This is a genomic window from Rickettsia endosymbiont of Thecocarcelia acutangulata, assembly GCF_964263195.1.
GTDB lineage: Bacteria > Pseudomonadota > Alphaproteobacteria > Rickettsiales > Rickettsiaceae > Rickettsia > Rickettsia felis.
Genome location: NZ_OZ181652.1, coordinates 690,580 through 921,265, shown reverse-complemented (window position 1 = coordinate 921,265; position 230,686 = coordinate 690,580). Strand labels below are relative to the sequence as shown.

Genomic DNA, 230,686 nt, shown 5'->3' with positions numbered 1-230,686 from the left:
GCAGTATGACGGGCTAACTGATGTATTTTCAGGAGTATTTATGGGAATTACTGCCGAAAATATCTCGAAACAGTTTAATATTAGCAGACAAGAGCAGGACGAATTTGCCTTAAGCTCTCATAAAAAAGCAGCTAAAGCACAACTATTTTTAAAGATGAAATCTTACCTATTGAAGTAACGATTAAAAAAACTACTAGTTTGTTTGAACATGATGAAACGGTAAGACCTGATACCAGCCTTGAAATCTTAAGTAAATTACGTCCTGCTTTTGATAAAAACGGTGTAGTTACTGCCGGTAATGCTTCCTAAATTAATGACGGTGCGGCATGTCTTATGGTAGTTTCCGAAGAAGCTTTGAAAAAGCATAATTTAACGCCGCTCGCACGTATCGTTTCTTATGCTTCAGCCGGTGTTGATCCAAGCATTATGGGTACTGCCCCCGTTCCTGCCTCCCAAAAGGCTTTAAGTAAAGCAGGTTGGAGCGTTAATGATTTGGAAGTTATTGAGGTTAATGAGGCGTTTGCTGCTCAAAGTATTTATGTAAACCGTGAAATGAAATGGGATATGGATAAGGTTAACATAAACGGCGGTGCAATAGCAATCAGGCATCCGATCGGGGCAAAAGCGGCGGACGTGTTCTTATTACTTTAATACACTCTTTACTAAGAGCTAAAGCTAAAAAAGGCTTGGTCACTTTATGTATCGGCGGCGGTATGGGTATGGCTATGTGTGTTGAATCGGTTTAAATGTGCATTTGATTATGAGACTGTTAACAGTCTCATACCTATTTTCGTAATTTGCTATTGAAAGTAACTACAGTTTATTATAATATATATCTGATTTAATATCACTACAACCTAATAATGCATCATTACAGTGCGTTATTGTACTTATAAACTCATGGAATGCAGAAGAGTTAGAGAATGTTTCCGGTTCGTAACTCTCCCAATAATTTTCTGCTTCTTCTATATTATTACAAACACGCTTTAGCTTTTGACCAAAATATTTAGGAATATTCCCTAAATTTTTTGCCCAACTCCTATACCATAAAATAGTTAGGATTAAAATCAGTAGGATCTATAAGAGGAGTTAGTTTAAAATGCTTCAATAAATTAGAAAAGTTATTTATGAGTTTATGAGAGGCTAACGCTTCATTGGGTACGTAATTCTCATCATCAAATTTATGAAATATTTTTAATCTTTTTAGGCATATAGGTATCTCTTTTGCAAGTTCCACATAACGAGAAGATGGAAATTGCGTATTATAAAAGGTATAAGTTTGATTGATTTTAAGCCATTCCTGATCATTATTTATTATTTGTGCATCTTCAATTGGATATGCGTCATTCCCATCAATTAAACAAGACAATATATAACTTAAGGTAGCTAATTGCATGCTTGGTGACCAGTTTATAGGATTCCAAGAAGACCAAATGCTAGACACTATATATTTAATAATTTCCTTATTATTTTGCATTTATTATATCCTGTTTGGGTTAAGGAAATATATTAAATGAATTTGTAAAAGATAATAAAGTTTTATTAAAAATCATTAATAATTTGGCGATAATTGTGTTAATTATACACATCTTTATATGCTGTAAATAGTAACATTAAAAAGTTGTTTACTTCTTCTAGTTTCATACTTAGGATATTTCTATTTTAAGTGTAAACTTCTTTTTATGTACAATCAATCCGATGAACAAATCAAATCTATTCTAGATGTATGGAAGATTATTGAACTTTCTACTCCTCCTAAAAATGAAACTTTAAATAGTTACTTTGCTTATGCACAAAAACATGCTACTCAGCAAAAAGAGTTTTATAAAGAAATTAATAAAAAAGACTCTCTTTTTCTGTTACAAGATGCACCTTTTGAAAAATTTAATAAGGAAAAATTAAAAGCAGAATTACCGGATTATGACATATGTGTTCATTGGCATCTATATCTTAGTTATTTAAATTGGACTGAAGCTGAAATTGCTATTGAAGAAAAAATCAATGAATTATTTAATGTAAAACCTAAAATTTTGTATGGCTCTAAGAACCGCAAAAAACCTGTATTAACTCTGGTCGTTGCACTAACGCTTGATGAAGATATGAATCTTATAGATAACTCAATGGTTATATCTACCGGTGCTTATGTTCTAGGTAAAGTTGTACGAGTAGGGTTTTCAGAAAATGATTTTGAAGATTTGATTGAGTTTGAAGATAATAGTGCTGCATAATAGTAAATGCATTAAAAGATTCTTTCGATAAAACCGGTCAACAAAAGAAATTTAATTTAGAAAGAGTTAATTATATTGCTAATTTTATAATTAGTGAATTAAAGATCGATGGGAAATTTTTACTCAGTAATCCTGAAATATGCGTTAGAAAAATAACTTATAGAAAACTTAGGAAAAATGAAAAAACTAAAAATGCTTATACTAATCAAACAGTAACAGATAATAATTTAAAAGAAGATACTAAAAAGGAATTAGATTGGGCTCCTGCCCCGGCTTTAGAAATGTTTAATAGTTTTTTTCTAAAACCTCTTGATTTAGTACGCAATAATATTGATAAATTTACTGCAGATTCTCCAATTACTAAATATCTTGGAGCTAATGATAAACCTCATATAAAAGATGTTTTGAGTGATTCGTTATTATTAAAAGAGTTACTTGAACCTTCTAAAATGCAGTTTGCTAGGTGGCCTTCATCACCAAAAAATTGCCTAGCTGCTTTACAAACCTCTGCTATTAATACGATACTACAAAAAATAGAAAATACAGAGCATATTTTTGCAGTTAACGGTCCACCCGGAACCGGTAAAACTACTTTACTATTCGACATAATAGCAAATATTTACGTCAAAAGAGCATTAAACCTTGCTACATTAAAAACTCCCGATGAAGGATTTAGTGACGATCAACATTGCTTTAAAGTTTCAGGATTTGAATATAAAATAAAAACTCTTGTCCCTTCTCTTCAAAATCATGAGATTGTTATAGCTTCTTCTAACAATAATGCAGTTGAAAACATTTCTAAAGAGTTACCTCTTTATGCAAAGATAGATAAAATTTATCATGAAGAGTTAAAATTTTTTGATTGGTTAGTAAACGATACGGATAGAAATACAAACTGGGGAATATTTACGGTAGTACTGGGAAGAAGTGCTAATCGTCAAAGTTTTATGGAAAAATTTTGGAAACCTGAATTTCCTAAAGAACAGGAAGGTTACAAATGTAAAACAATGTTTCAATATTTAAATTTACTAAAAGGTAAGTCTGAAGCTCATAGCTTAAAGTATTTAATGCCTAAATATTGTAACTCATATATAGATACTAAGGAAGAATGGCAAAAAGAATGTTTATATTTTAATGAATTATATCAAGACGTATTAAAAATTAACGATACAATAGAAAAAGTTATTACTCTTAATAAACAAAAAAGTGATTTATTAAAAGATTATCCAAATAAAGATTTGTTAGTTATTTTAGATGAATATGTAGAAGAAATAAAAAATTTTGAATCAACCTTAAAATATATTGATTCTAAAATTCAAGAATTTGATTATGAAATTGGTTCACTATCATTAGGATTTTTAAAACCCATACATACTTTTTTTAAAACAAAGAGATATAATAGTTTTATTCAAGATAACTTATGTTTAATTCGGTTAAAAAATGAACAGTTAGAGTTAAAAGAAAAAAACAAAAGCGATATCAAAAAGCTTCAAGATAAATCCAAGCAATTAAAGCTCGATATAGAAAAGCTTACAAAAATAGAAAAATCCTTATTTGTTAGTATGGATTTTTTAATCTCTAAAAATTTTGCCGTTACAATCTTTAATGATAATGATTTTGAACAAAATTATTCTACTGATTATGACACATTTCATAAAATCACACCTTATTTTAATCAAGAAGTAGAAAAATTACGATCAAAATTATTTATTCAAGCAACTAAACTACATGAAATATTTATAAATGCTAATGCTCGTAATTTTGGGGATAGTTTAAGTTTATTTTCTGAAATAATGAATGATTCCTTAATTTCTGCTATTTTATATCTCGATTATATACCAGCTACCGGCTTTTAAATCAAATATGCTTTTTCCTTTATTGAGCATAGGGCTTGCTCTATGGGTATAAACTCTATTTCTTTGGTTCTAAAACCCTCCTGAAGTCCAAGAACTGTATTGATAAATTTCTTTAATCTCTCTAAATCTCGAAAGATTTTTTTAAACAAACTATCATTCGTTTTTTGGTGTATAATTGTTACTCATTTATGAATCATATTAAACTTTAGGCTACAGGAGATAAATCTTGTATCTATATAGTTTTTTCTACTTTTTACTACAAACAATATGTTTATTAAGTTTTTACAAATTTTATATTGTAATCAAAAGCTGAAATAGCTAGGCTATTTTAATAAATAAAATTTAAGTATTGTAAGAGGTACAAAATGAAAGAACAAAAATTATTTATAAATGATATGAATTATATAAATCAACACTATACAATAAAAATTTTTGGTTTTGTTCCTAACAGTAGTTTTCAAAAGAAAATAGAGCCATTCTGTATATTTAATAATGAATCTTTTGGATTATCATACGTACCTATAACCGAAACTCTACAATTCAGATTAACAAGAAATTTCTTCGTAAAACTAGATCTAGAACCCATAAATGCTAGAGAAAATATTAATATATTAAATGCCCTTTCATACGATGCTCAAAATCAATGGTATGCAGCAAAAGATGGCGAGGAGGTTAGTGTTCATTATGCTAACTTACAAGAAATAAAAGGATTAAGAGAGTTAGTAGAAAGCGATAAAGTTAAATTATCATCTCATGATAAAACAGGAACACTTGAGCTTATAGCTCAATATGAGCAAACCTATCCAGATTTAATTAAATTAATGGGTGCAGAAGATGATATTATATAATCTTAAATAGTTAAAGTTTTTAATAAAATTTAAAAAGGTAAGGTATGAAAAGACATTTTACATGTAAATCTAATTTCCTTGTTAAATAAAGGAAATAAGGCAATAATTTGTATTTGCGAACCTTTAATGAGTTTAGATTATAGCTTATTAAGCCTACGCTTAAGTTTTGTTATGTTTACTTTGAAAACTATTAATTTTAAAATATGGTTTACTACCCATATAAATATATGGACATTTATTATAGAACTAAGTATTATTAAATTAATCGATTAAAGGCTAAAGATGCATTCTTCTTTTGAATGGGATGAAGAAAAAAATAACATTAATATTGAGAAGCATAACGTAAGCTTTTATGAAGCTCAAAAAGCTTTTCTAGATATAAAAAGGATAATTCTTGAGGATATAGACCATATATTACAGAAAAAAGATATTTTTGTTTAGGTCAAGTTGATGGTAATATTTTAACAGTCCGTTTTATGTTTCGAGGTAATCATATAAGAATTTTTGGAGCAGGATACTAGCGTAAAGGTAAGAGAATTTATGAGCAAGAGAATAAAATACACTGATGGGGAAATAGGGGAAGTAAAAATAGTAAAAGATTTCTTACCAGATCCTAGAGAACTGTTGTTAAAAGATGATTCTGTAAAAGTAACCATTTCTTTAAGTAAAGAGAGCGTAGAATTCTTTAAATCAGAAGCAGCAACTGCACATGTTCCTTATCAAAAAATGATTAGGATGTTACTAGATAAATATACTAAGCATTATAAAGAAAATAAAAGAGCATAGAGTTGGCGGAGAGAGAGGGATTCGAACCCTCGATACGGTATGACCCATATAACGGTTTAGCAAACCGCCGCCTTCGGCCACTCGGCCATCTCTCCGGTTATGGCTTAACTTTATATCATCTAAATTATAAAATTTCTAGAATTATTTTAGAATTTTTATTATTGATTTAAATATTATTCATAATCATTTTCTGATAATGCAGAATTGCCAATAATCAAAGATTTCGTATCAAAGCCTGGTAGCCCTTTAAAGTCCATATGCCAATAACTAGGTAAGCCATCCCAGCTTCGGTAATATTCAGCATATTTGTAAAAACGTTCAGTCTCTGTTTCTATAGTTTTAATATTTGTATTATCGTTACAAATATTAAAAAGTTGTTCGGTTATGTAATAAATAGATTTAATATCATTTTTATATTTACATATCAGGTATTCTATAATTTTGGTTCGCTTGTTTAAGTTCAGATTATAAGAGTCTGAAATTAACAATTTTACAAAACCATCTTTATTGTTGCAAATATTAAAAAGCTAAAGGGTTATGGGATAAACGGATTCAACATCATTTTTATATTCGTCTATTAAGTATTTTATAATTTCAACTTGTTTGTTTAAGCTAAGGTTCATAGAGTCAGAAATTAATAATTCTACAAAATCCTCATTATCGCTACAAATGCTACATAGTATTTCTGAATGTTCTTCGCTAAGGTTATTAAATAATTTCTGATATTTAACTAAAAATCTATTCCAAGTTATTGCTTCGATATTTATAAAGTTCTTATAGTTTTTTGGTTGGCATTCAGGATTATATTTTTGTAGCGGTACTATAAAGTTGAGGTTATCTAAATTTTGATGAAAATTTTGTAGTTCTTCAAAATGTGCAGCCATAAAAATGATCGTATACTGAGTAATAGCAGAATCTACAAAATAAAATTGATAAATAAATTTGATGATATTTGATATATCTGCTACTAACTCGCTGTCTAGTTTTCTAATATCATTTACTATATCATCTATATATTTTAACTCTTCATTTGTGTGTTCTTCATAATTAATATTAAAATCTTCAAAGGTAATAACTTTCCCTTTGGCTATTTTATCTATTATTGTATAGTTTTTAATTATAGGTTCTTCATAATTAGCGATAGTATAAATTTCCGGATTATATATATCTTTGAAATTATTTCGCAGCATATTTTTTACTGCTTTTACCGTATTTTAATTTAGATAATCAAGCTCTAGCATATGAATATTGGTAAGTAGTAAACTTGCATTATCTTTTTTATCAAAAGGAACAACATACCATGGATACTCACCTTCTTTAATGTATCCTTTAATAAGAGCAATTTTTCTATAACATTCTTCTTTTAAAAATGTATCATTAGTATCTGTTAAAGCTAACTTTTCAAGTTCTGTTATTACCCTATTTAAATAGCTTCGCCAATCACTAGTTAATAATTCTAGCAATTGCTTAAAAAAACTAAAACTAATTTTCATATAATAATAATATTAAGTTAATTTAAAAACTTTATATACTCTGCTGCTTTCAAGAATTGCTTTTTTCTTTTATCAAAGATTCGCTCCTCACCTATTTAAGTATAGGCTGCGGGTGCTCACCTCTCAAAATAAAATGAGGGTTCTTGAAATCATTTGAGTATAAATCAGAAGTTATGAGAGAGTGTCTAAAAAATTCTGTAGTTCTTCTAAATTACTTATATTACTTAACTTATATGGATAATTAATTTTTCGGAGCATATTTGTTAATACGCTTCCGGCACCTATTTCTACTATATGAGTTATATCTAAATTATTAAATAGTTCTAAAGTTTCACGCCATCTAACTCGTCCGCATATCTGAAGAATTAAATTTTGTTTGATTTCTGTAGGATCTAGAGTAGGTTTTGCGGTATAATTTTGAATTACCGGTATCAAAGGCTTATTAATTACAGCTTTATCAAGAGCTACTCGCATTTTTTCTTCTGCCGGCTTCATTAAGCTACAATGAAATGGAGCACTGACTTTCAGTTTTATCGCTTTATAGCCCAAATCTTTAATTATGCTAATAGTATGATCTATAGCTGTGGTCTTGCCGCTAATAACTATTTGTCCTTCGATGTTATCATTGGCAATTTGGCATAAATTTATTTTGTTGATATCTTCTAATATTTTTTCAAGTTTTTGAAGTGGAATATTGATACAAGCTGCCATGCTTCCCTCACCTTCAGGACATGCTCCTTGCATAGATGTACTACGTATATGCAGTAGTTTTGCTGCTGTCTCAAGACTAATACTTTCAGTGCTACATAAAGCACTATATTCACCTAGCGAATGACCGGCAGCATAATCGTAAAGACTGTCCAAACTTTTACCGGTTTCAGCTTTGATAATATTTATTATTGCCATAGATACTGCCATTAATGCCGGCTGTGCGTTGGTAGTTAGGGTTAGTTCCTCGGAAGTGCCGTTAAAAATTATGTCGGTAAGTTTTCGATTTAGTGCTTCATCAACGATTTGAAAAGTTTCTTTAGCTGGTTTAAAATTATTATAAAAGTCTTTTCCCATGCTGATCAATTGCGACCCTTGACCGGGGAAGATAAAAGCTGTTTTCATATTTGGTATTATCGGTTGAGTTTATTAATAGATTTTATTAAAATTTTCTAAAATAGTCAAATTATTTTAAGCATTTTAAAACTGTTTTTCAATTGCTACGCTACATATAATTTTTACAAAAGTATTAATTTTTCTTAGCTCTATAACTTGATTACTTCCAACTAGTACTATAAATTAAACTAAGAAAATATAAACAAGGAAATTAATTATGAAGTTAAAAGAATATTTTAAAAAGTTAGAAAGTACAGCTTTTGGTCCATGGCTTGCTGCATTTAAAAGATTATTTACAGAAAAGGAATTAGAAGAGGAAATAGCGAATATAAAACTAAACGAATCTGAAAAACAAGAGGTTAATAAAAAAGATTTAGTTATTTTATCTAATAATGTTATTGAAATTGAACAAAAAGATACAATAGAGCATGAAATTTCAAGAGTTAACCAATATAAAGAGAATATACGTTTGGTATTTACCCTAATTACCAATATTCAATTAGAAAAATTTGCAGAATTTATCTCTAATTTACCGAAAAAACGTAGTGAATTTAAGGATTACTTTCATAGTGAAGAACAAAAAGATGGGTTTTTTAAAGAAGATGCTTATAAAAAAGTTGTTAATAAAGGTAAATTAGTTGAAAAATTTCAAAACTCACATAAATATAATTATGAAGAAATAGAACAAAATGTTCATGAATTACAAGCTTATTTAGGTTCATATGAATATAAGTGCGATATTCCTAAATCTGATTTATTAGGGCATGATTATTACTATAATGCATAAATTATTATGCTATCTGAAGTAGCGGTTTCAATAAAGATCTTATTAATTTTCTTATGACAATATTTAAATATAAATGATTTAAATTTAAGATATAGGAGTTAAATTGAAATAAAAAATATTTAAGTTGAAATTTAAATAAATGTTACTACTATTATGTAGTGTAAACTAAATTCTATGAAATTTATAATGTTTGATCAGTTAAATATCTTATATCCTCTGTTAATAAGTATTTTTATTTTTCTTGTTGTAGTCGTTATTTCTAAAATAACAAGGTATAAAAAAACCTTAAAAGAAAAAAATTTAAGTATTATTCAATTTTATCTAGATAAAAAATTTCTTCATAATCATTTAAATAAAAATCTTAAAAGCCCTAGAACTGAGAATTATGCTAATTCTTTTTTAGAAAATATAAAATCTTATTTTAAATTAGATGATATAAGAGTAATTTCGCAGAAAGAGCTAGAAAGTGATCAGGAACTCAGTAGTTTATTTAAAGAAAAGTTAGAAGAAGTTGCTGCATCTTTTTTAGATGAAACAAAAAAAGATATAACAACTTTGTATGAGGTGCTACATGCTAATAAAGAGTCACAGGATCAAGAAGAACATAGATTATATATATATTTACCGCCTGATCAAATAAAGAAGCAAGACGCAAAAAAACTTATTTATGTAAAATCTCCTTATAAATTTACTAAGGAAGAAATTGAAACACTGGATATTTATATACATTTAGTGCAGTTATTTAATACTAGTTCGGAGTAAGCTAGGAAGTAATTGCTAAAAGCGGGAATAATATTAAGGGCATTTTCCGATCCATGCAGCCGTTCTTTGACAATAGCTAATTGACTTTTTTAAAAAATTAATTAAAATCTTCCGCAAGAATAGCAGTAACGTTATTCCGGGGTGTAGAAGTCCTTTATAACAGATGGTTAGCATTATCCATTTAAAAATGCTCCTCAACTTTGTCATGGTTGGGGTGATTTTAGCTATGTTCAGGGTTTAAAGTTTGCACTTTAAACCTAAAAGCTATTATAACTGTTCTGTGACAGTTCTTCTAACGCCCCAACCACCCAAGGTTAAAATCTTCGGTGGTTGAAACTTGAGCAATTTAAGTTTGGGAGCATTAAAGTGTCAAATCAAGGCAAAAAAAGCATTTACGATATAGTATTAGATTCTACTGAAAAAGAGATAAACATGCTAAAAGATGAAATTGCATTTTTATTAAAAAATCCTGTCACAAAAGAAGATATAGAGAGAATCGAGCAACGTTTAGGAGAGTTGGAAAGCCGAATAATGACTTAATAAAGCATTGCTAACTAAAGAGAGATGATAATAAAAAAACTCGATGTCATCCCGTGATTTATTCACGGGATCCAAAAAAATACCTAAACATCTAGTATTTGTAGTTGTTTTCCTGGATACCGTGGTTAAGCCACGGTATGACATCTCTCTTTAGTTAGCAATGCCCTTAATAAAGCAGCTGTTAATTAAAAGTTTGCTTGACTATTTCATACCAACAATTTTCAGGAGCGGCTGCTTTATTACTAAAACCGCATATAATTAGCCGGTCTTTAGCTCTTGTCATTGCAACATAGAGTAGTCTTATATATTCCTGTAAGTCTTTTAATTTTTCAGCTTCTTTCAGATCTTGTAAAAATGCGGGTGTGTCCGCAGCATTAGCAGAAAAAAACATTTCCCCTTTATCGTCCCAAATAAATTTATTGCTACTTACCGGCAAAGTAGTAGAATCACATAATATAACGATAGGAGCTTCAAGCCCTTTAGAGCCGTGGACGGTCATTACTCTTATTTTGTCTGAATGCTCCATATCACGTTTGATGTAGATATCGTTATTCTCAAACCAAGCAATGAATCCTTGCAGTGAATTATCTATATCATTTGTATAGTTTTTGCTTAATGTTAATAGTTCATTTATCATATCATCATCGTAAATCTCTCGTAAATTTAGATTATTCACCACTAAATCATTGAAATTTATAAAATATCTAAAGAAATTCTCAACAGTAGATATTTTATAAATTTCAATTAGGGAATTTAATTTATTATAGATCTCTTCATGTGAAGAGAGTTTATCCCACAAACTCTCTTCATTTTTATTTATAAGAAATTCGTATAATTGCTGCTCGCTTATTCCGATAATCGGTGATTTTAGTAAACAGGCAAGGTTTAAATCATCATCAGGCAACAATACAAATTTAGCTACCGAGATTAAATCCATTATCGTTAGATTTTCCTTAAGGTTAATTCTATCGCTTATCTCAACTTTAAGCTTAGCTTTGCTAAGTTCTTTTATCAGATTTTTACTAAACTCGTCTCTCTTTCTTACTAATATCATGAAATCTTTTTCAGATATTCTGCTTGCGGTAGAAGGCAAAATTTCTTTGCTTTCTATTTGTTCTTGTATAAAATTTACGATTTTTTCTATCAATAAATCAGCGGCGGATTTAGAATTTTCATAATCTTCAGGCAATGCCCAAAAAAGCTCTTCTTGTTTTTCACTCGTTACTAAAGGCCAAATTGTCACTAGACCTTGATGTGTACGAAATGAGGATATTAAAGGATTATCCGAAAGGAATAAACCAGGGTAATTAGATTTTATATTTTTCAAAACATTATGAGTAAATTGTAAAATCTCTGCACATGATCTATATGAACATTCAAGCGTGATATTTTTGAACTTCTTATTAGCATTTGTAAGATTTGTTTTTAGTTGCTCATTCACTAAGCGGAAATTATGAAGATCAGCTCCTTGAAAGCTAAAGATCGATTGTTTATCGTCACCTACTATGAAAATTGTCATCCCGCGACTTGAACGCGGGATCCAGTCTTTTTTTATTTTTTCCTGGATACCGTGGAGGGGCCTCGGTATGACATTTTGTGACTTATCTACAGCATTAAACTCTGTTATTAAAGTAGTAATAATATTCCACTGCTGGGGGCTTGTATCTTGTGCTTCATCGACAAGAATATGATTTATTTCACTCTCCAGCTTATGCAGCAACCATTCATGCGTAGTTTTATTATTCAGTAATTTCTCGGTGTAGTAAATTAAATCGTCGTAATCGAGTAAATTATTTTCTTCCTTATATGAATCGTATTTTTCTAAAATAATATAAGCAAGTTTAGTAAGTAAATTCGTATGATATTCTAGCTCCTCTATGCGACGCAGCTCATCTAATCGGTAAATTTCAGAAGTGATTTTTTCTAGCTCTAACAATAATTTAGGATATTTTCTTATTAATTCTTTCGATAAAAGACTTTTACGTTTTTTTCCGTCTTTGGTAAAAAAAATTTCTTTCGGTTCTATTTCCAAATCATATTCTGCAAATAAGTTTTTCACCTTATCATAAATATTATTTAATTCCCCTAACGCTAATCTTTTATTAGATATTTCTTTCGGAATAGTTTTATGAGTAAATAACTTCTTGAATTTAATTTTCTGCTCGATTATTTCAGTAAAAATATCTTGCAATGTTATTTCATGAAAGCGGTTAAGCAAAATTTTAATTAAGTCATTATGCTCATCACTTAAGTAGATTTCATTTCTGATATTTAGGAAGATATCCTGTAATTTAGTTTCTTCAAGAATCTTAAATTCCGGTGTTATGCCTGCTTCTAAAGGAAAAGTGTTAAGGATTTTTTGACAAAACGCATGAATTGTATAGATATTTAAAGGCTCGTTGCTATTTAGTATTTTATCGTATAAAGTTTTTGCGTTTTCTATTTCTTGCGGTAGCGGCTTATTGCCGCTCATTAAGAAAAGTTCTTCTTCTAGTTTCTTGGTATCGCAAGGAGAAAGATGTTTAAGTCTGCTATTAATCCTTGTTTGCATCTCTATAGAAGCAGCATTAGTAAAAGTAAGGCATAAAATATTTGCAGGTTCTACGCCTGTTATTAACAAACGTAAAAACCGATCGGTTAGGATTTTGGTTTTACCGGTACCGGCAGAAGCCGATACCCAAACGGAATAATTAGGATCGGATGCTTGTTGTTGTAGATTGCTCATTTTTTCTTTTTTCTATATTGTATGTATCAATTTTTCGTCATTGCGAGCAGCCGTAGGCTGCGTGGCAATCTCGTCAAATATCCTGAGATTGCTTCGTTAATTACTTACGTAATTTCCTCGCAATGACGGAAAACTGATCCCTACACAGAAATAACATTACGCTTATAAACAATATAAATCACTATTAAAGAAATAGCGAGACCAAACCAAGTTAGGGCATATTCTAAATGGTCATTTCTGATTGTTGCTAAATGATTTATTGAAAGAGGTAATAAAATATCTAGATTGCTAATATCTTTTCCTTCCGCAATAATATAAAAATCCTCTAGATTTAATTCTAAGGTTTGAGAGGCTTCTTTTAAATCTAAAGTTAGCCACACATTATTTTTTATATCGTTAGCAGGTAAGTAGCTACGAGTTTTTTCAGACGGCATAGTAACACCGATAATCTCATGCTGCCGGTCGTTTGTAGCTTGAGCGATAATATTTTTATTGCGATTACTAAACCAACCTCGTGCTACTAAAATAACTTTATTTTCTATAGTTTTAAAAGGAGTAACTAAATAATATCCGTCTTTTTCACTCGACATTGACCTTCTACCATATAAATATATATCTTTATTAGGCAAAAATTGACCGGTAATTTTTACTTTATGATAAGGTAAATTGTCTTGAATTTCTGCTAAATTAATTGCAGGTGAAGTGAGGTTAGCTTGCATTGAGGCTAAGAATAATTTCTTTTCCTTTAAACGACTAAGCTGCCAAAAGCCTAAGGAAATAAGTATTGTAAACGTGATAAGTACAACAAGGTTTGTTTTCATAGGTAAGTTTTAGGAATGTTGATAATCGTCATGAGCTAAGCGACTACAAAGAGCGTGGCAATCTCATGAAACAATATAAAATTCCTGAGATTGCCACGTCGAGGCTTTGCCTCTCCTCGCAATGACGTTTTACTAAGCAGTTTTTAAAATACTACTAAGAAATTCTTTATGTTTTTGCAGCTCTTCTTTTGTAGGTTTAATAACAAGAGTAGCTTGCTCTGTTTTGTTATTTACTTGAGTAGTTGCTAAATTATTTATTCCGGCAGATTTATCAACCATTTTAAAAGCGGATTGTCTACCACCCGTTAGTTCCACATATACTTCTGCAAGTAATGCCGCATCTTTCAAAGCCCCGTGAAGCTGCCTACCTGAATTATCAACTTTAAATCTTTTACATAAAGCGTCAAGATTATATTTTGAGCCTGGAAACATACTTCTAGCCATAACTAGAGTGTCTATAGCATTGGACAGTTCTAAAAGTTTGATTTCCGCTCTTTTTAATAATGATAGTTCATGGTTTAGAAATTTAATATCGAACGGAGCATTATGAATAATAAGTTTGCTATCTGAGATAAACTCTAAAAAATCATCGGCTATTGTATGAAATAGAGGCTTGTCTTTTAAAAATTCGCCGGATATGCCATGAATTCTATAAGCCTCAAACGGCATATCTCGCTCAGGATTAATATAAAAATGAAAATTCCTACCTGTTAATATCTTATTTACCATCTCAATTGCACCGATTTCGACGATTCGGTGACCTTGTCGTGGGTCAAGTCCCGTAGTTTCGGTATCTAAAATTATTTCTCTTAAACTCGACATTCCCAATCCTTTATTATTCTTTTAAAATTGTCATTGCGAGCGGGTATTGTTGCGTAGCTCGAGCAAAACGTTCAATGTCATTCCTGCAAAAGCAGGAATCCAGGGTAAAGCACGTTAGGTGTCACCCCGTGGCTTGACCACGGGGTCCAGAAAAAAACTAACAAAGACTGGATACCGCGACTTGATCGCGGTATGACAAAGAACTAGATTCCCGCCTACGCGGGAATGACATAATGACATAAGTACCATACAACAAGCTTACAATTTCCTCGCAATGACGAGAATTAGCTTCTCTATTTGTTTTTCCAAGTCTAACATATCAACGCCGCTATTTATAGCAAAATCTGCTTTTGCTATTTTGCTCTCTTGTGATAGCTGAATTTCTTTGATTTTATTATAAATCTCTATATCAAATGAAGTTCTCGTTATTGCTCTTTGCATTCTTATTTCTTCAGAGCAGTATATTGTTACGACAAAATCAAAATATTTATCAAATTTAGCTTCATAAAGCAACGGTATTTCGGCAAAGCCAAATTTGAAATTAGCATTTTCTTTTTTAAATAAAATGAGTTTATCTATCAGTAATGGGTAAATAAAATTTTGTAGTTTTTCTCTAGCTAGGTCGTTATTGTAGATTAAATTGCTGATTTTTCCGATATTGAAAGATTCAAGTTCAGGGAGTAATTTTAAGATTTGAGTTTGTACGTTCAAATCTTGATATAATTCTTTTATACATCTATCGGCACAAAAAGTTTTATATCCTTTTTCTGCTAAATAATCCAAAATAAAAGTTTTCCCCGATGCGTAGCTACCGGTAATACCTATTGCTAACATTTTGTTATAAAAATTTTATGTTCATTAGCGAGTTTTATAGTTAATTCTTCTTCGACTATAATTATGTTATTTTTCTGAATCGCTACTCCTTTGTAATCATATTTAGCAAGATTCTTTATAGTATCAGGACCGATTGTTGGCATATCTAGTCTATTATCTTGACCTAATTTCGGTATTTTTACTAGCACTCCTCCATAAGGATTTTTACGTAAATCTGCACATCTCGCTATTAAATTATCTGTCCCTTCGGCAGCCTCTATACCAAGTATGTAACCATTTTCAACTATAACCGATTGTGCAATATCGAATGAACTTAAATGATTCAACAATTTTACTCCAAGCTCAATATCATTTTTATCTGAATTCGTAAGGGTGGTATCAGTTATAATATTGGAGTTACCTTGTTGATTTTTATATATTTCGTTACTTGAAATTACTTTAAAACCATAGCTTTCAAAAAAATCCGCTACTATTTTTAGCAAATTATCATCTCCTCGAATTTTTTGCCCAACTATTTTGAAAAGCAATAAACCGCCTATTTTATCTACGGATAAATTTTTAAAATTCGGTCTATTAACTCCGCCTATAAAAATAATATTTTGTACCTCATTATCCTTAAAATATTTTATAGCTTCACCAATCATACCGATTTTTAAAATCTTATATTCAAAATCTTTAATTTGTTCTATATCAGCTTCGTCTTTAATCGCCGCTATATAACACTTGCCGCCTTGCTTTGTATAGTTACTTGCTATTAAGTAAGGTAATGAACCTCTGCCTGCAATAATTCCAAGATTTGATAGCATGATTAAGTTTTTAATTTAGAATTCTAAAAATTTATTATAAGTCCATTTTTAATATAAATCTAGAATTCTTATTTGACCTTTACATTTTAATCAAATTAAGGCATAATATTTGGTGCTAATATAGCTATAGTAATAAACGTAATTTAGAATAGAGGTTGCGGACTCGGGGGCAGTACCCGACGCCTCCACCAAAACTTTCTAAATAACTTGCTTCTAAAGTTAATTTGTACGTCGATCCGGTACTCGAATCCTCACGTACCAAGTGTACGCTGCGGTTCTGCGTTCCGTGTCTCCTTCAAATTCCTCTTTATTAGTGGCGTCATTTAGAAAAGTTTAAATATATAATATAATAAAGAGTAGACAATACGAAGATCAACTTCAAAAAGAGCAAGGAGTTCACAAGGCGAGGAGCGAAGCGTATACTTAATACGTGAGCACCGCAGCTCTTGTAGAACAACGTAGCCAATTTTTGAAGTTCATCGAGTATTTTATGGGGGCGAAATAGGATCGACGTACCTAATAAAAAGATTGCTTTTACTCGGGATGATTCCGCCGATGGCTTTGCCATATGGGTCAAAACAAAGAAACGCAAACGATAATAATCGTTATGTAGGTGCTCCAGCTTTAGCTGCAGCTTAAGCCTACGCGGCTGGGGGTTTGCCGGGCAACAGAAAAACCCCACATAACTCATATACCTATTTTTATTTTTAGAGTGTATATTTTATTTTTTTCGTATGAATATTGAATATAAAAAATTTGTGAATGAATATATGCTAGAATTTGTGAAAAAAATTCTAACTAAGATTCAGCATGAAAATTTATATTGGGATCAGTTAATATACATATCGTACAGAACCGATAACCCTGCGGTAATTTTACCTTCAAAAGTTAAACAGGCATATCCAAAACAGATAACAATAGTACTTCAATATCAGTTTGAAAATTTAATAGTAAATGATACCGGTTTTTCCTTAACGGTAAGTTTTGACGGTGTTAAAGAAATAATTTACGTACCTTTTGATGCACTTATTAGCTTTGTTGATTCCAATAATAATTACAGCCTAACTTTTAATCAGTCGTTAAATGTACAAGAAAATCACCAACATGAAGAGGAAATAAGTAGTAATAAAAGTTATAAAACTTCATTATCTCCAAATCCAAATGTTATAATGTTAGATAAGTTTCGTAACTCTTCTAAACCTAAACCTAGTTAATGCCCATATATGGATTCAAAAGTAGTTATATATACTGATGGTGCATGTGCAGGTAATCCTGGTCCTGGAGGATGGGGAGCTTTGCTTCAATTTAATGATACTAGCAAAGAAATATTTGGGTATGAGTTGGATACGACTAATAATCGTATGGAAATTACGGCAGCACTTGAAGCATTAAGGATTTTAAAAAAATCTTGTAATATTGAGATTTATACCGATAGTAAATATTTGCAACAGGGAATTACCGCTTGGATTCATAATTGGATAAAAAATAATTGGTGTAAAAGCAACAATGAACCCGTTAAAAATGCCGATTTATGGCAAAAATTATACGCAGAATTGAGTAAACATACTATTATTTGGAAATGGGTAAAAGGTCATGCAAATAATAGCGGTAATATTGCTGCCGATAAACTTGCAGTGCAAGGAAGAGAAACTGCTATAGAAATTTTAAAATGTCGTGGATAGATAAGTTTTTTATTACTTTTTTTCACAAAAAAGTAGGAGAAGATGAATTTTTGAATCAATATTATGAAAGCCGTAATATTGATTATTTAGGGCGTCCAAGGAGGTTTGTTATTTATAAGAATGTAAATGAACCTACAAAAATTCCGCCGAGTTGGCACGCTTGGTTACATCATTTAGTAAATGAGATACCGAAAAATATTCAGCTTTTCCCGTGGCAAAAGAATAATAAAATAGTTAAAAAGCCGCCTAAAACATCAAATCTTAAATATAGTAGATGGCAACCGTAATTAATTAATAAGATATAAAAAAACAATGAAACAAAATATTATTGAAACAATTATCGGCTTTGTAGTATTAATTATTGCTTTGCTATTTTTGATTTTTGCCTACAAGACAGGTAGTTCTATAGCTAGCTCAAAAGGTTATCAGGTAACTGCTAATTTTCAGAGTGCAGAGGGTATAGCAGTCGGAAGCGACGTAATGATCTCAGGTATAAAAATAGGTAGTGTAAAGAAAATTACTTTAGATCCGAATAGCTTTTATGCAAGTGTATATCTAAATATTAATGATGATGTTAAAATACCTAAAGATTCTAAAGCCCAAGTAGTCACCAGCGGGTTACTTGGAGGTAAATATATTTCAATTGTACCTGGTAATGATGATGAAAATTTAGCGGCTAATGAAGAGATAAGATATACTCAATCAGCAATTAATATTGAATCATTAATTAATAAAATTGTTTCTTCATTCGGTAGTAAGTAGAAGTAATACGAAATAAAAAATCATTAAATTTAGCCGAATCTAAACTAGATTCGGTTTTTTTATTGTTTAAGCTATTGTAAAGTGTTTACAAGAGGAGTATCTTATAATTGTAAGCAAAGTAATTTGCTTAACAAAATGTAAACTAATAAAGGAGTAAATTATGAAAGAATCAAATTCAAACTCTGCTAAAGAAGATGTCGAAGGTATCAAAAAAGATATTGAAAGCTTAGTTTCAAGATTACGTAATTTAAAAGGTAAATCCGGAAATATTCTAGATGAGCAGTTAGGTAATTTATCATCCGTTATGGAACATTATAAAGATAAAGGTAAAGCTAATGTAGCGGATTTATGTGAGTCGACACGTGACCACCCTTTGCGGAATCTCGCCTACGCTTTTGGTGCAGGCGTCTTGCTAGCTATTCTTATGAAATAGGTAATTCAATGTTAAAATCTCTAATATATGAATTATTAAAAAGTAGCATTAAGCAAGAAGAGAAATCTTATGGCAAACCATTTGTCTATTTTTTTAATATTCTAGGTTTAGTTTTAATAATTATTGCTAATTATTGTTATTGTTCGGATAGTATGGAATTTTATTTTCTTATGCAAAGCGGAATAATTTCTATTATATCTTCTATAGTTATTGAAGCTGTTAGATGTTATTTAAAATACAAAAATAGATATCGTACTCTAGATTCTTTAAGGTCCAAAAGTAGAGAGTTAGTAGAGAGCATAAGTACGCCATTTACTGACTTAGTCTCAACTAAGACCTTAATAAGATATTTACCTACGATAATTCGCTATGTTCCAAGTACCGTACTGACATTTTTAGTATGTACTTATATTAAAAGAAAATTCTTAAAAAATGTTACATATCCACTTTTAGGTAAGTAGTAATTTATTTCTCGGTTTAGGTATTCTAAACCGAGCTTTAAATAACTCTGTCTTATTCGCTTCGTTAAGCTCGCTTTTAAACTTGTTATTTGAGTTTCTGATTTTAATTTTGGAAAATCTACATTATCTTAGCTAAGTGTATGAAAGTGTTTAAGCTTTCTTCGTCGTCTTTGGTCATTATATAAGGTACTTTAACATATATAAGCATTTGATGTGTTTTGTCCGATATTTTATTTTTCTCTAAAAACACATATAATTTATGAGTATTGTTATATTCATCTTGTATACTAAACGCTTTATTTGCTACAACTGATTTATCAGATTTTGATATAAAATCATCAATAAAATAGTTTAAAGAATCTCCAAATAATTTGCTTAATTGCTGATCATTTTGAAGTTCTTCATATGATAATGATCTTGCAGTTTTCAGCTTAAAATATGATTTAATCATTTCAAGAGCAGAATATCTATCGCAGTTATTATTAAGAATTTTATATAACATTTTTTTATCAAAATATGCAGGTATCATTTTTATAAATCCTTATTAATAATTTGCTGTTTGTAATAAGATAACTGACGCATAAAAACGATAATTGTAGCTGTAAGACCTGCAACTAAGATAGAGTATAAATTTAGTGATTGAAAAAGCATATTTTTAATATATTTAATTATAACTACCAACGACAGTATAGTATTTTTTGCTTTTCAATCTAAAAATGAACCATTACTATATATCACTTATTTTTTCTTTCAATTAGTTTATTTATCACATATTTATTGTGCTAATAAATAATTAAATGTTTTTTTGCTACAAATTATAAGATTTTTTTGAAATAGGATTAGTTTTTCTTAAAAAAATCTTATTCAATCCACGAAGTAATGGTATGGACCTCCCTATATACGGAATCAATAATAATGTATTATTGTTCTAGAATAGGAAATTAATCCTAGGCAACAACAAGGAGGTCCAAATGGAAGTTACCACAGTTGGCATAGATATTGCAAAAAGAATTTTTCAAATTCATGGATTAGATAAAAATGGCAAAGCAATATTAAAGAAAAAATTGATGAGAGATCAGGTGTTGAGTTATATAGCTAACTTACCAAAATGTTTAGTAGGTATGGAGGCTTGCGGCGGAGCTAACTATTGGGCAAGAGAAATAACAAAATTAGGTCATGAGGTTAAACTAATAGCACCACAATTTGTAAAACCATATGTTAAAACTAATAAAAACGATCAGGCAGATAGCGAAGCGATTTGTGAAGCAGTAACAAGACCGAATATGAGATATGTACAGATAAAAAGTGTAGGACAACGAGATATTTTGTCGATTCACAGGATAAGAGCAAGGTTGGTAAAAAATCGTACTGCACTTGCCAATGAGATAAGAGGATTACTAAATGAATTTGGTTTTACTATTCCTCAGGGTATAAATAAAGTTACTGCTAAATTAACAGAAGTTTTAGATAATGGCGGTTTAAGCCCAATAAGCTTATACAACATTCATCGAGTTAAAAGAAGAATTTATAGATAATGATAAAAAAATAATAGAGCTAGAAAAGCGATTAAAAATATTAGCAACAGAGTTAGAACAATATAAACGTTTAACATCTATACCTGGTATAGGTTTAATTACTGCTACAGCATTGATAGCTTCAATAGGTAATGCAAAATATTTTAATAATGGTAGACAATTATCAGCATGGCTTGGTTTAGTGCCAAAACAACATTCGAGTGGAGGTAAAGAGAGGTTACTTAGTATAAGCAAGAGAGGCGATACTTATTTACGTACTTTATTGATTCAAGGAGCAAGAGTGGTATTAAATGCTAAGCTAAGGTTTACAACTGAAGCACAAAAAAACAAAAAGGATTTTACTAGATTTACCCAGTGGATGTATAATTTATCGGAGCGATGCGGGCATAATAAAACTACCGTTGCTGTAGCAAATAAATTGGCACGAATAGTATTCGCAGTATTACGTACCGGCAATGATTACAACGAAACTAAAGTTTGTAGTTAATTAAGGTAATAATATATTGTTGAATTGCCAATATTAACTGAATAAATTAGATAATAATATATGTAAAAATTCCAATCCGAAATATGCGTGAGAGATAATATTGATGGTGAATAAGACAAACCTTAACCTACGAAAAAACTGATTAACGCACAGGCTCTATAGAAGCCGTCGAAGTGATAAGTAAAAGTTTGTAGGCAAACGAATTCCATCAGGGCTATACGGTAAATATACAAGTAAGGTAATTTATCAATTATAAGTTGGATACATGACTGCATTTGCTTTTTAGCTATTAAATGTTATTTTTTTTTTTGCATTATTAGGGAGGTCCATACATGCTTTAAGCCGCACTTCATTTTCTTATTTATCGTGTAAAGCAAAATTTCCTATTGACTTTTATATAAAACAGTATAAGTTTCTTTACAATTTAATTTTTTGTAAAGAATTTATGCTAGGCTACAAGAAGGCACAAACAAGTTTAAATAGAATGCAAAAAGAAGCAATAGGATTACTTTCCATAGGTACATTTCTTGAATACTTTGACCTTATGCTTTATGTACATATGGCAGTGCTTTTAAATGAACTATTTTATCCAAAAGCTGATGCACATGTTGCAGCACTTTATACGGCTGCTGCTTTTTGTTCAACATATCTATTAAGACCTGTAGGAGCTATAATATTTGGTTGGATAGGAGATAATATCGGACGTAAAACTACTGTAGTTATGACTACAGCCATGATGTCTTTATCTTGTGTAGTAATGGCTACTTTTCCTACATATGCTCAAATAGGAGCAGCTGCTGCTTGGGTAATTACCATTTGTCGAATCGTACAAGGTATGTCCTGTATGGGAGAAATAATAGGTGCTGAACTTTATATAACTGAAATAACTACACCTCCTATACAATACCCAGCAGTCGCTATAATTTCAATTTTTACAGCTTTTGGAAGTTTTGCAGCTTTGGCTATTGCTTATTTTGCTACAAAATATGGTCTTAATTGGCGTATAGCTTTTTGGATAGGAGCAGTTATTGCTATTGTGGGAGCAGTTGCTAGAACACATTTAAGAGAAACTCCAGAATTCATTGACGCAAAACGTCAATTGAAAAAAAAAATTAGAGCAAGCTTTAGAAAAAGTTGAAGTTAATAAAAAGCAATTAGAAAATAGTGCAGTATGGAAAGAAAAAGTTAGTAATAGCACTTCATTAGCTGTATTTTTATTGCAGTGTGCATGGCCAATATGCTTTTATATTATCTTTTATTGTTTCAATATTTCAAATATTTAGTTTCATAATATGGACTTATTTAAGCTATTATATCTATCCCTTAACTCTTTTAAGAGTTAATATAGTAATATTTGGCATTCTTATTTTTCCTTATTTATTAAATATAATAACTACTCCTTTGAGTTTATTGATATTGCAAGTTATACTAATTTCATTTTCTCTTAATTATTCACCTGCTATACCTATACTTTTTAAGCATATTCCAGTTTTTAAATGTTTTACGTATGCGAGTCTTTTATATGCTTTATCTAGAACTTTTATGAGTATTCTTACTTCATTTGGTTTAGTATATTTTACTAAATATTTGGGTAATTGGGGAATATCAGTTATAACTGTTCCTATAATATTAAGTTCAATGTGGGGGGCTCACATTTTTACAAGCTAGAGAAAAAGGCTAAAAATTATCCTTAAAAGGAAAATATGTTTTCTAAAAATATATTTTGTTGTATTGGTTTAAAGCTAGATATCCCTAAATTTTCGTTACATAATTCAATTAAGCGATGAGTTAAAACAGGAATTTCTAAATATGTAGCAAAGCTAATAAAATGTATTAGAGTTTCCTTTATTACTTTTCTAGCTTTCTCAGGTGATTTAGCACCTAAAGTCTGTATATTATGGACTTTATCAAAAAGTTTTATGAGGGCTGTATTATATCTTTTTTGTTTGATTAACAGGTTTAAGCTTTCCTCGGCACTGATTTTTCCATAAGGTTTGATTCTAGTTAAACCCTCTACATGTCTAGCTACTTCTATTTCAAAAATTTCGGTAATCATCTCTTCAGTAAGTTCTGTATCCTCAATAGTATCGTGAAGTAGAGCAGCATTTATCATATTAGAAGTAAAAAGCTTAGGGGCTTCGTCTGCTACAAACTCCGCAAGCATAATCGCTACCTCAATTGGGTGAGAGTAGTAAGGATCGCCTGATTGACGCATTTGCAAGCCGTGATATTTACGGGTGTAGTAGATACCTTTTTTGATTTCCTCTATATCAACAGGATTTTTTACTTTATCGTTTAAATATTCGAGTTTATCAATCAGCTTTTTAGCGTAAATGCAAATTTCAAACTTTTCTTTCCAAGAGCTTATATCTTTCATAAAAGTTATTTTATTTATATTAATAATAGTTGATTACAATTAAAGCAAAAGTTAAAAAATTGCAATAATAAATAATTTTTTAACTCTAAATAGATTAATAACTTTTGATTACATTATATTTAAATAACTTCATTCTATTTTATTATTTACTTTTGCTTCTTGTTCTTGCTGTAATTTATACTCTGCTGCTTTTTCTTCTATATAGTTAAAAAAGAAATAACAAAAAGTTAAAAAACTAGTGAGAATAATAGCAAATGTTATTAATATTAACTTAAGCTCTTTCCTTGCATTTTGAGCTTTTAAACGCTTTTCCTCCTCTTCATCTATTATTAACTCAGAGGTTAAAGTTTCTTCTTCTTTATTTTCCATATTTTAACTCTTAAAAATTAGATTATATTATGAATGACAGAGTTTAATTATCATTAAGAGAAGTAATCTATAGAAGTAATTAAAATAAGTCAATAACTATAATTATTGATTGTAATAATTATAGTTTTATAAATTTAATTCACCTATAAATATAATTATTTAGAGTTGAAAAAATTATCATTAACAGAAAGGGAATAACATTATGAATAAAGAAACAATAGACTTCTTGCATAACTTGCTTCTAAGGGTAATTTGTACGTCGAACCGGTACTCGAATCCTCACGTACTTAAGTGTACGCTGCGGTTCGCAGTGAAGTGTCTCTTTCAAATTCCTCCTTATTAGCTACGTTATGCAAGAAGTCTAATAAAAGAAAAATTTAATAATGTAGTTAAAGCTATTTACAATGCTTATAACGGTGAAATCACAGAAGAACAAGCACGACAAGCAGCGAGGAATTTTATCGCGTTTTGCCAAAAGCTTATAGAGGTACAAACTAGATTAGAAAAGGAAAAAAACAATAAAACGTAAAGTTTAATTGACTTTTTTGGGAAGTTGTATATAGAACTCATAACCGGAATGGCAAAATGCTATTTCGGGGCTTAGAAACCTCTTGCAATATGTTATATGTATCAGCCACTATATGATGCAATCTTCAGCACTTATGGTTGGGGATGACGATAGACATGTCCAGAGCTTAGAGGTTACTTTGAGCTTAAAATCTATTGTGAACTGTTATTGCGGTTTTTCTAACTCCCCAACCACCATAAAATATTTTGTGGTGGTTAGAACTTAAAAATCTAAGTTTAACTAAACGGGGTAAATCAAAATGACTTCCACTAAAAAAATAATAATCTTTCTAACACCACTTTCAAATTCTAAAGATCGTAAGCGTCGTAAAGAACTCCTTAATTCATATTGTCGGCAAAATAATTTCACTATATTAAAAATCTTAGAGCAAAGCTCATTTGATCATGCTATTTTAAGAGAGCTAGTTGCTCAAATCGTACACGAGCCTAAAGGAACCATTACTGCTTTTATTGAAGATAAATTATTAAACACTCCAAACAGTATAGTTCTCTTTTCAGTAATTGGGACTTTATATTTACTTGGACTGATTAAAACGGAAATATATAATAAATCTTATACTGAGTTAAAACTTTGTGGTTCAATACTTGATGATTTTTTAAGTATTGCGACCTTTAATCTTAATTTTTATATTCCAGGATAAATTATAGTATGCTAAGATATTGCTTTTAAAAATAAGTGATTATACTCGTTGAACTTGAAAAATTGGTTGCGTCATCCTACAAGAGCTGTGGTGCTGAACGTTTAAGTATACGCTCCGCTCCTCGCCTGGCATTGCCCGCGTGGATCAATTTCACCTATGTCATCTCGTGGCTTGACCATGGGGTGACACAGTAGCGTTTTACCGATTCACGCAACAAGGCCTCCTCGCTTTGTGGATTCCTTGCTCTTTTTCAAGTTGAACCTCGTATACCAACTCTTCATTTTACTTCGGAGTATATCAGTGTCAAAATTTTCTTTTAATATTCATCATCAGCATAAAAAAGCTAGAAGCGGTGTTATCACAACCGCACACGGTGAGATTCGTACCCCTGCTTTCATGCCGGTCGGTACTAGAGGAACCGTTAAGGCAATGCTGCCTGAATCAGTAGCTGAAACCGGAGCGGATATATTACTCGGAAATACTTACCATTTAATGCTGCAGCCGACTGCCGAGCGTATAGCACGTCTTGGTGGTTTGCATAAATTCATGAATTGGGATAAGCCTATATTAACTGATTCCGGCGGTTTTCAGGTAATGTCGTTATCGAAATTACGCAAGATAACCGACGAGGGAGTAAGTTTCAGCTCTCATATTAATGGCGATAAATATATGTTAACGCCTGAGCGTTCTACCGAAATACAACATTTACTCGGTAGTACTATCACTATGGCTTTTGATGAATGTACGCCTTACCCTGCAACCTTTGAAGAAGCTAAAACTTCTATGCAGCTTACGACTAGATGGGCAAATAGATCACGTAATGCCTTTGTTAAAAGAGATGGCTATGCACAATTCGGTATTATTCAAGGTAGTGTTTACGAAGAATTACGTGAGGAGTCAGCTAAAGATTTAGTAGAACTCGATTTTGAGGGTTATGCTATAGGCGGGCTTGCGGTAGGTGAGGGGCAGGAGCTTATGTTTAAAGTACTTGATTATGCTCCCGATTTTCTGCCGCAAAATAAGCCGTGCTATTTAATGGGAGTCGGTAAGCCTGCTGATATTATCGGTGCTGTACGCCGAGGTATAGATATGTTTGACTGCGTAATCCCGACACGTTCAGGACGCAACGGTCAGGCTTTTACTAAATACGGCACGGTAAATATCCGCAATAGTAAATACGCCGATGATAAAGAGCCGCTTGAGCATGATTGTTTATGTCCTGCTTGTAAAAACTATAGTAAAGCTTATCTGCATCATTTAGTTAGAATCGGTGAAATACTTGGCTCTATGATAATGACGTGGCATAATTTAACATATTTTCAAAACCTCATGAGCCGTATTAGGGAATATATTAAGCTAGGTAAAGATTTTGATTTTAATTCTTAATATACTCGATGAACTTCAAAAATTGGCTACGTCGTTCTATAAGAGCTGCGGTTCTCACGTATTAAGTATACGCTGCGATCCTCGCTTATGAACTCCTTACTCTTTTTGAGGTTGATCTTCGTATACCAATTCTTCATTTACTAAAGGTATACGCTCTTAGTTGACTAATTATAAAACGTACTTAAATAGGCTATGTTATGGAAAAAGTTTGTGCAGATCACACTTCAGTGGTTGTAACTAGACAAAAACAAAAATCAGTGGTTATTATGTCTCTTGAAGATTATAATGCTATGGAGGAAACTTTATACTTATTAAAAAGCCCTAAAAATGCCGAAAGACTAAAACGAGCAATTAATGATTTTGAAGCAAATAAAAACTTTAAAATAGTGTCTTTATAATGGAAATATTATTTCACATTGATGTATGAGCAGATTCCTTGTATTTTCAAAAAAATGATATAAAAATTCTAGAAAAAATAAATGAGCTAATTAAGGATATTACATGTTCTCCCTTTACGGGAATCGGTAAACCTGAAGGCTTAAAGTACGATTTATCAGGCTATTGGTCTCGCCGAATTAATCATGAACATAGGCTAATATATACTGTTAAAGGTAAAACCGTTTACATATTACAATGTAGATATCATTATTAAATCCGAATTTTAAATAAAAGTATGATTTCCTAATGCAAAATATTGATTTAATATCTGAAGAAGAAGCAAAAAAATTACTAGAAGAACTCAGCTGTAAAATAGCAGCGTATAATCATGCTTATTATATAGAAGATAATCCTTTAGTTTCAGATGCCGAATATGATCAGCTATTTAATATCAACCTCAAGCTTGAACAAAAATTTCCTCATTTAGTTTTAGAAAATAGTCCTAGCAAAAAAATAGGAGCAAAAATAGCAAATAAATTTGCTAAAGTTACGCATCAAGTACCGATGTTGTCTCTTAGTAATGCTTTTGACGAGCAAGATTTAAGAGATTTTGTAGACCGCATTAAAAATTTCTTACGCCTTGATGAATTTACTCCTATCTTTTGTGAGCCTAAAATAGACGGTTTGTCTTTTTCTGCTATTTATAAAAACGGGTTGCTTACAACGGGAGCTACAAGAGGTGATGGATATGTTGGTGAAGACATAACGGCAAATATCAAAACAATCAAAAATTTTCCTCATAAAATATATAATGCTCCGGAGTTTTTAGAAGTACGCGGGGAAATTTATATTGAAAAACAAGATTTCCTAAATCTAAATGAAGAACAAGAAGAGCAGGGCAGAGATAAATTTGCTAACCCCCGTAATGCTGCTGCCGGTTCGCTTCGTCAGCTTGATGCTTCTATTACGGCTAAACGACCGCTCAAATATTTTGTCTATTCAGGTGGAGTAACTGAGCAGAATCTTGCTTCTTCTCAAGATCAATTACTTACAAAATTAAAAGAATTTGGTTTTAGCGTTAATGAAATATCTAAGCTTACAAATTCCGAAGAAGAAATTTTCACCTTTTATGAATATCTCAAAACAAATAGAGAAAAATTACCTTATGAAATTGACGGGGTAGTATATAAGCTAAATGATTTTGTACTGCAAAATAGAATGGGGTTTATTGCTCGATCTCCAAGATTTGCTACCGCTCATAAATTTCCTGCTATAATAGGACGAACAAAACTGCTTTCTATTATGGTGCAAGTCGGTAGAACCGGTACGTTAACGCCGGTAGCCGAGCTTGAACCTATAGAAATAGGCGGGGTAACCGTTAGCAGAGCAACGCTGCATAATTTTCAAGAAATCATGCGAAAAGACGTACGTATCGGCGATTATGTGTTCTTGCAGCGTGCCGGTGACGTCATCCCTAAAATCACGGGAGTTGATATAGGGAAACGTCCTAATGATACAATAGCATTTGATACTCCTTTATTTTGCCCTTCATGTAATTCTAAGTTGCATTATGTACCTGAAGATATTATTATACGCTGTGATAACGGTCTTAATTGTCCTGCTCAGAATTATGAGCGTATTCGTCATTTTGTATCGAAAAACGCTATGGATATTGAAGGACTGGGACGTAAGCAAGTTGAGTTTTTAATAGATAAGGGGTTAATTAGCAATCCACTCGATATATTCTTTTTAAAAGAAAAAAATGATTCTAGTTTAGCCAAATTGGAGAACATGGATGGGTGGGGCAAAAAATCAGTAGAGAATCTTTTCAAAAATATCGAGAAATCAAAAAATGTTAGTTTGTCAAGATTCATATACGCTCTAGGTATTAGGCATATCGGTGAACAAAATGCTAAATTACTTGCTAGAGAATTTGGTAGCTATGCTAATTTTATAGCTCAAATGGAACTGCTTAGTAAAAATGATTCGGATATCTATCAGAAACTAAATGATTTAGAGGGTATCGGTGATAAGATTCTAGTAGATATTATTGATTTTTTTGATATTAAAGAAAATACCACGCTTATCAAAAAACTTGGTGAAGTATTAAATATTGAAGATTATAAAGAGACTAGAGAACAAAGCAGTTTAACAGGTAAGATAGTAGTATTTACCGGTAGCTTACCGACGATATCTAGAGCGGAAGCTAAAGCAACGGCTGAAAAACTTGGAGCTAAAGTTGCAGCTAGCGTATCATCGAACACGGATTTAGTCGTAGCAGGCGTTGATGCAGGCAGCAAGCTTAAAAAAGCTAAAGAGCTTAATATTAAAATTATTGATGAAGAAGAATGGCTGACAATAGTAAAAAAGGCTTAGAAAAAGCAGCTGTTGCGTTTTTTGCAACAGTTCAAATAGAAAGAGAACGGAGTGTCAAAAGACAAGTGGAATATTATAATTTAGATGCAATAATATTAGTCGGGTATAGTGTAAATTCTAGGAGAGGGATTGCTTTTAGAAAGTGGGCTACTAAACTTACTTAAAGAATATCTCATTAAAGGTTATAGTAACACTGTTTTTACGAAAGATTGCACAGTAAATTATACTATGATATAATATATAATTAAACATATAGGAGATATTTATGGGACATAGTATTGTTATTCCTGATGATCTAAACAATGAATTAACAACTGTAGCTAAATTAGAAGAGATACCTAAATCTAAGCTAATACGAGAAGCAATTAAAAATTATTTACGTGAATTAAAAGAAGATAGAGAAGATGCAGAAATTGCTTTAGCAAGAAGCAATAATAAAAACGATAAATTACTTACTTCAGAAGAGGCAGAAGAGTTCTTAAGAAAAAGATATGGTTTATAAACTAAATTGGAAAACATCAGCTTTAATAGATTTAAGTAAATTATGTTCTTCTGTTTCTGTTCCCTTAAAAGAAAAAATAGAATCATATCTTATTAAGTCACCGCAGGATCTCGGAAAGCCTTTAAAAGGTAAATATAGAAAATTATATAGATATGGTGATTATCGAATAATTTATGAACTAGATAAAGAAAATAAGCTTGTTAGTGTGTTACGAGTTGGTCATAGAAGTGAAATTTATGATTAATTTAAAATGAACTATCGTCATATTTATCATGCAGGCAATTTTGCTGATATAGTCAAACATTTAGTGCTAATTAGCATTTTAGAACAGCTTAAGAAAAAAGAAAAACCTTTTGCGGTTTTAGATGCTTTTGCAGGTCTTGGTCTTTACGATTTAAACTCGGAGGCGGCTTCTAAAACTCTAGAAAGCGATAAGGGTATTAATAAATTACTGCAAGCTACCAATCCTATCCCTCTACTCTTACAAACTTTCTTAAATATAATAAATATAGCGGGAGAAAATCACTACCCAGGCTCACCTTTTATAATTAAGCAATTATTAAGACCAAATGATCGTTTAATTGCCTGTGAGCTTCATCCAAGCGATTACTTGAGTTTAAAAAAACTACTACTGAATAATACGCATAATATAGATGCTTATAATGCGATTAAAGCTTTTCTACCGTTTAAAGAGAATAGAGGATTAATTTTTCTTGATCCGCCTTTTGAGGTCAAAAATGAGTTTCAAAAACTACTCGAAGCACTTAAAAAAATTAAGCTACGAGTTCTTAATAATACAGTCTTAATTTGGTATCCTATCAAAGATTTACCTTTAGTCCGTGATTTTTACCACAACTACAAGAATATCGGATTTAAAGAAACTATAATTATTGAATATGAGCTTTTAAATAGTGATAAAAATATGGTAAAGTGTGGGTTAATGTTAATTAATCCTCCAAATATAAAAGAGAAATTAGAAAAATTAACGGAATATTTAAGTGCATCTCTTAATTTAAAATTTACGTATTATACTCGTTGAACTTGAAAAATTGGCTTCGTTATTTTTTGCTTTTAATCCTCACGTACTAGTATGTATGCTGCGGTTAAAAGCTTCAAAATGCCTTGCTCTTTTCCAAGTTGAACTTCGTATACCAACTCTTCATTTCACAGGAGTATATTGATCTTTAATGTCTTTCCAAAAATATATCTTTTTACTGTTTATAGTTTTTCTTGTTCAAGGTTGCAGCAGTATTAAAGAATCTAGTGATACTACATTACTTTCTACTACTTCATCTCAATTAAAGCAAAAATATAAAATCAGTTATGCGGATTTAGTAGTGCAGTATGATTTAACAAATAAAAATAGCAAATGTATATATGCAAAAAACTTAGGTCTAATAATTAATAACCCTAAACAAAATAAGATTTTTCTACAAAAATTCCATAATAAAAATCCGGCAGAATTTAATAAAGCCGCCGAAATAAAAATATCTGATATAAAGGCAGTTGTAACAAAGCTAAATTCAAAATATAAGTTTCTCTCTAAACCGGAAGCTAGCTATTTTGCAAAAAAACAAACTCATAGGAATAACATCTCGGAATTAACCAAGCTTGATAAAATAATTAGTACAATACCGCTTATGATGCCGGAATATGAGCCGAAAATTACTAGCCATTACGGAACTAGGAAAAGTCCTCATAAAAAGAAAAGAAAAAAGAAATGTTTCCATAGCGGTATTGATTTACAAGCTAAAAAAGCAGCACCGATATATGCAGCAGCAAGCGGAATTGTTATAAAAGCCGCTAGAGCACCTGATTACGGGAATTTTGTTGAGATTAAACATGGACGCAAATTTGTTACGAAATATGCTCATTTAAAGGAAATGTCAGTTAAGGAAGGAAATAAAATTAAGCGGGGTCAATTTATCGGTATACAAGGAAAAACCGGTAATGCTACGGGTGAGCATTTGCATTTTGAAATTCTACTAGACAACAAAGCAATCAATCCGTTTGACTTTATTTTTAACTGCCGTAAATGTTGATAAATAGGTTTTATTGTATAGTTTTATGTCATTCCCTAGTTAAAAGGGGTGTTGTTGCATGGCTTAATTCCACCACAGTCACCCCGTGGCTTGTCCACGGGGTCTAGTTAAAAATACTAATATTATTAGTATTTTTAGTTATTTTTTGCTGGATACCGTGGACAAGCCACGGTATGACACCGAGGCGTTTTTCGATCCATGCAACAACACGAATATTAACCTAATTTATATTAATATGATCAAACTTTTATATCCTGAATTTTGGCAGAAGCGAAATATTATAGCTTATTTGCTTTTACCTATAAGCTTGATATATCAATTTTTAGGCTATTTACGAGCTAGTTTAGCACGTCCTATTATGTTGCCTGTTAAAGTTATTTGTGTCGGTAATTGTAGCGTAGGAGGTACGGGTAAGACGCAGATAGTAATGTATCTAGCCAAATTACTGAGAGCTAAAAATGTAAGTTTTGTAATAGTAACTAAGGCTTATGGTAGTAACCTTAAAAGTGCAACTACCATACATCAAGGACATACAGCATTAGAGGTAGGAGATGAAGGAGTAATACTTGCAAAGTATGGAACAGTTATTGCTACTAAAAATATTAAAGAGATTTTACCATTAATTAATGAGCTTAAACCTGATATAATAATAATTGATGATTTCCTACAAAATCCTTATTTTCATAAAGATTTTACTATAGTTTCAGTAGATAGCCAAAGGCTTTTCGGCAATGGCTTTCTAATTCCTGCCGGTCCTTTAAGACAATATCCAAATAAAGCCCTTGATGTAGCTGATTTAATCTTTTTAGTCAGTAGCAATCACGATAAAATACAAAATGAACTAGTGCCTTATACAGGTAAACTAATAAATGCTCAAATCATACCCTCAAGTAATATAGACAAAACTAAAAATTATTTTGCTTTTAGCGGTATCGGTAATCCTGAGCGTTTCTTTTCGACTTTAAAAAATTATGGACTGAATATAACCGGTTACAAAATTTTTCCTGATCATTATAATTATTTACAAGCAGATTTAGAAAATTTATATTCATTAGCTAAAGAGCATAATGCTACCTTAATTACTACAAGAAAAGATCATATTAAGTTCAATGATTTAAATAATAATATTGTCTGTTTAGATGTAGAATTATCTATCAATAATCCTGATTTATTAAATGAAAAAATTTTTAAAAAAGCTCAGATATTTAATTGAGTATTTTATCGTCGTTATATTCCTTAAAGTAATAGGAATATTCGGTATAGATAAAGCAGCAGATATTTGTAGTTTCATAGCAAGAAAAGTCGGTATATTATTTGCCTTTAATAAAATTGCTAGACGAAATATTAAAGTAGTATTCGGCGATATGTGTGATGTTGAAAGAATCATAGATCAAACTTGGGATAATTTCGGTAGATTCATCGGTGAAAGTGCTTATGTTAATAAAATGAGCGAAGCTGAGCTAGAAAATAGAGCCGAGATAATAGGTATTGAGAATATTAAAAAGCTGGGAGAGCAACCCTTTTTATTATTTAGTGGTCACTTTGCCAATTGGGATATCGGTCTTAATCTTCTGCATAAATCTTATCCGAAATTTGCCGTAATTTATCGTAAGGCAAATAACCCGTATGTTAATAAGCTAATTAATGAAAGTCGGGCTAGTGATAAATTGAGGCTTATACCGAAAGGTCCTGACGGTAGCAGAGCTTTAGTTAGGGCTATCAAGGAGAGTGAATCTATTGTTATGCTTGTTGATCAAAAAATGAACGATGGAATTGAAGTGCCTTTTTTAGGACATCCTGCTATGACTGCAAACGCCATAGCTAAAATTGCTTTGCAGTATAAATATCCAATTATACCTTGCCAAATCATTAGAACTAAAGGCAGTTATTTTAAAGTAATAGTTCACCCGCCATTAAAGTTTGAGCAAACCGGCGATAATAAAGCCGATTGCTATAATATTATGCTTAATATTAATCAAATGCTAGGAGAATGGGTTAAGCAAAATCCAGCTCAATGGTTCTGGTTTCACAACAGATGGAAAAAATAATGTATACTCGTTTAATTTGAAAAATTGGCGTCGTTGTTTTATATTTTTTGATCCTCACGTACTAATATGTACGCTGCGGTCAAAAAATATAAAACGCCTTGCTCTTTTCCAAATTAAACTTCGTCTACTATTTTTCATTTATTCAGAGTAGAATCTTTAATTTTTCAAGTACTTCTTGGGCGTGATTTTTAGCATTTACCGAACGCCAAATATGTTTAACTATTCCTTCCTTATCAAGTAAAAACGTAGCTCTATCAATGCCCATATATTTTTTACCGAACATTGATTTTTCTATCCATACCCCTAATTGTTCACATAAATTTGAATTTGCATCAGAGGCTAAATCAAATCCTAAACTATATTTTTCTTTAAATTTATCGTGAGAGTCAAGCTTATCTTTAGATACTCCAATAATCACCGTATTAAGTTTATCGAATTCCGGTTTTAGCCTATTAAAATCTTGTGCTTCAATAGTACATCCAGGCGTATCGTCTTTCGGATAAAAATATAATACTATGAATTTTCCTTTTAAATCCGATAGTTTAATTACTTTATCGTTACCTATGTGCAGCGAAAAATCAGGAGCTTTTTTTCCTAGTTCTAATGTCATAACATCCTCAAATTTATTTTGTACAATAACTATATATTAAATAGGTATTTTTTAAAATTGCTTTTTAAGGTTATATTATTTATAATTCTGAATATATAATATTTAAGTTTAATTTTTATTAACTATTAGACCTCTTCGGAAACTCGCTTATAGAGAGGAATTTGAAGAAGACACGGAACGCAGAACCGCAGCGTACACACTAGTACGTGAGGATTCGAGTACCGGATCGACGTACAAATTACCCCTAGAAGTAGAGTTTCCGAAGAGGTCTATTTCAAAAAGAGGGGTTATGAGAACTATAGGTGAAGCACTTGAAGAATTACATAAAAACCTTAAGAATTCTGCTGAAATTATTACTGCCGACTTTAATAAAAAATGTCATAAAGTAGCGGATAAATTATCTGTCAAAATTAATGATTTAGAGAAATATGCTAAGGATAGTAAAGACCACTCGTTAGAAACTATAAAAGAGCAATATAAAAGTTTAACAAAAGAGTTGCAGGATTATCAGAAAATTAAAGATGATAAAGTAGAAGAATATAGACAAACTCTTGTAAAAAAACTTGATGATTTAAGTAAGAAAATTGAACAATATAACAATAAATATAAATAATCGGAGAATATAATGAAAAGAATATTAATAACACTAGGGGCTACCGCTACATTATTATTAACACCTAGCATTTTTGCAGATTCGCCTACCAAAGATGAAACAAAAGCAAATGAAGTGCAAACTGAAGAAGTAGCTACAAGCAGTACAAAAACAATTACCGAAAATTTACAGGAATTAAAAGACAATTTAACAAACTTAGCCCAAACGGGAGCCGATAAATTTAATCAGACCTTAAGCAATACTTATGATCAGATAGCACAAAGCGTTGCAGAGATAAAAAAGAATGTGAAAGATCAGAAAGATAAAAAAGGTGAAGAACTGCAAAAATCTATAGATGATGTAAAAGCAAAAATGGAAGATTATAAAAAAGCAAGAAGCAAGAAGAAATACGTCAGCACCTAGTGGATAAATTAGAAGAGCTAAATAAAAATATTAACGAATATAATAAAGAAAAAGCAAATTCGTAATTTTTTAACGTCATTGCGAGGAGAAACTATAAGTTTCGACGAAGCAATCTCAGGAGTTTATCCTACTTCATGAGATTGCCGCATCGAGGCTTCACCTCTCCTTGCAATGACGTTGTACCCTTAAAAATCGGTATTATTTATGACTATTACCAAAGAAAAAATTTCAGCTATGTTAAGCTCCAAATTGGGTTTTTCAAATAATTTATGTGAGGAAATAGTTAATACGGTTTTTTCTAATATTTTAGAAATAGTAAAAGAGCAAAAATTAACTTTAAAGAATTTCGGCAGTTTTGAGGTTAAACAAAAAAATCCACGTCCCGGAATAAATTTTCATACTAAATCACCAATAATTATAGAATCAAAAAAGAATTTACGTTTTTTCCCGTCTTCCAAATTAAAAGCTTTAATTAACGAACATGACAAATAATAGATTAATAGATTCTTTGCAGAACGAAGCTAATAAAGAGGAATTTGAAGGAAATACGGAAGCACTTGCCACCGCATCGTACACGCAAGTAACGGAGGATGCGAGTACCGGATTGACGTACAAATTACCTTTAGAAGCGAGTTACGTAAGGAGTCTAACAAAAAAATATTATTCTGCTAGTGAAGTAACTAAGCATTTAAATATTGCTTTACATCAATTAAGATATCTAGAGACAAAAATCCCTGATTTATCTAATTATAAAATAAATAATAGAAAATATTATACTGTTAATGATATTGATCTACTTCAAAAATCTTTAAAGAAAGATATTACATCTCCGTCTACCGATAAAGTTCATATATTACTTACCAACTTCCATAATTTATCTCTTCAAATAAAAAAAATTCTTGCCGATTCCTCTATGACTTGCGTATAGTATTTGTCATATTACGTTTTAAAGGAAAGAAAGGAGCATATTATGACAATAAGACAAATGGTAAAGCCGGTAATTATAGGCATATCCGGTCCTGAATTAACCGATGCCGAAAGAGAATTATTTGAAGAGCATAATCCTTTAGGTGTAATTTTATTCCGTCGTAATATTAGAAAGAATGATAACGGTGAGCAGGATAAAGAAACTCTTATTAAGCTTATTGCAGATATAAAAGAAGTATTAGGAGAAAATACTATCATCTCTATAGATCAAGAGGGCGGTAGGGTAAAAAGGCTCATAGCACCGACTTTTTATGACGCTCCGGCTGCGAAGGACTTTACTAATCTCCAAACATGTAAACACAATTATAGCAATATAGGCAAAGAGCTAAGAGAAGTAGGTATTAATCTAGATTTTGCTCCGGTTGCGGATTTGATTCACGAAGGAGCAGACAAGATAGTCGGAGATAGAAGTTTTGGTTCAGAGCCGGAAGTAGTCGTACCTTTATGTTTAGCTGCTATAGACGGATTACAAGAAGAGAAGGTCGGGGCTTGCATCAAGCACATTCCAGGGCATGGTAGAGCTAAAGTAGATAGCCATATAGGGTTACCTATTGTTGATACTAGCTTAAAAGAACTAGAGGATACAGATTTTAAAGTATTTAAGGAGCTAGCGAAGCACAATAATATTAAGCTTGCTATGACGGCACATATAATTTACAAAGCTCTTGATTCTGAGAATCCTGCCACCCTATCAAAAAAAGTTATAGACTATATTAAAAATAATATCGGCTTTAAAGGGCTTATTATTTCCGATGCAATAGATATGAAAGCTTTAAGCGGTAGTATGGCAGATATTACCAAAGGAGTTTTAGATGCAGGCGTAGATATAGTACTTGAATGTACCGGAGAATTTAACAAAATGTCTGAAGTTCTACGTAGTGTTTCGGAAAGTTCTATAGATAAATTTTCTGATCTGTTAATTGCTTGATGCTATTCGTCATTGCGAGGAAATTACGTAAGTAATTGACGAAGCAATCTCAGGAATTTGTTATTATTTCATGAGATTGCCACGCGGTCTTCGACCGCTCGCAATGACGATGAAACAGATCTATCCAATTAATCTAAGTTAAAATTAATTAAACAATTTTATTGAAAAAAATTTATTTTTACTATTAATCTGTTTTTTAATTTTTAGTTAAAGAATTAATTTTATCAATTACTTGAATAGTATTATGAACAATCTTGTGGATTTAAGTTCTAAAAGCTATAGGTAATATTTACTAAGAATAGAGATATATAGAATTTTAGGTAGTAGGAGGGGATTTGATTTGTGATATTATTAATCTGCTTAAAGAAGATTTAAATAAAGCAGATATAGAAAATGAGATATATATGCGTCTTAAAGAACCTTATTCTGTTTTAAAAAAGATGAAAAGGAAAGAAGTGCCGATTTATGCGTTGAAAGACTTAATTGCATGTAGGATTATAGTTAAATCTAAAGCTCTATGCTATAATGCTTTGGACGTAGTTAAGAGTTCTCCGCATTTAGATTGGTTATACACCAAAGATTATATAAATAGACCAAAAAGCAACGGCTATCAGTCTCTTCATAATATAATGCAGCTTTTACATTCTAAACGTAATTTTGAAATACAGATAAGAAGTGAAGATATGCATAAAGATGCTGAGTTTGGTAGAGCGGCTCATTTAAATTACAAAGAAGAACAAGACCGTCATTTGAAAAAAGTTTTTGACGTTAGTAATGACACGATACTTTCTAAAGCACGTCAAATGGTGAAACAATTTGAAGGATTAGAAGAACAAATTGTAGAATATGAAAAAGAAATTATGCGTATTTGGGATACTAAATACGACGAAATGCTAAAATGGGAAAATACTGCTGAAGTGCTAATATTTAATGAAGAGTAGTTTTTTCGTCATTGCGAGGAAATTGCATAGCAATTGACGAAGCAATCTCAGGAGTTTTATACTACTTTATGAGATTGCCACGCAAGTACTACGACTGCTCGCAATGACGACCCATGTGTCATAACACCAATGTGATAAAAATATAACATTTATTAAAACTTTATAAAAAAACTATAGCGATGCTTGTAATTATATACAATATATAGTATGCTCAGCCTGTAGTTTAGAAACTATTGAAACAAAATATTAGGTTATTTCCTTATCAAAAGCAGGATATATTGACTTGCGTTTGATAAGTTTGTTTTAATACTAGGTACTAAATTTTAACTTAAATATAGGAAAAAAAATTATGGCTCAAAAACCAAATTTTCTAAAAAAATTAATTTCCGCAGGATTGGTAACTGCTTCTACAGCTACCATAGTAGCCGGCTTCGGAGGCTCAGCTATGGGTGCTGCCGTGCAGCAGAATAGAACGACGGCTGGAGCTGCTACAACTGTTGACGGTGCGGGATTTGACCAAACTGCCGCTCCTGCAAATCTTGTAGTTGCTCCAAATGCAGTTATTACGGCTAATGCTAATAATGGTATTAATTTTAATACTCCAGCAGGTAGTTTTAACGGTTTGTTTTTAGATACTGCAAACAATTTAGCAGCGACAGTTAGTGAAGATACTACTTTAGGATTTATCACTAATGCTGCTAATAATGCTAACTTCTTTAATTTTACTCTTGGTGCCGGTAAAACTCTTACCATAACAGGACAAGGTATTACTGCTGCACAAGCTGGTGCTACAAAAAATGCTCAAAATGTTGTTGCACAATTTAATGGTGATGCTGCTATTGCCAATAATGATCTTAGTGGTGTAGGAACAATAGATTTTGGTGCTGCGGCTTCTACATTAGTATTTAATTTAACAAACCCTACAACTCAAAAAGCTCCTCTTATACTTGGAGATAATGCTGTAATAGCTAATGGTGCTAACAGTACATTAAATGTTACTAATGGATTTATTCAAGTTTCAGATAAAACTTTTGCTACTATTAAGACAATTAATATCGGTGACGGTCAAGGTTTCATTTTCAATACTGATGCTACTAACGGTAATGCTTTAAATTTACAACAAGTAGCCGGTTCTACTATTAATTTTAACGGAACGGACGGTACAGGTAGATTAGTATTATTAAGTAAGAATGGTGCTGCTACCGACTTTAATGTTATGACAGGAAGTCTAGGCGGTAATCTAAAAGGTATTATCGAATTTAACACTGTTGCAGTAGCCGGTCAACTTGCAGCTAATGCAGGTCCTGCTAATGCAGTAATAGGTACTAATAATGGAGCAGGTAGAGCTGCAGGATTTGTTGTTAGCGTAGATAATGGCAATGCAGCAACAATCGCTGGACAAGTTTATGCTAAAGACATGGTTATACAAAGTGCTAATGCAGGTGGACAAGTAAATTTTGGATACATAGTTGATGTTGGTACAGATGGTACTACTGCATTTAAAACAGCAGCTACTACAGTTGCAATAACCCAGAACTCAAACTTTGGTGCTGTTGATTTCGGTAATACTGCATCACAAATTACAGTTCCTGATACTAAGGTTCTTACAGGTAACTTCACAGGTGATGCTAGCAATAACGGTAATACTGCGGGTGTGATAACTTTTGCTGCTAACGGTACTTTAGCAAGTGGTAATGCTGATGCAAATGTTGCGGTAACAAATAAAATTACGGCAATCGAAGCAGCAGGTGTCGGAGTTGTCCAATTATCAGGAACACATACTGCTGAATTACGTTTAGGAAACGCTGGTTCTCAGTTTAAGCTTGCTGATGGTACAATTATCAATGGTAAAGTTAACCAAACTGTTCTTGTCGGTAATGCTGTTCTTGCAAATGGTGCTATTCAGTTAGATGGAAGTGCTACAATTACCGGTGATATAGGTAACGGTGTTGGTAATGCTGCTCCGATACAAGGGATTACTTTAGCTAACGATGCTTCAAAAACATTAACACTTGGCGGAGCAAATATTATCGGTGCTGTTGCCGGTGGAACAATTGATTTCCAAGCTAACGGAGGTACTGTTAAGTTAACAAGTACTCAAAATAATATTTTAGTTGATTTTGATTTAGCTATCACTACTGATAAAACAGGTGTTGTTGATGCAAGTAGCATAACAAATGCTCAAACTTTAACTATTTCAGGTAGTATTGGTACTATTGCAGCTAATAATAAAACTCTTGGACAATTAAATGTCGGCTCAAGTAAAACAATTTTAAATAGCGGTGATGTTGCTATTAATGAGTTGGTTATTGGAAATAACGGTTCAGTACAACTTGCTCACAATACTTATTTAATAACCAGAACTACAAATGCTGCTGGCCAAGGTAAAATAATATTTGACCCTACTGTAGGTCCTGCTACAACTCTCGCAGATGGTACAAATTTAGGTAGTGCAGTAAATCCACTTGCAGAAATTAATTTTGCCGGTAATGCAACTGTGGCATTTGGTAAAGATGATAATTTATATGCCAATAACATTACTACTGCTGTTGCTAATACAGGTACTTTCATCTTCAATAGTGGTGGGAAAAACTTAGTAAGCGGTACAGTCGGTGGACAGCAAGGTAATAAGTTTAACGGAGTAGAAGTAACTAACGGTACTACGGCTCAGTTCTCAGGTAATGCCATTTTTAACGCCGGTACTACGATTACTGCTGATTCTACTTTACAAATCGGTGGTAATTATACTACAGATTTTTTCACATCTGCTGATAACACCGGTACGGTAGAATTCGTTAACGCTGATCCTATTACTGTGACGGTAAACAAACAAGCTGTACCTGTTGCTGATTTAAAACAAATAACAGTCTCCGGTCCTGGTAACGTAGTGATTAATCAAATTGGTAATGCAGCTAATCCTGGTACAATTTCTTTTGAAAATGCAAGTTTAGGAACAAGTTTATTCTTAGCTAGCGGTGTTCCATTAGATCCTTTAACAATTACCAGTACTGTTGGTAATAAGGTAGCAGACGGTGGATTTAATGCTCCTAGAGTGATTGTTACAGATGCTGATAGCACAATCGGTGTAGGTCAAGCAATCGGTGATCAGGATAATATCGTAGGTCTTGGACTTGCAAGTGATAATACGATTACTGTTGATGATGCTACAGTATACGCAACTTTATTTGCTGTAAATAACGATGAAGGTACTATAGAGCTTAATGGCGGCGTTCCTAATACTCCAGGTACGATTTACGGTTTAGGTTTCAAGAACGGTGATCCAAAGTTAGAGGAAGTAACGTTTACTACAAACTATAACAACTTAGGTAGTATTATTGCAACTAATGCAATAATTGAGGACGGTTTAACAGTTACTACAGGCGGTGTAGCCGGAAAAGATTTCGACGGTAAAATTACTCTTGGAAGTGTTAACGGTAACTCTAACGTAATTTTTGTTGACGGTACAAACTCTACTGCTGCAAGTACAATTGTTACTACCAAAACTAATAATGGTACCGTAACTTACTTAGGTAGTGCGTCTGTCGGTAATATAGGTAACTCTAATGCTCTTGTAGCTTCTGTGAAATTTACGGGTCCTGCCGGTTCATTAGAAAAATTACTAGGAAATATATATTCTACGGCAACCAATTTTGGTAATGTTAACTTAAATGTTGCAGGATCTAATGTAATTTTAGGCGGCGGTACTACTGCTATTAACGGTAATATCAACCTTGTAACAAATACCTTAACATTTGAAAGCGGTACTTCAACATGGGGAAGTAATACTTCTATTGAAACTACTTTAACAGTAGCAAACGGTAATATAGGTCACATTGTTATTGCAGAAAATGCCGGGGTTAATGCAACAACTACGGGAACAACAACTATTAACGTACAAGATAATGCCAATGCAAATTTCAGCGGTACACAAACTTATACTTTAATCCAAGGTGGTGCTAGATTTAACGGTACTTTAGGAGGTCCTAACTTTGCTGTAACCGGAAGTAATCGTTTCGTAAATTACGGTTTAATACGTATTGCTAACCAAGATTATGTAATAACACGTACTAACAATGCAGCAAACGTAGTTACTAATGATATCGCAAATAGCCCATTTGCAGGTGCACCTGGTGTAGGTCAGAACGTTACAACATTTGTAAATTCAACTAATACTGCGGCGTATAATAATCTTCTTTTAGCTAAAAATGGTGCTGATTCTGCTAACTTTGTCGGAGCTATTACTACCGATACAAGTGCAGCCGTAACTAATGCACAATTAGATGTAGCAAAAGACATCCAAGCTCAACTTGGGAACAGATTAGGGGCCCTTAGATATTTAGGTACTCCTGAAACTGCTGAAATGGCTGGACCTGAAGCTGGAGCAATACCGGCTGCGGTTGCTGCAGTTGACGAAGCTGTCGACAATGTAGCTTACGGTATATGGGCAAAGCCTTTCTATACTGATGCACATCAAAGTAAGAAAGGCGGTTTAGCTGGTTATAAAGCTAAAACCACCGGTGTCGTAATCGGTTTAGATACGCTAGCTAACGATAACTTAATGATCGGTGCTGCTATCGGTATTACTAAAACCGATATAAAACACCAAGATTATAAAGGTGATAAAACCGACGTTAACGGTTTCTCATTCTCTCTATATGGTGCCCAGCAGCTTGTTGAGAACTTCTTTGCACAAGGTAGTGCAATATTTAGCTTAAACCAAGTGAAGAACAAAAGTCAGCGTTACTTCTTCGATGCTAACGGTAAGATGAATAAGCAAATTGCTGCCGGTAATTACGATAACATGACATTCGGTGGTAACTTAATGGTCGGTTATGATTACAATGCAATGCAAGGTGTGTTAGTAACTCCAATGGCAGGACTTAGCTACTTAAAGTCTTCTGACGAAAACTACAAAGAAACCGGTACAACAGTTGCAAACAAGCAAGTTAACAGCAAGTTTAGCGATAGAACCGATTTAATAGTAGGTGCTAAAGTAGCCGGTGGTACTATGAACATAACTGATCTTGCGGTATATCCGGAAGCTCACGCTTTTGTAGTTCACAAAGTAAATGGTAGATTATCTAAAACTCAGTCTCAGTTAGATGGACAAGTTACTCCGTTCATCAGCCAGCCTGACAGAACTGCTAAAACCTCTTACAATGTAGGTTTAAGTGCAAGTATAAGACCTGATGCTAAGATGGAATACGGAATCGGTTATGATTTCAATGCTGCAAGTAAGTATACTGCACATCAAGGTACTTTAAAAGTACGTGTAAACTTCTAATCGCTCCCGATTAGCAAGTTTATAACTTTCTAAAGAAAAAAGCTCTCTTTGAAAAAGGGGGCTTTTTTTTATTCTTTCTTCGTGCCTACAGGTCTTGTTGCGTGGCTCGGTAAACCCCACTATGTCACCTAGTTCGCTTGATCACGGGGTCCATAAAAACAATAAAAAATATTAATAAGTTAGTATTTTTAGCTGGATACCGTGGTCAAGCCCATAGTACCGGACATTTTTTTAAAAATCTCGATGTCATCCCTGCGAAAGCGGGGATCCATATTAAAAAATCTTTAAAATTAAAGATTTTTTATTACATAGTTTTTTTAAAGTAAAGCTTTTTTTAAAAGCTTTACTTTACTGGATTCCCGCCTACGCGGGAATGACATAAAACGAAAAATGTCCGGTACTATAGGTCAAGCCACGGGATGACAGTGGTGAAATTGAGCCATGCAACAACACTTAGGTCGTTCGCAATGACGACTTTCAGTATCCACGTGAGAATGCTATGCGAGAATGACATCACCTAATTTTCCACCCAGTGCAATATCTTCATTAACCTCAAATTTTTATTGACTTTTAGTCGAAAAGATATCTAGCTTTACAGCTAGAAATTTAAAATTAATAAATATTATGAAAAAATATATTAGGGATTATTATGCTTCTAATAAGCGGAAGTATATTTGCTCAAAGTCAAATATCTAATTTAGTTGTACCGGTTAGCTATTTTATAAATCATGTATCGCAATTGGAAAAGCTAAAAGAAAATCTTAATAAATACAAGCAATCTAGTGTAGTAGGGGGAAGCGGTATTGGTAAAACCCAGCTTGCTAGGATGTACGCTTATGAAAATAAAGATAACTATAACATAATTTGGTTTATTGATTGTAATCTAAATATAGAGCAGCAGTTACTCAAATTATCTAAAGTTATTAATACCGAGGTAAAATCACCGGTGATTTCAGAAGATATGGCAGTGATGAGGAAAGATTTAATAGCTTATCTAGCAAGTAAATATAAATGGTTGTTGGTGTTTGATAATTTAAAAATAGGCGAGAATAAGAAAATAGAAGATTTTATTAATTGGGAATATAACGGTAATATTATAGTTTGTTCTCAAGATGATGAATGATTATCTAATATAATCAAAGCAAATGCTTTCACTAAGCCGGAAACTGCATTACTTGCAAAAAATATATTGGAAAATAAAAATCCGGAATTAATAAATTTTTTGACTCAAGAATTTGGAGGATATCCGATTCTCGTAGTTCAAGGAGCACAAATATTAAATCAAATAAAAGGTTTGAACTTAGAGGAATATAAGAAAAAGATAAAAGCCTCTAAGGATAAAATTGAGCTAAATATAAAACTTGTTAGCAATGAATTAAAGCCTAGTGCTAAAAGATTACTAGATGGGATAGCACTGCTTAATAACCAAAGTTTTTCAAAAGAATTATTAAATTCTATTACTGAAGATAAGAATAGTCTAGATGATGATATTTATCAGTTTTCTAAATTTGCTTTGATCTCTAATATTGAGCCTAATGAAGTTAATCCGATATTTGAGATGCATGATGTTATAGCTGAAAAAATATTACAAATAAATGGAGATAAAGGAAATAAAGAATATCTTGAACTTAGTGTTACTAATCTTTTAAATTCTATACCTAAAAGTTTAGTAAAGGGGCGTATTTTTAGAAATGCTAAAACTATATCGGATAATATTGAGATAATTACAAAAAATGCAGAAAAATACGATATATCAATATATAAAATCTTAGAGCTAAAATTAAATTTATTAATACAATATGCTAATTTTTCTGATTTATATAACTCAAAAAAACTAGTAAATTGGTTTGATAAAAACGATCAAAAAGGTAAATTTAAATTATGGACAATGAATAATGAAGAAAAATTTGCTTATGCTGCGTATTTAGGACGCATAGGGTGGTATTATAGAACTTGGTCGAATCCTAAAAAAGCAATTGAATATGATACGAAAGCTAAGCAGGTATTTGAGGAAGTAAAAGGATATGATTCCATAAAATGTAATGTAGTTTTCGGTTCGGCTATATCCAATATTCAGCTAGGAAATCTAGAGGAGGCAGAAAAAAATATCCAAATTATGGAAGCTATGTTCAATCAAAATCTAGTAGATATAACTGATACGGCAACTATATATTATGCAAAATCTAAATTGTTTAATATTCAAGGTAAAAATTATGAAGCATTAAGAAGAATTGACGATACTATAAATGCTTGTATTGAAAACGGCATGAAACCTCAAGATTTATTTCTTACCGGTTCATATCTCATTAAAGTAGATGTATTAAATAATCTTAAGAAACATCAGGAAGCTTTTTCTTTATTAGAACAAGTATATGATATGAATAAATCGAGTAAAAAAGAGGAAAATCAAGTATTTGGACGAATTTTTACCCAAAAATCAAGAGCAAAGCTAGGACTTGGTGATGTTACCGAAGCTCTAGAATATGCCAAAAAAGCTAAAGCAATTTTCTTTAATGATACAACTAGACCTAATAAAGAGATTATTATATCACCGGATATAGATTTGGCAAAAACGTTCGTTGCTGAAGGGGATGCACTAGTGTTACTTAATCAAAATGAGGAGGCGGTAGATGCTTATGCTACTGCTGAAAATATATATTGGAATAACTATAAAGAAAATATGAAAAATGTGTATGAAATAAGTAATATGTATCTTGCAGCTGCTAAAGCTAGTTGTGCTTTACCTAAGAAATTTTGGTATGAAAAATTCCGTAATAATCAGATAGAAAAATTCGGAGCTGATCACCCGAATAGTATTAAAATTTTAAACCTTAAATGTGAGGGTTCAAATTAGCTAGAATTTTTTCTGATTAGTGCAATAAAAAAGCCGAAAGCGGTAAGAATAATTCCAAGCCAAATAAAGTTCATCATTGGCTTGTAATATATTTTAGCATGAATTATATCGCCATCTATATTACTTAAAACTGCGTAAAGATCATATGATAAGTAAGAATATATATCACTTTCTTGTGACAAGCTCTTCTCAACTATATAAAGCCTATTTTCCGGCTTTAATATAGTTATATTACGGCTATTATCCTCAAGCCAAAATTCAGCGATTTGTCTATAATAATTTTTACCTTGAGCAAACTTAATATTTTGCAATGTTACTTTAAATTCGTTAAATGTTTTACTTGTTCCTACTTTGCCGGTAAAATCCATTTCGCTTTGTAATAATGCATTCATAGTAATACTAAAAGCAATTAGTGCAAAACCAAAATGCCCTAAGGTCATACTAGCAGCACTTGCTTTAAGCCTATTTCTAAAATAATTAGTTTTAATCAAAAGATAATGAACATTATGAAGCATCAAAAATATAGATGCAATTATAGTTAAAATCGATATAACACTAAATGTTACTTTTAACGAGATAAAATAAGTAATTATTAGAGATAATATTAGAATTATAATATGTTTTTTAATAGAGCTTTTAGTAGTAAATAATCCTATAGTACAAAGAATAGGGATAACGAATATAATAAAATTATTAACAAAAAATGTTTCACTAATAATAATTGGTTTGTCGTCAAATAAAGAGTAAATCGGCGGGTAAAGTGTGGCAGCTATTAGCACAATAAGGCTAAGTAGGAAGAATATATTGCCGAGGGTTATACCAGTCATTGCGAAGCCACGAAAGTGGCTGCGGCAATCTCGGATAGTTTCCTGAGATTGCTTCGTTAATGCTAATGTATTTCCTCGCAATGACGTTGTAGTATACAACCCAATACTACCAATCCCCATAATCAAAAATATACCAAGTAAGTATATCCCTCTCTCAGGAGAGAAGGCAAAAGAGTGAATTGAGGTAATAAAACCAGAACGTACTAAAAAAGTACTAAATATTACTAATAAAAAAGTAACAATTGATAAGATTATCGTCCAGTTATGCAAGGGGGCTATACGGTTTGTTTTGGTAGTAACTATTATAGAATGATGTAACATAATTCCGGATAACCAAGGAAATAGCGAAATATTTTCTACCGGGTCGAAAAACCAAAATCCACCCCAGCCGAGTTCTCTATAGGCCCACCAAGAACCTAGGCTAATGCCGATAGTAGTAAATAAGATACCGATATTGGAAAATGTTTTGAGAAAGCGTATGTCATTAATGGATTCCTGCTTTCGCAGGAATGACATAGAAGAGGAATGGAATAACATAGAGGCAGTAGCAATAGTAAAAGGTACGGCGTAGCTGACATAGCCTAAATAAAGCAGAGGAGGATGGATGCTCAAAGCAATATCTTGTAGCATCGGGTTTAGTCCAAGCCCCTCTTTAGGAGCGAAAGAAAACACGTTAAAAGGATTGGAGGTAAAGTAAATAAAGCTACTAAAAAATAATTGTATGGCTGATAGAATAATAATAGATAAAAATTTAAGCCGGTTATCTTTAAGTAAAAATATATAACAGCAACTAACGATTTGTAATAAACAAAACCATAATAACATTGAGCTTTCGTGGCTCGACCAACTACCGGCTATTTTATATATTAACGGCTTTAAGGTGCTAGAATTTAAGAAAACATTTTGTAGTGAAAAGTCAGAAATAATAAAAGCATAGACTAGGGTAAAGAAAGCGAGTACGGGGCATAAGGCACTTGCGTAGAAAGAAAAATTGATAATATTGTCATTGCGAGGAGGCACGAAGTGTCGACGTGGCAATCTCAGGAATTTTTGTATTACCTCATGAGATTGCCACGCTCCTTTTAATCGCTTGCAATGACGCTTTAATAAGCCAAAAACAATCGACATCCCGCTTAAGCACATCGTTGTTAGCAGTAAAAAATTACCGATTTCACTCACTGCTTATTGTTTCCTCGGTAGTAGGTAATACGGTAATTTTTACACTGTCAATCTTATTGGCAATTTTCTTTAAAATTATTATTTTAAAGTTAAATATTTCAATTATTTCTCCTTGATTTGGAATTCTAGCAATTTTGTGGATTATTAACCCCGCTATAGTATTTGCATCCTCATCCGATAAATTCCAATCAAGTTCTCGGTTAATATCTCTAATAGTTGTAGTTCCTTTTATAATGAACTCGGTATTAGACTTCTTGATAATTTCATTATTAAGTCTATCATGTTCATCGGTAATAGGTCCTACGATTTCTTCTATAACATCTTCAAGAGTAATAATTCCCTGTAAATCACCATATTCATCTACAACACAAGCAAAATGATTATTACGTTCTCTAAAGGCATGTAGCTGGTCTACTACAAGTGCGTTCTCAGGGATAAACCAAGGTGGAGTTAGAAGTTTATTAATATCAACTTTTTTTGCATCATTATTATTTTCGTATAATACTTTAAGCAAATCTTTTAGATTGAGAATACCTATTATATTATCTCTATTATCTTGCCATAAAGGTATACGTGTATGAGCACCCGATAATAAAGTTTTAATTATCACTTCATGAGGTAGGTCGATATTAAGGGCTATAATACTACTTCTGTGAGTCATAATTTCCGATACCGTCATATTACGTATATCTAATATTCCGCCGAGCATATTACGATCGGATTTATAAACTCCGCCTTCTTGGTGGTAATGCTCAATCACACCTCTTACTTCTTCCGTTCCTGATATTTGAGGATTTAAATTAATACGAAATATGAAGCAAAATATTTTTGTAATGTAATCAAGAGCAATATTAATAGGTTTGAAAAGCTTTAAAAATATTACGATAGTTGAAGCCATTTTTAATGCTAATTGTTCAGGTTTAGCAACGGCTATTGCTTTCGGTACTACTTCGGCAAAAACAATAATTATAAAAGCCATAACGCCGGAAGCAACAATAGGTCCATTATCTCCAAGAAAGCTAATAAAGAGAGTAGTAGCAATTGTAGTGCAAACCGTATTGATTAAACTATTGCCTATTAGTAAAGTTCCTATGACTTTTTCTTTTTTCTTAAGAACCCCTAAAACCATTTTAGCACGTTTATTACCGGCGATTTTAAGCTTATGAATCTTCCCTGGGGAAGAAGCGGTAATAGCGGTTTCGGTAGCGGCAAATAAAGCAGATAAGGCGATCATTATTATAATAACAATCACAAGTATGGTAGTCATTCTTTGTTAAAATATAAATTAACTATAAATAATTATATTAGGAATTAGAAATTTTGCCTAATGTTTTTTTAATATCAACGGCTTCTTTCAGTATCTTTTGTTTTTTGGCTGTTAATAAGATTTTGAAATTTGTTACTTGATTGTTGTAAAGGATTTGCCTTTACTTGGTGCATCATTTCTTGTGTTTGTTGTTTCTCTATAACGAGCCGTGCATGCTTTGCGTGGTTGGTTTTCTTGTAGAGGTTCATATGGTGTTGTTTGTTCTTTTTGTATATCCTCAGCTCTATCTTTCATAACTTTCTTTGTATTAAAATTAAAGTCAATAGGGTTTACCTCAGCTTTACCTAAATCTTTTTGAAATTGCCTAGATATTTGTGATACATATTTTTTAAAGTTTTCAGCAGCATTATTTGGATCTTTTAAGATTTCATTAATTTCAAGTTTCAATCTGTAAATTTGATCTTCAGAGCTAATACCGAATTTAGCAGTGATAAGATTTGTTGCTTCGTCTGCAGAAAGAGGCCAAGTTTCTATAATTACTCTACCACCTTGATTTTTAGCTGTTTTTATTAGTTTGTCTAATTTTGCTTTGTCAGGTATCGTACCGGAGAGCAACTGGTCAATTTCACGATCATATACAAGATTGTTAAAAACAGATGTTACTAAACTTATATCCGTAATTGTAGTGGTTTTATCTTTTGGTACTATACCATCGGCTATAGCTAAATTTTGATCTACTTCATTTGTGAAAAAAACATGATCAGTTTTTTCCATAATTTGCTTCCAATAAGCTTCTAGCTCAGGATTTTGGTTTAATGAATTATATTGATCAAAAGTAATAGTAGTTTTTATATTTAAATTTTGCAAATTGATTAAATCTTGTACCCGAAAAATTGGTTTTACATTATTATTGTTAAGTTGAATGTTAAAAATCGGTGTTTTGCCCTCTTTGCGGGATTTTTCTAAGATTTCCGAAAAAATACGTTCTTTATCGGATATATGTGATTCTTTATTAACTTGAAGCGGGATAATAGGTAGTTTATTTTGAGCTTCCTGATTGTTTATTCTTTCTAATATCTGATCTTTATTGCCAAGTAAAAGAGTAAATATAATAGGCTCAGCCATTACTAACCTTTATTAAATAAATAGCATTAATATAATTTAATTATCAGAATTTTTGGGCTTCAAATCAAGCTATATTTAATAATCCGTGCTTTAGCTTATATAATTTATCCATTTTATGTGCTAACTCATGGTTATGTGTTACCATAATAATTGCGGTGTTTTGTTCTCTTGCTACTTTTAAAAATAAATTAAATACTTCATTTGTAGTTTTGGGATCTAAATTACCTGTCGGTTCATCTGCTAAAATAATTTTTGGCTTATTAATTAAGCTCCGAGCTATAGCGACCCGTTGTTGTTCTCCACCCGATAATTCTCCGGGCATATTATAGAGTTTTTTTCCAAGTCCTAAATCATCTAATATCTTTGTTGCATCTTCTATTGCTTCTTTTTGATCAAGACCGCTAATAAGTCTTGGCATGATAACATTTTCAAGAGCGGTAAAATCTTTAAGTAAGTGATGTTGTTGATAGATAAAACCTAAATAATGAAGACGAATGAGATGATATTTTTGATACTTGCTATTTGGTATGATGACTTGACCGTTTGTAGGTTTATCAAGCAAGCCGGCAATATGTAGTAAAGTCGATTTGCCGCTACCTGAAGAACCTATTATAGCGATTAATTCACCCTCATTAACCGTTAAATTAAGATCATCAAGTACCCTAACAATAGTTTTGCCTTGGCTGTAATGTTTTGAGATATTTTTTAGAATGAGGACTGTATTATTCATATCTTAGGGCATCCACGGGATTTAATTTTGAGGCTCTATAAGAAGGATAAATTGTCGCAAGAAAACACAATATTATAGATAAAGAGGTAATTAAAATAATATCCTCAGCTCTTACTTTTGAAGGTAAACTATAAAGAAAATAAATAGCTGCCTCGAAAATTTTAGTACCGGTTATACGCTCCAAATAATTTTTGATAGTTTGAATATTATAAGAGAAAGTAACACCAAGGATTACACCTAGTGTTGTGCCAAGTAATCCTATAAACATTCCGTTATAGATAAAAATAAGCATTATTTGCTTAGTGCTTGCTCCCATAGTTCTAAGAATTGCAATATCTGAAGTTTTATCTTTAACAAGCATAAATAAGCTTGAAATAATATTAAAGGCGGCAACCATAATAATTAAAGATAGAATAGTAAACATAGCCGTACGCTCGACAGCAAGGGCACTTAAAAACTGTGAATTTAAGGTTTGCCAATTAAATACGTATAGGTTTGGACCTAATAATGATTGTATTTTATATGAATATGCAAGAGCTTTATCGGGGTCTAGACTATTAATTTCGATTAAATTAATATCGTCGCCGAGAGATAAGAAATTTTGTGCTGCGGTAAGCGGCATTAATATCGTTGTCAAATCATAATCATACATACCGCTATTGAAAATTGCGATAATTTTAAATTCTTTTGATCTTGGCATACTGCCAAAGGCGGTAGAAACTGAATTTGGTGAAATTAATCTAATCTTATCCCCAATTGTTACGCCTAAATTACTTGCTAATTGTTCTCCGAGTGCTATTACGTTTTTGCCGTGAAAATCATCAAAACTACCGAAATTTACATTTTTAAAAATTTCATTTCTTAAACTTAGATCCTTTAATTTCATACCTTTAACAAGCACACCGCTATTATTACTTTTACCAAGAGCCAAAGCTTGACCGTGAGCGATGAATGTTACATGCTTTACATAATCTTGTTTTAGGAGTTTAGCTTTAATTTCTTCATAGTTATCAATACTACCGCCTTGCCGATTTATTACTATATCCCCATTTAAGCCGATAATATTTTTAGTAAGCTCTATATGAAAACCGTTCATAACGGACATGACTACTATCAATGCTGCAACGCCGATCATTACGCCTACTAAAGAAAAGGCAGAAATAATAGAAACAAATTTTTCGTTTTTCTTAGCTCTAAAATATCTGAAAGCTATCTTGAAAATAAAATTGTTATTGATCATTTTTTTTATTTGTTCTTATATCTATATCGTCATTGCGAGGAGCGAAGCGACGTGGCAATCTAGTTTTTATTTCCTGAGATTGCCAAGCTCCTTGCAGTCGCTTAGCTCATGACGAAACAAAGACCTCTACACTCTATCAGAAATCTCAAAGACTTTATCGTACTTAAATAATTTAGGTAATGTTATTAACCCAAATAGCGTAACAATGGATATAGTAATGCCAAGAGGGGTAAAAGTACCGTTATATAAAAATCCTACTAATTGCAGCCCAAATGCCGTTAAAATCAATCTAGCCGCAGTAAACATAGCCGTCATACGAGCTTTACCGTCCGGAATAGCTTCTAAAAGCAATGGCCATAATATGTTAATCGGATATATCACGCCAAGAGATAATAATAAAGTAACTATTGTTATAGTTAAAGGATTATTAATATTATATATAACTAATATACTATTTCCTAGTAGGAATAGTATTATAAATATAACTCCAAAATAGAAGCAATTTCTAATACCGAATTTTTTAAAGCAATAACCGCTTGAAAAGCTCATAATTGAGAATAGAGCCGCCATTGCTCCTTGATAAAGTCCGAAATATTCTAAAGTTACACCTAAATCTTGCATATATAAAATAGGAGCAATCCCAATAAATATCCAATATCCTTGTGCAAGAAATATCATTGTAAGTATATAATATATAGCTTTTGGCGATTTGAAGATAGGTATATATTCTTTTAAGGAAATACGTATTTTTTTATTAACTTTTCTTTTCGGAATAAATAATATACCAAGAATTAGACTAATCAAACCTACTATAAGCAATAAAACAAAATTACCACGCCAGCCCCAAAATAAATTGACGTAGCTACCTATAACCGGTGCTATTGCCATAGAAAGGGCAATAGTGCCGTTTAAAATACCCATTAATCTTTGCTGCTCTTGTACCGAATAAATATCGGCAAGAACAACATATACTAGCACTGCAACCGATGATATCCCGCATCCTTGCAAAAATCTTCCAAATAATATGGCTTCATAATTATTTGCAAATACACAAAATAAACTACCAAGATTAAAAATCAGTAAACCGAGTATAATAATCGGTCTGCGTCCATACCTATCTCCTAAATTACCGACTATAAGCGAAGTAATACAATAAGCGGTTAGATTTACACCGAGTAGTAGTTCCGTCATAAAAGTTGAAAGGTTGAATGTATCTTGTATTTTAGGGAAGCTTGGAACGAATAAATCTATTTCCGCTCCAGCGAGTATTTCCATGATGATTACGGTAATAAGTAATTTCATAAGTAATTGTTAGTTTTAGGTTGTTTTAGCAAAGTATTGTTGAATCTAAAAGTCTGCTCGATGTCACCCCAGTGATAGGCTTGTGTTATTGTGTGGCTTATTTTATGTCATTCCCGAGTAGCATTGTTGCGTGGATATTGCTGTCATTCCTGCGAAAGCAGGAATCCAAAAAAATAGTCTTATTATTGACAAAATAAACCTAAAAAAACAAGTTTTTTGTCAGTTTTACTGGATTCCCGCTTTTAGCTAGGAATGACATAAAGAGTATTTACCGAACCACGCAACAATATTTTTGCAGGCATGACATAAATAAGGATACAGGAATTACAGCAAAGCCACCCAACAAACTAGCTTTCTATAATTCTTATAGCTTACAATAATTAGTGTATTATTTTACTAAAGAAAGAATAAATGAATATTTATACTCGTCTAGCAATTTTTATTTATCAATGAGTATATACATGACACGATAACAGGAAGACTGAAAGGAAGTGAAAGCAGAAACTTTTAGTGATATATGTTAAGAATAATTATTCCTAACATATGGGACTATTAACAAAATAAATTTTAAAGCTAATTAAGTTTACTTTTGCTGTAAATTATAAAACTTTTTTGAAATAGTATTAACTATTCTTTCAAAAATCTTATTAATTTTCGCTAAAAATTCTTTTTAATTATCAATTAGAATTATTTTGTTAACAGTTCCCTATCAATTTTAAAAATCAATTAAAATATTACTGATTAATTCCTAAAGCTTGTTTTTGAGCATCGGTAGTATTTTCCATTACCCACTTTTGGACACCAGGACTTAGCATATTATACTGATCTGCTGTTAAACTAGCAACCCAAGCTTGTTGATCGTCAGTACTCATAGCTTGTATTTGGGTTGTTGTAACTGAAGCTGGGTCAGGCATTTGCATTGATGAAGCAAATACTGGGCTTGCGAAAGCTAGAATTAATAAAATCTTTAATAAATTTTTCATTTTGTAAACCTTTTTTGTTTTGTAATTAACGATTATAACAAAGCCACGGCAGCTTTCAAGCTAAATTATATTTAATATTTAAATTTTTTTATACTACGGAGCTTTTATTGTAACAAATATATCAATTATCTACTTTATTGTCATTCCTAGCTCAGCATTATTGCGTGGATACCAAATCGTCATTGCGAGCGACCGTAGGGAGTGCGGCAATCTCATGAAGTAATAACAAACTCCTGAGATTGCTTCGTCGAATTACCTTGTAATTCTTCTCACAATGACGGAAAACCGAGCCACGCAGGCAATACTTTCGTAGGAATGACATACCCTTTTATACTGTTAACTGCTCTCTGCAAATATTACGATAGATTTCTGAGTTTTTAGATAAATCATTATGTGATCCTTCAGCGACTACTCCTCCTTTATCTATCACTAAAATATAATCAGCTGATTCTATACTACTAATCCGATGGGCAATTGATATAATAATTTTCCCTTTCATTATTTCTTTTATAGATTCTAGTAATTTCTGCTCGCTCATCGTATCTAAAGCACTCATTGCTTCGTCAAGAAGTAAGATTTGTGGTTTATGTAGTAATGCTCTAGCAATAGCTATCCTTTGTTTTTGTCCTCCTGATAATCTAACTCCTCTCTCACCGATTTTAGCATTGATACCGTCATGAAGTTTAGCAGCAAATTCTTCTATTTCCGTAATTTTTATTATCTCATTTATTTCGTCGTCGCTTGCTTGCGTATTACCGAATATAATATTTGATTTTATAGTGCCGGAAAAAATGTTAGCTTCTTGGGGAACATAGGCAATTAATTTACGAATTTCAGCAGGATTTGAAAGAGTTATATCTTGATTGTTAATAAGGATAGTGCCGTTTTCTTGCCGGTAAAAACGCAGCAGTAACTGTATCAAGGTACTTTTGCCTCCGCCTGATCTGCCTACAATACCGATAAATTTATCGGCATTTATCTTCAAAGACATATTATTAATAATCCTTAAATTAGGTCTTGAATGATAGGTAAAATCGACATTTTTAAATTCTATCGAAATTGGATCGGAATTATTTAATTCTAAATAACTATTATGTGCTATAGGAGTCTTATCTATAATTGTAATTATTCGCTCTAGTGCGGCGAGTGGTAGATGTATTTCACTTAATAGTTCAAAAATACCGCCGCTACTAAAGCCGGCAATGATAGCATAATAAATAAACGAGATAATTTGACCGGCAGATAAATTCCCTTTAACTATATCCGAAGCTCCAATCCAAACAACTAAAGTAATTGCAAGAAATATAATTGCTATTGAAATCGCAAAGAATAAAGCACGAATTTTTAAACGGGTTTTGCAGTATGTTAAATAGTTTTGTAGTTTAATATCAAAATCGGTAATTTTATTTGTTTGATTGTTAAAAGCATAGATAGCTCTAATATTATTAAAAGTTTCATCAATATCCGACGCTAAAAGTGATTTAGATTCTAGAGCTTTTTTAGATAAAGTCTTAACATGTTTGCCAAATTTAATTAAAGGAATTAATAAGATAGGAATCGTAATAATTACTATAGAAGCGAGTTTAAAGCTTTCAAAAAACATTAAAGTAACGCCGCCAATTAGCATCACCGAATTGCGAATAAAAAAAGATAAGAAATTAACTATGAGAGTAGATATTTGATCTATATCATTTGTTAGGCGTGAAATTATATCGCCGATTTTTAGTTCTTCAAACTCTTCAATTTCATAATTAATTAAATTACTATAAGCTTCTTTTCTTATTTGATTAACTGCCTTTTCAGCAACATTATTGATAAAATATGAACGGAAAAAACTAGCAATACTTAAGATGATAATTAATAAACAAATATATAATATAGATTTATCAACCGATAAAATATGGTCTTGGCTTAAGCCGTTATCAACTAAATTTCTAAAAACACTACCGATTAGTAATAATGAAGCTGATACGCTAAGTAAAGAAATCATAACGATGATCAAGTCTTTTTTATAGAACTTTAGATACTTAATTAGTCTATATAAAAGTTTGATATCCATAAGAAAAAATGTCATTGCGAGTGACTTTAGGCGTTGTTGGATATCAAATCGTCATTACGAGGAGCGAAGCGACGTGGCAATCTAGAAAAATAATAAAAAAGTACTAACTTTAGTATTTTTTTACTGGATTGCTTCGTCAAATTACTATGTAATTTTCCTCGCAATGACGATTTGGTAACCACATAACAATCCCAAAATATGGGGCGAGTGACGGGTTTCGAACCCGCGACCCTCAGAACCACAACCTGATGCTCTAACCAACTGAGCTACACCCGCCATAAATTAACAACGTAAATTTAGATTATCAGAAGGATTTAGTCAAGAATATTTATTGTATTAACATATATTATTTGACTTATATATTATAACTATATATAGTTACAGTATGAATCAGTATATAAAACTTATAAATAAAGCTAAACAAAATCCTAAAGGACTAAGTTTCTCTGAATTTCATACTTTAATGACTAAGTGCGGTTGGGTTAAAGATAGGCAAAAAGGTAGCCATCAGATTTGGTACTCGCCTAAAGGAGATAGGTTGTCTATTCAGACTTTTGGAAATATGGCAAAAGAATATCAAGTTCAACAATTTTTAAACTTTGAAAAAGGAAATGAAGATGAAAACAAATGACGCATTTGACGGGTTTACTATAGAGCTTTTTAAAGATACGGATGGAGATTGGCTAGCAAGATTTGAAGAGCTACCGAACGTATCGGCTTTTGGCAATTCGCCTGAAAAAGCACTGCAAGAATTACAACAAGCTTGGACTTTAATGAAAGAAAGTTATATAAGTCATAATCAATCTATTCCTTTAGCACCGTCTAGGAAAGAATATAGCGGACAGTTTAATGTTAGAGTAGATAAACGTGTGCATCGAGCTTTAGTACTTGAAGCACTTAGAGCAAAAATTAGTTTAAATGCTCTAGTATCTCAAAAATTAACTTTATCGGTAAACAATGAAAAAAGCAGTTATTCTAGTTAGCGGCGGGGCAGACTCTGCTACGGTTCTTGCAATAGCAAGAGAAATGGGTTATGAAATCCATGCTATGAGTTTTAATTACGGACAACGTAATAATGCAGAGCTTCGGAAAGTTAAGGAGCTTATAAAAGAATATAACGTCAAGCAGCATAAGATTGTTGATATAGATTTGCGGGCTTTCGGTGGTTCTGCTTTAACCGATAATAATATAGATGTTCCGCATTATCACGATGTAAACGAACTACCTGAAGATGTGCCGGTTACTTACGTGCCTGCTCGTAATACGATATTTTTAAGTTATGCACTAGGGTATGCAGAAGTAATAGGAGCAAAAGACATTTTTATAGGCGTGCATACAAGCGATTCGGCAAATTACCCTGATTGTCGTCCTGAATATATTAAATCTTTTGAAGAAATGGCGAATTTGGCAACCAATATAGGAAACAGAATTACCATTCATACTCCTTTAATTGATATGACAAAAGAGCAAATAATTAAAACAGGGCTGGAGCTTGGAGTAGATTATAAAAATACAATCTCATGTTACGACCCTACGGAGGATGATTTATCTTGTGGTAATTGCCTTGCTTGCATGATAAGACTCGATGCTTTTAAAAAGAATAATGTACAAGACCCGATTAATTATGTATGATAAATAGAGAATATTTATATGCTCCTTTTCCTGTACTTGATTTAAACGATATAGTTTTACGTGCGTTAGTCGAAGATGATGCACAAGATTATTTTAATTATATGAGTAAGTCGGAAATGGCTATTTATATAACTGATAGTAATAGACCTAAAGACTTAGAAGAAGCTAGAGAAGAAATACATTATTGGTCTAGTTTATATAAAAATCATAGAAGCTTTTATTGGGGAATTGCCCTTAAAGACGATAATAAATTGATAGGTACAGCAGGGTTTAATATAATAAATCTAGAGTATCATAGAGCAGAAATAAGCTATGATTTAGATCCTAGTTTTTGGGGTCAAGGTATGATGTTAAAATCTATAAAAAATATATTAAAATTTGCTGATTATATTGGTATTATAAGAGTACAGGCAACAGTAATTACTGATAATTTTCGTTCAATTAATCTTCTTGAGAGATGTGGTTTTGCTAGGGAGGGAATCCTTAAAAAATACGAAATAGTTGCAAATGAGCATAAAGATTATTATATGTATGGTAGGGTTGTATAGGGTGTTGTTGACCGTCATTGCGAGCGACTGCAAGGAGCATGGCAATCTCATAAAATAATACTCCTAAGATTGCTTCGTCAAAACTTATAGTTTTTCCTCGCAATGACGATAATAAGAACTATTAAAATAAACATAAAAAAGAAAGTTAATGGTAGTAGAAGCTGATAAAAAAGAATTGATTTGTTCGTTTTGTAGTAAAAAACAACATGAAGTAAAAAAACTAATAGCAGGTCCTGCGGTATTTATTTGTGATGAATGTATAGATTTATGTACGGATATTATGAAAGAAGAAAGTAAAGTTGCGTTAAAGCAAATTACTTCTTCAATTCCAACGCCGCAAAAAATATCTGCAATTCTAAACGATTATGTAGTTGGGCAAGACCAAGCTAAAAAGATTTTAGCAGTAGCGGTTTATAACCATTATAAGAGACTTGAATATGTACAATCCGGCAATAATGACGTTGAGCTTAATAAGTCGAATATTTTATTGATCGGTCCTACCGGTTCAGGAAAAACTTTACTTGCTCAAACGCTTGCTAAAATTCTAGACGTACCTTTTACTATGGCGGATGCTACTTCTTTAACGGAAGCCGGTTATGTCGGTGAAGATGTTGAGAATATATTACTACGTTTATTGATAGCAGCTGAGTTTAATATAGCGAAAGCACAAAAAGGCATAATTTATATTGATGAAGTTGATAAAATTGCTCGCAAATCGGAAAATCCTTCTATTACTAGAGACGTGTCAGGAGAAGGCGTACAACAGGCACTACTTAAAATTATGGAAGGAACAGTTGCTTCCGTGCCTCCTCAAGGCGGTAGGAAACACCCGCAACAAGATTTCGTACAGTTAGATACTTCAAATATCTTATTTATTTGCGGTGGTGCTTTTATGGGGATTGATAGCATTATAACCGCAAGAACTAATCATAGTTCTATAGGTTTTGCGGCTAACGTAAATATTGATAAAGAGAAAAATAATAGTGAAATTCTTAAATCTCTAGAAATCGAAGATTTAACTAAATTCGGCTTAATTCCGGAGTTTATCGGTAGGTTACCTATCGTTACGACTTTAGACGAGTTAGATAAAGAAGCTTTAATTACAATTCTAACTAAGCCTAAAAACGCCATAGTAAAGCAATATCAGAAACAATTCGAGCTTGATGATACTGAGCTTGTAATTGAGGCTATCGCCTTAGAAGCTATTGCCGAAAAAGCTCTAGCTAAAAAGACGGGAGCAAGGGGACTTCGTTCAATACTTGAACATCTTTTGCTTGATAGTATGTATAAAGTTGCTGAGCTAAAAAAACAGCGTGTTACTATTACAAAAGAGGTAGTTAACGGCTTAGTAGAACCGATAATGACATCTCTTATTTCTACAAAATCAAACAAAAAACAACCGATTATTGAAGATATACCGGCGTAGATATTGTTTTCTCTCTATATAATTCTTACGGGCTTGCCTGCGTGTATCGAAAAACGCATTCGGTGTCATCCCGTGGCTTGACCGGCGTTGTTGCATGGCTCGGTTTTTCCGTCATTGCGAGAAGAATTACATAGTAATTCGACGAAGCAATCCAGTAAAAAATTGCGTAAATCAGAATTTTTTTATTATTTTTCTGGATTGCCACGTCGCTTCGCTCCTCGCAATGACGGTTTTGATATCTACGCAACAATGCCACGCGGGAATGACATAAACGAGCCATGCAACAACACCGGCTTGACCATAGGACAACACTAATTTAGGATAAAATTTATCCTAAACTAATGTTATAACGGTTTAAATACCATTAAGAAAAAAATAATAATCAAGCTGATAAATGCTGGCCAGCCTAGGTAGAACCATAATTTAAATAATTTATAATATTTTTCCGGTAGGGAAGTTCGTTGTTTTAATGCTTCAAATGCCATATTTCGTAGTTGAATTTGAATCCATACCACCGGAAGCCAACAACTACCGGCGATTATATATCCGATATAAGTTAAGATAAGCCATAAATCAGAATAATTATAGCCAAGCATATTTACTAATATTATGCCGCTAACTGGTTGAATTATCACAGTTGGAGTAGTAAAAAGAAGATCAGCTATAACTGTAGTGCGAGCTGTGTATGCCTTTGCATTCAAGTCACCGGTTTTATTTGTCCACTACATAAAAAAAGCAGTACCGATTTCAGTACCAAATAAAATGGTAGAGCTAATAATATGAATAGTTTTTATAAAAAGATAATCCATTATTTATCTCGTTCTATAGCCATTAATACTAAAGTAAGTAATATTATTGGAATATTTTTAAATATCGGACCAAGCGGATCTAGCCATAATATTGGCTTAAGATATGTTAATAGTAGAGTATAAGCTAGTATTAATAAAATTTGTAAACTACATATCTTACTTATTTTATTTTTGATAATTAATAGAATTCCAAGAATAATATCTGTAAAGCAGCTTCCGTATAATATATAAGGTGCTATTTGTTTATCAAATCCTAGTGATATTATAATTTGCATACTAGCATCATAAGCAAAAATGCTTGAAATAATTCCTGTCATTATCCAAAATAGCCCTAAGACAATTTTTATCACAGGTTTTAGAAAATAAAGCCTAGCGTGCCATATGGATTGTACGGTTAAAGGTTCGGTTGCAAAATCTTGTTGCAAGTTTCTAGGGATTATAGAAGTAAAATTGATAAAATCTTTTTTATCAGCAATATTAGGTTGAAGTAACATATTATACGCAGTAGAATTAATGGGTCCTATTTTTAGAAAATTCCCTAATTTAGCTACTATTTTAATGAATATTAGAGGAATTTTTATTAGTCTTCCAGGATTAACTCCAAGCCATCTTCTAAATCCAAGTAAGATATCCTTCATGGTAACTATGTCTGGTCCAACTATTTTTAATAATTTGTGGATTTTTCCTTCCCTTTCTATACAGTGAATAATTACTTTCGTTAAATCATCAATATGAATAGGTTGAAATTGTTGTAAACCATCGCCTATTAAAGGAATAAAATACGGTAATGTTGCAAGAGCCCTAAATAGTGAGGTACCACCGTAACAACCGCTTGCGTAAACAAGAGATGGCTGTAAAATCACCCAATCTATATTTCTAATTTTTGTAAATATGCTTCAGCTGCTTTTTTAGTTAAAGCATAAGCAGTGTTTTTTTCATCCTCTATTCCAAGAGCTGAAATATGAATAATTCTTTTTACGTTAGTAAGGGTGCAAGCCTTAAATAGAGCATTTGGACTATTGACATGAACATTTTCAATATTATTAGCATGACTAGACGTTAATACGCCTGATACATTAATAACTATATCTATGTTATTTAATCTATTTATCCAGCTTTGTGGTGTTAGGTCTATATTAAAATCACAATATATAACTTCTGCAGTAGGGAATTTTTTCTTTGTAGATTCAACATCTCTAACACAGCATATTACTTCATAATTATTCTTTAATAATTCAGCTGTAATATATGATCCAATAAAGCCGTTAGCTCCTGTTACTAGTATTCTCATTATAATATAAACGATTTAGATATTAGACTTCTTGCATAACCTCCTTCTAAAGGTAATTTGTACGTCAATCCGGTACTCGCATCCTCACGTACTAGTATGTACGCTGCGGTTCTGTGTTCCGTGTTTCCTTCAAATTCCTCTTTATAAGATAGGTTATGCAAGAAGTCTATTGATATTTTTTATATCATTAATCAGATTCTGTTGCAAATAGAAGATAAAAAAGGATATGTTATGTCCACAACTATTGTTTTTTTGGTTAAAAACTTTTGTACCTCCAATACTCTTCTCTCTTATCATAAACCGGCGTTGCCCGTGTGTGATTTTAATGTTATCTCATAATAAAATAATTAAAGATTATAAATAATTACATATAAAAGATTTGAATAAATATTAAGAGGTTTTTATATTTTTTATTTTAACTTTAATATTTATTTAATTGAAATTATGAGTAATAAACTAGAAGTAATAATAAAATATTATAATGATATATCAAATTTAGGCTTAAGATTATGGAAAACTACTACAGCACTTGCTAGTTTTAATTTAGGTGAGGTATTGAAAATATGGTTCTGTAATAAAAATTTTAAAGATTTAACGATACTAGATCAAAGTTTTATTTATACTCAATATTTAGAAACAATGTTAAGTAAAGTAGCTGCTACCGGAAAGTATCAAGATGAGAATATAGGTCATTCTCACTGGAGCAATTGTTTTGAAGAGATAAATAATCAAGATCATTTTTTAGATACAAAGCTACAGAAGTTAATAGGAGTAGAAAACAAGAATATCATTGATTCTATGCTAGATAATATAGGGGATATAAATTCACTAGAGTTTAGTACCATTGTTACTAAAGCCCAAGTATTTTTAAAAAATAATTTAGATCAATCTGAAAGCTTGATTAAAGCAGCCAAAGAAATCGATGCTATGGCATATCCTCTGACGAGAGAGTATTTTTTATATCGCTATATAGCTAAAGCAATATTACTTACAAATACTTTAAATGTATCTTCCTCTTATGAAGCCGAGTTTAATATAGTAAAAAAAGCTCATTTAAATTTTGCAAATTATCTTAATTCATTAGAGCAAAGTCTTACTAGAATAGAAAAAGCTACGGATAAATATAATAAAGATCATAAAATTGCTTCTTGGTTAACTGAAAAATCAGATTTAGTTAGCAACCATTCAGGTAAAATAGCAGCTACTTATGCTGCTCTTATAGCCGGTGTAATTGCTTTACGTTCGTATGTAATTGATGAAGAGGATCCTTGGTATGAATTATGTGCTTTACCGACCACTAGCCTTGCGATGCTACAAATTTTATTATCTTTTCCAGGTACGGTCTTATCAAATAGACAAACTAAAGAGATTAATAATAATATGTTTCAAGCATTAGAAAATAACAATGACAATGAAAATGCTGAAGATATTAAATTTTTATTTGATTGCACTCCAAGTTTTGCTAATGATGCCGTAAATACAACTGCGATTTGTTTTAGATATGCTGCTAATTTAGGGTTGCAGCCTATCGATTTATTAAATAATGATATTATTAATCGTATAATTGTATATACGGCTTTGCGATGGTCTGCAGCTGCAGGAGTAGTAGAAGAACAAAGTAAAGTTACAAATTTTATGCAAAATAAATTAATTAAATTTTTGCATGATAAAATTGTACCGGCTTTAATTGAGAATAAGAAATTTACAGCTGAAGAAATTAAACCATATTTTCAGTTACTATATAAACATTCTGAAAAAGATAAGAATACGCAAATAAAACTTCAGGCAATATATAATAACTTACTAATCAAGATATAGATTTTAACAATATTGAATCGGACATTAGTGCCTATCATGGATGGAAGAGTACTGCTATGTGTTCGGCAATAGCCACACTGATTTTAGATTATATCTGTTTTTATTTTCGTAATCCAGAATTAGAATTTTATGAAGATCCAATGTTTTATGCCTCCACTTCTGTTAAATTAATGCGTCTTGCTTCTTTATTGGTATCAACATATTGTGGCAATAAAGTTATAGAAAATATCACCGGCGAAAAATTAACTAATGATGTGTTTTTTCAAAAGTTTTACTATAATGATGCGGCAAGATTGACTGTAGCGATAGTACCCTTAATAATGTTTGAGTCTATTAAAGATTTAAAATTCTTAAGTCTTGCAACTTTAATAGATGTTTTAACAACTGCTATATCGGATTTAAATGTTGGTAAGGCAATTAGTAGTGCAGGTAAAAATATTGCTGAGAAAACCGCTACTACCCTTACTTGGCTTAATAAAATTGCCTCAGGCACAAACGATGATACAGTTATTGATATTGATGCTACAGAAGAAGTACCATGTTTAGGTTCTGTAGACATTTGATTAATTATGATTATTCTATTAAAAGTAGACAGAATCTAGTATAAAAAATTATAATATTACTAATTTCTTTTTTTAGAGTATTTATGCGTATTAAAAATAAATCGAAACTTGTGTTAATTTTTCCATTTATATTATTAGCAGTAATTTTACCAATATATTTGTTATTAGAAATTTATGATCTAGGAAAAAATGGTATATATCGCAAGGATCTATATCAGGGGCTTTATTATAATTTTTCGTCCCTTTCATTACAGAAACAGTTAGAAAAGTACAATTATACCGTACAGCTTCCTAAAAATCCAAATGTTCCTTACAGAATTGCAATACTATGCAGACATGATCGTTTGGCCTGTATGAGGATACAGCAAGCAGCGAATAATCTTGGGTGGGAATCATTATTTATTTCAATAAGCACTAATATGCATCCGATAGATATTTTTAGAATGTATAATATAGTTAGGCAATTTAATCCTGATTTTACTATATCCGCAGCTGATTTTGGTAAGGTTGGGGATATTAGACACTATTTTATTTTACATTTTCCTTGTCTGAGAAATAATGCTAAATATTTGATAGACATTGCTTTGGTTCCCTATTATTGTCCTAAACCTATTAAATCTGATGGATTGCTTGCTGTTACGGATTTTAAAAAAATTAATCAATATTATGAAGATATTTCCATACCTATAATTGATTTCAAGTTTTCACGACCTAAAACAGAGTTTATTAAAATTAATTATTCGAGGTTATTTATGTGTGGTTATAATTGGGATAATACTCGCTCTGGTCTCAAATATAAAAAGTTATATAAACTACTTGATAAACGTAAGGATGTAGACATGTATGGTCCTAGATCAGGTTGGTTACTGCTTAATTCCTATAGAGGATTTATACCTTATAACGATCAGTTATTTGTTGATACAATAAGAAAAAGCGGTATTGGTTTAGCATTGCATTCGGAAGATCATATTATGGAAAACTTTCCTTCCGGACGAGTTTTAGAACTTGTTAGTTCTTCAGCATTGGTAATTGTTGATGAAATGCCGTGGGCAAAAGAAACTTTTGGTGATAATATACTATATATAGAAACTTTAAACAAATCTCCTGAGGAAGTATACTCTCAAATAAATCAACATTTAGAATGGATTAAGTCTCATCCTGAAGAAGCTTATGAAAAGGCAAAAAAAGCTCATCAGATTTATCTCGATAAATTTACTATGGAACAAATCCTTACAAACGTAGCTAATATGCATAATAATATTGTAAGCCGGGAGAATTAGGGGAGCAGAGAGTGTATAAAGTTATACTTATAATTTTTATGATTATTTGGGGAGCAATAAATGTGTACGACTCTTCATTTATCCGTTTTTTTCTATTATAGATTTTTACCTGTAGAAAAAATTACTAAACTGGATGTTATTAGTGATGAAAACCTGCAGACCGGTAAGTTGGAGATGAGTAAACATAAGGTTGTTTTTGCCGGCATTACAAGGAGTAATGCACCTCATTTACCAAACGCAATGCTTCATATAGAATATATAGGACAGTTTTTTTCAGATTACAGAATAATAATTTTTGAAAATGATTCTACCGATTCTACAAAATTAATGCTAAACTTGTGGCAGTTAATAAATCATAAAGTAAAAATTATATCACAGGACTTTTTTAACCAAAAAAGACCTTCTATAAAGTTCTTAGCGGATATTAGGAATAAATATCTAGAAATTTTAAATACAAGTGAATTTGATGAGTTTGATATAGTAATTATTCTTGATATGTATATAGGTTACGGTATTGATATTAGGGGAATATTAGACAGTTTTAGCAAAATTGATCGTTGGGATGTTGTATGCTCAAATGGAATATTTAACTCCAAAGGACAAATGTATGATGCTTTTGCCTTTCGTAATGAAGAATTTTCCTATACTCCGGCTGAATATAACTTAAAAACCGGCAAGAGTTATTTTGATACGGAAAACCTTGCTTTAATGCAGAAAATATATCCTCCGGATTCAGATTTACTACCGGTAAATTCGTGTTTTAATAGTCTTGCCATATATAAAAGAAAATTTTTTGAAAACTGCTTTTACGATTCCATAAAAGAAGATTGCGAACACGTATACCTGCATGAGTGTATGCGTTCTAAGCATAATGCACGAATATTTATGAATCCAGCACAAATTATCCGTTATGAGCATTATAGGTAAGGTATAGTATACCTCTATAATTTTTCTTCTATTTGTGGTGGGTTTTCTGCTTCTAATTCAATAATTTCTGATTTAGAGGAAACGATTTGATAACGCTCTAAGGTAGCTGGCATGGCTTTATTTCCTGAATCAATACCGAGTTTGTGAATATTCTTAACTCTCGACATAAAATTACGATTAAATGAGGCAGCAAATTTATCGTAATTAGTAACCATATTATGCAGGTTATTACCGATTTTTTGAGAATAATCTGCCATAGTACCGATGGAGCTTAGCAGCTTTCTCACTTCTTCAATGATTACCTTATAATTTTCTGAACGACGATGATCAGTAATTTGAAATTTTGCAAATGATAGCATATTCATAAGCCCGGCAGGTCCTACGGGAAAGATATTACAGCTCCAAGCTTTTTGTAAAAATTCAGGATCGGCTGCAATAACTTTCTCTACCGCTTGTTCAGTGGGCAAAAACATTAAAGTAATAACATTGTTAAAGCTCTGATCCTTTTTGTTTAGATTAGTTAAAATATTTTCGGCATAGTCTTTATTAGCCAAAGATTTTAAATGATAATTCATGGTTTTACTAAGATTCCCGCTATTATCCTGCTCATCAACTAGAAATTTTGAAGCTTTGGAATCAATGACCATTAAATTACCGGAAGGAAGAAAAATAAGGGCATCGGGTCTTAACTTCCCACTATCTGTTGTAGTTAAGCCGTATTGCATAATGAAATCTAAATTGGGACGTAAGCCTGATGATTTTAGGATATTCTCAAGGGTAATCTCAGCAAGTAGCCCAGCGCCAATAGGAGAAAGTAGCGACTGTTTTATCAAATCAACCGTACCTTTTGATTGCTCTATATCTTTATTTAATGCTCCTACCATAGTAATCAACCGCTCAAACTCGCTGTTAAATTTTCCCGAAGCAGTAGCGATATTTTTCTCGGCTAGCTCTCTTGCCGCTGTGTTTTCCATTTTATGAATTTCGATTAATTGCTTAGACAAATCTTTACCTAAATCAAATAATGCAGCTTTCGCCGATGAAAATGACTCCTTTCTTATTTTTTCTGAATCCTTAATAGTCTGTTCTTGATATTCTACTTTGCACTTTAATTGCTCAATTTTCTGTAAACACCCTATTTTCTCTTGGTTCAATAATTGATTATTATTGATAATTTCTAGATTCTGCTCTGATAAGAATTGTAGCTGCGTTTTTAAGGTTTTAGTTTTTACATAAAACCAAATCATTAAAACTAATAAGATAAGTAGTGCAGCTGCGGTAATCGGTAATAAATAAGGCATAGAGTAAGATTAAGTTTTGAGGTTGCTAACTAAAGTCGTATATCGTCATTGCGAGGAAAAACTGTAAGTTTTGACGAAGCAATCCAGTAAAAAATGCTAATTTCAGCATTTTTTTAATTATTTTTCTGGATTGTAGCAAAGCTTTGCTCCTCGCAATGACGATTTGGTAGCCATGCAACAAAGCTGCTAAAAGTACGGCTTTGTTACCTGGTTTGCAAAGCCTACTCGATGTCATTCCCGCGTAGGCGGGAATCCAGAAAAAAACATAAATACAGCGAATTTTTGAAATTAAAAGCTCGATTTATCTCGCTTTACCCTGGATTCCCGCCTATGCGGGAATGACATCGAGTCATGCAACACGCCTAGCTTGTCTACTATATGATGTTTCTCTTTACAGTTAGCAATGTTTAATACTAAATAATACCTAAGTACTCTATAATTTGCACTAATTATTTTAAATACATTAATTAAATATTAAAAAATTAATAATTTAATTAACATTTTGTTAATAATACTGTATTATTGCAACTTCAAAAGTATTAATAAATAAAGGGGATAATATGTTATTTGAAAATTTCAATCTTGTTTTCACTAAAGTTACTGAAGAAAGAACAGTAGAATTAAAAGAATTAATAAATTTAATGGATGATCTATGCGGAGATTTTACTCCTACACTTCAACTCATTACAGATGCAGCAAAAGCAGGAATTAATACTATAGAATTTGCATATGATACAGGTGAGGGGAATACCTTAATGCTAAACAATTTGGGGCTTACTGTCAATTAGCAGAAAAAAAATAGTCATTAATGCAGATAGGGAGATGCTTTGTATATTTAGCGATATTTTGTTTGAGCTAGGAAATGCTATAAATACTGAACTACAGTTGTTGAAGTATGGTAAATATAAAAACGCAGATGAATTTGCCGATACTAAGGAAAAAATTGAATTTAAGACTTATCTTAAGGTAGAAGAACAAATTTTAAAACTTATACAAGCTAAACCTGAAGCTATTAATAATTTGATAAAACAATTAAATACCTCCGATAGCTATGAAGATCTATTAGAAGAAGCTCAAGCAAATGCTAATTGGACTTTTGAAGAATACACCAAATCACCACAATATGTCGAGCATAGAAATAAGTATATTAAAGATTGGTATGCAATTCTTAATTTTAACACCTACTTTCGTGGAACTGGACCTAACGCCTTGTCTGATGCTCTAAAAGCTAACGATAAGGAATTGATCAAGATAATACTTAATAATTCAATATTGAAGATTAATGGTAAATCTTTAATTTGTAATATAGGAGACTTAGAGATTGTTGATATGTTCCTTGAGCGGGTAGAAAAGATAGATATATGGAGTGGATTTGATCAATCATGGAAAAAATGGAATAAGGATATTCTTAATAAAGTCCTTGAGTCTTCTAAAAATGTAGTAAATGAAAATTATTTAAGAACGGTGCTTGACAATGGGAATTCAGAGACTATTGATAGCGTATTTAAGCGTTCCTCTATTAAGGAAGCAGCGGAAAAACTCTTTAGCCGAGCTCTTGAAGCAGGATATTTAGAATATATTGAAAAGCTCACTCCATGTATGCCTCAAAAAAATGAGTATATGGAAATAGCAAATAATACGGGTGATCCTAAGGTTATTGAGATAATATCCAAGCATTTACACTCGCTGCTTGATGTTAGTGTTGAACTTCATCAAGAAAGTAGTTTAATTCAGGTAGATATTAATGATCATGTAACTGAAATTCCTCTAATGGGCGATCAGTCATAATATTATGACCATTTCGTTGCTAATGTCGGAATAGTCTTGACCGTTTCGATATTAGCCTATAATATCTTTATAAACTTATAGAGATATCATAATGGATAGGTTATATAAAAAGCAAGTTGAAGAATATCTAACAAACTATGGTAAGCTTGTATTTATAAGCGGAGCAAGGCAGGTAGGAAAAACTACAATATCAAAACAAGTAATCAAGCCTAATCCCAATTCAATTTACCTAAATTGGGACTATCTAGAAGATAGAAATAAAATCTTAAACAAACATGCGGAACTTTTTGAAAGTCTACTATCTACCGTATCCGATAAGAAACCGTGTCTAATATTAGATGAAATTCATAAATATAAAGATTGGAAAAATCTTGTAAAAGGGTTTTATGATAAATTCGGAGAAAATATTGAATTTATTATAACAGGTAGTGCCAAATTGAATATATATAAAAAAGGCGGCGATAGCCTAATGGGGCGTTATATAAATTTAATCGTGCATCCGTTATCGGTATCTGAAATAGCTAAAAATTTTGATAATAACGCTGATTATATAAAAAGCCCAAAAAATATCACTATAGATGAATTTGAAGCTCTAATAAATTTTGGAGGGTTTGCAGAAAGCTATTTAAAAGCAACTGCTAAATTTCATAGAATATGGAGTAATCAAAGATTTGAGCAGTTATTTAGAGAAGATGTAAGAAATACTGAAGATATCAATAATATTTATGCATTAGAATTGCTTGCTAGCATTATAAACGAGCAAGCAGGATCATTAATAAGCTATACGAACCTTGCTAATAAAGTTAGGGTTTCAGATCAAACAATAAGAAGATGGCTATCCTTGCTAGAAAAGCATTATTATTGTTTTGCGATCAAACCTTGGTCTAAAAATGTAGTAAAAAGCTTAATAAAAGAGCCAAAAATTTACCTTTGGGACTGGTCGCAAATCAAAGATATAGGGGCGAGATTTGAAAATCTTGTAGCTTCTCACCTGTTAAAAGCCGTATATTTTTGGAACGAAACGGGGGTTGGTGATTTTGGTTTATACTATCTTCGTGATAAACAAAAACGTGAAGTTGATTTAGTAATAACAAAAGATGATAAGCCTTGGATTTTAGTGGAAGCAAAAGTAAATGACTCAACCGTTTCTTCAAGCTTAAAATATTTTCATGAATTACTTAAACCTGAGTTTAGTTTTCAAGTAATTCAAAATAAACAAGCTATTTCGGGTTCTTGCTTTGATAAATCGGGTTTATGGATAGTACCGGCTATTACTTTCTTATCTCAATTTGTTTGATATGAATTTTTGCAAAAAAGGTAATCTAGTCAAATGTAAATCATGTGACCATTTCGACATTAATTATAAGCCATATCCTCGCACATACCAATAAATGTAGCTGAATTGACTATATTCACTTTATCTTCTAGAGGTCCGAGTGGCTGAGCCGGTTTTAACAATTCCGGCGTTAGTATAAATTTGGTTTTTTTCTCGATATTCGATAAAAAAGGTAAATGTAAGCTATGGGAATGCTCTATCACTGCATACTTATCCCATTCTGGATATTGCCTATTTAGATTTCCTATAGGATCAGCGGGACCATAAACCTCTATACTACCGAATCTATATTTTTTTAAAGGATATAATTCATAATCGTAAAAAAAGTCGTTTGGATATTTATTGCGAGTAGTTAGATTAGTATGAATAAATTTATTTTGTTCTTTATGAAAAATAAAAATATCCAAACATACTTTTTTGCATATATTGTAAGATCTCTTAAAAGAAACAATATAACCGAGTTGCTCAAATTGCTTTAATATTTGCTGCAAGTGTATTTCGTCTTCGTGCATTATCCCTATATCTAAATCATCGTCAAAAGGAATTATACCTTGATGTCTAACAGCTCCAAGCAGAGTGCCGCCTTCTATCCAATAATTAATATTATTCTTCCCAAGTAGCTCATGAGTGTCTTTCATTAACTGATAAAGGGCAATAGCTTTTTCCTCGCTAATGCTATATTTTTTTACTTGTTCATCACTTAAGGTTACATATCACCAGTCATGTTCTAATATATAAGCATAAAAAAAATATACCGGCAAAGATAAGTAATATTAAACCTGTAATATTTTTAAAGGATAACATTGACTTTAATTTTTTCACCTTGAGCCTCAAATTGTATTTCTTCCGCCGATGTGGCGTTTTTTAAATCTTCTGTTAATTCTGCAGATAATTCTATGCCGCTAACTTCAAGCAATTTTATCGGAGCTTTTATTGAGAGATTTTTCTCGGCTTTAAATTTTCGTACCTCATCTAAAATTTCAAGTAGCCCTTCTGCTCCTTTTGCATCTATATTATATTTTAAGCCACCGTAATTAACCCAATTGCCTTTAACGTGAATAGAATTTTCACTATATAATATCTGATATAACTCTTCTGTAATATGAGGTAAAAATGGTGCAAATAATTTTAATAAAACTTGCATAACGTGATAAAGTGTAAGTATTGCACTATATTGCCCTGTAGGGTTTTCATTCTCCTCATCATAAGCACGAGTTTTACTAATCTCTAAATAATTATCACAAAATATTGCCCAGAAAAATTTTTCTGTTAAGTGCATAGCATTTGCATATTCATAATTCTGAAATTCTTGAGTGGTATATTTTACTAGCTCTACAAGTTTATTAATCATCCATTTATCAAAATCATTTGTGATTTTTTCTTTAACGTCTAAAAGCTTTGGTTGTTTATCTTCATCTTTTAATTTCTCAAAATGTATAGAAACAAATTTAGCGGCATTCCACAGCTTATTAACAAGCCGTTTGCCGTTTTTCATAACGTCTTCAGAGTAGGTGGTGTCAGCTCCAAGCTTTGAATTTGCCGACCAATAACGTATTACGTCGGCACCATATTGTTCTAGCAGTTTTTCAGGAACTAAAACATTGCCCTTAGATTTTGACATTTTACTTCGATCTTCAGCTAAACACCAACCGCTTACCATGATGTTTTTCCACGGCAAAGTATTTTGGTGTAAATGAGCTTTTAAAATAGTATAAAATGCCCAAGTTCTGATAATTTCATGTGCTTGAGGCCTTAAATCCATCGGAAATAATTTATCGTGTCTATCTTTATTAATAGTGAAATCATCAGAAATACCATGAGTAGAAAGTTGGGGCGAAACGGAACTTGTTGCCCAAGTATCCATAACGTCTAAGTCAGGCTCTATTTCCTCTTTATTGTAGCCTATAGGTAAATCTCTTAACGGATCAACAGGTAGCTGTGAAATATCGGCGTATAAAATCTTGCCTTCTTCACCTACTCTTTTAGAGTACCAAACAGGGAAAGGCACGCCGAAATAACGCTGCCTACTTATGCACCAATCCCAGCTAATAGCATTAATCCAATTCTCTAAACGAATCTTCATATTTTTAGGATGCCAATTTAACTCACTTGCTCTTTTAAGTAGAGCTTCTTTATGTGATATAGTTTTAACGAACCATTGCGGTACGGTTAGTATCTCAAGAGGAGCCCCTGACCTCTCAGCACATTTAACTGTATGGATTATTTCTTCTTGTTTAGTAAGTAAATTCTGCTCTTTTAAAATATCTATTATTTTTGTCCTAGCTTCTTTAATTTTCAAACCATCTATAGCAATATCGTGAGGGAAGTCTATCGTACCTTTCTTAGTAACAATAGTTCTTAAAGGCAAATTATGCGTTTTCCACCAAGTAATATCCGTTTGATCACCAAATGTACAGCACATAACTAAACCTGTACCCTTATCTTGTTGTACTAAAGGATCGGCAAGCAGCGGAACTTTCCCATTAAAAAGCGGGGTTATAGCTGATTTACCTGCTAGATGCTTATAACGCTTGTCATCAGGGTGATAAAATACGGCGACGCAAGCCGGTAATAATTCAGGTCTTGTAGTTGCTATAGTAAGCGGCTCTTCTTGCTCGGTTTTAAAAATAATATAATTCATGAATGAGGTTTTTTCCTTGTCCTCAATATCAGCTTGAGCAAGAGCTGTACCATCTACCGGATCCCATAATATGGGCTGATCATTGCGGTAAATTTCGTCTCTCTTAACTAAATCAAGAAAAGACATTTGTGATATTTTACGAGATAACGGACTGATAGTTTGGTACTCTAAACTCCAATCAACCGATAAGGCTATTTGATTAAATAGGCTTCTAAATTTTTCTTCTTCACTTGCTACTACCTCTTCACAAATTTTTATAAACTCAGATCGAGACATATTATAAGCTTTGATCTGCTTCTGCTTTTCAACAAGCCTCTCGGTTGGTAGACCATTATCGTCAAAACCCATAGGATAGAAGATATTTTTACCCGTCATACGCTGAAAACGTACGATAAAGTCGGTTTGCGTATAGCTGTAAACATGCCCGATATGTAACTGCCCTGAAACTGTCGGCGGCGGCGTATCAACTACATAGGTTTCGTCTTTTGAAATATTTGGATCATAAGCATAAATTTGTTTCTCTTGCCAAATTTGCTGCCATTTTTTTTCATTTTCTGTAAAATTATAATTTTTCGGAAATTCTTTCATGGATTTTATAGTTGATTCAAGAATCTTATTATAAAGGTTATATATGATTATGACAATAGAACTATTGCTAATAATTTTTAGTAAATAATAAACCTATAATTGAAAATATAGAAATTCATGTATATAATGCCAATTATTATTAAACTAAAAATTTTATGGATAAAAATATCATTGATTCAGAGTATTTAGAATTTGTAGAGCAATTAAAAATTCGAGTATCTGAAAGTCGTTATCAAGCTGCAAGGTCAGTAAATAGTGAGTTAATAAAGCTATATCATCATATAGGTAATGAAATTCTTAAACGACAGGAAAAATACGGTTGGGGCGCTAAAGTAATAGATAATTTAAGCCGTGATCTACATTCTGCATTTCCTGAAATGAAAGGATTTAGCAACAGAAACCTTAAATATATGAGGCGTTTTGCTGAAGAATATCAAGATATTAAATTTGTGCAAGAGGTGCTTGCACAATTGACGTGGTATCATAATATTACCTTACTAGATAAGGTATCTAAGAAGCAGGATAGGTTATTTTACGTAAAGCAGGATATTGAATATGGTTGGTCACGTAATATGATGGTTACACAAATTGAACTTGAGTTACATAAAAGGCAAGGACAAGCAATAACAAACTTTCAAAGTAAACTAGCCTCTCCTCAATCTGATCTAGCACATTATACGCTCAAAGACCCATATGTTTTTGATTTTTTAAGTGTAGGAAATGAAGCACAGGAAAGGGAAGTAGAAAAAGAATTAACTAAACACATAGAAAAATTTTTAATTGAGCTTGGAGCAGGTTTTGCTTTTGTTGGCAGACAATATCATTTAGAAATAGGAGAACAAGATTTCTATATTGATGTATTATTCTATCATTTAAAACTTCGTTGTTTTGTAGTAATTGAGCTTAAAGATAAGGATTTTAAACCGGAATATGCCGGTAAAATGAATTTTTATTTATCGGTTGTAGATGATATTTTAAAGTATCCAAACGATAACCCTTCTATTGGGCTAATTTTATGCAAATCAAAAAATAATATACTTGCAGAATATGCGTTACGTGATATAAGTAAACCTATCGGACTTGCAGAGTATAAAATAACTGAAAATCTACCTGAAGAGATAAAAAGTGAACTCCCAACTATTGAAGAGTTAGAAGCAGAACTTGCTAAAGAATTAATAAGAAAATAGAAATGCCAAACAAACTTTTACAGCACATTTCAGAAAGCTTCAGACAAGATGAATTTAAAGGCGAGCCTGCACAGCGTAGAAAACTACGTGAGCACAGGCGAGTGCTGCAAAATTCGCTTGTATCAAGCTTTCTGAAATGTGCTGTACTTACTTTAAAATTAATGCGGGTAGATAAGCCGGTACCTTATATATTAGTTTTTTCCCCTGCTTTATTTGGATTGCTGCTTGCAAACCCTTCTAACACGGAATTAGCTTATTTATTACCGTTATTTATTTTAGGTAGTATAACGACAAGGAGTAGCGGGTGTATTATTAACGATATATTTGATCGGAAATTTGATAAACATGTTGCAAGGACTAAAGACCGACCTTTAGCAAGTGGTGCTGTGTCTGTTTCTTATGCTATTTTTATACTCTTTATTCTTAGTATTATATCACTTTATATCTTGTTACTTTTAAACAAAACAGCCATATATACAGGTTTTTTTGCGGTAATAATGATTAGCCTATATCCGCTAACGAAACGTATTACCTACTTCCCGCAAATATTTATGGGCTTTACTTTTAAGCTCGGGGCATTAATAGCGTATGCGGCAGTTCAGAATAAACTTGATGCGGCAGCAATTATTATGTATTTAGCATGCTGTTTTTGGGCAACCGGCTATGATACGATTTACGGATATATGGATATAAAAGACGATAAGAAAATAGGAGTGAAATCTTTAAGCATATATTTAGAGAACAAGCATCCTAAATTTTGGCTTTATGTATGCTATATAGGTTTTATATTATTATTTATCTTAGCAACAAAGATAGCTAACCGTAATATCGACTATTTACCTATTTTAGCTGCTTTAATTTTACTGATATTGCAAGTAGCGACTCTTGATACCCGAAACCCAGCTGATTGTATGACAAGATTCAGAGCTAATAGTTATGTGGGGGTACTGTTAAGTTTAGTACTTTATTAAAAAATTGTTTACTTTTTAACTTTTCATTGGTATAATTACTCTAAATAATAAAAAGGATATGAACTATGTTAAGAAACAATACTTATAAAAAATCTTTTGCAGCATTAATAAAAGACCCAACAGCAGAATTTTATTATTCAGCATATTTTTTGTGTTTTATAGAAAAATTTACTGACCCTTTGGTTTCAAGAGGGGAGAAATATCGCTTGTATACTGATTCTAAAAAATTTTGGAGTAGCAGTGAGTATAATAGTCAGAAAGTTTATAATCGTGAAGATGTGAATAGCATGATATTTGATAAAGTAGCAGAAAAATACGGCACTAAAGATAAATCTGCATTTAAAGAATATATACATATTATCCGTAATAACTATACGGATATCGAGTACGCCGGACACATTAGAGCAGGTTGTGAATCTTATAAAGCCCCTAAGTTTTGTAGACTTGTAAATGATGATTGCTATAAAGAACTAACAGACATTATAGGAGTAGCTCCTGATGCTTACTTAGAAGCGGTATCTCATTAACGTCCCGCTCTCACAGCCCATAAGGTTACCATCGATATTGCAGTTATGTAAACCGCAATTGATAAAGAGCTGCCAGTTACATGCCAAAGCATTAGGCAGATTGACGGGGTAAGGCGTCCGATTAATGAAGCACCTATACTGCTGCCGATACCTACTAACATATATTTATCGGCAGTTTTAAATAAATCATTTAGCCAGCAATTCAAAAGTGCTAAAAAGCCAACACCAAGTATTATAATCCAAATACGCACGAAATTAACATACCATATAGAGGAATTATTTAAGAACAGCCATAAAGGAATTATGCTTAAACTCATTAAAATAAGAGTACCGCTTAATATTTTAAGGTAATGGAATTTTTTTGTTAGATGCCCTATTATCGGAATCATAATCATATCAAAAATCAGAAACTCGGTATTAAACTTCATCATTGTTTCAATTGATATATCAGTGATAAGCGGAATAAAACTATTCATAAAAACGAAAGGCACTATATAGGTCATATATGAAAAACCTACGGCAAAACTAATACGTAAGATACTTAGTTTACTGTTCCAAATTGTGGTTAGATCGTGTAAAAGTGTCATTCCTGCGAAAGCAGGAATCCAGAAACTACGTAAAGTACTTTTATATTTTTTACTGGATCCCGCAGTCAAGACACGGTATGACATTGAAGGCTTTACTACAATATCCTCACTCTTCCTTAAAAAATAACCTACAAAGGCCGTAAACCCGCCAAATATGAAACATAAACGCCAATATTCATTATACTCTACATTTAAAACTATAGTGCTGATAAATGAAGCAAGGATAATACCAAGCATTGTAGAGGTTTGATAAAGGTAAGAAGCTTTAAACGCTTTTTTTTCTTCTTTATTCTCTAAAATAAATAATTTAGCAATAGCACATTCACCCTCGGAATATACTCCTTGCAACGTTCTAAGCACAACTAATAATAGCGGAGCAAGCCAGCCTATTTGGGTATGAGAGGGGATTAGACCGATTAGGCTAGTTGTTAAAGCAATGCCGATTAGAGAATGAGATAAAGCAAAAAACCCACCGTATTTTTTAGCAATTACACCAAAAAAATAAGAACCGATCGGGCGAGTAAATAAAGATGTAGCAAGAACACTGTAAGTAAGTATTAAGGCGACAATTTTATCATGATTCGGAAAGAAAATACCGGCAAGTAGCGGTGCAAGAAACCCATAAAGTGCAGTATCAAAATGGTCCATCGCATTACCGATTAGGATTGAAAAATCCCTTTTGCTTAATGAATTACTCATATGTTAATAATTTAAAATTTATAATGAATTATAAGTATGTAATCTTCCTTGTAAATATTTTTTTAAGAGATATGATTATAAAGTTATAGCTTAAAGTAATTGTAATTAATGAATAATTTGAAACAAGGAAAGTTTATTACATTTGAGGGAGGGGAGGGGATAGGCAAATCTACTCAATCTCAAATGCTCTATGAATATTTAAAATCTCAAAATACTCCCGTTATTTTAACTCGTGAAGTTGGCGGTACTGCCGTCGCCGAAAAAATGCGTGAAATCCTAGTACATGAAGAATTATTACCCATGTCCGAGCTATTACAAGTTATGGCAGCACGTTATGATCATATGGCACGGAAAATTATACCGGCTCTGCAAGATGGACATATCGTAATATGTGATAGGTTTATTGACTCAACTGCATGTTATCAAGGATTAGAGCTAGAAACCGGCATAGATTTAGTTTATAATCTGCACAAAACTTTAATGCCCCCTCTTATGCCTGATATTACGTTCTTTATTGATGTAGAGCCGGATACTGCTATTGAGAGAGTAAATTTACGAAATATGAGCAATAAATTTGACGTAAGAGGTATAGATTTTTATAAAAAAATCTATGATTGCTTTAAAGAATTAAGTAATAGATTTCCTGAGAGAATAAAAACAATTAAAGCGTCGGATCTAAGTCCGCTTGAAGTACATGAGTTAATAAAAAAGCATTTATGAAGAATACTTACTACATTACTACCCCTATATATTACGTTAACGATGTTCCACATATCGGTCATGCTTATACTAGCGTTGCAAGTGACGTTATTGCTCGTTTCATGCGACTTCGAGGTTTTGATGTAATGTTTTTAACCGGGACTGACGAACACGGGCAGAAAGTAGAAAAAGCAGCTATCAATAAAAATATCGACCCACAAAAATTTATCGATCAGACATCCGAAAGTTTTTGTCATCTGATGAATGTTATGAATATTTCCAATGATGATTTTATCAGAACAACAGAAAGCAGGCATAAAGAAGCCGTAGCTGTTTTTTGGCAGAAATTACTAGATAACGGTACAATCTATGAGGGATTTTATGAGGGCTGGTATGCAGTGCGAGATGAGGCTTTTTTTGATGAGTCGGAACTTACGAGTGACGGTTTAGCACCGACGGGTGCCCCAGTTGAATGGGTTAAAGAGCCAAGCTATTTCTTTAACCTTTCAAAATGGCAGGATAAATTGCTTGAGTTTTATGAAGCAAATCCTGATTTTATTAGACCTATATCAAGGCGTAACGAAGTAATTAGCTTTGTTAAATCAGGTCTAAAAGATTTATCAGTATCGCGTACTACTTTTAACTGGGGAATAAAAGTTCCAAATAACGAAAAACATGTAATTTATGTTTGGCTTGATGCACTTGCTAATTATATTTCGGCACTCGGTTATCCCGACGCACAAAGTAATTACGGTAGATTTTGGCCGGCTGACTTGCATGTAGTTGGTAAAGATATCTTACGTTTTCATGCGGTTTATTGGCCGGCTTTCTTAATGGCTGCCGAAATTCCGCTGCCGAAAACTGTTATGGCTCATGGTTGGTGGACGAATGAGGGGCAGAAAATCTCTAAATCTCTTGGTAATACCATTGATCCGATTAAGTTAATTGATGAATTCGGTGTTGATCAGGTTAGGTATTTTCTGATGCGTGAGGTAACTTTTGGTGCAGACGGCAATTTTGCTCGCAGTAATTTAATTACCCGTATTAATAGTGAGCTATCAAACAAAATAGGTAATTTATTGCAGCGTACTACATCTTTTGTTTATAAAAATAATGACGGCAAAGTGCCGTTAATTGAGCAAAATATCATTGATAAAATATATGAGCTACCGATTTTAAAAACCGCAAGTAAATTTGCCGAGCAGAATATTTTATTGATGGACAAAACAGAGATTAATAAAATTCTTGAAAATATTATTAATTTAGCCGAAGAGGCAAATATCTATATTGATAGTGAAGCACCTTGGAATTTGAAAAAAACCGATCCGGATAAAATGCTAGAAGTGTTATACACTTTACTAGAAGTTTTACGCTATATTGCTATAATGCTTCAGCCTTTTATACCGAGTTCAGCAAATAAAATGCTTGATCAGTTAGGGGTAAATAAAGAAGAACGTTTATTTAAGCATTTAGGATGTGATTATGCTTTAAGGGCGGGTAGCGATATTTTAGAACCTACTATAATATTTCCAAGATTTGAATAGTATGTCATACCATGGGTAAGCGGGCATTGCCCGCATGGATCTAAAAACGCGTTCAGTGTCATACCGTGGCTTGACCACGGTATCCAGCGTAAAGCGAGATAAATCGAGCTTTTAATTTTAAAAATAGTATTTTTTATTTACTGAATACCGTAGACAAGCTGCGGTATGACACATTTACTAAGAGTATAATATGTTAATAGATTCGCATTGTCATCTTAATTTACTTACTGACTTGTCATCCAGCGAGCTCGTAGCGGGATCCAGTAAAAATATTAAAACAACTAGTACTAGTTGTTTTTTGGATACCGTGGCGGGGCCACGGTATGATACAGGGCTTTTAGATTCCGTCATTCAAAGAGCATTAGAAAATAATGTACAGTATATGCAAACTATCTGCACTAAAATTGAAGATTTACCAATTGTTTTAGAAATAGCTGAAAAATATGAAAATGTTTTTGCTTCTGTTGGGGTACATCCGTGCGAAGTGAATTCTTCTATTAGTCATTGCGAGGCACTGCAAGTGCTGTGGCAATCTCAGGAAGCTTGGACAAGATTGCCACGTCAAGACTACGTCTCTCCTCACAATGATGCTGAGGTAATTATTAAGCTTACCAAGCATCCGAAAATTATCGGAATCGGTGAGACAGGTCTTGATTATTATCAGCCTTACGATAAAAAACTCCAAAAAGATTCGTTTGTAGCACATATACATGCGGCAGCCGCCACTAATTTACCTATTATAATTCATACAAGAGAAGCAGATGAAGATACTATTGATATTTTAACCTCGGAAATGCGTAATAGTAAATTTCCCGGGCTAATCCATTGTTTTACCTCATCAAAAAATCTAGCAACAAAAATGTTAGATATCGGTTTATATATTTCAATGTCCGGTATTATTACTTTCAAGAATGCAACCGATTTGCAGGAAATAGTTAAATATGTGCCTCTTGATAGATTATTGATTGAAACTGACTCACCTTATTTAGCACCTACGCCTATGCGAGGCAAACAAAACGAACCGGCTTTCGTTAGATATGTTGCCGAGAAAGTAGCCGAACTCAAAAATATCACCTCAAAAGAAGTAGCAAATATTACTACTCGTAACTTTAAAACATTATTTTCTAAATTTGAAAAGCATACTCGTTTAATTTGAAAAATTGGCGACAAAGTCTTTTGCTGATAATCCTCACGTACTAGTGTACGCTGCGGTCATCAGCTTCAAGACGCCTTGCTCTTTTCCAAATTAAACTTCGTCTACCTACTTTTCATTTACTTATAGTATAAATAAATAATACTTTATAAAATCATAAAGATTGATAATTTAAAGTTGAAATTTATAAAATAACATGTATATTTTATAGTATTTCAATTATTAGTATATTTAATATGGAATTTGATCGCAAAAATGCTATTATTAGTTTTTTAAAAGAAAATGAAGGGCAGAAATTTACTCCTTATAGCATAGCAAAATGGCTTGTCAAAAATTATCCTAAAGAAGCTAGACGCAAAGCAAATACAAGTAGAAATAAGAGAATAATAGCAGCAAAAACTCAAGAAGAAAAAATTAAGGAAGTTATAAAGGCTTATGCAAATGAAATTAGTAGAGGTAGGTTTAATGAGTGGAAATCAAAGCCTAATATTAGAATAGAGTCAGAACCTCAAGTAAGATTGTACTATAGTCAAAATCCTGATTATCAAATTAATAATGAACAAGTAACAAACCTTAAAAATAAAGTAAGCCAAGAAAATGATATAACTGAAGAAGAAGTATATGACATACTTAAATTATATCTTGATGAATTAGGTATCTATAATATGCAAATTAGACATAGTTTTTCTTCAAATAAACAAGGAACCGGAAGTAATATATGGTTACATCCTGATTGGGTAGGCATGGAAGTTCTTAATAAAAAATGGAGTCCACTAATCAAAAATTGTGCTAAATATTATGGTGGAAAACAAGCAAGACTTTGGTCTTTTGAAGTAAAAAAGAAAATAAAACGTAGATAACGTAAGAGAGCCTTTTTTTCAGGCTTTATCAAATTCATCATGGGCACATTATGGTTATTTAGTTGCACCTGTTCTAGATAAAACTACGCCTGATACTAGGCATGAGCTCGAAATGTTATGCACTAGGCATGGTATAGGTTTTATTTTAATAAATATGGACTTCCCTGAAGATAGTAAAATATTAATCCATGCTAGAGAAAAATCTGAAATAGATTGGAATATGGCTAATAGGTTAGCAGAAGAAAATAAGGATTTTAAAAATTATCTAAGTAAGGTTGATATATTTTGTGAAAAACCAACAGAAGCAGTGATAGAGAGTATATGGTATAATATTGATAAACATGCGATTCCTAAGCAAAACAAGAAGAAAAATAAACATATTTATATATGGGACTGTTAACAAAATAATTTTAAAGCTAATTAAAATCTTTTTTGCTGCAAATTATAAGATTTTTTTAAATATGAATAACTATTCCGGCAAAAATCTTATTAATTTTTGCTAAAAAACCTATTTAATTATTAATTAAAGCTATTTTGTTAATAGTCCCATAGACCATTATTATCACGCATTTATAAAAATTTAAGCTGTGAATCCTAAAATTAATGTTACTAAAGAAATTTTTGATGTTAAACTAAATGATTATATTAATTATTTTTAGATTTAGGGATAAATTATGATGAACTGTGATTTAAGTACTAATTATACATATTATATATTAGAGGGGCTTAGAGCACAAATTGCTCCAATACATTTAGGTATAAAAATCCTGAAAGAGGCGTATGAACATGAGCCTCTAGAGGATAATGGGTTTGCAAGAATTATGCATTCTTATTTAACGCTTTGTGAACGCATGACTAGAAAATATGAAAAACCCGAATTTAATATTCTTGAAACAATTATTGATGATAAAACCTATAACATTAATGAAAAAGTTATACTAAAAAAGTCTTTTTGTGAACTAAGGCATTTTCAGAAAATAGGTTTTAAAAAAGAATTACCTAAATTATTAATAGTAGCACCTATGGCAGGACACCACGCTACTTTACTGAGGTCAACAGTACAAGAATTATTACCGTATACCGATATTTATATTACAGATTGGACGGAAGCAAGTTTCGTGCCGCTTGAAGCAGGGCATTTTGATATGGATGATTATATTGATTACGTAATGGAGTTTATCAATTTTATAGGACCTAATGTTCACACTATGGCAGTTTGCCAACCTACTGTTCCACTGCTTGCCGCCATTAGCTTAATGTCGGAGAGTAATAGTCCAAATGTGCCGAGTTCGATGATTTTGATGGGCGGACTTATTGATGCTAGAAAAAATCCCACTGCAGTTAATGAATTTGCTCAAAGTAAAAGTTTAGAATGGTTCTGCAAAATGGTTACAATGCAGGTGCCGCCAAACTATCCAGGTCATGGAAGAAAAGTATATCCCGGCTTTATGAGTTTAAACTTATTCCGTCATATAGATTCACATTTAGAATTATGGCAAAGTTTATTAAATTCTGATTATAAAAAAGCCGATCATACTATTAAATTTTATGATGAGTATTTAGCAGGTATGGATATGCCGGCAGAGTTTTACTTACAAACTATAGATGAAGTATTCCAACAATTTTCATTAGCAAGAGGTAAATTAGTTTCTGAGAAGCATCCGATTGATTTAAAACATATTACTAAATGTGCTTTACTTGGTATTGAAGGGGAATTAGATGATATTGCAGCAGTAGGGCAAACAAAAGCTGCTTTAAAACTTTGTTCAAATATACCTGAATCAATGAAAAGATACCATTTACAAAAAGGGGCAGGGCATTACGGTGTATTTAGCGGAAGTAAATTTAAACAGTTTATAGTACCTATTATCAAAGATTTTATCTATGATTTTGATAAAACTAATTTCAAGCAACCTAAACTTAAGGCAGTATAAAAATAGTTATTGCGAGGAAATTACGTAAGTAATTGACAAAGCAAGGAAGAAAAAAAATTCTGATTTACAGAATTTTTTTATTATTTTTTTTGGATTGCCACGCTCCTTGCAGTCGCAGCCTTGTTGCATGGCTCGCTTATGTCATTCCCGCGTAGGCGGGAATCCAGAAAAAAAGTATAAATACAGCAAGTTTTTGAAATTAAAAGCTCGATTTATCTCGCTTTATGCTGGATTCCCGCCTACGCGGGAATGACACCGAGGGCATTTTTTGAGCTGTGCAACAACGCCGGCTTGACCACAATATCCATAAAAGTAACTTAAAATACTAAAATTTTAACTGGATCTTGCGAACAAGTTAGCTAGGATGACACTGGAAAAACTGCTCCACGCAACAAAGCCCGAAAGCGGAGCCTTGTTGCATGGATCGAAAAAATACGCTCGGTGTCATACCGTGGCTTGACCACGGTATCCAGAAAAATAACTTGTAGCGTATATTATTTGTCTATTTTTCCTTGGTCCTGCGATCAAGTCGTGGGATGGCAGAAGAAAAGCCGATTCATGCAACAAAGCTCGAAAGCGGGGATCCAGGATAAAAAATCTTAATTTTAAAGTTTTTTTATTATATCGTTTTTTTAAGATAAAGCTTTCAAAAAAGCTTTAAAGTACTGGATTCCAGCTTTTGCGGGAATGACATAGAATAGAAATTGTCCGGTACTATGGGCTTGACCACGGGGTTTAGTTAAAAATACTAATAATATTAGTATTTTTAGCTATCTTACTGGATACCGTGGTCAAGCCACGGTATGACAGAGGTGCAATTGATCCATGCAACAAGGTTTGCAGTCGCTCGTAATGACGGGGGAGTATCCACGCAACAATGCCTTGCTGGAACGATATAGCAGCCATGTAACAAGACCATAATTAAAGGAGAAGTGTGGTAATCTAATATTCAACTTTTATTAGTTTTTTGAATTTCTTGTTGTTGCTGTTGTTTGTATTCTTCCGCTTTTTCTTCTATGTAATTAAAAAAGAAATAAGTAAAAGTTAAAAAACCGGTCAAAATAATACCAAATGTTATTAATATTGCTTTAAGTTGCTTTCGTGAATCTTCTGCTTTTAATCTTTTCTCTTCTTCATCTATCTCTTCATCATTTTTGAATTCAGATATTATTATTTGTTCTTCTGTAGTATTTTCCATGTTGTAACTCAACTAAAATGAACTTCTTTATTACTAAGTTGTTCCTATAACTTACAGATTTTTGAAGTTTATAAGATTAGCTATATTTATAGTAAAAGAAGTTGAATTATGTTCAATAGACCTCTTCGGAAACTCTACTTCTAGGGGTAATTTGTATGTCAATCCAGTACTCGAATCCTCACATACGCTTTTGTACGCTGCGGTGGCAAGCACTTCCGTGTCTCCTTCAAATTCCTCCCTAAACCCTTGTTTCCGAAGAGGTCTAATTTATCCATTATCTTTTAATTTTTTAAAAACATACCTCATACCGTAAATGGGTTAGTTATTTGCCGATATTCGCTATATTCTTAAAAAAATAAAATATTTCCTATAAATTGGATATAATTAAACCTCTATTACTATAATGATAAGGTTTAAGCCTCATAAAAATAGGATATATAAGCAATAATACTATGTCAATAGTCTTGAATATTAGTAGTAAATTATGTAGTAATATGTGTTCAACCATGGTTATACATATTATTATAATTTGGGTCTCCTAAAATTGGAGTATTTAAAGTATCGGAGTAAGCAGCTGATAATATAGCATCATCAAAAGTGATATCAGCTCATCCTATATAATTCTGAATAAAATTATTAACAGTAGACTCAAAGCTTGTATATTTTGTAGGATATGAATAAACAAGCTGTGTACATTCTGTATTTCCGAGTTTACTTCCAATCAATATTAATAACATAGAGTTATATTCATCTTGGGGATTACGATTAATTATTCCGTAAGTTTTAGCAAGAATATAACAAGCTTCGTTATTTCCTTTCATAATTTCTAATTTTATTTCTTCAGAAGACAAAATATTATTTAGAAAGGCTTTTTCATATATTTTATAATTCGGTGATGAATCAGATTTTCTCTTAAAAAGAGCAGTAAATAGGATTTTAGCTTTCTGTAGTTCATTCATTTTAATTTTGTTCTATTTTCATTACTAATTCTTTGATTTCATTCATTTTTGATTTATCGGCAACCAAAAGACCGTTCATAGTATCGATAATTATGACATTGTCAAGACCTACTACGGTAGTTAATTTATTATTAGAACTAATGAAAGAGTTTGTAGTATTGCTTGTTACTACTTTCCCCTCGCAATAATTATCATTTATATTTTGATGTTTTACCTGTAATAAGGAATGCCAAGTACCAAGATCGTTCCAAACAAAATCAGCTTTTATCATGACCATTCCCGAAATATATTCCATTATAGTATTGTCTATAGAAATTGCTTCGATTTCATTATAAGCTTCATCCTCTATTGCCAAACTTTTCTCATTTTTTATAGCAGTATTAAATGCTTTTTCTGCAATACAAAATAAATCAGGTTGAAGGTTCATTGCTAAGTTTAAGAAGAAGTTAATATCGTATACAAAAATTCCTGAATTCCAAAAATATTCATTACTTTGAAAATGTTTTTTTGCTTGCTCTAATATAGGTTTTTCAATGAAGTGAACAACTAGATAAACATTTTCTGCAATTGATAATCCTGTGTTTATATAGTCATACTCGGCACTTATAAAATTTATAGGAATGCCTATAGTGCAAATACCGAATTCATTAACATAATGTAAAGCTTTATTTATAGTATTAAGATAATTTAGATTATCCGCTATATGATGGTCCGAAGGTAGTAACACTACGATATCAAACCCTTGTGCTTTAGCCGATAATGCCGTAATAATGGCACAAACGGCAGTATTTTTTTGTAAAGGCTCGGTAATTAATTCTATTTCTACATCTATTTCTGCTGCTTGTTCTTTAGTGATTGATTCATATTTTTTGGAAGTAATAATAGTAGGTTGTCCTAGAAATTTATTTCGGTTTAATGTTTGCTGAAGTAAAGTTAGATCACTCAATATTTTTTTAAATTGCTTCGGTTTATCCTTAGATGATAAGGGCCATAGTCTTTTACCGCTACCCCCCGCTATAATCACCGGCTTTATTCTCATATATTTTACAACTATTAATTGAATAAACAATAGAGAGCTTTATAAATAGTTTTAAAAAATATGTCAAGTAAATTCACTATATTGACAGGTCCTACAATAAAAAGTACTCCTGCCTGAATGTTTTGTCTTGATAATAGTGCTAGAGCAGTTTAAACAATTTTGTCCTTCTTTGCCGTAAACCGTAAGTTGCTGGGTAAAATAACCGGGTTTGTTATCACCGTTTACAAAATCTTTAAGGGTAGTGCCACCGGCAGTTATAGCTTTAGCTAATACTTCTCTAATCGATTTAATTAAACTTTCTATTTCATCATCCCTTAAATTGCTACCTAATTTATCCGGATGAATTCTAGCTAAATAAAGACTTTCTGAAGCGTAAATATTGCCGACTCCGACTATAATTCTATTATCCATAATTAAATTTTTTATCGGTATTTTTCGAGTAGTTAATTTGCTTTTTAAATATCCCAGTGTTAATAAATCAGAAAGCGGCTCTATTCCTAAATCATTAAAAAATTCCTTTTCTAAGAAATTAGTTTTAAAGCTATAAACCATTCCGAATCGTCTAGTATCGTTAAAAATTAACTTTTCACCGTTACTTAAATCAAAAATTACATGATCGTGTTTTTTAGTTTCATAGTTAGAAGGTTGCATAGTAAATCTACCGCTCATACCTAGATGAACTATTAAAGAATAATCATTATTAAAATCTATAATTAAATATTTTGCACGACGCCTAACATCCAGTATATTAGTATTTGAGATTTCGGAAGCTAAAAGCGGGGGTAGTTTATAACGTAAATTATCTCTTTTTAACTCTACATTTTCTATAATAAGCCCGATTAGCTTATCTTTTAGGAAGTTTTTAAGAGTTTCTACTTCAGGAAGTTCCGGCATTTGATACTAATATTTATAATAAAAAACTATGAACCAAACAAATTTTGGCTTTAAAAAAGTAGACTACACTAAAAAACAAGGGTTAGTAAATAGCGTTTTTTCTAATGTCGCCGATAAGTATGATTTAATGAATGACTTAATGAGTTTTGGGTTACATCGCTTATGGAAAGATGAATTTATTAGACAAATTCCAAACCTTAACTCTCATATATTAGACGTCGCTAGCGGTAGTGGTGATATTGCTTTAAAGCTTGCTAAAAAAGCAAGAGATAGAGGCAATAATATTGCTTTAACTTTAAGCGATATAAATGAAGAGATGCTAAAGAATGCTAAGAAAAAAGCAATTGATCTTAATTTATTTCAGAACCTTAAATTTACTGTAGCAAGTGCAGAAGAATTGCCTTTTTCAGATAATAGTTTTGATTATTATACTATAGCATTTGGTATTAGAAACGTACCTGACATTAATAAAGCTTTAAAAGAAGCTTATAGAGTTCTAAAACCGATGGGTAAGTTTATATGCCTTGAGTTTTCAAAGGTAAAAGAAAGTTATTTTAAAGATTTTTATAAATTTTATTTATTTAGTATTATACCTACCATCGGTCAGGCAATAACCGGTAATAAAGAGGCATATGAATATTTGGTTGAAAGTATCGAGTTATTTCCCTCGCAAGACGAGTTTAGAATAATGCTTAAAGAAGCAGGATTTGAAGAAGTTAGTTATAAAAATTTGAGCGGCGGAATAGTTGCTATTCACAGTGCGTATAAGATATGATAAGTAATTTTTTTAATTTAATACGTATTTTTCGTATCATCAGTAAAAAACGAATTCTAATTGATTCAAGAAGCCCTAAATATTTCAGGTTTATCGGTTATATATTAGCTTTATTTTCTGCTCCGTTATCATTATTTAAAAAACCGCATGAAGATTACGGCAAACGTCTAATAGATTGTTTAAGCGAACATGGACCTATTTATATAAAATTCGGACAAACTCTTTCGACAAGACCCGATTTAGTAGGAGCAGAGATAGCAGGGTATTTAAGGTTATTGCAGGATAAGCTACCTCCGTTTGATGGCGGGGTGGCGAGGAAGTTGATAGCGTCATTGCGAGGAGACATTTATGTCGACGAAGCAATCTCAGCAAGTAAGCAAAAGATTGCCACGCATTCTACGAATGCTCGCAATGACGCCCTCCCTTTCCTACATTTCGACGACAAGCCAGTCGCAGCCGCATCAATCTCGCAAGTACACAAAGCACAACTCGCAACCGGTGAATATGTTGCGGTGAAAATTCTGCGTCCTGGTATTCATAAAAAATATAACAGAGATATTAAGCTGCTATATTTTCTTGCAAAAATTATCTCAAAATTTTCTAAAGCAAAGAGGCTAAAACCGATTAAAGTAGTTGATAAATTTCATGAAACTATGAGATTTGAGCTTGATTTAAGGCTAGAAGCGGCAGCTTCTTCTGAGCTTATGGATAATATGCGAAATGATATTAATGTGATAATCCCTAAAATATATTGGGATTTAACGTCGGAAAATATACTAACTACCGAGTGGTTAGACGGAACTTCTATATATGATACTTCACTGCTAAAAGAATTGGGATTAGAGCCTGCAAAAATAGCTCAGAATTTCGCCGTAATGTTTTTCAATCAAGCCTATAGAGACGGGTTTTTTCATGCTGATTTACATGCAGGCAATATTTTAGTGAATAAGCAAGGTAAGATAATTTTACTTGATTTCGGTATTATGGGTAGACTTAAAGAAAAAGATCGTTTAGCCGTTGCCGAAAGTCTATTTGGTTTTTTAAACCGTGATTATAAATTAGTTGCTAAAGTACATTTAAGAGCCGGCTACATCCCATCAAATACCGATTTAGATTTATTCGCTCAAAGTTGTAGAGCAGTTACTGAGCCTATAGTAGGGACACCCACAAAAAATATTTCCATAGGTAAGCTGCTTGCACATTTATTTAAAATCACTGAAGATTTCGGCATGGAAGTACAGCCGGAATTATTGTTATTGCAAAAGACTTTGATAATGGTTGAAGGAATAGGCAGGCAGTTAGACGGGAATGTTAATATGTGGCAGCTCGCTGAACCTTGGATTAAAAAATGGGCAGTGAAAAACTTAAGCCCTGAAGCGAAGTTGCTACGACTAGTAAAGCATTACCTAGATAGCCTAGAGAATATTGTTTGACATATAAAAAATTATTAATATTATAGCTTTATATATTAAGAAATTTTTTATTATGAAATAAAAGATTTATTTATTAAACATGTTATTAAAACTCCTTTTTTAGTTGATTGTAAAGACGATAAAATTGTATTTCCTTCAGATAAAGAGCAAGAATACAAAAATAGACTAAAAGAAAAAATAGGCGAGGAAGAGTTTGAAGGATTAGCGGCTTCAGATAGAATAATTCAATGTCCTGAAAACTTAGAAAATATAGCTTTAGTAAATATAGAAAAATATCCTGATATATCGCTTATAGCAGCGACATTTCTTAATGATGTACAACGTGAATATTATATAATCCATATAGATATCGATAATAATATTAAATCGATTTTGAATTACTCGCAAATATATTGTATCGGTGATACAGGGGGATGCCGGCTGAAGTTTTAAAACGCGAGTATAAGTTTGGTACTATACCGCCAGAATCTTTGCCGAAAATCACGGAATTATGGCCTAACCCTTATTACTACGACTGGATTCAGGGAAATAAAGAGCATAACAACCCGGATATAGACCCTCAGGTAAGGGAGAATATTGTTTCATTATGTGGAAAGGTTAATATGGATTTACCGGTAAATGGTGATGCAGAGGAGGGGGTGGCTGAAGTTTTAAAATGTGAGTATAATGTCAGTACTATAGAGCAAAAACCTTTACCGAAAATAATGGAATTATGTCCTGATCCTGATTACTACTACTACTACCGGATTCAGAAAAATGAAAAGTATAATAACCCCGATATAGATTTTCAGGTAACGAAGAATATTATTTCATTGTGTGGAGAGGTTAGTATTGATTTATCAGTAAATGAAGAATTACAGTAAAAAACCATTGCAAGATAACCATGACTTTAAAAATTAACATATATAAGGGTATTTGAATGTCTAAAAGCCAAGAGCAGGAATCCATTGATAATATAAGGCAACAGCTTGATGAAGAATATAAAAACCTTTCTTGGGTTGAAGCTGGATGGGCAGCTATTGGGGCGGAAACAGGTAACAAAAAATATGATGAGTTAAATAAACAATATCTAGATCTTAATAAAGATAATTTAGGTATAATACAAAGTGTTATCCAAGCAGTCGGGAATGTCCCTAGTGCATTGTAATTTACCTGGGAGGCTTCTCAAGTTTTACCTGATCTTGCACTGGAGCTTAATAACCTCAGAAAAGCGAGAAGTGCTAACACTAATGTAGATTCTATTGACGCCGGTTGCAAGATAATAGCAGATGCAGAATCGCTTATAAAAAAATGTGCTGCTGTTTTACATTCCGAAACTATATCTAATAGCTCAAAAGAAACTATTTTACAATCTAAAGTTATCCCATATCTTCTCACGCCTATTTTAAATAAGAGGCTTAGCAAAATAACAAAAAACTTTCAAATTTCCGAAACAGAAAAAATAAATATATTAGACAAAATAAGTCCTAAATTTGTCAGAGAATTATCTACCCTAGGAGTAGATTTAATATCTAAAGCACTAGAAAGCGATTTAAACCCAAAACTACAAGAAATATATAAGAATATTAAACAAAAAAACGAGTCATCTCAAGGTGCTATATTAAAAAATATACATGACATTATTACTTCAGACAAAGTAAAGCCCTTTCTTAATCACGATTTAGTACAATTTTTAAAAAATCCTGATAATCAAAAGGAGTTAGTTCAGATTACGGAAAATATAATAAATAATAAAGCACAAAAATTTGCTAAACCTGAATTAATTGCAAATACAGTAGCACTACTTGCAAATTCTAGCGAAAAATTAATTGAAAGTACTCCTTCAGCTATAAAAGTTTATAGTCAGCTTAAAGAAAATCAGCGTTGGACTAAAATTAACCTAAATATGGAAGGGTTAAATACTGAAATTAAAAAAGAGTTATTAAAAGGAAAAAAACTCAAATAGTAGAGTTAGTTGAAAATGCCAAAAAAATTATTGATAATTTATTTCCTGTTTTAGAAAAAGAATTACCGCAATATTTAGATGATAATAAACAGGATATATTAGATGTTTTAAAACATCCTAAAGTAATAGAAAGAATAGAATCAAAAGGAAAAGATCCTGAGTTTATACATAAAGCACTAGATGCTTCTATGCCTTTTGTAAAAGATGTTCTGCCGTCAATAACTAAACTTGCAAGCCTTGCTCTTTCCGGTAATGATAAAGTAGCCGATGTAATACAAAAAGCTCAGTTAATTAAGTCACTTCCAAAGGAAGAGAAATCAAAAAAGGTAAAGGAATTGATTAGTACTTTGATAGAAATTAAAAATAATAATCCTGAAATAAGCAAAATAATTGAAAAAGACCTTCCTGAACTATTAACAAAACATGCAAGTAGCTTAGGACCGGTTGTAGATGAGTTTTTAAACAAAACACCTAAGGGTCAAAAATTAAATACTAGACGGTGAAAAATTAGTAAAGATAGCCGGTAAGCATGCACCTGAATTAATTAAAATTGCCGATAAATTTAGCAAACATGAATACAGTAAAATTATAGTGCCGGCGTTAAAATTATTATCAGACCCGAAAGTTCTAGGAGTAGTAGCAGAGACTATAGTTAATTTAGGAAAAAGTAAATTTAATAAAGATAAAGAAGCGGTAGGACTGCATACAAGTAAGGTATTAGAAGAAAGACAAAGAGAGATGGGAAAACCCGCTAGAGGAGCCTAAATCCTGAGCATTTTAATAGAATAATCATAATTATAGCTCTTTTTAGCTGCAAATTATCAGATTTTTTTGAAATATGAATAACATCCTATCAAAAATCTTATTAATTTTCGCTTAAAAATATCTCATAATTATAATCATTGATCAAAAGTACACAGGACCTAGAAAAATCTTGCTATTATTTGATTAAAATTATATTGTAAATTCAAAGTATCATTATGAAATTACAAGGATGATAGAAAGAGATTATTATTTAACACATATCAAAGATTCTTTTGAGATCTTCCCTGTTTGTGCCATTCTCGGTCCAAGGCAATGTGGTAAAACTACTTTAGCTCACGCTTATATTAAACAGCTTAAAGCAGATGAAAAGAGTTACTTTTTTGACCTTGAAGATCCGACTCACTTAGATCAATTTAAGAATCTTAAAACAACTCTTGAGCCTTTAAACGGTTTAATAGTAATTGATGAAATTCAAAGGCAACCTGAAATTTTTCCTTATTTAAGAGTTCTTGCTGACTATTCAAACAAAAAATTTTTAATATTAGGTAGTGCCTCCGGGGAATTATTGCGACAATCTTCAGAATCATTAGCCGGTCGTATTGAATATACGGAGCTTACCCCGTTCAATTTAATAGAGATAAATGATTTTAGGGAGTTATGGTTAAGAGGCGGTTTTCCTAAATCATATTTAGCAAAAAATTATACTCAAAGTCTTAGATGGCGTAATAGCTACATCACTAGTTTTATCGAGCGTGATTTGCCTAGTTTAGGAATATCTCTTAATGCACATGTAATGAGACAGTTATGGATGATGCTTGCCCATAACCATGGGCAATTATTAAATTATAGCGAGCTTGGAAGGTCGCTCGGTTTAACGGATATGACTATCAAACGTTATACTGAAATATTAGAGCAAACTTTTATGATTCGGTTATTAAAACCTTGGTATGAAAATATCTCAAAACGTCAAGTGAAAGCTCCGAAAGTCTATATACGAGATAGCGGAATACTACATGCATTATTAGGGGTTCATGAACATGATTGGTATGTTCATCCAAAACTCGGTCTTTCATTTGAAGGGTTTGTAATAGAGGAGTTAATACGTAAATTTAAAACGGATGCAGAGTATTTTTTTTGGCGAACGCAAACAGGAGCAGAATTAGATTTATTAATTATTAAGAACGGTAAGAAATACGGCTTTGAAGTAAAAAATGCTGATGCTCCTAGTATTACTAAATCAATGTATACCGTTCTTGCTGATTTGCAGTTAGAATATTTATATATTGTTACCGCCGGTAATAATACATATAAAAAAACAGAAAAAATAAGTGTAGTCGGAATAGAGAACTTATCTAATTTACAGCTTGGTTAAAGTATATAATTTACCATGTTTCATTACCTTTAGTCTTATCATCACTTAATAATTCATGATGACAATTAGAGTCAGTAATATTATCTAGTAATATATCTAATTCAGATTTTTCTGTGCTTAAACTGTTATTAGTGAATGTTAAACTACACATAAGGATTTTTGGTTTTTACGTAAGTAAATCTAATAGGAATGCCGGGCATGTCAAAAGCCTCACGCATATTATTTACTAGATAACGAGTATAGCTATCGGTAATTTTTTCCGGATTATTGGAGAATAATTTGAAAGTAGGGGGGCGGGTTTTTGTTTGAGTCATATATTTTACACGCACTCTTTTACCGCCTTTTTGTAGAGGTAGTGGATGTGCTTCCGTAGTAAAATTAAGCCATTCATTTAATTTGCTAGTAGTTATTTTCTTATTCCAAATTTTATAAATTTTAAGACACGCATCTAAAACCTGCTCTATATTTTGTTTATTTATTACTGAAATAAATAGAACGGGTACGCCCTTAACCTGAGGCAGATGAGTATTTATCTGATAATAAAATTCTTCCTGAAATGCTTCTTTTTCGGATTCTTTAACTAAATCCCATTTATTTACTACTATAACTATACTTCTCCCCTCATTTACCACATGGCTTGCAATATTTAAATCTTGCTGTTTTAAAGGGGCTAAAGCATCAATCATTAAGATTACGGTATTAGCAAATTTAATAGAGTTAATAGCATCTGAAGCCGATAATTTTTCTAAAGACTCTGTAATAGTAGATTTCTTGCGGAGTCCTGCCGTATCTATTAATTTAATGTGATTATTTTTATATTGCCAATCAATTTCAATTGATTCACGAGTAATACCAGCTTCAGGACCGGTTAATAATCTTTCATCATTAATAAGAGCGTTTATAAAAGTAGATTTTCCGGCGTTAGGTCTGCCACTAACTACTATCTGCAAACAATCTCCTTTAATTGGATCGGCTATATTTGTCTCGATTGATTCTTCTTCAGGTAACTTGGCAATAATTTCGTCATATAAATCAATTAAGCCTGTGCCATGCTCGGCAGAGATAGCCACCATACTATCAAACCCTAATTTGTAGTATTCTTTATCAAAATCAAAAGCTTTCTCGCATTTATTAACTATCAATATAGCAGGCTTATTATATTTTCTAACAAAGCTACCAAGTAGCTTATCATCGGGCAATATTCCGCTTCTACCGTCAACCATAAAACAAATTAAATCTGCCTCTAAAATTGCTTTAGTAGTCTGTTCCATTAACCTTTCTCCCATACTATCAGGATTTTCTTCAAGTCCTGGGGTATCAATTAACAAAAATTTAAAAGAGCCGATTTTGCCTTCTGTATATTTTCTATCCCTAGTGACGCCCGGCAAATCGTGAATGATAGCTTTTTTACGTATGCTTAATCTATTGAAAAGGGTTGATTTGCCTACATTCGGACGACCAACTAAAGTAATGATTTTCTTAGTCATTATTAATATATTATTATGGTTAAGAGAACTAATAATGCTCCGATAAAACCTACTATATTTGCTATTATAATAGGTGTATTTTTTATTAATATGTTGTATATAAGCCAACTACAAAGAGCAATAGCACTTATAGTAAAGGCGGGCATAGAAACGGAAGCTGAAGATTTGCAGGTGAAAATCTTATGAGCCTGTACATAAAACATAAAATTGCCGATTGTACCGACAATCGTCATATATTTTTCGTAAAATTTCATGAATTTTGGAGACATATGTTTATTTCTTATTTTTTCGTCATTGCGAGGAGAAACTGTAAGTTTCGACGAAGTAATCTCAGGATATTTCATGAGATTGCCGCACAGCCTACGGCTGCTCGCAATGACGACTCAGGCTACCCCTTAAAACTCGCAATTACCGGTATATGATCTGAAGGTTTTCCTTGAGTCCTTAAATTATAATCCATATAGCAATTTTCTAAATAGTCAATAGTATTATTACAACCAAGAATCATATCAATTCGCATACCTTTATTTTGTTCAAAACACCCGGCTCTATAATCCCACCATGAAAATTCTTGTTTACTCGGATGCCTCAATCTATATAAATCCTCAAACCCGGAATTTAGAATAGTACGTAGTTTTTTTTGTTCAATTTCAGTAAAACAAGTAGTTTCAGCAAGAGCTTTAGGTGAATATACGTCTATATAGAACGGTGCAATATTGAAATCACCGCCTATGATAGTTTTTTCATCAAAAGATTTTTTAGTTGATAGATAATTGATAAAATTATCATAAAATGCTAGCTTTGCTACAAATTTATCGCTACCGACAAATGAACCGTTAGGAGCATAGAGCGAGATTATATTACAAAACCCTATAGGTAATGATAATTTTATTTCTAAGAATCTTGCTTGATCACTGCAGTAATTATTCGGAAAATCCTTAATTATTTCATCGGCAGGAAATTTTGAAATTATAGCAACACCGTTATATGATTTTTGTCCGTGAACATAAAAATTATAAGGTAGATCGGATAATTCATCAAAAGGAAATTTTTCGGTTTCGCATTTTATTTCTTGCAATAATAAAATATCCGGATTTTCTTTAGATAAAAAATTACGCAATAAATTAAGTCTTGTTTTTATGGAATTAATATTCCAAGTAGCTATCTTCATGTTTGTTTTTCTATGTCTTCTAATTTTTCATTACGGAATCGCCACTCAAGAAAACCAAAATGATAAACTAAGAGACTAGTAATAAATGCTCCGGAAATTACTATAATCATTGAATATTTTATTGTATGATAATTTGGATTACTACTATACATATCTAATAATACGCTAAAAGCTATACCCCATAATACAGTGATTTCAATACTAACTCCTCTTGGTATCCTCTTAATTGAATTTTCTTTCATAATAAAATCTCGTAATATTGCACCGCAATTAGCCGTAATGAAAGCAAAAAACGGTCCCCAAAAACTTAGAGGCTCAATTTTGTGAATAATAACCATTGCAACTCCTATAATTATAAAAGTTGCTTGTCCGAATGAATCGCAAATTGCTACTATATTATTTAATGATTGTTCTAAATAATTATCTTCAGCAATCTGTTTATTATAATAGCTGAATAATTTAATAATTGTAAAACCGAGTAAAACTACTACAAATATGTAATAGAAATAAGAAGGAGTAAAATAGAAGTTTAAATGTCCGGTATCATGGTTTACTATTAAATCTAACATTATACAGCTACTAACAGATGGTAATACCGCAAATAAAAATGTACTGAATAAAGTACTATTTTTTCTGCTACTCAAAATAATTCCCGAAAAAGCAAAAGCAAGGCAACCAAATAAACCTATAACATGGCACCAACTAGAATCTATAGATTTAGGCAATAGAATATGGTATATGTATGTCTTAATAATTTTTTTATACTCGTTACTTGCAAGAAAATCATCTATCGCAAAATTAAATTGTTCAACTATGTTTAAAGATACGGTTTTTTTGCTAAACATTAAATGTAGGGGTGTTTTAATATTTAAGGAAACTTCTAATATATTCCTGTCTATTGTTCTTCCTAAAATATTAACGGCACCGACAATTCGATCACTAATGAAACCGTCAATTTCTTTCTTGATTATTCCATTTATCAATTCCATATTATTTTGATATATTCTAATTATATCTTGATTTTTCTCATTATATAAAAAATCTGTAAATTTAGGGTCTCCGTATACAGTACTTTTCACTATTCCTAACTGGAGATTAAATAGACGTATTTGTGCTGTTAGTTCATTAACATTTTGGAAATTTAACTTTTTGGCAAGTGGTTCAATAATAAATAATGATAATTCTTCAAGACGATAAGGCTTTGAAAAATAAGCATAGTTACTTCTCTCAGTAGTATAAGTAGCTCCTGCTGTCATGTCGGCATTTCCGCTTTGAATATCTAATTGATCTTGATACCAGCTATCTTGATTATACTCAATATTGATACCTATTTTTGCAGCAATAGCGTTAATTAATTCTATATCCATACCGGAAACGGTAGTATGACCGTTTGAAGTAGCAATTAAGTATTGGTAAGGCTCATTTATATACCAGGCATTTATCAAAGTTTTTTTATCGGCTGTCCCTTCGCATTCTAAAATTGCTTGTTGTTCGTTTGCACCTATGCTCAAAGCATAAAAATTTTTAGAAATGAGAAGTATAAAAATAAAAAGCTTTAAAATTTTCATGGTTTGTATTTTTTTAAATTAACGTGTCATCCTGCGGCAATACTTTATCGTCATTGCGAGGAGCGAAGCGACGCGGCAATCTCATGAGGTAATACTAATTCCTGAGATTGCCACGCTCCTTTTAGTCGCTCGCAATGACGGTATTACGAACTACTTTAATTTCGCCGTCAGAAAATTTAATATTAAAAATTTTTTCATTTGCAGCAGTAATTTTAGAAGATAAAAAATTACCCGTTTCTCCTTTAACTATAGCAAAACCTCGTTTTAATACGTTATTATAATCAAGGCTTGCAAGTAACGTACTATTTAATTCTAATTTATACTCAAAATTTTTCAAAGTATTATTTGCCGATTTTGATAGATAAGCTGTTTGATGTGTTAATTCTAATGTTTTGTAATTGAGTATTTTAACAGGGTTAACTCTTTCTTTAGAAAAAGATTTAAGCTTTGTTTCTTGTAGTTCAATGAAGCACGGTAAAGCATCTAGCAAATTAAAACCGGTTTCGTCCAGTAATTGCTGTCTATTATTCATATAGTGAGAGAGATATCTGTGTATTTTATCGTAATTTATTATATTTTGTTCGTGATACTTAATTAACCTGTTAGTATTATTCAATAATATTTTTTCATAAGATTGTAGAGTATTATTTAAAATAGATCGTACCGGTACAGCAAATTCTGCGGCAGCAGTCGGTGTTGGAGCTCTTTTATCAGCTGCTAAATCTATTAAAGTATAATCCACTTCATGACCTACTGCGGAAATAATAGGAATTTTTGAGTTATAAGCAGCACGTACTAATATCTCATCGTTAAATGACCAAAGATCTTCTATAGAACCGCCGCCTCTAGCAACAATTATAACACTTGGTTTATTTATCTCTTCTAAATTGTTAAATCCTTCAATTGCTTCAGCAATTTCATTGCCGGAATTTTCGCCTTGTACGCTAACCGGCCATATTATTATCCGAGTCGGAAAACGTTCGCGAATGCGATGAATAATATCTTTAATAACAGCACCGGTTATTGAAGTGATAACACCTATTTTATCAGGTAAAAAAGGTATAGGAATACGTTTCTTATTAAATAGTCCCTCTTTTTCTAAACGAGCTTTGCGTTCATTTAGAATTTGCAACATAGCACCAAGTCCTGCAGGTTGCAAATTATCTACCGATAATTGATAGCGTGAATTACCTGCATAACTTGAAAGCTTGCCGCTAATCACCACTTCCATACCGTCATTTAAAGGAAATTTGATTTTAGCAAGAATAGGACGCCAGCAAGTACAAGCTAAAATAGCGGTATTTTCTTTTAAGTTAAAATAAGCATGACCTGAGCTTGCTATTTTTAAACCTGAAATTTCTCCTTTTACCTTAATATAGCCAAAATTATTTTCTAATAATTCTTTGATTTTATTAGAAATCTCACTAACTGAAAACTCTTTGGTTGCTTGATTTGCAATGAAATTGTCTAGCATTTTATTAGTACTTGGTTTTTTGAGCTGAGAGTAGTGCATTATTCGTCATTGCGAGGAGAAGCTATAAGTTTCGACGAAGCAATCTCAGGAAGTTTGACGAGATTGCCACGTCTATGCTACGCATCTCCTCGCAATGACGTTACCTCAATAGAATAACCTTGCTACTCTCAAAAGAGCAAGCAAAATTTTTTATTATTTGATATATTACTAATAGCTTGCTATTATTTTTTACTATTAAAATATATTTATTAATATAAATGCTATTGCGAATAATATGCTTGCTTATTATCATAATATTTTCTTTGGTAAGCTTTGCCGATCTTTCTAAGAATGGTCAGAATATTAAAATTAGTAATATGATAGCCGACTTCGTAGAGTATAACGAAAGTCAGGATTTGATATATGCTAAAGGTAATATAAGAATTATCACGGATGAGTATTTATTAACGGCAGATAATTTACTTTATGATATAAAAAATGATATTTTATGGGCAGAAGGTAATATCCGAATTAAGGATAAACAAAACAGAATAATAGAGGGTGATAAAGCAGTTTTAAAAGGCGAATTTAAGAAAGGGATTATATCGGAATTCATTTTACTTTCCAGTGATAATAATCTTTTAATTGCTAAACTTGCCGAAAGAATAGACGAAAATAATCTTAAGCTGCACCATGCCGAATTTACCCCTTGCGATGTTACTTGTAATAGAAACCCTATTTGGCAAATTGCTGCTAAAGATACTTATATTCATTCCGAAGAGCATAGAATAGTTTATAAAAACGTATTTTTTGAAGTATACGGCGTACCGATTTTTTACTTACCGTATTTTTTCCATCCGACTCCTACGGCCCCTGCAACTTCCGGATTATTGGTACCTGACGTCAAAAATAAAGGGTTTGGTATACCTCTATATCTACGTGCAAAACCTAATATGGATTTTACTCTCACTCCAAGGATTTTTAGTAAATATCAAACTTATGAGCTAGAAGCACGCTATCGTCCGAATGATACCGATAATATGAATTTTCAAGGTAGTTACGGTAAATTACCGTATTTTCTAAAAAAAGACGGAAATGTAGTGAAAAACAAAAAAGTTTCTTCTTATCATTATATAGCAAGCGGTAATTTTATTAGTACCGATAAAGTTTATGATTACGGCTTCAGGGTGGAGCGTACATCGGATAAAGCTTATTTAAAAAATTATTATAATAACTACGCTTCATATTTAACTTCTAAAATATTCTTAAATAAAATTCATGAAGCTGATTATTTTTCGGCGGAAGGATTAAGTTTTCAAGGCTTAGGTAGTAATGATAGTAAGTATACTGACCCGTTAGTATTACCGAAAATCAATACAAAAAACGTGATAAATTTGAATGATAATGACAACAGCCATATCGTTGTTGAAAATAATACGTTAATGTACAAAGAAAGAATAGGGAAACAAGTTGCTAAAACCTCTTTGCAACTATCCTTTATGCATAATGTGCTGACTTCTTCAGGGCAAATTTTTGATTTTGTAGCAAAAGATAGAGGTGATTTTTATCTTGCTAGACGGGCTTATTTAGATAAGACGAGAGAAAGTAAATCATTTCAAAGGAATATACCGGAATTGCAAACTTTATGGCGTTATCCGTTAGTAGGTAATATAACAAAAACGATAAATTTACTTATTGAGCCGGTAGTTTCTTTTACTATGGGATATAAACTATCTAAGAAAGATAAAAAATTTGTTATAATTGATCCTGCTAAATATGAATTATCCGAAAAAAATATCTTTTTATCAAATCGTTATAGCGGTATTGATTGTCATGATTTCGGTAATAGATTAAGTTACGGCTTAAATACTAGTATTGCTAAAGAAGAAAATTATTTAAAATTATTTTTAGGACAGTCGCGTAATACAAGATATAGTATAGATTTGCCTGCAGATGATAAGGAAAATGTAGGACAGATTCTAGGTAATCTTTCTAATAATTTAGAAGTGTTTTATAGCTTTCGGAAAGATAAATATTTCAGACCTATTAGAGATGAGGTGGGAGGAAATTTTAACTATGATAAGATTAACTTGCTAGGTAGTTTTATTCAGCTTACAAACCTTAAAAAATATTATTCCGTAGAAAGTATAAAGGTTTCAAATAATAGAGTACGACAATTTTATGGAGACATAAATTATCAGCTAGCAGAAAATTGGACTATAGGCTTTGGTGCACGTATTGATCTCTCTAGACGTTCTCCAAATTTACTTACTCGAACTATTAGGGTGACATATGCTAAAGATTGTGTTAGAATTACTGCAAAGATTTATTCCGATTATCTAGCCGATGGAAGTAGAGGAATCAAAAAGACTACCTCTTCGCCGACTATTTCTATTGGTTTAAAAGTTTTGAATATGTGAATACTCGATGAATTTCAAAAATTGGCTACGTCGTTCTACAAGAGCTGCGGTTCTCACGTATTAAGTATACGCTGCGATCCTCGCCTTGTGAACTCCTTGCTCTTTTTGAAATTGATCTTCGTCTACCAATTATTCATTTATTTGGAGTATACTTGTCTAGCTACTTTTTATTTATTAAGAATATACATATGAATATGAGAAAATTATTATTAATCATTACTGTTTTTTTTGCTTTTAATGTAGCACAAGCTTCGCTGCCGAATATAGTAGCATCCGTAAATGATGAACCTATTACTCTTAATGAGTTCCGTGCTAGAAAAAAAATGATTATGGCACTAAATAATGTTGAAAGTCTAACGCCTGCTCAAGATAAGCAGCTAAGTGACTTAGCAATCAAGAGCTTAATTGACGAATCTTTGCTTTTTCAATATGCCGGAGATAGAGAAATTCCGCAAGAAGAGATAGATAATGCTATTAAATCTATTGAAGATCGTAATAAAATGCCTCACGGTTCTCTTCTTCAGTATTTAAAAAGCAGATCGGTTAATCCTGATAGTTTTATTTCCCAAATTAAATCCGAGTTGATTAAAATGAATATTTTATCAAGTCTATCAAGAACGGTACAAGTAAGTAATAAAGAAATAGATGTCGCAATTTTATCTAGTGATCAAAAAGACGTAGAAATTTCAATGCAAGTATTTACATCTAAAGATGGTGGCAATAAAGCGTTTACACAGATGAATAATTTGAAAAATCGACTAAAAAAATGTGCAGACGTTAAAAAATCGCTTTATGATAATTTTGCTACTATGCAAATTATTACCGATAAGCTTAGCAAGATAGAAGCTGTAAAACAAACTATTGTAAAGGACTTAAGCTCGGATAAAGCAAGCAATGTTTTTGAAGTAAATAACAAATTTGAAATAATATTAGTGTGCAGCAAAAAAATCTTAAATGTTAATGAAGATGAAAATAATTATGTAGTAAACTTCCTAACCAATAAAAAGATTTCACAAAAAGCACAAAAAATGTTTGAAAATATGCGTAAGAAAGCAGTTATAAAAATAATGCTGCCGTCTTAAGGTGCTGTTTTTCGTTATTGCGAGGAGAGGCAAAGCCTCGACGTGGCAATCTCATAAAGTAGAACTCCTGAGATTGCTTCGTCAATTACTTACGTAATTTCCTCGCAATGACGATGCTTACTCCATACAACCACATTTAAAATCCATGCTCCCTTCAATTGCAAAACATGCAGCATCTCATCAAATTAATCCTCTTAAAAAGCACGGACAAAATTTTATTTTTGACAGTAGTCTATGTGATAAAATTGTACGTGCGAGTAACCTTGCAGAAAACAGCAGAGTGCTAGAAATAGGACCAGGCACCGGAGGATTAACTAGGTCAATATTGCAGAAAAATCCTGAATCCTTAACTGTTATAGAAACAGATGAAAGATGTATCCCGCTCCTTAATGAGATTAAAGAATATTATCCTAATCTAAATATTATAAAACAAGATGCTCTTAAAATAAATTTAACTGATTTAAGCTATGATAAAGTAATTATAATCTCTAATTTACCATATCATATAGGTACTGAGTTAGTAATTAGATGGCTGAAAGAAGCACGGTTAATTACTAATATGACGCTAATGTTACAAAAGGAAGTAGTAGAACGTATTTGTGCTATGCCGTCAACTAAAGTATATGGCAGGTTATCGGTAATATGTCAGTTAATTGCTAAAGTGGAAAAATGCTTTGACGTAGCACCTACTGCTTTCTATCCACCTCCTAAAGTATATTCTGCGATAGTTAAACTAATACCTTTAGAAAATCCGCCGTCTATTGCTCTGATAAATAAAGTTGAGCAAATAACAAAACTTGCTTTTGCAGGACGACGGAAAATGATCAAATCATCACTGAAAAATCTTGTACCTAATATACATGAAATATTAACTCAGTTGAAAATCAATGATAATTATCGTGCTGAAAATCTTACTCCTCAAGATTATTTGAGAATTGCCGAAATATTAGACAATGTCACCTAGTTCGCTTGACGAGCGTTGTTGCATGGCTCAACTTCACTCTTGTCATCCTAGCTAACTTGATCGCGGGATCTAGCTTAAAATACTAAATTATTAATATTTTTTATTGTTTTTATGGACCCCCGTGGTCAAGCGAACTAGGTGACATAGTGGGGTTTACCGAGCCATGCAACAAGGCTGGCTTGTCCACGGGATGACACATCATTCAGTTTTATCTAACTTTTTAGCTTCTTGTTCTTGCTGTAATTTATACTCTGCTGCTTTTTCTTCTGCATAATTAAAAAAGAAATAACAGAAAGTTAAAAAACTAGTCAAAACTATTCCAAGAGTTATTAGTATTAACTTAAGCTCTTTCCTTGCATTTTGAGCTTTTAATCGCTTTTCTTCCTCTTCATCAATATAAGACTCAGAGGTTAAAATTTTTTCTTCTTTATTTTCCATATTTTAACTCTTTAAAATTAGCTTATATATTAATTGTAATAATTATATATTTAATAAATCTATCTTACTCAAAAATACGGCTTTTTCTATTTACTAGGTAAATATGTATTAGTTCTTGAGTCTTATAATAAGGCAATTGAACTTGATCCTACAAATTCTGAAGCACAATATAATAAACAAAATTTATTAAAGCGTATGTATTGTTAAGTAAAAAATGCTGAAAAGTTTGATTTTATGCTGCGTTTGCTATTTGATACATTGGTGAATTTGCCTAAAAATGGCGAATGGTACCCGCGGCCGGACTTGAACCGGCAAGAGCTTACGCTCCACGGATTTTAAGTCCGTTATGTCTACCATTCCATCACGCGGGCAATTATAAATACAGAACTGTATTTTTCTAAGTGGACAGATTAATAAAAAAAATACAAAAAAGCAAGTACTTTTATCGTTAATATATTAGTCTGATATAAAAAAATTATTAAACCACTTTAAAATTAGTTAGTTTACTCATTAATTTATTAGATAATTAACTTAAATAGTGACAAAATAGTAATAATATGATAGATTAGTTTCAGAAAGTAATACTTTCTCTTGCATGTTATTGACATGTTTATTGACAAATGCCGCAAGGTAAGGTAGTTTTGCATAATGAATTTTTATCGGCTCTTATATTTAAGTAAGATTTAAGTTTTAGTTATTATAAGTGCGTTAAGTTCAAATAAGTAATTTCTATCTAATAAAGGTTTTTATGGCTACAAATATAGTAGGTAAAGTTAAGTGGTATAATTCTACGAAGAATTTTGGATTTATTGAACAGGAAAATGGCGGCAAAGATGTGTTTGTACACAAATCAGCCGTAGACGCAGCAGGTTTACATAGCCTTGAAGAAGGACAAGATGTAATTTTTGATCTTGAAGAAAAGCAAGGAAAAGCCTACGCTGTTAACCTCAGAATTAAATAAGTATATTTATAATACCAAAAGCAGCTATCCAAAATTGTTTATAATTTAGGGTAGCCTAGTCATCTTTATCAAAATAGTAAATATTTTGTTTTTGTCTTATAATAACCTATATAATTTTAAGTATAATAAATTATTTTTACTAAGGGGCATGAAAATGCCCTAAATCTAAGTAATATTATTCTGGCTTGAATAAGATTCTAAAATAGTTTCATTATTCATTATCGTTTTATATATTTAGTTGGTTTGTAATCTAGCTTAAGCATATTTTTTGATTCAGGATAATTATATAAGTCGTTATTTTAATTTACTATAACTTATTTTTTATATAATAGACCTGCATAACTTATCTTAGAGGCTATCTGTAAATAAATTTTAATTAGTAATTAAAGAGTTTTTTTAGCGAAAAGTGATAAGATTTTTGAAGAAATAGTTATTCATATTTCAAAAAAATCTTATAATTTGCAGCCGAAAAGAATTAAATTATCGGTTAAAATTTATTTACAGATAGGCTCAGGAAATAAGAGATCTCTACTCTACTCAAGCGTACTATAGTTAAGTATGTAAGGCTGAGAGAGCGTCTCATATATCTTTAAGAAATGGGTTATGTAATAGGTCTAATCAATAATGTGCATATTTTGATTTAAAACTATATTGGATTATATAATGAAAAATTTTAATTTATCTGAAGAATTAATTATCGCTCTTGAGACAATGAATATCACTGAGCCGACTGAAATACAAAAGCAATCGATTCCGGTTGCAATGGCGGGGTCGGACATACTCGCTTCTAGCCAAACAGGTTCAGGAAAAACTCTCTCTTATTTATTGCCGTTAATTGATTCATTTATTAAAAATAAAACTACTGCTTTAATTCTTGTCCCGACTAGAGAATTAGCAACGCAAATACACAGTACTTTAAATAAAGTAACTACATCCTATAAAATTAATAGTGCAGTTTTGATAGGCGGTGAACCGATGCCCAAACAATTTATGCAATTAAAAAAGAATCCGAAAGTGATTATTGGTACGCCGGGGCGTATTATCGATCACTTAAATAGAGGAAGTTTAAAAATTGATCGCATAGGCATAACCGTACTTGACGAAATGGATAGAATGCTTGATATGGGGATGAAAGAACAGTTAGAAGAAATCAATAAATTTTTACCGGAAAAAAGACAAGTTTTAATGTTTTCCGCTACTATGCCAAAACATATTATTGCTGTTTCTCAAAAATATCTAAACAATCCGGTACGTATTACGGTAGGTGCTACTAATAAAGCAGCTGCAGAAATAAAACAGGAATCAATGCATGTTTCTGATAAAGAAAAATTTAGTGAATTAACTAAACAACTTGGTAATAGGGAAGGAACGGTAATTATTTTTGTGAAGACTAAACGCTCTGCTGATCAATTAGCTAAAATGTTAAAATATGAAAATCATAAAGCAGAAGCTATACATGGTGATTTAAGTCAGCGTCAACGTGAAAGAGTAATTTTATCATTTCGTAAGTCAAATCATAGAATAATGGTAGCAACTGATGTAGCGGCTCGTGGGCTTGATATTCCTCATACACAGCATGTTATTAATTATGATTTACCTATGTGTCCTGAAGATTATTTACATAGAATAGGTAGAACGGGTAGAGCAGGGGCTACCGGACATGCACTGTCTTTTATTTCTCCGGATGATGTTATTAGATGGCGTGCAATTGATCGTTTAGTAAATAAAGGAGAATCTACACCACGCAGTGAGTTTAGGAGTGATAAAAATAATCGTAAAAGATCATTCGGTAAAAGAGCCGGCGGTGAGGGTAAAAAGTTTAATTCTTTTGATAATAATCGTAAAAAAATTTTTGATGGTAACAGCTACGGTAATAAAAGAAAGAAAGTATCGTAGTTTAGATTTACGTCATTGCGAGCAGCCATAGGCTGTGCGGCAATCTCATGAAATAATAAAATCCTGCGATTGCTTCATCAAAACTTACAGTTTTTCCTCGCAATGACAGAAAAACCGATCTATGCAACAACGCCAACTCTATGCGGGAATGACATCAAGGCATTTTATATCAGGAGGATAAATTCATAAATTTTAATTTTTCACGATTTCAATATATATCTAATATTTTCTTTATATTAATAATTTCTTTTCCCGGAGGTTTAATTTATTTACTTACCGGTTCAACTCTTTCTTTTTGGCTTCGAGAATCCGGTTTTGATAAAATCACTATCGGGCTTTTTAGTTTAGTTAATTTTATTCATATATTTAAATTTTTATGGGGTCCTTTACTAGAAAAAGTAAGTTTTGCTTCTTCAAGTAAGCGAGGATATAAATATTGTTTAATTATTGCTTTGGTTAGCTGTATTTGTTGTGTATATGTTCTAACAAATTTTAACCCTAATACTCATTTTATACCATTTGCTTTATGCTTAGTAGCTGTGGCATTTTTTTCTTCCATTTATGATATGTTGCTTCAATCATCACAGATGTTACTTATTATAAATAAAAATTGGGGCATAAGTGAGGCAGCTTGTACTACAGGCTTTAGAATAGGTATACTTATAGCAGGTTCAGGAGCGTTATATTTATCAACTATCATATCTTGGCAAGATGTTTATCGTGCTATGGCAATTTTATGTATACCGTCATTACTATTAATTATAAGCTATCCGCTTAAATTTAAAGATAAGACAATTATCAACGATTTTGATAGATTTTGGCATGCTTTTTATGACTTTATCAAGAAACCTAAATGGCTAATAATTGTTAGTTTTATGCTTCTATATCGTCTTCAAGATAATTTTCTTTCAATTATGCCGAATATGTTTTATCTCGATATTGGGTATACGAAGAAAGATTTAGCTCTTGGATATAAAGCTTTTGGTATGTGTGCTGCAATCCTTGGAGGTTTTATAGGCGGGTTTTTGTGCCGAAAATATGAATATTCTTATTTGCTTAAAAGAGCATTAATATATCATGCTTTATCTAGCCTATCTTTTTTATTTCTCTATTTGTATAATCGAGATATTACAAGTTTGTATATAGCGGTCTTTTTTCAAGAATTTACCAAAGGCTTAACTATGTCTCCGTTTTTTTCTTACCAATTAAGATGTTGTAGTTCTAAATATTGTATAACCCAAATTGCTTTAATTACTTCTATTGCTTATATTAGTACCATATTGTTTGGTAGTATTTCAGGCTATGCAGCTACTTATTTAGGTTGGACTTATTTTTTCATCGTAGCAGGATTTTGTTTTATACCGGCTTATATATTAATTAGATATTTACCGACTTATGTCATTCCTAGCTAAAAGGGTTGTTGTTGTGTGGCTCGGCTCCGTCATCCCGTGATTTATTCACGGGATCTAGTTAAAAATACTAATATTATTAGTATTTTTAGTTGTTTTACTGGATACTGTAGACAAGCCACGGTATGACACTGAACGTGCTTTCCGAACCATACAACAACACCTAAATTAATCCGCTAATCCGGCTAGCTTTACTTCAGGAAATAATTCTTCTTCCAATTTTGATAGGTCGTGTATTAGCTCTGGACTAAATAGAGGTGCTAATTTGTTAGATAATGGAACTAAGTCTTCATCAGTAGTTATCTTTATAAATTCAATCCTTGCCTTAAATCGTGCCAATTCAAGTTCTTTAATATTAAGATGTGTGTTATTAAAAATTTCCTTGATTGCATCGTGTATTATATAGCTATCTTTTGAAGATAATTTAGACCCCAATGGTCTACTCATAGATAATAGTAATAGATTCGATTCATTGTCAAACATGAACATTTCCACAGGTTCGTCCTTATAAGAGAATTTGGAAAGAAATATTATATGAGTTTTATAATAATCATGATATTTGTCTTTAAGATAGTTTTGGTATTTGCTTAAACCTTCTAGTCGGTATGTTCTTCTATATTAGCTTTTAGTGTAATACAAGTTTTTAGACGTCCATTGTCTACAGCTGATACAAAAAATTCATCAATATATTTTTGTTCAGGTTTATATACACTACTTAATAAAAATTTTATTACCTCTGTATTTTGATATTTTGAAGCTTCACCTAATATACAATCAATGGATGAGATAGCCGGTGATGAACCGATAAGTTTTAAATTATTTTTTTCAATATCCGGTAATTTCTTCTCAAATAAATATTCAAATACACTTAAATTTGAATGACTAATTGCCAATTCAATATGCTCTGGCTTAATGATTGCACCTTTTTGCACTAAAAGATCTATTATTTCTATGCTTTTGTTTTCTCCTCTAATCGCATAATATAATGCATTTTGAACCTTAATATCATCTTGCTCACAAAGCAATTTTACTATCTCTTTATATCCTTTGTCTGCCGCAAGCCCTAAAGGGGTAATATAGTTTATTCCACTATGGCTATTTATATCAAATCCAAAATTTATTAATAAATTAAGCGTTTCAAGATCATTATTAATAACCGCAATTAAAGACAGGGTACTATGAGATGTTCCAACATTATTTAATATTCTAACATTATTTGGTTTATCTTCATCGATAGCAAAATAACGTATTGTTTTTGTATTGTCAGAAAGAGGAAAATTAAATTGTGAAATATAACGAAAGGCTTCACTAGTGTTCTTATTTATAACGCTCTTAAATAAATTTTCTTCATTTGGATTATCAATAGTATATATATCACCTTTTCTTGTAGTAAATTTTTTAGGCATAATAATCTAGCATTAGTTAGTAATATATTAAAATAATAACTTATTTTAATAAAATCAACGATAAATTAAAAAGTTGCTATGGTACTGTTAACAAAATAGCTTTAAAATTATTTTGTTAACAGTGCCATACAACAATCTCCAAGATAAATACAAATATATTAGACTTCTTGCATAAGGTAGCTAATAAGGAGGAATTTGTAGGATACACGGAAGCACTTGCCACTGCAGCGTACACTTTAGTACGTGAGGATGCGAGTACCGGATCGACGCACAAATTACCCTTAGAAGCAAGTTATGCAAGAAGTCTATTGTCAAAATAGTACTATCGATTTATAATAATCAACAAATTTATTAGTGTACTTTAATTATGTTTATTCAAACTGAAGATACTCCCAACCCTGATGCAATAAAGTTTTTCCCGGGGCAGGAAATAAGTAGTGAACAGCCGGTATTTTTTAGCGATATTGCTGAAGTTAAAGGAAGAAGCAAACTTGCAGAGTCACTATTTTATATTAATAATGTAAAATCAGTATTTTTTGGTAGTGATTTTATAACAGTGACTAAGCAAGCTGAAAGTAATTGGCAAGTTATAAAGCCTGAAGTTTTAATGGTTATTATGGATCATTTTGTTTCGGGATTCCCGGTATTTGAAGAAAGTACAAAAGCAGATAATGTAAATCATAACCTTGATGGGCTTTCGGAAATAGAGAAGCAAATCGTAGAGATTATTGAAACTAGAGTGCGTCCATCTGTTGCACAAGATGGTGGTGATATAATATATAAAGGCTTTGAAAACGGTGTAGTTAAATTAGCTCTTCGCGGTGCATGTCTTGGTTGTCCAAGCTCTACTATCACCTTAAAAAACGGCATTGAATCCATGCTTAAACATTTTGTACCGGAAGTGCAAGAAGTTGAAGCTGTAGAGGAAGATTTTGAGTAATTTAGGTATTGACTAAAAAGAGTTGATTTTAAGTTTCGATGTCGTTCCCGCATTCTATGTCATTCCTAGCTAGAAGCGGGAATCCAGAAAAAAAAGCATAAATACAGCAAATTTTTAAAATTAAAAGCTCGCTTTATGCTGGATTCCCGCTTCTAGCTAGGAATGACATAGAAGTCATGTAATAACAACTTCAGCTACTTGCAATGATTATATCTATAATACTAACCTTCCTTTGGAGTAATTATGTCACCTCGATGCCAAATAACGTAATACAGCTCAACATCTTTTGGAGTATAGACTACGATAGGTAGTTTACTATTATATCTTAAAAACGCCGCAGTGAAAAATACTCTAACCGGTTGTATTGTCGGTTTTGTGCCTGGAAACGCCATCATTGTACTAGCAGGGTAATCGCTAACTTGATTCATAACGTAATAATCATATCCCCATCCTTCTAAAGTTTTTGTTTCCAGATTACCGCTAAACCAAGCATCGTTGCAATCTTTTAGGGCATTTTTTGTAGCGTGTAATTCTACCTGTAAGCTTTTTTCATTAGACTCTGTAGGTAAATGAAGTACATATCGTTTTTGGCTATCTGTCGGTAGAGGGTAGGGTGCAATATCTTTTAACGTCTTATCGCTATTAGCTAATAAATGAGTATTTAAAAAACATAATGTAAGAAGTAGTATAATTTTATTTTGCATATGATTGTTTTTTTAAATTAATTAAAATCCATTATTTCGCCTAAAGGAGTTATATAAGAAGAATTTATTTTGCCCTCGGTTATATCAGCACTAAAGCCTTCACTATAGTCAACATCACCATTTTCGTTTATTTTTTTACTTAAAAATAATATAGCATTTTCAAATTTATTTTCTTTTAATATAGGCTGATTATTTAAACTAAAAACTTTCATGGTAAGCCTTTCATTATTAGGTAATCTAAAATATATTTCTGATCCGTTATTGAATTCAAAAAAATTACATTTATTATTAGCACCTAATAATAATAAATTATTTAATACATCTATGGTAACTTGTTCTTCTAGGTTTATTCCTTTAGGAAATGGTATACAATTATTATGATTATTTTGTATATTGGAAGAAAAAATACTTAACAACTCCTGTTGAGTAAAGTCAGGAAATTTAGGTTCTACTGTATTTTGTACATTATTATAATTTAATGCAGTAAAATCTAATTCAGTATAGTGGGTTGTATCACCAATCTCTAAAGTATATATATGTTGACCTTGCAATTCTTCTTCAAATAAATCTTTCCATATTATTTGTAATTCTTCTAGTAGTTCCTGAATATATTTATTATCATCTTTAGCATCGTTAATTTCATCTGCAAAGCTTTTCATTACAAAAAATTTAAAATCTTTTAATTGTGAAGGTTTATAAGATTCAATTTTATTTTGTAATTTCTCTTCTAAATAATCTATTAGTGATGCAATATCTGTAGGAAAATTTTTAGTTATTTCTAATAATTCTTTTTTATGCTGTTCTGAAATTATATTCATTTTCTAATCTAATCCCGTTTCTTTCTTAAAAAAGCCGGTATGTCATGAATATCAGACTCTTTATTATCTTGATCTAGAGTATTAACAACAATGTTTTTGCGTTCTAAAGTTTGATTATTTGAAGCACGCAGAGAACCCCATATTTTTCCTAAAAATGATGGTTTTGGTGAGTCATCTTCAGATTTATTGAAACTATTTGCATGTAACCCTAGCTCTTTTTCATTTCCGATAAAATTTTGATTTATTGGAGAGTCGGTAATTTCAATATTTTCGGTACTATAGCTGTTAAAATCAGGAATTTCTTCTATTTGTGTAGGTTGTACTATAGCTTCATTATAAGTTTCTTCAGGAACTATATTGGTAGTTTCAGCTATTGCGGGTTTATATGTCGGTACTTTATCGGCATCAATACCGGTAGCAACAACTGATACTCTGATAATTCCTTTTAATTCTGGATTAAATGTTGAACCGAAAATAATATTAGCATCAAGGTTATCTACTTCTTCTCTGATTCTATTAGCAGCGTTGTCAACTTCAAATAAGGTCATGTCAGAACCGCCGGTAATATTGATTAATACACCTCTTGCACCACACATTGAGCTATGATCTAGCAGCGGATTTGAAATTGCAGATTCTGCCGCTTTAATAGCTCTATCTTCACCGCTAGCTTCACCCGTACCCATCATTGCTTTACCCATTTCGCTCATTACTGCTTTAATGTCGGCAAAATCAAGATTAATAAGTCCCGGCATAATCATTAAATCTGTTACTCCTCTAACGCCTGCATGTAATACGTCATCTGCCATTTTGAAAGCATCGGCAAACGTCGTTTGTTCATTAGCAATACGGAATAGATTTTGGTTCGGTATTACAATTAAAGTATCAACGAATTGCTGTAATTCAATAAGTCCTTTATCGGCAGTTTTCATACGATGACCGCCTTCAAAATGGAAAGGTTTAGTTACTACCCCAACCGTAAGGATGCCTAGTTCTTTAGCAATCCGTGCAATAACCGGTGCAGAACCGGTACCTGTACCGCCGCCCATACCTGCTGTAATAAATACCATATTGCTATTTTCTAGGTAACTACGAATTTCGCTTTCTGATTCTTGAGCAGCAAGTGCTCCAACCTCAGGAGAAGCTCCTGCTCCAAGACCTCTAGTCGTAGAAACACCGAGTTGTATTTTGTTAGTGCATAAAGAATGTTCAAGCGATTGTGCATCAGTATTAGCTACTACAAAATTAGCACCTTGCAGATTAGCACTAATCATATTATTTACTGCATTACTACCTGCACCCCCAATGCCGAAAACCGTAATGGTCGGCTTTAATACTATATTTTCAGGAGCTTTTATATTTAAAACCATGATACTCTTTTATTTTATATAATTAATGTTTAAGTATAATAAAAGATTAAGGCTGTGTGAAGAAAAATTTAATTAATATATTTTTGTTCTTTTTGGCTGCAAATTATAAGATTTTTTTGAAATAGGAACAGCTATTTGCTGCAAAAATCTTATTAATTTTTGCTTAAAAATATCTAAAAATATAAATAATTAAATTTTTCTTCACACGGTCTAAAAATTTCCACAGTATTTTATGAAAAGTTTAAGATAAGTTTTCTTTTAATAGTGGAACACCGTTATTATGACATGCTTTTATTAATGCTTTATCGTTAGTGGCTATAGGAAGCCCTTCATGCATGGCAGTTAATAAATAAGTCGCATCGTATGAAGTAAGATTATTGGCTCTTGCAGTATTCATAATTTCGTACATAGGAAAATCAAAATTTGATATATTGATGGGTAAGGAGTTTAAAAAATCTATAGTTTTAATAATTTTTGCTGAAGTTATTCTAGCACGTTTTGCTGCTATTAATATTGTATTAGTTACTTCAAATTTCCAAAGAAATGGTACTACTGCTCTAAATTTATAACAATAATCTAATGTAAAGTCTGAATATTCATCACGTTCATCATTAAAGAACCATGAAGCAGTTATGGAGCAATCGGCTATAAATGGTTTAGAACTCATCTTCTACCTTCATCTCGAAGCTCTTTAATAGTATAAGGAGCCAATGTATTACCTTTGCTGAATTCTCTTATTTGCTCTACTATATTATCCATTTTAGGTTTTTGAGTTATAGGTATAATTTTTGCAACAGGAGTGTTATGCTTACAAATAGTAATTTGTTCGCCGTCTTGTACACGCTGTATTAGATTGGAAAAATGAGCTTTTGCTTCTAACAGGTTAATTTGGTTAGGTAAATGTTGTTTCACATAGGTAATATAATAAATAGACTAATTTAATACTAGCCTATTTATAAGATTTTGTACAGTAATATCAATAGTTAAATTAATATTTTTATATAAAACCTAAGGTTGTCCAACCATTTTTTCAGGAACTACTATTTTATCAAACTCTTCTTCGGATAAAAGATTGAGTTTTTTAGCTGCTTCTTTTAAAGTTATTCCGTGTTTATGAGCTTCTTTAGCAATTTTTGCAGCATTATCATAGCCTATATGCGGATTAAGAGCCGTAACAAGCATTAGAGATTTATCAAGTAAATCATTAATGCGTGCTATATTTGGTTCTAATCCTTTAACACAGTGAGTAACAAAGCTATTTACGCTATCGGATAACAGCTCTATAGATTGTAGGATATTGTATATTATTACAGGTTTAAATACGTTAAGTTCAAGATGTCCGTTTGAGCCGGCAATAGTAACCGTAACATGATTTCCCATCACCTGACTGCATACCATTGTTAAAGCTTCGACTTGGGTAGGGTTTACTTTACCTGGCATAATCGAAGAGCCGGGTTCATTCTCAGGTAAATGCAGCTCACCAAGACCGCATCTTGGGCCGGAGCCGAGCAGTCTTATATCATTTGCTATTTTCATTAAGCTAACTGCTATAGTATTAAGAGTTCCTGAAAATTCTACTAGTGCGTCATGGGCAGCTAGACTTTCAAATTTATTAGGAGCCGTTTTAAAAGGTTGTTTAGTAAACTCTGCCACTTTCTCAGCAAATTTTATATCAAAGCCTATTTTTGAGTTAATAGCTGTGCCGACTGCCGTTCCACCTTGAGCAAGTAGATAAACTTTTTTTAGTGCATCTTCTATGCGTTCTAAAGCATACTCTATTTGTGTAATATATCCGGAGAATTCCTGTTTAAGAGTTAATGGAGTTGCATCCTGCAAGTGAGTACGTCCTATTTTTATGATTTTATCCCAATCTTTTGACTTGTCTTGCAAATAGGTAAGTAAATTATTCAAAGCCGGTATAAGTTGCTGTTTAGTTGCAAGTACAGTTGCTATATGCATAGCGGTTGGAAAAGAGTCGTTGGATGATTGTCCTTTATTAACATGATCGTTAGGATGTACTGGAGATTTACCGCCTTTCTTGCTTGTTAATTCTTCATTAGCAATAGAGGCAATAACCTCGTTCATATTCATGTTTGTTTGTGTACCTGAACCTGTTTGCCAAACTACTAAAGGAAAATTATCCTCAAATTCGCCTTCTAAGATTCTATCAGTGGCTTTATCTATACTTGTAGCTATTTTAGCTTCTAAATCACCAAACTCATAATTAACCTGTGCTGCACATTTTTTTAAAATAGCAAGAGCACGAATTAAAATTTCAGGCATTTGTTGTTTGCCTATTTTAAAATTTTCTAAAGATCTTTGAGTTTGAGCTCCCCAATAAAATTTTTCTTCTATTTGAATTTTTCCAAAAGAATCGCTTTCGGTTCTGTAATTTTTCATAAATTGTTAAATGTTATATAATTATCTATTTTTTTCATAAAATGATCACTTACTACATTCAAGTCTAATTGCTGGGCTAATTTAGCAAAGCTATAATATAATTTGTCTGTTAAAGAAGCTTTTTTTAGATTCTTAGCAATAAATATTAATGTACTTTCTATCATAAGATTACGATTAAAACTATAAAATTTTTGCCAATGTTCGTTATATTTAGGTTCAGAAGATTCTATATAATTGGAATATATAGGTTTAGTAATTACTGCTTTACCTTGATATATATCAAATATAGTATCATTAATTAATCTTTCATTCTTGAGGTTATTGATCACTTTATCAAAAAAATTATTTAATATAGCCGTTGTTATCTCTTCTTCTGTAAGTTCATTTATAAATATGTCTAATTGTTTTTCAAAACTCTCGATAATTTGTTCATTTGGTTCCCTTTTCATGACTTTTCTCTCAAATTAATTGATATAATAAAAGTTTATGACTTTAATTTTAGTAGACTAAATATTTATATCGAAGTAAATAAAAAACAATATTTGATTTATTAAAAATATTATTTATGTAATGAATGAAAAATTATAGAAGCGGCATTTGATACATTAAGACTTTCTACTCTCTTAGAAATAGGGATTTTGGCTAAATAATCACATGTTTCTTCGACTAATCTTCGTATGCCTTTATCTTCTGAGCCAAATACTAATGCCATTTTGTCGGAAATTAATTTATCAGTAAAGTAGTCATTTGCAGAACCTGTTAGACCTATAATCCAAAAGCCGTGTTTTTTAAGATAATTCATACATGAGCGTAAGTTAGTAACTTTAATTATAGGTATTAATTCTAAAGTACCGCAAGCCGCTTTAGCAATGCTGCCGCTTTCATTTGGAGAATTATCTTGAGGTAATATTATAGCATTTATATCAAAAGCAGCGGCACTACGAATAATTGCTCCAATATTTTGTGTGTCTGTTATTTGATCAAGAATCGCAATTTTACATTTTGAGTTTTTTATATCTACGTCCTCTAGATTGTAAGAAAAAATTGGTCTAACTTTTGCAGCTATTCCTTGATGTGTTTGGTTTTCCAGTAATTTAGATAAAATATCGTTATTAACAATTTCATAAGATCTGGTACCTATTAATTTTTTGTTTGTATCAAAAATTTCCCTAGTGCATAAAATATTTTCAATTTGACGTTTTGAATTATTTAGAGCAGAAAATACAGGATGTTTCCCATACATATAATAACAATTTTTAGAATCAAGTTTTTTATTTTGCATCTTATTGAAAACCGTCAGTAATTTGTTCTTGACAGAAACTACTATTTATTATAGAAAGTTACAACTAAATAAATGTGCAAGCTGCTATTTGTTTATTTGATGATTCGGCAAGAAGTTTTATTAAGTCCTAATACTAATTATATATATTATATATTGTATTTTACAGTGAATTAGTCTATTTAACACAGTAAAGTTCTTTAGGAGGGGTGGCCGAGTGGTCAATGGCAGCAGACTGTAAATCTGCCCGCGTAAGCGTTCGAAGGTTCGAATCCTTCTCCCTCCACCACTTAAATGGTTCAGGGAAGCGTATCATTTTATTTTAAAAGATTCATGTATATATGTTTAATTTTATTTAAAAATAAAACATAATTGTGTATATTTATAAATCTGAATAAAATTGATATAGCATTGTTAACAAAATATCTTTGAAATTATTTTATTAACAGTGCCACAATGCGGGTGTAGCTCAAATGGTAGAGTTCCAGCCTTCCAAGCTGGCTGTGTGGGTTCGATTCCCATCACCCGCTCCAGAGATAGTGGTAACAAATAAATTTAGCAAAAAATGCACTTATAAAAAATTAACTTGTATTAAACCTAATTGTAGAGAGTAATAACATGGCAAAAGCAAAATTTGAACGAACTAAACCGCACGTTAATATAGGTACGATCGGTCACGTAGATCACGGTAAAACTTCCTTAACGGCAGCAATAACTATAGTACTTGCTAAGACAGGTGGAGCAAAAGCTACAGCTTATGATCAAATTGATGCTGCTCCTGAAGAAAAAGAAAGAGGTATAACTATTTCTACTGCACACGTAGAATATGAGACTAAAAATAGACACTATGCACACGTAGATTGTCCGGGACACGCTGACTATGTAAAGAACATGATAACCGGTGCTGCTCAGATGGACGGTGCAATATTAGTAGTTTCTGCTGCTGATGGTCCTATGCCGCAAACTAGAGAGCATATATTACTAGCAAAACAGGTAGGTGTACCTGCTATGGTAGTATTCTTAAATAAAGTAGATATGGTGGATGATCCTGATCTATTAGAACTAGTAGAGATGGAAGTAAGGGAATTATTATCAAAATACGGTTTCCCGGGTGATGAAATACCTATTATTAAAGGTTCTGCATTTCAAGCTTTAGAAGGAAAGCCTGAAGGTGAAAAAGCTATTAATGAGTTAATGGATGCAGTAGATAGCTATATACCGCAGCCTGTAAGAGCTACGGATAAACCTTTCTTAATGCCGATAGAAGATGTATTCTCTATTTCAGGAAGAGGTACTGTTGTAACAGGTAGAGTAGAGTCAGGAATAATTAAGGTAGGTGAGGAAATTGAAATAGTCGGTCTAAAAGATACGCAAAAAACTACCTGTACCGGTGTAGAAATGTTCAGAAAATTACTTGATGAAGGACAAGCCGGAGATAATGTCGGTATATTACTACGCGGTACAAAAAGAGAAGAAGTTGAAAGAGGACAAGTTCTCGCAAAACCTGGTAGCATAAAACCTCATGATAAGTTTGAAGCTGAAGTATATGTGCTTAGTAAAGAAGAAGGTGGACGTCATACCCCATTTACTAATGACTATCGTCCGCAGTTCTATTTTAGAACAACAGACGTTACCGGTACAATAAAATTGCCTGCTGATAAGCAGATGGTTATGCCTGGAGATAATGCTACTTTTACGGTGGAATTAATTAAACCGATTGCTATGCAGGAAGGGTTAAAATTCTCTATACGTGAAGGTGGTAGAACAGTGGGTGCCGGCGTAGTAACTAAAATAAATAATTAATTGATTTTATAAATACCTATTATTTTTTAATAATAGGTATTTATATTTTAAGATGTCTGAAAAACATCTTGCTGTTTAAATATTAGGTTTACTGAATGAAAAATAAAATCAAAATTCGTTTAAAATCATTTGATCACAGTAGTCTTGATCAAGCTACAAAAGAGATAGTTAGTGCTGTTAAAAGAACATTTGCTAACATTAATGGTCCTATTCCTTTACCTAGAAAAATTGAAAGATTTACCGTAAATAGGTCTCCTCATGTACATAAGAAGTCAAGAGAGCAATTTGAAATTAGAAAGCATAAAAGATTATTAGTTATAGATGATCCGAATCCGGCGGTTGTTGATGCTTTAAGTAAAGTTGATTTAGCAGCAGGTGTTGATGTAGTGATTGAATTAGAGAGTGGGGAATAAATGAGAACCGGTATAATTGCTCAAAAAATTGGGATGACTAGTGTTTTTAATGATAAAGGAGAAAGAATTTCTTTGACATTAGTAAAAGTTGATGATTGTCAAGTGGTAGGGCATAAAACTCTAGAAAAACATGGATATAATGCTTTGGTTATAGGTATAAAAGATAAAAAAATATCTAGAGTAACTAAGCCTATGAAACAAGTTTTTGCTAATGCTAAAATATCTCCTAAAACTAAATTAAAAGAATTTAGAATTTCTGAAGAGAATTTTATTGATATAGCAGCAAGTCTAGAAGTAGATCATTTTACGGCAGGACAATTTGTGGATATAACGGCAACTACTATAGGTAAAGGGTTTGCTGGTAGTATGAAAAGACATAATTTTAAAGGTCTTGAAGCTTCTCACGGTGTTTCTATATCCCATCGTTCGCACGGTTCTACAGGACAAAGACAAGATCCAGGAAAGGTTTTCAAAGGCAAAAAAATGGCTGGTCATATGGGATGTAACCAAGTTACTATTCAAAATTTGAAAATATTTGCCGTTGATAAAGAGCGTAAGCTTATTATGATTCAGGGTAGTATACCTGGTCACAAAAATTCGTATCTTTCAGTAAAAGATGCAATAAAAAAGAATTAAATTATAGGTTAAAATTTGTTTACTGATAACCTCTTAGACATGTTTGTTGAGGTTAAAGATTATCAAATTAACAAAACGCCATGCAATATTATTTATATAAAAGTTTTATATAAGACTGTATAAGGTTAAATAAAGATGAAAACTAAAATATTAAGTCTTGCTAATGAAGAAGTTGGTGAGATTAGCTTAAACGAAGATATATTTGCTGTTGAATTTATCAGAGATGATATAATAAAGCAGGTTATTGATTGGCAGAGAGCTAAAGCAATGTCCGGTAACCACAAAACTAAAACAGTATCAGAAGTATCTGGAACCACAAAAAAACCTTTTAAGCAAAAAGGTACAGGTAATGCAAGACAAGGTTCCCTTAGATCGGTACAGATGCGTGGTGGTGGTGTAGCTCACGGACCTAGAGTACGTAGTCATGCAACAAAATTACCTAAAAAAGTACGAAAACTTGGTTTAATTCATGCTTTATCCGAGAAATTCGCTGAAGGAAAATTATTAGTAATAGATTCTTTAAAGCTAGATAAGCCTAAAACTTCTGCTCTTGTAAATATATTAAGCAAATTTCAAGGGAAAAGTTTCTTTGTAATAGATGGAAATGAAGTAGATACTAATTTTTCTTTAGCTGCAAAAAATATTTATAATACTGTGATTGTTCCACAAATAGGGGCAAATGTTTATGATATAATACGACATGAATATGTCCTATTATCACAAGAAGCAGTGAGCGTTTTAGAAGAGAGGTTAAGATGAGTTCTTATAAATACTACGATTTAATTAGAAAACCTATTATTACAGAAAAAACTACCACCCTTTCGGAACAAAATAAATACGCTTTTTATGTAGATAAATTTGCTGAAAAACTTACCGTTAAAAAGGCTATAGAAGAAATATTTAAAGTAAAAGTAAAAAAAGTGAATATTTTAAACGTTAAAGGTAAGAAGAAAAGATTTAAAGGAATTATAGGGACTCAAATCAATAGAAAGAAAGCTATTGTTACATTAGAAAAAGACCATAATATAGATTTTGCCGGAGGAATTAAATAAATGGCTTTAAAAAACTTTAATCCAATTACTCCTTCTCTTAGAGAGTTAGTTCAAGTTGATAAAACTAGTTTATGGAAAGGCAGACCTTTAAAATCTTTGACCAAAGGTATATCTAAAACCGGTGGACGAAATAATCAAGGTAGGATTACTTCTTGGCACAGAGGTGGAGGACACAAAAAATTATATCGTATTATTGATTTTAAAAGAAATAAAATAGATATTTCTGCTATTGTTGAAAGAATAGAGTATGACCCTAATAGAACTGCTTTTATTGCTTTAATAAAATATGAAGATGAGGAATATTCTTATATTCTAGCACCACAAAAATTATCTGTAGGTGATAGAGTAATATCAAGTCAAGATGCTGATATAAAAATAGGAAATTGTTTACCTTTAAAATTCATTCCTATCGGTACTACTTTACATAATGTTGAAATGAAAGTGGGTAAGGGTGGTCAAATTGCAAGGTCTGCAGGTACTTCAGTAGATCTAGTAGGTAAAGATTCAGGGTATGCTCAGATTAAATTAAGATCAGGTGAATTTAGGTTAGTACCTTTAGATTGTAAAGCTACTATAGGTAGTATATCTAACCCGGATCAAAAAAATATTAATTTAGGTAAAGCAGGTAGAAATAGATGGCTCGGTTGGAGACCGCATGTTAGAGGTGTAGCAATGAATCCTGTAGATCACCCTCATGGCGGTGGTGAAGGTAAAACTTCAGGAGGACGCCATCCTGTTACTCCTTGGGGATTCCCAACAAAGGGTAAGAAGACACGTAAAAATAAACGTACTTCAAAATTTATCGTAAAGAAAAGAAAATAGATTTTAAATTAATTAGGTATTAGTATGGCACGTTCAATATGGAAAGGGCCTTTTGTAGACGGTTATTTAATAAAGAAAGTTCAAAAATTAATGGAATCAGGTAAATCTGAAATGATTAAAACTTGGTCTAGAAGATCAACGATTTTGCCTATTTTTGTAGGGTTTACCTTTTCTGTTCATAATGGAAATAAATTTATTCCGGTTTCTGTAAATGAAGAAATGGTTGGAAGAAAATTAGGTGAGTTTGCTCCTACTAGAACATTTCACGGTCATGGAGCAGATAAAAAAGTCAAAAGAAAGTAAAGATTTATATGGTACAGGAAAATAAAAATTTTGCTACGGCAAAAGCTAAATCTATTAGAGTAAGTCCAAGGAAGCTAAATTTAGTTGCAGCTTTTATTAGAAATATGAAAGTATCTGAAGCATTGGTACAATTAACTTTTTCTCCTAAAAGAATTGCAAAAGTTGTAAAAGACTGTTTACAATCTGCTGTTGCAAATGCTGAAAATAATTTAGGTCTAGATATAGATAGATTGGTTATTACTAAAGCGACTGTAGGTAAGGCTTTAGTAATGAAAAGAGTTATGCCAAGAGCAAAAGGAAGAGCAACTAGAATAAATAAGTTTTTTAGTAATCTTTATATAACTGTTACAGAAAAAGAGGATAATTAAAATGGGGCAGAAAGTTTGTGCACATGGTTTTAGAGTGGGACCGACTTTAATTAAAGGTTGGGATTCCGTATTATATGCAGAAAAACATTATAAAACTCTTTTTATACAAGATTTAAAAATTAGGGATTTAATAAATAAGGGTTTTAATCAAGCTCAAGTTAGTAGAGTTTTAATTGAACGTCCTTCTAATAAAAGTATTATAATTAATATTAATGCCAAAAAACCAAATATCATTATCGGTAGAAACGGTAGTGAAATTGATAAGCTAAAAAAAGCTATTGAGAAAATGACTTCTTTAAAAGAAGTTTATATAAATATCCACGAAGTTAGAAAATTTAATATAGATGCTGCTATAGTAGCTCAAACTATAGCACTACAGCTTGAAAAAAGAGTTTCTTTTAGAAAAGCTATGAAAACAGCAATTCAGGCTTCATTTAAGCAAGGTGGACAAGGTATAAGAGTTAGTTGTTCAGGACGACTTGGAGGTGCTGAAATTGCTAGAACCGAGTGGTATATAGAAGGAAGAATGCCGTTACATACTTTAAGAGCTGATATTGATTATTCAACAGCTGAGGCTATAACTACTTATGGAGTTATAGGGGTTAAAGTGTGGATTTATAAAGGTGAATATACAGAAAATAAAAGATATAATTAATTTTAAGTATTAAAATGTTAGCTCCGAAAAAACAAAAATTTAGAAAAGCTCATAAGGGTAGAGTTGTTTCAAAAGCAAAAGCAGGTACGACGCTTGCTTTTGGATCATTTGGTCTAAAATCTATAGACGGTTGGCGTGTTACTGCAAGACAAATAGAAGCAGGAAGAAAAGCTGCTACTAGATGTATGAAAAGGCAAGGAAGATTATGGATTCGTATTTTTCCGGATGTTCCCGTTTCTAAAAAGCCTGCCGAAGTAAGAATGGGTAAAGGTAAAGGTTCTCCTGAATTTTTTGCAGTTAGAGTTTCGCCTGGAAGAATTATGTTTGAAATTGAAGGGGTAGAAGAAAATGTTGCACTTAGAGCTTTGGAGCTTGCAAGTGCAAAATTACCTGTTAGAACAAGGATAGTGAGACGTTATGAATGATTTAAAATTATTAAGAAGCAAGTTATCTACTGAAACAATAGAAGAGCTTTATAAAAACCTTAATCTTTTAAAAAAAGAATTGTTTAATTTAAGATTTCAACAAGCTTTAGGTGAGTTAAAAAATACTAGTAGGTTTTCGTTAGTCAAAAAGTCTATAGCACGCATTAAAACTGAATTAACAAAAAGATCTAATAGTGAGGAATATTAAAATGCCGAAAAGAGTGTTACAAGGCGTGGTTATAAGTTCAAAAGCTGATAAGACGGTTACAGTAAAAGTAGAAAGAAAGTTTAAGCATCCTATTTATAAAAAGTTCGTGAAAGTATCTAAAAAATATGCTGCTCATGATTCAGAAAATAAATATCAAGAAGGAGATAAAGTTAGTATAATTGAAAGTCGTCCTATCTCAAAAACCAAAACATGGTTAGTGGTAAATGGGGAATAAAGTTTTTTAATTTTTGACTTTATAAGGTAGATTGTTTATTTTATCTCTCGTGTATAAAAAATTGGAAGTAGTTTATGATTCAAATGCAGAGCATCTTGGAAATTGCAGATAATTCCGGTGCTAAAAAAGTTATGTGTATTAAAGTTTTAGGTGGCTCTCATCATATGGTGGCAAAGCTGGGTGATGTTATAGTTGTATCTGTTAAAGAAGCTATACCCGGCGGTAAGGTTAAAAAGGGCGATGTTTATAAAGGCGTGATTGTTCGTACAAAGACCGGAGTAGTAAGACCTGACGGTAGTACAATAAAATTTGATAAAAACGCATTAGTGCTTTTGAATAAACAAGATGAACCTATCGGTACTAGAGTTTTCGGTCCTGTTACAAGAGAACTTAGAGCGAAAAAATATGTTAGAATAATGTCGCTTGCAGAGGAAGTGTTATAAATGATTAAACTAAAAGTAAAAAAAGGTGATGAAGTTGTTGTTGTTACCGGAAAGCACAAAGGAAAAAAAGGTAAAATATTAAAAGTTTTTCCTGAGGACAGTAAAGTAATTGTTTCTGGAGTAAATTTAGTAAAAAAGCATACTAAACCTAATCAAATGAGTGAAGGCGGGATAATAACTAAAGAATTACCTATACATATCTCAAATATTGCACACATCGATCCAAAAACTGGTAACCCTACCAAAGTAGCTTTTAAATTCTTAGAAGACGGTTCTAAGGTTAGAGTAGCAAAGAAATCAGGGGAAATTATCGGTAAGGAAGGTAAATAATGTTAAGATTTAAAGAATTATATCAGCAAAAAATTATTGAAAACTTACAAAAAGAATTTTCTTATAAAAATAAGCATGAAATACCGCAAATTAAGAAAATTGTTATAAATATGGGAGTAGGGGAAGCGATAGCCGATTCCAAAGTAATTAATAATGCGGTAAATGATCTTACTTTGATTTCCAGTCAGAAGCCGGTTGTAACGTTAGCAAGAAAATCTATTGCAACCTTTAAGTTACGCGAAAGTATGAAAATAGGCTGCAAGGTTACATTACGTAAAGATAGAATGTATGATTTTTTAGAAAGGCTAGTAATTGTTGCGTTACCTCGTGTTAAAGAATTTCGCGGTTTTTCTTATAAAAGTTTTGACGGTAAAGGGAATTTTACTTTTGGATTAAAAGAGCAGATAGTTTTTCCTGAAATTAATTACGATAAAATCGATACAATAAGGGGTATGGATATTACAATCGTTACATCTGCTAAAACAGATAAAGAAAGTAAGTTTTTGTTATCAGGGTTTAATTTACCTTTTTATAATTAATTTTTAGGATATATATAATGGCAAAAGTAAGTTCTATAAAAAAGAACGAAAGTAGGAAAAAAAAATCACAAAGTTTACATAATAAACGTTCAGCACTAAAAAGTAAAATTTATGATAAAAATATTTCATTAGAAGAGCGTTTTTCTTTGGTAATGTCACTTGCACAATTACCTAGAAATTCATCATCTACTAGAATAAGAAATAGATGTGAGCTTACAGGTAGACCAAGAGGTGTTACAAGAAAATTCGGTATATCTAGGAATAAGCTTAGGGAATTAATAGGTAGAGGCTTAGTTCCCGGTGTAGTTAAGTCAAGTTGGTAAAAGTCGATAGGTAAATAATATGTCAATGACGGATAATGTAGCAGATATGTTAACTAGAATTAGAAATGCTTATAAAAGCAAATTGATAAATGTTTCTTTTCCTAGTTCTAAAATTAAAACTTCAATTTTAAATGTTTTGCAAAAAGAAGGTTATATAAAAGATTATGTAACTACTCAAAAAAATAATATTAGTTATACTGAGGTAGCTTTAAAATACTCTGTAAACGGTGATGCTTCTATATGCGAAATTCATAGAGTATCAAAGCCTGGAAAAAGAGTATATTCTGCTATTAAAGATTTGAAAGGATATTATAATAATATGGGTATATATATTCTTTCTACTCCTTACGGTGTTATGTCTGATAGAGAAGCTCATATTAAAAATGTCGGCGGCGAAGTAATTTGTAAAGTATTTTAAGGTAAAAAAATGTCACGTGTTGGAAAATTGCCGATTACTATACCTGAAGGTGTAAAAGTTGGTTTAAATGATTTAGAAGTAAAAATATCCGGACCTAAAGGCGAATTATCAAAAACTTTTAAAGGTAATATAGCAATTTCATTGGCAGAAAATAAGCTTTTAGTAAAACCTTTAGCCGCAAATAAAAATGCACGTGCTATGTGGGGTACTGCAAGAAGCATAATATCAAATATGGTTACCGGCGTTAAAGAAGGGTTTAAGCTTAAACTCGAAATTAACGGAGTCGGTTACAGAGCAATGGTAAAAGGTAAATATTTAAATTTAATGCTTGCTAAAAGCCATAATACAAAAATTGAAATACCTTCAGATATTAAAATAGAGGTACCTAAGCAAAATATTATTATTCTTGAGGGAACAGATAAAGAAAAATTAGGACAATTTGCCTCAATTATTATAAAACAGAGACCACCTGAGCCTTATAAAGGAAAAGGGATTAAATTTGAAAATCAATTTATACCGCGTAAAGAAGGTAAGAAAAATTAAATTTAAGAGTTAAATATGCGTAGTGCTAAGCTAAAATTTGAAAAAAGAAGAAGTAGAATAAGACATAAAATATCTAAAACATCTAATAGAGTTAGATTATCGATATTTAAATCAGGTAGACATATATATGCACAAATTATTGATGATTCTAAGTCTATAATGATTGCTTCTGCTTCAACTTTAGATGAGAAAATAAAAAAATTAAAAAAATCTCATTGTAATATTGAAAATGCTATCAAAGTAGGTGAAGAAATAGCAAAAAAAGCTGATTCTGCAGGGATAAAAGAAGTAGTATTTGATAGAGGCGGATATAAGTATCACGGTGTTGTAAAAGCTCTAGCTGATGCAGCTAGAGAGAAAATAAAATTTTAGTTTATAAGGTTGTAGTAATGTCTAAAGTTAAAAAAAATGAAGAGACTTTAAGCGAAGTTTTAGTTGATGTAAATAGAGTTACAAAAGTAGTAAAAGGCGGTAGAAGATTTGCTTTTTCTGCTTATGTAGTTGTCGGTGATAAAGCTGGCAGAGTCGGAGCGGGACACGGAAAAGCTAAAGAAGTAAACGAAGCTCGAGGAAAAGCAAAACAAGCCGCTAAAAAGAGAATGATGAAAGTGCCGTTATATCAAAATAGGACTATTCACCATGACGTTGTCGGTAAAAGCGGAGCTGCTAAAGTGATTTTAAGAAGAGCTAAAGCAGGTACGGGCGTTATAGCCGGAGGGTCTATGAGAGCAATTTTTGATTCTTTAGGTGTTCATGATATTGTTGCTAAATCAATAGGTTCAACGAATGTTTATGCAATGATTTCTGCAACATTTGATGCCTTAAATAAACTTGCATCACCAAAATCTATTGCTATGAGAAGAGATAAAAAAGTAAATGAAATATCTGTAAAATCCTCTGATATTCAAGTTAATGAATAATGTTGCGTTAAGTATAGGTGAAGTTATGAATAATAAGATTAATAATATAAAAATTACTCAAGTTAAAAGTGCTATAGGTCGTAAGTATGATCAAAGATTGACATTAGTTGGGCTTGGTTTAAACAAAATTAATAAGAGCGTTATTCTTGAAAATACTAACTCAATCAAAGGGATGGTTGAAAAAGTAAAGCATTTGTTAAAAATAGAAAATATGTAATTAGAGTTTTTAAATGAAATTAAATGAATTATATAATAATATAGGTGCTAAAAAAAATAAGAAAAGAATAGCACGCGGTATTGGTAGCGGTAAAGGAAAAACCGGCGGTAGAGGAATTAAAGGTCAAAAATCTAGATCTGGCGTTGCAATAAAAGGTTTTGAAGGTGGTCAAACACCTATGATCAAAAGACTACCTAAAAGAGGATTTAATTGTATTTCAACTAAAAAATACAATATAATAAATATTTATAATATTGAAGAAGCATTAGCCGATGGGCGTTTAAGTGCTGCTGATACTATTACAAAAGAAAAATTGGTAGAAGCCGGAGTAGTTAATAATAAAAATAATAAGAAATTAGTGAAATTATTATCTATTTGTAGTGATGATTTCGCTTCTCCCCTATCATTAAAATTAGATGCTTATTCTTCTAAAGCTAAGGATTTAATCGAAAAAGCAGGTGGAAAATTATTATAGTATATGGGGCAGAATTTTTCTAAAAAATCCGGTAATGATTTAGTTAGTCGCATTGTTTTTACTATTCTCATTCTTATAGTATGTAGATTTGGGTCTTTTATACCTATACCAGGTATAGATTCAATTGCTTTAAGTAGTGTGGCTGAAAAGAATCAATCCGGAATACTCGGAATGTTCAACATGCTATCCGGAGGATCGCTAGGTAGAATGTCTATTTTTGCTTTAGCAATTATGCCGTATATTACCGCCTCAATTATTATCCAATTAATGTCAGTTGCATATAAACCTTTAGAAAATTTAAAAAAAGAAGGGGAAGTAGGTAAAAGAAAAGTAAATCAGCTATCGAGATATTTAACGGTTCTGCTTGCTTCTTTTCAGGCTTATGGAGTTGCTATAAGTTTAGAGTCAATTGTAACAAATACCGGTCCTGTAGTAATTTTAGCGGGTTTTTTCTTTAGGGTTACAACCGTAATTACTTTGGTTGTAGGCACTATGCTATTAATGTGGTTAGGAGAACAAATTACACAACGTGGAATAGGTAACGGTACGTCTTTAATTATATTTATAGGTATAATTTCGGGAGTACCTAGTGCTATTATTAGTATGTTTGAATTATCAAGAAAAGGAGCATTATCGCCTTTAATAGCGTTAGCTGTTTGTATTGGAGTAGTTGTATTAATAGCTATAATTATATTTTTTGAAAAGGCCCAAAGAAAATTATTGGTGCAGTATCCTAAAAGACAAGTAGGAAATAAAATTTATGGAGGAGAAGCAACGCATATGCCTCTTAAATTAAATACTTCTGGTGTGATACCTCCAATATTTGCTAGTTCAATTTTACTATTTCCTGCTACGCTTGCTAATTTTTCTAATAGTAATTCAGAAACTATGGGCATGCTTACTTATTACTTAGGGCATGGAAAACCCGTATATATTTTATTATATGTAGCATTAATTATGTTTTTTAGTTTTTTTTATACTGCAATAGTATTTAATTCTGAAGAAACTGCTAATAATTTAAGAAAATACGGTGCTTATATTCCGGGTAAAAGACCAGGGAAAAATACGTCTGATTATTTTGATTATATACTTACAAGGCTTACGGTTATAGGTGGGATATATTTAAGTGTAATATGTGTAATTCCGGAGCTATTAATGAATAAGTATGTAATTTCTTTTTCTTTAGGAGGTACGAGTTTTTTAATTGTAGTGAACGTGGTACTTGATACTCTGACTCAGATTCAAACTTACTTATTTAGTAGTAAGTATGAAGGTTTAATGAAGAAAGTAAAATTAAAAAATTAAAAATGAGCTTAAATAGTGATAGTAATTTTTTTAGGTCCTCCAGGAGCCGGAAAGGGAACACAAGGAAAAAAAATAGCTAAAAAAATTGATTTACCACATATAGCAATCGGTGATATATTTAGAACAATTATTAAAACATCAATTAGTGAAGCAGAGTTAATTAATAATTATGTTAAGCAAGGGGAGCTTATCCCTAATGAAATAGTTAATCAAGTAATTAAAAATTTTTTATTATCCTCTGAATATAAAAACGGTTATATATTAGATGGATATCCACGTAATTTAGAGCAAGCAAAATTCTTTGAATCATTTATTAAAGAAAAAATTAAAATAATATATTTTGATGTTTCAGATGAATTATTAATTAAAAGAGTTTTAGGAAGATATAGTTGTAAAAATTGCGGTAAAATATATAATAGTTACTTCTTGCAGCCTAAAACTGATAATGTATGCGACGTTTGCGGTTCAAGTACATTTGACTATAGAAAAGACGACAATGAAGAAGTAATAAAAAAAAGAATTGAAGTATATAAAACAGAAACATATCCGTTAATAGATTATTATAAGAATAGTGGTAATTTTTATATAGTTAATGGAAGTAAAAATGAACAAGAAATAGAAATTGATATACAGAAAATACTAAAAATAAATTGACTTTATTAAAGATTTTTATATTATTTTCTAGTTACCAGTAAAATTTTGGAGATTATTTGTGGCAAGAATTGCAAGTGTTAATATTCCCGATAATAAACGTTTAGTTGTGAGTTTAACTTACATTTATGGTCTTGGGCCTACTATGGCATCAGAGATCTGTAATAAAGCAAAAATATCGAAAGGTAAAAAAGTTAAAGAACTTACGGATCAAGAGTTAATAAGCTTACGTAATATTATTGAAAGTGAGTATAAAGTTGAGGGTGATTTAAGACAAGAAGTTACGCTTAATATTAAGAAGAAGAAAGATATAAGATGTTATCAAGGGCTTAGACATATACGTAAGTTGCCGGTGAGAGGACAGAACACGCATTCTAATGCTCGAACTAGAAAAGGTAAAGCTATTGCGATAGCCGGAAAGAAAAAAGCTGTAAAATAATAGTTTAAGTATAGAGTATAAATAATGAATCAGACGGTAAAAGTTAAGAAAAAGAAAAAAACTATCACTCTGGGTGTTGTGCATATCCGAGCATCATTTAATAATACTATAGTAACATTTACTGATATCCAAGGTAATACTATTTCTTCTGCATCGGCAGGAGGTAATGGGTTTAAAGGGGCAAGAAAAGCAACACCTTATGCAGCTCAAGTAACAATTGATAGAGCATCGGAAAAAGCAAAAGAATATGGTCTAAAAACTATTTCTATTAGGATTGGAGGGCCGGGAGCTCAGCGTGAATCAGCAATGAGAGCTTTATTCGGGCAAAATTTTGTGGTTACATCAATTTTAGATGTATCGTCAATTGCTCATAATGGAGTAAGACCGCCAAAAAGAAGAAGAGTATAAGAGTATAAGAGAATCATAGGTATTAAATGTTATCGTTAAGTAAAAATTGGAATACTTTAATAAAGCCGAATAAAGTCGCTTATGAAAATTTTCCGGAAACCAATAATAAAGCTAAAATTGTAGTTGAACCTTTAGAAAGAGGTTTTGGTTTAACACTCGGTAATGCTATGAGAAGAGTATTACTTTCTTCTTTACAAGGAGCAGCTATCACTTCTATAAAGATCCCTGCTATAGAACACGAATTTTCTTCTATACCCGGTGTAAAAGAAGATGTATCGGAAGTGATTTTAAACATTAAAGGTATTGAAGTAAAAATGTATGTTGCGGAAAAACGTATCATGAAATTAAAAGCAACAGGACCTTGTGTTATAACGGCCGGTATGATTGAAACAGGTCATGATGTAGAAATACTGAATCCGGATAATGTAATTTGTAATCTAGCTAAGAACAAGCAGCTCGAAATGGAATTAACTTGTAAGGTTGGTAAAGGATATGTACTTAGCACAAATAGCTATGAGGATAATTTACCTATTGGTGAAATAGCTATAGATGCTTTATTTAACCCGGTAAAGAGTGTTACTTATAAAGTAGAAAATACTAGGGTAGGTCAGGTTACTGACTATGATAAATTAATTATGTTTGTAGAAACTAACGGTGATTTATTACCTGAAATGGCTGTAGGTTTAGCTGCACGTATTCTACAAGAGCAATTACAATTATTTATTTCTTTTGAAGAACAGGAAGAAGATAAGCAAGTTAAAACTGATGCTTTACCGTTTTCACCTTATTTACTTAAGAGAGTTGATGAATTGGAATTATCAGTTAGATCGGCAAATTGTTTGAAAAATGATAATATAATATATATAGGGGATCTAGTAAAAAGAACGGAATCCGATATGCTGAGAACTCCAAATTTCGGTAGAAAATCTTTAAATGAGATTAAAGAAATATTGGCAAAATTTAATTTAAGATTCGGTATGGATGTACCGGATTGGCCACCGGAAAATATTCAAGAATTATCTAAACGTTATGAAGATTCTTATAATTAAGGACTAATAAAAATGCGACATAAAATTAAAGGTAGAAAGTTAAACGTAACAAGTAGCCATAGGCAAGCAATGCTCGCTAATATGGCTGTAGCACTTGTAACCCATGAACAAATTAAAACTACTTTACCAAAAGCTAAGGAATTAAGACCTTACATTGAAACTCTAATTACTAAAGCTAAAAAAGCTGATTTAACGGTAAGAAGAAGCGTTTTATCAAAAATAAAAGATAAAAAAGCAGTAGAAAAGCTTATAAATATTTTAGGTACCAGATATAAAGATAGATCTGGCGGTTACACTAGAATAATAAAAGCCGGATTCCGTTATGGTGATTTAGCACCGATAGCATATATTGAATTTGTAGATAGAGATATTAATGCTAAAGGAAATATACAGCAAGATGCTAATGAAGAAATTAAAAATTAAAATATAAGGGACTCGGTAATGGCTAATCATTCTTCAGCAAAAAAAGCTGCCAGACAAACAGTAAAAAGAACTCTAATCAATAAAAAAAGATCTAGTGCAATAAAAACTTTTATAAAGAAAGTTGTACATGAAATCAGTCTTGGTAATAAAGAAAATGCTAACTTAGCTTTATCTGTTGCTCAGTCTAAGATAATGCAAGGTGTGAAAAAAAATATAATTAAATTAAATACCGCCTCAAGAAAAATCAGTAGGTTATCAAAACAAATAAAAAGTTTGAACGAAAGTAAATAACACTTTATAGGCAATTTAAAAGCAAGAGCTAATAAAATTTTGCTATAAATTACTTATATATACTTCTTATTAATTATAAATAATGTTATTTTACTAATTAATAAAAAATATGGGCGATTAGCTCAGCTGGTAGAGTATCTCGTTTACACCGAGAGTGTCGGCGGTTCGAGTCCGTCATCGCCCACCAATCGAAAGTTTTTAGTATTTCTGAGTCTTAAACTCAAGCTTTTCAGTTTTAAATGTTACAATAGTTAAACCTATCAAGAAAAACAGTATCTTTGTGAAATGGCATTTCTAACTAAGTATATATTAGTTAATAGTTTAATGCCATTGCAAGAAAATTACGGAGTAATTGCTAAGACAATCCAGTTAAAAATACTAAAATTATTAGTATTTTTTATTGTTTTTATGGACCCCGTGGTCAAGCCACGGGGTGACACAGTGGGTTTTACCGGTCTACGCAACAATGCCACGTGGGAATGACATGGAACGAAAAATGTCCGGTACTATGGGCTTGACCATGGGATCCAAAACTTTTTAAGGTTTTCTGGATATCCGGAACAAGTTCCAGTATGACAGTTTATATCTTTTTTATCTCACTTTAGTGGTAGTTAAATATTTCATTATAATATTACATTACTTGGCTATCTTTTTTGAAACCTGCGGTCAAGCGAGCTAGGATGATATGGGTGGAATCGACCCACGTAATAATGCTATATCGTGGTCAACAAGCTATGATATGACACTGAATAAATTTCCTGATTCATACGAGTTTTTAGAATCTTTTATATATAGCATAATTCATAAAGCTTGATACAAGCGAATTTTGTACTATCGCCTTTGCTTACATATTAATATTGTCTAGCTAGCTCGCCTTTAAATTTATCTTGTCCGGAACCTTTCTAAATTTTACTGTAATTCTTTTCCGCATTATTTATTACTTTTGCCGTTATTTTTACTAGCTTTTCAAAAAAATAGCAAAGTATAAATTGCGATAGGAAGTAGAAGTTAAAGCAGTTAATAAAGTAAAATGATAGTTGCTAAAATACAAAATAACCAAAAGTTGCTAATATATTTAAAATTAAAAAATTATTTGTTATTGCAATTTTTTAATTTTTGCTTTAATTGTAATCAACTATTATTAACAAAAATAAAAAATAACTTTTATGAAAGATATAAGCTCTTGGAAAGAAAAGTTTGAAGTTTGCGTTTATGCTAAAAAATTACTTGATAAACTCGAAGATTTAAACACTAAAGTAAAAAATCCTGTTGATATAGAGGAGGTTAAAAAAGGCATTTACTACGCTCGTAAATATCACGGTTCTCAAATGCGTCAATCAGGTGATCCTTATTATTCTCATCCGATTGAGGTGACGATTATGCTTGCGGAGTTTGTAGCTGAAGAAGTTCCTAAGCTTTTTACGACCATAATGCTACAAGCTGCTTTACTTCATGATACTATTGAGGATACAGAATTAACTGAAGAAATGATTAACGGCATTTTTGGAGCAGAGGTAGTGAAACATGTAGAAGGTCTAACTAGAATTAAACCTTACGGGAAAATCACTGCTGAAGAAAGCTTAAATCTATTAATTAAACAGAAAAGATATAATACAGCACTTATAAAACTTTTTGATAGAGCCCTAATATACAGACTTTAGGAGCTAAATCACCTGAGAAAGCTAAAAAAATTATTGAAGAGACTTTAATAAATTTTGTAACTATAGCTGTATATTTTAAAATTCCAGTAATAAAAGAAAGGCTCTTATTTTTATGCTATCAGTATCTATATCCTAAAGATTATCAGCTGGAACGGTCACTAACGAAGTTTGAGGATAGCTTTCAACCACTTTATCCAGTTTTTCAAAATATAATATTCCCCACGTAAAACCTATACTTACTGGAATTAGTATAAACAATACCCCCCAATTATCAAAATATTTAACTAAAAAACTAGTCCAAAAGAGGTAATAATATGCATTAAGGCTCGTGATAAAGCAAATAACCAACTTGGATAGGTAAAACGTTTAAAAATTGGAAAATGTTTTATATATATAGGTACAGTAGGAAAAGCATCAGGTCTAAAGATAATAAAAAATGATTGTATAAAAAGAACTTCAAAAGGATTAGCTATAGTTGATAATAAATAAGGATATATAAAAGCAAATAACCAAAATATTAATAACCTAAATTTTATAAGAATTAATGGATATATTTTATAGCATAGATAAGTTAATATTATATATGAACCTAAATTTACCATTGAGACAATAAAATTGTTATGTATGATCTGTTCACTGGTGTAGCCAAAGGTATTTTTTAATATATTACTACAATGTGAGTAAGTAAAATAAAATGATACAGGCCATGCACATTCAATTAAAAAATAAGCTAAACAGGTTTTTTTATTGACCTTTTCTTGTAGAAGAAAATGATTTTTTAATTTTTACATCTCCTTTTTCAATAGCATCAGCTAAGCTTTCTTGAAGTTGGCGTTTTGCATCTGCAAATACAGGAGTTTCGCGTAAAGTAGTTCGTGCAGTTAGCCCAATCACTGCAATAACTGCTCCCATCCAAAAAGCTATACGCCAACTAAAACTATAACTGGTAACTATAGATGCTATACCGAGTGCTGCAACGCCTCCTACAGTAGAGGCTGTGACAATCATAGCCACGCTTGAATATTGAGTAGGAGGTTTTGTAATTTCAGTTAAGTAAATTTGAGCCCCCATAATCTCGCCCATTGATGAGATCCCTTGAGCAACTCTACATAATGTTATAACTATAGTAGCAGTTATACCTATTTCTGAGTAAGGAAGAAAGAGTCGCTGTAATAATGCAGGTAATTGCCATAATAGCTGTGGTGATAATAACAGTTGCTTTTCTGCCTATATTGTCACCAATCCAGCCAAATATTATAGCCCATACAGGTCTAAAAACGAAAGTAGAACAAAACGCAAAAGCATTAAGAAGTGAATTAACAAAAGGGTCGTACTTAGGAAAAAATAAATCATTTAAAAGTACCGCCATATGCACGTAAAGCATTAGGTCAAAATACTCAAGAAATGTGCCGATAGATAATAGTCCTATTGCTTCTTTTTGCTTACGTGTTAAGCTTCTTTGTTCTTTCTCATAGCCGAGCATAATTTCTTTACAAAAGTTAAATTGTAAAGAAATTATACTGTTTTATATAAAAGTCAATAGGAATTTTCGCTTTATAAGATAAATAAGGAAGTGAAGTGCAACTTACTATTGGCTTATTTTTACTATTCATTAATGACGTTAATAGTATGATAATAAACTAATTGAGAGAAAAAAATATTTATACGTCAATCCGGTATTCATATCCTCATATACTTTTTGTATGTTGCAGTGTGAGGTGAGTGTTTCCTCTTTATAAGATTAGGTTATGCAAGAGGGCTATTGATGATTTCCTATTTTACCTTATTAACCCTAAATCTTTTTTTGTAATTCTTTTTATATAATTATTTGGCGTATCTGTATTTTTATTAGAAATAGTATTGTTATTAATTAATTGTTTCCCGATTCTATTTACTATATTTTCTGTGCCGCTTAGTTCTAATTTCTTTTTTAACTGTATCGTTTTATATTCCTTATGATCATTAGTATTTGTATTTTCAACTGCTTTTGTTAACACGCTTTTATGGGTAGTTATTTGTTCTGGCTGTTTATAAAAAGGATTATGTGTTCTATTTATATCTTTTAGTACGTCTACTATTATATTTTGTGATGTTATTTTTTTTGTATCAGCATATTCTAATGCTGTCCTTAATGTTATTTCTTTACTAAGCTGATTAAATCTTTGTTGTTTTTCTTGATCGGTAAATTTAAAGTAATTCTTATCTTGTAGTAAAGCGGTTAATGCTTCAGTTTGAACAGCTTGTTTATATATCCTATCTCTGCTAATTCTTGGATATTTTTATAATTACCTATATCTGTTTTTTGTTTTTCTTGATTAATATTATGGTTTAACTCCTTAATTAACTTTATTCTATCCTGAATCTGATTTACTGAATCTTTAGAACCTTTTAATGATTGTAATCCTTATTTATTGATGAAATTATTTGTGCTACACCACCACCGATTATAGCTGCAGATACCCCTGCTACGTTTACTATATTACTTATTCCATTTGTTATAACCGATGCTATAAATAATGATTTGGTATTTTGAGTATTTTTACCTTTCGTTTGATTCGGATCATTATGTATATATAAATCATCTTTTAAAATATCTTTTAACTTCGGGTCAATTTTTAAAAGAGCTTGTTGTTTACTCAAATCGTCACGATGTTTTACTAATAATTTATTTTCTTGTGTAAGAAGACGTATCTTTCGAGTATGTACTACATCTATTATTGCTTTACCTACTATAGATGTTGCCATGGCAGCAGCTGATACAAACATAAATGGAGCTGTTGCGGGTACTATAGTTGCTAGCATAATACTACTTGCTATTAATCCGAGTACGCTAGCGGTGGTTTTATTAAAAAGAATCTTTCCTGTTATGTTGCTTATTTTCTTTATATTACTCCATGTTTTTGAGGTCTTAATACTATTTAGAATATTAATATTAGAGGTTCTTGAGTTAGCTTGTGCTTTATGCTCACTATTTGGCTGTTGTTCATGGTTTTTTAAGGTGTTTGTGCCTCTATTCATTAATTTTTGTATCCGTTCTTGCTCTATTATATATAAATCATCTTTACTTTTTACTGTTTCTTGAGAAATTATACGCTCCAAGTTACGCCTTTGTATAACTTCTATATCATTCATACTTCTAAATATTGGAGGCTGCTTTTTAGGTACTGGATCTATATTATTGGATGATGCCTTTTTTTCTGTTCCTTTACAATATCTAAATCTTCTTCTAGTGATGTGCATATTTATTTTCTTCTTCTATAGGTCTTGCCATTCTATTCGCTCTATAGGTGCATTATAGATAATTATTAAAATTTGTTAATAATTATCTATAATTAAATTACTTAAAATGCAAATTTAAGGTAAATATTTATCATGAATTAGTGATAATAGAGCAAAGATAGATAAATAATAACATAAACTAACTAAAAGTTATTGTATTATTAAAAAATTCATATATTAATTAAAATACAAAGTTATTTATTAATTATTATGTCAAATACACCTAAATTAGAAAATCACTATAATAAATTGTTACAAGATATTATGCTTAAAACATTAGAGCAGAATAAAACTGTAGAAACCTATTTATACAAGAAGATTTTAGTAGTGCTTTAGATGAGCTGCAAAAAATAAACGAAAAGCTTGAAGAATATTGTAAGGTTTTTTCTCTGCTTGAAATAATTAAAACCAAACTCTCTGAAGAAGATAAATTATATAACTAATTATAATTGATATAAAAGGTGAAAGCCGCGTTTCGCCTTTTATATTCAATAATAATTTCCTGCTTCAACTTCTAGCTTTTTAAAATGTGATATACCGAGGCTATACCCTATAATAATAGGAATTACTATCATCAACAATCCTAAATTATTAAAACGTTCTGTTAAATAAACAAGCCCAAAAGAACTAATTACATACATAGCAGCTCGTGAAGAAGCATATATAAAGCTAGCATAGGTAAATCGTTTAAAAACCGGAAAACTTTTATAAAATATTGGAATTGCCGGAAATTCACTTGGAGAAAAAGTGACTACAATTAGTTGAATTAAGAGAATTTGCCAGCCTTGCGTTATATTATCTAATATTAATGGACTAAATAGAAGAAAAATTAAAAGTATTACTAATTGCGTTTTTAAAATTTTTAGTGGATGAAATTTATAGCATAAACACGTAAGTGCTAGTGCTACAAAAAATTCTACTATAGAAATAATGAAATTTTGATGTATTACTGCTTCAGCGGTATAGTGTAACGAATCTTTAAGTATATTACTACAATGAATATAAGCAAAATAGAACCATACCGGTTGTGCTAGTTGTATTAAAAAATAATAGATTGCAGTCTTCTTATTAACTTTTTCTTGCCATACAGGATTATTTTTTATCTTTGCTACATCAATTATATTACTATCTTTTATAGTTTCTTGTATTCTACGCTTAGCATCAACAAAATCCGGTGTTTCACGTAAAGTAGTCCTAGAAGCACTCCCTATTAAAGCAATTCCTGCACCTACCCAAAATGCGATACGCCAATTAAAGCTATAGGATGTAACTAAGGTTGCTACGCCAAGGGCGACAGTTAATCCTAAGCTAGCACATACCCCTACAAACGCTACCGCAGGAAAGCGTTTAGGCACTCCTACGGATCCCGTTAAATATAATTCTGCTCCTACTCTTTCTCCCATGGACGACATACCTTGCACTATACGGCATATTGTTACTATCCAAGCGGCACTAGCACCTACTTGGGCATAAGTAGGAAGATTAGCCATAACGATACAAGAAAACGACATTAAAATAGTGGTAATAATGACTGTAGATTTCCGACCTATATTATCCCTATCCAGCCAAATAACAAAGCTCCTAAGGGTCTAAAAATAAAAGTAGAACAAAAAGAAAAAGCTGCAAGAAGGCGATTAACGTGAGTATCATATTGCGGAAAGAAAAGCTCATTAAGTAGTACTGCCATATGAACATATAGCATAAGATCAAAATACTCTAAAAAAGTACCTATCGATAGTAAGCCTATAGCCTGTTTTTGTGCTCTATTTAAATTTTTTTGTTTTTTTGCGTATCCCAACACAATTTTTTCTAAAAAGTTAATTTATAGAAAGGTTATATTGAGGAGATTTAAAGTCAAGGAAAAAGTTATAATATTTTATGATTATACTTATTTAAAACTTCTTTGACTAATGAAGTTGTTATTTTTCTTTTGGAAATTAAAGCAAAATAGTTAATATTTTCTAATATTTCTATAATTTTAGAATATTCCCTAGGTAAATTTACTAAAAGAAAATCTATTATTTGTCCTGATATTGTTACCGAAGAAATAGAAAAATGCTTAAATATTAGAATTTTGATTAATTCATCATCAGGTGGGTTTAATACAATACTGAGTACTGATTTAATACGTGAAGATAAATCTGGTAAAGTAAAATTTCTGCTTTTATTAGATGAGGTAAGTAAAAGATATTTTTGTTTTTCGTTAATAATATTAAATATATGAAGTAATGCCGGCTCTTGCCAGTTTTCAATATTTTCAATGATAAAAGCATTATATTTTTCTAAAATTTCTTCATTAAAAAAAATATCTTTAATAATATAGGCATTGCTTAAATTTTGCCATATTTTGGTTAAATAAGTTTTTCCTGACGAAGAAGGTCCTTTAATTAATAAAGTAAATTTATAAGGATTAACGCCAAAGTTGCACTGCCAATTTTTTATAATATTATAAGCTTGCTCGTTAGAATTAGAAACAATAAACTCATCAGGATGATATTTATTAGAAGTAATAAAACGAAATATATATTGCTGCATTATTAATCCTTAGCAGCATTGTTGTAGGGCGAGGAGGTCATTTTCATGCTTCTCTATGTTATTCCCGCGAGGCGTTGTTGTGTGGATCAATTTCACCTTTGTCATCCCGTGGCTTGACCACGGGATCCAATTAAAAATACTAAAATTATTAGTATTTTTATTGTTTTTATGGACCCTGTGGTCAAGCCACGGGGTGACACCGAACAGGTTTTTTGGTCCACGCAACAATGCCTTTCCACGAAAGCAGGAATCCAGAAAAATAATCTTAATATCAGTACAAAAATTATACATTAATTCATAAAATACACCTAAAAAAACAAGTTTTTTATAGGTTTGACTGGATTACTCGCTTTTAGCTAGGAATGACATTAGACACTTTTTAAAAATCATACAATAATATTATAACTTAGCCGTCTGTTCGATAGAATTTGCTAGATTTATAAAATTTAATTAGATTTAGGAGTAAAATTTTTGTAATCCCTGCAATCGGTATAGCAAAAAATATTCCAATAATTCCAAATAAACTGCCGCAGGCAAAAATCGAGAATATAATCCAAAGAGGATGCAAACCTATTTTATCACCGATAATTTTAGGGGTTAGAATATAAGATTCACAAATATTTCCAACTAGATAAATTATCATTATATATAGTAATTTGCTAGTTACGCCAAAAGTTAAATAGCCGATAATCAGAGTTAAAAGAAACGATATAAAAGTACCAAGAAAAGGAATAATGGCTAAAAACCCTGTTAAAATACCGAGTAAAAGAGCGAGATCAATACCTATTACGGTAAATGCAATACTATAATAAGTAGATAATAATAAGCAAATATTTAGTTGTCCTCTTATATAAGCAGATAACAGATTATTAATTGCCGATAATATTTCAAGGATTTTCGGTCGGGTTTTTATAGGTAATAATGATTTCATGTTTGCAATAATTTTAGCCCAATCACGTAGGAAATAAAATAATATTATAGGTATAAGTAAAAATAAAATAAATATGTTAATAGTAATAATGGTATAACGCCAAAAATTATTAGCAATACTGCCAAGTATAGTAAATATACTATTTATAAAATCACTTAAAGAATTCTTGATTTTATCGGCAATATCAGGTTCTATCGAATAAATTTTTGCCATTATAGGAGGTAATATTTCTGCCTGTAAATAATTTTTATATTTTGGAATATTATTTATAAAAGTAAAAATTTGTCCATAAATTATCGGTACTAAAATAGTTAAGCTTAAGAAAAATATGCTCAAAAATATCAGATAAATTATGCTTGATGCAAATTTATTTGATATTTTAAATTTTGATGCGATAAAACCTATAGCAGGTTGTAGTAAGTAAGATATTATAAATGCGATAAAAAATGGTTTTACTGCGTCTAAAATTAGCATAAAACCGCTTATAAAAAGCCCTAAAAAAACTAGCCAAAATATAGCGGTTCTATTCATATTATTATTTTCTATTCGGATTTTTTAACTACTTGTACGGTAGCGGGTCTAAGTAGCCTATCTCTAATTTTATATCCTGATTGCATTAAAGTAATAATGCTATTCGGTGCATGATCAGGATGTTCTATCTGCGAAATTGCATTATGTAAATTATAGTCGAACATTGATCCTATTTCCGGCTTTATTTCTTCAATATGATGTTTATGAAAGATTTTGTCCAGTTCATCTTTAGTCATCTGAACGCCTGCAATAATATTTGTGACTTCTATATCAGAATTCGCCGGTTTATGAGCTAATGCTCTTGAAAGATTATCACTAACATTTAGTAGTTCTTTAGCAAATGTAGCAATCGCATAATCTTTTGCTTCGTCACGTGCTTTTTCTAAACGTTTTCTTGTATTGTCTATTTCGGCAGTAGTTCTAATTAGTTTGTCTTTTAGCTCTTCAATTTCTGCTTTTAACTCTGTTATTTCAGGATTTGCCGTTTCAACTATCTCTTCAGCAATATCATTTATTGTTTGTTCATTATTTTCTATATTATCATCTATCATATTATTTACTTTATATTTATATTCTTTTTTGAGATATATATAGATATAATAAAAATTTTTTCAATACTTGTTTAATTTAAAAAATTGCGGCGTCACTTTTCGCTTATAATCCTCACGTAGTATACCTACGCTGCGGTTATAAGCTTTAAAGTGTCTTGCTCTTTTTCAAATTAAACTTTGTCTACCGATTCTGTATATTTATTAGGAGTACAAATTGTATTATGAGACAGTCAGGAAGAAAAAGCAACCAATTACGTCCTATTTCATTAGAATTATCACCGCTTATTAATACGGAAGGTTCATGCCTTATTAAAATCGGTAATACACATGTCATGTGTAGTGCTACTTGCGAAACTACCATACCGCCGTTTTTACGAGGGCAGAATCAAGGTTGGGTTACCGCTGAGTACGGCATGCTCCCAGGCTCTACATCCCAGCGTATTAAAAGAGAAGCAGTACAAAGGAAGCAAGGCGGAAGAACCCAAGAAATACAGCGTTTGATAGGAAGAAGCATGAGATGTGTAATTGACTTGAAGAAACTAGGTGAGAGGCAGATTATTATAGATTGTGACGTTATTAATGCCGATGGCGGTACTAGAACGGCAGCGATAACAGGAAGCTACGTAGCATTACACCTAGCTATTAGATCATTGATGAAAAAGAGAATTTTAAAGGTAAATCCGTTAATTAGTCAAATTGCAGCTGTTTCTTGCGGGATATATAAAGGTGAGGCGATACTAGATTTGGATTATTTAGAAGATAGCGATGCTGAAGTGGATAGTAATTTTGTATTTGCAGGTAATGGTAATTTAATCGAAGTACAAGGCACGGCAGAGAAAGAACCTTTTTCCGAAGAGCAGTTTTTAGCAATGTTAAAACTTGCTAAAGGCGGCGTAGCAGAATTATTTAAACTACAAAATCAAGTGCTGCTTGGGGCTTAGAGGTGTTATTTTGTGGGGCAGTAAAATGCTCTTTATGTCATTCTGCGAGGCATTGCCCGCGTGGATACCACCCCGTCATTGCGAGCAGGCATTGTTGCGTAGACCTGTAAAATTCAATGTGTCACCCCGTGGCTTGACCACGGGGGCCATAAAAACAATAAAAAATACTAATAATTTTAGTATTTTTAACTGGATCTCGTGGTCAAGCCACGGGATGACAGAGGCGAAATTGATCCACGCAACAACGCATTCCTGCGAAAGCAGGAATGAAAGAGAATATCAATAAAATTTAAGCGTAGGGATTATCATAAAAATTAGTATCTTCACCTGATAATATAATTATCTTATCTCGATTAGTATTATTTATAAATACCTTATGATTAAGATCTGTTACTTTAACACTACTATGTGGTCCTAAGATTAATTCCTCAATATTACCTAGGCTTTTAAACGTGACCCGCTGATTAGCTCCAATTGTTATTTTATCGGGAGATATATTAATATTTGCTATTTTACTTTCTCTGGTAAAAGTAATATTTCTATATTTTTGATCGTTCATATTTTCCTCTTTAAATGAATTTTAAGTTGTAAAATCATTACTACAATATTCCATATACTACTTCAATTAAAAATTTTTTAATCTAGCTCTTTACTCAATTTATAATTGCTATTATAGTGCATTTTTTAAATTTAAGCGGCTATGGCATTAAGATTATATTATTGTCTAATATGCCTTATAATTATTTTTGATATTAATAAGGTACATGCCTCGGCATGGTTGTTAGAGCAGGGAAGATATAGATATATTGTAGGGGGTAATAAAGTTAATAAGATATCAAAAAACGAGAAAAAGCAAAGAGAAGAAGCCGTTTTATACCTGAGAGAAAGAGTAACTTATCTATGGGAGTCCCTCAAAAAAGTAAGTGATCAGCCGAGTCTTCATGCAAAAATCTTGCGGCAAATAAAAAGATTAGAGCAGAAGATAGTAGAATTATCATCTTACCAAGATGAGCAATTTGTAAATAGTTCAATAGAATATGGTATTACCGATAATCAGAATATAGGAGTACATTTTTTGTACAAAGAAGATAAATTTTTGAATGAAAAAAATATAAGCACGGATGCTTCTATTTACTATAAATTGAAGCTATTTGAAGATAAAGATTTTGTTGTTTCCGTTCAGCCTAAAATTTTAATGAGTAAGAGTAAAAAACTTAAAGAAGATTTTTTAGGAGAGATATCTTTATTAATGGGAATGTCTAAAAATATCCGCTCTGTTACTATCTTTAATCAAAATATATTTAGCTTTGGACATTCAATTAATAATCTCGGTTCTAAGAAAATGTATTATAATTTTTCTACTTGTGAAGGGATTAAATTTAAAAACGGCATAATGCTTACAAGTTTTACAAAATACCATACTCGGCAAAATTACGGTTATGTATATGATAGTTCCGTTTATGAGCAGCTAGGAATTGCAAAGATAATTAATTTCGGGAAAGAAAATAAAAATTCAGTTACTACTCAAATCGGTTATTTTTGGGATTACAGCCTTTCAAATAAGAAATATAAAATATCAGGTATAAGTTTTTCAGCATGGTTAGATGTATAGATGAAGATATAATCTTAAGAATAATTAGAGATAAAAACTTATTAGGTAAAAAACAGGCTGCTGATTTAAAAACTATTATCGAAGAAGCAATTATCGATAATGAGATAATGATTGATATATTATATGAAAATAAAATATTACCGCTAATAAGCAATGTTTCTTATATTAAAATTTATAATTATTCTTATATACAAGCTTATGTAGTGAATGGTTATTTTATATATGAAGATGTTCAAGGTAATAAAATAACTGCTATAAATGATCTAAAAATATTGTTTAATAATAATAATATTTTAAAATCTATAATATTGATCAAGAAATATTATTTTTACAAATTATTAGAAAAAAATTTCTCTCATTTAACTAGTATTAAAGCAAAATATGCTCTTGGATTTAAAGTTGGACCAATTATTGCTAAGAATATTAATTATACCAATAAAGTAATAATATTTTTTGTCGTGTTTATAGCCATATTTATTTATCTGCCGGTTTTATTTCATGTTGCTAATAATATAAGCTATTGTTTGCAAAATATTTTAAAATCTCTGTTATTTATAAGGGCGGTGAGAGAGTTGCCTTCGGTACGGTTGCACGGATTGAAAAGTGTATTCAGTGTCATACCGTGGCTTGACCACGGTATCCAGTCTTTTTTTATGTTTAACTGGATCCCGCGATCAAGTCGCGGGATGACAGAGGTGGAATCGCTTCACAAAACAATGCTTCACATAGATGGCAAAGCAAGTAGTACTCAAAATCATAAGGCGAGTTCACAAATTTCTCAGAATGAGGAAAAAGCTTTACCGGTCTACACAGTTTTAGTACCGTTATATAAAGAATTAAGTAAGTTAAGGTCAATAATTAAAAATATTTCATTAATTAATTATCCAAAAGATAAGCTAGACGTTAAAATTATTATCGAAGATGACGATTATCTAATGATTAAAGAACTAGCTTTATATAATTTACCGTCTTATTTTCATGTTATATTTGTTCCAAAAAGCCTACCGAGAACCAAACCGAAGGCTCTTAATTATGCTCTAGAATATTCACGAGGTGAGTATCTAGTCGTATATGATGCTGAAGATAAACCCGAACCTGATCAGCTGCTTAAGGCTTTAGCAATGTTTAGAAATTTGCCGTCCGAATATGTTTGTCTTCAGGCTAAGCTCAACTTTTATAATAAAAATGAGAATGTTTTAACTAAATTATTTAATATAGAATATAGTTTATGGTTTGAATATATCTTGAAAGGATTAAGTTTATTAAAACTTCCTACCCCTCTTGGTGGTACTAGTAATCATTTTAAAACGGATATATTAAATAAGCTTGGCGGATGGGATGCTTATAATATGACGGAAGATGCCGAGCTTGGTATAAGAATTTACTCACAGAACTATAAAGTAGCTATCCTTGATTCCTATACTCTAGAAGAAGCTCCGAATAGTTTAGGTAATTGGCTAAATCAAAGGTCACGTTGGGTTAAAGGTTTTCTGCAAACATTTTTTGTATTTAAAGCACAAAAAGATAAATACCGAAAATTTACTTTACTTCAGATAATAACAATTTATATTTTTATCGGCTTATCTACCTATAATTTTTGGAGTTTACCTTTTATAATATTTTCTATTGTTATAAATAAAAATTCTATAATTAATTATTTATGGCTTGTTAATAGTATTTTTTCGCTTTTATATCTTTATAGTACTGCTCTGTATATATTAAAGAATTCTTTAAAAAGCGGAAAAGTAAAATTTCAGGATATAGTAGCGTTGGTTTTATGGGGTAGCTATTTTATATTACATACCATCGCTTCATATAAAGCAGTATTTGAAATAATTTTCTGTCCTTTCAAATGGAGCAAAACTAAACACGGCACTAGTTTAGAGGATTTTGAAAAAGAATAGACCTATTGTATAAACAAAGAAGAATTTGAAAGAGGTCAGTAAAAAAATTTTATTCTTTCCTCTTGAACTAGCAAAAATAAAATATATATAGTATGTACATTTAAAGATTTAATAATTGGAGGTTAAAATGTCTTTTAAACCATTACATGATAGAATTGCAATAAAGCCTATCGAACACGAAGAAAAAACTAAAGGTGGAATTATTATTCCTGATACCGCAAAAGAAAAGCCGATGCAAGGTGAAATAGTAGCCGTAGGTAACGGTATTCGTAATAAAAAAGGCGAAATTCATCCTTTAGAGCTAAAAGTAGGCGATAAAGTTTTATACGGTAAATGGGCAGGCACCGAAATTGAAATTAAAGGCGAAAAACTGATCGTTATGAAAGAAAGCGACGTATTTGGTATTATTAATTAATTATTTGTTTTAAGGAGAAATTAAATATGGCAACAAAACTTATTAAACACGGCTCAAAAGCTCGTGAGCAAATGCTAGAAGGTATTGACATACTTGCAGATGCAGTAAAAGTTACTTTAGGTCCAAAAGGTAGAAATGTACTTATTGAGCAATCATTCGGTTCACCAAAAATTACCAAAGACGGTGTGACGGTTGCAAAATCGATCGAGTTAAAAGATAAAATTAGAAATGCAGGAGCTCAGCTATTAAAATCAGCTGCTACAAAAGCTGCAGAAGTAGCCGGTGACGGTACTACTACAGCTACGGTACTTGCTAGAGCATTAGCTCGTGAGGGTAATAAGTTAGTCGCAGCGGGCTATAATCCTATGGATTTAAAGCGTGGTATGGATTTAGCGGTAAACGCAGTAGTAGAAGAAATTAAAAAATCCAGTAAAAAAATCAATAGCCAAGAGGAAATCGCACAGGTTGGTACTATCTCTTCAAACGGTGATAAGGAAATCGGTGAGAAAATTGCTAAGGCAATGGAGGAAGTTGGTAAAGAAGGCGTGATAACCGTTGAAGAAGCAAAGAATTTTAGCTTCGATGTTGAAGTAGTTAAAGGTATGATGTTTGATAGGGGTTATCTATCACCGTATTTTGTAACGAATTCTGAGAAAATGGTTGCTGAGCTTGAAAATCCTTTCATCTTATTATTTGAGAAAAAATTATCAAATTTACAACCGATGTTACCTATACTTGAGGCTGTAGTACAATCACAACGTCCGCTATTAATTATTGCTGAGGATGTTGAGGGTGAAGCTCTTGCAACGCTTGTAGTCAATAGATTACGTGGTGGTTTAAAAGTTGCGGCAGTAAAAGCTCCAGGTTTTGGTGATAGAAGAAAAGCAATGATGGAAGATATTGCTATCTTAACTAAAGGTGAGCTTATTACTGAAGATTTAGGTATGAAGCTTGAAAATGTTAGTATTAAGAGTCTAGGGACGGCAAAAAGAGTAACAATTTCTAAAGAAAATACCGTAATTGTTGACGGTAACGGTGATAAGAAAAATATTGAAGATAGAGTATTACAAATTAAATCTCAAATAGCTGAAACTACTTCTGATTATGATAAAGAAAAACTACAAGAGCGTTTAGCTAAACTTTCCGGCGGTGTTGCCGTATTAAAGGTCGGCGGTGCCACGGAAGTTGAAGTAAAAGAGCGTAAAGATCGTGTTGAAGATGCACTTGCTGCTACAAGAGCTGCAGTTGAGGAAGGTGTTGTTGCAGGGGGCGGTGTAACATTACTTCACGCTTCACAAACTTTAAGAAATCTTAAAGTAGATAACAAAGATCAACAAGCAGGTATTGAAATAGTAATAGAAGCTTTAAAAGATCCGTTAAAACAGATTGTTGAAAATGCCGGTGAAAACGGTGGCGTAGTAGTTGGTAAATTACTAGAGCATAAGGATAAAAATTATGGCTTTAACGCTCAAGACATGCAATATGTCGATATGATTAAAGCAGGAATTATCGATCCGGCCAAAGTAGTGCGTACTGCACTTCAGGATGCTGCTTCTGTTGCTTCGTTAATTATTACCACGGAAACTTTAATTGTTGACGAGCCGTCTGATAAAGAAGATTCAATGCCGCCAATGCGTGGTGGTATGGGAGGCATGGGCGGTATGGACTTCTAAGTCTATATCTCCATAAGATATGTTATGCAATAGATCTAATAAACTCGTCTTGTTGCATTGCTCGTTTCCATCATTGCGAGGAGACATTGCTGCATGAATCGGTTTTACCGCCGTCACTCAGTGGCTTGACCTATAGTACCGAACTTCTATTCTATGTCATTCCCGCCTCCGCGGGAAGATATTGTTGCGTGGACCGGTTTTCCGTCATTGCGAGGAAAAATTGAAAATTTTGACGAAGCAATCCAGTTAAAAATTCTGTAAATCAGAATTTTTTTAATCTTTTTCTGGATTGCCACATCGCTTCGCTCTTCGCAATAACGGTTTTGGTATCTACGCAACAATGCCACGCAGAAACGACATAAAAGAGCCATGCAACAACGCTGACTTGATCACACGGGGTCTAGTTAAAAATACTAATAATATTAGTATTTTTAGTTGTTTTACTGGATACCGTGGACAAGCCACGGTATGACACCGAATGCGTTTTGTGGTCCACGCAGACAATGCCTATTTATAATAACGATTTTAACAACGTACCGTATAACATATTATCAGTAGGATACTGAAAAACTGATTTATGCAATAAATGGATTTTAAAGCGATTCTTTGCTTAATTTGAAAATAAATTCTTTAATAAAACTCTTCCTTAAAAAATAAAATATAGAATTTTTTGTAATTATTTCAATAAAAATATTTTTTAATTAATTATAATAGCTCAACCTTTGGTATTTATCCTATGAGACTGTTAACAAAATAATTTTAAAGCTCATTAAATTCTTTTTAATTACAAATTATAAGGTTTTTTTAAAATAGGGATAGCTATCCTATCAAAAATCTTGTTAATTTCAATTAAAGTTATTTTGTTAACAGTCCCATATAGAAGATCAAAAGGTTTAAAGCGGTTTTGCCTTAATTATTAAGAATAGATTTTTTGTTGAAGCTATGGGCAAGCTTAATCTATAATATATATTCGTTTAATTTAAAAAATTAGTAATAAAAGTTTCTCGCTTTTGGTCGGTTAACTATGCTAACTAAAATTAGTAAGGTTTTAGAAAAATTACTATTCTTATTTTAAAAAATCTTATAATTATACAGTTAAGAAAGACTAAAATAAGATAATTTAAATTTTATATGTAAAACTTAAAAAATTAGGTTCTAAAAGATAAAAATAATAGGGTAGGGTAGTGCGAAGCTCGCCACAAGCTTAATTTTTCCTATTAATATCCAACTAAAGCTGGATTTTATTAATATTTACTAAAAATAGCAAATTAATTAGAAATATTAATAGAATTTAATCAAGTTTATTGCTTTAATTGGTGTTTAGTTATTCGTAAGTATAACTATTAACTAAATTAGTATAAATTAAGGAGGTAGTTTTGCTCCAAAGGGTTATTAAACATTTAAATCATAATTTATCTGAACATGATATTACTGCTCAAATAACAGGTAGGATCAAACATCCAATATCAATTTTATATAAATTATATCGTAAGGGTATAAAGTTAGAAGAATTAACAGATATTTTTGCGATAAGAATAGTGGTAATAGATGAAGAGAAATGTTATAAAGCTTTAAAAGTAGTTCATGATCTTTATGAGCATGAAAAGGATAAATTTAAAAATTATATTCTTAATCCTAAGCCAAACGGCTATCAATCTTTACATACTATTATTACAACTGAGGATAATTATAAAATAGAAATACAAATACGTGATCATAAGATGCATTATCATGCAGAGAGCGGTGAAGCTGCACACTGGAAATATAAAAATAGTTTTTAGCTAATATACACTTTCTTTCTAAAGTAGTATTGCATCCTCTTTAATTTATTTTGTATTATTTTGAAGTTTAAAAAAGAAATTTCGTAAACCGACTTTTTGAAATATTTCTTTTTGTTCTGAAGGGAAATGTTGCTTGATAAAATTAGTGCAAACATTTAATAGTTGTTGCTCTACGGTTCGTATTTCTAAATAAGCCGCTATGAGTAAGAAGCTTTCTATAGTTTTCTTTTACTGTTTCTAAAGCCTTTTCCGTAGATTTAGCATTTATAGTTTGTAAATTATGTAGGCGATCAAACACTTTAATAAGTGCGATATCATATCTTTGTTCTTGTATTAGTAAATTTAACATTTCACCGGAGCTAATTTTACCGTACGGCTTAATTCTTGTTAAACGTTCTACGCTATCGGCAATATTCTTATCAAAAATTTTGCTAATATCAGCATATGTAAGTATTGTATCCTCTATAGTATCATGAAGAAGGGCAATATTTATCATATATGGTTTGTAAAGTTTAGGAGCCTCAAGAGCCGTAAAATCTGCAAGCATGATTGCAACTTCTATAGGGTGAGAATAATAAGGCTCCCCTGATTGACGCATTTGAGAATCATGATATTTACGGGTATAATAAAGACCTTTTTCAATTTCTGTTATATCTATAGGCGAGTCTACTATAGTATTCAAATATTTAATTCGATCAATTAATTTTTTACTATAATCACAAACCTCAAATTTTTTCTGCCAAGTATCAATATCTTTCATAAACCTACTAATTATTTAAACTTCTTTTAAAAGGAGTATATAAATATAATTAGTATAAAATATTTTTATAAGAAAATTAATAAGATTTTAGAAAGATATGATATTTATTTTTTAAATTTATTGATAATCAATGGTTAAGCACAAGTTAAACTATATCTTGATATCTTGATTTTTAAATAGAATTATATTTTTGTGATTTTTTTACACAATTATATTACATTAAAATTAATTTTTATTAACATAATAAATTGAATATATCAGTATAATAATAGCTGATAGCTTAAGTAAAAATATAAAAACAGTTAATAAAATTTAATAAAAAGAAAAGCATTTTTTTATTTATTCTCAAGTATTTTTTCCTTTTAGTGTTTTATAACTTCTTGCAATATATTAAAAATTTAGTAAGCATTGTTAATTGTAAAGGTAGATGATTACTCAATCTATTTTTATTTCAAAAATATTTATAATTTTTAACAATTAAACTAAAGAGGTTATTTTATGTCGTCATATGAAATTACTGCAAAATGGGTAACAAGTTCTCATGATACCGGATGGTATTTTCCATTAGAAGTTACAATAAAAAACAATACTAACCAGGCAGTATTTGCTCCGGAAATAAGTTTTGATCTTAGTAAAGTACAACACATTGATACTAACCAACCAATTAACGCTTATACCGGCTTTACCCATCATTCAAATACTTTTCCTGTAATTAAAGGTAATTTAGTAGAACATTTAGCAACTCTACCGGCTAACGGTTCTGTAACTGTAACTTTTGGGGTGAGTTTTAATCCGGCGGTGCTTCCTAATCCAAATGCACTACCTGAAAAATTTACTTTTAATGGTGAACTAATAGAGAATCCAGAGCCAGAGCCAGAGCCAGAGCCAGAACCAGAGCCAGAACCGGAACCAGGAACTAGTAAACTAGTACAAAAAGATGATTTAACTGAACAGACATATAAACTGACTGGGTTTAATCCTAAGAGCGAAACTATTAACTTTAGTTATACATCAGGTAGGGTACTTAAAGATGTTTACAATAAATATGAGTCAGATAAGGAATTTGAAGTTGGTGGTTACTATACGGCTTGGTCACAATTTGACATACGCCTACAGGATCCTACAGCGGTTAATGGGGCTGGGCGAGGCGTAGATATAAAGAAACATTATAATCATAATTTTGACAAGCTGGTTTTAGGATTTTCTGCAATCAATGGTGATAAAGGAGAAAAAGAAGCAATCATTAAACTATCTGCTGATCAGTTAGGATTACAAAAGTTTGAAATGACCACCGTTGGTAATTGGGATATGCTTGCAGCATATGTTAATTGTGGTTTTCCAGCATATGCAGGTGAAGACTACCCAAACTTATACAATCAACAAAAAGCTCAAGGAGCACTAGGTGCTTTTCACAACCTAAAAAAAGCAAGTCCTGAGGGAACAAAATTTGCCCTTAGCGTCGGCGGATGGACTATGAGCGAAGCTTTTCATGAAATGGCTAAATCTCCAGCAGCTCGTAAAATATTCAATGACTCAGTAGTAAAGTTTATAGAAAAATTTCCAATGTATAAACAAATTGATGTTGATTGGGAATATCCAGGAGCAGCAGGGAATGGTAACCCACATGGTCCTGAAGATGGTGGGAATTATACATTATTAGTTAAAGAGTTAAGAGAAACACTTAACGCCAAGGGGCATACAGATTTTGTCATTGCTATAGCAGCAGCAGCTGATCCTGCAAAACTAGCACTATCAAATATAAAAGACTTGGTTGATGCAGGAGTAACCCAAATTCACTTGATGACATATGACCTTTTCGGTGGTACCTACGGGGAGGGAAAATTAGCACACCATACTAACCTTTATAGTAGAGACGGCGACAATAAAGAGTGGTCTATAAATCAATCTGTAAAATATCTTATTGAAGAACTGAAGATCCCTGCAAAATGTGTGCATATAGGTTATGTAGGTTATAGCCGTAGTGCACGTGAGGTAGAGATAGAGTCAGTTTCTCCATTAAAGGGTACATATAAAGTAGATCCTCAAATAGTTGGAACTTTTGAAAACGGTGTTACTGAGCAGAATGATGTTTATTTTAATTATTTTGATCCAAGCACAGGAAAAGGAAAAAATGGATTTATACTTTATACTGATACAGTAGCTAATGCTGATTTCCTTTACAATCCTACATCTAAAGTATTTATGTCCATAGACACACCTAGAACTGTTAAAGCTAAAGCAGAATATGCAAAGAAACATGGTCTTGGAGGAATTTTCACATGGACCGTAGATCAGGATAATGGTGCACTATCTAATGCTGCACATGAAGGTTTAGGTCATAAATGTGTTAAGCAAAATATAGATATGAGTACATTTTATTTTGAGGGTGAAACTGAATTAGTAGGATATAGCAGCGATACTATTGTCCTATAATAATTGCCTGCGTGGATTGGAAAACGCACTCGGTGTCATTTGGTAACTTGTTCACGGTGTCCAGAAAACAACTAAAAATACATTAGTATTTTTAACTGGATTCCGTGAATAAATCGCGGAATGACAGAGGGAAAAACAGTTCACGCAACAATGTTTAAATTCCGTTACTATCTACTCAAAGCTTTTAGACTTTCCTTTAGACCGTCTTTTATAAATGAAATTTTAGCTTGTTTGCCGTCTGCAGTGATTAGTTCTAAATAATTATCGTTTGATAAAATCATATCTAGATATCTTTTGTAATAACAGCCAAAGCCTGACAGCCGTTTACCGTACAATTTACGTATTTTCCGGCTGATATTCGTTTGTCACCGCTATTAATAACTGTACCTGCCGGAATTTGAACATTTGACGGGACTATTTCTATTATTTTTAATTCCTGTTCTTCTTGCTCCCCATTGAAATAACCTATGTGATAAATGGCTAATATTTCCTTTTCTTTATCTTTCTCTAGATTATTAATTTGTTGTGATAAGAAGCAAAGTTCTTTTTTCTCATTATTAAGAGTGCAATTTAAAGTCCAAGCTCCGTACTTTTTTTGTGCTGATGAAGCATCTACATTTTCTACTCTGTATACAATAAAAGTACCGGTTATTATAAATAATCCACTAAGAACAAAAGCAACTTTTTTTATACAATCTTTCATATAATTTTTAACCTTTTTAAAATATTTTCTTTTCCTAAAATTTCTGCAATTTCAAATACGCTAGGTGAAGCCGTCATACCTGTTATTAAAGCTCTTACGGGTTTCATAATGTCATTTAGCTTTAAGCCATTATGAGTTGCTATTTCTTTAAATTTATTCTGCACGGATTCCTTATCAAACTGCTCAAGTTTGCTTAAGCCTTCTATAACTTGTTTGATTAAATCTGTATCACAATTTTCTATTATTTCTTTTGCATCTTGGTTATAGATGATAGGCGAATCTACGAGATAAATTTGAGCAAGCCGTGCTAGATCAAGTAATGTTTCGCTTCTAACTAACAAGCTCGGCATTGCTTGTTTTATATAACTTACCTCTTTCTCACTAATCTTATAATTTTGTTTCAATATCTCTACAGTCTTTGAAGTTAAACTATCATTGTCAAGCATTCTTAAGTAATGGGCATTAAGGCTATTCATCTTAGCAAAATCAAGCTTAGAAGGTGATTTACCAAGTGAATCAAGATTAAACCATTCTATAGCCTGAGCCGGTGAGATAATTTCATCATCACCGTGACTCCATCCAAGACGCAATAAATAATTACACAAACTTTCTGGTAAATATCCCATATCCTTATAAGCTTCAACACCTAAAGCTCCATGCCTTTTGGATAATTTTGCTCCGTCTGCTCCATGAATTAACGGTATATGAGTCATGCTCGGTACTTCATAGCCGAAAGCATGATAAATAGCGATTTGCCTTGCTGCATTGGTTAAATGATCGTCACCTCTAATAATATGAGTTATACCCATATCATGATCGTCTACTACAACGGCTAGCATGTAAGTAGCAGTGCCGTCACTACGCAATAATACCATATCATCGATATGAGAGTTTTCAATTACTACCTCGCCTTGTAAAGTGTCATGAATGGTTATACTACCTTCACGAGGTACTTTTAGGCGTATTACCGGTTTAATATCGGTAGGGTAGGTGGATGAATCTTTATCACGCCACTCGCTATTAAAAATAAAATGTTGTTTATTTTCTAAAGCTTTTTGCCGCTGTCTTTCTATTTCTTCTTGGCTAGTAAAACAATAATATGCTTTATCTTCTTGCAGTAATCTTAGTGCTGCTTCTTTGTAAAGATCATTACGTTTAGACTGAAATATAACTTCGCCGTCCCAATCAAGTCCTAGCCATTTTAGACCTGCGAATATAGCTTCTACAGCTTCTTTAGTTGATCTCTCTTTATCGGTGTCTTCGATGCGAAGCAAGAATTTACCGTTATGATGCCTTGCGAACAAGTAGTTAAATAAAGCAGTTCTTGCCGAACCTATATGTAAAAACCCCGTCGGTGACGGAGCAAATCTAGTAATTACGTTATTAGTCATTTATTATCTTTTTTAAAATATATACTAAGAACTGTGTCATACCGTGGCTTGACCACGGTATCCAAAAAACAACTAAAAATACTAATAATATTAGTATTTTTAACTGGATCCCGCGATCAAGTCGCGGGATGACATATACTCTTTCTCCCCAAACACATAAAATAATTTACGTCTATATCATCGCTTAATTTCCATTCATTTTTAGCAGGATCATATACCAAGCCTTTCAGCTCTTTAATTTCGATGTCGGTATCCGTAAGCATTTCATAAATTTCTGATGGTTTTAAAAATTTGCTATAATCATGAGTGTTTTTAGGCACCCAACCTAAAACATATTCAGCAACTATTATTCCAAGTACATAAGCTTTTTTAGTACGGTTAATCGTAGAAATTATTGCCATACCGTTTGGCTTAATATGTTTGACCAAATTTAGTATAAATTGCTGCACGTTTTCTACATGTTCAATAACCTCAAGACAAATTACTACATCATATAGCTTGTCACTCTGTAATTCTTCTATAGTAGATTGTAAATAATTTACTTTTACGCTGTTTTCCTTAGCATAAGCAGTTGCCGTTTCAATATTACTTTGCAGAGCGTCAATGGCTGTAACATTAAAACCTTGAGCCGCTAAAGGCGTTGCAATTAACCCTCCACCGCAACCGACGTCTAATATTTCTAAACTAGACCTCTTCGGAAACTCTACTTCTAGGGGTAATTTGTACGTCGATCCGGTACTCGCATCCTCACGTATGCTTATATACGCTGCGGTGCTGTGTTCCGTGTCTCCTTCAAATTCCTCCCTATAAGCGAATTTCCAAAGAGGTCTACTAGAAATATCATTGTAATGCGAGGTTATTTTCTCTATTATATATTCAAGGCGAATAGGATTTATTCGATGTAACATACCGAACTCCCCGTCCTTATTCCACCAATTATGAGAAATTTTCTCAAATTTTTCTAATTCTTTTTTATCGATTGAAGACATAGTCTATGATTCTTTCCAATGTCATCCCGTGGCTTGACCACGGGATGACTAGAGGCCATACAACAAACATATATAATATACTCAGATGACTTTAATAATACTAGCCTTAATTTTAATTAGCTGCATATTTGCTCCCCTTGGCTGCATTGCCCTATGGAAGAGATATATTTATTTTGGTGACGGGCTTGCTCATAGTAGTTTTTTAGCGGCCAGCATAAGTATTATAGCACATTTCCCATTAATATATTCAGGGATAATAGTTGCGATTCTTTTTTCATTTTTTGTGTTTATTTTTAAAAAAAATTCTGAAAAAAATGCAGTTATTAATTTGATTTCTAGCTTTATGCTAGCTGTTGCTTTGGTTATTAATTATTTTACTTCTTTGCAGAATAATATAGTGAATTTGTTGTTTGGGGATATTTTATCCGTGTCTTTTAATGATTTGATTATACTAGGGGTAGTGCTAATAACTATTATAAGCTTTATAGTATATTTTTATAATCAAATTCTTCTTATAATCATCAATAGAGATATTGCAGTCATAAAAGGCTTAAAGGTTAATATTATTGAGCTAATATTTTTACTTCTTCTCTCATTATCGGTATTTTCTGCTATAAAGATTGTCGGTGCATTAATGGTAACCGCTGTTTTACTTATTCCTGCAATGATTGCACGATTTGTAGCATATAGCCCCTCTCAGATGATTATAATATCAATTTTTATCTCTTTATTTATTAATTTTTGTGCTGCACTTAGTTCTTTCTATTTTGACTTACCTTTAACTCCATTGTTTATTATATTAGGTACGTTTATTTATGGGCTACTGTATTTGAAGCGATTATTATGAATAAAAACGAATTTACTGAATATGTCAAAGAATTGTTAGAACCGTATGGTTCAGTAGCCGTTCGTGCAATGTTTGGTGGATATGGTATATATAAGGATGGTGTTATGATAGGAATTATTAAAAGCAATGAATTATATTTTAAGTCAGACCTAAGTACTTATGAATATTTTCAATCTTTCGGTTCTGAGCCATTTGTATATCAAAGTAAAGGTAAACTTGTAACTTTATCATATTGGAAGGTGTTATCTGAAATTATTGAGGATCAAGAGTTATTAGGCAAGTGGTTTAAACTAGCGTTGAATGCTGCTATTAACAGTCAAAAGAAAAAATAAATGTTACCCCGTGACCCCTCCGGTGTTGTTGCATGGCTCGTTTATGTCATTCCTGCGTAGATTGGTAAAACCTACTGTGTCACCCCGTGGCTTGCCACGGGGTCTATAAAAACAATAAAAAATACTAATATTTTAGTATTTTTAACTGGATCCCGTGGTCAAGCCACGGGATGACAGAGGTGAAATTGAACCAGGCGGGAATGACATAAAACGAGCCACGCAACAAGGCTTGCAGTCGCTCGCAATGATGTTAGAATCTATCCACATTCTTCATAATCTCAAGATAGTCTATCTTACCGCTTGCAAGCAGAGGTATTTCTGAATCGGTAATAATTACTTTCGGTAAATGTAGTAAAGAAATTTGAGCTTTAGATACAGTATCTGCAAAATTTTCTCTATTTATATCGGAACCGGTAGTAAGTAAAATAATTTTTTCTCCGTGTGTTTTATCGGCGATGGAAATAGCAGCGTGCAAGGAATCAGGAGCAATTTCGCTTGCAAGTTCTTCAATCTTTGTAAGAGATATCATTTCCTCCGCTATTTTAGCAAAGCGTTTTAAACGTCCTAAAATTGTTATATATCCTTCAGAATCTATTTTGACTATATCGCCGGTGTCATACCATTCTTTATAAGTACGGTGACTTTCTAAGTCTAAGTAACCAAGCATGATGTTAGGACCCCTAATGAATAAACGTCCCCCTTCATTTATTCCCTCTACTTTCTCAAGCTTATAATCAATTTTCGGTAATAATCTTCCTACCGTGCCTGCTTTATTATGCATAGGGGTATTGCAAGCTATAATAGGTGAGGCTTCTGTAATCCCATATCCTTCAAAAATACGTATGCCGTACTTATTAAGCCAGAATTGTCTTGTAGATTCTTTTAATTTTTCGCTACCGGCAAATATATAGCGTAATGAGTAAAAATCATATGGGTGAGCGTAATTAGCATAACCGTTTAAAAAAGTATCGGTAGAAATTAATATAGTTGCTCCGATATCGTATATAACTTCAGGAATGCTGCGATAATTTAGTGGAGAAGGATATAGAAACAGCTTAATACCGTTTAAAGTTGTAATAATTGCACCACCAAGACCAAAGCAATGAAACAAAGGTAATGAGTTAAATACTATATCTTCAGGACTAAAAGGTACTTTAGCAGTTATTTGATATCTATTAGTTTGTAAATTTCTGTGAGATAATAATACGGATTTAGGTTCACCTTCAGTACCTGAAGTAAAAATTATCACTGCCGGTTTTTCGTCGTCACGATTACGACAAAAATAATTGTAATAAGTTTGGGCAAAATAACTCCCTATTTTTGCTTTTAGTTTTAGAGCTGTACCAATCTGATTTTTAAAATCTTCTAAATATATTATTTTAATACCGAAATCTAATAAGTTAGTTATTAATTCATGTAAATTTGCTTTTTCGATAAATTGTTTTGAAGTGTAAACTACTTTAATTTGTGCAAGTTTACAGGAGTTAATAATAGTACTTATGCCGCTGCTCCAGTTAATTATAGCAGGAACATAACCGCTAGATTGCATGGCGTAAAAAGTAATTAACGTATTCGTGGTATTAGGCAACATTAAGCCTAAATTTCTGCTAAAGATATTATTCTTTTTGATTAAATCACCTAGGATAAAAGATTTTAATATTAAATCTCGATAAGTAATCGCATTATTTTCAAAATCATCAACTATTTTTTTCTTAAATCCATGAATTTTAGCAGCTTCTATAAGAGATGAGAATAAAGTATTTTTATAGTCTGAACTCTCAAATATCATGTCAGCCATGATATCATAAAGAGTCCTAGATATATAACTGCGTCGTTCTTGATTACTTGCAGCATCCATATTAGCGAATTTTACTGGCGGTAAAACGGTTATAGTAATTTTAGGAAATATTTTTCTTTTTAATATGTTTTTTAATTTTGATAAATGAGTAAATTGAGTACCGTCTATTCTAACAGGTAAAACAGTAGCACCGGCTTTATCGGCAATCATTCCAGGTCCTTCGTATATTTTCATTAAAGAGCCGGTAACGCTTATTCTACCTTCAGGAAAAATTGCTACTTTCTGATCTTTTTGTACTTCTTTTACTAAAGTCTTTATTGCCATTGGGTTACTTGGATCAACCGGCAAAGTTCTTGCCATACGTAAAAACGGTTTAATCCACCATATTTTTTGTATATCGGGACTAATTGCAAAAGTCATTTCTTCTCGTAAGTAAGTAGCAATTAGCGGCGGGTCGAGATATGAAATATGATTAGCGACAACTACTACTTTTTTACCGGATTTTTGGAAATTTTCAAATCCTTTAACTTCAACCTTATACATAAGATCAAAACAGATTTGGAATATTCTTCGCAATAGCTTAAACGGAATAATTTTAACTTCAGGTATTAAACGGTAAATATATATAGTGACGATTATATTAGCTAGACTAATAAATAATATAATCCAGGGTATAGTGAAATTTAGGTAAAATAATAAAGATAAAATAATTGTTGAACCCACCATGAAAATGGAATTAATGAGGTTATTAACGGCAATAATTCGGCTACGATGAGCAGGGTTTGCATAATGCTGTAATATAGCAAAAAGGGGAACGATATATAAACCGCCTATTGCTGCTAAGAAAAATAAATCTATAACTATTCGCCAATTATGTCTTTTTGATAAAAATACCAAAATACTTTTTAGCTGAGTAGGTTCATAGTTAACTGAGCTAATTCTACTTGCGAAGAATAAATCAATACCGAAAATACTAATGCCTAGGGCTGAAATAAATAGATATTTAACGGTAATCTCATCTTCAAATATTTTGCTACATAAAAACGAACCGACCCCAACACCAAGCGAGAAAACCGCTAAAAATAAGTTAGCAACATTCTCATCAGCTTTAAAAGTTATCTTAGCAAGTAAAGGTATTTGTGAAATTATAGCAGCTCCGATAAACCAGAACCATGAAATGCCGAGTATAGCTAAATATATCTGTTTTTTTGCTTTGGCATATTTAATCATATTTATGCTTTCATCTATAATATTAAAATTTATTTTAATATCACGATTTGCATTTTTAGATTTTGGAGAGAAAAGGCTTGTAATGAAGCCGAGAAAGGCGATGGTAATTAAGGAATAAATTATAAAATTATTGCTGATTGTATAATAGCTGCCGATTATAGTACTGATAAAAATACCGATAAAAGTTCCGGCTTCAACAAAGCCGTTAGCTCCAAGTAGTTCGTCTTTAGTTAGGTGATCAGGTAATACGCTATATTTTATTGGACCGAAAAAAGTAGAGTGTATACCCATTAAGCAAATAGAACAGAACAGAATTAGCAGATTATTATGATGAAATCCATAAATTGCAAAGGCAATTATACCGATTTCACAAATCTTAATAATCTTAATAAGGCTTGCACGTTCGTATTTGTCGGCAATTTGTCCTGCTATGCTTGTGAATATTATGAAAGGTAGTACAAAAGTAGCATTAGCAATTAAAACGAGTAGATTATTATATTTACTTAAAGAACCAGTAATGCCGTAAGTTATAAGGATTACTAGAGCATTTTTTAATATATTATCATTAAGACAACCACATAACTGTACTATAAAATTTGGTAAAAATCGTCTATCTTTGAAAAGATATAATTTGTTTGTGTCCATGATGTAAAATATTTTAAATACCGATTTTGTTGGATTCAAATCGTCATGAGCTACGGAAAAATTGAAAATTTTGTACGTCCGCAATCTCAGGATGCTTGACAAGATTGCCACGTCGGGACTATGTCCCTCCTCGCAATGACGGAAAAACCAATCCATGCAACAAAATCTAAACTCCCCAAATATTAGCAATTTATATTAATATGTCAAATTGCATATAGATAAATACTTTTTAATGAGGATTATTTAAATCTTTATAATAATCGCACATTGCTTCTCTATTAGCAGGAATATTATTATTAGATTCCTCTATATCCTGTTTGGGAATAAAAAGAGAAAAAATTTTACTAATTTTAATTATTACTTCATGTAAACTCATATTTATTCTCCTAAAAATTATTTTCTATTCTATCGCTCTTTATAGATATAAGGACCTAGTATCAATATTTTTCTTTATTATTCTTTTCTTTTTGTACTTTCTTTCTTCTTTGTAAATTCTTTTTTAAAGCAGTTGATAAGTTATTAAATTTAGCTGTCGGTTTGGCTTTTTTCGATGCTTCTTTGGTATCTTCGGTAGATGACATAAATAATTATCTTTTCACATTAGCATTATTATATTATATTATGGATATTTTGGAAATAAAACTATAAATAATCTATGAATCAAAGTAATATAATCTCTCCTGAGTTACTGGATGAGAGAAAAAATATTGCAAGGCAAGGGGGCGGTGAAGCTAGGATCAACGCACAACATCAAAAAGGTAAGTTAACTGCACGAGAACGCATAGAAGTATTATTAGATCCGAATAGCTTTACCGAAACAGGTATGTTTGTATCCCATAGATGCAATAATTTTGGGATGCAGGATAAAAAGTTTTTAGGTGACGGTGTTGTAACGGGACACGGTACGATAAACGGTAGGTTGGTATTTATTTATAGCCAAGATTTTACCGTACTTGGTGGCTCACTCGGTGAATATCATGCTAAGAAAATCTGCGATATTATCAATCAAGCTATAGCAACCGGTGCTCCCGTAATCGGTATTAACGACTCAGGGGGAGCAAGAATTCAAGAAGGGGTTGATGCTCTTGCCGGATACGGTGAATTATTTCAGCGTAATGTTTTAGCGTCGGGTGTTATCCCTCAAATTACCTTAATTATGGGACCTTGTGCCGGTGGTGCGGTATATTCCCCTGCCTTAACCGATTTTATATTCATGGTTAAGAATAGTTCTTATATGTTCGTAACCGGTCCCGATGTAGTAAAAACCGTTACGGGTGAAGAAGTAAGTCAAGAAAAGCTCGGCGGTGCTAGAATGCATACCACTAAAAGCGGCGTTGCCGATCTTGCATTCAATAATGATATAGAAGCATTGCTCGAAATTCGTAAGTTCTTTAATTTCCTTCCGTCATCTAATCGTAGTCCTCTTCCTGTTCGTTCGACTATTGACCCTGCCGATAGAGTCGATATGTCTCTTAGCACGTTAATACCTAACACTCCTAATAAGCCTTATGATATGAAAGAGCTTGTCGAGCGTATTGTTGATGAGGGAGAATTTTTTGAACTACAACCTGATTTTGCGAAGAATATCATTATCGGCTTTGGTTATATGGAAGGTTATCCGGTAGGATTTGTAGCTAATCAGCCTTTGCATTTAGCAGGATGTTTAGATATAAACGCCTCAAGAAAAGCAGCAAGATTTATTAGATTTTGTGATGCTTTCAATATTCCTATAGTAAGTCTTGTTGATGTCCCTGGATTTCTGCCTGGTACATCTCAAGAGCATGACGGTATTATTAAACACGGGGCTAAGCTGTTATACGCATATGCGGAAGCTACAGTGCCGAAGATTACCGTAATTACCCGTAAGGCTTATGGAGGTGCTTATATAGTTATGAACTCCAAGCATCTTAGAGGCGATATAAACTATGCTTGGTTTAATTCGGAAATCGCTGTTATGGGTGCAGAGGGAGCAGCCGAGATAATATTTAAGGAAGAATGTAAAGACTCTGAAGCTAAAAAACAAAAAATCGATGAATATAGAAAAGTAGTAACTTCGCCTTTTGTTGCGGCATCTAGGGGATATTTGGATGATATTATAAGACCGCAAAATACTAGATGGCGAATATGTAAGGCATTAAATTTCCTGCGTACTAAAAAAGTAGAACTGCCTTGGAAAAAGCATGATAATTTGCCGTTGTAATTGTTATTTCTGTGTGGATAAATCGTCATTGCGAGGAGCGAAGCGACGTGGCAATCTCGTACCAAAGTCCTGAGATTGCTTCATCAATTACTTCGTAATTTCCTCGCAATGACAAAAACTAAAATTATAACAAAAACTATGAATAAACCATTATTTGATAAAATTTTAATTGCTAATCGTAGCGAGATCGCCGTTAGGATAATACGTACCTTAAAAAAGATGGGGATAAAGTCGGTTGCAGTATATTCTGAAGCAGATACAAACTCAATGTATGTGCAGCATGCAGATGAGGCTTATTATATAGGTGATTCCCCTGCAACGGAAAGTTATTTATCTATTAAAAATATTATTTCAGCGATTCGTGAAAGTGGAGCAAGTGCAGTACATCCGGGTTACGGTTTTTTATCGGAAAATCCAAATTTTGCCAATATTCTTAAAAGAGAAGGTGTTGTTTTAATAGGACCGAGTGCCGGAACTATTAAAAAAATGGGCGATAAAATTGAAGCAAAGAAGATAGCGATAGAAGCCGGAGTTAGCACCGTTCCGGGTTATATGGGAACTATAAATGATGTTAAGCAAGCGGTGGATATTGCTAAAGAGATTGGTTTTCCGGTAATAGTAAAAGCGGCTGCCGGCGGCGGTGGACGTGGTATGAGAGTGGTGAATAATCCCGCTGAAATGGCAAATGCTTTTGAGTCGGCAAAGCTTGAAGCAGCCAATAGTTTTAGTGACGATAGATTATTTATTGAGAAGTTAATTCAAACTCCCCGTCATATCGAAATTCAGCTAATTGCCGATCAATACGGCAATAGTGTATGTCTCGGAGAGCGTGAATGTTCAATACAGCGTCACCATCAAAAAGTAATCGAAGAAGCACCAAGTTCTTTTATTACTGAAGATATAAGGCAAGAAATGTATCGGCAGGTAATATCCTTATCTCAAAAAGTGGGATATTATTCGGCCGGTACCGTTGAGTTTATAGTAGATAGCAATAAAAATTTCTATTTTTTAGAGATGAATACTAGGTTGCAAGTCGAGCATCCCGTTACTGAGCTAATTACCGGTATAGATATCGTTGAAGAGATGATAAAAATCGCAGCCGGCGAGAAATTATCATTTACGCAAGATGACATAAAATTAAAAGGTTGGGCATTTGAATCACGAATTTGTGCCGAAAACCCAAGCCGAGGTTTCTTACCTTCTAGCGGTAGAATTATAGCTTATTCCGAACCTGCAAAGAGTCCTAATATCCGTATAGATACAGGAATTGGGCTTGGCGGTGAAGTAAGTATGTTTTATGATTCGATGATTGCAAAATTATGTACTTACGGTGAAACAAGAGAGCAGGCGATTGAGGTAATGCGTTCTGCTTTGAGTTCTTATATAATTAACGGTATTGCTCATAATATTAGTTTCTTAGAAGCTGTAATGCTACATCCCCGCTTTGTTAGCGGCGATATTTCTACTGCCTTTATTCAAGAAGAATATCCTGACGGTTTTTCCGGAGCTAGTCTAACTTCAGAAGTAACTACCGTATTTTTAGCAACGGCTATTTTTATTTATATATCAGAGCAAAGACGTGCTTCTTTAATTTCCGGCAATATTAACAATCAGGCTAACAAAATAGGTACAAGATGGGTGGTAACTATCGATGATAAATTATTCCCTGTATTAATTACACCTGTTGAAAACGGCTATAATATACGTCACGAAAGCGATAGAATATATATTCGTAGTAACTGGAATTTAGGTAATGAACTTTTTACGGCTATAATTAACGGTAAAAAGACAAATGTAAAAATTGAGAATATCAGAACCGGTTATTTATTATCGCATGCCGGTATTAGCGTAAAAGCCTTTGTACGCTCTCCTCGTATATCAGAACTTGAAGCGTTAATGGTCTCAAAAGTAGTGGTAGAAGAAAGCTCCGAACTACAAGCTCCTCTAAGCGGTCAGATTGCTGCGATAAAGGTGAAAGAAGGGCAGGAAGTGACGGCAGGACAAGAAATTATGATTTTAACTGCTATGAAAATGGAAAACCTGATTCTTGCCGAAAGAGACGGAAAAATAGCTAAAATTTTTGTTAATGAAAAGGATAATGTTGTAAGAGGACAGATATTATTAGAATTTGCTTGATATACTCTGCTATCGCTATTGCGAGTGGGCATTGCCCGCGTGGATCGATTTCACCTCTGTCATCCCGTGGGCTTGACCACGGGATCCAGTTAAAATACTAAAATTATTAGTATTTTTTATTGTTTTTATGGACCCCGTGGTCAAGCGAACTAGGTGACACTGTAGGTTTTGCCGATCTACGCAACAATGCCTCCTCGCAAAGCCTATCCATGCAACAATACAAAGCAGTTTACTATATTCATTTATTCAGATATATCCATTAAGTCAAAATTTTCTCCTAAAATACTAAAGTTAGTATCTTTCTCAAGACATAAAATATTAAAACTAGTTTCTTCTTCGAGAATATATTCCATTAAGTTAAAATTTTTCTCAATGTATGAAATCATTGATTTGTCCGCCTTATCAGCCATTTCTAGAGCTTCAAATTGACACTCTCTTAAATAATATTGTGCTTTTTGATAATAATTAGAGCTTTTGTGTATTTTACTATACATTTCTATAGCTTCAGCGTATTTATCTAGATTGTAAAAAGAACTACCGCAATTAAATAAAGCACTTTGATAGAGTGAGAAATGGTTATAAGAGATCTGACTATAATATTTTATGGCTTCTATAAATTTTCCTTGTTAAAAGTAACACCCTCCTATATTAAACAGAGCATAAGGATAAGATGTGCTACTTTTATCTATTTTGCTATAAGCTTCTATAGCTTCTTTATATTGCTCATTCCTAAAATAATTATTTCCTTTCGTAAGATTTGGATTAGCCATGGTTCCTCCGTATTTTAATTAGATTTTTTTATAAAAAAGTATATATTACCATGAAATATGATTTCCATGTTTCATGGTAATATATATATATCTAATAAATGTGCAAGAGGTTTTTTATTTGATGTGATTTCTAACTAAAATCAGTAATCCAGAAAAAACAACTAAAAATACTAATTTTATTAGTATTTTTAACTGGATTCCGTGAATAAATCGGTGTTGCTGCATGGATACCCGAATCGTCATTGCGAGGAGCGAAGCGACGCAGCAATCCAGGAGATAATTAAAAAAATTCTGTAAATCAGAATTTTTTTTCTTCCTTGCTTCGCCTTGATTACTGCGTAATTCTTCTTGCAATGACGACACAATTGATCCGCGTAAGCAACGCCTATGCAGAAATTACATTGAACTAACTTTCAAACTTAGCATCAAATAGCTCTGTCGTATCACCGCCTAAAGAAGTTTCTTCATCAAGCTTATTAATGTCTTCAAGAGAAAAGAATTTTGATTTAGCAGCTAACCTAGAACCTGGGCTAGTTTCAATATTATTATCTTGTATTATTTCTGCTTTTAACAGATCTATAATTGTTATATATTTCTTATGCTTATCATTATCAGGATTAAATATAGAAATATCAGCTTTGTGTTTAATTAATAATTTGCAAATATCTTTATATGTAGGATTTTCCGGTGTATCTATAAGTGAATTTAATGCTAAAAGAACTACTTTACCTCTTTCTAACATTACAGCATTAGGATTACCATCATGCTCTAATAAAAATCTAAGCATTTTTATATACGTAAGTGGCTCGTGTTCCGGTTTAGAACCTAAAGCTTTATAATTGGGTTCATAGGCTGCGATTGCATCAGATACTACTAAAGCAACAGGATCTTCTGAATGGCCATGAGCTGTTGCACCATATTTAAACAACTTTTCTAAAATTTCGACATTACCTTTTATTATTGCTGATATAACGCCTTGAGATGCGATAGCTCCTTTTATTAGAAGGTAATCCATTACATCAGTACAGTCATTCATAATAGCAATACTTAATATAGAGCCTCCGTGTACAGGATCATCAATTGTAGTATTAACATCAAACTTTTTCTCTTCAATAAAATATTTAACTAAATCTAAACGACCTTGAACAACCGCTTCATAAAGACCATCATGAGAAACTTTGGATGAACCTATTAATTCTCTAATATCTTCTAAGCTTTTGTGATTTTTTACTGCTTGAAGAACTGTAAAATCTATAATTGTTTTGGAAAGGGATGAATCTATTAATTGCTTAATATCTTGTATGCTTCTATGTTTTTCTCTATTAAAAAAACAAGAGATTTTATTGTATCAGCGTTGTTATCTAATAACTTTAATATTATCTTTTATTTTAATTGCCCTATTTAGTGCTGTTCCATGTATAGGATCAATTTCGTTAATTTGATTAGTTTTTATAAGTTCTTTAATTTTTTCTTTAGTTTCTTCTTTAAATTTTTCTTTTAAAAGTTGTTTTTCAGTTTTCAAAGAATCTCTTAGAGCTTTAAAAGAGAGGCTTTTACGCATAATTTACCTAGATTAATTTATAGCGTGCGTACTATAGATTACTCTAAGTAAATTATCAATATCTTAATTGATAGTAAAATAATTTACGATCTCTTAACTTTAAGTTGTATTTGATGGTTCTCTAATTCTACTTTACTTACATAATCAGGCGTAAAATTTTTAGAAAACTCGCCTAAAGTTTGTTCTTTAATAAAGTCTCCATAATTATCAATTATCTTAGATAAATCAAACTCGCTTATTATCTCAATTAAAATCCTGTCAGTTATAGAGAAATCGGCATCTTTTCGAGCCTGTTGTATAAAGCGTACAATGTCTCTTGCGTATCCTTCTTCTATTAACTCAGTTGTTAGCTCTAAATCAAGTATTAACAAGCTACTATTATTCTCAAAACTTGCTGCTCCTTTGATATGCACGTGCGGCTCTAAAACTAGCTTATATTCGTCGCTATTTAAGGTTTCACCGCATATAGCTAAACCGTCTCCGATAGCTTCCCACTCGCCTTTTTTAGAGGCGGCTATTATCTCTTTCATTTTAGCGGGAAGACGTTTACCGAGCATTGGGAAATTAATCGATAGTTTTTTGCTTGTATAATTCTCTAAATCATCACGATAAATTACTGATTTAACATTAATTTCGTCTTTTATTAAATCTTCAAAGCTTTTTAGTTTATCATTATGTTTACTAATGATAGTTATAGTTGCAAGCGGCTGCCTTACTCTGATATTTTCAGTGCTTCGGATAAACAAGCTATTACTGCAAATATCAAGTACGTTATCCATAGTAGCAACTAGCTCGTGATTTATCTCAAAGTTTGAGAGATTAGGGTAGTTGCATAGATGGACAGAGATAGAACCGTCATTGCGAGGCGGTGTTGCTGGCGTGGATACTAAACCGTCATTGCGAGGCACTGAAAGTGCCGTGGCAATCTCATGAGAATTTCCTGAGATTGCTTCGTCAAGACTTAAGTCTTTCCTCGCAATGACGTCCGGTCGTTTATGACATAACCCCAAATATATCGCCTCCGAAATCATAGGCACTAGTGCCGACATCGCAATTGCCATAGCCTCTAAACATGAATACAGAGTATTATAAGCATTTTGTTTATCTGCATCTTTTTCGCTTTTCCAAAATCTTGCCCTACTTCGTCTGATATACCAATTATTCAATACTTCAAAAAATTCTGAAACTGCGTGATAAGCCGTTTGCGTATCGAAATTATCTAAACTTTCTCCAATTTTATTTACTGCTATTTTGAGCTTAGACAATATATAAATATCAAGCACGTTTTGAGAAGCAAAATTAAGCTCACCTTTAAGCGAATCGGCATTAGCATACATCGTAAAGAAATGGTAAGCATTCCAAATAGGTTTGATAAATAAACGAAGCGTATCAAACACCATCTTACCGTCTTTATCGATTAATAGCTCCTGACCTTTAACGACGTTTGAAGATAACATCGTAACTCTTAAAGCGTCAGAGCCGTATTTATCAAATAGCTCCAGCGGATCGGCATAGTTATTAAGACGCTTTGAGAGCTTTTGACCGGTAGCGTCTAAAATCACGCCGTGGCATATACAATTTAAAAACGGCGGACGATCAAATAAAGCGGTAGATAGCACCATTAAAGTATAAAACCAACCACGTGTTTGAGCTGAATACTCAACTATAAAATCAGCCGGAAAATGATCCTCGAACCACTCTTTATTTTCAAAAGGGTAGTGGGCTTGCCCGTACGGCATTGAGCCGCTTTCAAACCAGCAATCAAACACGTCCTCTATTCTACGCATCGTTGATTTACCGGTTGGATCGTCGGGATTGACCCTAGTTAGTTCATCGATAAACGGACGATGTAAATCAGTAACTTTAACACCAAAATCTTTCTCTAATTCTTCTATAGAACCGTAAACATCTATGCGTGGATATTTTGGATCGTCTGATTTCCATACAGGCAAGGGCGTCCCCCAAAATCTATTACGGCTTATCGACCAATCCCTAGCATTTTCAAGCCACTTACCGAATAAATTATCTTTAACGTGATGTGGAATCCAATTTATTTGCTGATTTAATTCTACCATTCTATCTTTAAATTGCGTAACCTTTACGTACCATGACGGAACAGTCTTATATATAAGAGGCGTATCTGTTCGCCAGCAATGAGGATAATTGTGAATATACTGCTCGGTTTTTAGCCAATTTCCTTGTTTTTTCAGTTTGATAATTATTTTGTCGTTTGCGTCAAATACTTGCAAACCCTCTAAGTCAGGAATTTCTTTAGTGAATTTACCGCTATTATCAACAGGGCAAACAAGTGAGATTCCTTTTGATTCGCAAAGTAGTTGGTCATCTTCACCAAAGCCTGGAGCCATATGTACGACCCCTGTACCGTCACCCTCAACCACGAAATCGCCTGCAAATATCTTAAAGCTGTTTGGATGATTCTTGAAATAGTCGAATAAAGGTTTATAGCGGAGTCCTTGAAGTGCTGAACCCTTAATTATCTCAAAATTTTCTTCACCGCTAAGCCCTAATTCTTTAGCATATTTAGAAACTGACGAGGCAGCTATAATGTAGCAGATCTCCTCTTTCGGTACTAATGCGTAATCTATATCACTACCGACTGCTAGGGCTAAATTTGATGGTAATGTCCAAGGCGTCGTGGTCCAAGCGAGGATTCTATATTCTTTATAGTCACCGCTAGATGTCGTTCCTGACTCCCTCAATGTCATTCCGTTGATCGCAGGAATCTCATTCAGTACAAAACTCACCGTTACGGCTTTATCTGCTCGCTCACGATAAGAATTATCAAGCCTTGTTTCAAAATTAGAAAGCGGTGTTTCGCATGCCCAAGAATAAGGCATTACCCGCATAGATTCGTATAATAGCCCTTTATTATATAACTCCTTAAATGCCCAAAGGACAGATTCCATAAAATTCTTATCCATCGTTTTATAAGAATTTTTAAAATCCACCCATCTTGCTTGACGAGTTACATATTTTTCCCAGTCACTCGCATATTTCATTACCGAAGCTCTGCAATGGCTATTGAACTTCTCTATACCGAAATTAGTTATTGCAAGACGCCCTGAAATACCAAGTTCTTTCTCTGATTGCATTTCAGCAGGAAGACCGTGACAGTCCCAGCCAAAGCGACGCTCAACTTTCTTACCTTTTACGGTTTGATATCTAGCATATACGTCTTTAATAAAACCGGTAAGCAAGTGACCGTAATGCGGCAAACCGTTTGCAAAAGGCGGACCGTCATAAAAAATAAATTCCGATTCTCCATTTCTATCATCAATAGATTTTTGGAATATATTATTGTCTTGCCAAAATTTTAGTATTTCTTGCTCTATAGCTGCAAAATCAGCATTTGAACTAACTTCAGGATAATATTTAGTATTTGTCATTATTTTAGAAATTATTTTTAAAAATATTTTAATTATACATGTAAGATAGGTAATAATACAAGAATTTTAATATATTACTTTTTTAATTTTACTTACTTATTAAATTTGGTATAATGATATTATTAGTAAGTCTAATTAAATAATTATTAACATGTATATCAATACTTTAGTCATTACTTCTAAAGGACAGATTGTTTTACCAAAAAAAGTTAGAGAGATTTTAAATAGCAATATTATTTCTATAGAAATTGATGATAATAACAAAGTTATATTATCTCCTGTTTCAGATGTGGGAGGCGTATTTGCGAAATATAAAAAAAATACCGAGCTTTCTTTTGAAGAAGTAAGAGATAAAGCTTGGAAAGACAATGTATTTTTACATCATAAAAATGTTAAGGATATACAATGAAATATATATGTGATACAAATTTTATTGTTAGATATTTACTTGCCGATGATAAAAATATGTTTAATCAGACAAAAGAAATATTTGAACAAGTTAAAACAGGTCAGATTATTTTAATAATAGAGCAAACTATATTTACGGAAGTAATATTTGTTCTATCTTCCGTTTATAAAATTTCTCGTGATGAAATTTCTACTACTTTATCGGATCTACTTACTTATAAAGGTATACATTGTGAAAAAGAATATTACCTAAATGCTTTAGGATATTATATAAAATATAATATTCATATAGTTGATTGTATACTACTCGCTAAAGCAAAATCTTTAAATATGCCCTTACTTACTTTCGACCAAAAATTATTGAGTTTAGTTAGTACAAATTGAGTATATACATCTAATAAATGAAGAGTTGGTAGACGAAGTTTAATTTGGAAAAGAGCAAGGAGTCCATAAGACGAGGAACGCAGCGTATACTTAATACGTGAGTACCGCAGTACTTGTAGGACGAGGTAGCCAATTTTTCAAATTAAACGAGTATACCTACGTAAACATTCTAACTATGGGTATATTTGAAGGGTCGAGTAGTTTTTTCATCTGTGAGAAAGTTTTTACTATATTTTCTACGGCAGTCTCAATAAATTTATCAGTTTCAGTATAATTTTCCGATTCGTCTTGTATGTAAAAAAGAATAGATGAGACATAAACCGAAAGTAATAAGCTTCTTTTGGTATAATAATTAAAATCAAGAGATTTATCGCCGGCATAACGCCAAATAGCATCACAGCTACGGAATGCAACTTCAGTTCCTTGCATTGGGTTTAACGCAAAATAAGCGGCATTCTTACTATGAATAATAGGGAGTACGGTTTTGATCCTAATCTTTACCGCTAAAGATATTTTATCTCTTATTTTTGCCGGCTCTTCTATTGTCTTTAAGCTTTCTAGCATAATATTATCTAAGTAGCTTTCAAAGAATTCTATTATTTCAGATAAACCTTCCGGAAAAACTATTAAAGCATAACCTTTTGCAAAGCCGCATTTTTCTTCTGCTTCTTCAAGTAGTTTATTATTCCATTCATTAAACGGTAATAATTCTAATAAATATTGCACGAAACTTATTTTTTTGATATGGTGTTCTTCTTTAATGCTCATATTTTTTAACCTTGACATATAACTTAATTATAGGGTATTATTCAATAAACCACAATATCTTTTAAGGAGAGTAATTTTAGTGATACTAGTAAATGTTCACGCCGGTAATTGTGACAATACGCTTAAGAATTTTAAGAAAAAGCTACAAAGAGAGCTTTATTTTCGTAAGATGAAAGAACAGCGTTATTATGAAACACCTTCAGCGAAGCGTGTTCGTAAAGTACAAGAAGCAGCAAGAAGACAGAGAAAATTTGCTTGTAAAAAAATGTTTGATGAATAAAATTTCAAACAATTTTTATACTAAATAAAAAGCTAGAAATATTAATATTTCTAGCTTTTTTGTTATGTAGATTATTTTATAATTTTCTGTCGTTATGCCATAGTCCGATGTCATTCCCGCAGAAGCGGGAATCCATTACTTTAAAGCTTTTTAAAAGCTTGATTTATCTCGCTTTTTTTGGATTCCTGCTTCCGCAGGAATGACATTAAAGTACAAATATTCCCAATTAGCTTTTTTTATGTTATAAAGAATTGTTATAGCCATATAAACCGTATCTATGCTTAGTTATCTTAAACAAAATTTACGTTCTTATTTTTCTAGTAGAGTACTAATTTTTACTTTAGCAATAGCAGCTATTATTTTTGCCTGTACTACTTTTTATGTGATATCTTTAGAATCAAAGAATTTTAGTACGATTATTGGATTTTTATTAGTTGATTTAGCAATTTTTTTAATTTTAGGCGTTTTACTAACTCAAAAATTTTTTACTCAAAATAGTAATAACGATAGTTCTAAATTACAAAATCGTATTGTAATTGCCTTTAGTTTAGTTGCAGCTATTCCAACTATAATTGTCTCAGTATTTTCTGTTTATTTTTTTAATCTTAGTGTTCAAGCTTGGTTTGATAAGAAGATTTCTACGGTTCTTGATCAATCGGTAATAGTTGCGGAATCTTATATTGCCGAGCATAAATTACAGCTAAAAGAAACGGCTCTAGCCGTTGCTGAAGATTTAAGCGATATGTATTATGATTTAATTCATAATCCCGCTTTATTTACTAAAACACTTAATACCGAAGCAGAGATGCGTTCGCTTGATGAAGCTATAGTTTTAAACAAATCTACTAATACTATAGTAGCTAATAGTTATTTAAGTTTTTCATTATCATTTGCAACTATTCCCGCACATTTAATTAAAAAAGCGGATTTAGGAGAACCGGTGGAAGTAAAATCCGATCCAACCAAAATAAGGATGCTGATTAAATTAAAAGAATATAATGATGTGTATTTATTAGTCGGTAGATTAGTAGATAATAAAATTATCGACCATATAGATGCAACTAACGGAGCAGCTGCCGAGTATAATAGCCTTAAAAACGAAATAGATAATATACAGATTAAGTTCTCTATAATGTTTATATTTATTGCCTTATTACTTCTTTTTGTAGCTATAAGTTTTGGGGTTATATTTACCGCTAAAATAGTAAAGCCTATTAAAAAATTAGTTACTGCAACTGACAAAGTTAAAGACGGTGATTTAACGGTACAAGTGCCTGAAAATGAAGTAGATAAAGACGAAATAGGTACGCTTTATGCGGCATTTAATAGAATGATTAAGCAGCTCTCCCGTCAGCAACGTGATTTAGTTATAGCACAGAGGGCGATGGCTTGGTCGGATGTTGCAAAAAAAGTAGCCCATGAAATCAAGAACCCGTTAACTCCTATTTTACTTGCTTCTGAAAGATTACTTAAGAAATTTAGTCCTGAAATTAAGGAAAAGGCAGAATTTGAAAATTATTTAAAAATGATTATTCGTCATACTAACGATATTAAAAATATAGTGTCCGAATTTGTTCTTTTTGCACGTCTTCCTGCTCCTAAATTTACGAAAAGTGAATTAGTTTATTTAGTTAAGCATATTGTTGAAGCACGTAAATTACTTAATGATAATATTTTGTATAAATTTGAGTCTAACGTAGATCAATTTGATTTTATGTGTGATGCTACCCAAATAAATCAAGTTATGATCAATTTATTGAAAAACGCAGAAGAGTCAATAGAAGGGCGAGAATCCGGAAAAATAGAAGTTACTATAGATGCTAAAGACGATTTTATTAGCGTCATTGTAATTGATAACGGTAAGGGATTTCCGCCTGAGCTAATAGGCAAAGCTACCGAAAGCTATGTTACGACCAGCAGTAAAGGTATGGGAGTAGGGCTTGCTATAGTTAAAAGAATAGTCGAAGAACATTGCGGCATTCTAGATATAGCGAACAGAGAAGAAGAGGGAGCAATAATCGATATAAAATTCGATTTAAAAGAGCTGGATTTGAAAGCTGGGCGTTTGGTGTGGTAGAATTATACAATTGTTGTGTGGACCGGTAAATGTTCTGTATATCATTCTTAGCTAAAAGCGGGAATCCAGTAAAATCTACAAAAAACTTGTTTTTTTAGTTTATTTAGTAAATATTAAGACTATTTTTTTGGATTCCTGCTTTCGCAGGAATGACATAGGTATCCACGCAACAAGACCTTGAGAACAGCCGCAGGCTGCGTGGCAATCTAGAAAATAATTAAAAAAATTCTGTAAATCAGAATTTTTTTTCTTCCTTGCTTCGTCAATTACTTACGTAATTTCCTTGCAATGACGGAAAAATCGAACCACGCAACAACGCCGACTTGATCACTTACCTCATAGGCAAAAAGTTATGAATATAGAAATTACAGAGCTTCTAGCAAAAGAACTTATTGCAGAACAATTCCCTAATTGGGCTAATTTATCAATTAAATCGGTTGAATTTAGTGGTCACGATAATAGGACCTTTCATTTAGGCGATGAAATGTTGATTAGATTACCAAGTGCAGAAAAATATGTAGATGCGGTTTCAAAAGAACAAAAATGGTTACCAGTATTAGCTCCGAACTTGTCATTTCATATCCCTAAGCCTTTAGCTTTAGGTAAATCTTCAAAAAATTATCCTTGGAATTGGTCAATATATAAATGGATTAAAGGAGAAAGTGCAAATAGCTTTGATGCTAGCAGCTTAAATTTATCTCTAATCGCTTCTGATCTAGCAAAATTTCTAAATGAATTACATAAGATTGATATAACTGATGGGCCTATTCCAGGTACTCATAATTTTTGGCGTGGGGGTAATCTTGCAGTTTATAACCTTGAGACAAAATCAGCAATTAAAAACTTAAAAAATTTGGTTGATGCAGATAAAGCTCTATCTGTTTGGGGAAAAGCATTAAATTCTCAGTGGAATAAAAACCTGTATGGATTCATGGTGATTTTGCAAGCGGTAATATTATTATAAAAAATGGCAAACTTGATGCAGTAATTGATTTTGGAGGTATGGCTGTTGGTGATCCTGCTTGTGATTTAGTAATAATTTGGACTTTTCTTCAAAATGAAGCAAGAAAAGTTTTTAAAGAAAAGCTAGCCTTAGATGATGATACTTGGGATAGAGCAAGAGGCTGGGCTTTGTGGAAAGCTTTAATTGCTCCATTAGATGGTCTTTATGCCGTTAAGGATTTACAAATTATTCATGATATTTTATATGAGCATGAAAAGTTATGATTGAGATAGGTATTTATTAAATACTATATCTAATGAGTAATAGATATCTGCACAGTATATAATAAAGAATATTAGCATTAGTGGTGATTAGATTTTAACTAAAGTTTTGTAATGATTATAAGCTGCAAAAGAAGGATCTAAATTAGATATATAGAACAAAAATAAAAAAAATAAAATAATTTCAAAATTGTAGTTGACAGGGCTGATTATATTGCATATAACTACACCTATCCAAAGCGATAAATGAAAAAAAGTCGCAGCTGTTTTTAAAAGTAAATAATTAGATATAGATAGTGACAGTAAACATGTACATATCACAAAAGTGATAATTAAACCTGTCAATTTTTTAAAGTAAAACTGATAGAATCAAACTTGAGAGTTTGATCCTGGCTCAGAACGAACGCTATCGATATGCTTAACACATGCAAGTCGAACGGACTAATTGGAGCTTGCTCCAATTAGTTAGTGGCAAACGGGTGAGTAACACGTGGGAATCTGCCCATCAGTACGGAATAACTTTTAGAAATAAAAGCTAATACCGTATATTCTCTACTGAGGAAAGATTTATCGCTGATAGATGAGCCCGCGTCAGATTAGGTAGTTGGTGAGGTAACGGCTCACCAAGCCGACGATCTGTAGCTGGTCTGAGAGGATGATCAGCCACACTGGGACTGAGACACGGCCCAGACTCCTACGGGAGGCAGCAGTGGGGAATATTGGACAATGGGCGAAAGCCTGATCCAGCAATACCGAGTGAGTGATGAAGGCCTTAGGGTTGTAAAGCTCTTTTAGCAAGGAAGATAATGACGTTACTTGCAGAAAAAGCCCCGGCTAACTCCGTGCCAGCAGCCGCGGTAAGACGGAGGGGGCTAGCGTTGTTCGGAATTACTGGGCGTAAAGAGTGCGTAGGCGGTTTAGTAAGTTGGAAGTGAAAGCCCGGGGCTTAACCTCGGAATTGCTTTCAAAACTACTAATCTAGAGTGTAGTAGGGGATGATGGAATTCCTAGTGTAGAGGTGAAATTCTTAGATATTAGGAGGAACACCGGTGGCGAAGGCGGTCATCTGGGCTACAACTGACGCTGATGCACGAAAGCGTGGGGAGCAAACAGGATTAGATACCCTGGTAGTCCACGCCGTAAACGATGAGTGCTAGATATCGGAAGATTCTCTTTCGGTTTCGCAGCTAACGCATTAAGCACTCCGCCTGGGGAGTACGGTCGCAAGATTAAAACTCAAAGGAATTGACGGGGGCTCGCACAAGCGGTGGAGCATGCGGTTTAATTCGATGTTACGCGAAAAACCTTACCAACCCTTGACATGGTGGTTGCGGATCGCAGAGATGCTTTCCTTCAGCTCGGCTGGACCACACACAGGTGTTGCATGGCTGTCGTCAGCTCGTGTCGTGAGATGTTGGGTTAAGTCCTGAAACGAGCGCAACCCTCATTCTTATTTGCCAGCGGGTAATGCCGGGAACTATAAGAAAACTGCCGGTGATAAGCTGGAGGAAGGTGGGGACGACGTCAAGTCATCATGGCCCTTACGGGTTGGGCTACACGCGTGCTACAATGGTGTTTACAGAGGGAAGCAAGACGGTGACGTGGAGCAAATCCCTAAAAGACATCTCAGTTCGGATTGTTCTCTGCAACTCGAGAGCATGAAGTTGGAATCGCTAGTAATCGCGGATCAGCATGCCGCGGTGAATACGTTCTCGGGCCTTGTACACACTGCCCGTCACGCCATGGGAGTTGGTTTTACCTGAAGGTGGTGAGCTAACGCAAGAGGCAGCCAACCACGGTAAAATTAGCGACTGGGGTGAAGTCGTAACAAGGTAGCCGTAGGGGAACCTGCGGCTGGATTACCTCCTTAAAGACTAAATTAGTATATTGCTTATATTTATATAAGTAATTACTCAGTCCAAATATTTACTGTCACTATCTTTAACTAATTGTTTGCTTTTAAGAATATAATTTTCTTTTCTCAATTTCCTATATCTCTTCTCAAAAACAATACTATCTTTTCTAAAGAAAAAATTAAGTAATGAGTAACAAAACTTATTTGCTTATATACTCATTAGACTTATTGCATATACTCTTTCTAAAGGCAGTTTGTCTACAGAATCTAGTAATTCTTGACATATTTTTATATTAATAATATCTTTCTATTAAAATTTGGGAGATATTTAGATTAACTTATGAAAATTGCTAAATCACAGGCAAAGATACTTTTTTCAGCATTAGATGAATGGAATAACACCGGTTTACTTGATGATAATACGACTATATTACTTAAAAACGATATAGAAATATTAAATTTTGATTGGAAGAAATTAGCTAGATATTCTTTTTGGATTTCTTTAATATGTATAGTTATTGCTATTAATGCTATTTTGTCTGATCGTTATCTACGAGAATTATTAGAATATATTTTTAATGCCCCGTATCTGCTGAAATTTATTACCTTATCAACTTTATCGGGAATAATTTATTTTGTTGGTTTTAAAAGACAGCAACAAAAACCAGAGAAAATTTTTAGCAATGGGGCAATATTATTTTTAAGGGTCTTACCACTGCTTGTGCTATTTATCAACTAGGAAAAGCATTTGATTCAGGGAGTGGACATTTTTCCATTTTATTGCTTTTATCTTTTATTGTTTATGACATATTAGGATATTTCTCTAAATCAAATTTAATTTGGTGTTTTGCTTTAATTTTCCTAGGGAGTTGGATGGGAGCAGAAACCGGGTATATGTCAGGATGGGGAGCATATTACTTAGGTATGAATTATCTATTACGTTTTATATTATTTGGAGGAATCTTAACATTTTCCGCTCTTGCACTAGAGGAAAATAAAAAATTCAATCATTTTACTCAAGTAACTCTTGTAATTGGTTTATTATATTCATTTATTGCAATGTGGTTATTATCAATATTTGGAAATTATGACCCTGAAGATTATAGCACCTGGCGGTTGGTAAAGCCGATAGAATTATTTCATTGGTCTTTATTATTTGCCTTAATGTCCGGAGCAGCTATTTATCACGGTTTAAAACAAGATAATTCGGTAACTAAAGGGTTTGGAGTTACTTTTTTATTTATTAATTTATATACAAGATTTTTTGAATATTTTTGGAATACAACTCATAAAGCAGTATTTTTTACAATTCTGGGAATAAGCTTTTGGTGGCTTGGAAGCAAAGCAGAGAAAATTTGGAATCTTACTGCAAAAAAATAATTAATATATAAAGTTCTGCTTTTATAAGGAACGTATATATTCAGATAGAACTTAAAAAATTGGCGGTAATGTCTTTGTAAGCTCTTGGATGCCGAACATTTAATAACTGCTGTCGCTCCTCGTCTGTGGTTTCTCTGCTCTTTTTAGCTATAAATTATAAGAAAGTAGTTTTTAAGCAATAATATATAAATTAATTATTTTTAATTCATAAAATATCTTAATAAAACATAATAAATATCCTACAATAATATTAAAAAACATTAAGGGCAAAATATATGAATTATTTAGGATATGGTGGTATTTCTGTTGGAACAATACTTGCAATAGTAATATCGTTTAATGTGAATAAATCAATATTATGGGCTATCATTCATGGATTTTTTGGATGGTTTTATATTGTATATTATTTGTTATTTAGAAAATAGACTTCTTGCATAACCTCTTTTTAAAGATGATTTATATGTTAATCCGGTATTGCCGCGTGGATCTGCTTTTCCGTCTGAGCTAAGAAGAATTACGTAGTAATTCGACGAAGCAAGGAAGAAAAAAAATTCTGATTTACAGAATTTTTTATTATTTTTCTGGATTGCCGCGTCACTTCGCTTCTCGCAAGGCATTGTTGCGTGGACCGGTAAAACCCACTGTGTCACCCCGTGGCTTGCTAACTAGGTCCATAAAAACAATAAAAAATACTAATAATTTTAGTATTTTTAGCTGGATCCCGTGGTCAAGCCACGGGGATGACAGAGGCGAAATCGATCCACGCAACAACGCCTCCTCGCAATGACGAGTAGATATCCATGCAACATATCTACTCGCATCCTCACATATTTATATACGCTGCGGTGGCAAGTGCTTTTGTGTTTCTTTCAAACTTTCTTTCTAAGATAGGTTATGTAAGAAGTCTAATAATAGGAATCATCTGCAAGAATAAAAGCTTTAAGTTGCTTTAAAGAGTGAAATTTGTTAATCTCTACAAAAACATATTTGAGATTATATTATAACTACATATTTAAAGGAAAATAATTCTATAGTAAAAAATGAAGAATATATTATTAATGAATCCACATTATGGATTGATTTATTCAATATAACCGATGAAGAAAAGGTAATAGTAAAAAATACATTAAATATAGAAATACCGACTTTAAAGGATATATCACAAATTGAGATTTCCGAGAGGTTATATGTTGAAAATGAGGCGTTATATCTAACTATTACGGAACTCGTTAATAAAGAGCAAGAATTTCCCGAAACACATTCTATAGTATTTATTTTGCATAAAGGTTGTCTTATAACAGTTCGTTACGTAGAATTAATACCCTTTAATGATTGTATAAATAAATTTGCTAAGCAGCTTAATAACAAATATAATGCAGAAAATATTTTATTTATGTTACTTCGTAATATGGTAACAAGATTATCGAATATTGTACAGTCGATTAGTATGGATATTGATGATTATGGACGTTTAATACTTGATAATAACATTAATGATTTGCGTATAGATCATACCAATGTATTAAAGAAAATAGGTCGAAAAGGTGATTTACTTTCTAAAAGTCGTGAGTGTTTATTTTCTTTATAACTATGGCTATTCAATATATTTTAAAATCTCCACAAATAACTCAAAATAAAGCATCTAAGGATCTATTAGATACATTGCTTCGAGACGTAGACTCAATAATTAATTTTTCACAATTTATATCTAGTGAGATTGCAAGAACTCTAGACGCAGCACTAGGTATGATTGCTATTGAACAAAATAATATTATTAAAATTTTCTCGTTGGTTACTATATTTTTTCTCCCACCTACTTTAATAGCCAGTATTTACGGCATGAATTTTACCGTAATGCCTGAGCTTAAATCACCTTACGGCTACCCTATAGCTTTATCTTTAATGCTATTATCTACAATTATTACCTATAAATATTTTAAGAAACGGAAGTGGTTATAAGTTTTTATTGATAATAGTTTGATAGAATTTTACATAAAAATCAATGATTGTATTTTATAGTCAATTGATTTGGATTCGCCTACTAGTCTATAGGTTTCGCTCCTTGCTTCTTGTATGAAAATCCAATTGAATTGACTATATGACATTGACACTATCTTAATTAATTATTATATTACCAAAAGTTAAAATTTCTTAAATTTTAATTTAATAATAATATTAGTATTTGAATATGAGCGAATTAGATTTTGAAGTAGAAAAGACAAGTTTTGTAGTAAGTGTTATTGATGCTATTGAAGAGTATATAAAAGCAGAGTTTTTATTTGACTATGAAAAGCAAAAAGAAAATTTTCAGTATATTTACAATAATTTAAAGTACCTTAACCAATCAATGCCTATTGAGAATGCTGAGGTTATGAAAGAGTTTTTCAGATTAAAATCAGAATTTAGAAAATATATTAAAGATAAAGATAAGAATGTAGATAAGGAGTTTTTGAAGGTAATATATATAGAGTCTTCTAAATTTATAAAAGAAAAAATTGTAGAAGTAGAGAACAAAATAGAGCGTATTAAAAAACGGTCAAGCTGAAAATGAAGAAGAAAAAGAGGCTTATAACTGGAGTAAGAGTAATGAATTAAAGCAAAAAGAAATAGAAGATGCGTATAAGAAAAAACAAGATGAGGAAAGTATAGACAATTATAAACAATTAAGTGTAGAGGTGCAAGCGTCAAGGCCTAAAGCATCAACAGAAAAGCATTTGTTAGTTAAAGATGGAATGTTAAGTGCAGAAGAAATAGAATCTATTATTTCAAATTATCCATTGTTAGAGATATTAGCTAGTAGTTATTCCAGGGAAAATAACATAAATGAAGATAGAATTATTGAAGCTAGAATTATAGTAAGAAGATTATTTGAAATTGCTCGTAATTATTATGAAGATGATAAGCAAAAAGGCATAAATGAACTTGGAGCAATAAACTATACAAAAGTAACTTATCTTCTTAATGAAAATATTCAAAAATTACTTAAACAAAAGCAACTTAGTTTTAAAGATATTGATTACGTAGTTGGTAATGAGTTAGAGAAGTTATGTGAGTTAATAGCAGGAAATAGTGCAATTCTTACTCTTAATAATGACCAAATACATAGCAGTAATGATTTTTTTGATTTAGCAATATTAGGTAGATTAGAAGAAACTCTCAAAAAATTATCCGAGGATTTTACGGTAAATGATGAGCGGATAAAATTCTATAGAACACTAACAGAGGAAAATGATAAAAAATTCTTTTTTGAAAATTGGAAGTTAATAAAATGGTTTTCCGATACCATAACTTATGAGGAACTATTGCAGTTGTTACCTAGTAAAAAATTTTTATTAGATCTCTTAAAAGATAAAAATCTATATAAACTAGCAGAAAAAATGACTATTACTAAAAATGAGTTACTTGAAATGTCACAAGAGGCACAAGAAAATTATTTAAAAGAAATAAAGATTGAAGATTGTTTAGATGTTCATTTAGACTCTATGAATATAAATACTCTTAGACTTGTTCTAGAATCAAATACGATTCTTACTAATATCTCATTCAATTCTGATACTAACGTAATTATAGAAACAGGAAAATCTTTGAATATTGCCGGTCTACTAACTATAGGATCAGGAAGCACTTTAAATATATCAGGTGAGGGTACACTAACTCTAGGATCAAATATTGTTTCAAAAAATATAATAGAAAATATAAATTATAAATTATAAAGGAATAACTCCTGAAATTCTTTTAAATAATACTATTGCACTCAATTTAAATTTTATAGAAGAAAATATATATAATAATTCAGATACAATAATATTGGGAAATATTGATTTGGAGATTTAATAAATAATATCACAAAGCTCTACAAACTCGACATTGTTGCATGAATATCCAAGTCGTCATTGCGAGGAGGTATTGTTGCATGGATCGCTTTATGTCATTCCTGCGTAGGCGGGAATCCAGTAAGACATATAAAAAACAAGTTTTTTATATGTTTATTTGTAGAGGTCAAGATTTAATCTTACAGGCACTATAAAAATTATATCTGAATGTCTGATAAGTTATGACTGTCAGATGAGTATTCAAGATATAAGATTTCATTATTCTTTTCAACAGCTAACTTCTTACTATCCTTGAAGGTCTGCATAGGATTTTTACCATAACAATATTTCCCAGAATGAGGTCTTTCATTATTATAATGTTCTAACCAAATATCAAGGTCAAGTTGTAGATCATCAAGATCAGTATAAATCTTTTTACGCATAGCCATATCAAATAATTCTTGCTTCATAGTTTTATTAAAACGTTCACACATACCATTTGTTTGAGGAGAATATGCTTTAGTAGTGTTATGTTCAATGCCCTCAATGCTTAAGAACAATTCAAAAGCATGATGTTCTATATTTCCTTTATATTCACCACCTCTATCAGTTAGAATACGAAGCACTGGTATTTGCTGACTCTCATACCACGGCAGTACTCTATCATTAAGCATGTCAGCAGCGGTAAGAGCTGTTTTATCAGTATATAATTTAGCATCTGCGACCCTAGTATAGCTATCAATAAATACCTGAGAATATACCTTGCCTATACCTTTAAAATTACCTACATAATATGTATCTTGGCATCCTAGATAACCTGGATGCTGTGTATCAATCTCACCATGGGCTTCTTTTTCGCTACGCCGTTTCTCTAATACTTGTAACTGAGCTTCGGTAAGAACAATACCATCTTGAGCCATCTTTGCTTCTAATGCTTTAAGTCTTTTATTGATATTATTTAAATCATTACGTAGCCAAATCGATCTAACTCCTCCAGGTGATACAAGAATACCAGTCTTTTTAAGCTTATTTGATACTCTCATCTGACCATAAGCTGGGTATTCTATTGCCATATCTAATACTGCTCTCTCTACTGCTGGTTCAACTCTATTTGCTATAATTGGCTTCTTCCTGCTAATCTCATATAACGCCTCTTCTCCACCAGTTTCATATAGCTCTTTGAACCTATAATAACTGTCCCTGCTGTATCCCATTGCTTTACAGGCGGACGATATACTACCAAGACTCTTAGCTAATTCTAGTAATCCTATTTTTGGCTTTATTATTTTTTGATTTAGATTCATCTCTAATCCTCCATTTAATATTTATCTTATTTTACTAAATGTAAGATTAAATCTCAATTATTGCAGTTTATTATACCAAATGTGTAACTTCTATATTAATATTGAAGTTATTTTTCTGGATCCCCGCCTACGCGGGAATGAGTATCGAGTAGGCTTTTTGATCCATGCAACAACACCGCTAAAAGAGGGAATCCAGCACTTTTCGCTGTTATACCGTGGCTTGACCACGGTATCCGCACGGGTAATGCCTCCTCGCAATGACGGAAAAACCGCTCCATGTCGGGCGATGTTAAGCCATTCAATAAAATCTAAATATTTCTTAGAATTATTTTACTTAATTCACAATTCAAGTGTGAGAAGTTTATCTCTTCAAATCCTTTTCTTGGGATAATAATCATTGCGAATTTTATAGCTTTAAGCTTAGAATCACTAACAATAATTCTAATTAGATGTCTTATACGCCTTTTAATTTTGTTGCGAACCACAGCTTTTTTATTTAGCTTTCTGCTAACTTTGATCCCTAAAAAGGTGTTATATTTTGATTCAAGGAAGATTTTTGGAAGTTTTTTGGCTATTACCAAAATAAAATATCTCTCATGGAACTTCTTTCCAAGCTTATTTATAAGCTCAAATTCTTTTTGATTTTTTAAAGAGGTAATAGACAATTTGATAAGTCAGATTATTTTAAGCAGATAATTTATGTCTACCTTTAGCACGACGTTTTCTTAAGATTGCTCTTCCGGTTGGAGTAGCCATTCTAGATCTAAAACCATGTCTTCTTTTTCTAACTAAATTGCTAGGTTGAAATGTACGTTTCATAATATTTATACCGAACGAAAATTAATTACTTATAACAAAATAAATGTCATTGCGAGGAAAAACTGTAAGTTTTGACGAAGCAATCTCAGGGTTTTATACTATTTCATGAGATTGCCACGCTTCTTTCAGTCGCTCGCAATGACGTTTACTATTTATACTTAAATATGTGCTTTTGCTTGCTCTACGATACTTGCGAATCCATCACTGTTATTGACGGCAAGTTCTGCAAGTACTTTACGATCTATATCGATTTCTGCTTTTTTAAGAGCTCCCATAAATTGAGAGTAAACAAGCCCATGCTCTCTTACTGCTGCATTTATTCTTTGAATCCATAAGCCTCTGAAATCACGCTTACGATTTCTACGGTCTCTGTAAGCATATTGAAGGGCTTTTTCTACTTTTTCAATAGCTACTCTAAAACAGCTATTAGCTCTACCTCTATAGCCTTTAGCTAATTTGAGGATTTTTTTATGTCGATTTTTGGAAATTTTTCCTGATTTTGCACGTGTCATTGCTGTAGCTCCTAATTAAATTAATTTATACCGTACGGTAGAAAATATTTTTTAATATTATATCCGTCTTGAGGACAAAGTATGGTAGTTCCTCTAAGGTTACGGATTTGAGCTTTAGTACGACGACGCATAAAATGTTTTTTACCTGCTTGGGATGCGATAACTTTACCGCTAGCAGTAAGTTTAAAACGCTTTTTTACAGCGGATTTTGTTTTTAATTTAGGCATGATTATTCCTTATATAATTGGTATTTACTAGATTTAAACTGTAATTAGGCATACCAAAGCCATGTACAGATAGAAAACTAGATAATAGTTTTTTTTATTAATTATTGCAAGACTTATTTTGATTGTGAGGCTTATTTAAGTATTTAGACTATATTGTTATTTATGCTATAATAGCCATCATTAATGTTTTTAGTTGCAAAATAATGTTCGGACAAAATCCTAAAAGAAGCATATTAAACGGTGACGGTACTAAGTTAGAGGTGCAGTCTATTTTTAAGACTATACAAGGTGAGGGTATTTTTGTAGGTTGCCCTACGATTTTTATTAGGCTTGGAGGGTGTAATCTTGCTTGTAATTTTTGCGATACGGAGTTTGAAGATTTTGAGTTAGTAGATATAGATAAGATTTTAAGTAAAGTCGAAAGTTTGGCATTAAATTCTAAAAATGAAAAATCAATTAATTTAGTAGTAATAACCGGCGGTGAGCCTATGCGTCAACCGATAGAATTATTATGTCAGAAGTTATTAGACCAAAATTTTAAAGTCCAAATAGAGACTAACGGTACGTTATATCGCTCTTTGCTGAATGAAGTGTCTATAATTTGTTCGCCAAAAGCAGGTAAAAACGGTTATAGTAAAATAAGAGAAGATTTATTGCCTAAAATTAGTGCTGTGAAATTTATCGTTGCTAAAAATATCTTAGAATATAGCCTCATACCGGAAGTAGGGCAAACCTCTTATAATATACCGGTTTTTGTTCAACCTATGGATCAAAACGACCAAAGACTTAATGCCGAAAATAATGAGTTAGCAGTAAAATTAGCACTAGAAAGCGGTGCTAGGTTATCGTTGCAGACTCATAAGTTTTTAGGGATTGAGTAAATATTGTCAAGTCACTTGTCATTCTCAGCGGCGTTGTTGCATGGCTCAAAAACCCGCTCGGTGTCATACCGTGGCTTGTCCACGGTATCCAGTAAAATAACTAAAAATACTAATAATATTAGTATTTTTAACTGGATCCCGTGAATAAATCACGGGATGACAAAGGCGAGGTCGAGCCATGCAACAACGCCGCTAAAAGCAGGGCTCCAGTAAGACATATAAAAAACTTATTTTTTATATGTTTGTTTTATCAAATATATAATTTTTGTACCAATATTAAGGCTATTTTTCTGGATTCCCGCTTCCGCGGGAATGACATCGAAGCGTTAAGCCATCACAGATATTCTAAAAATACTTGAATTTTATATTAATTGAAGCTATTATAATCTTTTTTAAGTTTAAAGCGTTGAAATAATGAGTGAAATATTAGAACTTGAAGCGAAATCCCGCACGGAATTCGGTACGGGAGCAGCAAGAGCATTAAGAAGAGAAGGGCGTGTCCCGGCTATTATTTATGGAGCGGGTAAAACCCCTGTTAGTATTTCTTTGGAAGAAAAGGAAATAACAAAATATTATAGAAAGCCGGCTTTTATCTCTCAGTTAATTAATTTAACGATTGATAAGAAAAAATATAAAGTATTACCGAAAGCCGTGGAGTTACATCCTGTTACGGATATAGTACGCCATGTTGATTTTGTCTTTTTAGAAGAGAAAACCCAAAAAATGGAAGTACCTGTAGTATATGAAGGGAAAGAAAGAGCTTTAGGAGTTAAAAGAGGCGGGTACTTTAATATAGTAAAAAGAAGAGTTGCTTTATTATGTGATGTTAATAATATCCCAAGAAATGTAACTATAGACGTTACTAACATGCCTATTGCTACCTCGCTAAAATCATCAAAAATAGAATTACCGAAAGGATGCAGTTTTACTACTAAAAAAGAATTTGTTCTTGCAACTATTATAGGACGTAGAGGAGCAAAGACCGAAGCTGAAGGTGAACAACAAGCCGCTGAAGCAGGGAAGTAAGATAATTCTCACGATAAGGACTTGCTTAGATACTTAAATCGTCATTGCGAGGAGCGGAGCATTGTTGCAATCTCATGAAATAATAGCAAACTCCTGAGATTGCGGACGTACAAATTACTACGTAATTCTCCTCGCAATGACGAAAAACCAATCCATGCAGGTAATGCTGAGCTAAGGATGACATTATTCTATACTTCTTCCAAATTAATATTTCTTCAAAAATTTTCCATTAGTGTTTATTAGGTAAATTATTATGATTCTTGTTATTGGTCTTGGTAACCCGGGAAAAGAGTATCAATATACGAGGCATAATATAGGCTTTATTGCTATAGAGAAAATAGCAAACCAATATAATTCATCATTTAGTACAAAGAAAAAATTCAATTGTGAAATTGCTGAAACTATTAGTGACGGGCAAAAGATAATTTTTATAAAGCCCACTACCTATATGAACTTGTCCGGTAAGTCAGTGATATCGGTGAAAACATATTATAATATCTACCCCACAAAAATCTTTGTTATTCATGATGATATTGATTTAGAAACAGGTAGAATAAAATTCAAAACGGGTGGCGGTAACGGCGGGCATAACGGTTTAAAATCAATTGACGGTGTTATAGGCAATAATTATAATCGCATTAGGGTTGGGGTAGGTAGACCGCAAAATAATCAGGATGTAGCAGATTACGTACTTAATAATTTCTTGAAATCCGAGTATGAAACAGCGTTGCAAGCTATAGATAGAATAGTTAATAATTTTGATTTAATATTAGAGAATAAGTTAGAAGAATTTAAGAATAAGATTGGATAATGTTATTTTTGCGAAGCATTGTTGTGTGGATTGATTTTTTCAGTGTCATTCCACGACTTGATCGTGGGATCCAATTTAAAATACTAAAATTTTAATATTTTAAGTTACTTTTATGGATGCCGTGGTCAAGCCACGGCATGACACCGAGGGTGCTTTATGATCCATGCAACAAAATTTTAATTAAAAGAAAAATTTATGACACTAAAACTCGGAATTGTTGGGTTGCCGAATGTCGGTAAGTCAACGTTATTTAATGCTTTAACGGCAAGTCAGGCTGCGGATGCTGCTAATTATCCGTTTTGTACTATTGAGCCTAATAGCAGTAAAGTTTTAGTACCGGATGAGCGTTTACAACGACTTGCAAATTTAGCAGGAAGCGGAAAAATCATTCCGTCTTATATTGAGTTTGTCGATATTGCAGGGCTTGTTAAAGGTGCAAGTAAAGGGGAGGGGCTTGGTAATAAGTTCTTATCTCATATCAGGGAAGTCGATGCAATATTACACGTACTGCGTTGCTTTGAAGATGAGGATATAACGCACGTACATAACAAAGTCGACCCAATCCATGACCTTGAGGTTATTGAAACAGAGTTAATACTTGCCGATATAGAATCGGTTGAAAAGCGTTTAGCAACGGGTGAAAAACGCTTGAAGTCAGGCGATAAAACAATGTCGGAGCAGATAGAGCTGTTAAAAGAGGTTTATAAAGTATTGGCAGACGCTAAACCTGCAAGAGTGTTAAATGAAATTTTAGGAGCCGATAATTTAAAGCAATTGCAGTTAATTACTTCTAAGCCCGTTTTATATATATGTAACGTACTTGAAAAAGATGCAGCTATAGTTAATGAATTTACAAAATTAGTAGCGGAAAGAGCAAAGAAAGAAAATGCTAAAAGCGTTGTAATTTCTTCAAAAATAGAAGCTGAGATTGCTTTACTTGAAAGCATGGAAGAAAAAGAAGAGTTTTTAAAATTTATAGGTTTAGAGGAAATGGGGCTTAGTAAAGTGATTAAAGAGGGGTATAATCTCTTAAACCTTAAAAGCTTCTTTACCATAGGTCCTAAAGAAGCCCATAGTTGGACTTTTAAAGACGGCACGCTTGCACCGGCTGCTGCCGGTATTATTCATACCGATTTTGAAAAAGGCTTTATTAGAGCAGAAGTTATCGGCTATGAAGATTATATAAACCTTGGTAGTGAAGCAAAAGCCAAAGAGGTAGGCAAAATGCGTTTAGAGGGTAAAGAATATAAAATGCAGGATGGAGATATAGTACATTTTAGATTTAACGTATAGCTACTATGGGCATTGCTAACTAAAAGCGGATATCGTCATTGCGAGGAGCGAAGCGACGTGGCAATCTAGAAAAAATAATAAAAAAATTCTATACATCAGAATTTTTTACTGGATTGCCGCACTCCCTACGGTCGCTCGCAATGACGGAAAAATACTTAAAATACCGAAATAAGTAATATTATGAAAACAATTTTGCCCGATCGATCCCTGCATATCCAAGTTAGGCTTAATTATATAGTTAAGTCAAATTTTAGATATTGCACAAGATAAAATTGCTATGATTATCTTATACGGCTCTTTTGCAAGAGGTGATTGGGTACGTGATCTACCTAACGGCTATCATAGCGATACCGATATTTTAATAATTTTAAAAAAAGGTAAATATAAAGGACATGCTACTTTAAGATTAAAAGATAATATATATAAAAGATTTAAAAAAACCGAAGTAATAAAAGATCAGATTATCCCATATGATTCACGAATATCAATAATTCTAGAGTCAATAGATGAAGTAAACAGGCAATTAGAAATAGGGCGTTATTTTTACACAGATATTAAAAAAGAAGGTATTCTTTTATATGATAGCAAGGAATTTAACTTAAGCGAAGCTAAAGATTTACCTTGGAGTGAGATGAAAGAAATTGCTAAAGATTATTATGATTATTGGTTTGATAAAGGAAAAGGTTTTTTATTAGGAGCAAATGATTTTCTACAAAGAAATCAAAATTCCATAGCAGCTTTCTTGTTACACCAAGCTACGGAAAGTTTTTACAGTAGCATTTTATTAGTTTTTTCTAATTATAAACCAAAGCTACATGATATAGAGGAATTAGGCGGCAGAGCAGCAAATTATAATAGTGAATTATGGGAAGTATTTCCGCAAGCAAATGAAGAACAAAAAGAGTGTTTTGAATTACTAAAAAAAGCATATGTTGATGCAAGATATGATAAAAATTATAAAATTACTAAAGAGCAGTTACTTTACTTGATTGAGAGAGTAGAAAAATTAAAAACGCTAACGGAAAGAATTTGTTTGGAGCGGATTAATCAGTAAAAGCGGCAGTATTTATTTATGTCATTCCTGCGGAGTCGGGGTCTTGTTGCATGGCTTGGTTTTTCGTCATTGCGAGAAGAATTACGTAGTAATTCGACTAAGCAATCCAGTAAAAATTCTGATTTACAGAATTTTTTTATTATTTTTTCTGGATTGCCACGTCGCTTCGCTCCTCGCAATGACGAGTTGGTATCCGCGTAACAATGCCACGCGGGAATGACATAAACGAGCCATGCAACAAAGCCGATTTCTGCAATCAACAGAATGACATAAAAATGTAGTTTACAACACTTATGAAAATAATCGCTAAAATCCCGGCATGGATGCTTCTATGCTTATTTATTTTATCACCGACTACGGAAACAATTTATACTTCAGGATTACCGAGTTTAACCAAATATTTCGGTATTGACGGCGGTATCACTCAAACTACGTCTACATTATATTTTTTAGGATTTGCTCTCGGTATATTAACGCTTGGCAGATTATCGGATATTTACGGTAGAAGACCTATAGCTTTACTTGGGCTTTTTATTTATGTCGTATCATCAATTATTAGCATTTTTGCAGTTAATATAGAAATGCTGATGATAGCTCGTTTTGTACAAGCTTTCGGTGTAAGCGTGGGTTCTGTTATTGGGCAGGCTATGGCTAGAGATTCCTATCAAGGTTCAGAATTATCATATGTCTATGCTAGTCTATCTCCGTGGCTGTTATTTATCCCTTCACTCGGTTCATCTATAGGTGGTTATATTATAGAATATTCAAGCTGGCATTATGTTTTTGTATTTTTTAGTCTTACCGGTACTATATTACTAGCTTTATATTATAAAGTTTTACCTGAAACAAATTCTTATATAGATTTTTCACAAAGCAGTAAATATTTTGAGGTTTTGCAGGTAATTATTAAAGATAAAATTCTTTGGTTATATGCTTTTATCATCGGTGCATTTAATGTCATATATTATGGTTTTTTCATAGAAGCTCCTTTTATTTTTATTGATAAAATGAAAGTTTCGCCGTCTTTTTACGGTAAATTAGCGTTTTTGTTATCTTTTGCCGCTATCTTTGGAGGATTTTTAGGAGGGTATTTAATAAAAAAACGCCATGTACACGATAAAAAAGTTATGGGTTTAGGATTTATTTTTAGTTTGTGCGGCTGTATATTATTTGCGGTAAATGCTTTTATATTAGAAGTGGTTTCAGCAAGTCATAGTCTTGCAATCGCTATGATATTTGTACCTATGATGATTCATATGGTTGGGCATAATCTACTTATCCCTATGACGCTTCGTTATGCACTGGAGGATTATGCTAAAGTAACAGGTACGGCCGGGTCTATATTCGGTGCAATATACTATGTAGTTATCGCTGCCGTAACTTATTTGGTTTCTAAAATACACAGCGAAACGATAAGCAATTTTGCTTTATTATGCTTCGTTTTAAGTATTAGCTCTGCTATTTCGTTCTACTGTATTTGGGTTTTATATAAGAAAAAGTCAAGTATTCCTGACTAAAATTGTTATTGCATAGATAGTTTTTTTTGTCATTGCGAGGAAATTACGGCTTTGTTGCATGGCTCGGTTTTTGTGTTATCATCCCGTGATTTATTCACGGGATCCAGTTAAAAATACTAATAATATTAGTATTTTTAGTTGTTTTACTGGATACCGTGGACAAGCCAAGGTATGACACCCAGTACGTTTTTCAAGCCATGCAATAACACTCCGCGGAGGCAGGAATGACATAGAGTAAGTTTTTCGATCCATGCAACAACGCCTTTAGTCGTTCGCAATGACAGCTCGGTATCTATGCAACAAGACCGCTTTTAACTAGGAATGACATTAAGAAAGTTAGAGATACCAAAAACCATTACGCTAAAATCTCATGGTTTGAGACCTCATCGTCTATCCCTTCAAGGTCCATCTCTTCATTTAAGGCTTCCATACTACAGCTACTAAATACATCAAGGTTATTCTGCTCGGCTTGCCATTTTAAGCTAGCTTCTTTAAAACTAACAATACCATTTTCAATTTCTTCTAATGTCCAATTTTTTATTTCGTGTAAAAAATTCTCTATATCTGCTTTCGCTTCTGGATTTTTTTCGATAAATGGATTAAAAAACTCCTTGATACCTGCTAATAATTCTTCTTTTCCAGGTTCTATGTCTATTATATCTTTAGAATCTAGAGCTTGAGCTATCGGTGTATTAACTGCATCCTCGTTGTTTGCTATATCCTCTTCTTCTTCAAAGCCTTCATCAAGCTCATTATTAGAAGTATTAATGTGGAATAGCTCTTTATAAGAATCATTTATAACAATTTTATCATCAGGATTATTTGCGTTATAATTATTTATTATTTTATCAATAGCTTCTTTAAACTTTTCATTATAAGGTGCATCTCTAAAGTTAGAGCTTTCATATATAGATTTTTTAGTAAATTCTTTTAGTGCTTGAAGATTTTCAGTACTAGAATTACTCATCTCAGCATGTTTTTCCGGAATATAAGTAGCTATTTCTATTAATTTATCACCAAAAATTCTTTGAGCGGTTATTTCATCAGCTTGTTGTGTTGCTTCTAATATTTTACCGGGCATATTATTTTTTAATAGCTCTATTATTCCTCCGCCGCAACAAACAGTTTGGTAATCATCATTATTTTCTTCTTTTAATGATAAATATAAAGCGTTGTCTATGTTATAGTTATTTTCTTTTAATAATTTCCATGTTTGTAAGGTTGGGTCATTAGCATATACTCCACCATCAATAATTTTATGTAATTTAGTATTGGTTATATTACTGAAATTGTGGCTGGGGAAATATCCGGGTGCTGCAGTAATTCCTTGTATTATATCTGAAAGGTAATAGTCATTATCTTCACTTTTTCTAGCCTCTATAGTAGAGAAAGTCATAAGAGGATTTTGTTTATTATTTAGATCATAACCTGTAACTACAACATCACCGATTAAATCTTTTAGGGTATAATCCTTACAATATTCTTTCAATAACTTTACTAATGGTTCAGGAGAAAATTTATAGCTGAATAAGCCATTAAAACTCCAAAATTTTCTAAAAGTTAATCCTTCCGGAAAAATATCGTGTGCCATTTCTTCAAACAGTTCTTGAGCTTGCTCTGCACTGAATAAAGGTTTTCCGGGATTATTAGGATCCGGTAAATTAAGCAAAATAGGAATAAGTCCTCCAATACTGGTCCCTCCAGTAAAATCAAATATCTTGCAAGTAGGCTTACCGGTTATTTGCTCTATTATTTTTAATTTTTCTAAATGGATCTCTCCTTTTACTCCGCCGCCCTCAAATAGTGCTAAGCTAATCTTATTAGTATTGCTTATATCTACCATAACCACCTTTCAAAAATACTAAGAGAGCAAAATATAATAAAAATTAACTTTTGTCAATAAATTTATCCGTATAAACTTAACAAAATTTAACTTACAAAATAAAATTGTAACTATTAGTAAAGAAGACTTGATTAATATTTTAGTATATAGCTAATATTATAACTATAATGGTATGAGATATGCTAAGTAATCCTAGTAATAGTGATGTAAATCCCGATTTATTAGCAGCTGAAATAAAGAGAATGGAATCCTCAGTAATTAACGAGTTAAACAGTACTGAAGATGCAATTGCTTATGGAAAAAAAGAATTATCTAAGCATCTTACCAAAGGTGAAATAGTTAAAGCTTTGGCATTTTTTTATTTATTCGAGGGAAATACTGGAGTAACTTTGAATGTTAAAGATTTAATATCTAAAAATGATCATGTTTCTAATGTAGATTGTCTGCCTTATATAGGTGAAACAATTCCTCTCGCTGATGCCCTAGATAATTTAAACGACTTTATAAAAATATATTTTAAATAATTAAACCTTAATTCTACTATAAATAATGACACTAAAATACGAAATCTTAGACAGCTCTTCTGAGGAAGAGTCAAAAGAAAATTACACCTCATCTCAATATCTTGATTTTTTATTAAGAAATATACTTGATATTAGTTATATAAGTACCTCTAAAGGATTAAAACTTAGACTTGGTTTAATATTACATAATTTAGCCGATAGATTTTTTAAATATTCTGCTATTAGAAATACTTATAAAAAAATTAAATCTGAAATATTAACTGTAGATACTGAGTATTTACAAGAAAACTTACAAATTATAAAAACTGCTTTTAATAAGCATCTTAATAAATTATTTAAAGAGTATAACAAAGAAAATATAAGTGATACGGATTATCAAAAGCTATTGCACTGTGTATTTTATACAAATTACTCTATTCCTAAGATATTTACTTTAGCAGGTGGGATTACTGCTGAGTATGCAAAGAAAGTATTATTACAAGAATTGCAAAATAGTAATATCAACTTAAAAAGCATAAGTAATAACTCATTAAATTTTACAATACATAATTCTAAAGAGTTGTTAGCATTTACTAAAACAACTAAAATTACTCTAAAATCTGTAATGTTAGATGGTATGGATGATAATTCTTCTACTATATGTAATATCCCTAATACTATGAAAAAAACATTTACAGCTAATCATGTTATGCATTACAAAAGCGGTAATGTACAAACAGATGTACCGGGTTTTGGAACATATGATGAAATCTTATCTAAATTTAATCAAAGGCTAGAACATAAAAATAATATTATAGAACGTATATTTGAAGTTATAAAAAATAAAGAAGCTTCACAAACTATACAAGAGCTACCGCGTGATTTAAACTATTTTGCTGAAAAGCTAACATATCTATTATTTGTAGTTGAAATATATAGAAATAATGCGACCTTATTTACAGCTCCGATGTTTCTAGAACTTATTGACAAAAATAGTATATTTTTATCAAATAAGGAGTTTTTTCCTATGTCTACCGAGCATGCCGTTGCTCAAACAAGAGGCATAATTAAAAACTATAAATATGTGTTACCAAATTCTTATTCTATGGATTATGACATTACAAATGTACAAAACGGTGATCTATTACTTATCAAAGAAGGTAATATATTAATAGAATGGCTTAGTGAAAAATTAAATAATTATAAATTAGCAAATATAGAACGAATATTTGACATCTTAGCTTCAATGCAATTTTATAAAAATATGGATAATGTAAAAATCAATGATATCAAACATTTTTTAGAACAAGTTCATGAATTAGAAAATTATCCTACAGATTTACTAGATTCACTAAACCAAAATTTAACTGCTTTAATTCTTAAAGTAAACAATATAGGAGAACGTAATTTAAAGCTTACAAAAACTAAACTGCTTGAAAAAAAGGATTTTTCAAGAGATTTAAAGGATTTAATTGAGATAACCTACTTGGAATTTGCTGAAAGCTTAAAAAATATTGAAGGGTTTTTAGCTCAAAAACAAGCATCTCTCAAAAAAGAAATTAAAAAAATCCTACCGGAAATTCTGCAAATTTTATGCAATAAAATAAAAGAATGGTATGACATTGATGCACCTGAATATGCTAAGAATGTATTACAAGATATTACCCCCAAATTTAATCAAACTATTTCTCCTACCTCGTCTAAAAAGAGATTAAAACTTTCTTTTTCTAAAAGAAAAGATATATATGATGAAAATGATGATTATAGTAATCAAACTGTGGAAACAACTGTTATAGATGATGCTATAAACAAGAGTATGGAAAGAATATTCTAAACTAATGGGAGAAGATGCTATATGCGATTAAAAACAGTATTAATATTATAGTCTTTTTGAGGTCCTAGAACTTTATAGTTTAGAGTAAAAGAATCAGAGTTTAAAAATATATAGGTGTAGCATTATATTCATCGTTGCCGCATAAATGGCTACCTATAGCTCTTGAGTTATCTATAAAATCTAAACGATGAAATAAGCTATTTTCTGCTTTGGCAAAATATTTTACAATATTATTATTTTCTAAAATATATCTGTATTCTTTATTAGCGGGGATTTGATGATCGTATTTGTTATAATTAATTTTCAACCCCTCTTTATAGATTAATTCATTTAAATTTTCTGAATTATGCTGTAGAAAATACGCTATCCCCTCACCGTAACCATAATTATCTATAATTCTGTTAATTTGGTACTTTCCGGATAATCTTGAAAAAATTTCTTTTACTGAATCATTTTTTGAGGGCATTTGGTATATATCTATGTCATTTTTGTGACATTTTGGCTTTGTTACATTGCTGTTTATGTCATTCCTGCGAAAGCAGGAATCCATTAGTCAATAAGTATAAATATAAAAGATTTAAATAGTTTCATTTTTTTCTAGATTCCCGCTTTTGCGGGAATGACATAGTACTTTACTAATTCTGCAATATTTTCATCAGCAAATTAATCTCTTCGCGTAATTCTATATCGTTTTCCAGTAATTCTTCTACTTTCTTAATAGCATGCATAACCGTTGTGTGGTCTTTTTTACCGAATTTTTTACCGATATCTGCAAGGCTTTTCGGTGTTAATGCTTTACTAAGATACATAGCTATTTGACGTGGTCTTGCAACTTCTCGTAATCTTCGAGAAGAAGACATATCGGATAATTTAATATTATAACGACTAGCTACCTTTTTCTGAATATCTTCAACGGTAATTATTCTTTCATTAGAACGTAATAAATCTCTTAAAATATTTTGTGTATTTTCGAGCGTAATTTCTTTTAAAGTAAAATTAGAATGAGCTATCACTTTATTTAAAGCTCCTTCAAGTTCTCTAACGTTTGAAACGATTTTAGATGCTAAAAAATCAATTACATCTTTCGGTATTTTAACGTTCATCTGTTCAATCTTAGATTCTAGAATACCGAGTCGTAGCTCATAAGTAGTACTATGAACGTCGGCAACTAAGCCCCATCCAAGACGAGATTTTATCCGATCTTCAATATTATCTAAATCTGAAGGTGACCTATCACAAGAAATAACCATTTGACGGTTATTATCAATCAATGTATTAAAAGTATGGAAAAATTCTTCCTGCGTACTATCTTTACCGCAAATAAATTGAATATCATCAATCATCAACACGTCAACTGAGCGGAATTTCTCTTTAAACGAGATTACTTCTTTATTACGCAAAGCTTTAACAAACTGATACATAAACTTCTCTGCAGACATATATATCACTTTGCGGCTTGGGTTATTCTGCTTGATATACCAACCGATTGCATGCATTAAATGAGTTTTACCAAGCCCTACGCTGCCATATAGAAAAAGCGGATTAGACTCAGAAACCGCACCTGATGATTCCGCAACAGCTCTTGCTGCTGCATAAGCTAGTTCATTTGGGGCTCCAACCACAAAATTATCGAAAGTAAACCGTACGTCAAGAGTTGAAAAGATATTTTCCGAATTAAGCTCACTGCTGCCGATATCGGCAAAAGTCTTAGTAGGTAATTCTATAACTGTTTGGGTTGTCCCAGGTAACTCTTTAGTAATTATTTCAATCGACTTAATGGTATTATTATAATGTTGAAATAGTTGCAATATGACCATAGAGTATTTGGATTTTATCCAATCTCTAACAAAGTTAGTAGGGGCACAAAGAATAACGGTATTTAATGAAGACTCTATAAAATTGACTTTACTGAACCAGCTATTATATAGAGTTTCACCGTAATGATTGTAAAGATCTTGAGTCACGTGACTCCAGACATTTACATAATTATCACCTTGATCCATTAAAATTATTTGATTAGTACTCACTTAAAACTGCCACGGTAAGTTATTTTGTTTACAGCCTTTGTCTTGATTATTTCCTTCAAAGCCGTCACTAATATTATAACAATTTTTATAACCCATATTAGCTATAAAATTTGCTGCGATAAATGACCTATATCCTGAACGACACAGAAAAAATATTGCTGCACCTATTTTATCTTTAATTATAGATAAAAAATTATCTTCAAAGTCTTTATTCAATTGCCAACTTAGAAAGACCAACTTATTTTTATTATCTAAATGAGGTATCCCAACTTGTTGCCACTCTTCTTTAGTTCTAACATCCACAAGAAAAGTATTATCATTTGAAATTAATATATCATAAGCTTTTGTAGAACAGATATTTTGAACCGACATATTTACGCTTTTTTGCTGTTATTGATAATAAAAGTTAATAGAATTTTACCCATGTAGAATGGATTTATTAGAGTGCTTAATTATTAAAGCATTTTAAAATGATCTTGGTATCTGATAAATTTAATAATATTATTATAAAAAAATTTTGCAAGATGTTATAGATGAATAAATTAAATAAAAACTCTTTACAAAAGAAACTTTTTTACCGTAGTAAAAACCGCGGTTGCAAAGAAATGGATTATATACTCGGTAACTTTGCCGAAAAGTACCTATCCTTAATGGATGAAAAAAAACTTGGAAGCTATTCTTTAATACTTGATCAAAATGATAATGATCTTTATAATTGGATTAATAATAAATCTTCTGCTCCTTCTTATCTAGATGCCGAAATAATTGATAAATTACGCAAAATAGCAAAAATATAAATTCCTGTAGAATGTTACAACAAAAATTTCCGGCTACTGCCAAATCTTTCTTTGCAACCCATAATTTTACTAAGAATCTTAAGCAAGATTTTATCTTAAGTAGCAGTAATGAAGAGGAGGCGTTGCAATTATACAAGCAAGCTTTATTTTTTTTTCTAATGAAAATATTTATTACTTTCCAAGCTATGATACTATCCCTTACGACCATACGTCACCAAATGCAAATATCTTATCTAGACGTGCAGAAACATTAACCAAGCTAACAACAAATAATAGTAACGGCAAATTACTCATAACTCATGCAGCGAACTTATTAAACAAATTACCGCCGAAAGATTTTTTTTCTAAATATTTTTTGAAATTATCCCCTAAAATGAAATTTACTACGGATGAGCTTGCTATGTTTCTAGTAGAAAATAGTTTTACAAGAAATGTGAGTAGCATCGATGTCGGGGAATTTGCGGTTAGAGGCGAAATCATTGATATAATATTGCCTGGTCCTAAAGCTTATAGAATTAATTTTAGCTGGGATTATATTGAATCAATAAAAGAATTTGATATTGATACACAAATTTCAACTAAATCTTGCAGCGAACTCATTATTAGTCCTGCAAATGAGATAGTTTTAAACTCTGAAACAATCGGTAATTTTAAGAATAATTACTTACGAAATTTTGGAGTTAATCATACCGATAATCCTTTATATGAGGCGGTGATATCGGGAAGAAAACTCGCAGGATATGAACAATTACTTCCATTATTTTATAATTCCTGCTCTAACTTAGTAAATTACCTAAACGATCCTATTTTCATATTCGATAATTTATCAAAACAAGCCATTTTAGAGTTTGAGCATAGTTATAACGATTTTTATTCAGCAAGGTCAGAGTCGAATAAACTTAAATTTAATAGTTTCTATCCCACCCTTTCACCGACTAGCTTATATTTTACTGCTTCTGAAATAACGGAATTACTAGAACAAAAAAATAATATATTGATTAGTTATGAAAATTCTGAGCAAGCAACTCTAATTGAAAATATAGCTGCTACAAGCTTTATAGAAAAGAAAACGGTTTTCGATAAATTATTTGAGATTATTAAAGCTCATTCTTCTAAAAAAATCGTAATAGGTGCAGCTTCTTTAAGCGGTCTTGAGAGAATTAAAAGCATCACCCAAAATTATGAATATAAATATAATGAGATAAATAAATTAGATGAGGCTAAGGATTCAGTAATAAATGTCGGGATAATTCCTTTAAATCAAAGTTTTTATACTAAAGAATATTTATTTATTACCGCTAGCGAATTATTAGAAGAAAAATCTAGCTCTACAAACACTAACAAAAAGCTTAAAAATATCTTGCTGGAGCTTGATAATTTAGCTGAAGGTGAGTTTGTAGTACACAAAGATCATGGAATAGGGCAGCTTTTAAAGCTAGAAGCTTTAGAAATCAAAGGTAAACTACATGATTTTTTAAAGATTTTATATGCCGGTAATGATAAATTATATATACCGGTTGAAAATATAGAGGTAATAAAAAAATACGGTAATGATAATGCAGAGCTTGATAAGCTTGGCAGCGTCTCATGGCAAAGAAGTAAGGCGAAACTTAAAAATCGTATAAAAGAGATAGCACTGCATTTAATACAAATAGCAGCTAAAAGGAAACTTAATAGCAGTGCTTCCGTTGAATTTGACCTTGAAGAATATGATAAATTTTGTGCTAATTTTCCTTTCAGCGAAACGGAAGACCAGTTAACCGCTATAAACGATATTAAAGAAGACTTGAGAAACGGTATGTTAATGGATAGGTTAATATGCGGTGATGTCGGGTTTGGTAAAACAGAGGTAGCAATGCGTGCCGTCTTTATGGTAGCAAAATCTCTAAATGAACATTTACCTCAAGTAGCCGTAGTTGTACCGACAACTATTTTATGTAGTCAACATTTTTCAAGGTTCATAGAAAGGTTTAAGGGATTTGGTTTAAATATTAAGCAATTATCTAGCGTTATTAGTTCTAAAGAAGCAAAAATTATAAGATCGGAGCTTGAAAGCGGTAAAATAAATATAATAATAGGCACTCATTCTTTATTACACAAAAATACAAAATTCTTTAATTTGAAATTGTTAATAATCGATGAAGAACAACATTTCGGTGTCGGTCAAAAAGAATTTCTTAAATCACTAAAATCCTCTTCCCATGTACTTGCAATGTCGGCAACACCGATTCCTAGAACGCTGCAAATGTCAATGACCGGTTTAAAAGAACTTAGTATTATTGCAACGCCGCCTTTAAACAGGTTGGAAGTTCGGACGATGGTTATGCCGTTTGATCCTATTATTATCAGAGATGCATTATTACGCGAACATTTTAGAGTTGGAAGAAGCTTTTATGTAGTTCCAAGAATTAAAGATATAGAGGATATTGAAAAACAATTAAAACAAATCGTGCCGGAATTAAGTTATAAAATAGCTCACGGAAAAATGACCCCGAGTAAAATTGATGAGGTTATGAGCGAGTTTTATGCCGGTAAATTCGATATACTAGTCTCAACTACTATTATAGAATCAGGAATTGATATAGCCGAAGCAAATACCATGATCATACATAAGGCCGATATGCTGGGGCTTAGCCAGCTATATCAATTGCGTGGTCGGATAGGTCGAGGTAAAGTGCGGGGCTATGCCTATCTAACAGTAGCAAGTCATAAAAAGATGACGTCGCACTCCTTAAGACGTTTAGAGATAATACAAAATAGTTGTGCTTTAGGCTCAGGTTTTACTATTGCAAGTCATGATATGGATTTGCGTGGCTTCGGTAATTTGATAGGTGAAGAACAATCAGGGCAAATTAAAGAAGTAGGTACGGAACTCTATCAAGAAATGCTGGAAGAACAAATAGCTATTTTTAAAGATGAACCGATTATCTCGGAGCAGCTATTTATCCCGACTATTAATTTAGGATTATCCGTCTTTATTCCCGATAATTATATATCCGATTCAGCCCTTAAACTTGGGCTATATAGAAGAATAGGTAATTTAAGCAATGAGATAGAAGTAGAGAAATTTAAAGATGAGATGATTGATAGATTCGGCTCACTACCGATTGAATTTAATAATTTACTTGATATTGTAAAAATAAAACTATTATGCTTTAAGTTAAATATTGAGAATTTAGATTCAGGAGATAACGGATTTGTGATTAAATTTTATAAAAATGCCGATATGACCGATAAAATTTTGAAATTCGTTAGTACTTACTCTAATCAGGCAAAAATCAAACCGGATAATAAATTAGTCTTTATCAAGAAATTAGTAGATAAAAATATAATTACTGAGGCAAATCAGTTACTTTGGAATTTATCGGAGGTTTGATGTCATTCCTACTAAGTCATTGCGAGCAGCCGTAGGCTGCGTGGCAATCTCATGAAATAATAACAAACTCCTGAGATTGCTTCGTCAAAATTTTCAATTTTTCCTCGCAATGACGGTAACATTTTTTTAACATAATAAACATGTCCCACAACCTAAAACAATTATTCCAAAAACATAACGTAAAAGGTTTGTCGATTAATTCTAAAACCGTTAAGGAGAATGATATCTTTTTTGCTATTAAAGGACAAAATGTTGATGGAAATGATTTTATAAATGAGGCTTTAAATCAGGCGGTAGCATTAGTAATTACAGACAATAAAAAAAATACTATTATAGATGATAAAGTAATTTACGTAGAAGATGTACAGGCAGCTTTATATGAAGCCATAGAAATATTCTATCCTAAAAAACCAAAGAATCTAATAGCCGTAACCGGTACTAACGGTAAAAGCTCGGTAGTATCTTATATAGCTCAAACATATTCATTACTTGGAAAAAAAACAGCATCTATAGGTACGATAGGGGTAGAAGTTTTTGGCTGCGATAATCTTATAAATGATGTGCCGGAGTTGACTACACTCGATTATTTAAGCTTTAGAAAAATTGCTCATAATTTAGCTGAAAACAATATAGAATATTTAGCTTTTGAAGCTTCTAGTCATGGTCTTAATCAAGCAAGACTTGGGGAAATAAAAGTAAATATTGCATGTTTTACTAGCTTTAGTCAGGATCATCTAGATTATCACCATACAAAAGAAAATTATTTATTAGCCAAACTGAAATTATTTACTAGACATCTTTTTAAACCAGCTTATAGAGAGGAATTTAAAGGAGACACGGAACACAGCACCACAGCGTACACACTAGTACGTGAGGATGCGAGTACCGGATCGACGTATAAATTACTTCTAGAAGCGAAGTTTGGGAAGATGTCTACCGAGCATTTATTACCAAGAGGCATTGCAATATTAAATTCCGATATAGAAGAAATAGAGTTTATTAAAGATTATCTGCGTAACCATAATATTAAATTTATCACTGTTGGAAAAAAAGGTGATGTACAAATAACTAAAATTAACGGTTCTTTAAAAGGACAGGATATTAATTTTACGTTTAATGATAAAGCATATAATTTCCATACGTCGATAATCGGTAGTTTTCAGGCTAGTAATTTATTAATTGCCGCTCTTAGCATTCATTATATCGGATTTGATTTTAATAAAATAATCGAAATTCTAACCCAAGTTAAACCGGTAAAAAGCAGAATGGAGAGAATAGGCAACACTAATATTTTCGTTGATTATTCCCACACTCCAGATGCTCTTGAAAAAGCTTTAACTGAACTGAAAAATGTTAAATTAGGTGATAGTAAGTTAAGTGTAGTTTTTGGTTGTGGCGGTAATCGTGATAAGACAAAAAGAAGTCTTATGGGGCAGATAGCCGCAAGACTCGCTGATAACGTCATAATTACCGATGATAACCCACGTCATGAAGATCCAAAACTGATTAGAGCTGAAATCATAAGCGGTATAGAGAAAGCGGATTATACGGAAATAGCAAATAGAGAAGAAGCTATTAAATACGGGATAAATAATTTAAAACAAGATGATATTTTATTAATTGCCGGCAAAGGTCATGAAAATTACCAAATTATAGGTGATAAGAAATTACCTTTTTATGATGCTGAAATTGTGAGGAAACTAACGTCATTGCGAGGAAAGGCGAAGCCTTGATGCAGCAATCTCATGCCAAAATCCTGAGATTGCCACGCTCCTTTTAGTCGCTCGCAATGACGGTTAAAGATTTGATTTTGCAAGAATGACATAAACATAACAATATAAAACACTATAATATGATTTGGAACTCTGAAACGCTAAGTAAAGCACTAGCTATAACAATCTCTAATTCTATCAATTGTAATGAAGTGCAATTTAACTCCAAAGACGTTAAAAAAGGTGATTTATTTATAGCACTTCAAGGTAATAGAGACGGTCACGATTATGTTCTAGATGCAATAGATAAAGGAGCGGCAGCCGTAATTGTTAGTAAGCAAGTAGAGATAAATGATAAAGATAAAATTATCCTAGTTGATGATTGTTTTGAGACTCTACAAGAAATGGCTTTGTATAAACGAGAGAATTCAAAGGCTAAATTTATAGCTATAACCGGTAGTGTCGGTAAAACCTCCACTAAAGAAGCACTGAAAATATTATTACAATATGATTCCCTAGTTTTTGCTAGCCGAGGTAATTTCAATAACCGTTTAGGATTACTTATTAATCTTGCATCAATGGCTGATGATACGGAATATGCTATTTTTGAGTTTGGCATGAATCATAAAGGCGAAATAAGGGAGCTGGTTCAAATATTAAAGCCGAATATTGCCATGATTACTAATATTTCGGAGGCCCATTTAGAGTTTTTTAACTCGCTTGAAGAGATAGCTGAAGCTAAATGTGAGATTTTTGAAAATTTTAGCAAAAATGATATTGCCGTTATTAATGCCGATACTAATTGCTATAATAAAATAGTATCGATATTAAAAAATCTCTCTATTAATAGGGTATATGACTTCGGCACATCACATAATACACCTGCACAATTAGTTTTATATGAGAACCTAGGAGAGCAAGTCCACTTAAAGTACAAGATAAATAATAAGTCCTTAAGTGTAACTATACCGTTCATTCCTAGGCATTTTGCCGAAAATTATACCGGTGTACTTTTAATTGTTGATATATTAGGTAAAGATATAGAGATAGCTGCAAATCACTTAGCGGATATTGCTCCTACTAAAGGAAGAGGGGAGATTATCAATATACAAAATTGTCGTGTAATTTGTGATTACTATAACGCAAGCCCGCAGTCAATGAAAGCTGCATTAGAATATTTAAAACAAGTACCTGCCGAGAATAAAACCGCTATAATAGGCGATATGTTAGAGCTGGGGGAAAGCTCTAAACCGCTACATGAAGAACTAGTACCTTATATACTAGATGCCGGGTGTTCTAAAGTTTATTTAGTAGGGGCAAATACTAAATATATTTATGATTTACTACCTCCCAAAATAGCTAAAAAATACTTTGAAAATGTTGATGAATTAATTACGCATATCACGGATTTATTTGAAATTAATGAGCTTATCTTAATAAAAGGCTCAAGAGGTATAAAACTTGATAAGATTGTTGATTATTATAAATAAATACACTAGGATATTTTTAATGTTGTGTGGTTTAGTTTTAACGTCATTGCGAGGAGAAATATAGTTTCGATGTGGCAATCTCAGGAGTTTGTTATTACTTCATGGGATTGCCACGCAGCCTATGGATGCTCGCAATGACGATTTTATGCAATAAGAACAACATGAAAATATACTTTTTAATTTAAATCTACAAATGTTATATAATCTTTTACTTCCTCACATTCGTAATTCACATATAGCTAATTTATTTCACTATATTACTTTTCGTAGCGGTCTTGCTATTATTATAGCTCTAAGCCTTAGCTTTATCACGGGTCCGATATTAATAAAATTTCTGCGTTCTCTTCAAAAAAACGGTCAGCCTATACGCTCAGACGGACCTGAATCGCATCAAACAAAAGCAGGTACTCCGACAATGGGAGGCATTATGATTATTTTGTCTAGTTGTCTTTCTACTTTATTACTTGCTGATTTAACTAATAAATATATTTGGATTACGTTATTTGGTTTTATTAGCTTCGGTATTATAGGATTTATGGATGATTATGCTAAGGTAACTAAAAATAACCATTACGGGGTAAGAGGAAAAAGTAAGCTTTTACTGCAAGGAATTATCAGTTTAATCATATGTGTTTTACTAGAATATCTAGATAAAAATCCAAGTCATTTACTTAACGTACCGTTTTTTAAAAATTTAAGTTTGGATCTTGGTTATTTTTATATAGTTTTTGCTATATTTGTTATAGTCGGCTCTTCTAATGCCGTGAATCTAACGGATGGGCTTGATGGTCTTGCTACCGTTCCTATTGCTTTTACTGCCGGTTCTTTTGCTTTAATAAGTTATTTAGTAGGAAATCTAATTTACTCAAATTACTTGCAACTAACCTATATACCGAATACCGGAGAGTTAACGGTGTTATGTGCGGGATTAGTCGGTAGCTGTCTTGGATTTTTGTGGTTTAATGCACAACCGGCAGAAGTTTTTATGGGCGATACCGGTAGTCTAAGTCTTGGTGGTGTACTTGGCATTATTAGTGTCATTACTAAGCATGAAATAGTTTTAGCTATTGTCGGCGGCTTGTTTGTTATTGAAACTGCATCCGTAATTTTACAGGTATATTATTTTAAAGCTACTAAAGGAAAAAGAATATTTAAAATGGCACCGCTCCATCATCATTTTGAAAAACACGGTTGGGCAGAATCAAAAGTCGTAATAAGATTTTGGATTATTTCAGTTATATTTGCTCTTATAGGCTTATCATCCTTAAAATTACGTTAATGATATACTCGTCCCACTTGAAAAATTGGCTGCGTCGTCTTTGTAAGTCCTCGGATGCTCACGTATTATTATACGCTCCGCTCCTCGGCTTACAAACTCCTTGCTCTTTTCCAAGTTGAACTTCGTCTATCTACTTCTCATTTATTGAGAATATATTAACATAAATTAACTTTCCCTTTGCTTTTGTACAAGAAATTTACTATAATGCCGACATTAATTTATAGTAGGTGTATGGCGTGGCTAAAGAAATAGATATAAATAAATTATTAGCACAAGAAAATAATGCTTTAAATACTATATTAAGCCAAGTAAATGAATTATGCGAACAAAATAAGAAGTTGCAAGGTTTAATCGAAATACAAAATGAAACTAAAGAACTAGAAAAAGAACATAATAGATCGTTGCCTTGGTTTAAAAGACTTGTAAAAACAGTTTCTAATGTAAAGTATATTTTTGTAAAAAGTGAAGAACAGTTAACAAATGAAGCAATAAAGTATAATAACAAAATATTAAAAGATATTGATAATAAGATATATAATATAGCGGAAAAATCTGCACCTTTAAAGCAAGAATTACAAGAAGAAATCGAAAAAAATTTTAAGGATTTAACAAAGAAAGATTTATCTAAAGAACAAAGAGAAAGATTGTCGGAAGTATATTTTAGTTATAAGAGTAAACCTGAAAGATTTTCAGCTCTAAATATGACAAATCCTTTACAATTCATTAAGGCTGAAGAACTAGAGAAACAATATAATTCTTTAAATGCTACAAAACAAAACATCCAAAATTTAATATCTGAGAATTCTAATATCAAAGAACTTAAGGAAATACAAAAACAGGTTGCTGAAATTAGGGAAGAAATACCTTATACATTTTTTGAAAAATTAAATAATATTTGGCAAAATGTTAAAAATGTTTTTGTAAATAATAGTGAGCAGGTTTTAGCAAAAAACAAAGAAAGTAATACTAGAACAATTAGAAAGATTGATGAACAATTATATAAAACGAAGCATAAATTTGAGGAATTAATTGAAAATAAGGAAAGAAATATTAATGATATAACTGCAAAGTTGCCTGACAATGAGGAGTTACAAAAGATAGTAAGTAATCTTGCAAATCATATGACTTCAAAAAAGGAGCCAATATTAGCAAATTCGTCCCTAGCTAAACCTTTGGAAAATAGTGTAACACCGCCGCCTCCTTTATCACAAAATAATATTCCATCACCACCGCCGCCACCCCCTTTGCCAGAAAATAACATTCCACCACCACCGCCTATGCCTACTATGGATCCGGCTCAGACTGAGACATTATCTAAACCTGTAGGAGTTACTACTACGGTTAAAAAAACGGAAAATCAATCACGTCCTTCTATAGATACTTCTGATTTAATGAGAGAAATAGCAGGACCAAAAAATCTAAGAAAAGTTGAGTTTGATCCTAATACAGGAAAATCGGTTGCACATTCGCATAGTAAGCCTGCTCAGAATGTTAGCAAACCTAACGGAGTTGCATCAATTTTAGCACGAAGAGTTGCTATGGAGATGAGTGATAGTAGTAGCAGTAGTGGCAGTGAAAGCGATAGTGGTAACTGGAGTGATGCTAGTGTTAATAGCAATAAACCAAAGGCTCTAAAAACTAGAGGAGAACGAGATGCTAAAACGACTACGCATGCTCAAAAAATTCTAAGTAATAGAAGTTCGCAAAAACCATCATTTGTTAGAAGTTAATCTTTAAGTATGCTTTGTTGCGTGTATACCTAAGCCGTCATTGCGAGGAGCCGTAGACGTTGTTGCATGGCTCGGTTTTTGTCATTCCCGCGGAAGCGGGAAGGAAGTAAAACCTATAAAAAACTTGTTTTTTAGGTTTATTTTATCAATTAATAGTAATTTTATAGCAGTATTAAAGTTATTTTTTGGATTCCCGCTTCTGCGGGAATGACATAAAACACCATATAAATCTATCCTTTAAATTTCTTAGTTACTTCAACTATTCTTTTACCAAATAAATTAGCAGTTTTTAAATCGCCCACGGTAGGAGTAATATCAGGAGAGGATTTGTGATTAGATTGAGTCATAAGTCCTGACCAGCTACCGAGGCGGTTAATTTTATCCGGATCAGGCATCTCATGATCGGCAAAATTCGGTGAGCTTTCCGCTTGCCCAACCCAAATCATGCAATGCTGCATAGCGAAGTGAAATAGCTGCTGCTATTGTATCTTTCCATTTTTGCTCAGCCCATTTTGCTGAGGTAGAATCCATAAATGTTTTAAACGGACCGGCTAAACTACCCATATAGGTTGGGGTTCCAAAAATGATAGCATCCGCATTATCTAATAAATCCCAATCGATATTATCAGGTTTGTCTTTATAGAAACATTTGCTCCTGCTTCTTTTACGCTCTTGTGTAGTTCTTCAGCTACTTTTGCAGTATGACCGTACCCGCTATAATATACGATAGCTACTTTAATCATTTTATTCTCCATATAAATATTACAACTAAATCGTCATTGCGAGCAGCGTGTTGTTGCATGGCTCGAAAAACACCTTCGGTGTCATACCGTGGCTTGTCCACGGTATCCAGAAAAAAACTAAAAATATCAATATTATTGATATTTTTAACTGGATCCCGTGAATAAATCACGGGATGACAGGAGAAAAATCGAGCCATACTAACCACACCTCTCCTATAAGCCTAAAATAAACTCGGCTTCAGTTTTAGACTTTATTTCCTCAATAGTAACATCGTCAGCCTTTCTAACTAATATCATTTCATCTTTATCAATATCAAAAATTCCAAGATCGGTAATTATTCTGTTAACTACTTTTTTACCTGTTAACGGAAAGCTGCATTCTTTTAATAATTTAGCACCGCCGTCTTTGGCATTATGTTCCATTATAATAACTACTCTTTTGGTGTTAGCGACCAAATCCATAGCTCCTCCAATACCTTTAACCATTTTACCCGGGATAGTCCAGTTGGCAAGATCGCCTTTTTGTGAGACTTGCATAGCACCTAAAATAGTTAAATCGACATGCGAACCTCTAATCATCCCAAATGAAAAGCTACTATCGAAATAGCTGCTTTCAGGAATAGCAGTAATAGTTTGCTTACCGGCATTAATTAAATCAGGGTCTTCTTCACCTTTATACGGAAAAGGTCCCATACCGAGCATACCGTTCTCGCTTTGAAATATTACATTCACTCCTTTAGGTATATAATTTGCTACATGCGTAGGCATACCTATACCAAGATTAACATATAATCCGTCTTTAAGTTCCTCTGCGGTTATCTGATAAATTTCTTCTTTGCTCCAAGCCATATCTTATTTTTCCCTGACAGTTAATTGCTCAATACGTTTCTCATATTTTTCACCTACTATTAATCTTTGTATGAAAATATTAGGTGTGTGAATATTGTTAGGGTCAAGTTCTCCCACCTCAACTATTTCCTCTACTTCACAAACTGTAACTTTAGCGGCACCTGCCATTACTGCATTAAAGTTTCTTGCAGTTTTATTGTAAATCACATTGCCGCTTTTATCCGCCTTAAAGCCTTTAATAATAGCAAGATCGGCTTGCAACGCCGTTTCCATTATATATTTTTCGCCGTTAAACTCCTTTGTTTCTTTACCTTCTTCAACTATTGTACCTATACCTGTTTTAGTATAAAAAGCCGGAATTCCCATGCAAGCAGCTCTAATTCGTTCAGCTAAAGTTCCTTGTGGGTTTAATTCAAGCTCAAGTACTTTATCAAGATATTGTTGCTCAAAAATCTTATTTTCTCCGACATACGAAGAAATCATTTTTTTTATTTGTTTAGTTTGAAGAAGAAGCCCAAGCCCGAAATTATCAACACCGCAATTATTGCTTATAATCGTTAAATTTTGAACATTGCTTTTAAGAAGTGCATTTATTAAATTTTCAGGAATACCGCATAGACCGAATCCGCCCGACATTATAGTCATGCCATCATAAAGAAGTCCTTCAAGAGCAGCTTCAGCCGAAGGATAGATTTTATTCATAAATTTAAAATTATTTAATATCTATTATTTAAGAAATTAGGAGGATTTTCAAAAGAAGTCAAGGACATACACAAGTTTGGTATATTAAAAAAATACTTTACAAATTTAAAATAGTATATATTGTAGCTACTTATGATTAATAAAAATTAATGATACTATGAAATTAAATAAATTAAATTTAACTATTGCTGCTTGTCTTTTATATTCATCATCAGTATTAGCAACTGCATCAAATATTGATGACGATATGACAATTCAAGAAAATTCTAAAAAAAATTATAGCTATGTAATTACTTATGATAAAGATATGTCCTCAAGAGCAAGTAGTGATGCTGCTATGTCATTGATTGAAGGTTATCGTCAATTAGATGATGCTATGTTTGCCGATTCAGATAATATAGCTATGAAAATCTTAAGTTATATTACAAGATTTACTGCTACATCTTGGATTATGGTAGGTAATCATGAAATAGGAGGTCATGGAGCAAGAGCAAGAGAATTTGACTTAAAAGTAACAAAATATGAAGTAGATCCTTTTGAGGGTACAACATATTTTAAAACTAAAGATTTTAATTCTTTGCAAGTTCATAAGCAAATTGCTATAGATACAGGTGGGATTCAAGCAAGCTATTTGTTATCTGAAAATATTAAAGATATATGACAAGTAACAAAATTAATCCTACTTATGGTATAGGTTATTTATGGACAAGACTAGATCAAGCAAGTTATATTTTTAGTACTAAGTTTGACGGTAAAGATAAAGACGGTAATGATATAAATGCATATGTAAAAGCGATTAACTCCATATACGGTAAAAATTATATTACTAAAAATAAAATTCGTTCATATGCTTATTTAGATTTATTTGATCCGTTTTTAGTTTATTCCGGTTATTCATTTGTAATGAATACTAACTTAAATGACATTCCGATGATTGAATTAGGACCGGTTAAATATTTACCTGCGACTAGAGCAATACTTGCTCCATACGGTTTAGAGTGTGGTTTAGTTAACCATTTTGTTGTTGATAATAAATATATTCAAGTTAATATTAATTATGGCAAAAATCAGAAATTTAAGTCTTACGGTGTTGGAGTTAAAGCTAATAACTTAGTCACATTTGATTTTGTCGGTTTAGGTTTAGAATCAGCATTTTGGAATCAGCCTAAAATGTTAACCGCTACTCCTTTAAAAGAGAGCTGTAAACAGGGCGGTCTTGGGGCAGTTAATTTTGAGCTTAGCTTAAATGAAACATTTAAGATAGTCGGCTCAGGCGGTTACAAAACAGCCGGATTTATCGAAGGTATGCCTTTAAAATCTTCAGCTATAGTTAGAGCAGGACTAAAATTAGATTTATAAGCATTGCAAAAAACGTCATTGCGAACGACTGTAGGTGTTGTTGCATGGCTCGTTTTATGTCGTTCCCGCGAAAGTGGGAATCCAGAAAAAAAGTATAAATACAGCAAATTTTTGAAATTAAAAGCTCGATTTATCTCGCTTTAGGCTGGATTCCTGCTTCCGCAGGAATGACATCGAACCGTGCGGGCAATGTCTTTCTGCAAACGTATTTATTCCGGATGATTTCCTAAATCCCCCATAACATCTGTTTCGTTCTTTTCTTCAAGCGAAATTATATTATCCGGGTGCGTAAGGTTAAAATTCTTAAAAAATTCACTCTTGTATAATTTTTTATCTCTTTGACATATAAAATCTTTAATTTCTCCCCCTTTCTCCACGGCTATATTAAAGGCATTTTGATCTAATTCAGCGTAGCGTAAAAGATTAGTTACTATTTCTATATTTCCTGTTTTTATTCCTTCATAAAGGTATTTATTTTTATCTTGAATGTTATTACCTGTTAAGCGGAATAATAATGATAATAAAGTGCCGGCTCCTGTTATTTCTTGAGATTGTATACAATCCGTTAAAGCTTTATCTATAATAGAGGAGTGCGATTGTTCTGAGGGGAAACATATCTTAGTAAGAAAAGCTGGAGAGATGATAGGATCAAGTTTAGCGATTTTTGTGAGGTTTTTTTCATCTAATGTTATAAAGTTAGGCTGTATAATTGACATATTAATAAAATCAATTATTTTAGACATTAATTTTTTAAAATCTTCTACATTATCTTCATCCATTGCTTTTTGGAATTTACTTCCTAATTCTTTAGCTATATCCTGTACTAATACAGTATATGAATTTTCTTGTTGATTAGTTAACATATTAACCTCCATTTAATTTTTTTATAAAATAGCAAACAAATATAATCATGTAAACTAAAAATTCTTATTAATTTTCTCAGCAAAATAATTTAGAATATATGTTTTAGATTCTTTAAAATATATGCTAACTATTCTAGAAAAATTTTTATTTGCTCCTGTAAAAACGTTCATTAGTATTCGTGAAGATACCGTATCGGCTCTTAAGAGGCTCGGTATTAATAATATTCGGGATTTATTATTTTATATACCCGTTTCATATCAAAATAAAATATTATCGCCTAATTTAACCGAAGTTAGAGACGGCGAAATAATCCAAACGGAAATTATAATTGAGAGCATTAATTTACCAAAGAAAAGTAATCAGCCTTTAAAAATTACAGCTAGCAATGATACCGGTTCTTTGTTATTAGTGTTTTTTCATAAGCCCCCTCCGTTCATCTTCAACAAATTAAAAGTAGGTACTTCTCATATTGTTAGCGGGAAAGTACAATTTTTTGATCATTATTTGCAGATTTCACATCCTGAATTTATTACTAATCCTAAGCTTGCAAAGGAAATAGAGCCGATTTATTCCCTGACATATTTACTGAGTAACAAGCAGCTATATTCATATATCATAAAAGCAATAGAGATATTTGAAGAGAAGTGTAAGAGTATAGAAGATAAAGAAGTGAAGGAATATTTGGATGTTATATTGCAGAATTTGAAAATGTTGCACTCTTTATGTCATTCCTGCGAAAGCGGGAATCTAGAAAAAATGGATCCCGTGGACAAGCCACGGGATGACACTGGGGTTGCCAAAAAACAACTAGCAGCTAAGGAGCTTATCGCTAATCAAATATCTCTTTTAAATGTACGTACGCAAATTGCCGGAAAACAAGGTAATATTTACCCTAAAGCTGCCGGCATTCAAGCAAATATATTAAATGAGTTAGGGTTTGAGCTAACTTCCTATCAAAAGCAGGTTATAGAAGAAATAGAACTTGAGCAAAGCGATAAAGTAGAAATGATGAGATTGTTGCAAGGTGACGTCGGCTCAGGTAAGACTTTGGTAGCTTTGCTTACGATGGTAAATACGGTGGGAGCAGGGTTTCAAGCAACGCTTATGGCTCCAACCGATTTGCTTGCCAATCAGCATTATGAGTTTTTTGTTAAAGCTTTAAAAAATACTAATATAAGAGTCGGATTACTTACAGGTAAAATACTGGGGGCAGCTCGTAAAAATATTATGACGCAGCTTGAAAACGGTGAGATTGATATATTAGTCGGTACTCATGCTTTATTTCAAGAGAAAGTAAGTTTTAAGAAGCTAGGTTATATAGTTATAGATGAGCAGCATAGATTTGGAGTGCAGCAGCGTTTGAATCTAATAAATAAAGGAGTAAATCCCGATGTTTTAGTTATGACTGCAACACCGATTCCAAGAAGTTTAGCACTTACTATGTTCGGTGATATGACTATCTCAAAGCTAATGGGTAAGCCGAAAAACCGTTTGCCTATCGCTACGAACACCATGTCAGTTAATAAGATAGAACATATTATCGAAGCGATAAATAAGAAGCTTGTAGCAGGTGAGCGAGTATATTGGATATGTCCTTTGATAGAGCAGGGAGAGAAAGAAGTGCCGGAAGAGGATAGTTTATTAATGGATGTGATGAATCGTTTTAACTCTATCGAAAATATATATCAAGGTTATACAGGTATTATTCACGGTAAGATGAAGAACGAGCAGAAAGACCAAATAATGAAGCAGTTTAAAGAAGGTGAAATTAAGATATTAGTTGCAACAACCGTTATTGAAGTCGGAATAGACGTAGCTGAAGCAACTTTAATTGTTATCGAAAACGCTGAGCAGTTTGGTCTTGCTCAGCTTCATCAGCTTAGAGGTAGAGTAGGGCGAGGCTCTTTGCAGTCATATTGTATATTGCTCTATAATCCTAAAAGGCTTGGTAAAGTGGCACGAGGTAGGTTTGAGATAATGAAACAAACTAATGATGGGTTTTATATTGCTGAGCAGGATTTAAAACTTCGAGGTAGCGGTGAGATTTTAGGAGTAAAACAAAGTGGTGAAATGGAGTTTTTCTTTGCTGATTTGGCGGAAGATTATGATCTATTACTTAAAGCTCATAAATTTGCAGAAATAGGTTCAAAAGGTAATTTAAATTTTGTTAACTTTCAGATAAAGCTTTTTGCCAAATCGCAAGTAAGTGAGCTGGTTTAGATTTAGTGATTTTCGTCATTGCGAGAAGGCATTGCCTGAGTGGACCGAAAAACCTACTCAATGTCATTCCTACGAAAGCAGGAATCCAAAAAAAAGTATAAATACAGCAAATTTTTGAAATTAAAAGCTCGATTTATCTCGCTTTATGCTGGATTCCTGCTTTCGCAGGAATGACATAAAGAGCGTTTACCGGTCCACGTATCTCCGCTTTTGCAGGAATGGCATAAGAGTTATTCAATAGTTTCCCCAAGGATTGAGGTTGAGAAACTATCTTTAATGGCTTCATAAGCCGGCGGTGGGGCGGATGGTACCATTTCTTCAGAATTAGAAACTTCTGTTATATTATCATTATAGTTATGGCTTGAGGATTGAGTTTGTAATTGGTCAAGCTTATTAAGCTTTGCTAATCCTGTTAAAAAAGTACTTAAAACTGCTTGATCTTTTAAAGCACTATCAAAAGCTTCAATAATACTCTTATTTTCTAATTTAACACAAGGCTCTTTTGATACTTTGCTAAAATATTTGTTAAGCAGGGAAGTGTTCTGTGATTCTACTATATTTTTTAAGATTGAATTTTCTTCAAAATCCGTATAATTAAGATCAAGTTTATCGGATGAAAGTAGTAACTTTGAAATTTTGTGATCATTTTATAATGAATTGTTAAAAGCTTCATTCAGTGTCATATTTAAAGCACTGTAAGAACGTGTAATAACACCTACGTCATGGCTATGAATAAGCTTTCTTGAAAATATGGCTTGATACTGCTCTAATTAGTGTTAGCGTAATTTTATCCTTTAATTGTTGTTAACATTTATATAGTTCAAATATTAAATATTCTTAACCATATAAATAAGTCTTAGTGATATACATATAATGGATTTAAATGTCAATTAATTAGTTTGTATTTTCGCTATTTATAATATTCGGTTAAAATTTATTTACTGATATTCTATTATCCAATTAGTTCTGTGTGATTTCAGCAAGTCTAGTAAATAGAGCATCAATCATATCCCAGCCTTTTTTTTGAATAGTGAGTAAAGAAGAATCATTGATATTTATTTGTTTTAATAAATCTATTCCCATTTGTTCATGTTCGGGATCAAGATGTATATGTGTTTTGAAATGTTTTGCTGACTTATGGTTTAAAAATATTGATCCTAGTTTTTCATAGAATATAGTAGCACAAGACTCTATTACTAAATGGACAAGGACGGCTCTTTCACTATCTCCAAGAGTCATCATTTTTAGTGTAAACCAAGAACCTAAGGCCTCAAAAATAGAATCTGTAGTTTCTTCACCATTTTCTAGATTTTGGGATAATTCTATATTATGTCCAAATTCGTCGGTAAGATGCTCCCATGCAAGTTGTTTAAATTCTTTTGTTTCAGAAAATACTACTCTTGCTAATACCATTTTTTGAAATTCGTCTGACCAAATCCAAAAATGTTTAAGAAATTTATTTTTTCGTAGAGTACTATCTAAGTTAATTTCAAATAGTTTGTTTTTTCTGAATTGCTCTTTATATTGTTCATTATCCGAAATTAGACGATCTATTAAATCCATATAAGTAATATCAATATTATCTAAATCATATTAATATTAATCTAGGACCACTGTCACTAATTATTAATATTTACTTACCAATTTTTAAAACCATATGTGTATTTATAGATGAATATAAATTGTAAGATTATAATTTGTATGCAGTAAATATATAAAACATTTCGGCTTATCCATTTTAAATTTATCGGTATTTTTTGTGAGTAATCTTTTAGTATCATTAATGTATAGGTAATTATTAAGAAGATGAGATCTAAAATTAACTCAGTATTTGAAAAATTAAACTCATTAAAGGAAATTGCAAGAGTAAAAAGAGTTGAATGCACGAAAGAAGCAAAAATTGCTATAAAGCAGCAAAGTTTTAGATTTGTCTGCTCATGTTTTGAAATAAATCCAAGTATCATTATAGCAATTACAAGAGTCCCGTAATCAATCAAAGCCCAGCTAATATACCATAATATTACCATTATAATTACATGACAATAACCGCTATAGAGAAAGTGAGTTAAAGAATTACGAAAATAATAAATATACCATTGTCCTAAATAGATAGAGATTAGAATGTTTGTAGTAAGAAACTGTTTAAATAGCACAGAGGTATATATTTGTAATAAAACACCGAATATTATTATATGGGTTTTTGGCTTATCATGAAAATTATAGCCGGCAAAAAAGCAAAATACCGGCATAGCTGTACGACCTATGATCCTCATAATAGTTAATTCAGGATATAGATATAAACCAACATGATCAATAATCATGGCTATAATAGCTAAGGTTTTTAGTAAATCCTGATAATTTGATTGGTGCTTATTTCTTGTTATTATCATAATTGACCACTTTTAATAAATATGCTGTGCCGAAAAATGTTCCCATTCCAACTGCAATTGTACCGCCTAGCATGCAAACTTTAATCAATAAATATTCCGAATAAAAATATTCTAAATAATAATATTTTATTAAAGCAATGATGATAGACATTATTATGCAGCATAACAAAATTTTACCACAGAAAAGCTTTATACCTGCTTCTATATGTAGCTTATTTTGTTTTGTAGTATAGCTATATAGCAATCCTAAATTATACCAAGCTGCAATAGATGTACCGACTGCAATACCGATATGTTTCAACGAATCCATTAATAATAGATTCATACCGGTATTAATTATTATTGAAAATAAGGTTATTTTGAGCGGTGTTTTAGTATCTTCGTTAGCATAAAAAATAGGAGTTAAAATTTTTGCCAAAATGAAAGCAGGAAGCCCAAATGCAAAGGCAGAAATGGCCTCAGCCGTATTTGTAGTATCTTGAGGCGTGAATACTCCCCTTTCATAAATTATATTAATAATCGGATGAGATAGAATTATAATACCAAATGTTGCAGGCAATGATAACAATAGTCCCGTTCTAATAGCGTTATTCTGTATTTTTTTTGCAGCTACTATATCATTTGATTTATAGATTTTTGACAGTTCAGGTAGCAATATAGTAGAGAAGCTAGTACCTATTATCGATAAAGGAAATTGATATATCCGGTCGGCATAAGATAATATAGAAATAGCACCTTCAATAAAGCTAGCAATAGATTGAGATATGAAAAGATTTAATTGTTGTACGCCGGAGCTAATGGTTGCCGGTCCCATATTAATCAAAAGCTTTTTTACATCGGGATCGCTTGGGTTAAAAATTATCGGAAAGTTTAAATCCGCTCTTTTCACACAGACAAACATAAAAGAAACTTGTAATATTCCGGCAATTATTAAAGATAAGCTAATTGAGATAGTAGACTCTATATAATTATCAAATGTTAAAGTAAAAATTATTACGCATACACTTAAAATAACCGGTGAAAAAGCAAATGCAGCGAATTTTTTTACAGAGTTTAATATTCCGCCAAGTAGAGCCGTTAATGAAACAAATATTAAATAAGGTATTGTAATTCGGCATAAAAATACCGTAAGCTCAAATTTTTCTTTTTTACCGTGAAATCCAGGAGCAATAAACAGCATTAATTGTGGCATGAAGATTTGCATTAATGCTATTATTACTATTAATGTCAGAAGTAGAAGGGTAAAAACCTCGCCTGAAAAATTATTAGCGGCTTTCTTAGAAATAAGCATTTTTTCATTATAAATAGGAATGAATACGCTTGATAATGCTCCTTCTGCAAAAATTCTTCTAAATAGATTCGGTAGTTTAAAAGCAACATTAATGCTATCACCCATAGGGGTAGAGCCAAATAATGATGCGATAAATTGTTCACGCACAAGCCCGAATATGCGAGAAATTAATGTGAAAAAAGCTACTACGACCCCTGAACGAAATAATCGACTTCCTGTATAACTTGCTTCTAAAGGTAATTTGTGCGTCAATCCGGTACTCGCATCCTCACGTACTAAAGTGTACGCTGCGGCAAGTGCTTCCGTGTTTCCTTTAAATTCCTCTTTATTAGCTACGTTATGTAAGAAGTCGGTCACTGTTTTATTAATATTACTGTTTTTATAGATACGTTATTGTAAGGATATATTGCTTATGCGAATTGGTTTCATCGTCATTGCAAGGAAAAATTGAAAATTATGTACGTACGCAATCTCAGGATATTTGACAAGATTGCCACGCAGCCTACGGCTGCTCGCAATGACGACTTGAAAGCCATGAATTCTTATCCTAGCTAACCCTATCTATACCTTCATTGATTAAAGTATCCGCTTTTGCTTTATTTTCCCATCCGGTAACTTTAACCCATTTACCTTTTTCTAAATCTTTATAATGCTCAAAGAAATGCACGATACGTTTCTTTAGCATTTCACATAAATCATCTAATTCTTTAATATGATCGAAAGTAATATCGAGTTTAGAGGTTGGTACAGCGATTATTTTTTCATCAAGCCCCGATTCGTCTTCCATCATCAATACGCCGACTGCTCGGCATTTTATAACCGACCCAGGCACTACCGGATGATGAGCTACGACAAGTACGTCTACCGGATCACCGTCATTTGAAAGAGTATGAGGAATAAAACCGTAATTACACGGATAGCTCATGGTAGTTTGCATGAAGCGATCAACAAAAACCGCTCCTGATTCTTTGTCAAATTCGTATTTGATTGGACCGCTATTCATCGGAATTTCGATAATTACGTTTATTTCGTCATTATTTGCTTTTGCTTTGATTTTATCTATAAACATGTTTTTTATTTTGTTGGTTGTATGATTTGGTAAAAAAGCCTTAAAACATCATTGCGAGCCGGCATTTATGCCGGCGTGGCAATCTCAGGAGTTTGTTATTACTTCATGAGATTGCAACAATGCTTCGCTCCTCGTAATGACGTTGTTGTTATTTCGGAGGTCTGTAATTCTCATCATGCTTTGCAAGTAATTGTCTTGCTATAAATTTTCCATCCGATAATTGTCCGATAGCAATAATTCCTTGTCCTTCACGAAATAGAGCAGGGAGTACACCTTGATATAATATTTCTAAATCCTTAATATTATCAGTAATAACAAAACTTATCTTATCAGCAGCAATTTTATTTATTGAGTCTATTTTAACAAGCCCGCCGACTCTTAACTCTTTGCCTTGTTCTATTTCATTAATTTTTGACGGCGGCAAAAAAAATACTATATTTTTCTCTAAATTGTAAAGTATTATACTAATTCCAAGAGTTGCAGAGCAGAAACAAATAATTATTGTTATTAATCTATTTCTTACACTTTTTTGCATTTTTCAATAATTTGTAATTTAAGAAGCTTAAGCCTAGTAATATTGCTAAAACTAAAAAAGTAAATAAATATGCAGTTAATATATAGTTACTCATTAATTGCCTTTCAAAAACTCCATAATTTCCTTAGGTGAAGAATCTAAATAGAAATGTTTTAGATATTTTCCGTTTGTATCGATTAAATAGGTAAAAGATGAATGATCAAGCATATAGTTCGGGTCGTCATCATCACCATTTACACGAGCATAGAAAATCTTGAATTTATCGGTTACATCTTTTATTTGCTGCTCGTTACCGGTAAGACCTATAAATTTCGGATGAAAATGTTTTAGATATTCTTTAAGTACTATAGGAGTATCACGTTTTGGGTCAATAGTGATAAAAACAGGTAGAATATCTATTTTATGTTTATTTAAAATTTCTACAATCTCCGTCATTTTATTTAGAGAGGTTGGGCATATATCAGGACAACTAGTAAATCCAAAATAAATGAGGCTTAAATTGCCTTTCAACTCATCACTATTAAATATCTCTCCATTTTGGTCTATTAGTTCAAAATCACCGCCGATTTTTACGTTATCTTCATAGATATTAACTTGACCGGCAAGCGGTTTTTCAGGAGTTCTTAAAGATAACAACAAATATAATGCTCCTACTCCTATTAATAAGCTAATTACGATAATTATTTTTATAACATTTGATTGCATTTTCATAATATATTACCTATTTCTTCGTTGTCCACCATTGTCACCCCGTGGACAAGCCACGGGGTGACACCTTGGCTTCTCTTACATCAATCCTAATTTTTTAGGTTTAAAATATTTCACCCAAATATCTATTAACAATTTAGTAATGATAATCGCCGAAAACATTGAAGATATAATCCCGATCGTTAATGCAACGGCAAAACCTTTTATTGCCCCGACTCCGAATATATAAAGTAAAAAAGCAACGATTAAAGTAGTTAGGTTAGAATCAAGGATAGTAGCAAACGCAGATTCAAAACCGGTTCTAATAGCATAAAGATTAGAAACTCCTTTATGCAGCTCCTCTTTAATTCTTTCGTAAATCAATACATTAGCATCAACAGCCATACCCATAGTTAGTATTATTCCTGCAATTCCCGGCAGAGTTAAAGTAGCTTGGAAAAGTGAAAGTAAAGCTAGAATATATAACAATGCAAGGCTTAGAGCTATATTGGCAAATAAACCAAGTACACCGTAAGACCAAACCATAAATATACAAACTGCTATAAACCCTATAAGTCCTGCTTTTTTGCCCGACTCTATAGAATCAGCCCCTAAATTTGGACCTATACTTCTCTCTTCAATAATTTTAAGTGGGGCAGGGAGCGAACCGGCTCGCAATAATAGTGCAAGCTCATTTGCCGACTCAACGGTAAAATTTCCTGTTATTATACCGCTTCCGCCCATAATTGCCCCGTTTATCGTTGGAGCACTTAGTAATTTATTATCTAAAACTATAGCAAGGCGTTTACCGGTATTATTTTTGGTTATTTCACCAAATATTTTACTACCTAAATTGTTGAAAGAAAAAGCAACTACCGCTTGTGAATTTTGGTCAAAAGAAGCTGAAGCGGTTGTAAGCTGATCTCCACCCAAAACAACTTTTTTCTTTATAACTACATAATACTCCCCATGACTTTCGCTATCTCCCTTAACTAGCATTGAACCTACCGGAACATGTCCTTTTACCGCTTCTTCGATATTGGTATTTTCATCAACTAAATGAAAAGTTAGCTTTGCAGTTTTCCCTAATATATTCTTCAGGTAAGAGGGGTTTTCTTCGCCGGGAACTTGTAGTAATATATGCTTATCGCCTTGCTTCTGTAGTGTCGGCTCTTTAGTGCCGGTACTATCAACTCTCATGCGAACGATCTCAATAGATTGGTCTACTACCTTATTAAGTAAGTCATTTAATCTAGATTCGCTGTAGCTAAGCTTTATTTTATTTTCGTTTACTTCAGCGATAATTTCCGGATCAATTTTGTTAATTATTTTCTTTAACGGCTTTAATTCCTTAGGCGATCTTACTTCTAATTGAATGCTATTTTGTCTAACTAACAGATTTTTATAGCCGATTTTATCCTCACGAAAATTTTTGCGTAAAGTGTCAGCAAGATTTTCCATTGAATCATTTAAGTAGGTGTCAAAATCAACATCGAGTAATAAATGGGCTCCTCCTCTAAGGTCAAGCCCTAGATTTACTGAATCATGAGGCAGAAACTTAGAATTTACCTGCATAAAATTAGGTAAGGCACAAATAACCGCAAAAACCGTACATATAATTGAAAGAAAAATTTTCCATTTAGGAAGATTTTGCACCGCTTACCTTCTTATCTTTTTTGTTATTTTCTTTTTTTACTGCTACTTCTTTTGTACGACTTGTTATATCAACAATAGCACTTTTTAAAGCTTTAATACGTACATCTTTAGCTATTTCGATTTCAATATTATTGTCATTTTCACTTACTTTAGTCACAATACCGTAAATGCCGCTATTTGTTAGAACTTCTTCGCCTTTTTTAACTTCACTTACTAATTTCTCTCTTTCTTTGCGTCGTTTTTCTTGCGGACGTAATAATAAGAAGTAAAATACGGCAAAAATTAAAACCATCGGTATTAAGCTTGTTAACCCCGATTGTAAAGAATTTGTTTCTACAGGCACTACCTCAGTTTCCTGTATCTCTATAGTGTCGTTATTATTTGCCTGATTATCTTGCGTATTTGCTGACATATGTAATTTCCTAATTGTTGCAATAGTTCTCCTGTATAACCTCTTTCTAAAGGTATACGTCAATCCGGTACTCGTATCCTCACGTACTTTTTTGTACGTTGTGGTGCTGCATGCCGTGTTTCCTACAAATTTATCCTTATTAGCTACATTATGCAAGAAGTCTAATAAAATAAAAATAGCTAGCTAAACGCTTTTATGCAAGGGTAAAATAAAAATATAAAGTTAATCAAAGGTAATGCATTGTATTTAAATGTATTTTATATTATTATAAGTTATCACAAAACCGATAAATGGCTATTTTTATGACAGTTATAACTACTAGAATTTCTAATGAACTAGATATTATACTTTCTAATGTTGCTAAGGAAATCGATAGACCAAAAGGATATATTATACGTAAAGCAATAGAAAGTTATATAGAAGAAAAAGCAGATTTGTTAATTGCTTTGTCTCGTATAGAAAAAGGGGAAGAAGTAATTTCATTAGAAGATATTAAGAAAAAATATGGTTTGGAAGATTGAATTTACCAAAAGTGCTGATAAAGAATTTAGCAAACTTACAAAAGATGTTAAGAAAGCTATTTATCAGTATCTTATTAAAAATGTATCTATTTCACCTAGAAATCATGGTCTACAGCTCAAAAGTGTCGGTATAATTAAATTATGGCGTTATAGAGTTAGAGACTATAGATTAATATGTCAAATTAAAGAGCACGAGATTACCGTGTTAGTTATAAAAATAGGGAAAAGAGATGCAGTATATAAAAATCTTGACTAACAAAGAATGAGTATTTGGAGCGGATGAAGGGATTCGAACCCTCGACTTCGACCTTGGCAAGGTAGTGCTCTACCCCTGAGCTACACCCGCTTAAATACGAGGGTATCAGTAAATAAATTTTAACCGATAATTTAATTCTTTTTTGCTGCAAATTATAAGATTTTTTTGAAATATTGATAATATTCCTTCAAAAATCTTATGAATTTTCGCTAAAAAAGCTCTTTAATTACTAATTAAAATTTATTTACCGATACCCTCTAACAACGGCGTTTTAATGTAAAAAGTTTAAGGGGATCAAAATTAATTACATATAAAACACCTTAGTGCTTTTTAATCTAAGCGAATCTGAATATAAGTAATTATAAGATAAATTGCAAGTATTAAATTAGAAATTTATTGGCATTGCTAAATAAAGATAGATTATTTAATAAATCAGTGCCATTGCAAGGAAATTACAAAGTAATTGACTAAGTAATCTAGTTAAAAACTCTGTAAATTAGCATTTTTTTTTAATTATTTTCTTGGATTGATACGCTCCTTTCAGTCGCTCAGCTCATTACGACATTTATCTTTAGTTAGCAATGCTATAAAATCTAATTTTTTTAAATTGACTTTTATTTTTATATAAAACAAGATAGTTCTTTATTAATTTTAACTAATCTGTAAAAAAGCATGTTAAGTTATGCAAAAGAGCAAAAGAGTTTAGCCCGTAATCAAAAAGAAGCAATAGGGCTATTATCGATAGGTACGTTTCTTGAATATTTTGATCTCATGCTTTATGTACACATGGCGGTACTACTTAAAGAGCTATTTTTTCCTGAAGCCGATGCACGAGCTGCTTCTCTATATTCTGCCATTGCATATTGTTCAACATATGTATTTAGACCTATAGGTGCTTTAATATTCGGTTGGATAGGAGATACTATAGGTCGTAAGGCAACGGTCATTATTACAACTTTTTTAATGTCGATTTGTTGTCTTATAATGGCTAATTTAAAAACTTATGCCGAAATTGGTATTACGGCAACTTTTGTAGTAACTGCGTGTCGTATCGCTCAGGGGATGTCCTCTATGGGGGAGGTAGTAGGTGCCGAGCTTTATCTAACCGAAATGACAAAAATTCCTCAACGTTATTGGGTAGTGGCTTCGCTTGTTGTTTTTGTAACTTTAGGTGCAACCGTAGCATTGGTGGTAGGAACACTTGTTACTTCTTTTGGACTTGATTGGCGTATTGCATTTTGGTTTGGAGCAGCTATTGCTATAGTTGGTGCTGTTGCAAGGACAAATCTTAGAGAGACTCCGGATTTCATTGATGCAAAAAGACGAATAAAGAAAACTGTAGCACAAGCGGGAATAGATAGTAATAGGCTAAAATCAAGCCCTATTTGGAGCGAAAAAATTAATAAACCGACAGCAATAGCTTTCTTTTTTATATATTGTAGAGCCCCGTTATGGTTTTATATTGTTTATATTTATTGCAGTAATATGCTAAAAAACTCATTTAATTACAGTGCCTCTCAAGTAATTCATCAAAATTTTATTGTTTGTGGTACAGAATTAATAAGTACAATAATTGTTACTTATTTGGTTTGTAAAATACATCCTTTAAAAGTCCTTAAGGTAAGATTAATAATATTTTCTATTGTAGCTATGATGTCTCCTATCTTACTAAACAATATTTCAAATACTATAGAATTACTTTTATTCCAATTATTTATTGTAGTATTTGCCCTACTACTTTTCCGGCAGGTGCAGTGTTTTATGCAAGATTTCCGGTATTAAAACGTTTTACATGCGGTAGTTTTATATTTGCTTTATCAAGAGCTTTAATGTTTGCAGTTTCTTCTTTTGGAACAATTTGCTTGATAGATTATTTTAATCACTGGGGATTATTATTCTTTATTATTCCAATTCTAATTGGTTATACATTTGGAGTAAATCATTTTATAAAGTTAGAGGAGGAAGCAGAGAGTTATTATTAGAAAAAGCTTGTTGTCTTTCAAGTTCGATATTAAAAACTTTTAGGCATAACTCAGCAAATTCTCGTTCTAGTTTATAATTTATATTAGCAGCGACCAAAAGAAAATTTATTAAAGTCTCTTCAATAATTTTTCTAGCTTTCTCAGGTGATTTAACT

227 protein-coding genes, 7 tRNA genes, 1 rRNA gene, 1 other RNA gene and 29 pseudogenes (2 of these 265 running past the window's edge) are annotated in these 230,686 nt (G+C 32.0%); 156 read left to right on the top strand and 109 right to left on the bottom strand.

Features of this window, described 5'->3' with window-relative positions:
- Positions 1 to 746 (top strand): annotated as a pseudogene (locus ACE38Q_RS05080) (acetyl-CoA C-acetyltransferase); it begins 428 nt to the left of the window's first position.
- 293 nt (positions 747 to 1,039) lie between these two features.
- On the opposite strand, the gene ACE38Q_RS05075 reads toward ACE38Q_RS05080, so the two are convergent.
- A complete protein-coding gene (locus tag ACE38Q_RS05075) occupies positions 1,040 to 1,477 on the bottom strand; it encodes a hypothetical protein (RefSeq protein ID WP_500190325.1) in 438 nt (145 codons plus the stop codon).
- 205 nt (positions 1,478 to 1,682) lie between these two features.
- Here ACE38Q_RS05075 and ACE38Q_RS05070 point away from each other — a divergent pair, with 205 nt between their 5' ends.
- From ACE38Q_RS05070 to ACE38Q_RS05050, 5 genes are all read left to right on the top strand, one after another.
- Positions 1,683 to 2,228 carry a hypothetical protein gene (locus ACE38Q_RS05070; RefSeq protein ID WP_500190324.1) on the top strand — a complete coding sequence of 182 codons (546 nt, stop codon included), beginning with the start codon at positions 1,683 to 1,685 and terminating at the stop codon, positions 2,226 to 2,228.
- Positions 2,229 to 2,509: 281 nt separating this feature from the next.
- The gene (locus tag ACE38Q_RS05065) at positions 2,510 to 4,084 is read left to right on the top strand and encodes an AAA domain-containing protein (protein WP_500190323.1); all 1,575 of its coding nucleotides are present in this window, start codon (positions 2,510 to 2,512) and stop codon (positions 4,082 to 4,084) included.
- 365 nt (positions 4,085 to 4,449) lie between these two features.
- Positions 4,450 to 4,932, top strand: coding sequence for a hypothetical protein (locus tag ACE38Q_RS05060; RefSeq protein WP_500190322.1), 483 nt, complete (start codon positions 4,450 to 4,452; stop codon positions 4,930 to 4,932).
- Positions 4,933 to 5,214: 282 nt separating this feature from the next.
- Entirely contained in the window at positions 5,215 to 5,373 is a 159-nt protein-coding gene (locus ACE38Q_RS05055; protein ID WP_500190321.1) for a BrnT family toxin, read from the top strand.
- Between the two features lie 99 nt (positions 5,374 to 5,472).
- On the top strand, positions 5,473 to 5,718 hold the full coding sequence (locus ACE38Q_RS05050; protein WP_500190320.1) for a CopG family transcriptional regulator: 246 nt from the start codon (positions 5,473 to 5,475) through the stop codon (positions 5,716 to 5,718).
- A gap of 3 nt (positions 5,719 to 5,721) precedes the next feature.
- Here the strand turns inward: ACE38Q_RS05050 and ACE38Q_RS05045 are convergent.
- The 5 genes from ACE38Q_RS05045 to fabD form a co-directional block, all read right to left on the bottom strand.
- Positions 5,722 to 5,813: transfer RNA gene (locus ACE38Q_RS05045), tRNA-Ser, on the bottom strand.
- A gap of 78 nt (positions 5,814 to 5,891) precedes the next feature.
- Positions 5,892 to 6,206, bottom strand: a complete 315-nt coding sequence (locus ACE38Q_RS05040) for a hypothetical protein (protein WP_500190319.1) — start codon at positions 6,204 to 6,206, stop codon at positions 5,892 to 5,894.
- A gap of 39 nt (positions 6,207 to 6,245) precedes the next feature.
- Complete coding sequence (locus ACE38Q_RS05035; RefSeq protein WP_500190318.1) at positions 6,246 to 6,908, bottom strand: hypothetical protein; 663 nt, start codon at positions 6,906 to 6,908, stop codon at positions 6,246 to 6,248.
- A gap of 24 nt (positions 6,909 to 6,932) precedes the next feature.
- Positions 6,933 to 7,211, bottom strand: a complete 279-nt coding sequence (locus tag ACE38Q_RS05030) for a hypothetical protein (RefSeq protein ID WP_500190317.1) — start codon at positions 7,209 to 7,211, stop codon at positions 6,933 to 6,935.
- Between the two features lie 171 nt (positions 7,212 to 7,382).
- Complete coding sequence (gene fabD / locus ACE38Q_RS05025; protein ID WP_500190316.1) at positions 7,383 to 8,324, bottom strand: ACP S-malonyltransferase; 942 nt, start codon at positions 8,322 to 8,324, stop codon at positions 7,383 to 7,385.
- 208 nt (positions 8,325 to 8,532) lie between these two features.
- On the opposite strand from fabD, the gene ACE38Q_RS05020 reads away from it, so the two are divergent.
- The 3 genes from ACE38Q_RS05020 to ACE38Q_RS05010 all read left to right on the top strand — a co-directional run bounded on the left by ACE38Q_RS05020 (position 8,533) and on the right by ACE38Q_RS05010 (position 10,404).
- Positions 8,533 to 9,102, top strand: coding sequence for a hypothetical protein (locus tag ACE38Q_RS05020; protein ID WP_500190315.1), 570 nt, complete (start codon positions 8,533 to 8,535; stop codon positions 9,100 to 9,102).
- A 174-nt stretch (positions 9,103 to 9,276) separates the two neighbouring features.
- Positions 9,277 to 9,864: a hypothetical protein gene (locus ACE38Q_RS05015; protein ID WP_500191407.1), complete on the top strand. Its 588-nt coding sequence runs from the start codon at positions 9,277 to 9,279 to the stop codon at positions 9,862 to 9,864.
- Between the two features lie 366 nt (positions 9,865 to 10,230).
- Positions 10,231 to 10,404 carry a DUF5320 domain-containing protein gene (locus tag ACE38Q_RS05010; RefSeq protein WP_162180257.1) on the top strand — a complete coding sequence of 58 codons (174 nt, stop codon included), beginning with the start codon at positions 10,231 to 10,233 and terminating at the stop codon, positions 10,402 to 10,404.
- A gap of 181 nt (positions 10,405 to 10,585) precedes the next feature.
- Here ACE38Q_RS05010 and ACE38Q_RS05005 read toward each other — a convergent pair.
- From ACE38Q_RS05005 to ACE38Q_RS04980, 6 genes and pseudogenes are all read right to left on the bottom strand, one after another.
- A pseudogene (locus tag ACE38Q_RS05005) lies at positions 10,586 to 11,917 on the bottom strand (3'-5' exonuclease); the annotation flags it as partial.
- Positions 11,894 to 13,129, bottom strand: a pseudogene (locus ACE38Q_RS05000) (UvrD-helicase domain-containing protein); the annotation flags it as partial. The pseudogenes ACE38Q_RS05005 and ACE38Q_RS05000, both read right to left, overlap by 24 nt.
- A gap of 140 nt (positions 13,130 to 13,269) precedes the next feature.
- Positions 13,270 to 13,950: an SURF1 family protein gene (locus ACE38Q_RS04995; protein WP_500190314.1), complete on the bottom strand. Its 681-nt coding sequence runs from the start codon at positions 13,948 to 13,950 to the stop codon at positions 13,270 to 13,272.
- 132 nt (positions 13,951 to 14,082) lie between these two features.
- Positions 14,083 to 14,772, bottom strand: a complete 690-nt coding sequence (dnaQ, locus tag ACE38Q_RS04990; RefSeq protein ID WP_500190313.1) for a DNA polymerase III subunit epsilon — start codon at positions 14,770 to 14,772, stop codon at positions 14,083 to 14,085.
- Positions 14,773 to 15,030: 258 nt separating this feature from the next.
- Complete coding sequence (gene coaE / locus ACE38Q_RS04985; protein WP_500190312.1) at positions 15,031 to 15,606, bottom strand: dephospho-CoA kinase; 576 nt, start codon at positions 15,604 to 15,606, stop codon at positions 15,031 to 15,033.
- Complete coding sequence (locus ACE38Q_RS04980) at positions 15,600 to 16,412, bottom strand: LpxI family protein (RefSeq protein ID WP_500190311.1); 813 nt, start codon at positions 16,410 to 16,412, stop codon at positions 15,600 to 15,602. The genes coaE and ACE38Q_RS04980 overlap by 7 nt, the downstream gene beginning before the upstream one ends.
- Before the next feature lie 74 nt (positions 16,413 to 16,486).
- On the opposite strand from ACE38Q_RS04980, the gene ssrA reads away from it, so the two are divergent.
- The 7 genes from ssrA (at position 16,487) to ACE38Q_RS04945 (ending at position 19,750) form a co-directional block, all read left to right on the top strand.
- Positions 16,487 to 17,095: a transfer-messenger RNA gene (gene ssrA / locus ACE38Q_RS04975) on the top strand.
- Positions 17,096 to 17,146: 51 nt separating this feature from the next.
- Positions 17,147 to 17,626: a ClpXP protease specificity-enhancing factor SspB gene (locus ACE38Q_RS04970; RefSeq protein ID WP_500190310.1), complete on the top strand. Its 480-nt coding sequence runs from the start codon at positions 17,147 to 17,149 to the stop codon at positions 17,624 to 17,626.
- A 9-nt stretch (positions 17,627 to 17,635) separates the two neighbouring features.
- The gene (gene rnhA, locus ACE38Q_RS04965; protein WP_040256276.1) at positions 17,636 to 18,094 is read left to right on the top strand and encodes a ribonuclease HI; all 459 of its coding nucleotides are present in this window, start codon (positions 17,636 to 17,638) and stop codon (positions 18,092 to 18,094) included.
- Positions 18,082 to 18,381, top strand: a complete 300-nt coding sequence (locus tag ACE38Q_RS04960) for an NADH-ubiquinone oxidoreductase subunit NDUFA12 family protein (protein WP_011270533.1) — start codon at positions 18,082 to 18,084, stop codon at positions 18,379 to 18,381. Before rnhA ends, ACE38Q_RS04960 begins: the two co-directional genes overlap by 13 nt.
- Before the next feature lie 25 nt (positions 18,382 to 18,406).
- Positions 18,407 to 18,856 carry an outer membrane lipid asymmetry maintenance protein MlaD gene (gene mlaD / locus ACE38Q_RS04955; protein ID WP_011270534.1) on the top strand — a complete coding sequence of 150 codons (450 nt, stop codon included), beginning with the start codon at positions 18,407 to 18,409 and terminating at the stop codon, positions 18,854 to 18,856.
- Positions 18,857 to 19,016: 160 nt separating this feature from the next.
- A complete protein-coding gene (locus tag ACE38Q_RS04950; protein ID WP_500190309.1) occupies positions 19,017 to 19,289 on the top strand; it encodes a hypothetical protein in 273 nt (90 codons plus the stop codon).
- A gap of 8 nt (positions 19,290 to 19,297) precedes the next feature.
- Positions 19,298 to 19,750: a hypothetical protein gene (locus ACE38Q_RS04945; RefSeq protein ID WP_500190308.1), complete on the top strand. Its 453-nt coding sequence runs from the start codon at positions 19,298 to 19,300 to the stop codon at positions 19,748 to 19,750.
- A 118-nt stretch (positions 19,751 to 19,868) separates the two neighbouring features.
- Here ACE38Q_RS04945 and ACE38Q_RS04940 read toward each other — a convergent pair.
- Positions 19,869 to 20,431: pseudogene (locus tag ACE38Q_RS04940) on the bottom strand (hypothetical protein).
- Between the two features lie 290 nt (positions 20,432 to 20,721).
- Here ACE38Q_RS04940 and ACE38Q_RS04935 point away from each other — a divergent pair.
- Both ACE38Q_RS04935 and ACE38Q_RS04930 read left to right on the top strand, forming a co-directional pair.
- A pseudogene (locus tag ACE38Q_RS04935) lies at positions 20,722 to 21,772 on the top strand (IS110 family RNA-guided transposase).
- A gap of 445 nt (positions 21,773 to 22,217) precedes the next feature.
- Positions 22,218 to 22,910: an MFS transporter gene (locus ACE38Q_RS04930; protein ID WP_500190307.1), complete on the top strand. Its 693-nt coding sequence runs from the start codon at positions 22,218 to 22,220 to the stop codon at positions 22,908 to 22,910.
- Positions 22,911 to 23,462: 552 nt separating this feature from the next.
- Here the strand turns inward: ACE38Q_RS04930 and ACE38Q_RS04925 are convergent.
- The 3 genes and pseudogenes from ACE38Q_RS04925 to ACE38Q_RS04915 form a co-directional block, all read right to left on the bottom strand.
- Positions 23,463 to 24,149 carry an HD domain-containing protein gene (locus tag ACE38Q_RS04925; protein ID WP_500190306.1) on the bottom strand — a complete coding sequence of 229 codons (687 nt, stop codon included), beginning with the start codon at positions 24,147 to 24,149 and terminating at the stop codon, positions 23,463 to 23,465.
- A gap of 129 nt (positions 24,150 to 24,278) precedes the next feature.
- Positions 24,279 to 24,518: an RP671a family tick cell line-upregulated protein gene (locus tag ACE38Q_RS04920; RefSeq protein ID WP_011270541.1), complete on the bottom strand. Its 240-nt coding sequence runs from the start codon at positions 24,516 to 24,518 to the stop codon at positions 24,279 to 24,281.
- Between the two features lie 215 nt (positions 24,519 to 24,733).
- Positions 24,734 to 24,895 (bottom strand): annotated as a pseudogene (locus ACE38Q_RS04915) (palindromic element RPE1 domain-containing protein); the annotation flags it as partial.
- Between the two features lie 450 nt (positions 24,896 to 25,345).
- Here ACE38Q_RS04915 and ACE38Q_RS04910 point away from each other — a divergent pair.
- From ACE38Q_RS04910 to ACE38Q_RS04855, 12 genes are all read left to right on the top strand, one after another.
- Positions 25,346 to 25,747 carry a hypothetical protein gene (locus ACE38Q_RS04910; RefSeq protein WP_500190305.1) on the top strand — a complete coding sequence of 134 codons (402 nt, stop codon included), beginning with the start codon at positions 25,346 to 25,348 and terminating at the stop codon, positions 25,745 to 25,747.
- Between the two features lie 300 nt (positions 25,748 to 26,047).
- A complete protein-coding gene (gene tgt, locus ACE38Q_RS04905) occupies positions 26,048 to 27,133 on the top strand; it encodes a tRNA guanosine(34) transglycosylase Tgt (protein WP_500190304.1) in 1,086 nt (361 codons plus the stop codon).
- Positions 27,134 to 27,330: 197 nt separating this feature from the next.
- Positions 27,331 to 27,531 (top strand): type II toxin-antitoxin system Phd/YefM family antitoxin, encoded by a 201-nt coding sequence (locus ACE38Q_RS04900; protein WP_500190303.1) that lies wholly within the window; start codon positions 27,331 to 27,333, stop codon positions 27,529 to 27,531.
- 38 nt (positions 27,532 to 27,569) lie between these two features.
- Complete coding sequence (locus ACE38Q_RS04895; protein WP_500190302.1) at positions 27,570 to 27,785, top strand: Txe/YoeB family addiction module toxin; 216 nt, start codon at positions 27,570 to 27,572, stop codon at positions 27,783 to 27,785.
- A 32-nt stretch (positions 27,786 to 27,817) separates the two neighbouring features.
- Positions 27,818 to 29,887 carry an NAD-dependent DNA ligase LigA gene (ligA, locus tag ACE38Q_RS04890; RefSeq protein WP_500190301.1) on the top strand — a complete coding sequence of 690 codons (2,070 nt, stop codon included), beginning with the start codon at positions 27,818 to 27,820 and terminating at the stop codon, positions 29,885 to 29,887.
- Positions 29,860 to 30,051 (top strand): RhuM family protein, encoded by a 192-nt coding sequence (gene rhuM, locus ACE38Q_RS04885; RefSeq protein WP_500190300.1) that lies wholly within the window; start codon positions 29,860 to 29,862, stop codon positions 30,049 to 30,051. The genes ligA and rhuM overlap by 28 nt, the downstream gene beginning before the upstream one ends.
- A 101-nt stretch (positions 30,052 to 30,152) precedes the next feature.
- Complete coding sequence (locus ACE38Q_RS04880; RefSeq protein ID WP_500190299.1) at positions 30,153 to 30,389, top strand: ribbon-helix-helix domain-containing protein; 237 nt, start codon at positions 30,153 to 30,155, stop codon at positions 30,387 to 30,389.
- Positions 30,379 to 30,633, top strand: a complete 255-nt coding sequence (locus tag ACE38Q_RS04875; RefSeq protein WP_500190298.1) for a type II toxin-antitoxin system RelE family toxin — start codon at positions 30,379 to 30,381, stop codon at positions 30,631 to 30,633. Before ACE38Q_RS04880 ends, ACE38Q_RS04875 begins: the two co-directional genes overlap by 11 nt.
- A 6-nt stretch (positions 30,634 to 30,639) precedes the next feature.
- Entirely contained in the window at positions 30,640 to 31,428 is a 789-nt protein-coding gene (gene rlmJ / locus ACE38Q_RS04870; protein ID WP_500190297.1) for a 23S rRNA (adenine(2030)-N(6))-methyltransferase RlmJ, read from the top strand.
- 148 nt (positions 31,429 to 31,576) lie between these two features.
- Complete coding sequence (locus ACE38Q_RS04865) at positions 31,577 to 32,431, top strand: M23 family metallopeptidase (protein WP_500190296.1); 855 nt, start codon at positions 31,577 to 31,579, stop codon at positions 32,429 to 32,431.
- A 235-nt stretch (positions 32,432 to 32,666) separates the two neighbouring features.
- The gene (gene lpxK, locus ACE38Q_RS04860) at positions 32,667 to 33,644 is read left to right on the top strand and encodes a tetraacyldisaccharide 4'-kinase (RefSeq protein ID WP_500190295.1); all 978 of its coding nucleotides are present in this window, start codon (positions 32,667 to 32,669) and stop codon (positions 33,642 to 33,644) included.
- Positions 33,607 to 34,479, top strand: a complete 873-nt coding sequence (locus tag ACE38Q_RS04855) for a lipid A biosynthesis lauroyl acyltransferase (RefSeq protein WP_500190294.1) — start codon at positions 33,607 to 33,609, stop codon at positions 34,477 to 34,479. Before lpxK ends, ACE38Q_RS04855 begins: the two co-directional genes overlap by 38 nt.
- A 142-nt stretch (positions 34,480 to 34,621) precedes the next feature.
- Here the strand turns inward: ACE38Q_RS04855 and bcp are convergent, their stop codons facing one another.
- Entirely contained in the window at positions 34,622 to 35,089 is a 468-nt protein-coding gene (gene bcp / locus ACE38Q_RS04850; RefSeq protein ID WP_500190293.1) for a thioredoxin-dependent thiol peroxidase, read from the bottom strand.
- Positions 35,090 to 35,207: 118 nt separating this feature from the next.
- Between bcp and ACE38Q_RS04845 the strand changes: the two are divergent.
- The 10 genes and pseudogenes from ACE38Q_RS04845 to ACE38Q_RS04800 form a co-directional block, all read left to right on the top strand.
- Positions 35,208 to 35,426, top strand: a pseudogene (locus ACE38Q_RS04845) (palindromic element RPE1 domain-containing protein); the annotation flags it as partial.
- Positions 35,427 to 35,438: 12 nt separating this feature from the next.
- Positions 35,439 to 35,702, top strand: coding sequence for a hypothetical protein (locus ACE38Q_RS04840; RefSeq protein ID WP_500191307.1), 264 nt, complete (start codon positions 35,439 to 35,441; stop codon positions 35,700 to 35,702).
- Between the two features lie 12 nt (positions 35,703 to 35,714).
- Positions 35,715 to 36,169: pseudogene (locus ACE38Q_RS04835) on the top strand (hypothetical protein).
- Positions 36,170 to 36,308: 139 nt separating this feature from the next.
- Positions 36,309 to 36,596: an HU family DNA-binding protein gene (locus ACE38Q_RS04830; protein WP_500190292.1), complete on the top strand. Its 288-nt coding sequence runs from the start codon at positions 36,309 to 36,311 to the stop codon at positions 36,594 to 36,596.
- Between the two features lie 112 nt (positions 36,597 to 36,708).
- Entirely contained in the window at positions 36,709 to 37,032 is a 324-nt protein-coding gene (locus ACE38Q_RS04825) for a MerR family transcriptional regulator (protein ID WP_500191304.1), read from the top strand.
- Between the two features lie 42 nt (positions 37,033 to 37,074).
- Positions 37,075 to 38,019, top strand: coding sequence for a beta-N-acetylhexosaminidase (gene nagZ / locus ACE38Q_RS04820; RefSeq protein ID WP_500190291.1), 945 nt, complete (start codon positions 37,075 to 37,077; stop codon positions 38,017 to 38,019).
- A gap of 335 nt (positions 38,020 to 38,354) precedes the next feature.
- Complete coding sequence (locus ACE38Q_RS04815; protein WP_500190290.1) at positions 38,355 to 38,960, top strand: RelA/SpoT-related domain-containing protein; 606 nt, start codon at positions 38,355 to 38,357, stop codon at positions 38,958 to 38,960.
- A 349-nt stretch (positions 38,961 to 39,309) separates the two neighbouring features.
- Positions 39,310 to 44,244 carry an outer membrane protein OmpB gene (gene ompB, locus ACE38Q_RS04810; protein WP_500190289.1) on the top strand — a complete coding sequence of 1,645 codons (4,935 nt, stop codon included), beginning with the start codon at positions 39,310 to 39,312 and terminating at the stop codon, positions 44,242 to 44,244.
- A gap of 649 nt (positions 44,245 to 44,893) precedes the next feature.
- On the top strand, positions 44,894 to 45,367 hold the full coding sequence (locus tag ACE38Q_RS04805; RefSeq protein WP_500190288.1) for a hypothetical protein: 474 nt from the start codon (positions 44,894 to 44,896) through the stop codon (positions 45,365 to 45,367).
- Between the two features lie 66 nt (positions 45,368 to 45,433).
- On the top strand, positions 45,434 to 47,098 hold the full coding sequence (locus ACE38Q_RS04800) for a tetratricopeptide repeat protein (RefSeq protein ID WP_500191404.1): 1,665 nt from the start codon (positions 45,434 to 45,436) through the stop codon (positions 47,096 to 47,098).
- Here the strand turns inward: ACE38Q_RS04800 and ACE38Q_RS04795 are convergent.
- The 9 genes and pseudogenes from ACE38Q_RS04795 to ACE38Q_RS04755 all read right to left on the bottom strand — a co-directional run bounded on the left by ACE38Q_RS04795 (position 47,095) and on the right by ACE38Q_RS04755 (position 58,086).
- Complete coding sequence (locus ACE38Q_RS04795) at positions 47,095 to 49,104, bottom strand: heme lyase CcmF/NrfE family subunit (RefSeq protein ID WP_500190287.1); 2,010 nt, start codon at positions 49,102 to 49,104, stop codon at positions 47,095 to 47,097. The two genes, ACE38Q_RS04800 and ACE38Q_RS04795, sit on opposite strands and share 4 nt — an antisense overlap.
- Positions 49,097 to 50,371, bottom strand: a complete 1,275-nt coding sequence (locus ACE38Q_RS04790; protein ID WP_500190286.1) for an HlyC/CorC family transporter — start codon at positions 50,369 to 50,371, stop codon at positions 49,097 to 49,099. Before ACE38Q_RS04790 ends, ACE38Q_RS04795 begins: the two co-directional genes overlap by 8 nt.
- A gap of 219 nt (positions 50,372 to 50,590) precedes the next feature.
- Positions 50,591 to 51,496, bottom strand: a pseudogene (locus ACE38Q_RS04785) (Ulp1 family isopeptidase); the annotation flags it as partial.
- Between the two features lie 64 nt (positions 51,497 to 51,560).
- A complete protein-coding gene (locus ACE38Q_RS04780) occupies positions 51,561 to 52,226 on the bottom strand; it encodes an ABC transporter ATP-binding protein (protein WP_103897569.1) in 666 nt (221 codons plus the stop codon).
- Entirely contained in the window at positions 52,219 to 53,466 is a 1,248-nt protein-coding gene (locus ACE38Q_RS04775; RefSeq protein WP_500190285.1) for a lipoprotein-releasing ABC transporter permease subunit, read from the bottom strand. Before ACE38Q_RS04775 ends, ACE38Q_RS04780 begins: the two co-directional genes overlap by 8 nt.
- Before the next feature lie 126 nt (positions 53,467 to 53,592).
- Positions 53,593 to 54,768, bottom strand: coding sequence for a multidrug effflux MFS transporter (locus tag ACE38Q_RS04770; protein ID WP_500190284.1), 1,176 nt, complete (start codon positions 54,766 to 54,768; stop codon positions 53,593 to 53,595).
- Between the two features lie 734 nt (positions 54,769 to 55,502).
- Complete coding sequence (locus tag ACE38Q_RS04765) at positions 55,503 to 55,751, bottom strand: DUF2673 domain-containing protein (protein ID WP_500190283.1); 249 nt, start codon at positions 55,749 to 55,751, stop codon at positions 55,503 to 55,505.
- Between the two features lie 328 nt (positions 55,752 to 56,079).
- Positions 56,080 to 57,810, bottom strand: coding sequence for an ABC transporter ATP-binding protein (locus tag ACE38Q_RS04760; RefSeq protein WP_500190282.1), 1,731 nt, complete (start codon positions 57,808 to 57,810; stop codon positions 56,080 to 56,082).
- Between the two features lie 199 nt (positions 57,811 to 58,009).
- Positions 58,010 to 58,086: transfer RNA gene (locus ACE38Q_RS04755), tRNA-His, on the bottom strand.
- A gap of 187 nt (positions 58,087 to 58,273) precedes the next feature.
- On the opposite strand from ACE38Q_RS04755, the gene ACE38Q_RS04750 reads away from it, so the two are divergent.
- The 5 genes from ACE38Q_RS04750 (at position 58,274) to clpX (ending at position 61,416) form a co-directional block, all read left to right on the top strand.
- Positions 58,274 to 58,441, top strand: a complete 168-nt coding sequence (locus ACE38Q_RS04750; protein ID WP_500191299.1) for a type II toxin-antitoxin system HicA family toxin — start codon at positions 58,274 to 58,276, stop codon at positions 58,439 to 58,441.
- Positions 58,428 to 58,793, top strand: coding sequence for a toxin-antitoxin system HicB family antitoxin (locus ACE38Q_RS04745; RefSeq protein WP_039594813.1), 366 nt, complete (start codon positions 58,428 to 58,430; stop codon positions 58,791 to 58,793). The genes ACE38Q_RS04750 and ACE38Q_RS04745 overlap by 14 nt, the downstream gene beginning before the upstream one ends.
- Complete coding sequence (gene queC / locus ACE38Q_RS04740; protein WP_500190281.1) at positions 58,768 to 59,442, top strand: 7-cyano-7-deazaguanine synthase QueC; 675 nt, start codon at positions 58,768 to 58,770, stop codon at positions 59,440 to 59,442. The genes ACE38Q_RS04745 and queC overlap by 26 nt, the downstream gene beginning before the upstream one ends.
- A complete protein-coding gene (locus ACE38Q_RS04735; RefSeq protein WP_500190280.1) occupies positions 59,439 to 59,990 on the top strand; it encodes a GNAT family N-acetyltransferase in 552 nt (183 codons plus the stop codon). Before queC ends, ACE38Q_RS04735 begins: the two co-directional genes overlap by 4 nt.
- Positions 59,991 to 60,138: 148 nt before the next feature.
- Positions 60,139 to 61,416, top strand: coding sequence for an ATP-dependent Clp protease ATP-binding subunit ClpX (gene clpX / locus ACE38Q_RS04730; protein ID WP_500190279.1), 1,278 nt, complete (start codon positions 60,139 to 60,141; stop codon positions 61,414 to 61,416).
- Between the two features lie 344 nt (positions 61,417 to 61,760).
- On the opposite strand, the pseudogene ACE38Q_RS04725 reads toward clpX, so the two are convergent.
- The 4 genes and pseudogenes from ACE38Q_RS04725 to ACE38Q_RS04710 form a co-directional block, all read right to left on the bottom strand.
- Positions 61,761 to 62,225, bottom strand: a pseudogene (locus ACE38Q_RS04725) (DUF2269 family protein).
- Positions 62,225 to 63,088, bottom strand: coding sequence for a DoxX-like family protein (locus ACE38Q_RS04720; protein ID WP_500190278.1), 864 nt, complete (start codon positions 63,086 to 63,088; stop codon positions 62,225 to 62,227). Before ACE38Q_RS04720 ends, ACE38Q_RS04725 begins: the two are co-directional and overlap by 1 nt.
- A gap of 5 nt (positions 63,089 to 63,093) precedes the next feature.
- Positions 63,094 to 63,516 (bottom strand): SDR family NAD(P)-dependent oxidoreductase, encoded by a 423-nt coding sequence (locus ACE38Q_RS04715; protein WP_500190277.1) that lies wholly within the window; start codon positions 63,514 to 63,516, stop codon positions 63,094 to 63,096.
- A gap of 2 nt (positions 63,517 to 63,518) precedes the next feature.
- Positions 63,519 to 63,686, bottom strand: a pseudogene (locus ACE38Q_RS04710) (palindromic element RPE1 domain-containing protein); the annotation flags it as partial.
- A gap of 274 nt (positions 63,687 to 63,960) precedes the next feature.
- Between ACE38Q_RS04710 and ACE38Q_RS04705 the strand changes: the two are divergent.
- The 4 genes from ACE38Q_RS04705 to ACE38Q_RS04690 all read left to right on the top strand — a co-directional run bounded on the left by ACE38Q_RS04705 (position 63,961) and on the right by ACE38Q_RS04690 (position 68,104).
- Positions 63,961 to 65,334: a hypothetical protein gene (locus ACE38Q_RS04705; protein ID WP_500190276.1), complete on the top strand. Its 1,374-nt coding sequence runs from the start codon at positions 63,961 to 63,963 to the stop codon at positions 65,332 to 65,334.
- A 56-nt stretch (positions 65,335 to 65,390) separates the two neighbouring features.
- Positions 65,391 to 65,897: a hypothetical protein gene (locus tag ACE38Q_RS04700; protein ID WP_500190275.1), complete on the top strand. Its 507-nt coding sequence runs from the start codon at positions 65,391 to 65,393 to the stop codon at positions 65,895 to 65,897.
- A gap of 83 nt (positions 65,898 to 65,980) precedes the next feature.
- Positions 65,981 to 67,177, top strand: a complete 1,197-nt coding sequence (locus tag ACE38Q_RS04695) for a glycosyltransferase family protein (protein ID WP_500190274.1) — start codon at positions 65,981 to 65,983, stop codon at positions 67,175 to 67,177.
- Positions 67,178 to 67,237: 60 nt separating this feature from the next.
- The gene (locus tag ACE38Q_RS04690) at positions 67,238 to 68,104 is read left to right on the top strand and encodes a hypothetical protein (protein ID WP_500190273.1); all 867 of its coding nucleotides are present in this window, start codon (positions 67,238 to 67,240) and stop codon (positions 68,102 to 68,104) included.
- Between the two features lie 14 nt (positions 68,105 to 68,118).
- On the opposite strand, the gene ACE38Q_RS04685 is transcribed toward ACE38Q_RS04690, so the two are convergent.
- Complete coding sequence (locus ACE38Q_RS04685; RefSeq protein WP_500190272.1) at positions 68,119 to 69,405, bottom strand: DNA recombination protein RmuC; 1,287 nt, start codon at positions 69,403 to 69,405, stop codon at positions 68,119 to 68,121.
- Between the two features lie 560 nt (positions 69,406 to 69,965).
- Between ACE38Q_RS04685 and ACE38Q_RS04680 the strand changes: the two genes are divergently transcribed.
- From ACE38Q_RS04680 to ACE38Q_RS04670, 3 genes are all read left to right on the top strand, one after another.
- Entirely contained in the window at positions 69,966 to 70,193 is a 228-nt protein-coding gene (locus tag ACE38Q_RS04680; RefSeq protein ID WP_500190271.1) for a hypothetical protein, read from the top strand.
- A gap of 34 nt (positions 70,194 to 70,227) precedes the next feature.
- Positions 70,228 to 71,193, top strand: coding sequence for a hypothetical protein (locus ACE38Q_RS04675; protein WP_500190270.1), 966 nt, complete (start codon positions 70,228 to 70,230; stop codon positions 71,191 to 71,193).
- A gap of 91 nt (positions 71,194 to 71,284) precedes the next feature.
- Positions 71,285 to 72,490: an ATP-binding protein gene (locus ACE38Q_RS04670; RefSeq protein ID WP_500190269.1), complete on the top strand. Its 1,206-nt coding sequence runs from the start codon at positions 71,285 to 71,287 to the stop codon at positions 72,488 to 72,490.
- Between the two features lie 59 nt (positions 72,491 to 72,549).
- Here the strand turns inward: ACE38Q_RS04670 and ACE38Q_RS04665 are convergent.
- Together ACE38Q_RS04665 and ACE38Q_RS04660 are read right to left on the bottom strand one after the other, a co-directional pair.
- Positions 72,550 to 73,351, bottom strand: a pseudogene (locus ACE38Q_RS04665) (LicD family protein).
- A complete protein-coding gene (locus ACE38Q_RS04660) occupies positions 73,320 to 75,758 on the bottom strand; it encodes a valine--tRNA ligase (RefSeq protein ID WP_500190268.1) in 2,439 nt (812 codons plus the stop codon). Before ACE38Q_RS04660 ends, ACE38Q_RS04665 begins: the two are co-directional and overlap by 32 nt.
- A 155-nt stretch (positions 75,759 to 75,913) precedes the next feature.
- On the opposite strand from ACE38Q_RS04660, the gene ACE38Q_RS04655 reads away from it, so the two are divergent.
- From ACE38Q_RS04655 to ACE38Q_RS04645, 3 genes are all read left to right on the top strand, one after another.
- Entirely contained in the window at positions 75,914 to 76,945 is a 1,032-nt protein-coding gene (locus tag ACE38Q_RS04655; RefSeq protein WP_500190267.1) for a PDDEXK nuclease domain-containing protein, read from the top strand.
- A gap of 161 nt (positions 76,946 to 77,106) precedes the next feature.
- On the top strand, positions 77,107 to 77,916 hold the full coding sequence (gene ubiA / locus ACE38Q_RS04650) for a 4-hydroxybenzoate octaprenyltransferase (protein ID WP_500191296.1): 810 nt from the start codon (positions 77,107 to 77,109) through the stop codon (positions 77,914 to 77,916).
- A 65-nt stretch (positions 77,917 to 77,981) separates the two neighbouring features.
- Entirely contained in the window at positions 77,982 to 78,443 is a 462-nt protein-coding gene (locus tag ACE38Q_RS04645) for a hypothetical protein (RefSeq protein WP_500190266.1), read from the top strand.
- Here ACE38Q_RS04645 and ACE38Q_RS04640 read toward each other — a convergent pair.
- Positions 78,440 to 79,729 carry an MFS transporter gene (locus ACE38Q_RS04640; RefSeq protein ID WP_500190265.1) on the bottom strand — a complete coding sequence of 430 codons (1,290 nt, stop codon included), beginning with the start codon at positions 79,727 to 79,729 and terminating at the stop codon, positions 78,440 to 78,442. The genes ACE38Q_RS04645 and ACE38Q_RS04640 overlap by 4 nt on opposite strands.
- 108 nt (positions 79,730 to 79,837) lie before the next feature.
- Between ACE38Q_RS04640 and tmk the strand changes: the two genes are divergently transcribed.
- The 6 genes from tmk to phaZ all read left to right on the top strand — a co-directional run bounded on the left by tmk (position 79,838) and on the right by phaZ (position 85,919).
- The gene (gene tmk, locus ACE38Q_RS04635) at positions 79,838 to 80,449 is read left to right on the top strand and encodes a dTMP kinase (protein ID WP_500190264.1); all 612 of its coding nucleotides are present in this window, start codon (positions 79,838 to 79,840) and stop codon (positions 80,447 to 80,449) included.
- A complete protein-coding gene (gene metG, locus ACE38Q_RS04630) occupies positions 80,446 to 81,972 on the top strand; it encodes a methionine--tRNA ligase (protein ID WP_500190263.1) in 1,527 nt (508 codons plus the stop codon). Before tmk ends, metG begins: the two co-directional genes overlap by 4 nt.
- Positions 81,973 to 82,162: 190 nt before the next feature.
- Complete coding sequence (locus tag ACE38Q_RS04625; protein WP_500190262.1) at positions 82,163 to 83,128, top strand: TatD family hydrolase; 966 nt, start codon at positions 82,163 to 82,165, stop codon at positions 83,126 to 83,128.
- 233 nt (positions 83,129 to 83,361) lie between these two features.
- Positions 83,362 to 83,985 carry a hypothetical protein gene (locus tag ACE38Q_RS04620; protein WP_500190261.1) on the top strand — a complete coding sequence of 208 codons (624 nt, stop codon included), beginning with the start codon at positions 83,362 to 83,364 and terminating at the stop codon, positions 83,983 to 83,985.
- Between the two features lie 112 nt (positions 83,986 to 84,097).
- A complete protein-coding gene (locus ACE38Q_RS04615) occupies positions 84,098 to 84,385 on the top strand; it encodes a hypothetical protein (protein WP_500190260.1) in 288 nt (95 codons plus the stop codon).
- Between the two features lie 274 nt (positions 84,386 to 84,659).
- Complete coding sequence (phaZ, locus tag ACE38Q_RS04610; protein WP_500190259.1) at positions 84,660 to 85,919, top strand: polyhydroxyalkanoate depolymerase; 1,260 nt, start codon at positions 84,660 to 84,662, stop codon at positions 85,917 to 85,919.
- A 949-nt stretch (positions 85,920 to 86,868) separates the two neighbouring features.
- On the opposite strand, the gene ACE38Q_RS04605 is transcribed toward phaZ, so the two are convergent.
- The 6 genes and pseudogenes from ACE38Q_RS04605 to mutM all read right to left on the bottom strand — a co-directional run bounded on the left by ACE38Q_RS04605 (position 86,869) and on the right by mutM (position 90,009).
- Positions 86,869 to 87,117 carry an RP671a family tick cell line-upregulated protein gene (locus ACE38Q_RS04605; RefSeq protein ID WP_202068999.1) on the bottom strand — a complete coding sequence of 83 codons (249 nt, stop codon included), beginning with the start codon at positions 87,115 to 87,117 and terminating at the stop codon, positions 86,869 to 86,871.
- 117 nt (positions 87,118 to 87,234) lie between these two features.
- A pseudogene (locus ACE38Q_RS04600) lies at positions 87,235 to 87,384 on the bottom strand (palindromic element RPE1 domain-containing protein); the annotation flags it as partial.
- Positions 87,385 to 87,725: 341 nt separating this feature from the next.
- Positions 87,726 to 88,076 carry a hypothetical protein gene (locus tag ACE38Q_RS04595; RefSeq protein ID WP_500190258.1) on the bottom strand — a complete coding sequence of 117 codons (351 nt, stop codon included), beginning with the start codon at positions 88,074 to 88,076 and terminating at the stop codon, positions 87,726 to 87,728.
- A gap of 1 nt (position 88,077) precedes the next feature.
- Positions 88,078 to 88,218, bottom strand: coding sequence for a hypothetical protein (locus ACE38Q_RS04590; RefSeq protein ID WP_500191292.1), 141 nt, complete (start codon positions 88,216 to 88,218; stop codon positions 88,078 to 88,080).
- A gap of 72 nt (positions 88,219 to 88,290) precedes the next feature.
- A pseudogene (locus ACE38Q_RS04585) lies at positions 88,291 to 89,109 on the bottom strand (mannose-1-phosphate guanylyltransferase); the annotation flags it as partial.
- A gap of 69 nt (positions 89,110 to 89,178) precedes the next feature.
- A complete protein-coding gene (gene mutM, locus ACE38Q_RS04580) occupies positions 89,179 to 90,009 on the bottom strand; it encodes a bifunctional DNA-formamidopyrimidine glycosylase/DNA-(apurinic or apyrimidinic site) lyase (RefSeq protein WP_500190257.1) in 831 nt (276 codons plus the stop codon).
- A 28-nt stretch (positions 90,010 to 90,037) separates the two neighbouring features.
- On the opposite strand from mutM, the gene ubiE reads away from it, so the two are divergent.
- The 4 genes and pseudogenes from ubiE (at position 90,038) to ACE38Q_RS04560 (ending at position 93,364) form a co-directional block, all read left to right on the top strand.
- Positions 90,038 to 90,784 carry a bifunctional demethylmenaquinone methyltransferase/2-methoxy-6-polyprenyl-1,4-benzoquinol methylase UbiE gene (ubiE, locus tag ACE38Q_RS04575; protein ID WP_500190256.1) on the top strand — a complete coding sequence of 249 codons (747 nt, stop codon included), beginning with the start codon at positions 90,038 to 90,040 and terminating at the stop codon, positions 90,782 to 90,784.
- Positions 90,781 to 92,217: a 2-polyprenylphenol 6-hydroxylase gene (gene ubiB, locus ACE38Q_RS04570; RefSeq protein WP_500190255.1), complete on the top strand. Its 1,437-nt coding sequence runs from the start codon at positions 90,781 to 90,783 to the stop codon at positions 92,215 to 92,217. Before ubiE ends, ubiB begins: the two co-directional genes overlap by 4 nt.
- 413 nt (positions 92,218 to 92,630) lie before the next feature.
- Positions 92,631 to 92,837, top strand: a pseudogene (locus ACE38Q_RS04565) (hypothetical protein); the annotation flags it as partial.
- A gap of 299 nt (positions 92,838 to 93,136) precedes the next feature.
- Complete coding sequence (locus ACE38Q_RS04560) at positions 93,137 to 93,364, top strand: hypothetical protein (protein ID WP_500190254.1); 228 nt, start codon at positions 93,137 to 93,139, stop codon at positions 93,362 to 93,364.
- Between the two features lie 17 nt (positions 93,365 to 93,381).
- Here ACE38Q_RS04560 and ACE38Q_RS04555 read toward each other — a convergent pair whose 3' ends face one another.
- Positions 93,382 to 93,594, bottom strand: coding sequence for a hypothetical protein (locus tag ACE38Q_RS04555; protein WP_500190253.1), 213 nt, complete (start codon positions 93,592 to 93,594; stop codon positions 93,382 to 93,384).
- Positions 93,595 to 94,350: 756 nt separating this feature from the next.
- Here ACE38Q_RS04555 and ACE38Q_RS04550 point away from each other — a divergent pair.
- The 3 genes from ACE38Q_RS04550 (at position 94,351) to ACE38Q_RS04540 (ending at position 96,299) form a co-directional block, all read left to right on the top strand.
- Complete coding sequence (locus tag ACE38Q_RS04550; protein WP_500190252.1) at positions 94,351 to 94,665, top strand: hypothetical protein; 315 nt, start codon at positions 94,351 to 94,353, stop codon at positions 94,663 to 94,665.
- A gap of 88 nt (positions 94,666 to 94,753) precedes the next feature.
- Positions 94,754 to 94,927: a hypothetical protein gene (locus ACE38Q_RS04545; protein ID WP_500190251.1), complete on the top strand. Its 174-nt coding sequence runs from the start codon at positions 94,754 to 94,756 to the stop codon at positions 94,925 to 94,927.
- Between the two features lie 229 nt (positions 94,928 to 95,156).
- Positions 95,157 to 96,299 (top strand): ATP-binding protein, encoded by a 1,143-nt coding sequence (locus ACE38Q_RS04540; protein WP_500190250.1) that lies wholly within the window; start codon positions 95,157 to 95,159, stop codon positions 96,297 to 96,299.
- 10 nt (positions 96,300 to 96,309) lie between these two features.
- Here ACE38Q_RS04540 and ACE38Q_RS04535 read toward each other — a convergent pair whose 3' ends face one another.
- From ACE38Q_RS04535 to ACE38Q_RS04505, 7 genes and pseudogenes are all read right to left on the bottom strand, one after another.
- Entirely contained in the window at positions 96,310 to 96,450 is a 141-nt protein-coding gene (locus ACE38Q_RS04535; RefSeq protein WP_202068976.1) for a hypothetical protein, read from the bottom strand.
- Entirely contained in the window at positions 96,443 to 97,786 is a 1,344-nt protein-coding gene (der, locus tag ACE38Q_RS04530; protein WP_500190249.1) for a ribosome biogenesis GTPase Der, read from the bottom strand. Before der ends, ACE38Q_RS04535 begins: the two co-directional genes overlap by 8 nt.
- 2 nt (positions 97,787 to 97,788) lie before the next feature.
- Entirely contained in the window at positions 97,789 to 98,055 is a 267-nt protein-coding gene (locus ACE38Q_RS04525) for a SemiSWEET family transporter (RefSeq protein WP_500190248.1), read from the bottom strand.
- Between the two features lie 119 nt (positions 98,056 to 98,174).
- The gene (gene xth / locus ACE38Q_RS04520; RefSeq protein WP_500190247.1) at positions 98,175 to 98,957 is read right to left on the bottom strand and encodes an exodeoxyribonuclease III; all 783 of its coding nucleotides are present in this window, start codon (positions 98,955 to 98,957) and stop codon (positions 98,175 to 98,177) included.
- Positions 98,954 to 100,525 (bottom strand): transporter substrate-binding domain-containing protein, encoded by a 1,572-nt coding sequence (locus ACE38Q_RS04515; protein WP_500190246.1) that lies wholly within the window; start codon positions 100,523 to 100,525, stop codon positions 98,954 to 98,956. Before ACE38Q_RS04515 ends, xth begins: the two co-directional genes overlap by 4 nt.
- A gap of 121 nt (positions 100,526 to 100,646) precedes the next feature.
- A complete protein-coding gene (gene xseA, locus ACE38Q_RS04510; protein ID WP_500190245.1) occupies positions 100,647 to 101,999 on the bottom strand; it encodes an exodeoxyribonuclease VII large subunit in 1,353 nt (450 codons plus the stop codon).
- Between the two features lie 111 nt (positions 102,000 to 102,110).
- A pseudogene (locus tag ACE38Q_RS04505) lies at positions 102,111 to 102,291 on the bottom strand (hypothetical protein).
- Here ACE38Q_RS04505 and ACE38Q_RS04500 point away from each other — a divergent pair.
- The 3 genes from ACE38Q_RS04500 to rsmA all read left to right on the top strand — a co-directional run bounded on the left by ACE38Q_RS04500 (position 102,257) and on the right by rsmA (position 106,444).
- On the top strand, positions 102,257 to 104,398 hold the full coding sequence (locus tag ACE38Q_RS04500) for an LPS-assembly protein LptD (RefSeq protein WP_500190244.1): 2,142 nt from the start codon (positions 102,257 to 102,259) through the stop codon (positions 104,396 to 104,398). The pseudogene ACE38Q_RS04505 and the gene ACE38Q_RS04500 overlap by 35 nt on opposite strands.
- Before the next feature lie 194 nt (positions 104,399 to 104,592).
- Complete coding sequence (locus tag ACE38Q_RS04495; RefSeq protein ID WP_500190243.1) at positions 104,593 to 105,480, top strand: SurA N-terminal domain-containing protein; 888 nt, start codon at positions 104,593 to 104,595, stop codon at positions 105,478 to 105,480.
- Between the two features lie 145 nt (positions 105,481 to 105,625).
- A complete protein-coding gene (gene rsmA, locus ACE38Q_RS04490; RefSeq protein ID WP_500190242.1) occupies positions 105,626 to 106,444 on the top strand; it encodes a 16S rRNA (adenine(1518)-N(6)/adenine(1519)-N(6))-dimethyltransferase RsmA in 819 nt (272 codons plus the stop codon).
- Between the two features lie 198 nt (positions 106,445 to 106,642).
- On the opposite strand, the gene ACE38Q_RS04485 is transcribed toward rsmA, so the two are convergent.
- A complete protein-coding gene (locus ACE38Q_RS04485) occupies positions 106,643 to 106,882 on the bottom strand; it encodes an RP671a family tick cell line-upregulated protein (RefSeq protein ID WP_500190241.1) in 240 nt (79 codons plus the stop codon).
- A 57-nt stretch (positions 106,883 to 106,939) separates the two neighbouring features.
- Between ACE38Q_RS04485 and ACE38Q_RS04480 the strand changes: the two genes are divergently transcribed.
- Complete coding sequence (locus ACE38Q_RS04480; protein ID WP_500191288.1) at positions 106,940 to 107,089, top strand: tetratricopeptide repeat protein; 150 nt, start codon at positions 106,940 to 106,942, stop codon at positions 107,087 to 107,089.
- Positions 107,090 to 107,167: 78 nt separating this feature from the next.
- On the opposite strand, the gene ACE38Q_RS04475 is transcribed toward ACE38Q_RS04480, so the two are convergent.
- Positions 107,168 to 107,253: transfer RNA gene (locus ACE38Q_RS04475), tRNA-Leu, on the bottom strand.
- 377 nt (positions 107,254 to 107,630) lie between these two features.
- On the opposite strand from ACE38Q_RS04475, the gene ACE38Q_RS04470 reads away from it, so the two are divergent.
- The 3 genes from ACE38Q_RS04470 to ACE38Q_RS04460 all read left to right on the top strand — a co-directional run bounded on the left by ACE38Q_RS04470 (position 107,631) and on the right by ACE38Q_RS04460 (position 111,151).
- The gene (locus ACE38Q_RS04470; protein ID WP_008579233.1) at positions 107,631 to 107,843 is read left to right on the top strand and encodes a cold-shock protein; all 213 of its coding nucleotides are present in this window, start codon (positions 107,631 to 107,633) and stop codon (positions 107,841 to 107,843) included.
- Between the two features lie 663 nt (positions 107,844 to 108,506).
- On the top strand, positions 108,507 to 109,739 hold the full coding sequence (locus tag ACE38Q_RS04465; protein ID WP_500190240.1) for a DEAD/DEAH box helicase: 1,233 nt from the start codon (positions 108,507 to 108,509) through the stop codon (positions 109,737 to 109,739).
- Between the two features lie 185 nt (positions 109,740 to 109,924).
- Entirely contained in the window at positions 109,925 to 111,151 is a 1,227-nt protein-coding gene (locus tag ACE38Q_RS04460; RefSeq protein ID WP_500191286.1) for an MFS transporter, read from the top strand.
- Between the two features lie 165 nt (positions 111,152 to 111,316).
- On the opposite strand, the gene ACE38Q_RS04455 is transcribed toward ACE38Q_RS04460, so the two are convergent.
- Together ACE38Q_RS04455 and ACE38Q_RS04450 are read right to left on the bottom strand one after the other, a co-directional pair.
- A complete protein-coding gene (locus ACE38Q_RS04455) occupies positions 111,317 to 111,637 on the bottom strand; it encodes a hypothetical protein (RefSeq protein ID WP_500190239.1) in 321 nt (106 codons plus the stop codon).
- Positions 111,638 to 111,744: 107 nt separating this feature from the next.
- Positions 111,745 to 112,554: an ankyrin repeat domain-containing protein gene (locus ACE38Q_RS04450; protein ID WP_500190238.1), complete on the bottom strand. Its 810-nt coding sequence runs from the start codon at positions 112,552 to 112,554 to the stop codon at positions 111,745 to 111,747.
- Between the two features lie 134 nt (positions 112,555 to 112,688).
- Here ACE38Q_RS04450 and ACE38Q_RS04445 point away from each other — a divergent pair.
- A pseudogene (locus tag ACE38Q_RS04445) lies at positions 112,689 to 112,865 on the top strand (palindromic element RPE1 domain-containing protein); the annotation flags it as partial.
- Positions 112,866 to 112,921: 56 nt separating this feature from the next.
- Positions 112,922 to 113,494 (top strand): NifU family protein, encoded by a 573-nt coding sequence (locus tag ACE38Q_RS04440; protein WP_485440566.1) that lies wholly within the window; start codon positions 112,922 to 112,924, stop codon positions 113,492 to 113,494.
- Positions 113,495 to 113,715: 221 nt separating this feature from the next.
- Here the strand turns inward: ACE38Q_RS04440 and eco are convergent, their stop codons facing one another.
- The 8 genes from eco to rlmB form a co-directional block, all read right to left on the bottom strand.
- Positions 113,716 to 114,198, bottom strand: a complete 483-nt coding sequence (gene eco, locus ACE38Q_RS04435) for a serine protease inhibitor ecotin (protein WP_500190237.1) — start codon at positions 114,196 to 114,198, stop codon at positions 113,716 to 113,718.
- A 17-nt stretch (positions 114,199 to 114,215) separates the two neighbouring features.
- Positions 114,216 to 114,749 carry a hypothetical protein gene (locus ACE38Q_RS04430; RefSeq protein WP_500191284.1) on the bottom strand — a complete coding sequence of 178 codons (534 nt, stop codon included), beginning with the start codon at positions 114,747 to 114,749 and terminating at the stop codon, positions 114,216 to 114,218.
- Between the two features lie 275 nt (positions 114,750 to 115,024).
- Entirely contained in the window at positions 115,025 to 116,383 is a 1,359-nt protein-coding gene (ftsZ, locus tag ACE38Q_RS04425; RefSeq protein ID WP_500190236.1) for a cell division protein FtsZ, read from the bottom strand.
- Between the two features lie 241 nt (positions 116,384 to 116,624).
- On the bottom strand, positions 116,625 to 117,050 hold the full coding sequence (locus ACE38Q_RS04420; RefSeq protein ID WP_500190235.1) for a type II toxin-antitoxin system VapC family toxin: 426 nt from the start codon (positions 117,048 to 117,050) through the stop codon (positions 116,625 to 116,627).
- Complete coding sequence (locus tag ACE38Q_RS04415; RefSeq protein WP_500190234.1) at positions 117,047 to 117,295, bottom strand: type II toxin-antitoxin system Phd/YefM family antitoxin; 249 nt, start codon at positions 117,293 to 117,295, stop codon at positions 117,047 to 117,049. Before ACE38Q_RS04415 ends, ACE38Q_RS04420 begins: the two co-directional genes overlap by 4 nt.
- 96 nt (positions 117,296 to 117,391) lie before the next feature.
- Positions 117,392 to 118,783 (bottom strand): class II fumarate hydratase, encoded by a 1,392-nt coding sequence (gene fumC / locus ACE38Q_RS04410; RefSeq protein WP_500190233.1) that lies wholly within the window; start codon positions 118,781 to 118,783, stop codon positions 117,392 to 117,394.
- Entirely contained in the window at positions 118,780 to 119,232 is a 453-nt protein-coding gene (locus tag ACE38Q_RS04405; RefSeq protein ID WP_500190232.1) for a hypothetical protein, read from the bottom strand. The genes fumC and ACE38Q_RS04405 overlap by 4 nt, the downstream gene beginning before the upstream one ends.
- Positions 119,233 to 119,342: 110 nt before the next feature.
- Positions 119,343 to 120,065 (bottom strand): 23S rRNA (guanosine(2251)-2'-O)-methyltransferase RlmB, encoded by a 723-nt coding sequence (gene rlmB, locus ACE38Q_RS04400; RefSeq protein ID WP_500190231.1) that lies wholly within the window; start codon positions 120,063 to 120,065, stop codon positions 119,343 to 119,345.
- A 200-nt stretch (positions 120,066 to 120,265) separates the two neighbouring features.
- Here rlmB and ACE38Q_RS04395 point away from each other — a divergent pair.
- From ACE38Q_RS04395 to ACE38Q_RS04235, 33 genes and pseudogenes are all read left to right on the top strand, one after another.
- Positions 120,266 to 120,351, top strand: a tRNA-Tyr gene (locus ACE38Q_RS04395).
- Between the two features lie 169 nt (positions 120,352 to 120,520).
- A tRNA-Gly gene (locus tag ACE38Q_RS04390) sits at positions 120,521 to 120,595 on the top strand.
- Positions 120,596 to 120,680: 85 nt separating this feature from the next.
- Complete coding sequence (tuf, locus tag ACE38Q_RS04385; protein WP_500190230.1) at positions 120,681 to 121,865, top strand: elongation factor Tu; 1,185 nt, start codon at positions 120,681 to 120,683, stop codon at positions 121,863 to 121,865.
- Positions 121,866 to 121,960: 95 nt separating this feature from the next.
- Positions 121,961 to 122,278, top strand: a complete 318-nt coding sequence (gene rpsJ, locus ACE38Q_RS04380; protein ID WP_500190229.1) for a 30S ribosomal protein S10 — start codon at positions 121,961 to 121,963, stop codon at positions 122,276 to 122,278.
- On the top strand, positions 122,279 to 122,914 hold the full coding sequence (gene rplC, locus ACE38Q_RS04375) for a 50S ribosomal protein L3 (protein ID WP_500190228.1): 636 nt from the start codon (positions 122,279 to 122,281) through the stop codon (positions 122,912 to 122,914).
- 135 nt (positions 122,915 to 123,049) lie between these two features.
- Entirely contained in the window at positions 123,050 to 123,673 is a 624-nt protein-coding gene (rplD, locus tag ACE38Q_RS04370; protein WP_266264628.1) for a 50S ribosomal protein L4, read from the top strand.
- Positions 123,670 to 123,966 (top strand): 50S ribosomal protein L23, encoded by a 297-nt coding sequence (gene rplW / locus ACE38Q_RS04365; protein WP_011270632.1) that lies wholly within the window; start codon positions 123,670 to 123,672, stop codon positions 123,964 to 123,966. The genes rplD and rplW overlap by 4 nt, the downstream gene beginning before the upstream one ends.
- A complete protein-coding gene (gene rplB / locus ACE38Q_RS04360) occupies positions 123,967 to 124,788 on the top strand; it encodes a 50S ribosomal protein L2 (protein ID WP_500190227.1) in 822 nt (273 codons plus the stop codon). It begins immediately after the preceding gene.
- Between the two features lie 24 nt (positions 124,789 to 124,812).
- Positions 124,813 to 125,091: a 30S ribosomal protein S19 gene (gene rpsS / locus ACE38Q_RS04355; protein ID WP_008580964.1), complete on the top strand. Its 279-nt coding sequence runs from the start codon at positions 124,813 to 124,815 to the stop codon at positions 125,089 to 125,091.
- Between the two features lie 8 nt (positions 125,092 to 125,099).
- On the top strand, positions 125,100 to 125,459 hold the full coding sequence (rplV, locus tag ACE38Q_RS04350) for a 50S ribosomal protein L22 (protein WP_008580961.1): 360 nt from the start codon (positions 125,100 to 125,102) through the stop codon (positions 125,457 to 125,459).
- 1 nt (position 125,460) lies between these two features.
- Entirely contained in the window at positions 125,461 to 126,114 is a 654-nt protein-coding gene (gene rpsC, locus ACE38Q_RS04345; protein ID WP_202068910.1) for a 30S ribosomal protein S3, read from the top strand.
- Positions 126,115 to 126,128: 14 nt separating this feature from the next.
- Positions 126,129 to 126,539, top strand: coding sequence for a 50S ribosomal protein L16 (gene rplP / locus ACE38Q_RS04340; protein ID WP_500190226.1), 411 nt, complete (start codon positions 126,129 to 126,131; stop codon positions 126,537 to 126,539).
- The gene (rpmC, locus tag ACE38Q_RS04335) at positions 126,532 to 126,747 is read left to right on the top strand and encodes a 50S ribosomal protein L29 (protein WP_004596213.1); all 216 of its coding nucleotides are present in this window, start codon (positions 126,532 to 126,534) and stop codon (positions 126,745 to 126,747) included. The genes rplP and rpmC overlap by 8 nt, the downstream gene beginning before the upstream one ends.
- Before the next feature lies 1 nt (position 126,748).
- Positions 126,749 to 126,982: a 30S ribosomal protein S17 gene (rpsQ, locus tag ACE38Q_RS04330; protein WP_039594825.1), complete on the top strand. Its 234-nt coding sequence runs from the start codon at positions 126,749 to 126,751 to the stop codon at positions 126,980 to 126,982.
- A gap of 74 nt (positions 126,983 to 127,056) precedes the next feature.
- Entirely contained in the window at positions 127,057 to 127,425 is a 369-nt protein-coding gene (rplN, locus tag ACE38Q_RS04325; RefSeq protein ID WP_500190225.1) for a 50S ribosomal protein L14, read from the top strand.
- Entirely contained in the window at positions 127,426 to 127,755 is a 330-nt protein-coding gene (gene rplX, locus ACE38Q_RS04320; protein WP_500190224.1) for a 50S ribosomal protein L24, read from the top strand.
- Positions 127,755 to 128,294 carry a 50S ribosomal protein L5 gene (gene rplE, locus ACE38Q_RS04315; protein ID WP_500190223.1) on the top strand — a complete coding sequence of 180 codons (540 nt, stop codon included), beginning with the start codon at positions 127,755 to 127,757 and terminating at the stop codon, positions 128,292 to 128,294. Before rplX ends, rplE begins: the two co-directional genes overlap by 1 nt.
- Positions 128,295 to 128,311: 17 nt before the next feature.
- Positions 128,312 to 128,617: a 30S ribosomal protein S14 gene (gene rpsN / locus ACE38Q_RS04310; protein WP_011270640.1), complete on the top strand. Its 306-nt coding sequence runs from the start codon at positions 128,312 to 128,314 to the stop codon at positions 128,615 to 128,617.
- Between the two features lie 19 nt (positions 128,618 to 128,636).
- On the top strand, positions 128,637 to 129,035 hold the full coding sequence (rpsH, locus tag ACE38Q_RS04305) for a 30S ribosomal protein S8 (protein ID WP_041078363.1): 399 nt from the start codon (positions 128,637 to 128,639) through the stop codon (positions 129,033 to 129,035).
- Between the two features lie 9 nt (positions 129,036 to 129,044).
- Complete coding sequence (gene rplF, locus ACE38Q_RS04300) at positions 129,045 to 129,578, top strand: 50S ribosomal protein L6 (protein ID WP_040256099.1); 534 nt, start codon at positions 129,045 to 129,047, stop codon at positions 129,576 to 129,578.
- Positions 129,579 to 129,593: 15 nt separating this feature from the next.
- A complete protein-coding gene (rplR, locus tag ACE38Q_RS04295; protein WP_500190222.1) occupies positions 129,594 to 129,950 on the top strand; it encodes a 50S ribosomal protein L18 in 357 nt (118 codons plus the stop codon).
- A 17-nt stretch (positions 129,951 to 129,967) separates the two neighbouring features.
- Positions 129,968 to 130,498 carry a 30S ribosomal protein S5 gene (rpsE, locus tag ACE38Q_RS04290; RefSeq protein ID WP_011270644.1) on the top strand — a complete coding sequence of 177 codons (531 nt, stop codon included), beginning with the start codon at positions 129,968 to 129,970 and terminating at the stop codon, positions 130,496 to 130,498.
- A 25-nt stretch (positions 130,499 to 130,523) separates the two neighbouring features.
- Entirely contained in the window at positions 130,524 to 130,715 is a 192-nt protein-coding gene (rpmD, locus tag ACE38Q_RS04285) for a 50S ribosomal protein L30 (RefSeq protein WP_039594859.1), read from the top strand.
- A gap of 13 nt (positions 130,716 to 130,728) precedes the next feature.
- On the top strand, positions 130,729 to 131,190 hold the full coding sequence (rplO, locus tag ACE38Q_RS04280) for a 50S ribosomal protein L15 (RefSeq protein ID WP_266264669.1): 462 nt from the start codon (positions 130,729 to 130,731) through the stop codon (positions 131,188 to 131,190).
- A 3-nt stretch (positions 131,191 to 131,193) separates the two neighbouring features.
- Complete coding sequence (gene secY, locus ACE38Q_RS04275; protein ID WP_500190221.1) at positions 131,194 to 132,495, top strand: preprotein translocase subunit SecY; 1,302 nt, start codon at positions 131,194 to 131,196, stop codon at positions 132,493 to 132,495.
- A gap of 15 nt (positions 132,496 to 132,510) precedes the next feature.
- Positions 132,511 to 133,149, top strand: coding sequence for an adenylate kinase (locus ACE38Q_RS04270; protein ID WP_500190220.1), 639 nt, complete (start codon positions 132,511 to 132,513; stop codon positions 133,147 to 133,149).
- Between the two features lie 58 nt (positions 133,150 to 133,207).
- Positions 133,208 to 133,585: a 30S ribosomal protein S13 gene (rpsM, locus tag ACE38Q_RS04265; RefSeq protein ID WP_500190219.1), complete on the top strand. Its 378-nt coding sequence runs from the start codon at positions 133,208 to 133,210 to the stop codon at positions 133,583 to 133,585.
- A 24-nt stretch (positions 133,586 to 133,609) separates the two neighbouring features.
- Positions 133,610 to 133,993 carry a 30S ribosomal protein S11 gene (gene rpsK, locus ACE38Q_RS04260; RefSeq protein ID WP_008580920.1) on the top strand — a complete coding sequence of 128 codons (384 nt, stop codon included), beginning with the start codon at positions 133,610 to 133,612 and terminating at the stop codon, positions 133,991 to 133,993.
- A gap of 26 nt (positions 133,994 to 134,019) precedes the next feature.
- The gene (locus ACE38Q_RS04255) at positions 134,020 to 135,042 is read left to right on the top strand and encodes a DNA-directed RNA polymerase subunit alpha (protein ID WP_500190218.1); all 1,023 of its coding nucleotides are present in this window, start codon (positions 134,020 to 134,022) and stop codon (positions 135,040 to 135,042) included.
- A 12-nt stretch (positions 135,043 to 135,054) separates the two neighbouring features.
- Positions 135,055 to 135,465, top strand: coding sequence for a 50S ribosomal protein L17 (rplQ, locus tag ACE38Q_RS04250; RefSeq protein ID WP_500190217.1), 411 nt, complete (start codon positions 135,055 to 135,057; stop codon positions 135,463 to 135,465).
- A gap of 18 nt (positions 135,466 to 135,483) precedes the next feature.
- On the top strand, positions 135,484 to 135,756 hold the full coding sequence (rpsT, locus tag ACE38Q_RS04245; protein WP_040256087.1) for a 30S ribosomal protein S20: 273 nt from the start codon (positions 135,484 to 135,486) through the stop codon (positions 135,754 to 135,756).
- A 111-nt stretch (positions 135,757 to 135,867) separates the two neighbouring features.
- Positions 135,868 to 135,943, top strand: a tRNA-Val gene (locus ACE38Q_RS04240).
- 979 nt (positions 135,944 to 136,922) lie between these two features.
- Positions 136,923 to 137,644, top strand: a pseudogene (locus tag ACE38Q_RS04235) (HD domain-containing protein).
- On the opposite strand, the pseudogene ACE38Q_RS04230 reads toward ACE38Q_RS04235, so the two are convergent.
- The 3 genes and pseudogenes from ACE38Q_RS04230 to ACE38Q_RS04220 form a co-directional block, all read right to left on the bottom strand.
- Positions 137,550 to 138,900: pseudogene (locus ACE38Q_RS04230) on the bottom strand (MFS transporter). The pseudogenes ACE38Q_RS04235 and ACE38Q_RS04230 overlap by 95 nt on opposite strands.
- A 295-nt stretch (positions 138,901 to 139,195) precedes the next feature.
- Positions 139,196 to 139,414, bottom strand: a complete 219-nt coding sequence (locus ACE38Q_RS04225; RefSeq protein WP_039594936.1) for a hypothetical protein — start codon at positions 139,412 to 139,414, stop codon at positions 139,196 to 139,198.
- Positions 139,415 to 139,805: 391 nt separating this feature from the next.
- Positions 139,806 to 140,657: a hypothetical protein gene (locus tag ACE38Q_RS04220; RefSeq protein ID WP_500190216.1), complete on the bottom strand. Its 852-nt coding sequence runs from the start codon at positions 140,655 to 140,657 to the stop codon at positions 139,806 to 139,808.
- A 249-nt stretch (positions 140,658 to 140,906) separates the two neighbouring features.
- Between ACE38Q_RS04220 and ACE38Q_RS04215 the strand changes: the two are divergent.
- Positions 140,907 to 141,139 (top strand): annotated as a pseudogene (locus ACE38Q_RS04215) (hypothetical protein).
- Between the two features lie 45 nt (positions 141,140 to 141,184).
- Here ACE38Q_RS04215 and ACE38Q_RS04210 read toward each other — a convergent pair.
- The 6 genes and pseudogenes from ACE38Q_RS04210 to grpE form a co-directional block, all read right to left on the bottom strand.
- Positions 141,185 to 142,207, bottom strand: a complete 1,023-nt coding sequence (locus ACE38Q_RS04210; protein WP_500190215.1) for an MFS transporter — start codon at positions 142,205 to 142,207, stop codon at positions 141,185 to 141,187.
- A gap of 35 nt (positions 142,208 to 142,242) precedes the next feature.
- Positions 142,243 to 142,497 (bottom strand): hypothetical protein, encoded by a 255-nt coding sequence (locus ACE38Q_RS04205; protein ID WP_500190214.1) that lies wholly within the window; start codon positions 142,495 to 142,497, stop codon positions 142,243 to 142,245.
- A 65-nt stretch (positions 142,498 to 142,562) separates the two neighbouring features.
- A complete protein-coding gene (locus tag ACE38Q_RS04200) occupies positions 142,563 to 143,231 on the bottom strand; it encodes an HdaA/DnaA family protein (RefSeq protein ID WP_500190213.1) in 669 nt (222 codons plus the stop codon).
- A 66-nt stretch (positions 143,232 to 143,297) separates the two neighbouring features.
- Positions 143,298 to 143,465, bottom strand: a pseudogene (locus ACE38Q_RS04195) (tRNA lysidine(34) synthetase TilS); the annotation flags it as partial.
- 172 nt (positions 143,466 to 143,637) lie between these two features.
- The gene (locus ACE38Q_RS04190) at positions 143,638 to 144,693 is read right to left on the bottom strand and encodes an AI-2E family transporter (RefSeq protein ID WP_500190212.1); all 1,056 of its coding nucleotides are present in this window, start codon (positions 144,691 to 144,693) and stop codon (positions 143,638 to 143,640) included.
- Positions 144,694 to 144,704: 11 nt separating this feature from the next.
- Entirely contained in the window at positions 144,705 to 145,244 is a 540-nt protein-coding gene (grpE, locus tag ACE38Q_RS04185) for a nucleotide exchange factor GrpE (protein WP_488267331.1), read from the bottom strand.
- A 221-nt stretch (positions 145,245 to 145,465) separates the two neighbouring features.
- Here grpE and rph point away from each other — a divergent pair, with 221 nt between their 5' ends.
- Positions 145,466 to 146,185, top strand: coding sequence for a ribonuclease PH (gene rph / locus ACE38Q_RS04180; protein ID WP_500190211.1), 720 nt, complete (start codon positions 145,466 to 145,468; stop codon positions 146,183 to 146,185).
- A 289-nt stretch (positions 146,186 to 146,474) separates the two neighbouring features.
- Here the strand turns inward: rph and ACE38Q_RS04175 are convergent, their stop codons facing one another.
- Positions 146,475 to 146,744 carry a hypothetical protein gene (locus ACE38Q_RS04175; RefSeq protein WP_500190210.1) on the bottom strand — a complete coding sequence of 90 codons (270 nt, stop codon included), beginning with the start codon at positions 146,742 to 146,744 and terminating at the stop codon, positions 146,475 to 146,477.
- A 516-nt stretch (positions 146,745 to 147,260) separates the two neighbouring features.
- Between ACE38Q_RS04175 and ACE38Q_RS04170 the strand changes: the two genes are divergently transcribed.
- From ACE38Q_RS04170 to ACE38Q_RS04150, 5 genes are all read left to right on the top strand, one after another.
- Positions 147,261 to 147,797 (top strand): hypothetical protein, encoded by a 537-nt coding sequence (locus ACE38Q_RS04170; protein ID WP_500191280.1) that lies wholly within the window; start codon positions 147,261 to 147,263, stop codon positions 147,795 to 147,797.
- Between the two features lie 653 nt (positions 147,798 to 148,450).
- Positions 148,451 to 149,701 (top strand): glycosyltransferase family 2 protein, encoded by a 1,251-nt coding sequence (locus tag ACE38Q_RS04165; RefSeq protein ID WP_500191277.1) that lies wholly within the window; start codon positions 148,451 to 148,453, stop codon positions 149,699 to 149,701.
- Between the two features lie 127 nt (positions 149,702 to 149,828).
- Complete coding sequence (locus ACE38Q_RS04160) at positions 149,829 to 150,116, top strand: co-chaperone GroES (protein WP_014412487.1); 288 nt, start codon at positions 149,829 to 149,831, stop codon at positions 150,114 to 150,116.
- Between the two features lie 26 nt (positions 150,117 to 150,142).
- On the top strand, positions 150,143 to 151,789 hold the full coding sequence (gene groL / locus ACE38Q_RS04155) for a chaperonin GroEL (protein WP_045813231.1): 1,647 nt from the start codon (positions 150,143 to 150,145) through the stop codon (positions 151,787 to 151,789).
- 1,376 nt (positions 151,790 to 153,165) lie between these two features.
- Entirely contained in the window at positions 153,166 to 153,570 is a 405-nt protein-coding gene (locus ACE38Q_RS04150; RefSeq protein ID WP_040256063.1) for a RelA/SpoT-related domain-containing protein, read from the top strand.
- Here the strand turns inward: ACE38Q_RS04150 and ACE38Q_RS04145 are convergent.
- Positions 153,567 to 154,330: pseudogene (locus ACE38Q_RS04145) on the bottom strand (HD domain-containing protein). The gene ACE38Q_RS04150 and the pseudogene ACE38Q_RS04145 sit on opposite strands and share 4 nt — an antisense overlap.
- 498 nt (positions 154,331 to 154,828) lie before the next feature.
- On the opposite strand from ACE38Q_RS04145, the gene ACE38Q_RS04140 reads away from it, so the two are divergent.
- Complete coding sequence (locus ACE38Q_RS04140) at positions 154,829 to 156,763, top strand: glycosyl hydrolase family 18 protein (RefSeq protein ID WP_500190209.1); 1,935 nt, start codon at positions 154,829 to 154,831, stop codon at positions 156,761 to 156,763.
- A 167-nt stretch (positions 156,764 to 156,930) separates the two neighbouring features.
- On the opposite strand, the pseudogene ACE38Q_RS04135 reads toward ACE38Q_RS04140, so the two are convergent.
- From ACE38Q_RS04135 to ubiG, 3 genes and pseudogenes are all read right to left on the bottom strand, one after another.
- Positions 156,931 to 157,466, bottom strand: a pseudogene (locus ACE38Q_RS04135) (invasion associated locus B family protein).
- On the bottom strand, positions 157,463 to 158,857 hold the full coding sequence (gene gltX, locus ACE38Q_RS04130) for a glutamate--tRNA ligase (RefSeq protein WP_500190208.1): 1,395 nt from the start codon (positions 158,855 to 158,857) through the stop codon (positions 157,463 to 157,465). The pseudogene ACE38Q_RS04135 and the gene gltX overlap by 4 nt, the downstream one beginning before the upstream one ends.
- Before the next feature lie 116 nt (positions 158,858 to 158,973).
- Entirely contained in the window at positions 158,974 to 159,846 is an 873-nt protein-coding gene (gene ubiG, locus ACE38Q_RS04125) for a bifunctional 2-polyprenyl-6-hydroxyphenol methylase/3-demethylubiquinol 3-O-methyltransferase UbiG (protein ID WP_500190207.1), read from the bottom strand.
- A gap of 85 nt (positions 159,847 to 159,931) precedes the next feature.
- On the opposite strand from ubiG, the gene ACE38Q_RS04120 reads away from it, so the two are divergent.
- Both ACE38Q_RS04120 and ACE38Q_RS04115 read left to right on the top strand, forming a co-directional pair.
- A complete protein-coding gene (locus ACE38Q_RS04120) occupies positions 159,932 to 160,693 on the top strand; it encodes a metal ABC transporter permease (protein WP_500190206.1) in 762 nt (253 codons plus the stop codon).
- Positions 160,690 to 161,025, top strand: coding sequence for a TfoX/Sxy family protein (locus ACE38Q_RS04115; protein WP_500190205.1), 336 nt, complete (start codon positions 160,690 to 160,692; stop codon positions 161,023 to 161,025). The genes ACE38Q_RS04120 and ACE38Q_RS04115 overlap by 4 nt, the downstream gene beginning before the upstream one ends.
- Positions 161,026 to 161,275: 250 nt before the next feature.
- Here ACE38Q_RS04115 and ACE38Q_RS04110 read toward each other — a convergent pair whose 3' ends face one another.
- The 3 genes from ACE38Q_RS04110 to ACE38Q_RS04100 all read right to left on the bottom strand — a co-directional run bounded on the left by ACE38Q_RS04110 (position 161,276) and on the right by ACE38Q_RS04100 (position 165,279).
- Positions 161,276 to 164,698, bottom strand: coding sequence for an acyl-[ACP]--phospholipid O-acyltransferase (locus tag ACE38Q_RS04110; protein WP_500190204.1), 3,423 nt, complete (start codon positions 164,696 to 164,698; stop codon positions 161,276 to 161,278).
- 229 nt (positions 164,699 to 164,927) lie between these two features.
- Positions 164,928 to 165,074, bottom strand: coding sequence for a hypothetical protein (locus ACE38Q_RS04105; RefSeq protein ID WP_500190203.1), 147 nt, complete (start codon positions 165,072 to 165,074; stop codon positions 164,928 to 164,930).
- Between the two features lie 61 nt (positions 165,075 to 165,135).
- Positions 165,136 to 165,279: a hypothetical protein gene (locus tag ACE38Q_RS04100; protein ID WP_187145856.1), complete on the bottom strand. Its 144-nt coding sequence runs from the start codon at positions 165,277 to 165,279 to the stop codon at positions 165,136 to 165,138.
- A gap of 74 nt (positions 165,280 to 165,353) precedes the next feature.
- Here ACE38Q_RS04100 and ACE38Q_RS04095 point away from each other — a divergent pair, with 74 nt between their 5' ends.
- Both ACE38Q_RS04095 and ACE38Q_RS04090 read left to right on the top strand, forming a co-directional pair.
- The gene (locus tag ACE38Q_RS04095) at positions 165,354 to 166,898 is read left to right on the top strand and encodes an acyl-CoA carboxylase subunit beta (RefSeq protein WP_500190202.1); all 1,545 of its coding nucleotides are present in this window, start codon (positions 165,354 to 165,356) and stop codon (positions 166,896 to 166,898) included.
- A 138-nt stretch (positions 166,899 to 167,036) separates the two neighbouring features.
- The gene (locus tag ACE38Q_RS04090; RefSeq protein WP_500191275.1) at positions 167,037 to 169,034 is read left to right on the top strand and encodes an acetyl-CoA carboxylase biotin carboxylase subunit; all 1,998 of its coding nucleotides are present in this window, start codon (positions 167,037 to 167,039) and stop codon (positions 169,032 to 169,034) included.
- A 242-nt stretch (positions 169,035 to 169,276) separates the two neighbouring features.
- On the opposite strand, the gene ACE38Q_RS04085 is transcribed toward ACE38Q_RS04090, so the two are convergent.
- From ACE38Q_RS04085 to ileS, 5 genes are all read right to left on the bottom strand, one after another.
- A complete protein-coding gene (locus ACE38Q_RS04085; protein ID WP_500190201.1) occupies positions 169,277 to 169,528 on the bottom strand; it encodes a hypothetical protein in 252 nt (83 codons plus the stop codon).
- Positions 169,529 to 169,660: 132 nt separating this feature from the next.
- The gene (locus tag ACE38Q_RS04080; RefSeq protein ID WP_500190200.1) at positions 169,661 to 169,804 is read right to left on the bottom strand and encodes a hypothetical protein; all 144 of its coding nucleotides are present in this window, start codon (positions 169,802 to 169,804) and stop codon (positions 169,661 to 169,663) included.
- Positions 169,805 to 170,210: 406 nt separating this feature from the next.
- The gene (locus ACE38Q_RS04075; RefSeq protein ID WP_500191272.1) at positions 170,211 to 171,059 is read right to left on the bottom strand and encodes an ankyrin repeat domain-containing protein; all 849 of its coding nucleotides are present in this window, start codon (positions 171,057 to 171,059) and stop codon (positions 170,211 to 170,213) included.
- A 102-nt stretch (positions 171,060 to 171,161) separates the two neighbouring features.
- Positions 171,162 to 171,365, bottom strand: a complete 204-nt coding sequence (locus ACE38Q_RS04070; protein ID WP_500190199.1) for a hypothetical protein — start codon at positions 171,363 to 171,365, stop codon at positions 171,162 to 171,164.
- 83 nt (positions 171,366 to 171,448) lie between these two features.
- A complete protein-coding gene (gene ileS / locus ACE38Q_RS04065; protein ID WP_500190198.1) occupies positions 171,449 to 174,772 on the bottom strand; it encodes an isoleucine--tRNA ligase in 3,324 nt (1,107 codons plus the stop codon).
- Positions 174,773 to 174,923: 151 nt separating this feature from the next.
- Between ileS and ACE38Q_RS04060 the strand changes: the two genes are divergently transcribed.
- Both ACE38Q_RS04060 and ACE38Q_RS04055 read left to right on the top strand, forming a co-directional pair.
- A complete protein-coding gene (locus tag ACE38Q_RS04060) occupies positions 174,924 to 175,181 on the top strand; it encodes an AbrB/MazE/SpoVT family DNA-binding domain-containing protein (protein ID WP_500190197.1) in 258 nt (85 codons plus the stop codon).
- Entirely contained in the window at positions 175,178 to 175,564 is a 387-nt protein-coding gene (locus ACE38Q_RS04055) for a type II toxin-antitoxin system VapC family toxin (protein ID WP_500190196.1), read from the top strand. Before ACE38Q_RS04060 ends, ACE38Q_RS04055 begins: the two co-directional genes overlap by 4 nt.
- 156 nt (positions 175,565 to 175,720) lie before the next feature.
- Here the strand turns inward: ACE38Q_RS04055 and ACE38Q_RS04050 are convergent, their stop codons facing one another.
- A complete protein-coding gene (locus ACE38Q_RS04050; RefSeq protein ID WP_500190195.1) occupies positions 175,721 to 176,332 on the bottom strand; it encodes a COQ9 family protein in 612 nt (203 codons plus the stop codon).
- Between the two features lie 79 nt (positions 176,333 to 176,411).
- Here ACE38Q_RS04050 and rpsU point away from each other — a divergent pair, with 79 nt between their 5' ends.
- The 11 genes and pseudogenes from rpsU (at position 176,412) to ACE38Q_RS03995 (ending at position 186,861) form a co-directional block, all read left to right on the top strand.
- Complete coding sequence (rpsU, locus tag ACE38Q_RS04045) at positions 176,412 to 176,612, top strand: 30S ribosomal protein S21 (protein ID WP_500190194.1); 201 nt, start codon at positions 176,412 to 176,414, stop codon at positions 176,610 to 176,612.
- Between the two features lie 277 nt (positions 176,613 to 176,889).
- Positions 176,890 to 178,689 carry a sensor histidine kinase NtrY-like gene (locus ACE38Q_RS04040; RefSeq protein WP_500190193.1) on the top strand — a complete coding sequence of 600 codons (1,800 nt, stop codon included), beginning with the start codon at positions 176,890 to 176,892 and terminating at the stop codon, positions 178,687 to 178,689.
- A 352-nt stretch (positions 178,690 to 179,041) separates the two neighbouring features.
- Positions 179,042 to 179,185, top strand: a pseudogene (locus tag ACE38Q_RS04035) (acetyltransferase); the annotation flags it as partial.
- Positions 179,174 to 179,653 (top strand): phosphotransferase, encoded by a 480-nt coding sequence (locus tag ACE38Q_RS04030; protein ID WP_500191268.1) that lies wholly within the window; start codon positions 179,174 to 179,176, stop codon positions 179,651 to 179,653. The pseudogene ACE38Q_RS04035 and the gene ACE38Q_RS04030, both read left to right, overlap by 12 nt.
- Entirely contained in the window at positions 179,617 to 179,916 is a 300-nt protein-coding gene (locus tag ACE38Q_RS04025; RefSeq protein WP_500191264.1) for a phosphotransferase, read from the top strand. Before ACE38Q_RS04030 ends, ACE38Q_RS04025 begins: the two co-directional genes overlap by 37 nt.
- Before the next feature lie 368 nt (positions 179,917 to 180,284).
- Positions 180,285 to 181,783, top strand: a 16S ribosomal RNA gene (locus ACE38Q_RS04020).
- A 325-nt stretch (positions 181,784 to 182,108) separates the two neighbouring features.
- Complete coding sequence (locus ACE38Q_RS04015; protein ID WP_500190192.1) at positions 182,109 to 182,507, top strand: hypothetical protein; 399 nt, start codon at positions 182,109 to 182,111, stop codon at positions 182,505 to 182,507.
- Positions 182,508 to 182,641: 134 nt separating this feature from the next.
- On the top strand, positions 182,642 to 183,148 hold the full coding sequence (locus ACE38Q_RS04010) for a hypothetical protein (RefSeq protein ID WP_500190191.1): 507 nt from the start codon (positions 182,642 to 182,644) through the stop codon (positions 183,146 to 183,148).
- Between the two features lie 997 nt (positions 183,149 to 184,145).
- Positions 184,146 to 185,107 (top strand): annotated as a pseudogene (locus tag ACE38Q_RS04005) (magnesium transporter CorA family protein).
- 229 nt (positions 185,108 to 185,336) lie between these two features.
- Positions 185,337 to 185,693 carry a hypothetical protein gene (locus tag ACE38Q_RS04000; RefSeq protein ID WP_500190190.1) on the top strand — a complete coding sequence of 119 codons (357 nt, stop codon included), beginning with the start codon at positions 185,337 to 185,339 and terminating at the stop codon, positions 185,691 to 185,693.
- A gap of 937 nt (positions 185,694 to 186,630) precedes the next feature.
- A complete protein-coding gene (locus ACE38Q_RS03995; RefSeq protein ID WP_500191262.1) occupies positions 186,631 to 186,861 on the top strand; it encodes a hypothetical protein in 231 nt (76 codons plus the stop codon).
- 317 nt (positions 186,862 to 187,178) lie between these two features.
- On the opposite strand, the gene ACE38Q_RS03990 is transcribed toward ACE38Q_RS03995, so the two are convergent.
- The 5 genes from ACE38Q_RS03990 to rpmI all read right to left on the bottom strand — a co-directional run bounded on the left by ACE38Q_RS03990 (position 187,179) and on the right by rpmI (position 189,822).
- Positions 187,179 to 188,264: an IS481 family transposase gene (locus tag ACE38Q_RS03990; protein ID WP_500190024.1), complete on the bottom strand. Its 1,086-nt coding sequence runs from the start codon at positions 188,262 to 188,264 to the stop codon at positions 187,179 to 187,181.
- Between the two features lie 308 nt (positions 188,265 to 188,572).
- Positions 188,573 to 188,929, bottom strand: a complete 357-nt coding sequence (gene rnpA / locus ACE38Q_RS03985; RefSeq protein ID WP_011270687.1) for a ribonuclease P protein component — start codon at positions 188,927 to 188,929, stop codon at positions 188,573 to 188,575.
- Positions 188,930 to 188,948: 19 nt separating this feature from the next.
- The gene (gene rpmH / locus ACE38Q_RS03980; protein WP_011270688.1) at positions 188,949 to 189,083 is read right to left on the bottom strand and encodes a 50S ribosomal protein L34; all 135 of its coding nucleotides are present in this window, start codon (positions 189,081 to 189,083) and stop codon (positions 188,949 to 188,951) included.
- A 158-nt stretch (positions 189,084 to 189,241) separates the two neighbouring features.
- Positions 189,242 to 189,595 (bottom strand): 50S ribosomal protein L20, encoded by a 354-nt coding sequence (rplT, locus tag ACE38Q_RS03975; RefSeq protein WP_032138857.1) that lies wholly within the window; start codon positions 189,593 to 189,595, stop codon positions 189,242 to 189,244.
- A gap of 20 nt (positions 189,596 to 189,615) precedes the next feature.
- Positions 189,616 to 189,822 carry a 50S ribosomal protein L35 gene (gene rpmI, locus ACE38Q_RS03970; protein WP_004997924.1) on the bottom strand — a complete coding sequence of 69 codons (207 nt, stop codon included), beginning with the start codon at positions 189,820 to 189,822 and terminating at the stop codon, positions 189,616 to 189,618.
- Between the two features lie 203 nt (positions 189,823 to 190,025).
- Here rpmI and ACE38Q_RS03965 point away from each other — a divergent pair, with 203 nt between their 5' ends.
- The 6 genes from ACE38Q_RS03965 to ACE38Q_RS03940 all read left to right on the top strand — a co-directional run bounded on the left by ACE38Q_RS03965 (position 190,026) and on the right by ACE38Q_RS03940 (position 196,404).
- Positions 190,026 to 190,703 carry a 7-carboxy-7-deazaguanine synthase QueE gene (locus ACE38Q_RS03965; RefSeq protein WP_500190189.1) on the top strand — a complete coding sequence of 226 codons (678 nt, stop codon included), beginning with the start codon at positions 190,026 to 190,028 and terminating at the stop codon, positions 190,701 to 190,703.
- A 414-nt stretch (positions 190,704 to 191,117) separates the two neighbouring features.
- On the top strand, positions 191,118 to 191,729 hold the full coding sequence (locus ACE38Q_RS03960; RefSeq protein WP_500190188.1) for a 50S ribosomal protein L25/general stress protein Ctc: 612 nt from the start codon (positions 191,118 to 191,120) through the stop codon (positions 191,727 to 191,729).
- Positions 191,730 to 191,982: 253 nt separating this feature from the next.
- Positions 191,983 to 192,540 (top strand): aminoacyl-tRNA hydrolase, encoded by a 558-nt coding sequence (pth, locus tag ACE38Q_RS03955; RefSeq protein WP_500190187.1) that lies wholly within the window; start codon positions 191,983 to 191,985, stop codon positions 192,538 to 192,540.
- Between the two features lie 195 nt (positions 192,541 to 192,735).
- Positions 192,736 to 193,833 (top strand): redox-regulated ATPase YchF, encoded by a 1,098-nt coding sequence (ychF, locus tag ACE38Q_RS03950; RefSeq protein WP_500190186.1) that lies wholly within the window; start codon positions 192,736 to 192,738, stop codon positions 193,831 to 193,833.
- A gap of 277 nt (positions 193,834 to 194,110) precedes the next feature.
- The gene (locus ACE38Q_RS03945; protein WP_500190185.1) at positions 194,111 to 194,887 is read left to right on the top strand and encodes a HEPN domain-containing protein; all 777 of its coding nucleotides are present in this window, start codon (positions 194,111 to 194,113) and stop codon (positions 194,885 to 194,887) included.
- A gap of 293 nt (positions 194,888 to 195,180) precedes the next feature.
- Positions 195,181 to 196,404 (top strand): Bcr/CflA family efflux MFS transporter, encoded by a 1,224-nt coding sequence (locus ACE38Q_RS03940; protein WP_500190184.1) that lies wholly within the window; start codon positions 195,181 to 195,183, stop codon positions 196,402 to 196,404.
- A 355-nt stretch (positions 196,405 to 196,759) separates the two neighbouring features.
- Here ACE38Q_RS03940 and ACE38Q_RS03935 read toward each other — a convergent pair whose 3' ends face one another.
- Complete coding sequence (locus ACE38Q_RS03935; protein ID WP_500190183.1) at positions 196,760 to 198,247, bottom strand: patatin-like phospholipase family protein; 1,488 nt, start codon at positions 198,245 to 198,247, stop codon at positions 196,760 to 196,762.
- Between the two features lie 179 nt (positions 198,248 to 198,426).
- Here ACE38Q_RS03935 and ACE38Q_RS03930 point away from each other — a divergent pair, with 179 nt between their 5' ends.
- Positions 198,427 to 198,771, top strand: a complete 345-nt coding sequence (locus tag ACE38Q_RS03930; RefSeq protein ID WP_500190182.1) for a hypothetical protein — start codon at positions 198,427 to 198,429, stop codon at positions 198,769 to 198,771.
- Positions 198,772 to 198,796: 25 nt separating this feature from the next.
- Positions 198,797 to 200,584, top strand: coding sequence for a hypothetical protein (locus tag ACE38Q_RS03925; protein ID WP_500190181.1), 1,788 nt, complete (start codon positions 198,797 to 198,799; stop codon positions 200,582 to 200,584).
- Positions 200,585 to 200,601: 17 nt separating this feature from the next.
- On the opposite strand, the gene ACE38Q_RS03920 is transcribed toward ACE38Q_RS03925, so the two are convergent.
- The 4 genes from ACE38Q_RS03920 to ACE38Q_RS03905 all read right to left on the bottom strand — a co-directional run bounded on the left by ACE38Q_RS03920 (position 200,602) and on the right by ACE38Q_RS03905 (position 202,983).
- Positions 200,602 to 200,694, bottom strand: a complete 93-nt coding sequence (locus ACE38Q_RS03920; RefSeq protein WP_500191258.1) for a DUF6314 family protein — start codon at positions 200,692 to 200,694, stop codon at positions 200,602 to 200,604.
- Positions 200,685 to 201,050, bottom strand: coding sequence for a DUF6314 family protein (locus tag ACE38Q_RS03915; RefSeq protein WP_500190180.1), 366 nt, complete (start codon positions 201,048 to 201,050; stop codon positions 200,685 to 200,687). Before ACE38Q_RS03915 ends, ACE38Q_RS03920 begins: the two co-directional genes overlap by 10 nt.
- Before the next feature lie 169 nt (positions 201,051 to 201,219).
- A complete protein-coding gene (gene dnaA, locus ACE38Q_RS03910) occupies positions 201,220 to 202,611 on the bottom strand; it encodes a chromosomal replication initiator protein DnaA (RefSeq protein WP_500190179.1) in 1,392 nt (463 codons plus the stop codon).
- A complete protein-coding gene (locus ACE38Q_RS03905) occupies positions 202,612 to 202,983 on the bottom strand; it encodes a rhodanese-like domain-containing protein (protein ID WP_500190178.1) in 372 nt (123 codons plus the stop codon).
- A 161-nt stretch (positions 202,984 to 203,144) separates the two neighbouring features.
- On the opposite strand from ACE38Q_RS03905, the gene ACE38Q_RS03900 reads away from it, so the two are divergent.
- The 6 genes and pseudogenes from ACE38Q_RS03900 to rickA all read left to right on the top strand — a co-directional run bounded on the left by ACE38Q_RS03900 (position 203,145) and on the right by rickA (position 212,995).
- On the top strand, positions 203,145 to 203,408 hold the full coding sequence (locus tag ACE38Q_RS03900) for a succinate dehydrogenase assembly factor 2 (RefSeq protein WP_500190177.1): 264 nt from the start codon (positions 203,145 to 203,147) through the stop codon (positions 203,406 to 203,408).
- 11 nt (positions 203,409 to 203,419) lie between these two features.
- A pseudogene (mfd, locus tag ACE38Q_RS03895) lies at positions 203,420 to 206,784 on the top strand (transcription-repair coupling factor).
- Positions 206,785 to 206,924: 140 nt separating this feature from the next.
- Positions 206,925 to 208,517, top strand: a complete 1,593-nt coding sequence (locus ACE38Q_RS03890; RefSeq protein ID WP_500190176.1) for a UDP-N-acetylmuramoyl-L-alanyl-D-glutamate--2,6-diaminopimelate ligase — start codon at positions 206,925 to 206,927, stop codon at positions 208,515 to 208,517.
- Between the two features lie 119 nt (positions 208,518 to 208,636).
- Complete coding sequence (locus ACE38Q_RS03885; RefSeq protein WP_500190175.1) at positions 208,637 to 209,986, top strand: UDP-N-acetylmuramoyl-tripeptide--D-alanyl-D-alanine ligase; 1,350 nt, start codon at positions 208,637 to 208,639, stop codon at positions 209,984 to 209,986.
- Between the two features lie 193 nt (positions 209,987 to 210,179).
- Complete coding sequence (gene mraY, locus ACE38Q_RS03880) at positions 210,180 to 211,265, top strand: phospho-N-acetylmuramoyl-pentapeptide-transferase (RefSeq protein WP_500190174.1); 1,086 nt, start codon at positions 210,180 to 210,182, stop codon at positions 211,263 to 211,265.
- Positions 211,266 to 211,501: 236 nt separating this feature from the next.
- On the top strand, positions 211,502 to 212,995 hold the full coding sequence (gene rickA / locus ACE38Q_RS03875; RefSeq protein ID WP_500190173.1) for an Arp2/3 complex-activating protein RickA: 1,494 nt from the start codon (positions 211,502 to 211,504) through the stop codon (positions 212,993 to 212,995).
- 230 nt (positions 212,996 to 213,225) lie between these two features.
- Here rickA and ACE38Q_RS03870 read toward each other — a convergent pair whose 3' ends face one another.
- The 5 genes from ACE38Q_RS03870 to ACE38Q_RS03850 all read right to left on the bottom strand — a co-directional run bounded on the left by ACE38Q_RS03870 (position 213,226) and on the right by ACE38Q_RS03850 (position 215,289).
- Positions 213,226 to 213,441 (bottom strand): transcriptional regulator, encoded by a 216-nt coding sequence (locus tag ACE38Q_RS03870; protein WP_500190172.1) that lies wholly within the window; start codon positions 213,439 to 213,441, stop codon positions 213,226 to 213,228.
- Positions 213,392 to 213,559 carry a hypothetical protein gene (locus tag ACE38Q_RS03865; RefSeq protein WP_500190171.1) on the bottom strand — a complete coding sequence of 56 codons (168 nt, stop codon included), beginning with the start codon at positions 213,557 to 213,559 and terminating at the stop codon, positions 213,392 to 213,394. Before ACE38Q_RS03865 ends, ACE38Q_RS03870 begins: the two co-directional genes overlap by 50 nt.
- A gap of 38 nt (positions 213,560 to 213,597) precedes the next feature.
- Positions 213,598 to 213,750: a flavodoxin family protein gene (locus ACE38Q_RS03860; RefSeq protein WP_500190170.1), complete on the bottom strand. Its 153-nt coding sequence runs from the start codon at positions 213,748 to 213,750 to the stop codon at positions 213,598 to 213,600.
- Between the two features lie 201 nt (positions 213,751 to 213,951).
- Positions 213,952 to 214,587: a 3-oxoacid CoA-transferase subunit B gene (locus tag ACE38Q_RS03855; RefSeq protein WP_500190169.1), complete on the bottom strand. Its 636-nt coding sequence runs from the start codon at positions 214,585 to 214,587 to the stop codon at positions 213,952 to 213,954.
- 3 nt (positions 214,588 to 214,590) lie between these two features.
- The gene (locus ACE38Q_RS03850) at positions 214,591 to 215,289 is read right to left on the bottom strand and encodes a CoA transferase subunit A (protein ID WP_202068743.1); all 699 of its coding nucleotides are present in this window, start codon (positions 215,287 to 215,289) and stop codon (positions 214,591 to 214,593) included.
- A gap of 157 nt (positions 215,290 to 215,446) precedes the next feature.
- On the opposite strand from ACE38Q_RS03850, the gene ACE38Q_RS03845 reads away from it, so the two are divergent.
- A complete protein-coding gene (locus ACE38Q_RS03845; RefSeq protein ID WP_500190168.1) occupies positions 215,447 to 215,950 on the top strand; it encodes a hypothetical protein in 504 nt (167 codons plus the stop codon).
- On the top strand, positions 215,947 to 216,648 hold the full coding sequence (locus ACE38Q_RS03840; RefSeq protein ID WP_500190167.1) for a hypothetical protein: 702 nt from the start codon (positions 215,947 to 215,949) through the stop codon (positions 216,646 to 216,648). Before ACE38Q_RS03845 ends, ACE38Q_RS03840 begins: the two co-directional genes overlap by 4 nt.
- Before the next feature lie 209 nt (positions 216,649 to 216,857).
- Here the strand turns inward: ACE38Q_RS03840 and ACE38Q_RS03835 are convergent, their stop codons facing one another.
- Complete coding sequence (locus ACE38Q_RS03835) at positions 216,858 to 217,511, bottom strand: hypothetical protein (protein WP_500190166.1); 654 nt, start codon at positions 217,509 to 217,511, stop codon at positions 216,858 to 216,860.
- Positions 217,512 to 217,632: 121 nt separating this feature from the next.
- Here ACE38Q_RS03835 and ACE38Q_RS03830 point away from each other — a divergent pair.
- Both ACE38Q_RS03830 and ACE38Q_RS03825 read left to right on the top strand, forming a co-directional pair.
- A pseudogene (locus tag ACE38Q_RS03830) lies at positions 217,633 to 218,229 on the top strand (ATP-dependent DNA helicase RecG); the annotation flags it as partial.
- Positions 218,230 to 218,307: 78 nt separating this feature from the next.
- Positions 218,308 to 219,732 (top strand): annotated as a pseudogene (locus ACE38Q_RS03825) (ATP-dependent DNA helicase RecG); the annotation flags it as partial.
- Between the two features lie 960 nt (positions 219,733 to 220,692).
- On the opposite strand, the gene ACE38Q_RS03820 reads toward ACE38Q_RS03825, so the two are convergent.
- The 8 genes from ACE38Q_RS03820 to yajC all read right to left on the bottom strand — a co-directional run bounded on the left by ACE38Q_RS03820 (position 220,693) and on the right by yajC (position 227,772).
- Positions 220,693 to 221,295 (bottom strand): hypothetical protein, encoded by a 603-nt coding sequence (locus ACE38Q_RS03820; RefSeq protein WP_500190165.1) that lies wholly within the window; start codon positions 221,293 to 221,295, stop codon positions 220,693 to 220,695.
- Positions 221,296 to 221,369: 74 nt separating this feature from the next.
- Entirely contained in the window at positions 221,370 to 222,122 is a 753-nt protein-coding gene (locus ACE38Q_RS03815) for a TraX family protein (protein ID WP_500190164.1), read from the bottom strand.
- Positions 222,103 to 223,665: a murein biosynthesis integral membrane protein MurJ gene (gene murJ / locus ACE38Q_RS03810; protein WP_500191254.1), complete on the bottom strand. Its 1,563-nt coding sequence runs from the start codon at positions 223,663 to 223,665 to the stop codon at positions 222,103 to 222,105. Before murJ ends, ACE38Q_RS03815 begins: the two co-directional genes overlap by 20 nt.
- A gap of 295 nt (positions 223,666 to 223,960) precedes the next feature.
- Positions 223,961 to 224,482 (bottom strand): inorganic diphosphatase, encoded by a 522-nt coding sequence (ppa, locus tag ACE38Q_RS03805; RefSeq protein WP_500190163.1) that lies wholly within the window; start codon positions 224,480 to 224,482, stop codon positions 223,961 to 223,963.
- A gap of 148 nt (positions 224,483 to 224,630) precedes the next feature.
- Positions 224,631 to 225,017, bottom strand: coding sequence for a cytochrome c maturation protein CcmE (gene ccmE / locus ACE38Q_RS03800; protein ID WP_500190162.1), 387 nt, complete (start codon positions 225,015 to 225,017; stop codon positions 224,631 to 224,633).
- Positions 225,018 to 225,110: 93 nt separating this feature from the next.
- Positions 225,111 to 225,728, bottom strand: a complete 618-nt coding sequence (locus tag ACE38Q_RS03795) for an SCO family protein (protein WP_500190161.1) — start codon at positions 225,726 to 225,728, stop codon at positions 225,111 to 225,113.
- A 75-nt stretch (positions 225,729 to 225,803) separates the two neighbouring features.
- Positions 225,804 to 227,360, bottom strand: a complete 1,557-nt coding sequence (secD, locus tag ACE38Q_RS03790) for a protein translocase subunit SecD (RefSeq protein WP_500190160.1) — start codon at positions 227,358 to 227,360, stop codon at positions 225,804 to 225,806.
- On the bottom strand, positions 227,344 to 227,772 hold the full coding sequence (gene yajC, locus ACE38Q_RS03785) for a preprotein translocase subunit YajC (protein WP_500190159.1): 429 nt from the start codon (positions 227,770 to 227,772) through the stop codon (positions 227,344 to 227,346). Before yajC ends, secD begins: the two co-directional genes overlap by 17 nt.
- A 290-nt stretch (positions 227,773 to 228,062) precedes the next feature.
- Here yajC and ACE38Q_RS03780 point away from each other — a divergent pair, with 290 nt between their 5' ends.
- Both ACE38Q_RS03780 and ACE38Q_RS03775 read left to right on the top strand, forming a co-directional pair.
- A complete protein-coding gene (locus ACE38Q_RS03780; protein WP_011271280.1) occupies positions 228,063 to 228,293 on the top strand; it encodes a DUF6290 family protein in 231 nt (76 codons plus the stop codon).
- Positions 228,277 to 228,549 (top strand): type II toxin-antitoxin system RelE family toxin, encoded by a 273-nt coding sequence (locus tag ACE38Q_RS03775; RefSeq protein ID WP_500190158.1) that lies wholly within the window; start codon positions 228,277 to 228,279, stop codon positions 228,547 to 228,549. The genes ACE38Q_RS03780 and ACE38Q_RS03775 overlap by 17 nt, the downstream gene beginning before the upstream one ends.
- Positions 228,550 to 228,564: 15 nt before the next feature.
- On the opposite strand, the gene ACE38Q_RS03770 is transcribed toward ACE38Q_RS03775, so the two are convergent.
- Positions 228,565 to 228,639 (bottom strand) — tRNA-Gly (locus tag ACE38Q_RS03770).
- A 582-nt stretch (positions 228,640 to 229,221) separates the two neighbouring features.
- Here ACE38Q_RS03770 and ACE38Q_RS03765 point away from each other — a divergent pair.
- Positions 229,222 to 230,531 (top strand): annotated as a pseudogene (locus ACE38Q_RS03765) (MFS transporter).
- Here the strand turns inward: ACE38Q_RS03765 and ACE38Q_RS03760 are convergent.
- Positions 230,494 to 230,686: the end of an HD domain-containing protein gene (locus tag ACE38Q_RS03760; protein WP_500190157.1), read on the bottom strand. 497 nt of this gene lie beyond the right edge of the window; only the last 193 of its 690 coding nucleotides appear in the window; its start codon lies off the right edge, out of view; it ends in the stop codon at positions 230,494 to 230,496. The pseudogene ACE38Q_RS03765 and the gene ACE38Q_RS03760 sit on opposite strands and share 38 nt — an antisense overlap.

Bases quoted from the DNA above. Each gene is read 5' to 3' on its own strand.
- ACE38Q_RS05075 (WP_500190325.1), bottom strand. From the start codon at position 1,477: ATGCAAAATAATAAGGAAATTATTAAATATATAGTGTCTAGCATTTGG.
- ACE38Q_RS05070 (WP_500190324.1), top strand. From the start codon at position 1,683: ATGTACAATCAATCCGATGAACAAATCAAATCTATTCTAGATGTATGG.
- ACE38Q_RS05065 (WP_500190323.1), top strand. From the start codon at position 2,510: ATGTTTAATAGTTTTTTTCTAAAACCTCTTGATTTAGTACGCAATAAT.
- ACE38Q_RS05060 (WP_500190322.1), top strand. From the start codon at position 4,450: ATGAAAGAACAAAAATTATTTATAAATGATATGAATTATATAAATCAA.
- ACE38Q_RS05055 (WP_500190321.1), top strand. From the start codon at position 5,215: ATGCATTCTTCTTTTGAATGGGATGAAGAAAAAAATAACATTAATATT.
- ACE38Q_RS05050 (WP_500190320.1), top strand. From the start codon at position 5,473: ATGAGCAAGAGAATAAAATACACTGATGGGGAAATAGGGGAAGTAAAA.
- ACE38Q_RS05035 (WP_500190318.1), bottom strand. From the start codon at position 6,908: ATGCTGCGAAATAATTTCAAAGATATATATAATCCGGAAATTTATACT.
- ACE38Q_RS05030 (WP_500190317.1), bottom strand. From the start codon at position 7,211: ATGAAAATTAGTTTTAGTTTTTTTAAGCAATTGCTAGAATTATTAACT.
- fabD (WP_500190316.1), bottom strand. From the start codon at position 8,324: ATGAAAACAGCTTTTATCTTCCCCGGTCAAGGGTCGCAATTGATCAGC.
- ACE38Q_RS05020 (WP_500190315.1), top strand. From the start codon at position 8,533: ATGAAGTTAAAAGAATATTTTAAAAAGTTAGAAAGTACAGCTTTTGGT.
- ACE38Q_RS05015 (WP_500191407.1), top strand. From the start codon at position 9,277: ATGAAATTTATAATGTTTGATCAGTTAAATATCTTATATCCTCTGTTA.
- ACE38Q_RS04995 (WP_500190314.1), bottom strand. From the start codon at position 13,950: ATGAAAACAAACCTTGTTGTACTTATCACGTTTACAATACTTATTTCC.
- dnaQ (WP_500190313.1), bottom strand. From the start codon at position 14,772: ATGTCGAGTTTAAGAGAAATAATTTTAGATACCGAAACTACGGGACTT.
- coaE (WP_500190312.1), bottom strand. From the start codon at position 15,606: ATGTTAGCAATAGGTATTACCGGTAGCTACGCATCGGGGAAAACTTTT.
- ACE38Q_RS04980 (WP_500190311.1), bottom strand. From the start codon at position 16,412: ATGCTATCAAATCTTGGAATTATTGCAGGCAGAGGTTCATTACCTTAC.
- ACE38Q_RS04970 (WP_500190310.1), top strand. From the start codon at position 17,147: ATGAATATTGAATATAAAAAATTTGTGAATGAATATATGCTAGAATTT.
- rnhA (WP_040256276.1), top strand. From the start codon at position 17,636: ATGGATTCAAAAGTAGTTATATATACTGATGGTGCATGTGCAGGTAAT.
- ACE38Q_RS04960 (WP_011270533.1), top strand. From the start codon at position 18,082: ATGTCGTGGATAGATAAGTTTTTTATTACTTTTTTTCACAAAAAAGTA.
- mlaD (WP_011270534.1), top strand. From the start codon at position 18,407: ATGAAACAAAATATTATTGAAACAATTATCGGCTTTGTAGTATTAATT.
- ACE38Q_RS04950 (WP_500190309.1), top strand. From the start codon at position 19,017: ATGAAAGAATCAAATTCAAACTCTGCTAAAGAAGATGTCGAAGGTATC.
- ACE38Q_RS04945 (WP_500190308.1), top strand. From the start codon at position 19,298: ATGTTAAAATCTCTAATATATGAATTATTAAAAAGTAGCATTAAGCAA.
- ACE38Q_RS04930 (WP_500190307.1), top strand. From the start codon at position 22,218: ATGCTAGGCTACAAGAAGGCACAAACAAGTTTAAATAGAATGCAAAAA.
- ACE38Q_RS04925 (WP_500190306.1), bottom strand. From the start codon at position 24,149: ATGAAAGATATAAGCTCTTGGAAAGAAAAGTTTGAAATTTGCATTTAC.
- ACE38Q_RS04920 (WP_011270541.1), bottom strand. From the start codon at position 24,518: ATGGAAAATAAAGAAGAAGAAACTTTAACCTCTGAGTTAATAATAGAT.
- ACE38Q_RS04910 (WP_500190305.1), top strand. From the start codon at position 25,346: ATGACTTCCACTAAAAAAATAATAATCTTTCTAACACCACTTTCAAAT.
- ACE38Q_RS04900 (WP_500190303.1), top strand. From the start codon at position 27,331: ATGGAAAAAGTTTGTGCAGATCACACTTCAGTGGTTGTAACTAGACAA.
- ligA (WP_500190301.1), top strand. From the start codon at position 27,818: ATGCAAAATATTGATTTAATATCTGAAGAAGAAGCAAAAAAATTACTA.
- rhuM (WP_500190300.1), top strand. From the start codon at position 29,860: ATGGCTGACAATAGTAAAAAAGGCTTAGAAAAAGCAGCTGTTGCGTTT.
- ACE38Q_RS04880 (WP_500190299.1), top strand. From the start codon at position 30,153: ATGGGACATAGTATTGTTATTCCTGATGATCTAAACAATGAATTAACA.
- ACE38Q_RS04875 (WP_500190298.1), top strand. From the start codon at position 30,379: ATGGTTTATAAACTAAATTGGAAAACATCAGCTTTAATAGATTTAAGT.
- rlmJ (WP_500190297.1), top strand. From the start codon at position 30,640: ATGAACTATCGTCATATTTATCATGCAGGCAATTTTGCTGATATAGTC.
- ACE38Q_RS04865 (WP_500190296.1), top strand. From the start codon at position 31,577: ATGTCTTTCCAAAAATATATCTTTTTACTGTTTATAGTTTTTCTTGTT.
- lpxK (WP_500190295.1), top strand. From the start codon at position 32,667: ATGATCAAACTTTTATATCCTGAATTTTGGCAGAAGCGAAATATTATA.
- ACE38Q_RS04855 (WP_500190294.1), top strand. From the start codon at position 33,607: ATGAAAAAATTTTTAAAAAAGCTCAGATATTTAATTGAGTATTTTATC.
- bcp (WP_500190293.1), bottom strand. From the start codon at position 35,089: ATGACATTAGAACTAGGAAAAAAAGCTCCTGATTTTTCGCTGCACATA.
- ACE38Q_RS04830 (WP_500190292.1), top strand. From the start codon at position 36,309: ATGACTATTACCAAAGAAAAAATTTCAGCTATGTTAAGCTCCAAATTG.
- nagZ (WP_500190291.1), top strand. From the start codon at position 37,075: ATGACAATAAGACAAATGGTAAAGCCGGTAATTATAGGCATATCCGGT.
- ompB (WP_500190289.1), top strand. From the start codon at position 39,310: ATGGCTCAAAAACCAAATTTTCTAAAAAAATTAATTTCCGCAGGATTG.
- ACE38Q_RS04805 (WP_500190288.1), top strand. From the start codon at position 44,894: ATGCTTCTAATAAGCGGAAGTATATTTGCTCAAAGTCAAATATCTAAT.
- ACE38Q_RS04790 (WP_500190286.1), bottom strand. From the start codon at position 50,371: ATGACTACCATACTTGTGATTGTTATTATAATAATGATCGCCTTATCT.
- ACE38Q_RS04780 (WP_103897569.1), bottom strand. From the start codon at position 52,226: ATGAATAATACAGTCCTCATTCTAAAAAATATCTCAAAACATTACAGC.
- ACE38Q_RS04775 (WP_500190285.1), bottom strand. From the start codon at position 53,466: ATGATCAATAACAATTTTATTTTCAAGATAGCTTTCAGATATTTTAGA.
- ACE38Q_RS04770 (WP_500190284.1), bottom strand. From the start codon at position 54,768: ATGAAATTACTTATTACCGTAATCATCATGGAAATACTCGCTGGAGCG.
- ACE38Q_RS04765 (WP_500190283.1), bottom strand. From the start codon at position 55,751: ATGAAAAATTTATTAAAGATTTTATTAATTCTAGCTTTCGCAAGCCCA.
- ACE38Q_RS04760 (WP_500190282.1), bottom strand. From the start codon at position 57,810: ATGGATATCAAACTTTTATATAGACTAATTAAGTATCTAAAGTTCTAT.
- ACE38Q_RS04750 (WP_500191299.1), top strand. From the start codon at position 58,274: ATGACTAAGTGCGGTTGGGTTAAAGATAGGCAAAAAGGTAGCCATCAG.
- ACE38Q_RS04745 (WP_039594813.1), top strand. From the start codon at position 58,428: ATGAAAACAAATGACGCATTTGACGGGTTTACTATAGAGCTTTTTAAA.
- queC (WP_500190281.1), top strand. From the start codon at position 58,768: ATGAAAAAAGCAGTTATTCTAGTTAGCGGCGGGGCAGACTCTGCTACG.
- ACE38Q_RS04735 (WP_500190280.1), top strand. From the start codon at position 59,439: ATGATAAATAGAGAATATTTATATGCTCCTTTTCCTGTACTTGATTTA.
- clpX (WP_500190279.1), top strand. From the start codon at position 60,139: ATGGTAGTAGAAGCTGATAAAAAAGAATTGATTTGTTCGTTTTGTAGT.
- ACE38Q_RS04715 (WP_500190277.1), bottom strand. From the start codon at position 63,516: ATGAGAATACTAGTAACAGGAGCTAACGGCTTTATTGGATCATATATT.
- ACE38Q_RS04705 (WP_500190276.1), top strand. From the start codon at position 63,961: ATGAGTAATAAACTAGAAGTAATAATAAAATATTATAATGATATATCA.
- ACE38Q_RS04700 (WP_500190275.1), top strand. From the start codon at position 65,391: ATGTGTTCGGCAATAGCCACACTGATTTTAGATTATATCTGTTTTTAT.
- ACE38Q_RS04695 (WP_500190274.1), top strand. From the start codon at position 65,981: ATGCGTATTAAAAATAAATCGAAACTTGTGTTAATTTTTCCATTTATA.
- ACE38Q_RS04690 (WP_500190273.1), top strand. From the start codon at position 67,238: ATGTGTACGACTCTTCATTTATCCGTTTTTTTCTATTATAGATTTTTA.
- ACE38Q_RS04685 (WP_500190272.1), bottom strand. From the start codon at position 69,405: ATGCCTTATTTATTACCGATTACCGCAGCTGCACTACTTATCTTATTA.
- ACE38Q_RS04680 (WP_500190271.1), top strand. From the start codon at position 69,966: ATGTTATTTGAAAATTTCAATCTTGTTTTCACTAAAGTTACTGAAGAA.
- ACE38Q_RS04675 (WP_500190270.1), top strand. From the start codon at position 70,228: ATGCTTTGTATATTTAGCGATATTTTGTTTGAGCTAGGAAATGCTATA.
- ACE38Q_RS04670 (WP_500190269.1), top strand. From the start codon at position 71,285: ATGGATAGGTTATATAAAAAGCAAGTTGAAGAATATCTAACAAACTAT.
- ACE38Q_RS04660 (WP_500190268.1), bottom strand. From the start codon at position 75,758: ATGAAAGAATTTCCGAAAAATTATAATTTTACAGAAAATGAAAAAAAA.
- ACE38Q_RS04655 (WP_500190267.1), top strand. From the start codon at position 75,914: ATGGATAAAAATATCATTGATTCAGAGTATTTAGAATTTGTAGAGCAA.
- ubiA (WP_500191296.1), top strand. From the start codon at position 77,107: ATGCGGGTAGATAAGCCGGTACCTTATATATTAGTTTTTTCCCCTGCT.
- ACE38Q_RS04645 (WP_500190266.1), top strand. From the start codon at position 77,982: ATGTTAAGAAACAATACTTATAAAAAATCTTTTGCAGCATTAATAAAA.
- ACE38Q_RS04640 (WP_500190265.1), bottom strand. From the start codon at position 79,729: ATGAGTAATTCATTAAGCAAAAGGGATTTTTCAATCCTAATCGGTAAT.
- tmk (WP_500190264.1), top strand. From the start codon at position 79,838: ATGAATAATTTGAAACAAGGAAAGTTTATTACATTTGAGGGAGGGGAG.
- metG (WP_500190263.1), top strand. From the start codon at position 80,446: ATGAAGAATACTTACTACATTACTACCCCTATATATTACGTTAACGAT.
- ACE38Q_RS04625 (WP_500190262.1), top strand. From the start codon at position 82,163: ATGTTAATAGATTCGCATTGTCATCTTAATTTACTTACTGACTTGTCA.
- ACE38Q_RS04620 (WP_500190261.1), top strand. From the start codon at position 83,362: ATGGAATTTGATCGCAAAAATGCTATTATTAGTTTTTTAAAAGAAAAT.
- ACE38Q_RS04615 (WP_500190260.1), top strand. From the start codon at position 84,098: ATGTTATGCACTAGGCATGGTATAGGTTTTATTTTAATAAATATGGAC.
- phaZ (WP_500190259.1), top strand. From the start codon at position 84,660: ATGATGAACTGTGATTTAAGTACTAATTATACATATTATATATTAGAG.
- ACE38Q_RS04605 (WP_202068999.1), bottom strand. From the start codon at position 87,117: ATGGAAAATACTACAGAAGAACAAATAATAATATCTGAATTCAAAAAT.
- ACE38Q_RS04595 (WP_500190258.1), bottom strand. From the start codon at position 88,076: ATGAATGAACTACAGAAAGCTAAAATCCTATTTACTGCTCTTTTTAAG.
- mutM (WP_500190257.1), bottom strand. From the start codon at position 90,009: ATGCCGGAACTTCCTGAAGTAGAAACTCTTAAAAACTTCCTAAAAGAT.
- ubiE (WP_500190256.1), top strand. From the start codon at position 90,038: ATGAACCAAACAAATTTTGGCTTTAAAAAAGTAGACTACACTAAAAAA.
- ubiB (WP_500190255.1), top strand. From the start codon at position 90,781: ATGATAAGTAATTTTTTTAATTTAATACGTATTTTTCGTATCATCAGT.
- ACE38Q_RS04560 (WP_500190254.1), top strand. From the start codon at position 93,137: ATGTCTAAAAGCCAAGAGCAGGAATCCATTGATAATATAAGGCAACAG.
- ACE38Q_RS04550 (WP_500190252.1), top strand. From the start codon at position 94,351: ATGCCTTTTGTAAAAGATGTTCTGCCGTCAATAACTAAACTTGCAAGC.
- ACE38Q_RS04540 (WP_500190250.1), top strand. From the start codon at position 95,157: ATGATAGAAAGAGATTATTATTTAACACATATCAAAGATTCTTTTGAG.
- ACE38Q_RS04535 (WP_202068976.1), bottom strand. From the start codon at position 96,450: ATGTGTAGTTTAACATTCACTAATAACAGTTTAAGCACAGAAAAATCT.
- der (WP_500190249.1), bottom strand. From the start codon at position 97,786: ATGACTAAGAAAATCATTACTTTAGTTGGTCGTCCGAATGTAGGCAAA.
- ACE38Q_RS04525 (WP_500190248.1), bottom strand. From the start codon at position 98,055: ATGTCTCCAAAATTCATGAAATTTTACGAAAAATATATGACGATTGTC.
- xth (WP_500190247.1), bottom strand. From the start codon at position 98,957: ATGAAGATAGCTACTTGGAATATTAATTCCATAAAAACAAGACTTAAT.
- ACE38Q_RS04515 (WP_500190246.1), bottom strand. From the start codon at position 100,525: ATGAAAATTTTAAAGCTTTTTATTTTTATACTTCTCATTTCTAAAAAT.
- xseA (WP_500190245.1), bottom strand. From the start codon at position 101,999: ATGCTAGACAATTTCATTGCAAATCAAGCAACCAAAGAGTTTTCAGTT.
- ACE38Q_RS04500 (WP_500190244.1), top strand. From the start codon at position 102,257: ATGCTATTGCGAATAATATGCTTGCTTATTATCATAATATTTTCTTTG.
- ACE38Q_RS04495 (WP_500190243.1), top strand. From the start codon at position 104,593: ATGAGAAAATTATTATTAATCATTACTGTTTTTTTTGCTTTTAATGTA.
- rsmA (WP_500190242.1), top strand. From the start codon at position 105,626: ATGCTCCCTTCAATTGCAAAACATGCAGCATCTCATCAAATTAATCCT.
- ACE38Q_RS04485 (WP_500190241.1), bottom strand. From the start codon at position 106,882: ATGGAAAATAAAGAAGAAAAAATTTTAACCTCTGAGTCTTATATTGAT.
- ACE38Q_RS04470 (WP_008579233.1), top strand. From the start codon at position 107,631: ATGGCTACAAATATAGTAGGTAAAGTTAAGTGGTATAATTCTACGAAG.
- ACE38Q_RS04465 (WP_500190240.1), top strand. From the start codon at position 108,507: ATGAAAAATTTTAATTTATCTGAAGAATTAATTATCGCTCTTGAGACA.
- ACE38Q_RS04455 (WP_500190239.1), bottom strand. From the start codon at position 111,637: ATGTTCATGTTTGACAATGAATCGAATCTATTACTATTATCTATGAGT.
- ACE38Q_RS04450 (WP_500190238.1), bottom strand. From the start codon at position 112,554: ATGCCTAAAAAATTTACTACAAGAAAAGGTGATATATATACTATTGAT.
- ACE38Q_RS04440 (WP_485440566.1), top strand. From the start codon at position 112,922: ATGTTTATTCAAACTGAAGATACTCCCAACCCTGATGCAATAAAGTTT.
- eco (WP_500190237.1), bottom strand. From the start codon at position 114,198: ATGCAAAATAAAATTATACTACTTCTTACATTATGTTTTTTAAATACT.
- ftsZ (WP_500190236.1), bottom strand. From the start codon at position 116,383: ATGGTTTTAAATATAAAAGCTCCTGAAAATATAGTATTAAAGCCGACC.
- ACE38Q_RS04420 (WP_500190235.1), bottom strand. From the start codon at position 117,050: ATGAGTTCTAAACCATTTATAGCCGATTGCTCCATAACTGCTTCATGG.
- fumC (WP_500190233.1), bottom strand. From the start codon at position 118,783: ATGAAAAATTACAGAACCGAAAGCGATTCTTTTGGAAAAATTCAAATA.
- ACE38Q_RS04405 (WP_500190232.1), bottom strand. From the start codon at position 119,232: ATGAAAAGGGAACCAAATGAACAAATTATCGAGAGTTTTGAAAAACAA.
- rlmB (WP_500190231.1), bottom strand. From the start codon at position 120,065: ATGCAAAATAAAAAACTTGATTCTAAAAATTGTTATTATATGTATGGG.
- tuf (WP_500190230.1), top strand. From the start codon at position 120,681: ATGGCAAAAGCAAAATTTGAACGAACTAAACCGCACGTTAATATAGGT.
- rpsJ (WP_500190229.1), top strand. From the start codon at position 121,961: ATGAAAAATAAAATCAAAATTCGTTTAAAATCATTTGATCACAGTAGT.
- rplC (WP_500190228.1), top strand. From the start codon at position 122,279: ATGAGAACCGGTATAATTGCTCAAAAAATTGGGATGACTAGTGTTTTT.
- rplD (WP_266264628.1), top strand. From the start codon at position 123,050: ATGAAAACTAAAATATTAAGTCTTGCTAATGAAGAAGTTGGTGAGATT.
- rplW (WP_011270632.1), top strand. From the start codon at position 123,670: ATGAGTTCTTATAAATACTACGATTTAATTAGAAAACCTATTATTACA.
- rplB (WP_500190227.1), top strand. From the start codon at position 123,967: ATGGCTTTAAAAAACTTTAATCCAATTACTCCTTCTCTTAGAGAGTTA.
- rpsS (WP_008580964.1), top strand. From the start codon at position 124,813: ATGGCACGTTCAATATGGAAAGGGCCTTTTGTAGACGGTTATTTAATA.
- rplV (WP_008580961.1), top strand. From the start codon at position 125,100: ATGGTACAGGAAAATAAAAATTTTGCTACGGCAAAAGCTAAATCTATT.
- rpsC (WP_202068910.1), top strand. From the start codon at position 125,461: ATGGGGCAGAAAGTTTGTGCACATGGTTTTAGAGTGGGACCGACTTTA.
- rplP (WP_500190226.1), top strand. From the start codon at position 126,129: ATGTTAGCTCCGAAAAAACAAAAATTTAGAAAAGCTCATAAGGGTAGA.
- rpmC (WP_004596213.1), top strand. From the start codon at position 126,532: ATGAATGATTTAAAATTATTAAGAAGCAAGTTATCTACTGAAACAATA.
- rpsQ (WP_039594825.1), top strand. From the start codon at position 126,749: ATGCCGAAAAGAGTGTTACAAGGCGTGGTTATAAGTTCAAAAGCTGAT.
- rplN (WP_500190225.1), top strand. From the start codon at position 127,057: ATGATTCAAATGCAGAGCATCTTGGAAATTGCAGATAATTCCGGTGCT.
- rplX (WP_500190224.1), top strand. From the start codon at position 127,426: ATGATTAAACTAAAAGTAAAAAAAGGTGATGAAGTTGTTGTTGTTACC.
- rplE (WP_500190223.1), top strand. From the start codon at position 127,755: ATGTTAAGATTTAAAGAATTATATCAGCAAAAAATTATTGAAAACTTA.
- rpsN (WP_011270640.1), top strand. From the start codon at position 128,312: ATGGCAAAAGTAAGTTCTATAAAAAAGAACGAAAGTAGGAAAAAAAAA.
- rpsH (WP_041078363.1), top strand. From the start codon at position 128,637: ATGTCAATGACGGATAATGTAGCAGATATGTTAACTAGAATTAGAAAT.
- rplF (WP_040256099.1), top strand. From the start codon at position 129,045: ATGTCACGTGTTGGAAAATTGCCGATTACTATACCTGAAGGTGTAAAA.
- rplR (WP_500190222.1), top strand. From the start codon at position 129,594: ATGCGTAGTGCTAAGCTAAAATTTGAAAAAAGAAGAAGTAGAATAAGA.
- rpsE (WP_011270644.1), top strand. From the start codon at position 129,968: ATGTCTAAAGTTAAAAAAAATGAAGAGACTTTAAGCGAAGTTTTAGTT.
- rpmD (WP_039594859.1), top strand. From the start codon at position 130,524: ATGAATAATAAGATTAATAATATAAAAATTACTCAAGTTAAAAGTGCT.
- rplO (WP_266264669.1), top strand. From the start codon at position 130,729: ATGAAATTAAATGAATTATATAATAATATAGGTGCTAAAAAAAATAAG.
- secY (WP_500190221.1), top strand. From the start codon at position 131,194: ATGGGGCAGAATTTTTCTAAAAAATCCGGTAATGATTTAGTTAGTCGC.
- rpsK (WP_008580920.1), top strand. From the start codon at position 133,610: ATGAATCAGACGGTAAAAGTTAAGAAAAAGAAAAAAACTATCACTCTG.
- ACE38Q_RS04255 (WP_500190218.1), top strand. From the start codon at position 134,020: ATGTTATCGTTAAGTAAAAATTGGAATACTTTAATAAAGCCGAATAAA.
- rplQ (WP_500190217.1), top strand. From the start codon at position 135,055: ATGCGACATAAAATTAAAGGTAGAAAGTTAAACGTAACAAGTAGCCAT.
- rpsT (WP_040256087.1), top strand. From the start codon at position 135,484: ATGGCTAATCATTCTTCAGCAAAAAAAGCTGCCAGACAAACAGTAAAA.
- ACE38Q_RS04220 (WP_500190216.1), bottom strand. From the start codon at position 140,657: ATGCACATCACTAGAAGAAGATTTAGATATTGTAAAGGAACAGAAAAA.
- ACE38Q_RS04210 (WP_500190215.1), bottom strand. From the start codon at position 142,207: ATGTCGTTTTCTTGTATCGTTATGGCTAATCTTCCTACTTATGCCCAA.
- ACE38Q_RS04200 (WP_500190213.1), bottom strand. From the start codon at position 143,231: ATGCAGCAATATATATTTCGTTTTATTACTTCTAATAAATATCATCCT.
- ACE38Q_RS04190 (WP_500190212.1), bottom strand. From the start codon at position 144,693: ATGAATAGAACCGCTATATTTTGGCTAGTTTTTTTAGGGCTTTTTATA.
- grpE (WP_488267331.1), bottom strand. From the start codon at position 145,244: ATGATAGATGATAATATAGAAAATAATGAACAAACAATAAATGATATT.
- rph (WP_500190211.1), top strand. From the start codon at position 145,466: ATGAGACAGTCAGGAAGAAAAAGCAACCAATTACGTCCTATTTCATTA.
- ACE38Q_RS04175 (WP_500190210.1), bottom strand. From the start codon at position 146,744: ATGAACGATCAAAAATATAGAAATATTACTTTTACCAGAGAAAGTAAA.
- ACE38Q_RS04165 (WP_500191277.1), top strand. From the start codon at position 148,451: ATGTTTAACTGGATCCCGCGATCAAGTCGCGGGATGACAGAGGTGGAA.
- ACE38Q_RS04160 (WP_014412487.1), top strand. From the start codon at position 149,829: ATGTCTTTTAAACCATTACATGATAGAATTGCAATAAAGCCTATCGAA.
- groL (WP_045813231.1), top strand. From the start codon at position 150,143: ATGGCAACAAAACTTATTAAACACGGCTCAAAAGCTCGTGAGCAAATG.
- ACE38Q_RS04140 (WP_500190209.1), top strand. From the start codon at position 154,829: ATGTCGTCATATGAAATTACTGCAAAATGGGTAACAAGTTCTCATGAT.
- gltX (WP_500190208.1), bottom strand. From the start codon at position 158,857: ATGACTAATAACGTAATTACTAGATTTGCTCCGTCACCGACGGGGTTT.
- ubiG (WP_500190207.1), bottom strand. From the start codon at position 159,846: ATGTCTTCAATCGATAAAAAAGAATTAGAAAAATTTGAGAAAATTTCT.
- ACE38Q_RS04120 (WP_500190206.1), top strand. From the start codon at position 159,932: ATGACTTTAATAATACTAGCCTTAATTTTAATTAGCTGCATATTTGCT.
- ACE38Q_RS04115 (WP_500190205.1), top strand. From the start codon at position 160,690: ATGAATAAAAACGAATTTACTGAATATGTCAAAGAATTGTTAGAACCG.
- ACE38Q_RS04110 (WP_500190204.1), bottom strand. From the start codon at position 164,698: ATGGACACAAACAAATTATATCTTTTCAAAGATAGACGATTTTTACCA.
- ACE38Q_RS04105 (WP_500190203.1), bottom strand. From the start codon at position 165,074: ATGAGTTTACATGAAGTAATAATTAAAATTAGTAAAATTTTTTCTCTT.
- ACE38Q_RS04100 (WP_187145856.1), bottom strand. From the start codon at position 165,279: ATGTCATCTACCGAAGATACCAAAGAAGCATCGAAAAAAGCCAAACCG.
- ACE38Q_RS04095 (WP_500190202.1), top strand. From the start codon at position 165,354: ATGAATCAAAGTAATATAATCTCTCCTGAGTTACTGGATGAGAGAAAA.
- ACE38Q_RS04090 (WP_500191275.1), top strand. From the start codon at position 167,037: ATGAATAAACCATTATTTGATAAAATTTTAATTGCTAATCGTAGCGAG.
- ACE38Q_RS04085 (WP_500190201.1), bottom strand. From the start codon at position 169,528: ATGTATAGTAAAATACACAAAAGCTCTAATTATTATCAAAAAGCACAA.
- ACE38Q_RS04080 (WP_500190200.1), bottom strand. From the start codon at position 169,804: ATGGCTAATCCAAATCTTACGAAAGGAAATAATTATTTTAGGAATGAG.
- ACE38Q_RS04070 (WP_500190199.1), bottom strand. From the start codon at position 171,365: ATGCGTAAAAGCCTCTCTTTTAAAGCTCTAAGAGATTCTTTGAAAACT.
- ileS (WP_500190198.1), bottom strand. From the start codon at position 174,772: ATGACAAATACTAAATATTATCCTGAAGTTAGTTCAAATGCTGATTTT.
- ACE38Q_RS04060 (WP_500190197.1), top strand. From the start codon at position 174,924: ATGTATATCAATACTTTAGTCATTACTTCTAAAGGACAGATTGTTTTA.
- ACE38Q_RS04055 (WP_500190196.1), top strand. From the start codon at position 175,178: ATGAAATATATATGTGATACAAATTTTATTGTTAGATATTTACTTGCC.
- ACE38Q_RS04050 (WP_500190195.1), bottom strand. From the start codon at position 176,332: ATGAGCATTAAAGAAGAACACCATATCAAAAAAATAAGTTTCGTGCAA.
- ACE38Q_RS04040 (WP_500190193.1), top strand. From the start codon at position 176,890: ATGCTTAGTTATCTTAAACAAAATTTACGTTCTTATTTTTCTAGTAGA.
- ACE38Q_RS04030 (WP_500191268.1), top strand. From the start codon at position 179,174: ATGTTGATTAGATTACCAAGTGCAGAAAAATATGTAGATGCGGTTTCA.
- ACE38Q_RS04015 (WP_500190192.1), top strand. From the start codon at position 182,109: ATGAAAATTGCTAAATCACAGGCAAAGATACTTTTTTCAGCATTAGAT.
- ACE38Q_RS04010 (WP_500190191.1), top strand. From the start codon at position 182,642: ATGGGAGCAGAAACCGGGTATATGTCAGGATGGGGAGCATATTACTTA.
- ACE38Q_RS04000 (WP_500190190.1), top strand. From the start codon at position 185,337: ATGAGCGAATTAGATTTTGAAGTAGAAAAGACAAGTTTTGTAGTAAGT.
- ACE38Q_RS03995 (WP_500191262.1), top strand. From the start codon at position 186,631: ATGAATATAAATACTCTTAGACTTGTTCTAGAATCAAATACGATTCTT.
- ACE38Q_RS03990 (WP_500190024.1), bottom strand. From the start codon at position 188,264: ATGAATCTAAATCAAAAAATAATAAAGCCAAAAATAGGATTACTAGAA.
- rpmH (WP_011270688.1), bottom strand. From the start codon at position 189,083: ATGAAACGTACATTTCAACCTAGCAATTTAGTTAGAAAAAGAAGACAT.
- rplT (WP_032138857.1), bottom strand. From the start codon at position 189,595: ATGACACGTGCAAAATCAGGAAAAATTTCCAAAAATCGACATAAAAAA.
- rpmI (WP_004997924.1), bottom strand. From the start codon at position 189,822: ATGCCTAAATTAAAAACAAAATCCGCTGTAAAAAAGCGTTTTAAACTT.
- ACE38Q_RS03965 (WP_500190189.1), top strand. From the start codon at position 190,026: ATGTTCGGACAAAATCCTAAAAGAAGCATATTAAACGGTGACGGTACT.
- ACE38Q_RS03960 (WP_500190188.1), top strand. From the start codon at position 191,118: ATGAGTGAAATATTAGAACTTGAAGCGAAATCCCGCACGGAATTCGGT.
- pth (WP_500190187.1), top strand. From the start codon at position 191,983: ATGATTCTTGTTATTGGTCTTGGTAACCCGGGAAAAGAGTATCAATAT.
- ychF (WP_500190186.1), top strand. From the start codon at position 192,736: ATGACACTAAAACTCGGAATTGTTGGGTTGCCGAATGTCGGTAAGTCA.
- ACE38Q_RS03945 (WP_500190185.1), top strand. From the start codon at position 194,111: ATGATTATCTTATACGGCTCTTTTGCAAGAGGTGATTGGGTACGTGAT.
- ACE38Q_RS03940 (WP_500190184.1), top strand. From the start codon at position 195,181: ATGAAAATAATCGCTAAAATCCCGGCATGGATGCTTCTATGCTTATTT.
- ACE38Q_RS03935 (WP_500190183.1), bottom strand. From the start codon at position 198,247: ATGGTAGATATAAGCAATACTAATAAGATTAGCTTAGCACTATTTGAG.
- ACE38Q_RS03930 (WP_500190182.1), top strand. From the start codon at position 198,427: ATGCTAAGTAATCCTAGTAATAGTGATGTAAATCCCGATTTATTAGCA.
- ACE38Q_RS03925 (WP_500190181.1), top strand. From the start codon at position 198,797: ATGACACTAAAATACGAAATCTTAGACAGCTCTTCTGAGGAAGAGTCA.
- ACE38Q_RS03915 (WP_500190180.1), bottom strand. From the start codon at position 201,050: ATGCCCTCAAAAAATGATTCAGTAAAAGAAATTTTTTCAAGATTATCC.
- ACE38Q_RS03905 (WP_500190178.1), bottom strand. From the start codon at position 202,983: ATGTCGGTTCAAAATATCTGTTCTACAAAAGCTTATGATATATTAATT.
- ACE38Q_RS03900 (WP_500190177.1), top strand. From the start codon at position 203,145: ATGAATAAATTAAATAAAAACTCTTTACAAAAGAAACTTTTTTACCGT.
- ACE38Q_RS03890 (WP_500190176.1), top strand. From the start codon at position 206,925: ATGTCCCACAACCTAAAACAATTATTCCAAAAACATAACGTAAAAGGT.
- ACE38Q_RS03885 (WP_500190175.1), top strand. From the start codon at position 208,637: ATGATTTGGAACTCTGAAACGCTAAGTAAAGCACTAGCTATAACAATC.
- mraY (WP_500190174.1), top strand. From the start codon at position 210,180: ATGTTATATAATCTTTTACTTCCTCACATTCGTAATTCACATATAGCT.
- ACE38Q_RS03870 (WP_500190172.1), bottom strand. From the start codon at position 213,441: ATGATTTGGGTTGGGCAAGCGGAAAGCTCACCGAATTTTGCCGATCAT.
- ACE38Q_RS03865 (WP_500190171.1), bottom strand. From the start codon at position 213,559: ATGGGTAGTTTAGCCGGTCCGTTTAAAACATTTATGGATTCTACCTCA.
- ACE38Q_RS03860 (WP_500190170.1), bottom strand. From the start codon at position 213,750: ATGGAGAATAAAATGATTAAAGTAGCTATCGTATATTATAGCGGGTAC.
- ACE38Q_RS03855 (WP_500190169.1), bottom strand. From the start codon at position 214,587: ATGGCTTGGAGCAAAGAAGAAATTTATCAGATAACCGCAGAGGAACTT.
- ACE38Q_RS03850 (WP_202068743.1), bottom strand. From the start codon at position 215,289: ATGAATAAAATCTATCCTTCGGCTGAAGCTGCTCTTGAAGGACTTCTT.
- ACE38Q_RS03845 (WP_500190168.1), top strand. From the start codon at position 215,447: ATGAAATTAAATAAATTAAATTTAACTATTGCTGCTTGTCTTTTATAT.
- ACE38Q_RS03840 (WP_500190167.1), top strand. From the start codon at position 215,947: ATGACAAGTAACAAAATTAATCCTACTTATGGTATAGGTTATTTATGG.
- ACE38Q_RS03835 (WP_500190166.1), bottom strand. From the start codon at position 217,511: ATGTTAACTAATCAACAAGAAAATTCATATACTGTATTAGTACAGGAT.
- ACE38Q_RS03820 (WP_500190165.1), bottom strand. From the start codon at position 221,295: ATGGATTTAATAGATCGTCTAATTTCGGATAATGAACAATATAAAGAG.
- ACE38Q_RS03815 (WP_500190164.1), bottom strand. From the start codon at position 222,122: ATGATAATAACAAGAAATAAGCACCAATCAAATTATCAGGATTTACTA.
- ppa (WP_500190163.1), bottom strand. From the start codon at position 224,482: ATGTTTATAGATAAAATCAAAGCAAAAGCAAATAATGACGAAATAAAC.
- ccmE (WP_500190162.1), bottom strand. From the start codon at position 225,017: ATGCAAAAAAGTGTAAGAAATAGATTAATAACAATAATTATTTGTTTC.
- ACE38Q_RS03795 (WP_500190161.1), bottom strand. From the start codon at position 225,728: ATGAAAATGCAATCAAATGTTATAAAAATAATTATCGTAATTAGCTTA.
- yajC (WP_500190159.1), bottom strand. From the start codon at position 227,772: ATGTCAGCAAATACGCAAGATAATCAGGCAAATAATAACGACACTATA.
- ACE38Q_RS03780 (WP_011271280.1), top strand. From the start codon at position 228,063: ATGGCTATTTTTATGACAGTTATAACTACTAGAATTTCTAATGAACTA.
- ACE38Q_RS03775 (WP_500190158.1), top strand. From the start codon at position 228,277: ATGGTTTGGAAGATTGAATTTACCAAAAGTGCTGATAAAGAATTTAGC.